This window comes from Aeromicrobium sp. CF3.5 (assembly GCF_051262695.1).
Taxonomy (GTDB): Bacteria; Actinomycetota; Actinomycetes; order Propionibacteriales; family Nocardioidaceae; genus Aeromicrobium.
Genome location: NZ_JBIMEZ010000005.1, coordinates 1 through 223015, shown reverse-complemented (window position 1 = coordinate 223015; position 223015 = coordinate 1). Strand labels below are relative to the sequence as shown.

221 protein-coding genes, 6 tRNA genes, 1 other RNA gene, 2 pseudogenes and 1 riboswitch (1 of these 231 cut by a window edge) are annotated in these 223015 nt (G+C 68.4%); of the genes and pseudogenes, 110 read left to right on the top strand and 120 right to left on the bottom strand.

Features of this window, described 5'->3' with window-relative positions; all coding sequences use genetic code 11:
- The 4 genes in view from ACHAA3_RS11445 to ssd are tightly spaced (each overlapping or abutting the next) and all read right to left on the bottom strand, a layout consistent with a single transcriptional unit that may run on beyond the window.
- On the bottom strand, nt 1-441 hold the 5' portion of the coding sequence (locus ACHAA3_RS11445; protein ID WP_435709142.1) for a type II secretion system F family protein. 255 nt of this gene lie to the left of the window's left edge; the window shows 441 of its 696 coding nt (coding positions 1-441); its start codon is at nt 439-441; its stop codon lies beyond the left edge, outside the window.
- Nucleotides 438-1256 carry a type II secretion system F family protein gene (locus ACHAA3_RS11440; protein ID WP_435709141.1) on the bottom strand — a complete coding sequence of 273 codons (819 nt, stop codon included), beginning with the start codon at nt 1254-1256 and terminating at the stop codon, nt 438-440. The genes ACHAA3_RS11445 and ACHAA3_RS11440 overlap by 4 nt, the downstream gene beginning before the upstream one ends.
- Nucleotides 1253-2392: a TadA family conjugal transfer-associated ATPase gene (locus ACHAA3_RS11435; RefSeq protein WP_435709140.1), complete on the bottom strand. Its 1140-nt coding sequence runs from the start codon at nt 2390-2392 to the stop codon at nt 1253-1255. Before ACHAA3_RS11435 ends, ACHAA3_RS11440 begins: the two co-directional genes overlap by 4 nt.
- Nucleotides 2389-3459 (bottom strand): septum site-determining protein Ssd, encoded by a 1071-nt coding sequence (ssd, locus tag ACHAA3_RS11430; RefSeq protein ID WP_435709139.1) that lies wholly within the window; start codon nt 3457-3459, stop codon nt 2389-2391. The genes ACHAA3_RS11435 and ssd overlap by 4 nt, the downstream gene beginning before the upstream one ends.
- Before the next feature lie 109 nt (nt 3460-3568).
- Between ssd and ACHAA3_RS11425 the strand changes: the two genes are divergently transcribed.
- Entirely contained in the window at nt 3569-4384 is an 816-nt protein-coding gene (locus ACHAA3_RS11425) for an HAD family hydrolase (protein WP_435709138.1), read from the top strand.
- Between the two features lie 371 nt (nt 4385-4755).
- Here the strand turns inward: ACHAA3_RS11425 and ACHAA3_RS11420 are convergent, their stop codons facing one another.
- The gene (locus ACHAA3_RS11420; RefSeq protein WP_435709137.1) at nt 4756-5493 is read right to left on the bottom strand and encodes an oxidoreductase; all 738 of its coding nucleotides are present in this window, start codon (nt 5491-5493) and stop codon (nt 4756-4758) included.
- A 48-nt stretch (nt 5494-5541) separates the two neighbouring features.
- On the opposite strand from ACHAA3_RS11420, the gene ACHAA3_RS11415 reads away from it, so the two are divergent.
- From ACHAA3_RS11415 to ACHAA3_RS11405, 3 genes are read left to right on the top strand one after another with little or no spacing between them, the layout of a single operon-like run.
- Entirely contained in the window at nt 5542-6222 is a 681-nt protein-coding gene (locus ACHAA3_RS11415) for a class I SAM-dependent methyltransferase (protein ID WP_435709136.1), read from the top strand.
- A gap of 4 nt (nt 6223-6226) precedes the next feature.
- A complete protein-coding gene (locus ACHAA3_RS11410; protein ID WP_435709135.1) occupies nt 6227-7357 on the top strand; it encodes a sensor histidine kinase in 1131 nt (376 codons plus the stop codon).
- A 20-nt stretch (nt 7358-7377) separates the two neighbouring features.
- Nucleotides 7378-8835, top strand: a complete 1458-nt coding sequence (locus ACHAA3_RS11405) for a GuaB1 family IMP dehydrogenase-related protein (protein ID WP_435709134.1) — start codon at nt 7378-7380, stop codon at nt 8833-8835.
- 115 nt (nt 8836-8950) lie between these two features.
- On the opposite strand, the gene ACHAA3_RS11400 is transcribed toward ACHAA3_RS11405, so the two are convergent.
- Nucleotides 8951-9463 (bottom strand): TetR/AcrR family transcriptional regulator, encoded by a 513-nt coding sequence (locus tag ACHAA3_RS11400; protein ID WP_435709133.1) that lies wholly within the window; start codon nt 9461-9463, stop codon nt 8951-8953.
- Nucleotides 9464-9536: 73 nt separating this feature from the next.
- On the opposite strand from ACHAA3_RS11400, the gene ACHAA3_RS11395 reads away from it, so the two are divergent.
- Genes ACHAA3_RS11395 through ACHAA3_RS11385 form a run of 3 tightly spaced genes read left to right on the top strand, consistent with a single transcriptional unit; the run spans nt 9537 to nt 11443 of the window.
- Entirely contained in the window at nt 9537-10130 is a 594-nt protein-coding gene (locus ACHAA3_RS11395) for a biotin transporter BioY (RefSeq protein WP_435709132.1), read from the top strand.
- 9 nt (nt 10131-10139) lie between these two features.
- Nucleotides 10140-10835 (top strand): energy-coupling factor ABC transporter ATP-binding protein, encoded by a 696-nt coding sequence (locus ACHAA3_RS11390; protein ID WP_435709131.1) that lies wholly within the window; start codon nt 10140-10142, stop codon nt 10833-10835.
- Nucleotides 10832-11443 (top strand): energy-coupling factor transporter transmembrane component T family protein, encoded by a 612-nt coding sequence (locus ACHAA3_RS11385; protein WP_435709130.1) that lies wholly within the window; start codon nt 10832-10834, stop codon nt 11441-11443. The genes ACHAA3_RS11390 and ACHAA3_RS11385 overlap by 4 nt, the downstream gene beginning before the upstream one ends.
- A 117-nt stretch (nt 11444-11560) precedes the next feature.
- On the opposite strand, the gene ACHAA3_RS11380 is transcribed toward ACHAA3_RS11385, so the two are convergent.
- Nucleotides 11561-13795, bottom strand: coding sequence for an NADP-dependent isocitrate dehydrogenase (locus ACHAA3_RS11380; RefSeq protein WP_435709129.1), 2235 nt, complete (start codon nt 13793-13795; stop codon nt 11561-11563).
- A gap of 121 nt (nt 13796-13916) precedes the next feature.
- Between ACHAA3_RS11380 and ACHAA3_RS11375 the strand changes: the two genes are divergently transcribed.
- From ACHAA3_RS11375 to ACHAA3_RS11340, 8 genes are all read left to right on the top strand, one after another.
- On the top strand, nt 13917-14657 hold the full coding sequence (locus ACHAA3_RS11375; RefSeq protein WP_435709128.1) for an SDR family oxidoreductase: 741 nt from the start codon (nt 13917-13919) through the stop codon (nt 14655-14657).
- Between the two features lie 29 nt (nt 14658-14686).
- A complete protein-coding gene (locus ACHAA3_RS11370; protein ID WP_435709127.1) occupies nt 14687-15421 on the top strand; it encodes a LytR/AlgR family response regulator transcription factor in 735 nt (244 codons plus the stop codon).
- Nucleotides 15418-15840 (top strand): hypothetical protein, encoded by a 423-nt coding sequence (locus ACHAA3_RS11365; RefSeq protein ID WP_435709126.1) that lies wholly within the window; start codon nt 15418-15420, stop codon nt 15838-15840. The genes ACHAA3_RS11370 and ACHAA3_RS11365 overlap by 4 nt, the downstream gene beginning before the upstream one ends.
- Nucleotides 15837-17342 carry a cation acetate symporter gene (locus ACHAA3_RS11360; RefSeq protein ID WP_435709124.1) on the top strand — a complete coding sequence of 502 codons (1506 nt, stop codon included), beginning with the start codon at nt 15837-15839 and terminating at the stop codon, nt 17340-17342. The genes ACHAA3_RS11365 and ACHAA3_RS11360 overlap by 4 nt, the downstream gene beginning before the upstream one ends.
- Before the next feature lie 188 nt (nt 17343-17530).
- Nucleotides 17531-17869 (top strand): DUF485 domain-containing protein, encoded by a 339-nt coding sequence (locus tag ACHAA3_RS11355; protein WP_435709123.1) that lies wholly within the window; start codon nt 17531-17533, stop codon nt 17867-17869.
- A complete protein-coding gene (locus ACHAA3_RS11350) occupies nt 17866-19509 on the top strand; it encodes a solute symporter family protein (protein WP_435709122.1) in 1644 nt (547 codons plus the stop codon). Before ACHAA3_RS11355 ends, ACHAA3_RS11350 begins: the two co-directional genes overlap by 4 nt.
- A 253-nt stretch (nt 19510-19762) precedes the next feature.
- The gene (gene acs, locus ACHAA3_RS11345) at nt 19763-21730 is read left to right on the top strand and encodes an acetate--CoA ligase (RefSeq protein WP_435709121.1); all 1968 of its coding nucleotides are present in this window, start codon (nt 19763-19765) and stop codon (nt 21728-21730) included.
- A gap of 71 nt (nt 21731-21801) precedes the next feature.
- Nucleotides 21802-22233 (top strand): phage holin family protein, encoded by a 432-nt coding sequence (locus tag ACHAA3_RS11340; protein WP_435709120.1) that lies wholly within the window; start codon nt 21802-21804, stop codon nt 22231-22233.
- A 6-nt stretch (nt 22234-22239) separates the two neighbouring features.
- On the opposite strand, the gene ACHAA3_RS11335 is transcribed toward ACHAA3_RS11340, so the two are convergent.
- The 4 genes from ACHAA3_RS11335 to nth form a co-directional block, all read right to left on the bottom strand.
- Entirely contained in the window at nt 22240-23049 is an 810-nt protein-coding gene (locus ACHAA3_RS11335; protein ID WP_435709119.1) for a hypothetical protein, read from the bottom strand.
- Complete coding sequence (locus ACHAA3_RS11330) at nt 23049-24260, bottom strand: MarP family serine protease (RefSeq protein ID WP_435709118.1); 1212 nt, start codon at nt 24258-24260, stop codon at nt 23049-23051. The genes ACHAA3_RS11335 and ACHAA3_RS11330 overlap by 1 nt, the downstream gene beginning before the upstream one ends.
- The gene (locus tag ACHAA3_RS11325; protein WP_435709117.1) at nt 24215-24862 is read right to left on the bottom strand and encodes an NUDIX hydrolase; all 648 of its coding nucleotides are present in this window, start codon (nt 24860-24862) and stop codon (nt 24215-24217) included. Before ACHAA3_RS11325 ends, ACHAA3_RS11330 begins: the two co-directional genes overlap by 46 nt.
- A gap of 124 nt (nt 24863-24986) precedes the next feature.
- On the bottom strand, nt 24987-25709 hold the full coding sequence (gene nth, locus ACHAA3_RS11320) for an endonuclease III (protein WP_435709116.1): 723 nt from the start codon (nt 25707-25709) through the stop codon (nt 24987-24989).
- Nucleotides 25710-25820: 111 nt separating this feature from the next.
- Between nth and ACHAA3_RS11315 the strand changes: the two genes are divergently transcribed.
- On the top strand, nt 25821-26498 hold the full coding sequence (locus ACHAA3_RS11315) for a Crp/Fnr family transcriptional regulator (protein WP_435709115.1): 678 nt from the start codon (nt 25821-25823) through the stop codon (nt 26496-26498).
- A 102-nt stretch (nt 26499-26600) separates the two neighbouring features.
- Here the strand turns inward: ACHAA3_RS11315 and ACHAA3_RS11310 are convergent, their stop codons facing one another.
- Genes ACHAA3_RS11310 through ACHAA3_RS11295 form a run of 4 tightly spaced genes read right to left on the bottom strand, consistent with a single transcriptional unit; the run spans nt 26601 to nt 28790 of the window.
- Entirely contained in the window at nt 26601-27368 is a 768-nt protein-coding gene (locus ACHAA3_RS11310) for an MBL fold metallo-hydrolase (protein ID WP_435709114.1), read from the bottom strand.
- The gene (locus ACHAA3_RS11305; RefSeq protein ID WP_435709113.1) at nt 27365-28186 is read right to left on the bottom strand and encodes an NUDIX hydrolase; all 822 of its coding nucleotides are present in this window, start codon (nt 28184-28186) and stop codon (nt 27365-27367) included. Before ACHAA3_RS11305 ends, ACHAA3_RS11310 begins: the two co-directional genes overlap by 4 nt.
- Nucleotides 28183-28638 carry a RidA family protein gene (locus tag ACHAA3_RS11300; protein WP_435709112.1) on the bottom strand — a complete coding sequence of 152 codons (456 nt, stop codon included), beginning with the start codon at nt 28636-28638 and terminating at the stop codon, nt 28183-28185. Before ACHAA3_RS11300 ends, ACHAA3_RS11305 begins: the two co-directional genes overlap by 4 nt.
- Complete coding sequence (locus tag ACHAA3_RS11295; protein WP_435709111.1) at nt 28635-28790, bottom strand: DUF4177 domain-containing protein; 156 nt, start codon at nt 28788-28790, stop codon at nt 28635-28637. The genes ACHAA3_RS11300 and ACHAA3_RS11295 overlap by 4 nt, the downstream gene beginning before the upstream one ends.
- 88 nt (nt 28791-28878) lie before the next feature.
- Between ACHAA3_RS11295 and ACHAA3_RS11290 the strand changes: the two genes are divergently transcribed.
- Both ACHAA3_RS11290 and ACHAA3_RS11285 read left to right on the top strand, forming a co-directional pair.
- Nucleotides 28879-29838, top strand: coding sequence for an ArsA-related P-loop ATPase (locus tag ACHAA3_RS11290; RefSeq protein WP_435709110.1), 960 nt, complete (start codon nt 28879-28881; stop codon nt 29836-29838).
- Entirely contained in the window at nt 29835-31055 is a 1221-nt protein-coding gene (locus tag ACHAA3_RS11285; RefSeq protein ID WP_435709109.1) for an ArsA family ATPase, read from the top strand. The genes ACHAA3_RS11290 and ACHAA3_RS11285 overlap by 4 nt, the downstream gene beginning before the upstream one ends.
- Nucleotides 31056-31107: 52 nt before the next feature.
- Here ACHAA3_RS11285 and ACHAA3_RS11280 read toward each other — a convergent pair whose 3' ends face one another.
- Nucleotides 31108-31371 carry a WhiB family transcriptional regulator gene (locus ACHAA3_RS11280; protein WP_435709108.1) on the bottom strand — a complete coding sequence of 88 codons (264 nt, stop codon included), beginning with the start codon at nt 31369-31371 and terminating at the stop codon, nt 31108-31110.
- A 198-nt stretch (nt 31372-31569) separates the two neighbouring features.
- Here ACHAA3_RS11280 and ACHAA3_RS11275 point away from each other — a divergent pair, with 198 nt between their 5' ends.
- On the top strand, nt 31570-33774 hold the full coding sequence (locus tag ACHAA3_RS11275) for a transglycosylase domain-containing protein (RefSeq protein WP_435709107.1): 2205 nt from the start codon (nt 31570-31572) through the stop codon (nt 33772-33774).
- Nucleotides 33775-33776: 2 nt separating this feature from the next.
- Here ACHAA3_RS11275 and ACHAA3_RS11270 read toward each other — a convergent pair whose 3' ends face one another.
- On the bottom strand, nt 33777-34238 hold the full coding sequence (locus ACHAA3_RS11270; protein WP_435709106.1) for a GatB/YqeY domain-containing protein: 462 nt from the start codon (nt 34236-34238) through the stop codon (nt 33777-33779).
- Between the two features lie 53 nt (nt 34239-34291).
- Between ACHAA3_RS11270 and ACHAA3_RS11265 the strand changes: the two genes are divergently transcribed.
- The 4 genes from ACHAA3_RS11265 to ACHAA3_RS11250 all read left to right on the top strand — a co-directional run bounded on the left by ACHAA3_RS11265 (nt 34292) and on the right by ACHAA3_RS11250 (nt 38169).
- Nucleotides 34292-35236, top strand: coding sequence for a metallophosphoesterase (locus ACHAA3_RS11265; RefSeq protein ID WP_435709105.1), 945 nt, complete (start codon nt 34292-34294; stop codon nt 35234-35236).
- Between the two features lie 5 nt (nt 35237-35241).
- Nucleotides 35242-35318 (top strand) — tRNA-Pro (locus tag ACHAA3_RS11260).
- A 105-nt stretch (nt 35319-35423) separates the two neighbouring features.
- On the top strand, nt 35424-36194 hold the full coding sequence (locus ACHAA3_RS11255) for a hypothetical protein (RefSeq protein WP_435709104.1): 771 nt from the start codon (nt 35424-35426) through the stop codon (nt 36192-36194).
- A 10-nt stretch (nt 36195-36204) separates the two neighbouring features.
- Nucleotides 36205-38169 (top strand): acetoacetate--CoA ligase, encoded by a 1965-nt coding sequence (locus tag ACHAA3_RS11250; protein ID WP_435709103.1) that lies wholly within the window; start codon nt 36205-36207, stop codon nt 38167-38169.
- Between the two features lie 19 nt (nt 38170-38188).
- Here ACHAA3_RS11250 and ACHAA3_RS11245 read toward each other — a convergent pair whose 3' ends face one another.
- From ACHAA3_RS11245 to ACHAA3_RS11210, 8 genes and pseudogenes are all read right to left on the bottom strand, one after another.
- Nucleotides 38189-39238, bottom strand: a complete 1050-nt coding sequence (locus ACHAA3_RS11245) for an aspartate-semialdehyde dehydrogenase (protein WP_435709102.1) — start codon at nt 39236-39238, stop codon at nt 38189-38191.
- Nucleotides 39235-40545 carry an aspartate kinase gene (locus ACHAA3_RS11240; RefSeq protein ID WP_435709101.1) on the bottom strand — a complete coding sequence of 437 codons (1311 nt, stop codon included), beginning with the start codon at nt 40543-40545 and terminating at the stop codon, nt 39235-39237. Before ACHAA3_RS11240 ends, ACHAA3_RS11245 begins: the two co-directional genes overlap by 4 nt.
- 154 nt (nt 40546-40699) lie before the next feature.
- Nucleotides 40700-41827 carry a S1 family peptidase gene (locus tag ACHAA3_RS11235; protein WP_435709100.1) on the bottom strand — a complete coding sequence of 376 codons (1128 nt, stop codon included), beginning with the start codon at nt 41825-41827 and terminating at the stop codon, nt 40700-40702.
- Nucleotides 41828-41974: 147 nt separating this feature from the next.
- Entirely contained in the window at nt 41975-42958 is a 984-nt protein-coding gene (locus tag ACHAA3_RS11230; protein WP_435709099.1) for a LysR family transcriptional regulator, read from the bottom strand.
- A 20-nt stretch (nt 42959-42978) separates the two neighbouring features.
- Complete coding sequence (recR, locus tag ACHAA3_RS11225) at nt 42979-43593, bottom strand: recombination mediator RecR (RefSeq protein WP_435709098.1); 615 nt, start codon at nt 43591-43593, stop codon at nt 42979-42981.
- 9 nt (nt 43594-43602) lie between these two features.
- The gene (locus ACHAA3_RS11220) at nt 43603-46365 is read right to left on the bottom strand and encodes a chorismate-binding protein (RefSeq protein ID WP_435709097.1); all 2763 of its coding nucleotides are present in this window, start codon (nt 46363-46365) and stop codon (nt 43603-43605) included.
- A 316-nt stretch (nt 46366-46681) separates the two neighbouring features.
- Nucleotides 46682-48319: pseudogene (locus ACHAA3_RS11215) on the bottom strand (DNA polymerase III subunit gamma and tau); the annotation flags it as partial.
- Between the two features lie 79 nt (nt 48320-48398).
- On the bottom strand, nt 48399-49382 hold the full coding sequence (locus ACHAA3_RS11210) for an alpha/beta hydrolase (RefSeq protein ID WP_435709096.1): 984 nt from the start codon (nt 49380-49382) through the stop codon (nt 48399-48401).
- A gap of 120 nt (nt 49383-49502) precedes the next feature.
- Here ACHAA3_RS11210 and ACHAA3_RS11205 point away from each other — a divergent pair, with 120 nt between their 5' ends.
- The 5 genes from ACHAA3_RS11205 to ACHAA3_RS11185 all read left to right on the top strand — a co-directional run bounded on the left by ACHAA3_RS11205 (nt 49503) and on the right by ACHAA3_RS11185 (nt 55678).
- The gene (locus ACHAA3_RS11205) at nt 49503-50498 is read left to right on the top strand and encodes an adenylate/guanylate cyclase domain-containing protein (protein ID WP_435709095.1); all 996 of its coding nucleotides are present in this window, start codon (nt 49503-49505) and stop codon (nt 50496-50498) included.
- A 32-nt stretch (nt 50499-50530) separates the two neighbouring features.
- On the top strand, nt 50531-51907 hold the full coding sequence (locus ACHAA3_RS11200) for a hypothetical protein (RefSeq protein WP_435709094.1): 1377 nt from the start codon (nt 50531-50533) through the stop codon (nt 51905-51907).
- Nucleotides 51908-51963: 56 nt separating this feature from the next.
- Nucleotides 51964-53268: a threonine/serine ThrE exporter family protein gene (locus tag ACHAA3_RS11195; RefSeq protein ID WP_435709093.1), complete on the top strand. Its 1305-nt coding sequence runs from the start codon at nt 51964-51966 to the stop codon at nt 53266-53268.
- An 81-nt stretch (nt 53269-53349) separates the two neighbouring features.
- Nucleotides 53350-54528, top strand: a complete 1179-nt coding sequence (locus ACHAA3_RS11190) for an acyl-CoA dehydrogenase family protein (protein WP_435709092.1) — start codon at nt 53350-53352, stop codon at nt 54526-54528.
- A gap of 1 nt (nt 54529) precedes the next feature.
- A complete protein-coding gene (locus ACHAA3_RS11185) occupies nt 54530-55678 on the top strand; it encodes an acyl-CoA dehydrogenase family protein (protein ID WP_435709091.1) in 1149 nt (382 codons plus the stop codon).
- A gap of 82 nt (nt 55679-55760) precedes the next feature.
- Here ACHAA3_RS11185 and ACHAA3_RS11180 read toward each other — a convergent pair whose 3' ends face one another.
- From ACHAA3_RS11180 to ACHAA3_RS11165, 4 genes are all read right to left on the bottom strand, one after another.
- Nucleotides 55761-56258, bottom strand: coding sequence for a hypothetical protein (locus ACHAA3_RS11180; protein WP_435709090.1), 498 nt, complete (start codon nt 56256-56258; stop codon nt 55761-55763).
- On the bottom strand, nt 56255-56779 hold the full coding sequence (locus tag ACHAA3_RS11175) for a hypothetical protein (RefSeq protein ID WP_435709089.1): 525 nt from the start codon (nt 56777-56779) through the stop codon (nt 56255-56257). Before ACHAA3_RS11175 ends, ACHAA3_RS11180 begins: the two co-directional genes overlap by 4 nt.
- Nucleotides 56703-58136, bottom strand: coding sequence for a hypothetical protein (locus ACHAA3_RS11170; RefSeq protein WP_435709088.1), 1434 nt, complete (start codon nt 58134-58136; stop codon nt 56703-56705). Before ACHAA3_RS11170 ends, ACHAA3_RS11175 begins: the two co-directional genes overlap by 77 nt.
- A 256-nt stretch (nt 58137-58392) precedes the next feature.
- The gene (locus ACHAA3_RS11165) at nt 58393-58689 is read right to left on the bottom strand and encodes a hypothetical protein (RefSeq protein WP_435709087.1); all 297 of its coding nucleotides are present in this window, start codon (nt 58687-58689) and stop codon (nt 58393-58395) included.
- A gap of 123 nt (nt 58690-58812) precedes the next feature.
- Here ACHAA3_RS11165 and ACHAA3_RS11160 point away from each other — a divergent pair, with 123 nt between their 5' ends.
- Genes ACHAA3_RS11160 through ACHAA3_RS11150 form a run of 3 tightly spaced genes read left to right on the top strand, consistent with a single transcriptional unit; the run spans nt 58813 to nt 61606 of the window.
- On the top strand, nt 58813-59907 hold the full coding sequence (locus ACHAA3_RS11160; protein ID WP_435709086.1) for a sigma-E factor regulatory protein RseB domain-containing protein: 1095 nt from the start codon (nt 58813-58815) through the stop codon (nt 59905-59907).
- The gene (locus tag ACHAA3_RS11155; RefSeq protein ID WP_435709085.1) at nt 59904-60794 is read left to right on the top strand and encodes an ABC transporter ATP-binding protein; all 891 of its coding nucleotides are present in this window, start codon (nt 59904-59906) and stop codon (nt 60792-60794) included. Before ACHAA3_RS11160 ends, ACHAA3_RS11155 begins: the two co-directional genes overlap by 4 nt.
- Nucleotides 60791-61606, top strand: coding sequence for an ABC transporter permease (locus ACHAA3_RS11150; RefSeq protein WP_435709084.1), 816 nt, complete (start codon nt 60791-60793; stop codon nt 61604-61606). Before ACHAA3_RS11155 ends, ACHAA3_RS11150 begins: the two co-directional genes overlap by 4 nt.
- 19 nt (nt 61607-61625) lie before the next feature.
- Here the strand turns inward: ACHAA3_RS11150 and ACHAA3_RS11145 are convergent, their stop codons facing one another.
- The 5 genes from ACHAA3_RS11145 to ffs all read right to left on the bottom strand — a co-directional run bounded on the left by ACHAA3_RS11145 (nt 61626) and on the right by ffs (nt 64241).
- Nucleotides 61626-61862 (bottom strand): helix-turn-helix domain-containing protein, encoded by a 237-nt coding sequence (locus ACHAA3_RS11145; protein WP_435709083.1) that lies wholly within the window; start codon nt 61860-61862, stop codon nt 61626-61628.
- Complete coding sequence (locus tag ACHAA3_RS11140) at nt 61862-62479, bottom strand: DUF2975 domain-containing protein (RefSeq protein WP_435709082.1); 618 nt, start codon at nt 62477-62479, stop codon at nt 61862-61864. Before ACHAA3_RS11140 ends, ACHAA3_RS11145 begins: the two co-directional genes overlap by 1 nt.
- Before the next feature lie 60 nt (nt 62480-62539).
- Nucleotides 62540-63253: a YwaF family protein gene (locus ACHAA3_RS11135; RefSeq protein WP_435709081.1), complete on the bottom strand. Its 714-nt coding sequence runs from the start codon at nt 63251-63253 to the stop codon at nt 62540-62542.
- A 53-nt stretch (nt 63254-63306) separates the two neighbouring features.
- Nucleotides 63307-64095: a lipase family alpha/beta hydrolase gene (locus tag ACHAA3_RS11130; RefSeq protein WP_435709080.1), complete on the bottom strand. Its 789-nt coding sequence runs from the start codon at nt 64093-64095 to the stop codon at nt 63307-63309.
- Nucleotides 64096-64144: 49 nt separating this feature from the next.
- An RNA gene (gene ffs, locus ACHAA3_RS11125) (signal recognition particle sRNA small type) lies at nt 64145-64241 on the bottom strand.
- Between the two features lie 61 nt (nt 64242-64302).
- Here ffs and ACHAA3_RS11120 point away from each other — a divergent pair.
- The 8 genes from ACHAA3_RS11120 to ACHAA3_RS11085 all read left to right on the top strand — a co-directional run bounded on the left by ACHAA3_RS11120 (nt 64303) and on the right by ACHAA3_RS11085 (nt 72454).
- Nucleotides 64303-64387 (top strand) — tRNA-Ser (locus ACHAA3_RS11120).
- Nucleotides 64388-64970: 583 nt separating this feature from the next.
- Entirely contained in the window at nt 64971-66674 is a 1704-nt protein-coding gene (locus ACHAA3_RS11115) for a nitrite/sulfite reductase (RefSeq protein WP_435709079.1), read from the top strand.
- Nucleotides 66671-67378 (top strand): phosphoadenylyl-sulfate reductase, encoded by a 708-nt coding sequence (locus ACHAA3_RS11110; RefSeq protein WP_435709078.1) that lies wholly within the window; start codon nt 66671-66673, stop codon nt 67376-67378. The genes ACHAA3_RS11115 and ACHAA3_RS11110 overlap by 4 nt, the downstream gene beginning before the upstream one ends.
- Nucleotides 67375-68334 carry a sulfate adenylyltransferase subunit CysD gene (gene cysD / locus ACHAA3_RS11105; RefSeq protein WP_435709077.1) on the top strand — a complete coding sequence of 320 codons (960 nt, stop codon included), beginning with the start codon at nt 67375-67377 and terminating at the stop codon, nt 68332-68334. Before ACHAA3_RS11110 ends, cysD begins: the two co-directional genes overlap by 4 nt.
- Nucleotides 68334-69641 carry a sulfate adenylyltransferase subunit 1 gene (locus ACHAA3_RS11100; RefSeq protein ID WP_435709076.1) on the top strand — a complete coding sequence of 436 codons (1308 nt, stop codon included), beginning with the start codon at nt 68334-68336 and terminating at the stop codon, nt 69639-69641. Before cysD ends, ACHAA3_RS11100 begins: the two co-directional genes overlap by 1 nt.
- On the top strand, nt 69641-70846 hold the full coding sequence (gene cobA, locus ACHAA3_RS11095; RefSeq protein ID WP_435709075.1) for a uroporphyrinogen-III C-methyltransferase: 1206 nt from the start codon (nt 69641-69643) through the stop codon (nt 70844-70846). The genes ACHAA3_RS11100 and cobA overlap by 1 nt, the downstream gene beginning before the upstream one ends.
- A gap of 16 nt (nt 70847-70862) precedes the next feature.
- The gene (locus tag ACHAA3_RS11090) at nt 70863-71792 is read left to right on the top strand and encodes a sulfite exporter TauE/SafE family protein (RefSeq protein WP_435709074.1); all 930 of its coding nucleotides are present in this window, start codon (nt 70863-70865) and stop codon (nt 71790-71792) included.
- Entirely contained in the window at nt 71792-72454 is a 663-nt protein-coding gene (locus ACHAA3_RS11085) for a sirohydrochlorin chelatase (RefSeq protein WP_435709073.1), read from the top strand. Before ACHAA3_RS11090 ends, ACHAA3_RS11085 begins: the two co-directional genes overlap by 1 nt.
- Nucleotides 72455-72478: 24 nt before the next feature.
- Here ACHAA3_RS11085 and ACHAA3_RS11080 read toward each other — a convergent pair whose 3' ends face one another.
- The 9 genes from ACHAA3_RS11080 to ACHAA3_RS11040 form a co-directional block, all read right to left on the bottom strand.
- Nucleotides 72479-73810 (bottom strand): TrkH family potassium uptake protein, encoded by a 1332-nt coding sequence (locus ACHAA3_RS11080; protein ID WP_435709072.1) that lies wholly within the window; start codon nt 73808-73810, stop codon nt 72479-72481.
- Nucleotides 73811-73921: 111 nt separating this feature from the next.
- Entirely contained in the window at nt 73922-74095 is a 174-nt protein-coding gene (locus tag ACHAA3_RS11075) for a CsbD family protein (protein WP_435709071.1), read from the bottom strand.
- A 64-nt stretch (nt 74096-74159) separates the two neighbouring features.
- Nucleotides 74160-74741, bottom strand: coding sequence for a hypothetical protein (locus tag ACHAA3_RS11070; protein ID WP_435709070.1), 582 nt, complete (start codon nt 74739-74741; stop codon nt 74160-74162).
- 10 nt (nt 74742-74751) lie between these two features.
- A complete protein-coding gene (locus tag ACHAA3_RS11065) occupies nt 74752-75327 on the bottom strand; it encodes a DUF6286 domain-containing protein (RefSeq protein ID WP_435709069.1) in 576 nt (191 codons plus the stop codon).
- A 38-nt stretch (nt 75328-75365) separates the two neighbouring features.
- On the bottom strand, nt 75366-75764 hold the full coding sequence (locus ACHAA3_RS11060) for an Asp23/Gls24 family envelope stress response protein (protein ID WP_435709068.1): 399 nt from the start codon (nt 75762-75764) through the stop codon (nt 75366-75368).
- Nucleotides 75757-75936, bottom strand: coding sequence for a DUF2273 domain-containing protein (locus ACHAA3_RS11055; RefSeq protein ID WP_435709067.1), 180 nt, complete (start codon nt 75934-75936; stop codon nt 75757-75759). The genes ACHAA3_RS11060 and ACHAA3_RS11055 overlap by 8 nt, the downstream gene beginning before the upstream one ends.
- Nucleotides 75937-75993: 57 nt before the next feature.
- Nucleotides 75994-76281 (bottom strand): hypothetical protein, encoded by a 288-nt coding sequence (locus ACHAA3_RS11050; RefSeq protein WP_435709066.1) that lies wholly within the window; start codon nt 76279-76281, stop codon nt 75994-75996.
- A 3-nt stretch (nt 76282-76284) separates the two neighbouring features.
- Complete coding sequence (locus tag ACHAA3_RS11045; protein ID WP_435709065.1) at nt 76285-76611, bottom strand: hypothetical protein; 327 nt, start codon at nt 76609-76611, stop codon at nt 76285-76287.
- A complete protein-coding gene (locus tag ACHAA3_RS11040; RefSeq protein WP_435709064.1) occupies nt 76608-77051 on the bottom strand; it encodes an Asp23/Gls24 family envelope stress response protein in 444 nt (147 codons plus the stop codon). The genes ACHAA3_RS11045 and ACHAA3_RS11040 overlap by 4 nt, the downstream gene beginning before the upstream one ends.
- Before the next feature lie 137 nt (nt 77052-77188).
- Here ACHAA3_RS11040 and ACHAA3_RS11035 point away from each other — a divergent pair, with 137 nt between their 5' ends.
- Entirely contained in the window at nt 77189-77794 is a 606-nt protein-coding gene (locus ACHAA3_RS11035) for an RNA polymerase sigma factor (RefSeq protein WP_435709063.1), read from the top strand.
- On the top strand, nt 77791-78297 hold the full coding sequence (locus tag ACHAA3_RS11030) for a hypothetical protein (protein ID WP_435709062.1): 507 nt from the start codon (nt 77791-77793) through the stop codon (nt 78295-78297). The genes ACHAA3_RS11035 and ACHAA3_RS11030 overlap by 4 nt, the downstream gene beginning before the upstream one ends.
- A gap of 92 nt (nt 78298-78389) precedes the next feature.
- Here ACHAA3_RS11030 and ACHAA3_RS11025 read toward each other — a convergent pair whose 3' ends face one another.
- Nucleotides 78390-79130, bottom strand: coding sequence for an alpha/beta fold hydrolase (locus ACHAA3_RS11025; protein ID WP_435709061.1), 741 nt, complete (start codon nt 79128-79130; stop codon nt 78390-78392).
- Nucleotides 79131-79203: 73 nt separating this feature from the next.
- Between ACHAA3_RS11025 and ACHAA3_RS11020 the strand changes: the two genes are divergently transcribed.
- The gene (locus ACHAA3_RS11020; protein WP_435709060.1) at nt 79204-79902 is read left to right on the top strand and encodes a helix-turn-helix transcriptional regulator; all 699 of its coding nucleotides are present in this window, start codon (nt 79204-79206) and stop codon (nt 79900-79902) included.
- A gap of 30 nt (nt 79903-79932) precedes the next feature.
- On the opposite strand, the gene ACHAA3_RS11015 is transcribed toward ACHAA3_RS11020, so the two are convergent.
- Together ACHAA3_RS11015 and ACHAA3_RS11010 are read right to left on the bottom strand one after the other, a co-directional pair.
- On the bottom strand, nt 79933-80379 hold the full coding sequence (locus tag ACHAA3_RS11015) for a hypothetical protein (RefSeq protein WP_435709059.1): 447 nt from the start codon (nt 80377-80379) through the stop codon (nt 79933-79935).
- 62 nt (nt 80380-80441) lie between these two features.
- Nucleotides 80442-81977, bottom strand: coding sequence for a SulP family inorganic anion transporter (locus tag ACHAA3_RS11010; protein WP_435709058.1), 1536 nt, complete (start codon nt 81975-81977; stop codon nt 80442-80444).
- Nucleotides 81978-82128: 151 nt separating this feature from the next.
- Between ACHAA3_RS11010 and ACHAA3_RS11005 the strand changes: the two genes are divergently transcribed.
- Nucleotides 82129-82512, top strand: coding sequence for a MerR family transcriptional regulator (locus ACHAA3_RS11005; RefSeq protein ID WP_435709057.1), 384 nt, complete (start codon nt 82129-82131; stop codon nt 82510-82512).
- A gap of 88 nt (nt 82513-82600) precedes the next feature.
- Nucleotides 82601-83089: a MarR family winged helix-turn-helix transcriptional regulator gene (locus ACHAA3_RS11000; protein ID WP_435709056.1), complete on the top strand. Its 489-nt coding sequence runs from the start codon at nt 82601-82603 to the stop codon at nt 83087-83089.
- Between the two features lie 45 nt (nt 83090-83134).
- On the opposite strand, the gene ACHAA3_RS10995 is transcribed toward ACHAA3_RS11000, so the two are convergent.
- Nucleotides 83135-84160, bottom strand: coding sequence for an AraC family transcriptional regulator (locus ACHAA3_RS10995; protein WP_435709055.1), 1026 nt, complete (start codon nt 84158-84160; stop codon nt 83135-83137).
- Between the two features lie 62 nt (nt 84161-84222).
- On the opposite strand from ACHAA3_RS10995, the gene ACHAA3_RS10990 reads away from it, so the two are divergent.
- Together ACHAA3_RS10990 and ACHAA3_RS10985 are read left to right on the top strand one after the other, a co-directional pair.
- Nucleotides 84223-85722 carry a flavin-containing monooxygenase gene (locus ACHAA3_RS10990; RefSeq protein ID WP_435709054.1) on the top strand — a complete coding sequence of 500 codons (1500 nt, stop codon included), beginning with the start codon at nt 84223-84225 and terminating at the stop codon, nt 85720-85722.
- Between the two features lie 110 nt (nt 85723-85832).
- A complete protein-coding gene (locus ACHAA3_RS10985) occupies nt 85833-86480 on the top strand; it encodes a hypothetical protein (protein ID WP_435709053.1) in 648 nt (215 codons plus the stop codon).
- 122 nt (nt 86481-86602) lie between these two features.
- On the opposite strand, the gene ACHAA3_RS10980 is transcribed toward ACHAA3_RS10985, so the two are convergent.
- Both ACHAA3_RS10980 and ACHAA3_RS10975 read right to left on the bottom strand, forming a co-directional pair.
- Nucleotides 86603-88657, bottom strand: a complete 2055-nt coding sequence (locus ACHAA3_RS10980; RefSeq protein WP_435709052.1) for a DEAD/DEAH box helicase — start codon at nt 88655-88657, stop codon at nt 86603-86605.
- A 335-nt stretch (nt 88658-88992) separates the two neighbouring features.
- Complete coding sequence (locus ACHAA3_RS10975; RefSeq protein ID WP_435709051.1) at nt 88993-89505, bottom strand: MarR family winged helix-turn-helix transcriptional regulator; 513 nt, start codon at nt 89503-89505, stop codon at nt 88993-88995.
- A 23-nt stretch (nt 89506-89528) separates the two neighbouring features.
- On the opposite strand from ACHAA3_RS10975, the gene ACHAA3_RS10970 reads away from it, so the two are divergent.
- The 6 genes from ACHAA3_RS10970 (at nt 89529) to ACHAA3_RS10945 (ending at nt 95846) form a co-directional block, all read left to right on the top strand.
- A complete protein-coding gene (locus ACHAA3_RS10970) occupies nt 89529-91589 on the top strand; it encodes an MMPL family transporter (RefSeq protein WP_435709050.1) in 2061 nt (686 codons plus the stop codon).
- A gap of 9 nt (nt 91590-91598) precedes the next feature.
- Nucleotides 91599-92213 carry a nucleotidyltransferase family protein gene (locus ACHAA3_RS10965; RefSeq protein ID WP_435709049.1) on the top strand — a complete coding sequence of 205 codons (615 nt, stop codon included), beginning with the start codon at nt 91599-91601 and terminating at the stop codon, nt 92211-92213.
- Nucleotides 92214-92241: 28 nt separating this feature from the next.
- On the top strand, nt 92242-93138 hold the full coding sequence (locus ACHAA3_RS10960; protein WP_435709048.1) for an AAA family ATPase: 897 nt from the start codon (nt 92242-92244) through the stop codon (nt 93136-93138).
- Entirely contained in the window at nt 93135-94286 is a 1152-nt protein-coding gene (locus tag ACHAA3_RS10955) for a vWA domain-containing protein (RefSeq protein ID WP_435709047.1), read from the top strand. Before ACHAA3_RS10960 ends, ACHAA3_RS10955 begins: the two co-directional genes overlap by 4 nt.
- Nucleotides 94279-95454 carry an XdhC family protein gene (locus tag ACHAA3_RS10950; protein WP_435709046.1) on the top strand — a complete coding sequence of 392 codons (1176 nt, stop codon included), beginning with the start codon at nt 94279-94281 and terminating at the stop codon, nt 95452-95454. The genes ACHAA3_RS10955 and ACHAA3_RS10950 overlap by 8 nt, the downstream gene beginning before the upstream one ends.
- Before the next feature lie 134 nt (nt 95455-95588).
- Nucleotides 95589-95846 (top strand): nucleotidyltransferase family protein, encoded by a 258-nt coding sequence (locus ACHAA3_RS10945; protein WP_435709045.1) that lies wholly within the window; start codon nt 95589-95591, stop codon nt 95844-95846.
- A 771-nt stretch (nt 95847-96617) separates the two neighbouring features.
- On the opposite strand, the gene ACHAA3_RS10940 is transcribed toward ACHAA3_RS10945, so the two are convergent.
- Nucleotides 96618-97259: an HD domain-containing protein gene (locus tag ACHAA3_RS10940; RefSeq protein ID WP_435709044.1), complete on the bottom strand. Its 642-nt coding sequence runs from the start codon at nt 97257-97259 to the stop codon at nt 96618-96620.
- A gap of 70 nt (nt 97260-97329) precedes the next feature.
- On the opposite strand from ACHAA3_RS10940, the gene ACHAA3_RS10935 reads away from it, so the two are divergent.
- The 8 genes from ACHAA3_RS10935 to ACHAA3_RS10900 all read left to right on the top strand — a co-directional run bounded on the left by ACHAA3_RS10935 (nt 97330) and on the right by ACHAA3_RS10900 (nt 104458).
- Entirely contained in the window at nt 97330-97653 is a 324-nt protein-coding gene (locus ACHAA3_RS10935; protein ID WP_435709043.1) for a type II toxin-antitoxin system VapB family antitoxin, read from the top strand.
- Nucleotides 97650-98060, top strand: coding sequence for a type II toxin-antitoxin system VapC family toxin (vapC, locus tag ACHAA3_RS10930; RefSeq protein WP_435709042.1), 411 nt, complete (start codon nt 97650-97652; stop codon nt 98058-98060). Before ACHAA3_RS10935 ends, vapC begins: the two co-directional genes overlap by 4 nt.
- 63 nt (nt 98061-98123) lie before the next feature.
- Entirely contained in the window at nt 98124-99374 is a 1251-nt protein-coding gene (locus tag ACHAA3_RS10925) for a transcriptional regulator (protein WP_435709041.1), read from the top strand.
- A gap of 75 nt (nt 99375-99449) precedes the next feature.
- On the top strand, nt 99450-99938 hold the full coding sequence (locus ACHAA3_RS10920) for a (2Fe-2S)-binding protein (protein ID WP_435709040.1): 489 nt from the start codon (nt 99450-99452) through the stop codon (nt 99936-99938).
- On the top strand, nt 99935-102391 hold the full coding sequence (locus tag ACHAA3_RS10915; RefSeq protein ID WP_435709039.1) for a xanthine dehydrogenase family protein molybdopterin-binding subunit: 2457 nt from the start codon (nt 99935-99937) through the stop codon (nt 102389-102391). Before ACHAA3_RS10920 ends, ACHAA3_RS10915 begins: the two co-directional genes overlap by 4 nt.
- On the top strand, nt 102388-103236 hold the full coding sequence (locus tag ACHAA3_RS10910) for an FAD binding domain-containing protein (protein WP_435709038.1): 849 nt from the start codon (nt 102388-102390) through the stop codon (nt 103234-103236). The genes ACHAA3_RS10915 and ACHAA3_RS10910 overlap by 4 nt, the downstream gene beginning before the upstream one ends.
- Nucleotides 103237-103240: 4 nt before the next feature.
- A complete protein-coding gene (locus ACHAA3_RS10905) occupies nt 103241-103966 on the top strand; it encodes an SRPBCC family protein (protein WP_435709037.1) in 726 nt (241 codons plus the stop codon).
- A gap of 42 nt (nt 103967-104008) precedes the next feature.
- Nucleotides 104009-104458 (top strand): CAP domain-containing protein, encoded by a 450-nt coding sequence (locus ACHAA3_RS10900; protein ID WP_435709036.1) that lies wholly within the window; start codon nt 104009-104011, stop codon nt 104456-104458.
- 16 nt (nt 104459-104474) lie between these two features.
- Here ACHAA3_RS10900 and ACHAA3_RS10895 read toward each other — a convergent pair whose 3' ends face one another.
- A complete protein-coding gene (locus tag ACHAA3_RS10895; protein WP_435709035.1) occupies nt 104475-106202 on the bottom strand; it encodes a helicase HerA-like domain-containing protein in 1728 nt (575 codons plus the stop codon).
- Between the two features lie 48 nt (nt 106203-106250).
- Between ACHAA3_RS10895 and ACHAA3_RS10890 the strand changes: the two genes are divergently transcribed.
- Entirely contained in the window at nt 106251-106553 is a 303-nt protein-coding gene (locus tag ACHAA3_RS10890; protein WP_435709034.1) for a type II toxin-antitoxin system VapB family antitoxin, read from the top strand.
- Nucleotides 106550-107071, top strand: coding sequence for a LytR C-terminal domain-containing protein (locus ACHAA3_RS10885; protein ID WP_435709033.1), 522 nt, complete (start codon nt 106550-106552; stop codon nt 107069-107071). Before ACHAA3_RS10890 ends, ACHAA3_RS10885 begins: the two co-directional genes overlap by 4 nt.
- A 6-nt stretch (nt 107072-107077) precedes the next feature.
- On the opposite strand, the gene ACHAA3_RS10880 is transcribed toward ACHAA3_RS10885, so the two are convergent.
- From ACHAA3_RS10880 to ACHAA3_RS10870, 3 genes are all read right to left on the bottom strand, one after another.
- Complete coding sequence (locus ACHAA3_RS10880; protein WP_435709032.1) at nt 107078-108556, bottom strand: potassium/proton antiporter; 1479 nt, start codon at nt 108554-108556, stop codon at nt 107078-107080.
- A 68-nt stretch (nt 108557-108624) separates the two neighbouring features.
- Nucleotides 108625-109110: a hypothetical protein gene (locus tag ACHAA3_RS10875; RefSeq protein ID WP_435709031.1), complete on the bottom strand. Its 486-nt coding sequence runs from the start codon at nt 109108-109110 to the stop codon at nt 108625-108627.
- 35 nt (nt 109111-109145) lie between these two features.
- Nucleotides 109146-109529 (bottom strand): hypothetical protein, encoded by a 384-nt coding sequence (locus ACHAA3_RS10870; protein ID WP_435709030.1) that lies wholly within the window; start codon nt 109527-109529, stop codon nt 109146-109148.
- A 320-nt stretch (nt 109530-109849) separates the two neighbouring features.
- On the opposite strand from ACHAA3_RS10870, the gene ACHAA3_RS10865 reads away from it, so the two are divergent.
- Nucleotides 109850-110698 (top strand): alpha/beta hydrolase family protein, encoded by an 849-nt coding sequence (locus ACHAA3_RS10865; RefSeq protein ID WP_435709029.1) that lies wholly within the window; start codon nt 109850-109852, stop codon nt 110696-110698.
- Nucleotides 110699-110745: 47 nt separating this feature from the next.
- Nucleotides 110746-111441, top strand: coding sequence for a lysophospholipid acyltransferase family protein (locus tag ACHAA3_RS10860; protein WP_435709028.1), 696 nt, complete (start codon nt 110746-110748; stop codon nt 111439-111441).
- A 19-nt stretch (nt 111442-111460) separates the two neighbouring features.
- Here ACHAA3_RS10860 and ACHAA3_RS10855 read toward each other — a convergent pair whose 3' ends face one another.
- Nucleotides 111461-112579 carry a MalY/PatB family protein gene (locus tag ACHAA3_RS10855; protein WP_435709027.1) on the bottom strand — a complete coding sequence of 373 codons (1119 nt, stop codon included), beginning with the start codon at nt 112577-112579 and terminating at the stop codon, nt 111461-111463.
- A 140-nt stretch (nt 112580-112719) separates the two neighbouring features.
- Entirely contained in the window at nt 112720-113577 is an 858-nt protein-coding gene (locus ACHAA3_RS10850) for an aldo/keto reductase (RefSeq protein WP_435709026.1), read from the bottom strand.
- Nucleotides 113578-113655: 78 nt separating this feature from the next.
- Here ACHAA3_RS10850 and ACHAA3_RS10845 point away from each other — a divergent pair, with 78 nt between their 5' ends.
- The gene (locus ACHAA3_RS10845; protein WP_435709025.1) at nt 113656-113823 is read left to right on the top strand and encodes a hypothetical protein; all 168 of its coding nucleotides are present in this window, start codon (nt 113656-113658) and stop codon (nt 113821-113823) included.
- Nucleotides 113824-113840: 17 nt separating this feature from the next.
- Here the strand turns inward: ACHAA3_RS10845 and ACHAA3_RS10840 are convergent, their stop codons facing one another.
- From ACHAA3_RS10840 to ACHAA3_RS10820, 5 genes are all read right to left on the bottom strand, one after another.
- Nucleotides 113841-114590, bottom strand: a complete 750-nt coding sequence (locus ACHAA3_RS10840) for a dienelactone hydrolase family protein (protein ID WP_435709024.1) — start codon at nt 114588-114590, stop codon at nt 113841-113843.
- 25 nt (nt 114591-114615) lie between these two features.
- Nucleotides 114616-115197 (bottom strand): flavin reductase family protein, encoded by a 582-nt coding sequence (locus ACHAA3_RS10835; RefSeq protein WP_435709023.1) that lies wholly within the window; start codon nt 115195-115197, stop codon nt 114616-114618.
- Nucleotides 115198-115209: 12 nt separating this feature from the next.
- Nucleotides 115210-115791, bottom strand: coding sequence for a hypothetical protein (locus ACHAA3_RS10830; RefSeq protein ID WP_435709022.1), 582 nt, complete (start codon nt 115789-115791; stop codon nt 115210-115212).
- A 9-nt stretch (nt 115792-115800) separates the two neighbouring features.
- On the bottom strand, nt 115801-116994 hold the full coding sequence (locus tag ACHAA3_RS10825; RefSeq protein WP_435709021.1) for an AI-2E family transporter: 1194 nt from the start codon (nt 116992-116994) through the stop codon (nt 115801-115803).
- Nucleotides 116995-117134: 140 nt separating this feature from the next.
- On the bottom strand, nt 117135-117725 hold the full coding sequence (locus ACHAA3_RS10820; protein ID WP_435709020.1) for a dihydrofolate reductase family protein: 591 nt from the start codon (nt 117723-117725) through the stop codon (nt 117135-117137).
- 76 nt (nt 117726-117801) lie between these two features.
- On the opposite strand from ACHAA3_RS10820, the gene ACHAA3_RS10815 reads away from it, so the two are divergent.
- Entirely contained in the window at nt 117802-118371 is a 570-nt protein-coding gene (locus ACHAA3_RS10815) for a TetR/AcrR family transcriptional regulator (protein ID WP_435709019.1), read from the top strand.
- A gap of 57 nt (nt 118372-118428) precedes the next feature.
- Here the strand turns inward: ACHAA3_RS10815 and ACHAA3_RS10810 are convergent, their stop codons facing one another.
- A complete protein-coding gene (locus ACHAA3_RS10810; RefSeq protein ID WP_435709018.1) occupies nt 118429-119052 on the bottom strand; it encodes a ribonuclease H family protein in 624 nt (207 codons plus the stop codon).
- A 46-nt stretch (nt 119053-119098) separates the two neighbouring features.
- On the opposite strand from ACHAA3_RS10810, the gene ACHAA3_RS10805 reads away from it, so the two are divergent.
- From ACHAA3_RS10805 to ACHAA3_RS10795, 3 genes are read left to right on the top strand one after another with little or no spacing between them, the layout of a single operon-like run.
- On the top strand, nt 119099-120076 hold the full coding sequence (locus ACHAA3_RS10805; RefSeq protein WP_435709017.1) for an aldo/keto reductase: 978 nt from the start codon (nt 119099-119101) through the stop codon (nt 120074-120076).
- Nucleotides 120076-120792, top strand: a complete 717-nt coding sequence (locus ACHAA3_RS10800) for a spermidine synthase (protein ID WP_435709016.1) — start codon at nt 120076-120078, stop codon at nt 120790-120792. The genes ACHAA3_RS10805 and ACHAA3_RS10800 overlap by 1 nt, the downstream gene beginning before the upstream one ends.
- A 54-nt stretch (nt 120793-120846) precedes the next feature.
- Nucleotides 120847-121383, top strand: a complete 537-nt coding sequence (locus tag ACHAA3_RS10795) for a type 1 glutamine amidotransferase domain-containing protein (protein ID WP_435709015.1) — start codon at nt 120847-120849, stop codon at nt 121381-121383.
- A gap of 26 nt (nt 121384-121409) precedes the next feature.
- Here ACHAA3_RS10795 and ACHAA3_RS10790 read toward each other — a convergent pair whose 3' ends face one another.
- Entirely contained in the window at nt 121410-122171 is a 762-nt protein-coding gene (locus tag ACHAA3_RS10790; protein ID WP_435709014.1) for an SDR family NAD(P)-dependent oxidoreductase, read from the bottom strand.
- A gap of 155 nt (nt 122172-122326) precedes the next feature.
- Here ACHAA3_RS10790 and ACHAA3_RS10785 point away from each other — a divergent pair, with 155 nt between their 5' ends.
- The gene (locus tag ACHAA3_RS10785) at nt 122327-124777 is read left to right on the top strand and encodes an ABC transporter (protein WP_435709013.1); all 2451 of its coding nucleotides are present in this window, start codon (nt 122327-122329) and stop codon (nt 124775-124777) included.
- 22 nt (nt 124778-124799) lie between these two features.
- On the opposite strand, the gene ACHAA3_RS10780 is transcribed toward ACHAA3_RS10785, so the two are convergent.
- Nucleotides 124800-125642: a hypothetical protein gene (locus ACHAA3_RS10780; protein ID WP_435709012.1), complete on the bottom strand. Its 843-nt coding sequence runs from the start codon at nt 125640-125642 to the stop codon at nt 124800-124802.
- Nucleotides 125643-126042: 400 nt separating this feature from the next.
- Between ACHAA3_RS10780 and ACHAA3_RS10775 the strand changes: the two genes are divergently transcribed.
- The 4 genes from ACHAA3_RS10775 to fdhA all read left to right on the top strand — a co-directional run bounded on the left by ACHAA3_RS10775 (nt 126043) and on the right by fdhA (nt 129937).
- Entirely contained in the window at nt 126043-127191 is a 1149-nt protein-coding gene (locus tag ACHAA3_RS10775; protein ID WP_435709011.1) for an acyl-CoA dehydrogenase family protein, read from the top strand.
- Nucleotides 127191-127946, top strand: coding sequence for an SDR family NAD(P)-dependent oxidoreductase (locus ACHAA3_RS10770; protein WP_435709010.1), 756 nt, complete (start codon nt 127191-127193; stop codon nt 127944-127946). Before ACHAA3_RS10775 ends, ACHAA3_RS10770 begins: the two co-directional genes overlap by 1 nt.
- Nucleotides 127947-128016: 70 nt before the next feature.
- Nucleotides 128017-128130, top strand: a riboswitch (SAM riboswitch).
- Between the two features lie 28 nt (nt 128131-128158).
- Entirely contained in the window at nt 128159-128389 is a 231-nt protein-coding gene (locus ACHAA3_RS10765) for a hypothetical protein (RefSeq protein ID WP_435709009.1), read from the top strand.
- Nucleotides 128390-128716: 327 nt separating this feature from the next.
- Nucleotides 128717-129937, top strand: coding sequence for a formaldehyde dehydrogenase, glutathione-independent (fdhA, locus tag ACHAA3_RS10760; protein ID WP_435709008.1), 1221 nt, complete (start codon nt 128717-128719; stop codon nt 129935-129937).
- A gap of 252 nt (nt 129938-130189) precedes the next feature.
- Here fdhA and ACHAA3_RS10755 read toward each other — a convergent pair whose 3' ends face one another.
- The 9 genes from ACHAA3_RS10755 to ACHAA3_RS10715 form a co-directional block, all read right to left on the bottom strand.
- Nucleotides 130190-130567: a helix-turn-helix domain-containing protein gene (locus tag ACHAA3_RS10755; protein ID WP_435709199.1), complete on the bottom strand. Its 378-nt coding sequence runs from the start codon at nt 130565-130567 to the stop codon at nt 130190-130192.
- A gap of 223 nt (nt 130568-130790) precedes the next feature.
- Nucleotides 130791-130877, bottom strand: a tRNA-Ser gene (locus tag ACHAA3_RS10750).
- 48 nt (nt 130878-130925) lie between these two features.
- Entirely contained in the window at nt 130926-132263 is a 1338-nt protein-coding gene (locus ACHAA3_RS10745) for a DUF2254 domain-containing protein (RefSeq protein WP_435709007.1), read from the bottom strand.
- Between the two features lie 33 nt (nt 132264-132296).
- Entirely contained in the window at nt 132297-133802 is a 1506-nt protein-coding gene (locus ACHAA3_RS10740; RefSeq protein ID WP_435709006.1) for an alanine/glycine:cation symporter family protein, read from the bottom strand.
- 50 nt (nt 133803-133852) lie between these two features.
- On the bottom strand, nt 133853-134449 hold the full coding sequence (locus ACHAA3_RS10735; protein ID WP_435709005.1) for a CE1759 family FMN reductase: 597 nt from the start codon (nt 134447-134449) through the stop codon (nt 133853-133855).
- Nucleotides 134446-135537: an LLM class flavin-dependent oxidoreductase gene (locus ACHAA3_RS10730; protein ID WP_435709198.1), complete on the bottom strand. Its 1092-nt coding sequence runs from the start codon at nt 135535-135537 to the stop codon at nt 134446-134448. The genes ACHAA3_RS10735 and ACHAA3_RS10730 overlap by 4 nt, the downstream gene beginning before the upstream one ends.
- Nucleotides 135538-135617: 80 nt before the next feature.
- On the bottom strand, nt 135618-136391 hold the full coding sequence (locus ACHAA3_RS10725; RefSeq protein ID WP_435709004.1) for an SDR family NAD(P)-dependent oxidoreductase: 774 nt from the start codon (nt 136389-136391) through the stop codon (nt 135618-135620).
- A 143-nt stretch (nt 136392-136534) separates the two neighbouring features.
- Nucleotides 136535-137605 carry a GNAT family N-acetyltransferase gene (locus ACHAA3_RS10720; RefSeq protein ID WP_435709003.1) on the bottom strand — a complete coding sequence of 357 codons (1071 nt, stop codon included), beginning with the start codon at nt 137603-137605 and terminating at the stop codon, nt 136535-136537.
- A gap of 6 nt (nt 137606-137611) precedes the next feature.
- Complete coding sequence (locus tag ACHAA3_RS10715; protein ID WP_435709002.1) at nt 137612-138583, bottom strand: MsnO8 family LLM class oxidoreductase; 972 nt, start codon at nt 138581-138583, stop codon at nt 137612-137614.
- 76 nt (nt 138584-138659) lie between these two features.
- On the opposite strand from ACHAA3_RS10715, the gene ACHAA3_RS10710 reads away from it, so the two are divergent.
- The gene (locus ACHAA3_RS10710; protein WP_435709001.1) at nt 138660-139220 is read left to right on the top strand and encodes a pyridoxamine 5'-phosphate oxidase family protein; all 561 of its coding nucleotides are present in this window, start codon (nt 138660-138662) and stop codon (nt 139218-139220) included.
- A gap of 21 nt (nt 139221-139241) precedes the next feature.
- Here ACHAA3_RS10710 and ACHAA3_RS10705 read toward each other — a convergent pair whose 3' ends face one another.
- From ACHAA3_RS10705 to ACHAA3_RS10695, 3 genes are read right to left on the bottom strand one after another with little or no spacing between them, the layout of a single operon-like run.
- On the bottom strand, nt 139242-139784 hold the full coding sequence (locus tag ACHAA3_RS10705) for a GNAT family N-acetyltransferase (protein WP_435709000.1): 543 nt from the start codon (nt 139782-139784) through the stop codon (nt 139242-139244).
- Complete coding sequence (gene tadA, locus ACHAA3_RS10700) at nt 139781-140233, bottom strand: tRNA adenosine(34) deaminase TadA (RefSeq protein ID WP_435708999.1); 453 nt, start codon at nt 140231-140233, stop codon at nt 139781-139783. Before tadA ends, ACHAA3_RS10705 begins: the two co-directional genes overlap by 4 nt.
- A gap of 10 nt (nt 140234-140243) precedes the next feature.
- Complete coding sequence (locus tag ACHAA3_RS10695; RefSeq protein ID WP_435708998.1) at nt 140244-140726, bottom strand: tRNA adenosine deaminase-associated protein; 483 nt, start codon at nt 140724-140726, stop codon at nt 140244-140246.
- A gap of 92 nt (nt 140727-140818) precedes the next feature.
- On the opposite strand from ACHAA3_RS10695, the gene upp reads away from it, so the two are divergent.
- Complete coding sequence (upp, locus tag ACHAA3_RS10690) at nt 140819-141460, top strand: uracil phosphoribosyltransferase (protein WP_435708997.1); 642 nt, start codon at nt 140819-140821, stop codon at nt 141458-141460.
- Nucleotides 141461-141588: 128 nt separating this feature from the next.
- Here the strand turns inward: upp and pntB are convergent, their stop codons facing one another.
- From pntB to ACHAA3_RS10675, 3 genes are all read right to left on the bottom strand, one after another.
- Nucleotides 141589-142977: a Re/Si-specific NAD(P)(+) transhydrogenase subunit beta gene (gene pntB / locus ACHAA3_RS10685; protein WP_435708996.1), complete on the bottom strand. Its 1389-nt coding sequence runs from the start codon at nt 142975-142977 to the stop codon at nt 141589-141591.
- A 20-nt stretch (nt 142978-142997) separates the two neighbouring features.
- Nucleotides 142998-144542 carry a Re/Si-specific NAD(P)(+) transhydrogenase subunit alpha gene (locus ACHAA3_RS10680; RefSeq protein ID WP_435708995.1) on the bottom strand — a complete coding sequence of 515 codons (1545 nt, stop codon included), beginning with the start codon at nt 144540-144542 and terminating at the stop codon, nt 142998-143000.
- A 76-nt stretch (nt 144543-144618) separates the two neighbouring features.
- Nucleotides 144619-145023 carry a cyclic nucleotide-binding domain-containing protein gene (locus tag ACHAA3_RS10675; RefSeq protein WP_435708994.1) on the bottom strand — a complete coding sequence of 135 codons (405 nt, stop codon included), beginning with the start codon at nt 145021-145023 and terminating at the stop codon, nt 144619-144621.
- Between the two features lie 142 nt (nt 145024-145165).
- Here ACHAA3_RS10675 and ACHAA3_RS10670 point away from each other — a divergent pair, with 142 nt between their 5' ends.
- The gene (locus tag ACHAA3_RS10670) at nt 145166-146701 is read left to right on the top strand and encodes an adenylate/guanylate cyclase domain-containing protein (RefSeq protein WP_435708993.1); all 1536 of its coding nucleotides are present in this window, start codon (nt 145166-145168) and stop codon (nt 146699-146701) included.
- Nucleotides 146702-146741: 40 nt separating this feature from the next.
- Here the strand turns inward: ACHAA3_RS10670 and ACHAA3_RS10665 are convergent, their stop codons facing one another.
- Entirely contained in the window at nt 146742-147698 is a 957-nt protein-coding gene (locus ACHAA3_RS10665) for a PucR family transcriptional regulator (protein WP_435708992.1), read from the bottom strand.
- Between ACHAA3_RS10665 and ACHAA3_RS10660 the strand changes: the two genes are divergently transcribed.
- The 3 genes from ACHAA3_RS10660 to ACHAA3_RS10650 all read left to right on the top strand — a co-directional run bounded on the left by ACHAA3_RS10660 (nt 147642) and on the right by ACHAA3_RS10650 (nt 150080).
- Complete coding sequence (locus tag ACHAA3_RS10660) at nt 147642-148577, top strand: MBL fold metallo-hydrolase (protein ID WP_435708991.1); 936 nt, start codon at nt 147642-147644, stop codon at nt 148575-148577. The two genes, ACHAA3_RS10665 and ACHAA3_RS10660, sit on opposite strands and share 57 nt — an antisense overlap.
- A 23-nt stretch (nt 148578-148600) precedes the next feature.
- Complete coding sequence (locus tag ACHAA3_RS10655; RefSeq protein WP_435708990.1) at nt 148601-149491, top strand: bile acid:sodium symporter family protein; 891 nt, start codon at nt 148601-148603, stop codon at nt 149489-149491.
- Between the two features lie 85 nt (nt 149492-149576).
- Entirely contained in the window at nt 149577-150080 is a 504-nt protein-coding gene (locus ACHAA3_RS10650) for a hypothetical protein (RefSeq protein ID WP_435708989.1), read from the top strand.
- A 3-nt stretch (nt 150081-150083) separates the two neighbouring features.
- Here ACHAA3_RS10650 and ACHAA3_RS10645 read toward each other — a convergent pair whose 3' ends face one another.
- The gene (locus ACHAA3_RS10645) at nt 150084-151004 is read right to left on the bottom strand and encodes a 1,4-dihydroxy-2-naphthoyl-CoA synthase (protein ID WP_435708988.1); all 921 of its coding nucleotides are present in this window, start codon (nt 151002-151004) and stop codon (nt 150084-150086) included.
- A gap of 67 nt (nt 151005-151071) precedes the next feature.
- On the opposite strand from ACHAA3_RS10645, the gene ACHAA3_RS10640 reads away from it, so the two are divergent.
- Nucleotides 151072-152079: an aldo/keto reductase family protein gene (locus ACHAA3_RS10640; RefSeq protein WP_435708987.1), complete on the top strand. Its 1008-nt coding sequence runs from the start codon at nt 151072-151074 to the stop codon at nt 152077-152079.
- On the opposite strand, the gene ACHAA3_RS10635 is transcribed toward ACHAA3_RS10640, so the two are convergent.
- Entirely contained in the window at nt 152053-152724 is a 672-nt protein-coding gene (locus tag ACHAA3_RS10635) for an amino acid-binding protein (protein ID WP_435708986.1), read from the bottom strand. The genes ACHAA3_RS10640 and ACHAA3_RS10635 overlap by 27 nt on opposite strands.
- Before the next feature lie 56 nt (nt 152725-152780).
- Between ACHAA3_RS10635 and ACHAA3_RS10630 the strand changes: the two genes are divergently transcribed.
- Nucleotides 152781-153158 (top strand): DUF3817 domain-containing protein, encoded by a 378-nt coding sequence (locus tag ACHAA3_RS10630; RefSeq protein ID WP_435708985.1) that lies wholly within the window; start codon nt 152781-152783, stop codon nt 153156-153158.
- On the opposite strand, the gene ACHAA3_RS10625 is transcribed toward ACHAA3_RS10630, so the two are convergent.
- Nucleotides 153133-153774, bottom strand: a complete 642-nt coding sequence (locus tag ACHAA3_RS10625) for a Pr6Pr family membrane protein (RefSeq protein WP_435708984.1) — start codon at nt 153772-153774, stop codon at nt 153133-153135. The genes ACHAA3_RS10630 and ACHAA3_RS10625 overlap by 26 nt on opposite strands.
- Nucleotides 153775-153852: 78 nt before the next feature.
- Between ACHAA3_RS10625 and ACHAA3_RS10620 the strand changes: the two genes are divergently transcribed.
- The 4 genes from ACHAA3_RS10620 to ACHAA3_RS10605 all read left to right on the top strand — a co-directional run bounded on the left by ACHAA3_RS10620 (nt 153853) and on the right by ACHAA3_RS10605 (nt 158311).
- Nucleotides 153853-154803 carry a Ku protein gene (locus ACHAA3_RS10620; RefSeq protein WP_435708983.1) on the top strand — a complete coding sequence of 317 codons (951 nt, stop codon included), beginning with the start codon at nt 153853-153855 and terminating at the stop codon, nt 154801-154803.
- 1 nt (nt 154804) lies between these two features.
- Nucleotides 154805-156682 (top strand): non-homologous end-joining DNA ligase, encoded by a 1878-nt coding sequence (gene ligD / locus ACHAA3_RS10615; protein WP_435708982.1) that lies wholly within the window; start codon nt 154805-154807, stop codon nt 156680-156682.
- A gap of 19 nt (nt 156683-156701) precedes the next feature.
- On the top strand, nt 156702-157424 hold the full coding sequence (locus ACHAA3_RS10610) for a hypothetical protein (RefSeq protein WP_435708981.1): 723 nt from the start codon (nt 156702-156704) through the stop codon (nt 157422-157424).
- A gap of 128 nt (nt 157425-157552) precedes the next feature.
- Nucleotides 157553-158311, top strand: coding sequence for a sigma-70 family RNA polymerase sigma factor (locus ACHAA3_RS10605; protein WP_435708980.1), 759 nt, complete (start codon nt 157553-157555; stop codon nt 158309-158311).
- Between the two features lie 51 nt (nt 158312-158362).
- On the opposite strand, the gene ACHAA3_RS10600 is transcribed toward ACHAA3_RS10605, so the two are convergent.
- A complete protein-coding gene (locus ACHAA3_RS10600) occupies nt 158363-158713 on the bottom strand; it encodes a hypothetical protein (RefSeq protein ID WP_435708979.1) in 351 nt (116 codons plus the stop codon).
- A gap of 129 nt (nt 158714-158842) precedes the next feature.
- Between ACHAA3_RS10600 and ACHAA3_RS10595 the strand changes: the two genes are divergently transcribed.
- Nucleotides 158843-159574: a GAF and ANTAR domain-containing protein gene (locus ACHAA3_RS10595; protein WP_435708978.1), complete on the top strand. Its 732-nt coding sequence runs from the start codon at nt 158843-158845 to the stop codon at nt 159572-159574.
- Here ACHAA3_RS10595 and ACHAA3_RS10590 read toward each other — a convergent pair.
- The 5 genes from ACHAA3_RS10590 to ACHAA3_RS10570 form a co-directional block, all read right to left on the bottom strand.
- The gene (locus tag ACHAA3_RS10590) at nt 159571-159879 is read right to left on the bottom strand and encodes a WhiB family transcriptional regulator (protein ID WP_435708977.1); all 309 of its coding nucleotides are present in this window, start codon (nt 159877-159879) and stop codon (nt 159571-159573) included. The genes ACHAA3_RS10595 and ACHAA3_RS10590 overlap by 4 nt on opposite strands.
- 91 nt (nt 159880-159970) lie before the next feature.
- The gene (locus tag ACHAA3_RS10585; protein ID WP_435708976.1) at nt 159971-160729 is read right to left on the bottom strand and encodes a cyclase family protein; all 759 of its coding nucleotides are present in this window, start codon (nt 160727-160729) and stop codon (nt 159971-159973) included.
- Between the two features lie 81 nt (nt 160730-160810).
- Complete coding sequence (locus ACHAA3_RS10580) at nt 160811-161083, bottom strand: DUF7218 family protein (protein WP_435708975.1); 273 nt, start codon at nt 161081-161083, stop codon at nt 160811-160813.
- Nucleotides 161084-161133: 50 nt separating this feature from the next.
- On the bottom strand, nt 161134-161625 hold the full coding sequence (locus ACHAA3_RS10575; RefSeq protein ID WP_435708974.1) for an FBP domain-containing protein: 492 nt from the start codon (nt 161623-161625) through the stop codon (nt 161134-161136).
- Between the two features lie 189 nt (nt 161626-161814).
- Nucleotides 161815-162303, bottom strand: coding sequence for an N-acetyltransferase family protein (locus tag ACHAA3_RS10570; protein WP_435708973.1), 489 nt, complete (start codon nt 162301-162303; stop codon nt 161815-161817).
- Nucleotides 162304-162356: 53 nt separating this feature from the next.
- Here ACHAA3_RS10570 and zwf point away from each other — a divergent pair, with 53 nt between their 5' ends.
- The 3 genes from zwf to ACHAA3_RS10555 are packed head-to-tail and all read left to right on the top strand — an operon-like array spanning nt 162357 to nt 166400.
- Complete coding sequence (gene zwf, locus ACHAA3_RS10565; protein WP_435708972.1) at nt 162357-163766, top strand: glucose-6-phosphate dehydrogenase; 1410 nt, start codon at nt 162357-162359, stop codon at nt 163764-163766.
- Nucleotides 163763-165610, top strand: a complete 1848-nt coding sequence (locus ACHAA3_RS10560; RefSeq protein WP_435708971.1) for a glycoside hydrolase family 15 protein — start codon at nt 163763-163765, stop codon at nt 165608-165610. The genes zwf and ACHAA3_RS10560 overlap by 4 nt, the downstream gene beginning before the upstream one ends.
- Nucleotides 165611-165650: 40 nt before the next feature.
- On the top strand, nt 165651-166400 hold the full coding sequence (locus ACHAA3_RS10555) for an ABC transporter permease (protein ID WP_435708970.1): 750 nt from the start codon (nt 165651-165653) through the stop codon (nt 166398-166400).
- A gap of 19 nt (nt 166401-166419) precedes the next feature.
- On the opposite strand, the gene ACHAA3_RS10550 is transcribed toward ACHAA3_RS10555, so the two are convergent.
- Complete coding sequence (locus ACHAA3_RS10550) at nt 166420-166800, bottom strand: pyridoxamine 5'-phosphate oxidase family protein (protein WP_435708969.1); 381 nt, start codon at nt 166798-166800, stop codon at nt 166420-166422.
- Nucleotides 166801-166837: 37 nt separating this feature from the next.
- On the opposite strand from ACHAA3_RS10550, the gene ACHAA3_RS10545 reads away from it, so the two are divergent.
- Nucleotides 166838-168187: an FAD-binding oxidoreductase gene (locus ACHAA3_RS10545; protein WP_435708968.1), complete on the top strand. Its 1350-nt coding sequence runs from the start codon at nt 166838-166840 to the stop codon at nt 168185-168187.
- Nucleotide 168188: 1 nt separating this feature from the next.
- Here the strand turns inward: ACHAA3_RS10545 and ACHAA3_RS10540 are convergent, their stop codons facing one another.
- The 8 genes from ACHAA3_RS10540 to ACHAA3_RS10505 all read right to left on the bottom strand — a co-directional run bounded on the left by ACHAA3_RS10540 (nt 168189) and on the right by ACHAA3_RS10505 (nt 176697).
- The gene (locus ACHAA3_RS10540; RefSeq protein WP_435708967.1) at nt 168189-168413 is read right to left on the bottom strand and encodes a hypothetical protein; all 225 of its coding nucleotides are present in this window, start codon (nt 168411-168413) and stop codon (nt 168189-168191) included.
- Nucleotides 168414-168633: 220 nt separating this feature from the next.
- Complete coding sequence (locus ACHAA3_RS10535; protein ID WP_435708966.1) at nt 168634-169410, bottom strand: hypothetical protein; 777 nt, start codon at nt 169408-169410, stop codon at nt 168634-168636.
- Between the two features lie 126 nt (nt 169411-169536).
- Nucleotides 169537-170250, bottom strand: a complete 714-nt coding sequence (locus ACHAA3_RS10530; RefSeq protein ID WP_435708965.1) for a hypothetical protein — start codon at nt 170248-170250, stop codon at nt 169537-169539.
- A gap of 140 nt (nt 170251-170390) precedes the next feature.
- Nucleotides 170391-172229, bottom strand: a complete 1839-nt coding sequence (locus ACHAA3_RS10525) for a phosphoenolpyruvate carboxykinase (GTP) (RefSeq protein WP_435708964.1) — start codon at nt 172227-172229, stop codon at nt 170391-170393.
- An 80-nt stretch (nt 172230-172309) separates the two neighbouring features.
- Nucleotides 172310-173542 carry a polysaccharide pyruvyl transferase family protein gene (locus ACHAA3_RS10520; RefSeq protein ID WP_435708963.1) on the bottom strand — a complete coding sequence of 411 codons (1233 nt, stop codon included), beginning with the start codon at nt 173540-173542 and terminating at the stop codon, nt 172310-172312.
- Nucleotides 173539-174585 carry a lysylphosphatidylglycerol synthase domain-containing protein gene (locus tag ACHAA3_RS10515; RefSeq protein WP_435708962.1) on the bottom strand — a complete coding sequence of 349 codons (1047 nt, stop codon included), beginning with the start codon at nt 174583-174585 and terminating at the stop codon, nt 173539-173541. The genes ACHAA3_RS10520 and ACHAA3_RS10515 overlap by 4 nt, the downstream gene beginning before the upstream one ends.
- Nucleotides 174585-175658 carry a nitroreductase family protein gene (locus ACHAA3_RS10510; protein WP_435708961.1) on the bottom strand — a complete coding sequence of 358 codons (1074 nt, stop codon included), beginning with the start codon at nt 175656-175658 and terminating at the stop codon, nt 174585-174587. Before ACHAA3_RS10510 ends, ACHAA3_RS10515 begins: the two co-directional genes overlap by 1 nt.
- A 31-nt stretch (nt 175659-175689) precedes the next feature.
- Entirely contained in the window at nt 175690-176697 is a 1008-nt protein-coding gene (locus ACHAA3_RS10505) for a glycosyltransferase family 2 protein (RefSeq protein WP_435708960.1), read from the bottom strand.
- A gap of 295 nt (nt 176698-176992) precedes the next feature.
- Here ACHAA3_RS10505 and ACHAA3_RS10500 point away from each other — a divergent pair, with 295 nt between their 5' ends.
- From ACHAA3_RS10500 to ACHAA3_RS10485, 4 genes are all read left to right on the top strand, one after another.
- Nucleotides 176993-178705 (top strand): hypothetical protein, encoded by a 1713-nt coding sequence (locus tag ACHAA3_RS10500; RefSeq protein ID WP_435708959.1) that lies wholly within the window; start codon nt 176993-176995, stop codon nt 178703-178705.
- A 244-nt stretch (nt 178706-178949) separates the two neighbouring features.
- Nucleotides 178950-180581 (top strand): hypothetical protein, encoded by a 1632-nt coding sequence (locus ACHAA3_RS10495; RefSeq protein WP_435708958.1) that lies wholly within the window; start codon nt 178950-178952, stop codon nt 180579-180581.
- Nucleotides 180582-180637: 56 nt separating this feature from the next.
- Nucleotides 180638-181792 carry a UDP-galactopyranose mutase gene (gene glf, locus ACHAA3_RS10490; protein WP_435708957.1) on the top strand — a complete coding sequence of 385 codons (1155 nt, stop codon included), beginning with the start codon at nt 180638-180640 and terminating at the stop codon, nt 181790-181792.
- Between the two features lie 173 nt (nt 181793-181965).
- Nucleotides 181966-184002 (top strand): acyltransferase family protein, encoded by a 2037-nt coding sequence (locus ACHAA3_RS10485; RefSeq protein ID WP_435708956.1) that lies wholly within the window; start codon nt 181966-181968, stop codon nt 184000-184002.
- Nucleotides 184003-184008: 6 nt separating this feature from the next.
- Here the strand turns inward: ACHAA3_RS10485 and ACHAA3_RS10480 are convergent, their stop codons facing one another.
- Genes ACHAA3_RS10480 through ACHAA3_RS10470 form a run of 3 tightly spaced genes read right to left on the bottom strand, consistent with a single transcriptional unit; the run spans nt 184009 to nt 187543 of the window.
- Nucleotides 184009-185907, bottom strand: coding sequence for a glycosyltransferase (locus ACHAA3_RS10480; RefSeq protein WP_435708955.1), 1899 nt, complete (start codon nt 185905-185907; stop codon nt 184009-184011).
- Nucleotides 185908-185914: 7 nt separating this feature from the next.
- Nucleotides 185915-186892 (bottom strand): glycosyltransferase, encoded by a 978-nt coding sequence (locus ACHAA3_RS10475; protein WP_435708954.1) that lies wholly within the window; start codon nt 186890-186892, stop codon nt 185915-185917.
- A gap of 51 nt (nt 186893-186943) precedes the next feature.
- The gene (locus ACHAA3_RS10470; protein ID WP_435708953.1) at nt 186944-187543 is read right to left on the bottom strand and encodes a TetR/AcrR family transcriptional regulator; all 600 of its coding nucleotides are present in this window, start codon (nt 187541-187543) and stop codon (nt 186944-186946) included.
- 177 nt (nt 187544-187720) lie between these two features.
- Here ACHAA3_RS10470 and ACHAA3_RS10465 point away from each other — a divergent pair, with 177 nt between their 5' ends.
- On the top strand, nt 187721-188284 hold the full coding sequence (locus ACHAA3_RS10465) for a hypothetical protein (RefSeq protein WP_435708952.1): 564 nt from the start codon (nt 187721-187723) through the stop codon (nt 188282-188284).
- Between the two features lie 102 nt (nt 188285-188386).
- Here ACHAA3_RS10465 and ACHAA3_RS10460 read toward each other — a convergent pair.
- A tRNA-Arg gene (locus ACHAA3_RS10460) sits at nt 188387-188462 on the bottom strand.
- Nucleotides 188463-188544: 82 nt separating this feature from the next.
- Between ACHAA3_RS10460 and ACHAA3_RS10455 the strand changes: the two genes are divergently transcribed.
- From ACHAA3_RS10455 to ACHAA3_RS10445, 3 genes are all read left to right on the top strand, one after another.
- On the top strand, nt 188545-189711 hold the full coding sequence (locus tag ACHAA3_RS10455) for a nucleotide sugar dehydrogenase (protein WP_435708951.1): 1167 nt from the start codon (nt 188545-188547) through the stop codon (nt 189709-189711).
- Between the two features lie 188 nt (nt 189712-189899).
- Nucleotides 189900-191720 (top strand): phosphoenolpyruvate carboxykinase (GTP), encoded by a 1821-nt coding sequence (locus ACHAA3_RS10450; RefSeq protein ID WP_435708950.1) that lies wholly within the window; start codon nt 189900-189902, stop codon nt 191718-191720.
- Between the two features lie 166 nt (nt 191721-191886).
- On the top strand, nt 191887-192930 hold the full coding sequence (locus ACHAA3_RS10445) for an AbrB family transcriptional regulator (protein WP_435708949.1): 1044 nt from the start codon (nt 191887-191889) through the stop codon (nt 192928-192930).
- A gap of 20 nt (nt 192931-192950) precedes the next feature.
- Here the strand turns inward: ACHAA3_RS10445 and ppc are convergent, their stop codons facing one another.
- The 5 genes from ppc to ACHAA3_RS10420 all read right to left on the bottom strand — a co-directional run bounded on the left by ppc (nt 192951) and on the right by ACHAA3_RS10420 (nt 199995).
- A complete protein-coding gene (gene ppc / locus ACHAA3_RS10440; RefSeq protein WP_435708948.1) occupies nt 192951-195773 on the bottom strand; it encodes a phosphoenolpyruvate carboxylase in 2823 nt (940 codons plus the stop codon).
- Nucleotides 195774-195939: 166 nt separating this feature from the next.
- The gene (locus ACHAA3_RS10435) at nt 195940-196959 is read right to left on the bottom strand and encodes an LLM class flavin-dependent oxidoreductase (RefSeq protein WP_435708947.1); all 1020 of its coding nucleotides are present in this window, start codon (nt 196957-196959) and stop codon (nt 195940-195942) included.
- 43 nt (nt 196960-197002) lie between these two features.
- The gene (locus tag ACHAA3_RS10430; RefSeq protein ID WP_435708946.1) at nt 197003-198466 is read right to left on the bottom strand and encodes an MFS transporter; all 1464 of its coding nucleotides are present in this window, start codon (nt 198464-198466) and stop codon (nt 197003-197005) included.
- 12 nt (nt 198467-198478) lie between these two features.
- Nucleotides 198479-199408, bottom strand: a complete 930-nt coding sequence (locus ACHAA3_RS10425; protein ID WP_435708945.1) for an alpha/beta hydrolase — start codon at nt 199406-199408, stop codon at nt 198479-198481.
- A complete protein-coding gene (locus ACHAA3_RS10420) occupies nt 199405-199995 on the bottom strand; it encodes a DUF998 domain-containing protein (protein ID WP_435708944.1) in 591 nt (196 codons plus the stop codon). Before ACHAA3_RS10420 ends, ACHAA3_RS10425 begins: the two co-directional genes overlap by 4 nt.
- Before the next feature lie 50 nt (nt 199996-200045).
- Here ACHAA3_RS10420 and ACHAA3_RS10415 point away from each other — a divergent pair, with 50 nt between their 5' ends.
- Nucleotides 200046-200483, top strand: coding sequence for a VanZ family protein (locus ACHAA3_RS10415; RefSeq protein ID WP_435708943.1), 438 nt, complete (start codon nt 200046-200048; stop codon nt 200481-200483).
- A gap of 432 nt (nt 200484-200915) precedes the next feature.
- Nucleotides 200916-202192, top strand: a pseudogene (locus tag ACHAA3_RS10410) (IS3 family transposase).
- Between the two features lie 24 nt (nt 202193-202216).
- Here ACHAA3_RS10410 and ACHAA3_RS10405 read toward each other — a convergent pair.
- From ACHAA3_RS10405 to ACHAA3_RS10390, 4 genes are all read right to left on the bottom strand, one after another.
- Nucleotides 202217-202345, bottom strand: a complete 129-nt coding sequence (locus ACHAA3_RS10405) for a hypothetical protein (protein ID WP_435708942.1) — start codon at nt 202343-202345, stop codon at nt 202217-202219.
- 201 nt (nt 202346-202546) lie between these two features.
- Nucleotides 202547-202921, bottom strand: coding sequence for a hypothetical protein (locus ACHAA3_RS10400; RefSeq protein WP_435708941.1), 375 nt, complete (start codon nt 202919-202921; stop codon nt 202547-202549).
- Nucleotides 202918-209277, bottom strand: coding sequence for an RHS repeat-associated core domain-containing protein (locus tag ACHAA3_RS10395; protein ID WP_435708940.1), 6360 nt, complete (start codon nt 209275-209277; stop codon nt 202918-202920). Before ACHAA3_RS10395 ends, ACHAA3_RS10400 begins: the two co-directional genes overlap by 4 nt.
- A complete protein-coding gene (locus ACHAA3_RS10390; RefSeq protein ID WP_435708939.1) occupies nt 209274-212060 on the bottom strand; it encodes a DNRLRE domain-containing protein in 2787 nt (928 codons plus the stop codon). Before ACHAA3_RS10390 ends, ACHAA3_RS10395 begins: the two co-directional genes overlap by 4 nt.
- Before the next feature lie 517 nt (nt 212061-212577).
- Here ACHAA3_RS10390 and ACHAA3_RS10385 point away from each other — a divergent pair.
- Nucleotides 212578-213066, top strand: coding sequence for a hypothetical protein (locus tag ACHAA3_RS10385; protein WP_435708938.1), 489 nt, complete (start codon nt 212578-212580; stop codon nt 213064-213066).
- A gap of 96 nt (nt 213067-213162) precedes the next feature.
- Here the strand turns inward: ACHAA3_RS10385 and ACHAA3_RS10380 are convergent.
- The 5 genes from ACHAA3_RS10380 to ACHAA3_RS10360 all read right to left on the bottom strand — a co-directional run bounded on the left by ACHAA3_RS10380 (nt 213163) and on the right by ACHAA3_RS10360 (nt 215802).
- A tRNA-Ser gene (locus ACHAA3_RS10380) sits at nt 213163-213249 on the bottom strand.
- An 86-nt stretch (nt 213250-213335) separates the two neighbouring features.
- Nucleotides 213336-213758, bottom strand: a complete 423-nt coding sequence (locus tag ACHAA3_RS10375) for a hypothetical protein (RefSeq protein ID WP_435708937.1) — start codon at nt 213756-213758, stop codon at nt 213336-213338.
- Between the two features lie 31 nt (nt 213759-213789).
- A tRNA-Ser gene (locus ACHAA3_RS10370) sits at nt 213790-213881 on the bottom strand.
- A 46-nt stretch (nt 213882-213927) separates the two neighbouring features.
- Nucleotides 213928-214980 (bottom strand): hypothetical protein, encoded by a 1053-nt coding sequence (locus ACHAA3_RS10365; RefSeq protein WP_435708936.1) that lies wholly within the window; start codon nt 214978-214980, stop codon nt 213928-213930.
- A gap of 51 nt (nt 214981-215031) precedes the next feature.
- The gene (locus tag ACHAA3_RS10360; protein ID WP_435708935.1) at nt 215032-215802 is read right to left on the bottom strand and encodes a carbon-nitrogen hydrolase family protein; all 771 of its coding nucleotides are present in this window, start codon (nt 215800-215802) and stop codon (nt 215032-215034) included.
- A gap of 108 nt (nt 215803-215910) precedes the next feature.
- On the opposite strand from ACHAA3_RS10360, the gene ACHAA3_RS10355 reads away from it, so the two are divergent.
- Genes ACHAA3_RS10355 through ACHAA3_RS10330 form a run of 6 tightly spaced genes read left to right on the top strand, consistent with a single transcriptional unit; the run spans nt 215911 to nt 219416 of the window.
- Entirely contained in the window at nt 215911-216882 is a 972-nt protein-coding gene (locus ACHAA3_RS10355) for an NAD(P)H-quinone oxidoreductase (RefSeq protein WP_435708934.1), read from the top strand.
- 22 nt (nt 216883-216904) lie between these two features.
- Complete coding sequence (locus ACHAA3_RS10350) at nt 216905-217441, top strand: bacterial proteasome activator family protein (protein WP_435708932.1); 537 nt, start codon at nt 216905-216907, stop codon at nt 217439-217441.
- 34 nt (nt 217442-217475) lie between these two features.
- Nucleotides 217476-218030, top strand: coding sequence for a WhiB family transcriptional regulator (locus tag ACHAA3_RS10345; RefSeq protein WP_435708931.1), 555 nt, complete (start codon nt 217476-217478; stop codon nt 218028-218030).
- A gap of 49 nt (nt 218031-218079) precedes the next feature.
- Nucleotides 218080-218487: a hypothetical protein gene (locus ACHAA3_RS10340; protein WP_435708930.1), complete on the top strand. Its 408-nt coding sequence runs from the start codon at nt 218080-218082 to the stop codon at nt 218485-218487.
- The gene (locus ACHAA3_RS10335; RefSeq protein WP_435708929.1) at nt 218484-218804 is read left to right on the top strand and encodes a TraR/DksA family transcriptional regulator; all 321 of its coding nucleotides are present in this window, start codon (nt 218484-218486) and stop codon (nt 218802-218804) included. The genes ACHAA3_RS10340 and ACHAA3_RS10335 overlap by 4 nt, the downstream gene beginning before the upstream one ends.
- A 15-nt stretch (nt 218805-218819) precedes the next feature.
- Nucleotides 218820-219416: a DUF1294 domain-containing protein gene (locus ACHAA3_RS10330; protein ID WP_435708928.1), complete on the top strand. Its 597-nt coding sequence runs from the start codon at nt 218820-218822 to the stop codon at nt 219414-219416.
- Here ACHAA3_RS10330 and ACHAA3_RS10325 read toward each other — a convergent pair.
- A complete protein-coding gene (locus ACHAA3_RS10325) occupies nt 219413-220024 on the bottom strand; it encodes an NADPH-dependent FMN reductase (RefSeq protein WP_435708927.1) in 612 nt (203 codons plus the stop codon). The two genes, ACHAA3_RS10330 and ACHAA3_RS10325, sit on opposite strands and share 4 nt — an antisense overlap.
- A 62-nt stretch (nt 220025-220086) precedes the next feature.
- On the opposite strand from ACHAA3_RS10325, the gene ACHAA3_RS10320 reads away from it, so the two are divergent.
- Nucleotides 220087-220485 (top strand): MerR family transcriptional regulator, encoded by a 399-nt coding sequence (locus tag ACHAA3_RS10320; RefSeq protein ID WP_435708926.1) that lies wholly within the window; start codon nt 220087-220089, stop codon nt 220483-220485.
- A gap of 132 nt (nt 220486-220617) precedes the next feature.
- Nucleotides 220618-220995 (top strand): VOC family protein, encoded by a 378-nt coding sequence (locus ACHAA3_RS10315; protein WP_435708925.1) that lies wholly within the window; start codon nt 220618-220620, stop codon nt 220993-220995.
- A gap of 96 nt (nt 220996-221091) precedes the next feature.
- Here the strand turns inward: ACHAA3_RS10315 and ACHAA3_RS10310 are convergent, their stop codons facing one another.
- From ACHAA3_RS10310 to relB, 3 genes are all read right to left on the bottom strand, one after another.
- Complete coding sequence (locus tag ACHAA3_RS10310; RefSeq protein ID WP_435708924.1) at nt 221092-222321, bottom strand: MFS transporter; 1230 nt, start codon at nt 222319-222321, stop codon at nt 221092-221094.
- Between the two features lie 134 nt (nt 222322-222455).
- Nucleotides 222456-222722: a type II toxin-antitoxin system RelE family toxin gene (locus ACHAA3_RS10305; RefSeq protein ID WP_435708923.1), complete on the bottom strand. Its 267-nt coding sequence runs from the start codon at nt 222720-222722 to the stop codon at nt 222456-222458.
- On the bottom strand, nt 222719-222940 hold the full coding sequence (relB, locus tag ACHAA3_RS10300) for a type II toxin-antitoxin system RelB family antitoxin (RefSeq protein WP_435708922.1): 222 nt from the start codon (nt 222938-222940) through the stop codon (nt 222719-222721). The genes ACHAA3_RS10305 and relB overlap by 4 nt, the downstream gene beginning before the upstream one ends.
- Nucleotides 222941-223015 lie beyond the last annotated feature (75 nt).

The window sequence follows — 223015 nt, the reverse complement described above, 5'->3', positions numbered from 1 at the left end:
CAGCGCCGTGCTCAGGTCGCCAGCCACGCTGACCCGGTGCGCCAGGGCCGACAGGTCTGCACCGAGCGGGTCAGGTGTGGCCTCGCCGGCCAGTCGCAGGGCCAGCCCGGGCGGCCTGCCCGCCTCGAGACACGCCGAGACCAGGTCAAGAGCAGGCGACAGCTGACGGCGTGCCGCCTCGGCGCGTGCGCGGTCCGCCCCGGACTCCAGTCGTCCGACCGCTGATCTCGCGACGGGTGCCGCCAGCAGACCGATGACCAGCCCGGTCGGCCATCCCAGCACCACGAGGCCGAGCACCGGTGCCATCGCCGCGGCCAGCCAGGTCAGGTCGAGTCGGCTGACCACAGCGACCCGCGAGCTCCACAACTGCCGTGCGCGGCGCCGACCTGGTTGAGGCACGAGCAACCACACGGCGAGCCCCGCCAGGAGGGCTGGGGTCATGAGGCGTCGACTCCCGCGGCGACACGCTCGATCCACAGCAGCCCCGCGCAGGCGAGGAGCACCCCGGCCAGAAGACAGCCGGCACCGAGCGGCGTGGTGAGCAGCACCTCGACCGGGTTGCCGCCCATGCCTGCCCCCAGCAGCAGCCCGAAGGCGGGCAGCAGTGCCATCAGCCGTGCCGTCGCCCGCGCGGGTCCGAGCTCGGCGGTCACCTCGACGGCGAGGTCGAGGTCGTCTCGGGCCCGATCGGCCAGGCGGGTGAGGACTGCGGCGAGCGGAGCACCGGCCCGGTCCGCCACCCACCAGGCGGCGGCCACCTCGGTCCACAGGCCAGCTCCGGCCGCGGCGCCGACCTCGCGCAGGGCCGGCACGACATCGGCTCCCTGGGCGGCCGCTCGGGCGGCTGCGTCGATGACGGCGGTCTCGCTCGCGACCGATCGGATGGCGGCGTCGCCCAGCGCTCCGGCACGCAGCTCGGAGGCGAGGAGCGAGACGACCTCGACGGACTCCGCTCGTCGCGCCGCAGCCCTCGTGCGGGAGCGACCGGCGTGGGCCAGCCGGGCGGCAGTGAGTGACGCGATGGCAGCCGCGGCGCCGACCACGACCTGAGTTCCGTCGAGACGGACCAGCAGCACCATCACCACCACGAGCGCTCCTCCCGCCGTGGCTCGGCCTGCACGCCCCGACGGACGCCACGCTGCCGAGGACTGCGCCTGCTCGCGGCGCACGCCGAGTCGCGCCCGCAGGAGCCAGCTGCTCGACGGCCACCAGCACGCCGCAGCACCAGCTGCGGCGAGCGCGGCGAGCCACGTCATGAGACCAACGCCCTGAACGCCTCGATCCCCGGCCCGGACACCGCCAGCGATTCCGTGTCGAACGTCAGCGCGGTGACCGCCTGCACCCATCCGTCCCTGCCGACCAGGACCGCGATCTCGCGCACTCGGCGCACGCCGCGGGAGTCGCGGTCCAGATGGATGACGAGATCGAGACCAGCAGCCAGCTGGCTGTGCACGGCGTCGCGGGGCAGCCCTGCGGCCACCCCCAGAGCCTCGAAGCGGGCCGGGACGTCGACCGCCGAGTTCGCGTGCACCGTTCCGCACCCGCCCTCGTGCCCGGTGTTGAGTGCCGCGAGCAGGTCGACGACCTCGTGTCCACGCACCTCGCCCACCACGAGCCGGTCCGGTCGCATCCGCAGCGCCTGCCGAACGAGATCGCGCACCGTGACCCCACCAGCGCCCTCGACGTTGGGCGGCCTCGCCTCGAGCCCGACCACGTGCGGATGGTCTGGCCTCAGCTCGGTGGAGTCCTCGACCAGCACGAGACGTTCATGGGGGTCGACCAGGCCCAGCATCGCAGCGAGGACCGTGGTCTTTCCGCTGCCGGTGCCGCCGGTGACCACGAACGATGCGCGTGCTCGGGCGATGGAGCGGACGGGCTGCTCGGCGCCGCCGGCGAACATGCCGAGCGCGGCGAGGTCGTCGATCGAGTACACGACCCGCGCCGGCACCCGCAGGGAGATGACGGTGCCGGGACGGGACAACGGAGCGAGCACGGCGTGCAGGCGGGTGCCGTCGGGCAGTCGGGCATCGACCCAGGGTGCCGCGTCGTCGAGGCGTCGTCCGGCCACTGCGGCCATGCGCTGGGCGAGGCGGCGCACGATGTCGTCGGACTCAAACCTCACGTCCGTGAGCTCCAGACCCTGGCCGCGGTCGATCAGGACCTGGCCCGGGCCGTTGACGAGCACGTCGGTGATCCCCGGGAGTGCCAGAAGCGCATCGAGCGGGCCGGCCCCCAGCATCTCGCTGCACAGCCGATCGACCAGGTTCAGCAGCGCTCCACTGCCCAGGACCTGCTGCTCGGACCGGAGGGCATCGGCCACGGTGGCTGCGGTCGGCGAGACACCGTCCATGACCAGCCGGTGACGGACGCGATCGATCAGCGAGACGCTCACGAACTGGCACTTCGGTGCAGACCGAGCGTGTCGAGCACCTGGACCGACGCTCGACGCAGCGGGCGCGAACGGCCGGGGCCGCGCCCGTGGTCGACCGCAGCGCGCAGACGCCGGTCTGGTCGGATGCGGGCGATCACGGGGATGCCGACGGCCTGCTCGACGCTGGCGGTCCCCAGACCACCACGCCGCGACACGACGACGGCCAGGACCGAGCCACACCGCTCGGTGACGCGGGGCACGATCCGGCGAGCAGCACCCAGCCCGACGAGGTCGTCTCCGATGAGCACGACAGTCAGCAGCGAGCCGGACAGGACCGAACCCACCCACCCCTCGGCGGCGAAGTCCGACACCGCCGAGCTGGGTCGTGGGACGTCGGCCACCACGAGGTCGAAGGCCCGGGTGGCCGCCGACCACACGGCCCCGGCTGCGGCCGGCTCCTGCACTGGCGCCCCGTCACCGGGCCAGGCGATCGTGGCGACGCCGTGACGGCGGGGCAGGACGTCGGACAACGACTCGCCCGCCAACCGGCCGTCGACCGCAGCGAGGTCGGGCCACCTCAACCCGGTGGCGCGTTCACTGCCCAGCACCAGGTCGACGCCCGAGCCGGTGGGGTCGGCGTCCAGCACGACCGCCGCCAGGCCCCGGCCGGCACCAGCCAGCCCCAGGGCGACGGCGAAGGTGCTGGCGCCCACCCCGCCCGAGCCGCCCACCACCGAGACGGTGCATCCCTCGACCCGACCGTCGAGTGCTCCGACCAGTGCGGCCAACGCGGCGTCGTCGTCGCCGGGGGAGACCACGCTGGCCGCTCCGATGGCCACGGCATCACGCCAGACCAGGTCGGGGTGGTCGGCCACCACGAGCACGTGATCGCGTCGCGGCGGTGCGCTGCGGGCCACCGCGGGGACCAGGTCCGCGCCCACGAGCACGGCCGAGGCCCGGCGCCATTCGCGGCGCACCGCGTCGGGCGTGTCGAGGGCCACCGGAGCGGCGCCGACGGCGGCGCACCACCGCAGGGCGGAGTCCAGCAGCAGGGGATCGGCGGTCGCGATGACAGCGATGTCGGGCATGCATCGATGGTGGGTCGATCGGCGGCCCGGCACGAGGATCGTGTACCCGCCTGTGGACGATCGACTCCTCGACACACGCCTGTGGACGGCCGCGGCCTATCCTGAGTTCGTGACTGCACCGGCGGCAGGACTGCAATCCGCGGCGTTCTTCGATCTGGACAAGACGATCATCGCCCGTTCGAGCACGCTCGCGTTCAGCAAGCCGTTCTTCCACGGTGGCCTGCTGACCCGTCGCGCCGTGTTGCGCAGCGCCTATGCGAACTTCATGTTCGCGATCAGCGGCGCCGATCATGACCAGCTGGAGAAGATGCGCGCGTATCTGACCCAGATGATCGCCGGCTGGGAGGTGCAGACGGTGCGCCAGGTGGTGTCCGAGACCCTGCACACCATCATCGAGCCGCTGGTCTTCGACGAGGCCGTGCAGCTGATCAGGCAGCACCAGGCGGCGGGCCTGGACGTGGTGATCGTCTCCGCCTCCGGCTCCGAGGTCGTCGAGCCGGTTGGCGCGATGCTGGGTGTCGATCACGTGATCGCCACCCGGTTGGCCGAGATCGACGGGCGATACACCGGCGAGGTCGACTTCTACGCCTACGGGCCCCACAAGGCCACCGCCATGCGTGCGCTCGCCGCCGAACGCGGCTACGACCTGTCGACCAGCTACGCGTACTCGGACTCCGAGACCGACGCCCCCATGCTCGAGGCGGTGGGCCATCCGTTCGCGGTGAACCCGGACAAGACGCTGCGCGCCCTGGCCACCGAGAACGACTGGCCGATCTTGACGTTCAACCGACCGGTCTCGTTGCGCAGCCGCCTGGGGCTGGACACCCCGGTCGGGATCGCCGCCGTGGCGGCCACTGCAGCGGGTGCTGCTGGGGCGCTCACCGCCGCGGTGTGGTGGCGTCGCCGCGCCGCGCCGTCCAGCTGAGTCACTGACTCCTCCTCCCGCGACCCCTGTGTGCTTGTGAAACGAGGCACACGACATTACGACCCAGTAGGGGTGTACGGCCCGACATTTCGGGCGTAGAACTGACACCAGAACTCCACAGCGACCAGCACCTCGGCACCCACGCGGCGATCACCCGCCTCACTGGGACAGTTGCTCGGACAGCTTCGACATGGGTCGGGGCCCCGACGACTCAGATCCAGCACGCCTGGCCACCGAGTCGATTGCTGGCCAGACGGTGTCGATCCCTCCGGGGGTCGGCACCGTCGCTCTGCGGCGCAATAGGTGCCGTCGCTCTGCGGCGCACAAGACACCGTCGCTCTGCGGCGCAAGGATGCCGTCGCTCTGCTGCTTCAGCGGTTGCGGGCCAGGGGGCTCGCCTCGGCAGCGCGGGAGAACGCCTGCGCGGCGTAGAGCAACCACTGGTGGACACCGGTGTCGGTGCCGCTCGCATAGGCGTCCAGGGCTGATCGGTAGGCCGCGGCGTCGCTGGCGTGTCCGGCTTCGGGGACCGTGACCGAGGCCGGGTCGACTCCACGCACCACGAGCACGAGCCGTTCGACGGCACGGCCGATGACGCCGTTGTGGGAGGTGAAGGCGCCGGCTGCGACGATCTCGGCGTGCGCGAGCGCCGCGACGACCAGTGCTGGCGCCTCGGAGCGCTGCCCGAGCATGGTGGCGAGGGCAGTCAGGCGTGCGGTGCCCTCCGGATGGGCAGGTCGACCGAGATCGGCGTCGTCGACGCTGCCCGCCGCGGCCATCGCGTGCAGTCGCGCCATGGCCTGCACGGGCGACGAGCCGAAGGTCGGGACCAGGCCCAGCAGCTCGGTCGACATCCGCACCGCGGCCCGCGCCGTGGCGTCTCCCCCGCCGCTGGCGAGCTCGTCCACGGTCACCTCGCTGCCTTCCAGCGAGGCGGTGGCCCAGGCGCCGAGCAGCAACGACTGCGCCGTGTCCTCCGGCGTGGAGCGGCGCAGTCCACGATCACGCAGGACGGCGTCCAGGCCGTCGCGGGTTCCGGCGAAGGCCGAGGGAACGCCTTCGAGTTCGGCTGCGGCGGCGAAGGGATCGGCAGGGGAGGGATCGGACACGCCCGAAGCGTACCGAGGGCGTGCCGGGTCGCGGGGTAGCCTCGAGACGTGAGCGACGAAGGCGACGATCGGACAGCCAAGTGGCTGGTCGGCGACCGCTTGTCGTGCGTGCTGCACATCGGCGACGGCGCGGTGGCCTACCGCCTGGCCGAGCAGGGCCACGAGGTCGTGGTGGCCGGTGACGACGTCACGCACCGGCGCCACCCCGAGATCCAGTACGTCCGCACCCAGGGCGAGCGGCTCCCCTTCAGCGCCCGCGTCTTCGACGCCGTCATCGTCCCCGAGGTGCGCGACGCACCGCTGGCGTTGGCCGAGTACGCCCGAGTCCTGCGCACCGGCGGATTGCTGTCGACCGTCTCGCACCGGCACGACGACTCGATCCCGTGGCTGCGCAAGCTGCGCGAGATCATCGGCGCTCGTGACAACGCGCACCCGTCCACCGACACGTTCACGGCATCGGGTCTGTTCCACCAGCCCGAGACCACCGAGGCAGGCAGTTGGCAACGACTCGACCTGCCGGCCCTGATGAAGTTCGCGGCCGAACGCCGCCACCCCTCGGTACCCGAGTCCGCCCTGTCGCAGGTGCGCGACCTGTTCGAGAGCTACGGCGCGCAGACCGGGTCGTTGCAGCTGCGCACCGAGACGACCAGCCTGCGCGCACGGGTCGACAAGTCGAGCATGGTCGAGGTCGACGAGACCTCCGAGATCATGCTCCTCGACTTCCGGTAGCGCCGTGGGCGACATCGCCCTGGCCGCCCTGGCCGCGGTCGCGCTGATCGTCGTCGCCGCATTCACCCGGTGGTGGCTGCTGACGCATCGACAGTCGCTGGGCACCGCCGCGGACCGCGCCACGTACGCCACGCTGCACACCGCCTCGCTCGCGGCCCCCGCACTGCAGAACGGCCTGGACGCGGACAGCGCGGCGAGCGCGCTGCCTCATGTCCGAGCCCTGCTCGGCGGCCCCACCGTGGGCATCACCGACACCGCCGGCATCCTGGCGTGGGACGGCTCGAACCGTGCCGAGGCCGCCGACCTCGTCGCTGATGCGCTCAGACGGGGCACCACGCAGGCCTCCGATCACACGGTGGTCGCACCTCTGTCGGTGGACGGTCGCGTCGTCGGAAGTGTTGTCGTGCACACCGATGAGGCCTCGGCCGGACTCGTGCGCGCCACGACCGAGGTGGCTCGGTGGATGTCCAGCCAGCTGGAGCTGGCCGAGCTCGCGATCAGCCGCACGGCCCTGATGGAGGCCGAGCTGCGGGCCCTGCGGGCGCAGATCTCACCGCACTTCATCTACAACTCCCTGGGCGCGATCGCCTCGTTCGTGCGCACCGATCCCGAGCGCGCTCGAGAGCTGCTGCTGGAGTTCGCCGACTTCACGCGGTACTCGTTCCGCCGGCACGGCGAGTTCACGACCCTCGCCGAGGAGCTGCGCTCCATCGAGCGCTACCTGGTGCTGGAGAAGGCTCGCTTCGGCGACCGGCTGCGGGTCATCACCCGCATCGCGCCGGAGGTGCTGAGCGTGCGACTGCCCTTCCTGTCGGTCCAGCCGCTGGTCGAGAACGCCGTCCGGCACGGACTGGAGCCCCAGTCCGGTGACGGCACGATCACGATCGTGGCCCGTGACGACGGCGCAGAGTGTGTCATCACGATCGAGGATGACGGAGTCGGCGCCGATCCTGAGGTCGTCCGCGAGGCACTCGCAGGACGCACCACCAGCGCATCCATCGGCCTGTCCAACGTCGACGAGCGACTGCGCACCGTCTACGGCGATGCGCACGGCATCGTGGTCGAGACCGCGCCGGGACATGGCACCAAGGTGGCCGTGCGGGTGCCGAAGTTCGCGCCCTCGGTGGATCCGTGAGCCGCCCCTAGACTCAGGGCGTGAAGTTCCTCAACGACCTGCAGCCCTCGCACGACCTGACCTACAGCGACGTGTTCATGGTGCCGTCGCACTCGTCGGTCACCAGCCGTTTCGACGTCGATCTGCGCACCCCCGACGACATCGGGACCACCCTGCCCCTCGTGGTCTCGAACATGACGGCCATCTCGGGCAAGCGGATGGCCGAGACGATCGCCCGCCGTGGCGGCATCGCGATCATTCCCCAGGACATCCCGATGGACATCGTGCGCGCCACCGTCGAACGCGTGAAGTCAGCCCACACGATCTACGACACCCCGGTCACCGTCGATCTGTCGACCACGATCGGCGAGGCCATGAGCCTGATCCCCAAGCGCGCACACGGTGCCGTCGTGGTGCTCGACGGCGAGACCCCGGTGGGCGTGGTGACCGAGCGGGACGGCGAGGCGGTCGATCGGTTCACCCAGGTGCGTGAGGTCATGGAGACCGACCTGCTGACCTTCGAGGTCGGCGTCGATCCCCGACACGGTTTCGACGAGATGAGTGCACGACGCGTGTCGCTCGCTCCCGTGCTCGACGACGGTCGGCTCGTCGGAGTCCTCACCCGGACCGGCGCCCTGCGCTCGACGATCTACACCCCCGCTACCGACCCGGACGGTCATCTCGTCCTGGGGGCCGCCGTCGGCATCAACGGCGACGTCGCCGGCAAGGCCGAGGCCCTGCTCGCCATGGGCGTGGATGTGCTCGTCGTGGACACCGCGCACGGCCACCAGGCGAAGATGCTCGAGGCCCTGCCGATCGTCGCCGCAGCGCGCGACGCCCACGCATCCGCCACCGGTCGTCGTATCCCGATCGCCGCAGGCAACGTCGTGTCGGCCGCGGGGGTCCGTGACCTCGTGGCGGCCGGGGCCGACATCGTCAAGGTCGGCGTCGGGCCCGGCGCCATGTGCACGACTCGCATGATGACCGGGGTGGGACGGCCGCAGTTCTCCGCCGTCCTCGAGTGCGCCGACGCCGCCCGCGAGGTCGGCGCCCACGTGTGGGCCGACGGCGGGGTGCGGTATCCGCGCGACGTCGCGCTCGCCCTGGCTGCGGGCGCGGCCAGCGTGATGATCGGATCGTGGTTCGCCGGCACGCTGGAGAGCCCCGGCGACCTCAAGGTCGGGTCCGACGGACGGCCCTACAAGGAGTCCTTCGGCATGGCGTCGGCGCGCGCGGTGTCCAACCGGACCCGCGATGAGGCCGGTTTCGAGCGCGCGCGGATGGCCCTGTTCGAGGAAGGCATCTCCTCGTCCCGCATGTTTCTCGACCCGGATCGTCCCGGCGTCGAGGACCTCGTCGATCAGATCATCGCGGGCGTCCGTTCCAGTGCCACCTACGCCGGTGCGCGCAGCGTCGCTCAGTTCCACGACCAGGCGGTGATCGGCCTCCAGAGCTCGGCAGGCTACGACGAGGGACGACCTCTGCACGCCAGTTGGTAAGCCGAGCGACTCGCTACGCTCGCCGCTCCAGCGACTTCGTCGCTGCCGGGCTGCGCCCGGGCGGCTTGCCTCGCTTCGCTCGGCCCATGGTCACCCTGAGCGTCAGGCCAACACGTCAGCGCAGGCCTCGCAGCACGATGGCGAGGCCTCGGTCGAAGGATTCGTCGAGGTCGGGATCGGGGTCGATGGCGCCGACGCCGCTGGCCAGGCGGTGCATCTGGGTGGCCTGGGTGTGGCCGAACACGAACAGCAGCAGGGTGCGGGCGCCGTCGCGGTCGTCGAGCGCCACAGCAAGTTCAGCCTCCACCCGCGAGACGCCCAGTCGGAAGGCCGACGCGGTCGCCACCACGTCGGCGCCATCCCGGACGGACAGCATCGCGTCCCGCAGCGCGTGGGCCACATCGGCAGCACGCTTCTCGGGCGGCCCTCCGTCGGCGACCCCGACCCCCTCGACGATGCGGTCGGCCATCAGGGCGAGCAGCGTCTGCTTGTCCGACACGTGGTGGTACAGCGCACTGGGCTGCACGTCGAGCGCTGCCGCGACCCGCCGCATCGAGCAGAACTCCAGGCCGTGCGTGTCCAGGACCGTCAGCGCCGCGCTCACGACGTCATCGAGACTGTTGGCCACCCGCCCACCCTATCGGCTAACCTGAACAGCGTTCACCTGATCACTGTTCAGGTGCGTGAGCCGGAGGACCGCGATGACATCGACCACCACCCCCGCCAAGCGGCGCGGCCTGAGCACCACCGACCTGTCTCTCATCGCGACCTTCGCCGCGCTGATCGCGGTCTGCGCCGTGTCGGCCGCCCTGCCGTTCGGTGTCAACGGAGTACCGATCACCCTGCAGCTGCTGGCCGTCTTCCTGACCGGCGCAGCACTCGGAGCGGTGCGCGGATTCCTCTCGGTGACTCTCTACATCGTGGCCGGAGCTGCCGGTCTGCCGATCTTCGCCGGCGGACAGGCCGGCTTGGCTCCGTTCAGCGGGCCCACGTCGGGCTATCTGCTGGCCTTCCCGATCGCAGCGCTGATCATCGGATTCGTCGCCGAGCGACTCGCGGCGCGGGGAGTCGCGGTCACGGCCGTGGTCGTCATCCTCGGCGGGGTGATCGCCGAGACGGTCGTGACGCTGGCTGGCGCCGCGAGCATCGCGATCACCGCCGACCTGAGCTACGCCAAGGGCGTCACGGCAGCGCTGCCGTTCGTGCCCGCCGACCTGGTCAAGCTGGCCATCGCGGCGGTCGTCGCCGCTGCGGTGCACCGCGCATTCCCGCAGCTGATGACCCGGCGCCCGTAGGCTGCTGCGGTGGCGCGCATCGAGCTCGACCGGGTCAGTGTGGACGCGCCCGGCACGGGTCCCGTCGTCACGATCCTGTCCGACGTCACCGTGACCCTCAGCGAGCCCCGCATCGCCCTGATCGGGGCCAACGGATCGGGCAAGTCCACGCTCGCACGCCTGCTCAACGGACTGGTGACGGCCACGAGCGGGCGGGTGCTGGTCGACGGCGTCGACGTGGCAGAGCACGGCGCCCAGGTGCGGCGGCGCGTCGGGTTCGTGTTCACGAATCCTGCCTCCCAGGTGGTGATGCCGACCGCCGTCGAGGACGTTGCTCTCTCCTTGCGCCGTGACGTCAAGAAGGCTTCGCACCGCGAGGCCCGGGCGCGCGAGGTGCTCGATGAGTTCGGCCTGGCACATCGGGCGGACACCAGCGTGCACGCGTTGTCGGGTGGTCAGCAGCAGCTGCTGGCGGTCGCCGGGGTCCTGGCCACCGATCCGGACGTCGTCGTGGCCGACGAGCCCACCACGCTGCTCGACCTGGCCAACACCCGACTCATCGGGGACCTGCTGCTGGGACTGCGCCAACAGCTCGTGCTCGCCACCCACGACCTCGACCTCGCAGCCCGATGCGACCGCGCCCTGGTGATCGCTGACGGTCGGGTCGCCTTCGACGGCCCCGCCGCGGAGGCAGTGCACTGGTACCGAGCGCAGGTGCTCGGATGAGGGCCGTGAGTCTCGGGGTGCACCACCCGGGCACCACGGTGCTGCACCGGATCCCCGCCGGACCGAAGCTGGGGCTGCTGGTCGCCTACGGCCTCGTCGTCGTCGCACTCCGCGGACCGTGGCCGCCTACGGCCGCACTGGGCGCCTCGGTCCTGCTCGCCGCGTCCGCGCGGGTCCCGCTGCGCGACCTGTGGCGCGGCCTGCGCCCCATGCTGCTGATCGTGGCGGTGCTTGCCGGCTTCCAGGCCTGGCAACGAGGCTGGCCGGTCGCGGTCGAGATCGCGGCCACGGTGCTTGCTCTCGTGCTGGCAGCCACCACCTTCACGGCGACGACACCCACCGACCGACTGCTCGACGCGATCGTGCGCGGTCTCGGACCCTTCCGGCGCCTCGGGGTCAACCCGGAGAAGGTCGCGCTGGCCTTCTCCCTGATGATCGCGGCCCTCCCCCGCATCGCCGACATCGCGGCCGAGACCCGCGACGCCGCCCGTGCCCGCGGACTCGAGCGCTCGCCGCGCGCCTATCTGATCCCGCTGACCCTCCGCACCGTCGCCCACGCCCACGCCACCGGCGACGCCCTCGCCGCCCGCGGCCTCGGCGACGAGTGATGGTTCCCTGGCATCTGATGGTTCCCCAGGTTACGTAGGAAAGCCATCACTTCTCATGGCGAATTTGCCCGGAGAAGTGATGGCCTCCCTACGTAACCTGGTAACCCGTCACCTCGCTCAGGGCAGGATCGCGAGCGCGTCCATGAGGGTCTGGCTGGGGCGCATGACAGCGGTGGCCTTGTCGACATCAGGGCGGAAGTAGCCGCCGATGTCGGCCGGCTTGCCCTGCACCGCGAGCAGCTCGGCCACGATGGTGTCCTCCTCGCCGGCGAGCTTCTCTGCCAGCTCGCCGAACGATGTCGCGAGCTCGGCGTCGTCGCTCTGCTGGGCCAGCTCCTGGGCCCAGTACAGCGCCAGGTAGAAGTGGCTTCCGCGGTTGTCGGTCGTGCCGAGCTTGCGACCCGGGGACCGGTTCTCGTCCAGGAACGTGCCGGTGGCGCGGTCGAGGGTGTCGGCCAGCACCTGGGCGCGAGCGTTGTCGGTGGTCGTCGCCATGTGCTCGAAGCTGACCGCCAGTGCGAGGAACTCACCGAGGCTGTCCCAGCGCAGGTAGTTCTCCTTGACCAGCTGCTGCACGTGCTTGGGCGCCGAACCGCCGGCACCGGTCTCGAACAGACCGCCGCCGTTGATCAGCGGCACGATCGACAGCATCTTGGCGCTGGTGCCGAGCTCGAGAATCGGGAACAGGTCGGTGTTGTAGTCACGCAGCACGTTGCCGGTCACGCTGATGGTGTTCTCACCCCGACGAATCCGCTCGATCGACAGCTTGGTCGCCTCGATCGGCGACATGATGCGAATGTCGAGATCGTCCCCTCCCTCGATCGACGCAGTGTGCTCGGGGAGGTAGGCGTTCACCTTGGCGATCAGGTTCGCGTCGTGCGCCCGGCCCTCGTCGAGCCAGAAGATCGTGGGATCGCCGGTGGCCCGAGCCCGCGAGACGGCGAGCTTGACCCAGTCGCGGATCGGGATGTCCTTGGTCTGGCAGGCGCGCCAGACGTCTCCCTGCTCCACGGCCTGTTCGAGCAGCACCTCACCCGACGCGTCGACCACGCGCACGGTACCCGTGGTCGGGATCTCGAACGTCTTGTCGTGGCTGCCGTACTCCTCGGCCTTCTGCGCCATGAGCCCCACGTTCGGGACGGTGCCCATCGTCGAGGGATCGAAGGCGCCGTTCTCGCGGCAGTCATCGATGACGGCCTGGTAGACGCCGGCGTAGCTGGAGTCGGGGATGACCGCGAGGGTGTCGGCCTCCTCACCGTCGGGGCCCCACATGTGGCCCGACGTGCGGATCATCGCTGGCATCGAGGCGTCGACGATGACGTCGCTGGGCACGTGCAGGTTGGTGATGCCGTGATCGGAGTCGACGTGGGCCAGCTTCGGCCCCTCGGCCAGCTCGGCGTCGAACGACGCCTTGATCTCGGCGGCCTGGTCGAGCCCGTCGAGACCGGCCAGGATGCCACCGAGTCCGTCGTTGGGGCTCAGCCCGGCACCGGCGAGCACGTCACCGAACGCGGCGAAGGTCTTCGGGAAGAAGGCCCGCACGACGTGGCCGAAGATGATCGGGTCGGAGACCTTCATCATCGTCGCCTTGAGGTGCACCGAGAACAGGACGTCGTCGGCCTTGGCCCGTGCGATCTGCGCGGTCAGGAACTCGCGCAGCGCGGCGACGTTCATGGCCGTGGCGTCGACGACCTCGCCGGCGAGCACGGGGATCTCTTCGCGCAGCACGGTGGTTGCACCGTCGTCGCCGACCAGCTCGACGCGCAACGTGGTGTCAGCCTCGATGACAACCGACTTCTCGTTGGCGCGGAAGTCGTCGGCACCCATCGTGGCGACCTGGGTCCTGGAGTCAGAGCTCCACACGCCCATCGAGTGCGGGTTGGACTGCACGTACTTCTTGACCGAGGCCGGAGCGCGGCGATCGGAGTTGCCCTCGCGCAGCACCGGGTTGACGGCACTGCCCTTGACCTTGTCGTAGCGCGCGCGGACGTCGCGCTCGTCGTCGGTCTGCGGGTCCTCGGGGTACGCAGGCAGGTCGAAGCCCTGCTGCTGGAGCTCGGCGATGGCGGCCTTGAGCTGCGGCACCGACGCCGAGATGTTCGGCAGCTTGATGATGTTGGCCTCGGGCTGCTGAGCCAGCTCACCGAGCTCGGCGAGCGCATCGGGAATCTGCTGATCGGCAGGCAGGCGATCGGCGAACTGACTGACGATGCGTCCCGACAAGGAGATGTCGCGGGTCTCGACCGCGACGCCCGCCTGGGCCGCGTAGGCCTCGATGACCGGCAGGAACGAGTACGTCGCCAGCGCAGGCGCCTCGTCGGTGTGGGTGTAGATGATCGTCGACTCAGGCACGGGGTCTCCGTCTCGCGAGGTGGATGAAAAGTGTCTTGACGTCAAGATATCTCATGGAGGACGCCACCTCCCAGGCAGATGCAGCCTTCACGGTGACACTTGCGCGTCTTACTGTCGAGTCATGAGGATCGCCGTCGCAGGTGCCACCGGCGTGGTCGGACACAAGGTCACCGAGCTGGCGCGCGGGCTCGGCCACGAGGTCGTCCCGCTGGCCCGGTCACTGGGCGTCGACCTCACCACGGGCGCTGGCCTCGCCGACGCACTCGCCGGCGTCGACACCGTGGTCGACACGACCAGCACCACGACCCAGGGCAGGGCGGGCGCCGAACGCTTCTTCGACAGCGTCACCAGCACTCTGCTGGCCGCCGAGACGGCGGCCGGCACAGGTCATCACGTCGCGATCTCCATCGTCGGCATCGACGACATCGCGCTCGGCTACTACCAGGGCAAGCAGCGCCAAGAACAACTGATCACCAGCGGCCCCATTCCGTGGTCGATCCTGCGCACCACCCAGTTCCACGAGTTCTCCGCCCGTTCGCTCGGCTTCATGAAGCTGGGTCCGGTCAGCCTGGTGCCAGCCATGCCCTCACGCACCATCGCAGCCGCCGAGGCGGCCGCGGCCCTGGTCGAGCTGTGCGAGGCCGGCCCGGCCGGACGCGTGCCCGATCTCGCGGGCCCCGAGGACAACCACATGGTCGACCTCGCGCGTCAGTACGTGCGGTCGACCGGGTCGCGACAGACGGTGGTCGGCCTGCGGGTCCCCGGTGCGGCGGGCCGGGCGATCAGGGCTGGCGGGTTGCGTCCGACTTCTGACGGCCCTCGCGGCACCCAAACCTTCGGGCAGTGGCTGCGCGCGTTGTGACGGGGCACACGGCCCGCCTACCATGGCCCATGCCCGCCGCCGGACTCCACACTCTCGTCGTCGACGACGAGCAGCCGGTGCTCGACGAGCTGGTCTGGCTGCTGGGTCGTGATGATCGCATCGCCACGGTCGAGTCGGCGCGGTCCGGCACCGATGCACTGCAGGTGCTCGAGGCGGGCGAGATCGACCTGGTGTTCCTCGACATCGCCATGCCGGGCCTCACCGGGCTGCAGATCGCCAGCCTGGTCGGCCGATTTCGGCACCCGCCGGCGATCGTGTTCGTCACGGCGCACGACGCTCACGCGGTCGAGGCCTTCGAGCTGAACGCCGTCGACTACCTGCTCAAGCCCATCCGGGAGGAGCGGCTGCGCGAGAGCGTGCGGCGGGTGTGCGAGAGCGACGCCACCACAGCGGACCCCGACGCGACGATCGCCGTCGAGCTGGGCGGCGTGACGCGCTTCGTGCAGCGATCGGCCGTCGCGGTGGTCGAGGCGCAGGGTGACTACGTGCGCCTGCACACCACGGGCGGCGACAGTCACCTGATCCGCACCCCACTGTCGACCCTGGCCGCCGCCTGGGCCGACGTCGGATTCGCACGCGTCCACCGCAGCCATGCCGTGAACCTCGCCCACGTCGTGGAGCTGCGCACCCACGCTGGCCGATCCAGCGTGCTGGTCGACACCGGCGCCACGCCCACCGAGATCCAGGTGGCGCGCCGCCACACCCGTGAGCTGCGCGACCTGATCCACCATCGCGCCCGATGAGCGACCCGGACCAGCCGCCCGTCCACACCGGCCGTGTGCGCGTCACCAGTCCACTGGCATCGGCATCGCGGCACGTGCCTCGGTCGGCTCGCCAGGAGATCGACGAGTCGACCGGTGTCGGCGAGCTCTACATGCGCTCACTGATCCGATCCCAGCTGCGCGCGGCCCTCACGGTGGTGGTCACCCTCCTGCTGTCGATCGGTGCGTTGCCGATCGTGTTCCTGACCGTCGACGCCTCGACCACGTTGCGCCTGTTCGGCATTCCTGCGCCGTGGATCGTCCTCGGCGTGCTGGTCTACCCCTTCATCGGCATCATCGGATGGCTCTTCGTGCGCCAGGCCGAGCGCGCCGAACGTGACTTCGCCGATCTCGTCGACGCCACCGAGACCCGAGACTCCGCGTCCGGGGGCCCGGCGTGAACGCCACCTACGGCGTGGTGGCGATCACCCTCGTGGCGCTCGCGACGGTGGGCATCGGAGCCTTCGGGCTGCGCGTCAGCCGCACCACGAGCGACTTCTACGTGGCGTCGCGGTCGGTCAGCCCGATCTGGAACAGCTCCGCCATCGGCGGCGAGTACCTGTCGGCAGCCTCGTTCCTCGGCGTGGCCGGGCTCGTGCTGGCCTCGGGCGCCGACATGCTCTGGTACCCCATCGGCTGGACCGCCGGCTACCTGCTCCTGCTGGTCTTCGTCGCCGCTCCGTTGCGTCGATCCGGTGCGTACACGATTCCGGACTTCGCCCAGCTGCGCCTCGGCTCGATCGCGGTGCGGCGCCTGGCCAGCGCCCTGGTGGTCGCGGTCGGCTGGCTGTACCTGATGCCGCAGTTCCAGGGCGCCGGCCTGACGGTGCGCACCGTCACGGGTTCCCCCGCCTGGGTGGGGACCGCGCTGGTCGCCATGATCGTGATGGTCAACGTGGTGTCGGGCGGGATGCGCAGCATCACCTTCGTGCAGGCCTTCCAGTACTGGCTCAAGCTGACCGCACTGCTGGTGCCCGTGTTCTTCCTCGTGCACGCGTGGACGCTCGACGGCAGCCCGTCACCGGTTGCCCCCACTGACTGGTTCAGCCCGTTCGGCGGCACCGATCCGACCAGCCTGTACCTGACGTACTCGGTGCTGGCGGCGACCTTCCTCGGCACGATGGGGCTGCCGCACGTCGTGGTGCGCTTCTACACCAACCCCGACGGGCAGGCCGCCCGCCGCACGACCCTGATCGTGCTCGGTCTCCTCGGCGCCTTCTACCTGCTGCCGACCATCTACGGCGTGCTCGGCCGAATCTACGCACCCGACCTCATCGCCGCGGGTCGCACCGATGCCGTGGTGCTGGAGCTTCCGGCACGCATGCTCGGCGGCACGACCGGCGAGGTGCTGTCGGCCGTGCTCACGGCGGGCGCGTTCGCGGCCTTCCTGTCGACCTCCTCGGGCCTGACGATGTCGGTGGCGGGCGTGCTCGGTCAGGCACTGACCGGCATCGATCGCGTCGGGAGCCGACTGGGAGGAGTGGCCGCGTTCCGCATTGCCGCCGTGCTGTGCCTGATCGTTCCCGTCACGCTCGCCCTGTCGGCTGAGCGGATCCCGGTCGCCAGCTCGGTGACATTCGCCTTCGCGCTGGCCGCCTCGACGTTCTGCCCACTGCTCGTGCTGGGCGTGTGGTGGCGCGGCCTCACCGACATCGGCGCCATCGCCGGCCTGATGGGCGGTGGGGTGTGCGCCGGCGTGGCCCCCATCCTCACGATCGCAGCGCGTCCCGAGGGATGGCTCGGCGCACTGATGAGCCAGCCCGCGCTCTGGTCGGTCCCTGTCGGCTTCTCGCTGATGATCGGTGTGTCCCTGCTGACCCGTCATCGCGCGCCGGCCAACGTCGCGCGCACCATGGTGCGCCTGCACACCCCGGAGCGAATCGACGTCGACCGCCGCTCCTAGTGGTCCCGTTCTGGAACCCCGCTGGTCGCACAGGACCGACCGTTCGTCGCGGCCCGATTCCCGTAGGTCGCAGGAGTCCGGCATCTGAGCGCACGACCCCGCCGGTGATCTGGCTCACATCGCACTGCGCCCCTAGCGTCTTCGGCGTGGCACACCCGTGCCCGCGCATCACGAGAGAGGTACACCCCGTGGCGGACAAGATCAGCCCCGAGGCCGAAGCGGCCTACCAACGCATCCACGCGTCCGATGACTTCCAGGGCCTGAAGAAGGCCTACCTGGGCTTCGTCGTCCCGGCCACCATCGCCTTCATGGCCTGGTACCTGCTGTACGTCCTGTGCTCGAACTACGCACCTGACCTGATGGCCATTCGCGTCGTCGGCAACATCAACATCGCCCTGGTCTGGGGACTCCTGCAGTTCGTGACCACCTTCGGCCTGGCCTACTGGTACTCCCAGTACTCGGCCCGTCGCATGGACCCCACCGCTGATCGACTCGGCGAAGAGTTCGAGCAGGAGATCAACCGATGAACACGTCCTCTCCCGCCCAGATCACCCTGGTCCAGGCCTCCGCCGAGGGCGGCAACCAGCTGCTGACCGGATCGCTGTTCGTCTTCATCGTGCTGCTGACCGTCGGCATCACCTTCTGGGCCAGCCGCAACACCAAGACCGCTGCCGACTACTACGCCGGCGGCCGCAGCTTCAGCGGCGTCCAGAACGGCTTCGCCATCGGCGGCGACTACATGTCGGCCGCCTCGTTCCTGGGCATCTCCGGCGCGATCGCCCTGTCCGGCTACGACGGGTTCCTGTACTCGATCGGCTTCCTGGTGGCGTGGCTCGTGGCTCTGCTGCTGGTGGCCGAGCTCCTGCGCAACTCCGGCAAGTTCACGATGGCCGACCAGCTCGCGTACCGCATGCGCCAGACACCGGTGCGCACCGCGGCCGCGACCTCGACCATCATCGTGTCGATCTTCTACCTGCTCGCCCAGATGGTCGGTGCGGGTGCCCTCGTGGCCCTGCTGCTGGGCATCGACAGCGACAGCGCCAAGAATCTGACGATCGCCGGGGTCGGCGTCCTGATGATCTTCTACGTCGTCATCGGCGGCATGAAGGGCACCACCTGGGTGCAGATCGTCAAGGCAGTCCTGCTGATGGGCGGCACGATCCTGATCAGCGTCCTGGTGCTGGCCAAGTTCAACTTCAACATCTCCGACCTGCTCGGCACGGCTGCGGAGAACAGCGGTGAGGGTCGAGCCTTCCTGGAGCCCGGCCTGCAGTACGGCGGCACGGCAACCAGCAAGATCGACTTCATCTCCTTGGGCATCGCCCTGGTGCTCGGTACCGCCGGCCTCCCGCACATCCTGGTGCGTTTCTACACGGTTCCGACCGCGCGCCAGGCACGCAAGTCGGTGCTCTGGGCCATCGGCATCATCGGCAGCTTCTACCTGCTGACACTGGTCCTCGGCTTCGGCGCCGCTGCGCTGGTGACCGGCGACAAGAAGCAGGAGATCGTCGATTCGGGCGGCAACCTGGCCTCGCCCCTGCTGGCCGAGGCCGTGGGAGGTGGAGCCGGCACGACCGGAGGAGCCATCCTGCTGGCCCTGATCTCGGCGGTCGCCTTCGCCACGATCCTGGCCGTCGTCGCCGGCCTCACCCTGACGTCGGCCTCCTCGGTGGCGCACGACCTGTACGCCAGCGTCTGGAAGAAGGGCACCGCCACCGGCGCCCAGGAGATCAAGGTGGCGCGCATCTCCGCTTTCGTCATCGGCGGCGTCGCGATCGCCCTGGCGATCCCGGGCCAGAAGCTGAACGTCGCGTTCCTGGTGGCGTTGGCCTTCGCCGTCGCAGCGTCGGCGAACCTGCCGGCGCTGCTGTTCAACCTGTTCTGGAAGCGCTTCAACACCCGAGGCGCGGTCTGGAGCATCTACGGTGGCCTGATCGCCGCTGTGGGGCTGGTGGTCTTCAGCCCCACCGTGTCCGGGTCGGACACCGCGCTGCTGACCGGCGTCGACTTCGCGTGGTTCCCGCTGACCAACCCGGGCATCGTGTCGATCCCGCTGGGCTTCCTGCTCGGCTTCCTCGGCACGATCACCTCGAAGGAACGCACCAGCGAGGATCGTTTCGCCGAGCTCGAGGTCCGGTCCCTGACAGGGGCGGGGGCGGAGAAGTAGGGCGCGCGGCTTCGCCGCTCCAGCGGCTCGTACCTCGCCGCTGCCGGGCTTCGCCCGGGCGCCTGCCTCGCTTCGCTCGGCCCATGGTCGGGTGCCGCTGGCGGGCTTCGCCCGGGCGCCTGCCTCGCTTCGCTCGGCCCATGGTCGGGTCAGAGGCGAGGCAGGCGCACATCCGAACGCAGTAGCGCCCCGCGGTGCACCAGTCCGTGCGCTGAGCAAGAATGCAACACAGCCGTCGATCGAGGAGAACATCGTGACCGAGCAAGGCATCAGCAACCTGTCGAACGAGAACCGTCGGTTCGAGCCGCCGGCCGAGCTGGCCGCGAACGCGAACCTGACCGCCGAGGCCTACGAGCGCGCCTCCGCCGATCGCCTCGGCTTCTGGGCCGAGCAGGCCGAGCGCATCTCGTGGTCCACCCCGTTCACGGAGGTGCTCGACTGGACCAAGGCGCCGTTCGCCAAGTGGTTCGTGGGCGGCACGCTCAACGCCGCCTACAACTGCGTGGACCGTCACGTCGAGGCCGGTCACGGCGAGCGCGTGGCGTTCCACTTCGTCGGCGAGCCCGGCGACACCCGAGACATCACCTACGCCAACCTCAAGGACGAGGTCAGCCAGGCCGCGAACGCGCTGGTCGACCTCGGCGTCAAGACCGGCGACCGAGTCGCCATCTACATGCCGATGATCCCTGAGGCCATCGTCGCGATACTGGCCTGCGCACGGCTCGGCGCCCCGCACACCGTCGTGTTCGGTGGCTTCAGCTCCGATGCCCTGGCCAGCCGCGTCGAGGACTGCGACGCCAAGATCATCATCACGGCCGACGGCGGATACCGCCGCGGCGCTCCGTCGGCCCTCAAGCCCGCCGTCGACGAGGCCCTCGCCAAGCTCGGCGACACCAGCCCCGTCCAGCACGTCCTGGTCGCCCGGCGCACCGAGACCGACACCGAGATGACCGAAGGTCGCGACGTGTGGTGGCACGACGTCGTCGCCACGGCCTCCACCGATCACACCCCGGAGGCATTCGACGCCGAGCACCCGCTCTACGTCATGTACACCTCGGGCACGACCGGCAAGCCCAAGGGAATCCTGCACACCACGGGCGGCTACCTGGTGCAGAACGCCTACACGTTCTGGGGCATCTTCGACCACAAGCCCGACGACGTCTTCTGGTGCACCGCCGACATCGGCTGGGTCACCGGGCACTCGTACATGGTCTACGGTCCGCTGCTCAACGGGGCGACCCAGGTGATGTACGAAGGCACCCCCGACACCCCCACCAAAGGTAGGTGGTGGGACATTATTTCTGACTATGGAGTGACGCTTTTTTACACGGCCCCCACCGCCATTCGCACCTGCATGAAGTGGGGCGAGCAGATCCCGGCCGAGCGCGATCTGTCGAGCCTGCGCATCATGGGCTCGGTCGGCGAATCGATCAACCCCGAGGCCTACGTCTGGTACCGCGACAACATCGGCAGCGGGCGCACGCCCATCGTCGACACGTGGTGGCAGACCGAGACCGGCGCACACATGATGAGCCCGCTGCCCGGTGTCACCTCGGCCAAGCCCGGCTCGGCCATGCGCGCCATACCAGGCATCGACATCGAGGTCGTCGACGACGCGGGCCAGCCCGTCGGCAACGGCGAGGGCGGATACCTGGTCGTCACCGAGCCGTGGCCGGCCATGCTGCGCACCATCTGGGGCGATGACGACCGCTACAAGGAGACCTACTGGTCGCGCTGGGAAAACCTGTACTTCGCCGGCGACGGAGCCAAGAAGGACGACGACGGCGACATCTGGCTGATGGGGCGCGTCGATGACGTCATGAACGTGTCCGGCCATCGTCTGTCGACCACCGAGATCGAATCCGCACTGGTCTCACACCCCAAGGTGGCCGAGGCAGCCGTCGTGGGTGCGGCAGACGACACGACCGGTCAGGCCGTGGTGGCGTTCGTCATCCTTCGAGAGTCGGCCGGCGACGGCGGCCAGGAAGTCGTCAAGGAGCTGCGTGACCACGTCGGCAAGGAGATCGGTCCGATCGCCAAGCCAAAGCGCATCATGGTCGTGCCCGAGCTGCCCAAGACCCGGTCCGGCAAGATCATGCGCCGGTTGCTGCGCGACGTCGCCGAGGATCGCGAGGTGGGCGACTCGTCCACTCTGGCGGACGCCGGCGTCATGCAATTGATCTCAGACGGCATCGGCGCTGGGAAGGGTGACGACGACTGATGCAGCAGCCACGGGCCCGCGCGCTGTGACTGTCGCGGCACGCGGGCCCGAAGGCTTGTAGGGTCGCCCTCATGAGCACGCCCCACAAGACCGATGCCGCGCCCACCATCGGCGCTCTCGCCAAGGACGTCGAACGAAATCTCTCCGACCTGGTGCGCTCCGAGATCGCGCTGGCCAAGTCCGAGGTCAAGTTCAGCGTCAAGGCAGGTGGTATCGGCGCAGGACTCCTGGCCGTGGTGGCCTTCCTGGGCCTGCTGCTGATCATCATGTTGTCGATCACCGCGGCGTACTTCATCGTGATGGCCGGACTACATCCTGCCTGGGCGTTCCTGATCGTCAGCGGTTTCTACCTGCTGCTGATCGTCGTGCTCGGACTCGTCGGCATCCGCCTGCTCAAGAAGGTCAAGGCCCCCACGCAGACGATCAGCACCGCGAAGGCGATCCCGCCGGCTCTCAAGGGCCACAAGGACAGCGCCGCACCGGCATCGCCCCCACTGCGTTGAGCGCCATCAGCCACGGCTGAACGCGCGGCCGACCAGGCCGAGCACCGCCACCACACCAGCACACCCGATCGCCACCACGACCCACTGGTCGAACGACTCGACGGCCCGCTCCTGCACCAGCAGCTGGAAGCGCTGTCCGATCGGATCGAGGGTCTCGCCCGAGTCGCCCAGCTGCGTGGCCTGGTCCCGGACCACCTGACCCGCCAGCCACACGCTGGCGGCCGTGGCGATGCCCAGGCCCAGCAGGGCCGTCGATCGTCGCCGCGCAGCCAGCACACAGATGACCGCAGCCACAGCCGCGACGCCCAGTCCCAGCAGGGCCCGATCGGGCGACCGGTCGACGAAGTCGAGAACCGGCGCCACGTCCTCCTCACCACCCGAGGTCTGCAGCTCGGCGGGGGCCGGCAGCTCGAACGGCAGCCCCTCGTCGATCGAGTCGATGATCGCCGTGGACACCGGCGTCAGGTCGAGCACGATGCGATCGCCGTCGGCGAACGTGGCCCGATGCGACGCACGCTGGACCTCCTCGAACAGGTCCACGAATCCGTCGGCACTCACCACCTGCTCCGCGCCGGCCCGCACGACGTCCTGCGCCCCCGAGGCCGCTAGCTCGGGCACCTCCGCACGGTCGACCACCCCAGCGGCGACGACGTCGATGATCTCGGCACGAAACTCCTGATCAGACGCCAGCTGCGTCGTGGCGTCGACGAAACCGTCCTCGTCGGCGATGTTCGCCGCCAGCCACGTGACGGGCAGGACGACAGCAACAGCCAGCGCCGCGATCAGTCCGGCCAGGCCGGCGATCACCGACCGCATCAAGCACAACCACCGGTCGAGACCGTGGTGGTCGCACCGATGCCGCGCTCGGCGGACTCGGCGACCTGGTCCGCGGTGAGGGCATATCCCGTGGAGCGGTCGGAGATCGACGCGGCGAAGATGACGCCCAGCACCTGACCGTCGGAGGAGACCAACGGGCCGCCGGAGTTTCCGGACCGCACCAGGCTCCGCACCGAGAACGTGTCGCGCGTGACTCGCCCCTCGTCGTAGATGTCAGGGCTGCGCAGATCGATCCGATCGCGGATGCGAGCCGCACGGGCGTCGAACGGACCGTTCTGCGGGAAGCCGAGGACGGCCGCAGCGTCGCCCGCCGCGCCCGACGTGTCGAAGTCGAGGGGGGTGAGGTTCACGTCGGCGGCCAGGACCGCGACATCGAGGTCCTTGTCGAACAGGACGACGCGCGTGGGAATGCGCTGGTCGCCGATGACCAGGTTCGGCTCCTCGACCCCGGCGACCACGTGGGCGTTGGTCATGATCCGACCGGGAGCATAGGCAAAGCCCGAACCCTCCAGACCGCTGTCACAGCGCGACTGTCCGAGGATCTTGACGACGCTCTCGCGGGCGGACTGGACTCCGGGTTGCTGCAGCGTCGCCTCGTCGGGCGGGCTGACCTCGGTGATCTGCTCGGTCTCGAACGGGTCGATGTAGCGGGGGAACAAGTTGGTGTCGAGGACGTCGTTGAACGACTGCAGCACCGACGTGGCCTGCGACGGCATGTACCCGTCGACGCGGTCGAGGATCGCCGAGGATCGCGAGGCCGCCGACAGGTAAGGGATCGAGGTGCCGCTGACCGAGTAGCCCAGCGCCCAGCCGGCCACGAGCACCGCGACGATGCTCAGCACGCTGCCCCCGACGGCGTCGAGGGAGCGCAGGGGCCGCCAGCGCAGACCCGTGCGCAGCTCGGATCCCACGAATGTTCCGATGGCCTGACCGACGGCCGCCGCCGCGATGACCAGTCCGAGGGCCAGCAGCGATGAGCCCAGGCTCTGGGTGGCCTCGGTCATGACGCGCGGCACGATGGCGATGGCGAGCAGACCGCCCACGAGCAGGCCCGTGGTCGCGACGAGGTTGACCACGAATCCCTGCACGTAACCGCTGATGGCGTACGCCACCACGATCACGACCAGCACGATGTCGAGCGAGTTCACCAGGCCCCCTTCGGCAAGGATCGGCGCACGTCGGCGTCCCATGGCTCGTCCCAGCCCACGACCTCGAACAGTCGGGACACGATGCCGGCGGTGAAGCCCCACAGCGGCACCTCGGCGCCCACCTCGAAGGCAGGACCGACCCAGCCGGACGGATGGGTCACGCTGTACCGGTTGACCGGATCCAGTAGGTCACGAACGGGCTGGTGGAGCACCTGGACGACCTCGTGCTCGCTGGTCGAGGTCAGGGCCTGCGGGTCGTTCCAGTAGCCGAGCACCGGCGTGACGGCGAAGTTGCTCGGGGGCAGCCACAACGTCGGAAGCGTGCCGAACACCTCGACCGTTGCAGGCTCGAGACCGACCTCCTCGTACGCCTCGCGCAGTGCCGTGCTGATCGCGTCGACGTCGCCGGGGTCCTTCCCGCCGCCAGGAAAGGAGATCTGGCCTGCGTGGTGGCGCATCGAGGCGCCGCGACGCGTCAACAGGATCTCGGGGCCGTCCGCACCGTCCGCGAACAAGATGAGCACCGAGGCGGGTCGTGCGTCGGCAGGCGGTTCGGGCGAGTTCGGCGCCAGACGCTTCGCGGTGATGGTCGCCAGCGAATCGACCACGGGGTGCAGCCACGCGGGAAGCGGCGTGCCACTCATGGGCTGACCCCCGATCGGGTGACTCGCGCGAGATCGCGCGGACGGGGCCACGATGGCGCGTCACGGACCAGTGTGACGGATCCGCCCACGCACCGACGCGTCACCTGCGGGGTCACACGTTCACTCACGCGGGACCCTGCGTGGTGAGCAGGGTCGCTGCGACCTGTGGGTCCGTGGGTCCCTCCCCGAAGGAGGGGCACCAGCGAGCAACCGGACAGGCCCCACAAGCTGGTTTCTTGGCATGACAGCAGCGTCTGCCGTGAAAGATCAGACGATGGCACAGCATCGTCCAGTCACCGCGGGGGAAGAGGGCGCCGATCGCGTGCTCGGCCCGGACAGGGTCCTTAGCGATCCCCGGCTCGACCCAACCCAACCGGCGCACCAGCCGGGCCACGTGGGTGTCGACGGTGATGCCGGGGACACCGAAGGCGTCGCCCAGCACCACGTTCGCGGTCTTGCGCCCCACGCCCGGCAGCGTCACCAGATCGGCCAGTCGGCCGGGCACTTGGGCGTCGAATCGCTCGACGAGGGTGGCGGACAGGCCCAGCAGGCTGTCGGTCTTGGCACGGAAGAAGCCGGTCGGCCGGATGATCGCCTCGATGTCCTCGCGCTGGGCCGCCGCCATCTCGGCCGGCCCCGGGTAGGCGGCGAAGAGCGCCGGCGTCACCGAGTTCACCCGGCGGTCGGTGGTCTGCGCCGACAGCACGGTGGCCACCAGCAGCTGGAAGGCGTCGTCGAAGTCGAGCTCGCACCGCGCGTCGGGATAGGCCTCAGCAAGCTCGCGATGGGTCCTGCGCGCCCGCCTCACCAGCCTCGTCTCGGGCCGCGGCGTGGGAGTGGGCGACATCACCCCACCGTACGATGAGGCGCGCCGGTCGCGCAGAGCGACCGACATGTGGGAAACTCCTCATGCCGTGTGAGGCAGAACACGAAAACCCGTTGGGTGGAGGAAAAAGTTGTGAGCGACGAGATTTTGCGACAGGCGCCACTGTTCGCTGGCCTGGATGACGACGCTGCAGCCACGCTGTCGGGGTCCATGTCTCCCAGCTCGCTTCGGCGCGGCGAGATCCTGTTCAACGAGGGTGATGACGGCAACCAGTTGTACGTCGTGATCGAGGGCAAGATCAAGCTCGGTCGTACGTCACCGGACGGTCGCGAGAACCTGCTCGCGATCCTCGGCCCCGGCCAGATGTTCGGCGAGCTGTCGTTCTTCGACCCCGGCCCCCGATCGGCCACCGCCACCGCAGTCACCGACGTCGAGATGAAGAGCCTCGGACACGAAGCCCTCATTCCGGTGCTGGAGGCTCATCCCGTGGTCGCCCAGGCCCTGCTGAACCAGCTGGCCGGACGCCTGCGTCGCACCAACGAGGTCGTCGGTGACCTGGTGTTCTCCGACGTCCCCGGCCGCGTCGCCAAGGCTCTGCTCGATCTCGCGTCCCGCTTCGGTCGGCGCGCCGACGACGGCATCCACGTCAACCACGACCTCACCCAGGAGGAGCTGGCCCAGCTGGTCGGCGCCTCGCGCGAGACGGTCAACAAGGCTCTGGCCGACTTCGCGAGTCGCGGCTGGCTCCGACTGGAACCGCGCAGCGTGGTCATCCTCGACCTCGAACGCCTCCAGCGTCGCTCCCGCTAGCCCCGCTAGCCCCGTTAGTCCCCAACTTTTGTAGCGTTTCGCAGGTGTCACGGCACCATTTGCATGCGTAAGGCTACAAAAGTTGGGGGTTAGGGCCGGGGGTTACGGCTGGAGGTAGTCCAGTTGGGCGGCGACGCTGTGCTCGGCAGCGGGCCACAGCGACTCGTCGACGTCGGCGTAGACGGTCTCGACGACCTCGCGAGGGGTGGTCGCGCCGGCGTCGACGGCCGCACGCACCTGGTCGAGTCGCTCGGCGCGGTGCTCGAGATAGAAGTCCACGACCTCGGCCGGCCGATCGATGACCGGGCCGTGGCCGGGCAGGATGCGCCTCACGAGGTCCTCGGCGATCAGCTCTCGGATGCGCGCCAAGGAGTCCAGGTAGGCGCCGAGCGCACCGTCAGGATGAGCGATGATCGTGGTGCCTCGGCCCAGGATGGTGTCGCCGCTGAGCAGCGTGCCCTCGGAGCCAAGGAGCAGGCACACCGAGTCCGTGGTGTGCCCCGGCGTGGCGACGACCTCGATCAGCAATCCGTCGACGTCGATCTCGTCGTAGTCAGTCAGTGGCTCGGCAGAGCGGCAGAACTGTGGATCGACGGCACGGCAGGGAGCTCCGGTCAGCTCGGCGAACCGGTCGACGGCGTCGGTGTGGTCGCCGTGACGATGCGTGAACAGCACCAGCGCCACGTCGCCGGCGGCAGCGAGCACCGCCTGCAGGTGGTGCTCATCGGCCGGCCCCGGGTCGACCACGACACTGCGCCCGGCTCCGGGCTCACGCAGGATCCAGGTGTTGGTGCCATCGAGCGTCATGAGGCCCGGATTGTCGGCCAGCAGGAACGAGGCGCGGTCGGTGACCGCAGTGGCAGCACTCACGAGCTCTCCCCCGGGTTGGTTTCCAAGAACAGCTCCCCGTCGACGTCGACGAGGTGCGGCACGATCGTCTCGAACCGGCGATCCCGAGAGATCTCCACGACGGTGGCTGCCGTGTGCCGGGCGACCTCGCGACACGTGGCGATGGTGGGCGGCATCATCGACGCGTCACCAGCGTCGATCGAGCGCAGCACCTCGGCCAGCGGCATCCAGGAAGCCCGGTCGGCCTCTCGGCTCATGGCGCCGACCCGCTGCCCGTGCGGCAGGGCTGCGACGAAGAACCGCGTGTCGTAACGACGCGGCTCGAATCTCGGGGTGATCCAGTGGGCCCAGGCACCGACCAGATCGGCGCGCAGCACCAGGTGCTCGCGGCGCAGGAAGTCACCGAACGAGAGACGACCCTCCTCCAGGTCGTCGCGGGCCTGCTCCATCGCGTCCGTGCTGGTGTCGGACAGGACCGTGCTCTCGTCGGGGCCCGCCAGCAGCACGGCGGTCTCCTCGAAGGTCTCCCGCACCGCCGCCACCACCAGCGCGCGAGCCAGCTGGGGGTCGCATCGCCACCGACTGCCCCACTGCTCGGCGTCGGGACCGACCCACGGCATGTCCTCGTGGTCGGACGGGTGCACGCTCCCGCCGGGGAACACGTAGAACCCGGCGGCGAACGCCATGGTGGTCTGGCGCCGCATCAAGAAGGCCTCGATCCCGGCTGCACCATCGCGCACCACGACGATCGTGGCGGCGTCCCGGGGCACGACCGGGTCACCCGCTGCGGCCTCGGCGGCTTCGCGCAGGCGCCCCGACAGCGGGATCCGGGACGTCATGCGATCTCGACGACCAGCTCGATCTCGACCGGTGCATCCAGCGGCAGCGCGGCCACGCCCACGGCGCTGCGTGCATGCACGCCGGCCTCGCCGAAGGCCAGGCCGAGCAGCTCGCTGGCGCCGTTGGCCACGGTGGGCTGACCGGTGAAGTCCGGCGCGCTCGCGATGAAGACGGTGGCCTTGACGACCCGCACGACCTGCTCGACGTCAGCCACCGAGGCGACGGCGGCGATCGCGTTCAGGGCGCACTGACGAGCGCACGCGAAGGCGGTGTCGACATCGACGTCGGCGCCGACCTTGCCCGTGGCGATCAGCTCACCGCTGGCGAAGGGCAGCTGCCCGGACGTGAACACGTGCACCCCCGAGCGCACCGCCGGCACGTACACCGCGACAGGCTTCGGCGCGTCGGCCAGCGTGATGCCCTCAGCCGCCAAACGCTCCGCGACCGTCATGTCACGGGCCGCTTGAAGTAGGCCACCAGGTTCTCGGGATTGAGGCCCGGCACGATCTGCACGAGCTCCCATCCATCGGACCCGAAGTTGTCGAGAATCGCCTTCGTGTTGTGCACCAGCACGGGCGCGGTCAGATACTCCCACTGCGTCATACCCGCGACCCTACCGGCGACCGGGGCCTGCGGTCGCGGCCCACCGTCGACATCTCGCAGTTCTCGGCCAGATCGGTAGGCTCAGGCCATGGCCATCGCGACCGAGCTGCACGTCGTCACCGGCAAGGGCGGAACGGGCAAGACGACCGTGGCTGCGGCACTGGCGATGGCCTTGTCGGGATCGGGCCGCAAGGTGTTGCTGTGCGAGGTCGAGGGTCGCCAGGGCATCGCGCAGCTGTTCGACGTCGCGCCGCTTCCGTACGAGGAGCGCAAGGTCGCCGTCGGACCCGACGGCGGCGAGCTGTACGCGCTCGCCGTCGACCCCGAGTCGGCGCTGCTGGAGTACCTGCAGATGTTCTACCGCCTCGGTCGCGCCGGGCGGGCCCTGGATCGTTTCGGCATCATCGACTTCGCCACCACGATCGCGCCGGGTGTGCGCGACGTCCTGCTCACCGGCAAGGTCTACGAGGCCGCAAAGCGCGTCGAGAAGGACCGTTTCGTCTACGACGCGGTGGTGATGGATGCCCCGCCCACCGGGCGCATCAGCCGGTTCCTCAACGTCAACTCCGAGCTCGCCGGCCTCGCCAAGGTGGGTCCGATCCGCCGGCAGGCCGACTCGATCATGCAGATGATGCGTGCCCCCAGCACCCACGTGCACCTGGTCACGGTGCTCGAGGAGATGCCCGTCACCGAGACGATCGACGGCATCGCCGAGCTCACGTCCGATCAGCTGCCCGTGGGGCACGTGGTCGTCAACCTGACCCAGCCCGGCCACGTGTCGGCCGACGCCCGTGCCTCCCTGGAAGACGGGACGCTGGACCGCGCATCCGTGGCGACAGTGCTCGACCGCGCCGGACTGCCGGGCGCCGCCGCGGCATCGCTGATCGACGGCGGCCTCGACGCCGTGCACCGCGACCAGCTGCAGACCGCCCAGCGCGTCGAGCTCGCCGGATGCGGGCGGCCCGTGGTCGAGCTGCCCCGGCTGACCGACGGGATCGATCTGGGAGCCCTGTACGAGCTCGCCGAACGACTGAAGGACCTCACGTGACCGGACGTCCCCGTGCCGGCCGGTCCTCGCGGCCCAGGCCCCGCGTGCTGATCGATGACAAGAGTCGCGACGGACGCCTCGACATCGACCACCTCATCGGAGACCTCGGCACCGAGATCATCGTGTGCTGCGGTTCGGGCGGGGTCGGCAAGACCACCACGGCAGCCGCCCTGGCGCTGCGTGCGGCCGAGCAGGGCCGCCGCGTGTGCGTGCTCACGATCGACCCGGCACGCCGCCTGGCCCAGTCCATGGGGCTGACCGAGCTCGACAACACGCCCCGTCCCGTTCCCGGAATCTCCGGTGACGGTTCCCTGGACGCGATGATGCTCGACATGAAGCGAACCTTCGACGAGGTGGTCGAGGCACATGCCACGGCCGAGAAGGCTCAGCAGATCCTCGCCAACCCGTTCTACGTGGCCCTGTCGAGCTCGTTCGCGGGCACGCAGGAGTACATGGCCATGGAAAAGCTGGGGCAGCTTCATGCCCAGTTCGCGACCATCAGCCAAGATTCAGCCACGGATGTCACGTCTCCCCGGTGGGACCTGATCGTCGTCGACACTCCACCATCGCGCTCGGCACTGGACTTCCTGGACGCTCCCGAGCGGCTCTCCTCGCTGCTCGACGGACGATTCATCAAGCTGCTGCTGGCCCCCGCCAAGGGCCCCGCTCGCCTGCTCAGCGCGGGACTCGGCATCGTCACCGGTGCACTCAACAAGATCCTCGGCGCCCAGTTCCTCACCGACCTGCAGACGTTCATCGCCGCATTCGACACGCTCTTCGGCGGATTCCGGCAGCGTGCCGAGGCGACCTACGCACTGCTCCAGGCACCCGAGACCGCCTTCGTGGTGGTCGCAGCCCCCGAGCCGGCTGCGATGCGCGAGGCGGCCTACTTCGTCGAGCGCCTCGCGGGCGAGAAGATGCCGTTGTCGGGCTTGGTGGTGAACCGGGTCCACGACGATGACGACAGCGGCATCACCGCCTCCGACGCAGAGGCCGTCGCCGCCCGACTGCGCAGGGGCGACGCCGCCGATCACCTGACCGCCGATCTGCTCACCGTGCGGGCCGAGCGACTGCGCGTCGGCGAACGAGAGGCCCGGCAGCGGCGCGGCTTCACCGCAGCCCATCCCTCCGTGCGCACGGTGTCCGTGGCCGCACTGGCCGGCGACGTGCACGACCTGGACGGTCTGCGCGAGATCGGTCGCCTGCTCGCCGGCTGATCCACGGCACCCCATGTGACCGTGCACCGGCCGGCGAGCCGTCAGCGAATCGTCAGACGGCGACGCTGGTGCTGAGGATGCTGCGCCACGTCGTGACGTTGGGTCGGCGACGCAGCAGGGCGCGACGCTCCCGCTCGGTCATGCCGCCCCAGACACCCCACTCGATCCGGTTGTCCAGTGCCTCGACCAGGCACTCGGCCTTGACGCCGCACTGCCCGCACAGGGCCTTGGCGCGATTCTGCTCTGCCCCCTGAACGAAGAGCTGATCGGACTTTCCACGGCACGCGGCCTGAGCCGCCCAGTTGTCATTCCACATCGTCGGAACCTCCCCGAGATCAGCCACGTATGACCGAAGTTGATTCGTCCCCCCATCCTGTGAAGATCCTGAGGTTCTGTGAAGGACCGAGCGTGCCCATCTTCCATAGTTCGACCTGACTACATGCCGTCACCAATCACGCCGCGGTCCGGATCGATCGAGACTGAACTCTGGGCCCTTTCCCGTACTCTTGATCACATGGCTTCTTCCTTCTTCGGCGGTCTGCGTCGGCTCTCGCGGTCCGAGCGGACCCCGGAAACCAAGATCGGCGCCGTCGCCTCCATGACCCGCCTGTCGGTCGTGGCCGGCATCGGTGTGGCCGCCATGGCGATTCCGGCGGCCTCGTTCGTCGCGGTCACCGGCAACGACGTCAGCACCGACATCGTGAACCTGCCGCTGACCCTCGACGACCAGCCCAACCCGCAGACCACCCAGGTGCTCGCGGCGGACGGCTCGTTGCTGGCGTACTTCTACGAGGAGAACCGCCAGGACGTCCCGATCGACGACATCTCGCCGGTCATGCAAGAAGCACTCCTGTCGATCGAGGACTCCCGCTTCTACGAGCACGGCGCACTCGACGTCAAGGGCACCTTCCGAGCCTTGGTCAACAATGCCGCCGACGGTCAGACCCAGGGTGGATCCAGCATCACCCAGCAGCTGGTCAAGCTGACTCTCCTGTCGCAGGCGACCACCAAGGAGCAGCGGCTCGCCGCCACCGAGCAGTCGACGGCGCGCAAGATCCGCGAGCTCAAGCTGGCCGTCGAGTACGAGAAGGATCACTCCAAGACCGAGATCCTCGAGAACTACCTGAACCTGGCCTACTTCGGCGATGGCGCCTGGGGCATCAACGCTGCTGCGTTCCACTACTTTTCGGTCAGTCCCGCCGACCTGACGCCCAAGCAGTCGGCCACGCTGGCCGGCCTGGTGAAGAACCCCGATGAGTTCAACCCCAATGTCTTTCCCGAGAAGGCGCTGCAGCGACGCAACACGGTGCTCGCCGTGATGGCCCGAGAAGGCGCCATCAGCCAGGACGAGGCCGAGGAGCTGCAGACCGAGGACCTCGCGCTGAAGATCAAGGAGTACCCCAACGGCTGTGTCGAGTCGGTCGGGGCGTTCTCCTGTGACTACATCCGCCGCTACCTGTTGAAGGACGAGGCGCTCGGCGAGACCGAGGCCGATCGTCAGCAGGCTCTCGAGCGTGGCGGGCTGACCATCAAGTCGACCATCGACCCGGACAAGCAGAAGGCCGCCAACGAGGCCGTCCGCACCACGGTCGCGGCTCAGGACCGGGCGCTCGGCCTGATGGCCATGGTCGAGCCCGGCACCGGCCAGGTGCTCTCCCTCGCCCAGTCGCGCCCCATGGGACGCGACGAGGCGAAGGGCCAGACGTTCCTCAACTTCACGGTGCCCACCGCGTTCGGTGACTCGGGCGGATTCCCGGCCGGCTCGACGTTCAAGATGTTCACGGCCGCGGCCGCGCTCAAGGAGGGCATCAGCCCCAACGAGGTCATCAGCTCGCCTCCCGACGTGACGATTCCCGCCGGTTCGTACTTCGACTGCGAGGGCGGTGGGACCGACGAGTTCGAGGTCTCCAACTCCACCACCAGCGGCGCCAAGAACATGTACTCGGGCCTCAGCGAGTCGGTCAACACCTACTTCGCCAAGCTGGAGCAGCGGGCGGGTCTGTGCAACGTCGTGCGCACGGCCGAGTCCATGGGCATCACGGTGCCGTTCCCCGATGAGGAGAGCGCACTGAACAACCAGGTGCCCTCCTTCACCCTGGGCGTCACCGACGTCAGCCCGCTGACCATGGCTGCCGCTTACGCCGTTCCCGCCTCGGGCGGCATGTACTGCGAGCCGCAGCCGGTCACCGAGATCCTCGACCGCGACGGTGAGGTCCTCAAGACCTACGAGCGCAACTGCGAGCGGGTCCTGCCCAAGGAAGACGCGGCGCAGATCAACGACATCCTGCGCATCGTGCAGGAGACCGGCTTCGGAGCCCAGAACGGCACCGGGCTCAACGTCCCTTCGGCGGCCAAGACCGGAACCGCCCAGGACAACAAGGCCGTGTCCTACGCGGGCTACACCCCGCAGGTCTCGACCTTCTCGATGATCGCCGGCGTCAAGGAGAACGGCAGCCCCAACTCGCTGGCCGGCGTCACGATCAACGACCGCCCGTTGAACTTCGCCTCGGTCGGTGGCTCCTCGCTGGCCGGCCCCATGTGGAAGAAGGCGATGGGCGCCATCCAGGGATCACTGGACCCGGCACAGTTCGATCCGCCACCGGCGCGCCGCCAGGCCGCTGCTGCGGCGCCCGCGCCGGCTCAGGCCGAGGCACCGGCCCCTCGTGGCGATGACAACCGCGGTGGCGACGAAGGCGGAGACGAGGGCGACGACGACTGAGGTCAGGCGCCGAGCTGGCGCTTGACCTCGGCCGCCACGGCGGCCGAGTCGGCCTTGCCCTTGGTCTGCGGTGTGACCACGCCCATCACCGTGCCCATGCCGCGCATGCCGCCGGCAGCGGTGCCGGTGGACTCGATGGCGCTCGTCACGATGTCGGCGATCTCCTCGCCCGACATCTGGGCGGGCAGGTATTCGGCCAGCACCTGGGCCTCGTCCCGTTCCTTCTGGGCCATCTCGGGACGATTGCCGTCGGCGAACGCCTCGGCCGCCTCGCGGCGCTTCTTGACCTCACTGCCCAGCACGTCGAGAACTTCGGCATCGGAGACCTCACGGGCTGCCTTGCCGCCGACCTCGACATTCGTGATGGCCGTGAGCACCATGCGGATGGTCGACGACCTCAGCTGGTCGCGGGCCTTGATGGCTGTGGTCAGGTCGGCGCGGAGTCGGTCCTTCAAGTCAGACATGGCGCCAGTGTCCCACCCCGGTCGAGATCCATCGATTGTGCGACGCTTGCTCAATGCCCCACCCAGTCCGCACCGCTGCTGCCCTGGCCACCGGCTCGGCGGCCGCAGCCCTGGGCTGGGCGACCGTCGTCGAACCTCGCGCGTTCGCCCTGCGCACCGTGTCGGTACCCGTGCTGGCGCCCGGATCGGCACCTCTGCGAGTCCTGCACCTCAGTGACCTGCACCTGACTCCGAGCCAGACGATCAAGCAGCGCTGGGTACGCCGCCTGGCCGAGCTCGAGCCCGACCTCGTCGTGAACACCGGCGACAATCTCTCCCACCTCGATGCTCTGCCGTCGGTGCTGCGCACCTACGGCGACCTGCTCGATCTACCCGGCGTCTTCGTGTTCGGCTCCAACGACTACTTCTCGCCCGTGCTGAAGAATCCCCTCGGTTATCTCAGCGGCGGCACCGGCGTCGCCACGCGTGGCGCCTGGAGGCGCCCCGCCGATCTGCCCTTCGAGGCCATGCGCACCGAGTTCACACGGCGTGGATGGACCGACCTGACGAACCGGCACGACGAGGTGCACGTCGCTGGTCGGCGGCTGTCGTTCGTCGGCGTCGACGACCCACACCTGCAGTACGACGAGCTCGACGACGAGCCGGTCGACACCTCGGCCGATCTGGCGATCGGCGTCACGCATGCGCCCTACCTGCGCGTGCTGGACCGCTGGACCTCGCAGGGATATCCGCTGATCCTGGCTGGCCACACCCACGGCGGCCAGCTGCGCGTGCCGTTCTACGGCGCCCTGATCACCAACTGCGATCTCGACCGGACGCGGGCGCGAGGGCTGCACCGGCACCATGTCGAAGGCACGGCCGCGGTCCAGACCGACTCCTGGCTCCACGTGTCGGCCGGACTCGGCTGCGCTCCCACGTCGCCCGTCCGGTTCGCCTGCCGACCCGAGGCAACCCTGCTGACGCTGACTGCGCTAGACTCGCCAAGGTTGCCTTCTTAGGGCACCGGGGTGTGGCGCAGCTTGGTAGCGCGCGTCGTTCGGGACGACGAGGTCGCAGGTTCAAATCCTGTCACCCCGACCATTTTCTCAGTGGTCACACAGGGCCGCAGCGCAGGCGATCCGCGCTCAACCTGATCGCAACCTCACGCCACTCTGCCGGTGCGCTGTGGTGTGGAACACTTGAATCATGCCCGAACAGGAGCCACCCAAGAAGGTGGTCAAGCGCGTGGTCAAGAGGGCAGTCGTACAGCCTCCCGCCATGCGATACGGGCGTCCGGCCCCCGCGCCGAAGCAGACCTTGAGCGCACCGCGCTCCCCCGCACCGACCACGGTGGCCGATCACGTCGAGCCGACTCCTTCGCCGCCTGTGCCGGCTGCCAAGATCGGCGCCAAACGATTCACCGTCAAGCGGCCCCGGCTCAGCGCCCCGCCGGTCGATCTCGGCTCGATCCGCGACCGCACGGCCCAGGTCGCCTCGGGCGTCACCGCCACCACCCGAACCCTCTCGCGCACCTCGGCGAACGTCGTCATCGATCGCTGGTACGACCTGCGAACCTGGTGGCTCCCAACTCTCGAACCGATGCGCGCCAGCGCCATCACCGGCCTGCTCATGGGGCTGCTGGCGGTAGGTCTGGGCGTCGGCGCACTGGCGATCTTCAGCCAGGTGCGCGGCGTCGCCTCGGGAGGCGGCACCTGGGGGTCCCTGACCTTCGTCGTCGTGGCGTTCGTCGCCTTCGCGATCGGCGAGCGACTCCTCGCGGGCTTCGGTGCACCGATGCCGCGTCTGACCAGCTTCCTGGGCATCACCTTGACCCTCGTGGCCATCCTGGGCCTGTTCCTCGGCATCGCCGATTCGACGTTCGCCATCGTGGTGGTCCCGCTCGTGAGCGCCGCCGGTTTCCTCGCGGCGCACTGGCTGCTCGCACTGGCCGAGTCGGCTCCTCCAGAGCTCGAATGAACCGGGCCGCATGAGCGAGATCCTCTGGTCTCCTGTCCTCGACGGCCGCTCACGGCTCGAGCGCTTCACCGCCTGGCTGGCCGAGCACGACCTGACTCACGCCGAGGACTACGACGCCCTGTGGCAGTGGTCGGTCCAGAACCTCGAGGACTTCTGGAGATCGGTCCTGCAGTGGTCCGACCTGCCGCATGGCGGTGATGATGCCGTCGTGCTGGCCGACGACTCGATGCCCGGCGCCCGGTGGTTCCCCGACCTGACCCTCAACTACGCCGAGGCCATGCTGCGCCTGCCTGGACGTGCCGACGATGACGTCGTCGTGGTCTCGGTCTCGCAGAGTCGCGACGACATCGAGCTCACCACGGCAGATCTGCGTGAGCAGGTGGCTCGTGCTCGCGCCGGACTCATCGCCGCCGGAGTCCGACCGCGCGACCGGGTGGCAGCCTATGCTCCCAACATTCCCGAGACCCTGGTCCTGCTGCTCGCTGCAGCCAGCATCGGTGCGATGTTCACGTCCTGCGCGCCCGAGTTCGGCACCCAGAGCGTCGTCGACCGGTGGCAGCAGATCGAACCGACCGTGATCCTGACCGTCGACGGATACCGGTACGGGGCCAAGCCGATCGACCGTCACGACGAGGTCGCCGCAATTCGCGCCGCACTCCCCAGCGTCACCACCCACGTGTGGCTGCCGTATCTGGACCCGGCCGCAGAGGCACCCGAGGGCGCCATCGGCTGGGCGGACTTCACCTCGGTCAGCGCGCCGCTGGAGTTCGAGGCCGTCAGCTTCGACTGGCCGCTGTACGTCCTGTTCTCCTCGGGCACCACGGGGCTGCCCAAGCCGATCATCCACGGTCACGGGGGGATCACGATCGAGCACACCAAGGGCCTGGCCCTGCACCTCGATCTCGGACCGGACGACCGATTCTTCTGGTTCTCCACGACCGGCTGGATGATGTGGAACCTGCTGATCTCTGGCCTGCTGACCGGATCCACGATCGTGATGTTCGACGGCAATCCGGCACCCCCGGGCCGTGATGGCGATCCCGACGTCTCCGTGCTGTGGCGGCTGGCCGAACGCGTGGGCATCACGTACTTCGGCACCAGTGCGCCGTTCCTGCTGCAGTGCCGCAAAGCCGGACTCGTGCCCCGCGACATCGCGGACCTGTCGCAGATTCGTGGCATCGGGTCGACCGGTGCCCCGTTGCCGGCCGAGGGCTTCCGGTGGGTGTACGACGCCGTCAGCGACACCGCTCAGCTCGGTTCGACCAGCGGGGGCACCGACGTGTGCGCCTCGTTCGTCGGAGGTGCTCCCACCAAGGCGGTGCGGGCCGGACAGATCTCGTGCCGGCAGCTGGGATGCGCCGTCGAGTCCTATGACGATCAGCACCAGCCGGTGATCGGCTCCCTGGGCGAGCTGGTCGTCACCCGCCCCATGCCCTCGATGCCTGTGGGATTCTGGGGCGATGCGGACGGCTCGCGCTATCGCGCCTCGTACTTCGAGGACATTCCCGGCGTGTGGCGGCACGGCGACTGGATCACGATTTCCGACGACGGCTCGTGCACCATCACGGGGCGCAGCGATGCCACGCTGAACCGCGGCGGCGTGCGGCTGGGCACCTCGGAGTTCTACTCCGTCGTGGAGTCGTTGACCGCTGTCACCGACAGCCTCGTGGTGCACCTCGAGGACGATCAGGGCGGCGCGGGACAGCTGCTGCTGTTCGTGACGCTGGCCGAGGGCCTGGAGCTCGACGAGGACTTGCGACGCGAGATCGCAGCATCCCTGCGCTCGCGCCTGTCGCCGCGACACGTCCCCGACGAGCTGCACCAGATGCGACTGCTGCCCCGCACCCTGTCGGGCAAGAAGCTGGAGGTGCCAGTCAAGAAGATCCTGCAGGGCACCCCGATCGACCAGGCTGCCGCCCCGGGCGCCCTCGCCGATCCCACCGCACTCGACCCCTTCGCGACTCTGCGCAGGTGATGGTTCCCCCGGGTACCCGCTAGGCGAGCAGGAGCTCGGCGATCTGCACCGTGTTGAGCGCGGCACCCTTGCGCAGGTTGTCGCCGGAGACGAACAGGACGAGACCCTTGTCTCCGTCGACGCTGCGGTCCTGACGGATCCGGCCGACCAGGCTCGGGTCCGCGCCGGCGGACTGCAAGGGCGTGGGAACGTCAACCAGCTGGACGCCCGGAGCCGCGCCGAGCAGCTCGACGGCTCGCGCGACCGTCAGGTCGCGGTCGAACTCGACGTTGATCGACAACGAGTGGCCCGTGAAGACCGGCACACGCACACAGGTGCCCGAGACGCGGAGGTCGGGGAGACCGAGGATCTTGCGGCTCTCGTTGCGCAGCTTCTGCTCCTCATCGGTCTCGAACGAACCGTCGTCGACGATCGAGCCGGCCATCGGCAGCACGTTGAAGGCGATGGGGGCCACGTAGATCTCAGGAGCGGGCATCGAGACCGCGCCGCCGTCATAGGCAAGCCGATCTGCGTGCTCGACCGCGGCCAGAGCCTGACCGTGCAGCTCGCGCACGCCGGCCACGCCCGAGCCCGAGACCGCCTGGTAGCTGCTGACCACCAGTCTCACCAGACCCGCAGCATCGTGCAGAGGCTTGAGGACCGGCATGGCCGCCATCGTGGTGCAGTTGGGGTTCGCGATGATGCCGCGACCGCCGGGCCCCCCTGCAGACGATCGAGGGGCGGGAATGGCATCGGGGTTGACCTCGCTGACCACCAGCGGAATGTCGGGGTTCTTGCGGAACGCCGAGGAGTTGTCGACCACGGTGACGCCAGCGTCGGCGAAACGCTGCGCGTGGGCGCGTGAAGTGGTCGCACCAGCCGAGAACAGGGCGATGTCGAGTCCGGCAGGATCTGCGGTGTCGGCGTCCTCGACCACGATCTCGCGGTCACCGAAGGTCAGGACGGTGCCGGCAGAGCGCGACGAGGCGAAGAACCTGATCTCGTCGGCCGGGAAGCGACGCTCGAGCAGGATCTCGCGCATGGCGACGCCGACCTGGCCGGTGGCGCCGACGATGCCGATCGAGGTCATCGGCCGGTCCCTCCGTAGACCACGGCCTGGGCCGGTTCGTCGCCCCCGAGGTTGAAGGCCTCGTGCGCGGCGTTGACGGCCGCATCGACCTGCGATTCGGAGACCACGACCGAGATGCGGATCTCGGAGGTGGAGATCATGCCGATGTTGACGCCGGCGTCGGCCAGTGCCTGGAAGAACCGGGCGGTGACGCCGGGCTCGGAGCGCATGCCAGCGCCCACGATCGAGACCTTGCCGACGCTGTCGTCGTACTGCAGACGCTCGAAGCCCACCCGCTGCTGGAGGCGGGCCAGGGCGGTCATGGCCGTCTGGCCGTCCGAGCGCGGCAGGGTGAACGAGATGTCGGTCAGCGACGTGGTGGCAGCCGACACGTTTTGCACGACCATGTCGATGTTGATCTGCGCATCGGCGATGGTGGTGAAGATCGATGCCGCCTCGCCCACCTTGTCGGGGACGCCGACGACGGTGATCTTGGCCTCGCTGCGATCGTGCGCGACGCCGCTGATGATTGCTTGCTCCATCGGGAGAACCTCACCTTCCACTGGTTGTTCCGACCGGATGGTCGCGATGTCATCTGCGTTGACGACCCATGTCCCCGGCTTGTCGGAGAACGACGAGCGGACATGGATGGGAATCTGGTTGCGGCGCGCGTACTCGACGCATCGCAGGTGCAGGATCTTGGCGCCGTTGGCCGCCATCTCGAGGGTCTCCTCGTAGGAGATCTGCGGGATGTGGCGGGCCGTGGCGACGATGCGTGGGTCGGCGGTGAAGATCCCGTCGACATCGGTGTAGATCTCGCACACGTCAGCCTCGAGCGCCGCTGCCAGGGCCACCGCGGTGGTGTCGGATCCGCCGCGTCCCAATGTGGTGATGTCCTTGGTGGTCTGCGAGACCCCCTGGAAACCGGCCACGATGGCGATGGCACCCTCGTCGAGCGCGGTCTGGATGCGCCCGGGTGTGACATCGATGATCTTGGCGCGGCCGTGCTCAGCGTCGGTGATGACGCCCGCCTGCGACCCGGTGAACGAGCGCGCCTCGTGCCCGAGGCTCCCGATCGCCATCGCCAGGACCGCCATCGAGATCCGCTCGCCGGCGGTGAGCAGCATGTCGAGCTCACGAGCCGGCGGAAGCGGCGAGACCTCGTTGGCCAGGTCGATGAGGTCGTCGGTCGTGTCGCCCATCGCGGAGACCACGACGACGACGTCGTGACCGGCTTTGCGGGTCGCGACGATGCGCTGGGCGACCCTCTTGACGCTGGTGGCGTCGGCAACCGAGGAGCCGCCGTACTTCTGGACGACAATGCCCACGGGAAATCCTTGCTCAGGCGAGTACGGGGTGCGCGACGCTGCGCAGGACCACTGTAGCGGTCGGTCCGCCGGGCCATCGATCCGATTCCGAACACTGGACATGGCAACGGGTCGCCGGCACCGAGGTGCCGACGACCCGCGTCGTGGGAGGCCTCTAGCTGGTCTTCAGCGTGAGGCCGTAGGCGTTGAGGATCTCGCCCACCGGCTGGAAGTACGTCGTGCCACCGACGGTGCAGTTGCCCGAGCCGCCGGACGTGACGCCCTGGGCCTGGTTGCCCGACAGCGCGGAGCCACCGGAGTCGCCGCCCTCAGCGCACGCGGTGGTGCGAATCAGGCCACTGACCGAGCCCTCGGCGTAGTTCACCGTGGAGTTGCGGGCCTGGATCGTGCCGCACCGCCATCCTGTCGTCGAACCGGAACGGCAGATCGACGACCCGATGGGAGCCGACGAGGAGCCGCGCACTGCGACGGTGCCCCCGGAGTAGTTGTTCACGACGGCACGGGTCGTCTCGCTGGTGCGCACGAAGGCGTAGTCGTTGCCGGGGAAGCTCGACCCCGCGAAGGAGCCGGTCGGTGTCGTGGTGGTCGCTCCCTGCGCTCCGCAGTGGCCGGCGGTGATGAAACCACCGTTGACCGCGAAGCCGACCGAGCAGCGGAAGGCGTTGTTGATGAAGTACGCGTTGCCGCCGACGACGTCGAGGGGCTGCGGCTGTTCGCGCGAGGCCTCGTAGGAGATGGCCGCCGACGGGGCGCCCGCCTCCTTGACGAACGCCTTCGCCTCAGCGGCACTGCCGCGATGCTGCACGACGACCCGGTTGGACTCGACGTCGACGAACCAGCCGGGGATCGTGGTGGGGGCGTTCGCGTGCTGGGCGTCGAGCCTCTTCATCACCGCATCGAGGTCGGCCTCGCTGCGGGTGACCTTCTGTGCGTCCGCGCCCTCGGACCGCACGGTCGAAGCGGAGGCGGAGTCGGTCACGGCGACCTGGAGCCGCCCGGCGTCGGCGTCGAACCAGGCACCGGCGAAGCGGACGCCCAGCTCGTCACGCAGCGACGATTCGGACGCGGCGGCCCGCTTCTCGGCGGCCAGACGGGCCGAGGACTGGGACGTGCTCAGCCCGAGGTCGCGCTCCATCGCCGACTGCATCGTGGTGTCAGGCACGGCGGGACGATCGGGTGCTGCCGATGCGACCTGCGGACCGAGGGCAAGAGCCATCGTGGCCGTGGCCGCTGCTGCCCCGAACAGGACCGAGCGGGGGGTGGGACGCTGTCGTGATGCCATGGGCGATCTCCTTCGTCGTGCATGACGAGCGATCGATCGAGGTCGAGAACCCGCCCTGCCTGGTTCTCTCGAACCTAGTACCGACGTAGTCCTTTCGGGCCATACCGAAAGAGTTATACCTCGGGAGTGATGGCCGCCCTGATCCGTTCAGCCCGTGCGATGGCCCGGCTGCACCCCGAACGTCGAGTGATCGCGCAACCACGTCGAGTACACGGTGCTGCGCTCGACCAGATCTTGGTGCGCCTCGCCGACGCACGCGGTCAGACGGTCACCGAACTCCGCCGCGGCCGAGTCGGGGCGCCACCCGACCATGTGCCGCCAGGTCAGTGGCGCACCGACGAGCGGAACGGTGACGAAACCACGCAGGACCCGCACGGCCTGGCACAGCGCGACGGCCGTGCCGGAGGCGACGAGCTCCATGCAGCTGGCGGCATCGGTGACGAACAGCGAGGAGGGGGTGAAGCCCTCGCTCGCACAGGCCGCGGCGAAGCAGTCACGGAAGCACCCATCACCCGGCGTGGCAGCCCACTCCGATCCGCTGAAGTCGGCGAGGGTGACCTCGGTACGTCCGGCCAGGGCGTGATCTTCGGGCAGCAGGACGAACACCGGGTCGATCGCGAAGGTGCGCCACACCAGATCGGAGCCACCCGGAGGGCGGGAGCCGGCGCAGACACCCACCACCGCAGCGTCGATGCGCCGGTCGCCGAGCATCGCCGCAACATCATCGGCGGACCACGACGCCGTGGTGGCGACGGTCATCGCCGGATACTGGGTGGACAGCCGCTGGATCAGCGGCGCGAGCAGGGCCGAGGTCGACGAGCCCAGCGACAGCCGCTCCATGCGTCGCCCGGGATCGCGCAGGCCGTCACTGAACCGGTTGGCCTCCTCGAGCAGGCCTGACATGGCCGGGAGCAGCAGTCCGGCGCGGGCGATCACGAGCTCGCCGAGTGCCGTGGCCCGCACTCCGCGGTGGTCGCGGTCGAACAGCGAACCTCCGAGAGTGCGCTCGATGCGACCGAGCTGCGCGGTGAGCGCAGGCTGCGCGACGCCCAGCTCGGCGGCCGCCTTGGTGATGCTGCCGGCCGCCGCGATCGTCGAGACGACCTTGAGGTGCCTGAGCTCGAGCTCCACCGTGGACCCCGCGTGTCCGATCAGACCGACGTGGCGGCGGGGGCGATCGAGGTACGGCCCTCGAAGGCGCGACCGAGCGTGAGCTCGTCGGCGTACTCGAGGTCTCCGCCAACGGGCAGGCCGCTGGCCAGCTTGCTGACCGCGATGCCCAGGGTGGACAGCTGACGGATCAGGTAGGTGGCTGTGGCCTCGCCCTCGAGGTTGGGATCGGTGGCGATGATGACCTCGGTGATGGCCGTGTCGTTGAGGCGACCGAACAGCTCCTTGATCCGCAGCTGGTCGGGTCCGATGCCCGCGATGGGCGAGATCGCGCCGCCGAGCACGTGATAGCGGCCCCGGTACTCCCGCGTGCGCTCGATGGCGATGACGTCCTTGCTCTCCTCGACGACGCACAGCACGGTCGCGTCGCGGCGGGGGTCGGCGCAGATCCGGCACTCGACATCGACCGTGACGTTGCCGCAGGTCGAGCAGAAGTGGACCTTGGCCTTGACCTCGACCAACGTCGCGGCGAACCGGTTGACGTCCTCGGGGTCGGAATCGAGCAGATGGAAGGCAATGCGCTGGGCGCTCTTCGGCCCGATCCCGGGCAGCCGCCCGAGCTCGTCGATGAGGTCCTGGATCACGCCGTCATACATGCCCTCACCCTAGTCGCCCAGCCCCACGATTCTCGATCTGTGGGTGCGAGCGAGGAAAGTGGCGATCATCTGGTGGCCGTGGGTCGTGAGGATCGACTCAGGGTGCATCTGGACGCCCTCGACGGGATGCGTGCGGTGCCGCAATCCCATCACCAGACCGGGCGCGGTGGTCGTGGCGGCGGTGCGGGCCGTGACCTCGAGCTCGGCGGGCACGGAGGTCCCGTCGACGACGAGGGAGTGGTAGCGCGCGAAGACCGAGGGTGAGTCGAGCCCGCGAAAGATTCCTCGACCGTCGTGGTGGACCAGTGACGGCTTGCCGTGCACGACCTCGGGAGCGCGCACGACGGTCGCTCCGTACGCCTCGGCGATTGCTTGATGCCCGAGGCAGACGCCGAGTGTGGGGGTGGCCGGCCCCAGCCGCCGGATCGCCTCGATGCTGATCCCCGCGTCGGTCGGCGCGCCCGGCCCGGGCGAGACGATCAGGTGCGTGAAGTCTCCACGAGCGCGAGCAGCCACCAGGTCACTGACTGACACGGCATCATGGCGCACGACCTCGGCCCCTGCCCCGAGCGCGGTCACGTACTGCACCAAGTTGTAGACAAACGAGTCATAGTTGTCGACAAACAGCACCCGCGCGCCCCCAGCGCCCCCAGCGCCAACTTTTGTAGCGGTAGGCAGGTGTCCGGATGGTCGACGGCTGCCTACCGCTACAAAAGTTGGGGCAGTTGGGGTAGCTGGGGGACCTGGGGGCGTGAGGGTGCGGAGCCAGGTCGTGGTGCGGCCGACCGGCCAGTGGTGGTCGTCGATCGTCGTGACGGGCACGACCCCGCGCAGGGCGTTGGTGACGAAGACCTCGCTGGCTCGGCCGAGATCGTCGCGTGTCAGCCGCCGCTGGAACACCGGGATCCCTGCGGCCCTCAGCCGCTCCACGACCTGCGCTCGGGACGTGCCGGGCAGGATGCGGCCGTCGGTGGCGGGGGTGTGCACGCCGTCGTCGAGCACCAGGAACAACGACGCCCGGCCGGTCTCGAGCAGCGATCCGTCGGAGTCGACCAACAGATCGTCGACGGACGGGTCCACCACCGGCGACAGGGCCGAGCGGTCGGACCACTTGTGATCACCCAGCCCGCCCGCCACGGTGCGCGAACGCAGGGTCCAGCGATCGACGTCGTCATCGATCGGTCGGGCGGTCATCGTCACGTCGACCTGCCCGCCACGGGGGACGGCGTCGATCCGCAGCCGGTGACGACCAGCCAGGGTGCGGACACGATGGTGCACGGCGTCGTCGAGTCCCGCGCGGATCGTGGTGCCGTACACCGACCTGACCGAGGCGTCGAGGCGAGCCAGGTGAGCGTCGAGGTCGACCGCACGCCCCTCGACGACCAGCACCGTGTCGTAGACACCGCGGGACACGTCCGCCGAGCGCGCCACGGGCTGCGGCCCGACGACCGACGACGTGTCCGCCGGCGGATCGGCCCACAGGTCGAGGGTGCCCCCGATGGCCTCGATGAGGGGGCGCGCCTTGACCAGGCACTCAGCGACCTCTCCCTCGGGCGTCGAGCCGGCCACGACCCCGCCACCCACCCCGAGCCAGACCCGCTCGATCGATCCCGAGTCCGCGGCGACCGCGAACTCGAAGGTGCGGATGACCACGCTCATCTCCAACCCGGCCGACGGGCTGACGTGCCCGATCGTCCCGGTGTAGGCCTCGCGACCCGTGGTCTCCAGCTCGGCGATGATCTGCATCGCGCGCACCTTGGGCGCACCGGTGACCGAGCCCGGAGGGAACGTGGCGCGCAGGACCTCGGCATCGCTGACGTCACGTCCGACGCGCCCCACGACATCGGACACCAGGTGCCACACGGCGTGCTTCTCGGCGCGGGCCAGTGCCGGCACGCGGACCGATCCAGGCACGCTGACCCGACCGAGATCGTTGCGCATGAGGTCGACGATCATGACGTTCTCGGCCCGATTCTTGGCGGACGCGACGAGCTCGGCCGGATCGGACTCCAGGGGGGCCGTTCCCTTGATCGGCGAGGTGAGCACGTCGCGGCCGGTGCGGCGCAGGAACAGCTCGGGCGAGAAGCTGACCAGCGCCCCCTCCGGCGAGGACACGAAGGCGCCGTAGGCGGGTCGCAGCTGCCGGACCCCCGCGCAGAACGCGTCGAGCGGGTCACCTCGAAACGGCGCCTCGAGTCGGGCGCACAGGTTGGCCTGGAAGATGTCTCCGGCCCGCACGTGCTCCAGCACCTGCTCCAGGGCGGCCCGGTGACCGTCGAGGCCGGGCGTCATCTCGAACGATCCGACCTCGAAGTCACGGGGCGGCCCGGGCGACTCGAGCGCTGCAAGGATCTGGGCGTCGCGGGCGGAGTCGCTGCGCAGGGACTCCAACCACCAGGTGCCGTCGGTGCGGCGCAGCACGTGATCGTAGAAGGCCACCCGATGATCGGGCTGCGGCTCGGGACGCGGGGGCGAGGGTGGCAACCGCTCGAGCCGGGACCCGAGCTGATATCCCCAGGCACCGATCCAGCCACCACCGAATCCAGGGTCCGGCGACGGCTCGAGGTCGACGGCGAACGGATCACCGGTCAGCACCCCCACGGGATCGAAGGCGATCAGCGCCTCGCCGTGGTGCCACGCGCCCAGCAGCGCCACGAGCCGATCCCGACCGCGGAATCGGCGGACCACCTCGAGGGGGTCGAGATCGAGGTCGAGACGGGTGCGCTGGACCCGAGGGGCTGCGGCTGGCTCAGTCGTGCGTGGATTCGTCAATGATCTGAGCACCCAGCTCGCGGGTCAGCAGCTCCTCGGGGTCGGTCGTGCCGTCGTCGACGATCTCGTCGTCGGTGTGCGCGTCACCGTCGGGGTGGCCGGGCTCCTCGCCCGGTTCGTTCAGCTTGTCGCGCACGGCCTGGGCGGCTGCTGCCGTGTCGACCCGCGGTGGCGGGGGTGTGGCGGGTTGCGAGGGCGGGGCCGGAGTCGGGTCGGTCGGTGCCGGCTTGGTGGTGACGTCGATCATCGTGTCGATCGTCCAGGTGCCCCCGAAGACGTCGGTGAGGGCCGCGGACACGTGCTCGCCGACCTTGTTGGACACGAAGGACTCGCGGGCGCCCGCGTTGGTGAGCCCGAGGGTCACGACGTTGCCCTCGAGATCGACCACCTGGGCGTTCTGGCTCAGCAGGACCCAGGCGAACCGGCGCATGGCCTGCACCTTGATCAGGACGTCGGGCCACAGCTTGCGCAGGTCGGACACCGACACAGTCCCGATCGGCTCGACCGACTGCGCAGGCGCAGCGGGTTCGGCGGGAGCTGGTGGCTCCGGCTCCTCAACGTGCGCCGGAACGGGCTGCGGCTCGGGTGTGGGTCGAGGCTCGGGTGTGGATTGGACCTGGGGGGCGGGCTCAGGCTGAGATTCGGGTCGCGGCTCCGGCTCAGGTGCAGGGGGCGAAGCAGCAGGTGCGTGAGCCGCGGGCTGCGCCGCAGGACGGGCCGCCGAGGTGGTGGGTTCTGGCGCCTGCACGGGTGTGGGCGCCGGGGCCGTGGTCGCGGCGGGGACGTCGATCGACAGGCGCTTCTCGAGGCGGTCGATGCGCGCCTGCAGGCCCAGCGTGCTGTCGTCGGCACCCGGCACGAGGATGCGCGCGCACATCAGCTCGAGCAGCATGCGCGGTGCGGTCGCTCCACGAAAGTCCATCAGTGCCGCGTTGACGATGTCGGCGGTGCGCGCGAGCTCGGCCGGCCCGAAGGCGCTGGCCTGGGCCGACATCGGCGCCACCCGGTCACCAGGGACCTCGATGAGCCCCTGCGCCGCCGCGTCGGGGACCACCGAGATGATGATGAGATCGCGAAGCCGCTGCAGGAGGTCTTCAGCGAAGCGGCGCGGATCCTGGCCGGACTCGATGATCTTGTCGATGACGCCGAACACGGTGGCGCCGTCGCGGGCGGCCATGGCGTCGGCGACCTCGTCGAGCAGGGAGTCGGGCGTGTACCCCAGCAGCTGCACCGCGAGCTCGTAGGTGAGGCCGTCGTCGCCAGCCCCGCCGAGCAGCTGGTCGAGGACGCTGAGGGTGTCGCGCACCGAGCCCTGACCGGCGCGGACCACCAACGGCAGTGCCGTCGGCTCGACCGCGACGTCTTCAGCGGCGCTGAGCTGCTGCAGGTACTCGGTGAGGGCGGCCGGGGGGACGAGACGGAACGGGTAGTGATGGGTGCGCGACCGGATGGTGCCGATGACCTTGTCCGGCTCGGTGGTGGCGAAGATGAACTTCAGGTGCGGGGGCGGTTCCTCGACCAGCTTGAGCAGCGCGTTGAAGCCCTGCGCGGACACCATGTGCGCCTCGTCGATGATGTAGACCTTGTACCGGCTGCTGACCGGTGCGAAGAAGGCCCGCTCGCGCAGGTCGCGGGCGTCATCGACGCCGCCGTGGCTGGCCGCGTCGATCTCGATGACGTCGATGCTGCCGGGCCCTCCACGGGCGAGGTCACGGCAGCTCTGGCACTCTCCGCACGGATCGGCGATGGGCGCCTGCTCGCAGTTGAGGGCACGCGCGAGGATGCGCGCGCTGGTGGTCTTGCCGCAGCCGCGAGGGCCGGAGAACAGGTACGCATGGTGGGTGCGATTGGCCGCCAACGCGTGCCGCAGCGGATCGGTGACGTGAGCCTGCCCGATGACCTCGGCGAAGGTCTCCGGCCGATAGCGGCGATACAAGGCAAGGGGGGCGTCCACGTCAGAACACTAGCGACGGACCCCGACAGCCTCCAGAGCGGACGTCGCCGTGCGCCCAGGCCCGCGCTGAGATTCCGATTCAGCGGGAGTCGCTGGGCAGCCAGGCGTCGATCGTCGCGTAGGCCGCCGCGCGGGCCGGGGCGGGTGACAGGAAGACATCGTGCTTGGCGCCCTCGATGGGACGCAGCGTCACCTCGTTGCCCAGGCAGCCGGCCCATCGGGCGATCTGCTTGACGTCGAGCACGGCGTCAGCGCCCACGACCCTGTCACCGAAGCCACGAGAGAACCAGCTGCCCGTGGAGTGCAGCACCAGCGACGGCACCCCGATGTCATGACCCTTGTGGAGCACCGACTGGCCGCGGCGCACTGCAGTGAGCCAGCCGTAGGTGATGGGGAATCCACTCAGCGGCTTCCACTCGACGTCGTACTCCCACTCACCGTGCGCGCTCATGTGCAGGCTCGAGCCGTAGGCGTCGGTGTGGGGCAGCCGGATGGGGTCCAGCGGACGCACCCGAGCCACGGCTCGGATCGCCTGCGTGCCGATCGAGCGCATCCAGGCGGCGCCCTGCAGGTCGAACCACGGACTGTTCAGGACCAGGCCCGCGATGCCTGCTCCGACCGCTCCGCCGGGGCGGCGCTGCAGGCGGGTCAACCACAGCGGCAGCACGAGACCACCGGTGGAGTGCCCGGACAACATCACCGGCGCGTCGTTGGTCTCGGCGCGCACCGTGGCGAGCGCGGCGTCCAGCTCCACGTCGTAGAGAGCCAGGTCGGACACGTAGTGCGCCGTCTGGCCCTCGCGACGCGAGCGACCGCACTTGCGCAGGTCGAGCGCGTAGAAGGAGTATCCGCGCTCGATCCAGAACTCGGCCAGCTCGTGCTGGAAGAAGTAGTCGGAGAAGCCATGCACGTAGAGCACGGCCCCCCGGCGCTGATCGGGAGCATGGGTCGCGCGGACCAGGGTCGCCTCGATCGCGCCCTGCCCATCAGGATCATCACCGAGATCGATGGTCGACATCTCGTACCCGGCGCCCAGCGCGGCGTCCTCGACCCACGTGGTCATGTCATCTCCCGGTGTTCGGCGGAACGGTCGGCCGTGAGCCTATAGCGCCACCACCGGCTCACCACCCGGCTGGGCCGGATCGGGCACTAGGATCGCCAGCACCGCACCCGAGGAGCGCCCATGCCACCTGGCGACCAGTCCGACGCGCCTGCCTTCGATCCATCCCTGCTGATCGACGTCGCCGCGGACTTCCTCTTCGACGGTCCCCCGACGTTGACGCATCCGCAGATGGCCGCCGAGGCCGGGGTCAGCCTCGATGAGGCCAAGGCCCTGTGGCGCTATCTGGGCTTTCCCGAGGTTCCCGAGGACCGCATCGCCTTCACGCACGCCGACGTCGAGGCGCTGCGCATCACGACCCGGCTCACCGATCTCGGCGTCGTCGACCCCGAACGGATCCCCCAGTTCGTCCGATCCCTCGGGCGCTCCTTCTCACGTCTGGCCGACTGGCAGACCCGGTTGCTGTTGAGCTCGCTGTCCACAGACGACGAGACCGGTCCGCCGCTGGAGGTCCTCGCCGAGGTCATCCCGATGGTGGAGCAGGTGCAGAGCCTGATCTGGCGTCGGCACCTGCTCAGCACCGCCAGCCGGATGGCGCTGAGCAGCTCGACGTCTGGCCCGTCGTCGATGTCGATCATCGGCTTCGTCGACATCGTCGGCTACACATCGCGCACCCGGCAGCTCAGCGCGCGGGCCCTGGGCGAGATGGTCGAGTGGTTCGAGCGCGTCGTGACCGAGCTGGTCGTCGCCCACGGCGGTCAGGTGATCAAGACGATCGGAGACGAGGTGCTGTTCCAGCTCGACGACCCGATCGATGCCGGCCATCTGGCCCTCGAGCTCGTCGAGCGCGCCGACAGCGACGAACGATTCCCCAAGGTGCGCGTCGGGGCGGCCCAGGGCGAGGTCCTGGCACGCCTGGGCGACGTGTTCGGACCCACCGTCAACATCGCGTCCCGGCTGACCTCGATCGCCCGACCGGGTCGTGTCCTGATCGACGACGAGCTCGCCGCAGCCCTGCGCGGCCTGGACGATGAGTTCCGGGTCCGACGCATCCGCCGCACCTCGGTCAAGGGCTATGAGCATCTCGAACCCTGGTCGATCAAGCGTCCTCGAGACTAGACCGTTCGGTCCTCCCCTCTAGAGTCGATGACGTGAACGCGACCGCCGACGCCGCGCAGGCGAGACGATCAACGCTCGACGCACCCGGACGCGAGTGGATCCCCTGGATCGGCCTGCTGGTGACCGGTGCCATCATCGCCGCGGCGGTGATCCTGCCCAACGTCTTCGGCTGGGAGGTGTATCCGCGAGCCACCGTCGGCCCCGACGACATCTCCCCGCTGCACGGCCTGTGGGAGCCCAAGCTCTTCGGCCCCGGCACCATCCCGGCAATCCTCATCGCCGTGCTCGGTTTTCGCTACGGCCCGCGTCTTGCGGAGCAGCTGACCTGGCGACGCCTGCTGCTGGTGGGATTCGTGGCCGGATTCGCCTGGATGATGGCGCTGGCCTACGTCGACGGCAGCTCAGGCATCAGCCGCGTGCTCGGTAATCCCTACGAGTACCTGCGCGACGCGCGCGTCATCACCGACGTCCCCGCGATGCTGGACGACTACGTCCGCCGCATCCCCTACTCGGCACCGGACAACTGGGTCACCCACCTGGCCGGTCACCCGCCGGGCGCGCTGCTGTTCTTCATCGGACTGGTCACGATCGGGCTGGGCGGCAACTACACGGCCGGGATCGTCGTGACGGTCCTCGCCGCCACCATCGCGCCGGCGGTCATGGTCACCCTGCGCACCCTCGATCGCGAGGACTTCGCCCGCCGCGCAGCCCCGTTCCTCGTGCTCTCGCCCGCGGCCATCTTCCTGGCCGTGTCCGCCGACGCGATGTTCGCCGCCGTGGCCGCCTGGGGCATGGTCTGCCTGGCCCTGGCCGCGACCCGTAGCCGCACCGGGCCGATCATCGGCTGGTCGGTCGGCGCCGGACTCCTGCTCGGCTACTGCGTGATGATGTCCTACGGCCTGCCACTCCTGGGACTGCTCGCCGTCGCGATCCTGTTCGCCGCGCGCTCCTGGAAACCGTTGCCCGGCGCCGTTCTCGCAGCCGTGGCCGTCGTGCTGGTCTTCGCCGTCTACGGCTTCCGGTGGTGGGAGGCCTACCCGGTGCTGCGCGAGCGCTACTTCGACGGCGTCGCGAGCATCCGACCGTTCTCCTACTGGGTCTGGGCCAACCTCGCGGCCCTCGCGCTCAGCGCCGGCCCCGCACTCGGCATGGGCGTCGCTCGCCTGATCCAGCTGGGTCGACGACTCGACCGGACGCTGCTGCTGGTCATTGGCGGCGGCCTGGCGATGATCGTCGTGGCCGACCTGTCCGGCATGAGCAAGGCCGAGGTCGAACGCATCTGGTTGCCGTTCATTCCCTGGGCCACCCTGTCCATCGCCTTGCTGTCGCCGAGGGGCCTTCGGTGGGCGCTGGCCATCCAGCTGATCAGCGCGCTGCTGATCCAGCACCTGCTCTACACCAGCTGGTGAGCAATCTCTCCAGGCCCGGCTTGTTCTGACAGCCTGCCGGTCGTCACGATGGAGACATGTCCGACTCGCACACCTATCAGACTCTCGATCTGTCCCTGCGCATCGGCGAAAACCTCTTGTCGAACGGCGCTGGCGCCGCCGATGTCGCGGCCACGATGTCCGCCGTTGCCCACCACCTCGGCGTGCGTCAGGCGCACGTCGACCTGACCTTCACCTCGCTGAGGATGAGTCACCAGGCGGGCCCGGACTCGCCCTCGGCCACCGCGACGCGTCACGTCACGCGTCGCTCGACCGACTACGACGACCTCACCCAGGTCGACCACCTGGTCCGCGACCTGCTGGACGACGCGATCGACCTCGACGGAGCCCGCTCTCGCATCGCGCAGATCTCCTCGACCGGCCACCGCGCACCGCGCTGGGCCGTGTCCCTGGCGTGGGGCGTGCTCGGCGCCGGAATCGCGCTGCTGCTCGGCGGAAGTCCCCTCGTCGCGCTCATCGCCGCCGCTGCTGCGGCCGGCGCCCAGGCGGTCGGGCGACTGCTGTCGCGATTCCGACTCCCCGACTTCTACCTGCAGATCGCGGGCGGGGGTTTCGTGTCGATGCTTGCGGTGGTGACCAAGGCCGCCGAAGTCCCGGTCGACCCGTCGCTGGTCATCGTGACCGGGATCGTGACCCTGCTGGCCGGCCTGGGATTCATCGGCGCCTTCCAGGACGCACTGAGCGGGTACTACGTGACGGCCAACGCACGGATCCTGGAGGTGTTGTTGTCGACGGTCGGGATCGTCGCCGGCGTCGGCGGAGGCCTCGCGCTCGGGTCCCTGTTCGGTATCACCATCACGACGGCTGCGACCACCACCGAGCTGGCGTCACTGCCCGTCGCGGCGGCTGGTGGAGCGCTCGCATCCGCCGCCTTCGCTCTCGCGGCGTACGCACCGACTCGATCTGCGCTCCCGATCGCCGTGGTCGGGGGCCTCGCGGCGCTGATCTACGTGGCCCTGTCGAGCCCGGGCTCGACACCGGCGTGGCCCTCAGGCGTTGCCGCGACGTTCGTCGGACTGGTCGGCTACAGCGTCGCCCGCCGGGTACGGGTACCACCGCTGGTGATCGTGGTGCCCAGCATCGCGCCGCTGCTGCCGGGCCTGTCGATCTACCGCGGTCTGTCGCTCCTGGCGGACGACAACTTCATCGGGATCATCTCGTTGATCGCGGCCGTCGCCAGTGCCGTGGCCCTGGCCTCCGGCGTCATCCTCGGCGAGTACATCGCTCAGCCGTTGGGCCGCGAGGCCCGCCGACTCGAGCAGCGGCTCAGCGGCCCGCGCCTGGTGGGACCGTTGCGCACCCGCAAGCGTCGCGACAAGTAACTGCACGCCGAGTGCATTAAGATGGACCCGCCACTACTGAGGAGTAGTGTTGGCCACGATCCCGACAGCCAGGAGTTAGCGATGCACCTGCAATTGTCCGCCGAGGACGTAGCGTTCCGCGAGGAGATGCGTACGTTCTTCACCACGAAGGTGCCGCAGCACATCCGCGACACCGTTGCCGCCCGACGCGAGCTCTCCAAGGAGCAGATCGTCGAGTCGCAGCAAGTCCTCAACGCACACGGGCTGGCCGTGCCGAACTGGCCGGTGGAGTGGGGCGGGAAGGACTGGACGCCGTTGCAGCGCCACATCTGGCACGAAGAGATGCAGATGGCCAACGTGCCGATCCCCCTGGCGTTCAACGCCAGCATGGTCGGTCCCGTCATCGCCGCGTTCGGATCCGATGAGATCAAGGAACGCTTCCTGACCAAGACCGCCAACCTCGACATCTGGTGGAGCCAGGGCTTCAGCGAGCCCGACGCGGGTTCCGACCTCGCGTCCTTGCGCACCACCGCGGTCAAGGAGGGCGACGAGTACGTCGTCAACGGCCAGAAGACGTGGACCACGCTCGGTCAGTACGGCGACTGGATCTTCACGCTGGTGCGCACCGATCCCGACGTCAAGAAGCAGGCCGGCATCTCGTTCCTGCTGATCGACATGACGACACCGGGCCTGACCGTTCGCCCGATCGAGCTGATCGACGGCAGCGTCGAGGTCAACGAGGTCTTCTTCGACAACGTGCGAGTGCCGGCCGCCAACCTGGTCGGCGAGGAGAACAAGGGCTGGGACTACGCCAAGTTCCTGCTCGGCAACGAGCGCGTCGGCGTCGCACCGGTCGGCTCGACCAAGCGCGTGCTCGCGACCGCCAAGGAGAACGCCAAGACCGCTGGTCCCGGGGGCTCATCGCTGCTGGACGACCCACTCGTCGCCGCGCAGTTCGCCGATCTGGAGAACGAGCTGCTGGCACTCGAGCTCACGGCGCTTCGCGTCGTCGCCAACTCCACCGACGGCAAGCCGCACCCGGCGTCGTCGGTGCTCAAGCTGCGCGGCACCGAGCTGCAGCAGGCGGTCACCGAGCTGGTCGTGGACATCGCCGGCCCCGAAGCGCTCGCCGCGGGCGACCCGCACGGGTCGGACGTGCCCGACTGGGCCCAGGTCGCCGTGCCGAACTTCCTGAACTACCGCAAGGCATCCATCTACGGCGGATCCAACGAGGTGCAACGCACCATCATCGCCGGCACCATTCTCGGACTGAGGGCCTGACATGGATTTTCTGTATGACGACGAGCAAGACGCACTCAAGGACGCGGTCAAGGGGTTGCTGGGCAAGGCCTACGACTCCTCGGAGACTCGCCGTGAGGTGACCAAGACCGATCCGGGCTGGGACGAGAAGACCTGGCAGCGGCTCGCCGAGATGGGAGCCCTCGGGCTGCCCTTCGCCGAGGCTGACGGCGGCATGGGCGCGGGCCCGGCCGAGGTGGCGATCGTGGCCGAGGAGATCGGGCGCGTCATCGCTCCCGAGCCCTATGTCGAGGTCGTCGTGCTGGCAGGCGGTCTCGTGTCCTGCGCCGGCACCGACGCCCAGCGCGCTGAGATTCTCGGCGGCATCGCCGAGGGCACGCTCGTGCCGGCGGTCGCACTCAACGAGCCCGGAGCGCGCTACGACACCGCAGCCGGTGGCGTCACCGCATCGGGATCGGGCGACGACTGGACGCTGACCGGCGTCAAGGAGCCGGTCATCACCGGTGAGCGCGCAGACCTGCTGATCGTCACCGCCTCACTGGGCGAGGACAAGGTCGGCCTGTTCCTGGTGCAGCCGGACGCCTCGGGCCTGACCCGTAGCGGCTACCGCACCTTCGACGGCGGTCGCGCGGCCAAGGTCGAGTTCGCCAGCACCCCGGCCACTCCGCTGGGCGAGGCCGGCGCGGACCAGACCGGCACCGTCGCCCTGGCCGTGGCCAAGGCGCAGATCGCGTACTCGCACGAGGCACTCGGCGCCATGGAGTTCGCCCTGCAGACCACCACCGAGTACCTGAGGACGCGCAAGCAGTTCGGCGTGCCCCTCATGACGTTCCAGGAGCTGACGTTCCGCGCCTCCGACATGTACGTGTCGCTGGAACTGGCTCGCAGCACCGTCATGTGGTCGACGCTCGTGCTGATCGACAGCGACGATCCTGCCACGATCATCGAGGCGGCGACCCGCGCCAAGCTGCAGGTCAGCCGCGCCAGCCGCCACATCGGTCAGGACGCCATCCAGCTGCACGGTGGCATCGGCATGACCGCGGAGTACAGCGTGGGGCACTACACCGCGCGTCTCACCGCGATCGATCACCTGCTCGGCGACGGGCGCCACCACCTGGCGACCCTCGCGGCGAACCTCGGCGACCACACGGTCGTCGAGCCCCTTCCCTGAGCGAATTCTGCTACCCCTCGGACCGTTTCCTCGTCGGATTCGGTCTGTCGGGTAGCAGAATCCGGGGCCCGGGGCCGAGCAATCAGTACGGGCTCACGCACTCCGAAGCCGCGCGCCCCGACGGCGAGTCGTCGACCTGCGTGGCCCACGCGTCGTACCCATCGGCGCCCTCGGGCTTGTCGTAGGCGAACATGACGGCAGACTCGCTGACCGGACCGATGATCCCCTCTGCGTCGGCGACGAACAAGCCGGTCACTCCCACACCCGGGAAATCCTCGCCCTCCTCACCGGCGAAGAACGCGTCGTACCGCACCGCAACCAGGCGATCGGCTCCGAACCGCTGCAGGTCCTGCGACAGCTCCGTCGTCATCACCTCGTTGACCTCCAGGCCCGCGATCCTGGTGTCGCCGTTCATGAAGTCCTGCCGCGCCCGGTCGCGCACGTCGGCCACCAGCTCGTCGGAGGCATCGGTGCATCCACCACCAGCACCCGGCGTGTCTCCACCACACGCGGCCAGCACCGAACCCAGCAACGCCGGCACGACCAGCACGCCCCACCTGGCACGAACGTCTCGAGTCATCGCTCTTCCTCCTCGTCGTCGCCGCCAGACACGGCGTCGCGATCGTCATCGTGCCACGAGACGTGCCGCAGGGCCTTGTCGTAGAACGCCCAGGCCGAGTCCGTAGACTCCGCGGCCAGCACGGTGATGCTGATCAGCAGCACCCGACCGGACACGGGGTGACCGAAGCCATAGGTGCGCGCGGAGGCGTCAGCCGAGGGGCTCGGCTCCTGGACCCGCGCACACGCGTAGCCCTCGCGGTGGGCAAAGGCGGTGACGATTCCGGACGGATCGGTCGACCGACCACCGGCCAGAGCCGGCTCCAGCTCCGGCGTGGTGGTGGCACGCGCATGGGGCGGCCACACCCACGCCATGACCTGCGGGTCGCGCGGTTCCTGCTTCAGCAGGATCTGGTCGCCGCCGGTGTGCCGCACGGCGTCGATCCCCTGCAGGATGTCGTCGGCCTCAGCCGCTCGGCCCGCGTCCCGGAGCAGGTCGGCGAAGGCGGCGACCCACGCATCGTCGTCGCACGGGATCTGCATCCACCGCCCGGGCAGCGCCAAGGCGAACCGGGGGACGTCGGCGGCCATCAGTCACGCACCCCCGCCGCGTCCCAGTCGAAGGACTCCCAGCCGTGCCCGTCGAACGACCCGGCGTGTTGGTGGGGACGGTGATGAATGCACCGGCGGCCACGTCGACGGTGGCGACGCTCTGCACGAAGGTCAACGGGTCGTTGGGAGTGTGAAAATTCGTGATCTGCTCCTCGGAGCGCCCCTTGCCGCCGGCCAGCATCGCCAGCAGGTGGTTGCCGGCGCCGACTCCGGCCGCGTTGAACGTGGTGGCGGTCTGACCGGTGGCGATGCTCGCAGTGGAGGCGAGGGAGCCCCCGAGCGAGTGACCCGTAATGTCGAGGTCGCCTCCCGCGCCTGCGGCTCGTTCGCCCGCTTCCTGGGCGACGCGGATAGACCACTGGTGCTGCTCCGACGGCAGGTTGCCGGCGTTCTGCAGATCCTGGAAGATGTCGTCGGTCTCCGAGGGCTGGGTACCCCGAAAGGACAGCACGTAGTCGCCGTCGGTGTTGACGAACAAGGCGGCCGCGGCACCCTCGGGCCCCACGAGGTTCTCGACCCGCTCCCAGCCCTCCGGCGCCCCGGACTGGTCGTAGGACGCACCTGACAGCTGGTTCATGGCCTTGGCATACCGTCCGAAGGACTCGTCGGTGGCGAAGCGTCGGGCCGCGTCCTCGTCAAACGCCGGGTCGATACGTCGACGCCCTCGCTGCGAGATCGGCGTGAGCGGGTTGAGGGTCCCGCCGGCCAGCACGAGGAGTGCCGCCAAGGCCTCCGACGCCTGCTGCATGGCATTGAGCGCGGCGAGTGCCTCCATGCCGATCTCGACGAGGAAGTCGGTGGTCGCCCTCACCATCGCGACCGAGGCCTCCCACGCCGAATGCGTGATCTCGACCACCAGGTGGCCCAGCGACGCCGCGGTGCGGACGCCGAAGTCGTACAACCGCTTGACGACCGACTGGGCCATGCGGATCGCCTCGCCGACGGCCTGCTCGAAGGCCCGCTGCACGCGGTCGACGAGATCCAGCGCCGCGTCGATCGCGCCGCCGATGAAGCCGGCGACGGCCTCGATGCCGTCGAGGATGCGGTTGACCGCCCAGTCGAAGCCCCCCGCCATCGCGGCACCGACGACCTCGGCCGTCCCGATCGTGATGTCGGCGCCGGTGGTGAGCACGGTCTGGATCTCGATGTGGGGGTTCCACTCGGCGATGCGGCGCTGGAGGTCGTGCACGACCGGTGTCAAGTGGCCGAGCAGGTCGACGATCGGGTTGTCGAAGAACATGTCGAGCGCCGTGTGCACGACGCCGAGCGCCGTGCGGCCCTCGGACACGTACCGCTGCGCGGCGTCGCGGGCCGCGTCAGCCGCGTCGCCAGTGCTGGTCTCGACCCGTTCGTACTCGCTCGCGTACTCCTCGAGGGAGCGTGCGGCCGCGCACTGCGACTCGCCGATGGCGGTGACGGCGAGACCTGCCTGGCGGCGGGTGGCCTCGTACTGCAGGGCTGCTTCGCCCTCCCACGAGGCGGCGACCCGGTCGCCGAGGCTCTGCAGCCCGGCGGCGCTCCGCTCGGTGTCGCGTCCCCACCGATCATGCGTTGTCGCGCATCTCGCGGGCGAGGTCCTGGTCGGTCTCGCCGTAGACCGCGGCTGCGATCAGCAGCTGCTGGGCGTGGTTCTCCAGCGAGCGCAGCGTGCGGGTGTGACTGCGTCCCATCTCGTCGGCCAGGTCACGCACTTGACGGGCGAGGTCGTCGTTGCCGACCTGACCCGCGGTGTCGTGAAGCATGCTCTGTGCGGAGTCGACGACTCGCCCCACGGCCTGCGCGAGATCGAAGATCTCGTGCCCCCCGCGATCGAGCTCGCTTCCGTCCGACCTGAGTGTCACAGAGCAAAGTGTCGCAAGAGTGACGGGCCGTCGCAAGCACGGACGGCGCGGAGCTGGCCCTCCGACGGCCGGACACTCCTCGACCTGGCGGACTCGACTGGGTGCGGTCGGTAGCGTGAGTGGGTGACGAGACGGCGGAGGTGGGGTGCGGTGGCGGTGGTCGCCGTCCTCGCGCTCGTGGGTCCGGTGGTGCCTGCACTCCTGCCGGCCGACGCGGCCGACGTGAGCGCGACCGACCTCGCCCGATCCATCGAGGACTCACGCTCGCAGTCGTGGTCCGGCGACGTCACCACCCGCGGCACGCTGCAGATCCCCGACACCGACTCGTTCGCCGGTGTCGCCGAGCTGCTGGGAGAACAGAAGGACGTCCGCGTCTGGTGGCGCGACCCGGAGAGCTGGCGGGTCGACCGGGTGCGGCAGACCGGCGAGACCGGTCTGATCCGCGAGGGCGACCAGCTGACCTCGTGGGTCTTCGAGTCGGCCCGCGCGACCACCAGCCCCTACTCACCGGTGCGCCTGCCCGACGTGTCGGACCTGCTGCCGAACCAGCTGGCCCAGCGCCTGCTGGATGGCGCGACCGACGACGAGCTGACCCGGCTGCCGGAGCGTCGGATCGCTGGCCGTGACACCGCTGGCCTCCGTCTGACGCCGAGCGACGAGCAGAGCACGATCGGCCGGGCCGATGTGTGGGCCGATGCCGACACCGGTCTCCCGCTCCAGGTCGAGGTCACAGGGGCCGGAGCGGATCAGCCGGTGCTCCGCACGGAGGTCGACCGGCTGGACCTGACGCCCCCCGACCCCGAGACCACCACGTTCGCCGCGCCGCCCGGCGCCGAGGTCCGCACCCGTGATGCCATCGACCTCGCCGCAGGAGCCAACGTCTTCGCCCCCTTCGTCCTGCCCGACTCCGTCGCCGGGCTGGACCGCCGCGGCAACTCCGACGACCTGGGTGCGGTCGGCATCTACGGGCGCGGTCCCACCGCGCTGGTCGCGATCCCGCTGCGCCGCGACGTGCAGGGACGGGCCCGCGACCAGTTCTCCGCGGCTGCCTCCGCCGAGCAGACCGCTGCCGGCACGGCGCTGTCCATCGGCCCCTTGTCGATCCTGCTCACCTCGGGCGACAGGGGCAGTGGCGTCTTCCTCCTGGCCGGCACCGTGACACCCGAGACACTCACGGCTGCCGCCGACGAACTCACAGAAGGAGTGCAGGTCCAGTGATCCGCACGCACAACCTGACCAAGAGCTACGGCCCCGTCACCGCGGTCGCCGACCTGGACCTCGACGTTAGAGAGGGCGACATCTACGGATTCCTCGGCGCCAACGGATCGGGCAAGACGACCACGGTGCGCATGCTGCTGGGGCTGGTCCTGGCCACGTCCGGCGAGATCGAGGTGCTGGGTCGTCCCATGCCGTCACAGGCCCGCCGGGTGCTGCCCGAGGTGGGAGCTCTTGTCGAGGGCCCCGGATCCTACGACCACCTCTCGGGACGCTCCAACCTGAAGACCCTCGACTCCGCCGGCCCGGGCCGCATCGGTCGAGGACGCAGCAAGAGGATCGACGAGGTACTCGATCGCGTCGGCCTCGACCCGTCGGACAAGCGCCCCGTGCGCACCTACTCACTCGGCATGCGCCAACGTCTCGGCCTGGCATCGGCCCTGCTGCGCACTCCTCGTCTGCTGATCCTCGATGAGCCCACCAACGGCCTCGACCCCCAGGGCATTCGCGAGATCCGCGACCTACTGGTCGAGCTGAACTCCCACGGCACCACGATCTTCCTGTCCAGCCACCTGCTGGCCGAGATCGAGCAGATGTGCACCCGCATCGGCGTGCTGGACCGCGGGCGGCTGGTGCTGCAGGACCAGCTGACGACGCTGCTGTCGCCCACCGGTCGAGTGATCGTGCACACGCCGCAGACGGACTGGGCCGTCGAGGTGCTCGGCGACATCGTCGAGTCGACCGAGGCCGGCCGGATCGTGGTGCGCGCCGACGACCCGGCCGTCGTCAATCGGGCCCTGGTGTCCGCAGGCCTTCAGGTCACCGAGCTGGGCCCCCTGCGGATCAGCCTCGAGGACGTCGTGCTGCGAGCCAGCGAGGACGCCGCATGATCCGCGTCGAGCTGTTCGCGCTGATGCGACGTCGTCGCACGTGGATCACCATCGCGATGCTGAACGCGCTGCCCCTGGTCGTGGCGGTGCTGCTGGCGCTCACGGCGATCGGCCCGCGGCCGGGCACCGGCCCGCCGTTCCTGTCCGCCGTGCTGACCGACGGAACCTTGTTCCCGCTGGCGGCGCTGGGCATCGTGCTGCCCCTGTTCCTGCCGATCGCCGTGGCGGTCATCGCCGGCGACTCGATCGCGGGCGAGGCCCAGAAAGGCACCTTGCGCTACCTGCTGATCCGTCCGGTGGGCCGCACCCGGCTGCTGGTGGCCAAGCTGATCGCCGTCATCGTGTTCGTGCTCATCGCGGTGCTGATCGTCGCGGCGCTCGCCTATGTCGAGGGCCTGCTGCTGCTCGGCGACGGCGATCCCACCGGAACCGTCACGAGCGTCTCGGGATCGACGCTCACCCAGGCCGAGACCATCCAGCGCACCGGCCTGGCGCTGGGGTATGTCACCTTCATGATGCTGGGCGTCGCGGCCATCGCCCTGTTCTTGTCGACCGTCACCGAGGCCGGCCTGACCGCCGCTCTGGGCACGATCGCGATTCTCATCGGGTCCACCGTGCTGCTGGGTCTGGACGCCGCCGACGTGTTGCAGCCCTACTTGCCGACGCGCTACTGGCTGGCCTTCGTGGATCTCTTCCGCGATCCGATCCGTTGGGGCGACGTCATCCGCGGCCTGATCGCCCAGACCGCGTACTTGGTGGTCTTCGTGGGCGCAGCGTGGGCGAACTTCAGCACCAAGGACATCGACACGTAGGTGTCGTGGAGCGCTGCACCTAGGACGGCGCGCGGGTGGTGAGGAGCTCGCCGACATCGCACTGGAGCGCCTCGCAGATCGCCACGAGGGTGGTGAAACGGATCGCTCGCGCACGGTCGTTCTTCAGGATGCTCAGGTTCACCACGCTGACGTCGACGATCGACGACAGGCTCGTCAGCGTCATGTCGCGAGCCAGCAGCAGCTCGTCGAGGCGGCAGTGGATCCGGGCGGTCTGGTCGAGCTCGGCCGGCGCCATCAGATGAGCCCCTCGGCGTCCCGCCGGATCCGATTGCCGATCGCGAACACCGTGCTGGCCAGTGCTGCGCCGAACCCAGCCACCACCAGCCCGGTCAGGTCGGCCGCCATGGGGGCGTTGTCGAAGGTGCGATCGCTCAACCGAGCGAATGCCCCGTTGGCCGCCATGTTGTCGAAGAAGGGGACGCCGGCGTAGGTCACCACCGCCATCACGCTGGCCACGGTGACCAGGCGGGTGCTCAGGGTGCTGAAGATCCGCCCGGCAGCCAGCTCTCGGGTCAGCCCGATCAGGCAGGCGACGATCACGGTCACTCCGACAGCGAGCAGAACCTGCCCGATGACGACCGACCCGAGCGATGCCGCGGGCAAGGACGGCACGGTGAGGGTCGCCCGCTGCAGCTCGACGCCGACGGACTCGCCGGCGGGCCCGATCGGAGCGGTCGCCGGGGTGCCCTCGAAGACGCCGGTCACCGTGACGTCGCGATTGGGCAGCACCTCGATGATGCGGGCGATCGCTCGCCACGTCACGATCACCGCGATCACAGCGCCCAGCACGGCGAAGAGCTGCAACGCCCGTCGGTCGCTGGTGCTGGCCTGATAGGTCTGGTCGTCGAACATCATTCCTCCATAACGTTTTTCGATAACAACGATAAACGTTAAGGTCTGGGCTGGCTGGCGTCAAGCGGCGACGGGCGCCGGATCACATCTCCGCACCCACGGCCAGGTCAGCAGCGCCCACACCGACGCGACGATCGCGATCTCCAGCACCACGTACACCGGCCACGGTCCCAGGTAGTCCAGCAGCGACGCGTTGCCGGGCAGCCGGTTCAGGTAGCCGTAGTTGGTGCCGGCGACGACGTTGAAACCGTAGGCCGCCAACGCCCAGGCCATCGTGACCGCCACCGTCTGCCGGTAGGTCCGCCATGTCGGCAGGATCCGCAGGCCAGGGACGAGGAAGAACGAGGCCCACACGATCAGGACGTGCATGCCCCAGAACATCAGGAATCGCGGTTCGGGGAAGTCCGACGCCAGATCGGGCGTCAGCATTCCCTGGGTCGTCAGCGTGATTCCCCACAGGTAGGTGATCGTGGAGGTCAGCCGGTTGCGGGTCCACAGGGCGTGCGCCGCGAACATCCAGGCGAGGTCGCACAGCTGGAACGGCAGCGAGGTCTGCAGGTTCCACTCACCGGGGGTCAGTTGCAGCACCTGCAGCGGGATGGTCACGCACAAGAGCACGACGGCGAACATCCGACGCACCAGCTGCTCAGCCGGTCGGTCGCGGAGGCGTCGACCGGCGACGGTCACCACGACGACGCCGACCACGAAGATCGCCAGGACGGCCAGGTGGGTCGACCCGTAGGTCTCGAAGCGCTCACCCGTCGCCAAGGTCATGCCGCGAGGTTAGTCCACGACGCCGACCGGCACGCAGCGTTGCGAGTGGCCTGTCACGCGCAACTGGCGCGCACCGGGATCCGAGGAGCAGCCGGCCCGAGCACACTGTCCAAGGTCTCGAGCACCACGGGGTCCCCCGGCAGCTGGCCGTGACTCGTGGTGCGCTCCGGGCAGAACTCCTGCACGACGAGGTTCAGGGCGCCGTCGAGGCGAGAGGAGTCCGTCGGCGTGACGACGGCGTCGGCGGTGGAGGCGACCGTGATCCACTCCGGGCCGTCGGGGGTCTCGTCGCCGGCGTTGAGGACGCGCAGCAGGTCGCTGTCCGGGGCCAGCTGCTCGCACGCGACCGGGCAGTCTCCGGCCACCTCGAGTGCGAGGGCTGCGACGTCGGTTCCGTGGTGGGGCGAGCCGACCGACAGCACCCGGCGGGCCACGTTGGCCCCGCCCTCGCTGGCCACCCACAGGCGGGCCGCCACTCCTCCGGCGGAGTAGCCGACCACGTCCACCGATTCGGCTCCGGTGCCCTCGATCGCGGTGAGTGCCGCGCCATCGATTTCCTGCGCCAGCTCGGTGAGGTCGCCGGTGCCGTCACCGGTCGGTTCGACGACCATGACGTCGCGGCCGCTGTCGCGCAGGGCGGCGACGATCGGCTCGACCGAAGACACCTGCCCGCCGTAGCCGGGGACCACGAGAACCGGCCCCAGCTGAGTCTGGTCGGCGGGCCCGTCGTCGGTGATGCGGTCGAGCACCACGGCGCCCGCGGCACCGATGACGGCGAGAATCACGAGACCGAGAACGACCAGCACCATGCGACGTCGTGCGGGCGCCATGGAGTCGAACACGACTACATGGTGCGCAGATGGCCCCAAATGTCGCGAGGTGGGCTGGGCACGAAAAGACCCCTCGCGCACCCGACAGAGGTCACTGACCCTTGCTGCCTTCCGGCCCTGGGGGAGTTGGGTGATGTGTCGCCGCGCGAGGGGCTGCGTCCATCATACGGATCCATCCCGGTTCGTCCTACGCAGGTACGAACCGGTAACCTCATCCACGGAGGATTCGCATAGTGGCCTAGTGCGCTCGCTTGGAAAGCGGGTTGAGTGAAAGCTCTCAGGGGTTCGAATCCCCTATCCTCCGCCGAAACGCGAGGAGCCCAGCAACGCCGGGCTTCTCGCGTTCTTTGCTCGCGCAGATCAACTGGACCCGGCGGAGGTTCACCTCCGCCGAAACGCGAGGAGCCCCGCAACGCCGGGCTTCTCGCGTTCTTTGCTCGTGCAGATCAACTGGACCCGGCGGAGGCTTGCCTCCGCCGCAAGGTGAGGCGCTCGGCTACCTGAGCTCCTCGCCTTCTCTTGCTGGTACCAACACACCCCCGAGGTTCTCGGCGAGCGCCCTCTCGAATTTCGGGATACTCGATGGCGCGTCGGTCATCACGTCGCGAACACCGCTCCACCGCGCAGGACCATCCCGGTCCCTGAGATGCCATCCCAACCACTGAGACGCTCGTCCAACGCCCAGCGTCCGCACCTACGCTCGCCCGCATGACCACAACGTCAGTCCTGCTGCTGGTGACCCGCCGTCACCTGGACTTCGGTCGTCTCCGCTCGGCCATCTGTCGCGCCTGCTGAACGCCCCGTATCGACCGGGCGCTCGCAGGTTCTGCCCGGTCCCGGCCGCCAGCGCTGCGTGAGTGCCCACACCTACGCCAGATGAGGAACTCATGACCGCAACCCATGCACCGACCACCGCCGACGCCCCCAGCAGGGGCCAGTGGAAGGTCGACGGCACCGCACCCCTGAACGGCAACGAGGAGTGGAAGCAGGTCGACAACGGCCTGAACGTGCGTCAGCGGATCATCGACACGTACTCCAAGGAGGGGTTCTCCTCGATCCCGAAGGAGGACCTGCACGGCAGGTTCCGCTGGTGGGGCCTCTACACCCAGCGCAAGCAGGGCATCGACGGTGGCCGCACGTCCAAGCTCGAGGCCGACGAGCTGTCCGACGAGTACTTCATGATGCGCATCCGCCTTGACGGCGGTGCGGTCACCGCCGACCAGCTGCGGGTGCTGGGCGAGATCTCCACGGAGTTCGCCCGCGACAGCGCCGACGTGTCGGACCGTCAGAACATCCAGTACCACTGGATCGCGGTGGAGGACGTCCCCGAGATCTGGGCGCGCCTGGAGGCGGCCGGGCTGGACACCATCGAGGCGTGTGGGGACACGCCGCGCGTCTTCCTCGGCAGCCCGGTGGCCGGTGTGGCCGCCGACGAGATCATCGACCCCACGCCGACCCTCCAGGCCATCAAGGACCGATTCATCGGCGACCCGGAACTGGCGAACCTGCCGCGCAAGTTCAAGACCGCCGTCACCGGACACCCCAGCCTCGACGTGGTGCACGAGATCAACGACATCTCCCTGGTCGGCGTGGTGCACCCCGACCTGGGCCCCGGCTACGACCTGTGGGTCGGCGGCGCGCTGTCCACCACGCCTCGTCTGGCCGAGCGGCTGGGCGCGTTCGTGACCGAGGCACAGGCTCCCGACGTGTGGCACGGCGTGACCTCGATCTTCCGCGACTACGGCTACCGCAAGCAGCGCACCAAGGCGCGACTGAAGTTCCTGCTCGCCGAGTGGGGAACGGAGAAGTTCCGACAGGTGCTGCAGGACGAGTACCTCGGCTACGCGCTCGCCGACGGCCCGGCCCCCAAGCCAGCGCAGGGCAACGCCGATCACGTCGGTGTGCACGAGCAGAAGGACGGCCGCGTGTACGTCGGGGTCGCCCCGACCGTCGGCCGGGTCTCGGGCACCATCTTGACCAAGGTCGCCGAGCTGGCCGAGGCCGCCGGGTCCGGGCGGGTGCGTTTCACCCCACTGCAGAAGCTGCTGGTGCTCGACGTGGAGCCCGCAGCGGTCGACGAGCTGGTCGCCGGACTCGAGCAGATCGGCCTCACCGCCAACCCCAGCCCGTTCCGGCGCGCCACGATGGCCTGCACCGGCATCGAGTTCTGCAAGCTCGCGTTCGTCGAGACCAAGCACCTGGCCGCCGACGTGATCACCCAGCTCGAGGAGCGGCTGGCCAGCATCGAGCTGCCGCAGCAGATCAGCCTGAACGTCAACGGATGTCAGAACTCCTGTGCGCGCATCCAGGTCGCCGACATCGGCCTGAAGGGTCAGCTCGGACGAGGCACCGACGGTGCCGACGAGTTCGCCTTCCAGGTCCACCTCGGCGGCGGCCTCGCGTCCCACGACCGCGAGGAGGCCGGCCTCGGCCGCACCGTGCGCGGCCTGCGCGTCGGGTCCGACGACGTCGCCGACTACATCGAGCAGGTAGTCCGCACCTTCCTCGAGCAACGCGGCGACGACGAGACCTTCGCGGTCTGGGCGCACCGCGCCACGGACGCCGACCTGTCCTGGGGAGGATCGAAATGACCACGACGCGCCGCGACCCTGCAGTGCTGCAGGAGATCGCCGAGGCGGCCCAGCAACGGTTCACCGACGCGACGGCCGACGAGGTGCTGGCCTGGGCCGGTGAGGAGTTCGGCCGCTCGATCGCCGTCGCCTGCTCGATGGCCGGCGACACCGTGCTGCCGCACCTGGTCAGCCAGCAGGTGCCCGGCGTCGACGTGTTGTTCCTGGAGACCGGCTATCACTTCGCCGAGACCCGCGGGACGCGTGCGGCGGTGGCCCATTCCCTCGACGTCAACGTCGTCGACGTGCTGCCCGAGCTGACCGTGGCCGAGCAGGACGCCCAGTACGGTGCGAAGCTGCACGACCGGGACCCCGCCGCCTGTTGCGCGATGCGCAAGGTGGAGCCGTTGAACCGCTCACTGGCCGGATACGAGGCGTGGGTGACCGGGGTGCGCCGCGAGGACAACGCGCTGCGCGCCGACACCCAGTTCGTCGAGTGGGACGCCCAGCACGAGATGGTCAAGATCAACCCGATCGCGCTGTGGAGCTTCGAGGACGTGCTCGACTACGGGCAGGCCAACGACGTACCGGTGAATCCTCTGCTGTCGCAGGGCTACCCGTCGATCGGGTGCGAACCGTGCACCCGCCGTGTCGCCCCGGGCGAGGATCCGCGGGCCGGTCGATGGGCTGGCCTCACCAAGACCGAGTGCGGGATCCACACATGAGCAGCGACGTGCGTGAGCAGTCCGAGGCCCGGCCGCCGACCGGGGACGACAGGTTCGGGGGGCGCGAGCTCAGCCTGCTCGACGCCCTGGAGACCGAGTCGATCCACATCTTCCGCGAGGTCACGGCCGAGCTCGAACGCCCCGTCCTGCTGTTCAGCGGCGGCAAGGACTCGGTCGTGATGCTGCACCTCGCCCGCAAGGCGTTCTGGCCCGCCCCGGTGCCCTTTCCGTTGATGCACGTCGACACCGGGCACAACTTCCCCGAAGTGATCGAGTACCGCGACCGCGTCGTCGAGCAGCACGGGCTGCGCCTGGTCGTCGCCTCGGTGCAGGACTACATCGACGACGGTCGTCTCAGCGAGCGCGCCGACGGCACCCGCAACCCGCTGCAGACCCGTCCGCTGCTGGACGCTATCGGGGCGCACCGCTTCGACGCCGTGTACGGGGGCGGTCGCCGCGACGAGGAGAAGGCCCGCGCCAAGGAGCGGGTCGTCAGCCTGCGCGACGAGTTCGGGCAGTGGGACCCACGCAACCAGCGCCCAGAGCTGTGGAATCTGTACAACGCGCGGCACCGCCCCGCCGAGCACGTCCGCGCCTTCCCGCTGAGCAACTGGACCGAGCTGGACGTCTGGCGCTACATCGCCCGGGAGCAGATCGAGCTGCCGAGCCTGTACTACGCCCACGAGCGCGAGGTGTTCGCTCGCGACGGGATGCTGCTGTCGGTCAACCCGTACCTGCCCTCACGTGAAGACGAGACCGTGGAGAAGCGGCTGGTCCGCTACCGCACGGTCGGCGACATGTCCTGCACCGGTGCGGTCGAGTCCGATGCGACCGATGCCGAGGCCGTGGTCACCGAGGTCGCCGCCACCACCATCACCGAACGTGGCGCCACCCGGGCCGACGACCGGATCACCGAGGCCGCCATGGAGGACCGCAAGAAGGAAGGGTACTTCTGATGAGCACCTTGTTGAGGCTCGCCACGGCCGGCTCGGTGGACGACGGGAAGTCGACCCTGGTCGGTCGGCTGCTGCACGACACCAAGAACGTGCTGGTCGACCAGATGGCCGCAGTCGAGCGGGTCAGCGCCGAGCGTGGCCTGACCGCAGCCGACCTGGCGCTGCTCACCGACGGCCTACGCGCCGAGCGCGAGCAGGGCATCACCATCGACGTCGCGTACCGCTACTTCGCGACCGAGAAGCGGAACTTCATCCTCGCCGACTGCCCCGGGCACGTGCAGTACACCCGCAACACCGTCACCGGCTCGAGCACCGCCGACGTGATCGTGATGCTGGTCGACGCCCGCAAGGGAGTGCTCGAGCAGACCCGTCGCCACCTCGCCGTGGCGGCCCTGCTGCGCGTCCCGCACGTCGTGGTGGCTGTGAACAAGATCGATCTGCTCGACTACGACCCCGAGCCCTTCGCCGAGATCGAGCGTCAGATCGAGCAGCTGGTGTCGGTGCTCCAGCTCACCAACGTGCACACCCTCCCGGTGTCGGCGCTGGCCGGTGACAACATCGCCACCCGATCGGAGCGCACCCCGTGGTACACGGGACCGGCCCTGCTGGAGCTGCTCGAGTCGCTGCCCAGCGGAACCGACCCGGCGTTGGAGGACTTCCGCCTGCCAGTGCAGCTGGTGCTGCGTCCGCAGGAGGCGGCGGTCTCGCCCGATCTGGTCGAGTACCGCGGCTACGCCGGTCAGATCAGTGCCGGTGTCGTGCGACCGGGCGACGAGGTCGTCGTGCTGCCGAACGGCCAGCGGACCACCGTGGTCGGCATCGACACCGCCGACGGCGAGCTGACCGAAGCCTTCGCACCGCAATCGGTGTCGTTGCGCCTGGCCGACGAGCTCGACATCGCCCGCGGGGACATGATCGCCGCCGCCCAGGATGCTCCGGAGCCCACCCTGGAGCTCGACGCGATGCTGTGCTGGATCGCCGAGGAGCAGCTGCACCCCGGGGCGCGGGTGCTGCTCAAGCACACCAGCCGGACCGTGCAGGCCAAGATCGAGACGATTCATGGTCGACTCGACCTCGAGAGTCTCGGTCATCATCCGGCGGACCACCTGGCGCTCAACGACATCGGGCGGGTCACGATCAAGCTGGCCCGTCCCATCCTGGCCGAGCCGTACGAGACCTCTCGGCGCGGCGGCGCCTTCTTGCTCGTGGACGCAGTCTCGGGCAAGACGCTGGCCGCCGGAATGGTCTCCTCCGACGTGCACCCCGACGAGACGTCGCACGCGTCGACCATCGAGTGGGAGATCTGATGGACGGACTGCCGTTGCTCCTCGACCTGACCGATCGCCGTGTGCTGGCCGTCGGTGGCGGGCCCGTGTCGGCCCGCCGGGTGCAGGCCCTGGTCGAGGCCGGTGCGGCGGTCCACCTCGTCTCCCCCATCGTCTGCGAGGACCTCGCCGACCTGGTCGATGCCGGCCGGGTGCGATGGTCCCCGCGTGACGTCGTCGACGCCGACCTGGACGATGTCTGGCTGGTGCACACCGCGACCGGTGACCTCGCGCTCGACGCGCACGTGTCCCGCGGCTGCACCGAGCGACGCATCTGGTGCGTGAACGCCACTGACCAGACGGCGGCGACCGCCCATGTCCCTGCCCGGCACCGGGTCGACACCCCCGACGGACCGGTCGATCTGGCCGTGAACGCCGGCGACCCACGGCGTGCGGTGTCCATCCGCAACCGGCTGGCCGAGGTGCTCGCCACCGAGGTCGTGCCGGCGGTGCGGCACCGCCCGCGCGACGCCGGTTGGGTGGCGCTGGTCGGCGGCGGTCCCGGCGACGAGGGTCTGGTCACCCAGCGCGCCTACCACCTGCTGTCGACGGCCGACGTGGTCGTCACCGACCGGCTCGGCCCGCGCAGCCTGCTCGACCGGCTACCCGAGACCGTACGGGTGATCGATGTCGGCAAGACGCCGGGCCACCACCCCGTACCGCAGCACGAGATCAACCAGATCCTCGTCGACGAGGCGAACGCCGGGCACGGTGTGGTCCGGCTCAAGGGCGGTGACCCGTACGTGCTGGGTCGCGGTGCCGAGGAGCGCCTCGCCTGTGAACAGGCTGGCGTCGACGTCGAGGTCGTCCCCGGCGTCACGAGCGCGATCGCGGTCCCGGCTGCTGCCGGCATCCCGATCACCCATCGCGGACTGTCCCGCGGCTTCACCGTGGTCACCGGGCACGACCAGCTCGGCGACCTACCAGCCGGAACCGACCACACCCTGGTCGTGCTGATGGGGGTCACCACCTTGTCGAGCACCACCGCTGACCTGATCACGAACGGGCGTGATGCCCGATGTCCGGTTGCCGTCATCGAACGAGGCTGCACCCCCGAGCAACGTGTCACCGTCGGCGACCTGTCGACGATCGCTGACCGGGCCCAGGAGCGGGGAGTCACGTCACCGGCGGTCATCGTCATCGGCGACGTCGTGACCCTCTCTCCGGCCTGGGCCATCCCCTCCTGATCACGAAGGTCACACCATGAACAAGCTCATCCTGCTGGCCCTGGTCGGCCTGGCGGCACAACTCGTCGACGGTGCCCTCGGCATGGGGTACGGCGTCACCTCCACCACCATGCTGCTGCTCGCCGGCCTCACTCCCGCGCTGGCCAGCGCCTCGGTGCACCTCGCCGAGATCGGCACCACCCTCGCCTCCGGCGCCTCGCACTGGAAGCTCGGCAACACCGACTGGCGGTTGGTGCTCCGTCTCGGCGTACCCGGCGCCGTCGGTGCCTTCGCCGGCGCCACCGTCCTGTCCCGGCTGTCCACCGAGGCCGGCGCGCCGGTCATGGCCGGCATCCTCGCCGCCCTCGGCATCTACATCCTGATCCGGTTCGCGTTCCGTCCGCCCAAGGTGGCGACGGTCCGCACCTCCCCGCACGGCAAGCGGCTACTCGTCCCGCTCGGCCTGGTCGGCGGCTTCATCGACGCCACCGGCGGCGGCGGCTGGGGCCCGGTGTCCAGCTCCACCTTGCTGGGCGCCGGAAAGACCGCCCCCCGTACGGTCATCGGTTCGGTCGACACCTCCGAGTTCATGGTCTCGGTCGCGGCCAGCCTCGGCTTCCTGTTCGGACTCGGCACCGCCGGGATCGACTTCGGCATCGTCGGCGCCCTGCTGATCGGCGGCCTGATCGCCGCCCCGATCGCCGCCTGGCTGGTCAGTCGACTGCCCGCCCAGGTGCTCGGTGTCGCGGTCGGCGGGATGATCCTGCTCACCAACAGCCGCCCCTTGTTCGAGGCCATCGGTGTCGACGGTGCCCCGCGGACCGTCGGTTACGTGGTGATCGCCGTCGCCGCGGCGGCCATCCTGGCGTGGACGATCGTGCAGTACCGCCGGCGTCCCACCGAGGACGCGCCTGCGGCTGGCGAGTCGGAGCTCGCCGCGGCCGGCGCCGACCCCGAGCGCACCTGATGCGGATCGTCCTGGTCGGTCACGGCACGGCCCATCCGGCTGGCCAAGACGTCGGGTGGCGGATCCGGAACCAGGTCGCCGCCCGACTGCCCGAGGCGGACGTCCGGTGGGCATGGGTCGACGTCGTGGAGCCCCAGCTGCCCGAGGTCCTGGCCGCGGTGCCGGACGCGATCGTGGTCCCGGTCTTCCTGGCCAGCGGCTACCACGTCCGTACCGACATCCCAGAAGCCGTCGCCGCGACCGGTGGTCGTGCGCGCATCACGGCTGCTGTCGGACCAGACCTGGTGGCGGCGGTGGCCGATCGGGTGCGCGCGGCCGAGGCCGATCGCGGTCGTACGGCCCGGTCGGTGGTTCTCGGTGCAGCGGGGTCGAGCCGTCCGGACGCAGTCGCCGAGGTCCACGCGGCGGCCGAACGGTTGTCCGAGCTGCTGGACCGACCGGTGACGGCCGGCTTCGCCTCGGCCGCACAGCCAGACATCCCCACCGCCGTCTCCCGGTCCCGCACCGAGCACGGCGGTGCGGTGACGGTCGCGAGCTGGCTGCTCGCTCCCGGCTACTTCCATGATCAGCTCGGGGCCTCCGGGGCCGACCTAGTCACGCCACCGATCGCGGACCACCCGCTGCTGATCGAGACCGTGCTGCAGCGGGTGGGTGCGGTCTGAGCTGGCGCGAGGTACCCACGCCGGTCATCCCACGATGATGCGCTCCTCCGGCAGCGAGTAGCGCCGCCGGCGGTGCGAGAGGGCCAGTGCGGCCCCCACGGTCACGATGCCGACCCGGCCGATGAACATCAGCACGATCAGCACCACCTGACCGTCCGGCGGCAGGTCCGGTGTGATCCCGGTGGACAGTCCGACGGTCGCGAAGGCCGAGATGGACTCGAACAGCAACGGCTCGAAGGTGAAGTCGGTGGTGATCAGCAGAGCCATGGTCCCGGCGAGCACGGCAGCGACCGCCAGCAGTGCGACCGTCAGGGCTTGGCGTTGCAGCGAGGACGGCATGGTGCGTCCAGCGACACTCACCGACTGCTCGCCGCGCAGCTCGCTCCAGATGACGACGGCGAGCAGCACGAAGGTGCCGACCTTGACGCCACCTGCGGTCCCGGCGCTGCCCCCGCCGATGAACATGAGGACATTGGTGAGCATCAGGTTCTCGGGCGTCACCGCCGCGTAGTCCACGGAGTTGAATCCGGCCGTGCGGGGCATCACCCCGCCGGTGATCGACGCGACGACCTTGCCGCCCGTGCTCAGGTTCGCGATGGTGTCCGGATTCCTCCACTCGGCGAGCGCGAACCCTCCGATTCCGATGATCAGCAGGACGATCGTGCCGTACACCGTCACGCGCGAGTGCACGCTCCAGCGCTGCCGGGAGGTGCGGACGATCTCGGAGATGACCGGGAAGCCCAGTCCGCCGACGATGACCGCCGCGCACAGCGGCAACATCACCCAGGGATCGGCGACGAAACCCACCAGGCTGTCGGAGTAGAGGGCGAATCCGGCGTTGTTGAACGCGGAGATGGCGTGGAAGACCGCATGCCAGGCGGCCGTCGGCAGGTCGTCGTCGTAGGCCAGGCGGAAGCGCGGCAGGATCATGGCGATGATGACGGCCTCGCAGGTCACCACGATGACGGCGAGCCTCCGCACGACCGCTCGCACGTCGCCCAGGTCGACCGCGTGCGTCTCGGCCTGCGCGACGAGCCCGGTGCGCACCCCCAGGTTCCGCCCGACCACGAGCAGGAGCACGGTCGCCAGCGTCATGATGCCGAATCCGCCAACCTGGATCAGGGCCAGGATGATGGCCTGTCCGGTGGGGCTCCAGAAGGTGGCGGTGTCCACCGTGGCCAGACCCGTGACACACACCGCCGAGACCGAGGTGAACAGGGCGGGCAGCAGGCCCCCACTGCCCTGACCGGTTGTGGAGACCGGGAGCGCCAGCAGCGCGGTGCCGATCGTGATCGCCGCGAGAAAGGCGAGGGGTACGACGCGCACCGGGGTCAACCACTTGCTGTGCACGTGCATCGGCCTCTCGTTTCGCCTCCATGGTGCAGAGCGCGCCGAGGTGAGCGTACGCCTGACGCGCACGAAGCCGGTGACACCCGTCAAGGTGTCACCGGCCTCGGGGTTCAGCGACTACTTCTTGAAGACGTCCTTGACGTCCTCGCCGGCCTTCTTGGCCGACGCCTTCGTCTGGTCGGACTTGCCGTCAGCCTTCATCTGGTCGTCGCCCTTGGCGTCACCGACGGCCTCCTTGGCCTTGCCGGCCAGGTCCTCGGCGGCGTTCTTGGCCTTGTCTGCGATACCCATGTGATTCTCCTTTGGTGGTGGTGTGTGGTGCTACCCCGGCAGTCGCCGGGGTGGTCTTGGGTTTTCATCGTGCCCGCGTCAGGCGTCGTCCGCTCCTTGCCACGTGGACTCGAACGTCACAGCGCAAATCTTTGCGCTCGAGGGCGGTGGCGAGCTGAGCGGACACGATGTCGGCGCGCTCGGCCAGTGCAGCCAGGTCGACGTCAGGTTCGACGGTGACCTTGAGCCGGGCCACCATCTGACCGCGATCCCGCAGGACCGATCCGTTGGTCGAACGCACTCCGAGCGTGTCGCCCAGGGCATCCGCGGCGGAGGCGGCGACCTTGTCGGCGGCGACCTCGAGACGACCGGTGGTGTCGGTCCCACCCAGCCGCAACCGCTTGACGGTGGCCGGAGTGAGGTGGGCCACGATCCAGCGCAGGGCCACCACCGCCAGCAGCACACCGACCACGGCGGCCACCCACGGGAACCAGGACGACTCGATCGTGTCGGACACCGTGGTGACGTCGCTGGTCTCGAGCGGCGTGATGCCGGCGATGGTGCGGCCGTCCCACCACCAGAGGGCGGCCGCGCCGACGCCCAGGAGAAGGATCGACAACAGCAACGTGGCTGTGCGATCGATGAACAAGAGCTTGCGTGTGGTCATGGTGTCGGCCTCAGATGTCGTGATCGAGAGAGATGGCGAGCCGGGGCGGCTTCGAGAACGTGGCGAGCAGCGGTTCGGTCTTCTGCCGCAGGTCGGACGAGACCTCTGAAGCACGGTTCTTCGGCGCCACGGTGGTAGCTCTCACCCGCACCTTGCGGCGCGTGGCCGTCACGCTGACGTCAGTGATCGAGTCAGCGTCGTCCACCGCCGATGCCACGATCCGCGCCACGTCCTTGGGCGTCAGGTGCACGCCCGTGCTGGCCGCGAGGGTCAGACTCGTGCGCGGTCGGGGCTTGAAGACCACGGGCAGCAGGAGGACGCCGAGGACCACCGCGACGATCCCCACCGTGAGCACGGCTGGCGAGGACCCCTGGACCCCGTCAGCTGCATCGACGACCGAGCCGAGCCACGACGCACCCGAGATGGCGCCCTGCGTCACGAGCAGGTGCTGCACCGCGACCACGCCGACGCCGATCAGCAGGAGTGCGATCAGCTGGGCGAACAGCGGCGCGCTGCCGGTGCCGACCGGCTCCTTGGCCGCAGACATCGCACGACCCTCTGGCTCCGGGCCCCTGGTGGTGGTCATCTGTTCCTCCATCGATGGCGATTCCTGGGACATGGCGCTCACCGGACCCGGGGAGTGTCGTTCGCGGCGTGGACGACGTCAGCGACCGTCACGTCGACGCGGCTGACGGCCAGACCGGTCAGTGCCTGCACCCGATCAGCGACGTGGTCTCGGACCTGCGCTGCGACCGTCGGCAAGGGCGCGGACCACGGGACCGCCACCTCGATCTCAATCTTGCAGGTCTTGCCGGCCACGACCGCGTGAGCGCTGGGAAGGCTGCGCCCGACGAGCCGGGTCCATCCGCTTCGCGCGGTCAGCACCTGGTCGACCTCCGACGTCGCGGCGACCGCCACACGGTCGACCACCTTGTCGGCGATGGTCGTGCGGCCACGTTCGGCTGGAGGAGCCAGCGCATCGGGTCGCGCCGCGACCCCGCCCGTGGAGGGTGTGTCAGCCACGGCCGCGGCGTCCGAGAAGGGCCGACAGGTCGATTTCGCCGTCGAAGTGTCCGCCGATGAGATATCCAGCGGTGCCGAGGACGAGCGCAACGAGGAAGCCGACGAATCCGCCAGCCGCGGCCGCGATGGCAAGCAGCAGGCCGGCGATGAGGCCAATGGTCGATGTGGTCATGTGCGATTCTCCTGATGGGATTGGTGGTGCAGTGATGCGTCGTGTCGACGACGGCACCTAGGACGAGATGTCGTGGTACCTGCGGTGACCGGGCCAGCGCCTGGGAAGGTTGGCGCGGACCTTGCGCACCTGCCTGCGAGCGGTCCGAGTGGCTCGGCGCAGGCCCCGGCGCAGCGGTTCAGCGAGTCCTGCGGTCGCGGTGACGTCGACCGGCAACTGGCGATACCGCCGATCACACCTGTCGAGCTCGGCGACGAGCAGCGCCGGATCTCCACCGCGATCTGGATGGTGACGGCGAACGATCTCCCGCCGTTCCCGGCGCCACTGCTCGTCGGTCTCACTCACGGGTCAGGCCCGATCGCTCTCGGTGACCTCCGACGCGGAGGTGACGTCCTCGACGTACACCTGCACCGGCGCCTGGGCCAGCGGCTCCACCGCAGCCACGACGCGCTGGGCCACGTCTGCGATCGAGCTGCCCATCACCACGGCGATGTGCACCTCCGTGGCGTCCGCGCCCAGCCGCACACCGGCGACCCGACGGCCCGGCAGGTAGGTACCCACCTCGCCGAAGGCGCCGGCATGCAGACCGCTGACACCCGGCACGGCCCGGACGGCCGCGGCAATGTCGTCGGCTGCGGTGGGGTGGTCCTGATGAGAACCGTCGGCGGCGTTCACTGGACCCGCGGCTCGCTGATGCTCGCGTCGCTGTCGTCCTCGGACTCGATGTAGATGTCCTGGATCTCGATGTTGACCTCGACGACGGTCAGACCGACCATGCGCTCGACCGACGAGATGACGTTGCTGCGGATTCCGCTGGCCAGGTCCGAGATGGCGACGCCGTACTCGGCCACGAGCTGGATGTCGATCGCGGTCTCCTTCTCACCGACCTCGACACTGATGCCCTGCGCATGGTTCGTGGAGCTTCCGGGGATGCGGTCCCGCAGGGCACCGACGGCGCGCGACGCTCCGCCGCCGAGGGCGTGCACGCCGTTGACCTCACGGGCCGCGATGCCTGCGATCTTCGACACGACGGTGTCGGCGATCGTGGTGCGGCCCTGCGAGCTGGTCCGATCGACGCCTGCGGGGGTGGTCTTCTCGATGGTCTTGTCGTTCACGGCATGATCCTTCGCTCTGGATGTCCCGACCTTCGGGAGCAATACCAGTGAGACGGGCCGAGTCGTCCATTCGTCACGCTACTGTGACCTACCTCACACCGCGTGCCGGGTGGGTTGCGCGGTGCCACCATGAACGTGTGTCACGCGAGAGCTCGGTTGCCGCCGGACTGGCGGAGGCGTCAGACCACGTGCTGGCGCGGCGCGCTGGCCTGGGTGATCGCGCTGCGTTCGACGAGTTGTTCGCCCGCCTGTTCCCACCCACCCTGCGTTTCGCCACGCGTCTTCTCGACGGCGACACCGTGGCGGCCGAGGATGCCGTCCAGGAGGCCTGGATCAAGGCATGGAAGGGCCTGCCGGACTTCGCGGGCCGCTCCACGGTGCAGACGTGGTTGTTCACGATCGTGCAGCGCGAGGCCATCGAGCGTCGTCGCCGTCGGCGCCCTCTGCCGGTCGACAACCAACTGCTGGAACCGCTCTCCGCCGAGCACCGCCTGGGGTCGACGCAGACCCGGCAGCGATCCAATCCCGAGACAGCGGCGCTGTCCAGCGAGCTGTGGGAGACCTTGACCCGCGCTCTCGGTGAACTACCGTGGACCCAGCGCGCGACGTGGGTGCTGCGCGAGCTCGAGGACCAGTCGTATGCCGACATCGCCGAGGTGTTGAACACGACGCCCACCGTGGTGCGTGGCCAGCTGCACCGGGCTCGGCGCACTCTTGCTATCAGGATGGAGCAGTGGCGATGAGCGACATCGACGAGGTGCCCGATGGGCTCGACCTCGCGCGCGGCGAGGCCGATCTCTCGGTCGCGACGGCCCAGCTGCGCGCCACCGCCCCACCGCTGGACGCCACCACCGCCGCCGGTCGGATACGGCGCGCCGCCCACGCCGCGCCCCGCCGCACCCAGATGGTGCGCGCGGCCGAACCACGACGACACCTCCTGATCTCGACGTCGGTCATCACCGCAGTCCTTCACGATCAGCTCGCACCCGCACTGCTCGACGCCGCCGTACGTCGCGTGGTGATCGATGTCGATCCCCTCCACGACCTGCAGTCGCTGACCGTGGAGCTGGTGGTTCGCTACGGAGTACCGGTCGCCGATGATGCCGCACGGGCTCACCACACCATCGAGGCGACGTTGGACGATCTCCTGGGGCCCGGCCGCACGTCAGGTCCCCAGATCGGCCACGTGCACATCGTCGACGTCACCACCGCAGACCCCCGCATCGTCGATCCGGCCGACGAATGAGCCCCGAGGCCGCCTGCATGCGACAGGCGGTTCACGTGAACCGAGGTGAGGGTGCAATGAGCTGTCGACGGAGCAGTCCCCCAACGTGCAGTTCAGGTGGTTCGCGAAGCCGCTGACTGAATGGCCTTGGCGAGGTCGCGGGGACGGCTCCACATGGGCCAATGCCCCGTCGGGAGGTCGACGACGTCGACGTGCTCGACGTTCGCGACTTCGGCAAACATGGCATGGCCTGCGCGGGCCAGCTCCAGCACCTGTGCGCTCGAGATCGAGCAGCACACCAGGGTGGTCCGGACCTTGTGGCGGGCTTCGTTCGTGAGCTCGACGGGCTGACGAAGCACAGGGCCGGGCTCAGGTACGGACCGGGCCCGAAAACGCTCGAGGACCTCTGCGCTCAGGCCTTCGAGGCTCGCCTGCTGCGCGAGGACGTCGAAGGACGGCAGCGGAAGCTCCTCCAACCCCTCCGGGAGGTCTGGGGCGAAGACGCTTCCCGTCGCCACCGGGCCGGAGTCGACCCACACCACGCGCTGAACAAGCTCAGGGTGCCGGTCAAGGATGAGGCTGACGGGGGCGTTCGCCCCACTGTGAGCGACGAGAGAGGCGGGCTCATGCTCGGAGACCCCGAGTTGAGCGAAGACGTCGAGGACCGCTGCGGCTTGATCGTCGAGAGTCTTCGTCGCACGCTCAGGATCGTCCCCATCGAGACCAGGCAGCGTCATCGCGATTGCACGAGAGTGGTCGGTATCCAGGTGGTCGAGGACTTCATCCCATGCCCAAGCTCCCAGCCAGTGGCCAGCGATGAGAATGATGGTCGGACTGCTCGTCGTAGTTGTCATGTCAACACCTTCGTAGGCACTCCGGTCACGTGCATGTCACTATTTGCGTCATGAATTCGACACGTGCTGAACGGTGAAGCGAGCAGAACGACTCCATGCCCTGTCCGAGATGCTGCGTCGTCACGGATCACGGGGTTGCTCCGCCGATCGGCTGGCGAGGGAGTTCGGCGTGTCCGTGCGCACAGTCAAGAGAAACCTCGCTGCGCTCGAGAGCAGCGGCGCGCCCGTGTGGTCGCGCCCAGGTCCCGGCGGTGGTTACGGATTGGCCGCAGGCGCGACCCTTCCACCTGTCAGCCTGTCCCCGGCGCAGGCCGTGGCGCTGCTGGCGGCCGTGTCCGCTGCACCCGATGCCCCCTATGCCGATCTGGCCGCAGCCGGGATCCAGAAGATCCTGGACGTCATCGATCCCAGAACCCGAGCAAGAGCCGACGAGCTGGCCGGCCGCGTATGGGTCAACGCACTTCCCTCCCCTTCGCGCGCCATCAGGTCGGCACTGGAGGAGGCGATGGCCGAGCAGCGAGTCATCCGTATCCGCTACACATCAAGAGATGGGACCACGACCACCCGCGACGTCGAACCCGTGCTGTTCGCCTCGACGAACGGTCAGTGGTACCTCGTAGCGTGGTGCCGACTGCGCAACGCAATGCGGTGGTTCACCATGACGCGTGTCGAGCGGGCCAGCGTCACCAGGACGGCCTGCAGCGGCCACACCGTCCGCGAGGTGGGGGAACCCCCAGCCAACGCCAGACCGGTACACGGCCGGGGCGAGTGAGTCACTCAATCACCTGTCCGGTCGGCACAGCTAGACGCTGCGGACGCGGGAGGTCGCGGTGTCACGCAGCAGAGGCCGCCACCGGCGAGGCCGTCGCTGCACCCGGAGGATCTCGTCGGCCAGCCGCTCCGACAGGGCGAGGTAGGCGTGCGCCAGGTCGACCAGGTCGAAACCTGAGTCGGCCAGACTGGGAACGCTGGCTCGAAGGATGAGTCCGCGAGCCTCGTGGCGCAACGCTCCCACGTGCGGGTAGGCCAGCACGCGAGCGGCGACGAGCTCGTCGCGCGACGTGTCCGACAAGGCTTCGCCGTTCGTGCGGAGCAGGGTGTCGATCTCGTGCCCACAGTCGTTGAGCGCCTGCTGGTAGCGCCACAGCGCGGCGAGGTCGCCGCCGTGACCTGCCGCCGATCGTCGCCCGAGCCAGAAGGCGGCCACAGCAACCAGGGCGACGGCCGTGGCGACGAGAAGGACGAGCACACCTGTTCAACGACCTCGCCCTCCCGGGGTCACGAGCAGGCTGTCGCAAAGATTCGAAGCGATCAGTGCGCGGAGAGCTGGCCGCTGAGTCGGTCGTGGATCGAGGCACTGGCGGTGTTCAGGCCCACGATCTGGACCGTCTTGCCCTTGCGCCCGTACTTGGTCACGATGCTGTCCAGCGCTGCCACGGTCGAGGCGTCCCACACGTGAGACGCGCTCAGGTCGATCACGATGCGATCGGGGTCGTCGGCGTACTCGAACTGCGTGTACAGATCGTTGCTGGAGGCGAAGAACAGCTCGCCGGACACCGTGTACACCGCGCGGGACTCGCCGGCCTCGCCCGGCACGACCTCCCGGTCGACCGATGCCAGGTGCGCCACACGACGGGCGAACAGCGTCATGGCGACCAGGACGCCAACTCCCACACCGATCGCCAAGTTGTGCGTGGCGACGACGACCGCGACCGTCGAGATCATCACGGTGGTCTCGCTCTTGGGCATCCGGCGCAGCGTCGAGGGGGCGATGCTGTGCCAGTCGAACGTGCCGACGGCCACCATGACCATGACGGCCACCAGTGCGGCCATCGGGATGATCGAGACGATGTCTCCCAGACCGACCACGAGCACCAGCAAGAACACACCGGCGAGGAAGGTCGAGATGCGGGTGCGAGCACCCGAGGCCTTCACGTTGATCATCGTCTGACCGATCATGGCGCAGCCGCCCATGCCGCCGAAGAAGCCGGTGATGATGTTGGACGCGCCCTGACCCCACGCCTCACGGGTCTTGGGCGACTGGGTGTCGGTCACGTCATCGACCAACTTCGCGGTCAACAGCGACTCGAGCAGTCCGACCACGGCGAGCGCCAGGGCGTACGGAGCGATGATCTGCAGCGTCTCGAGGGTGAACGGAACATCGGGGATCAGCAGGGTCGGGAGACTGTCGGGCAGCTCGCCCTCGTCACCGACGTCGGGCAGCGCCAGAGCAGCGATCAGCGTGAAGGCGGTGAGGACCACGATGGCCACCAGCGGCGCCGGCACCACCGAGGTGAGGCGCGGCAGGAACACCATGATCGCGATGCCTGCGGCCACCATCGGGTAGACAAGGAACGGCACATCGATCAGGTAGGGAAGCTGCGCGGTGAAGATGAGGATCGCGAGTGCGTTGACGAAGCCCACCATGACCGAGCGCGGGATGAACCGCATCAGCTTCGCGACGCCGAGCACCGCGAAGAGCACCTGGATCGCGCCGCCCAGCAGCACGGTGGCGATCAGGTAGTCCAGGCCGTGCTCGCGCACCACGGGTGCCACGACCAGCGCGATGGCGCCGGTGGCGGCCGAGATCATCGCCGGGCGGCCGCCGAGGAACGAGATCGAGACGGCCATCGTGAAGGCCGCGAAGAGGCCCACGCGCGGGTCGACGCCGGCGATGATCGAGAACGAGATCGCCTCGGGAATCAGCGCGAGGGCGACCACGAGGCCGGCCAGCACCTCGGTGCGCAGCCGACTCGGGGAGCGCAGCGCACCGAGCACGCTGTGGTCCTCGCGGGGCGCGGCGACCTCCGAGGTGGTCGACGGTGGACGATCAGACGTGGCAGACACAGCAGGGCTCCAGACGGGAGAGGAAGAGGGCGGAACGATCGGCGTGCGAAAATGCACGCGGCGGTCGAGGACCGACCGCCAGAAGTCAGTAAGCCCAACCCTACCCTTACGTGAGGGTAGAGTTCGCGGCACGGCACGTGAAAGGCACCACATGGGGCAGGCCACATCGGGCAACTCGATGCAGATCGGCGAGGTCGCCGAGCGCACCGGCCTGTCCTTCCGCACCTTGCGGCACTACGACGAGATCGGTCTGCTGTCCCCCTCGGCCCGCAGCGACGGCGGGTTCCGGCTCTACACCGCCGACGACGTCGACAAGCTGCTGGTGATCCGGCGCATGAAGCCGCTGGGCTACAGCCTGGACGAGATGCTGACGGTGATGCACACCATCGAGGGCGCCGACGACGCCCCACTCCTGGAGCCGGTGCTGGCCGAGGCCCGTGAGCGTCGCGACCGCCTCAGCCGGCACCTGGAGATGGCCGATGAATTCATCGCCCTGCTGCAGGAACGTGAACCTCCGTTTTCCCCGAGCACGTGAGGGCGACGGCGGCCATCGGTCATGCGTGACGAGTTGTCCTACAGTGATGTAGGTCTCCAGACGACCCGTCACGTGATCAGGAGCACCTATGGACCGCAGCCCCAGCCAGCCCGACCACCTGCGGCTTGACGATCAGCTCTGCTTCGCGCTGTACGCGGCCACTCACGCCATCACCCGCGCGTACCGGCCGCTGCTCAGCGAGATCGGCCTGACCTATCCGCAGTACCTGGTCATGCTGACCCTGTGGCAGGACGGCGCATCCGCCATCGGGCACATCGCTCGAAGGCTGGAGCTGGACTCCCACGCCGTGACTCCCCTGATCCGCCGACTCGAGGCCGACGGATTCGTCGTTCGTCGACGCGGAGTCGACCGCCGTCACGTCGTCATCGAGCTCACTCCTCACGGGGTCGAGCTCGAGGAAGCCGCAGCGCGAGCACAGCTCCAGGTGGTCTGCGGGACTGGACTGTCCGACCCTGATCTCGCCGTTCTGCGGCGCCAGCTGCGCGACCTCTCCAGCGAGCTGACGTCCACGCACACCAGCTCGGAGGCGTCCGCGGTCGAGAACGACGGTTCCTGACCGGGCGCACCCGGCACACGTGAGTCGCCGAGAACGGGCGGCGCCCTACAGGGCAGCGCGGCGGACCTCACTGGGCGTGCGACCCCACCACCGCCGACAGCTGCGACTGAGCGCCGACTGCTCGCTCAGTCCCAGCGCCGCTGCCACCTGCGTCATGGGCATGTCGGTGGAGATCAGATAGGTCCTGGCGCGGGCCGCCCGCAATCCGTCGAGCACCTCGGCGAACGAGGTCCCCTCGACCTCGAGTCGGCGCTGCAGGGTGCGGGGGTGAGTCGCGAGCAGGGCTGCCACGTCGGCGATCTGGACGCTGGTCGTCCCGAGCGACTGCTCGAGCGCGGACCGGACCCGCGACGTCTCGAGATGACCGCTGTCCTTGGCCTGACCCTCCAGGTGCGCGAGAGCCAACCGGCGAGCCGCCTGGTTGGCGTCGAAGATGGGCTGATCGAGCAAGCTGGTCGGCACCCGCAGAATTGCTTCCGGTCGCCCCGCGAGGACCGGCACACCGAAGAACGTCTCGTACCGGACCAGCGGGGCGAGCGGGTGGTGCGGCAGCTCGACCCCGCGCAGCCCGTAGGCACCGGACAACAGGTAGCGGGTGGTCCGGTGCAGGAAGCCGAGGCCCACGTCGAGTCCCTGCGCGAAGACCTCCCCCATCCCGGCCTGCCCGTACCTGATGCCGATGACCCCCGCGACACCCTGAGGATCGGGCACCATCTGCACGCTCAGGCCACGGGCGTGGACGAACAGGTAGCGAGAGGTGCACTCCATCGCCTCACCCACGGTCGGTGAGTTCTGGATGGCCACCGACAAGGCACCCAGCATCGTCAGGTCCTGACGCTCGGCGAGCAGCAGGCCGAAGTCCGGCAGGTCGAGCACCGTGGCGGCGATCTCGAGCACCGTGCCCAGAGCCACGTCGTCGACCAGGAGCTCATCGTCGGACAGTGCCCCCACCGGAAGCCGAGCACGTCGGGCCATCGCCTCGGGATCACCTCCGTGGTCGAGCACCAGCTCGCTGAACCCCCGGATCCCGGCTGCCCTGATCAGCGCCACGTCGATCGCCTCATGTCGCACAGCGTCAAACTCTTGTCGCGCAAAGTCAAGTAACGCGTCCGCGATCGGCGCATACTGAAGGTATGAGCACACCTCAGCACCTCGATGTCCTGATCGTCGGCGCCGGACTCTCGGGCATCGGCGCGGCCTACCGCCTGCAGACCGAACGTCCCGGCACGACGTTCGCGATCCTCGAGGCGCGCGAGGCCATGGGAGGCACCTGGGACCTGTTCCGCTACCCCGGCGTGCGCTCGGACTCGGACATGTACACCCTCGGCTACGCGTTCCGCCCGTGGAGCGGCGACAAGACGCTCGCCGACGGCGCCTCGATCCTGCAGTACATCCAGGAGACCGCTGCTGAGACCGGAGTCGACCAGCACATCCAGTACTCAAGCAAGGTGGTCGGCGCCGACTTCGACACCACCACCTCGCAGTGGACGGTGACGGTCGAGGACGTGGTGACCGGGAAGCGCCGCACCCTCACCGCCGGTTTCCTGTACTCCTGCGCCGGCTACTACGACTACGAGAACCCGCACTCCCCGGAGTTCGCGGGGGCCGAGGCCTTCGACGGCCAGATCGTCCACCCCCAGTTCTGGCCCGAGGATCTCGACCACTCCGGCCAGAAGGTCGTGGTGATCGGCTCGGGCGCCACTGCGGTCACCCTGGTGCCGTCGATGCTCGAGGGCGACAGCTCGGGTGCAGGGGCCGCCGCCCACGTCACGATGCTGCAGCGCACCCCCACGTGGATCAGCGCAGTGCCCACCTACGACAAGAAGGCTGCACTGCTCAAGTCGGTGCTCCCCGACGCGTTGGCCGACAAGGCGATCCGCGCGAAGAACATCGGCTTCATGATGACCACGTACCAGTTCTGCCAGCGCTTTCCGAATGCTGCCCGCAAGGTGCTCAGCGGCAATGTCGCCCAGTTCATCGGCCAGGAGCAGACGACCGCGCACTTCACTCCGTCCTACAACCCGTGGGACCAGCGCGTGTGCGCCGTGCCGGGCGGCGACCTGTTCAAGGCCGTCAGGCGCGGAGACGCCACCGTCGTCACCGACCACATCGATCGGTTCATCCCCGAAGGCATCCGACTGCAGTCCGGCACGGTCATCGAGGCCGACATCATCGTCACGGCCACCGGCCTGAAGCTGCTGGCCTTCGGCGGCATCGAGCCGTCGGTGGACGGCGAGGAGGTCACGTTGTCGGACGAGTACGTGTGGAACGGCGCCATGGTGACCGGCGTGCCGAACTTCGCGGTGTGCATCGGCTACACCAACGCCTCGTGGACCCTGCGCGCCGACCTGACGCACCGCCTCGTCTGCAAGGTGCTCGCTTGGATGAACGGCAAGGATCACGCGGCCGTGGTGCCCCGGGTCGACGGTGACCTGCGGGCCCAGCCCTTGCTCGACCTCGCCTCGGGCTACGTGCAGCGATCGATCGGCTCATTTCCCCAGCAGGGAGATCGTCGACCCTGGCAGGTCGTGCAGAACTACGTCCTCGACTCGGTGTTCGCCCTGAGGGCCGACCTCGACAAGACGCTGGTCCCCGTGGCGTCGCGCACATCCGTGCGGAGACCTGCCGCCTGATCGCAGCAATCGGTGACGGTGGCACGGCATTGGTAGTGTCCGAAGGTCTCCATCACGGGGATCGGTGAACCGCGCAGCGGAATCACCGTGACTACTGCAAAGGAGAACTCATGAGTACCGCAACCATCATCGCCATCGTGGTCGTCGTCGTCCTCGTCGTGATCGTCGTGGGCGTGCTGCTGGCCCGTACCGCCGCCACGAAGCGTCGCGAGGTCAAGCACCACCAGGCCGAGGAGATCCGCACGCAGGCCGCCGCCCAGGAGACGGAGGTCCGCAAGCAGGAGGCCAGCGCTGCCGAGGTCGAGGCCGAGGCACGCATGCAGCGCGCAGCCGCCGATCAGCAGTCAGCCCGTGCCGAACGCGTCGAGGCCGAGGCCTCCGAGCACCTCGACACGGCCCAGGGCATGCGCGAGGGTCAGGACGAGCACCTGCGTCGCGCCGACGAGATCGATCCCACGGTCCCGACCGGGGACGACCACCAGCGTCGTACGGATCGTTCGGACTCTGCGGTCCCCGGACAGGACGACCACCAGCGCCGCACCGACCACACGGACTCCGCCGTCCCCGGACAGGACGACCACCAGCGCCGCACCGACGACCCGGATTCCGCCGTCCCCGGCCGTGACGACCACCAGCGCCGCACCGACCACACGGACTCCGCCGTCCCCGGACAGGACGACCACCTGCGCCGCACCGACGACCCGGACCCCGACGGCCGCCGCGATCGCCGTGCGTCCGACGAGGATCCGCGCATCTGACCCACCCCTCCACCCGGCAGGGCGGTGAGGGACTCGGCGAATTGCGCCCACGCGTGCCGACTCACTCACCGCCCCACGGGCGACGGGCGACGGGCTCGCCGCCTCCAGCCGGGCGGTGAGCGTCAGCCTGTGCGGGTCTCGAGCGCGTCGGCGAGCAGGGCGACAAGCGCCTCGAGCTGCACATCGACCGACGAGCCGATCTCCCCGTCGGATCCGTCGAGCGCACGCGCGGCGAGCCCGGCCTTGCTGTCGATGAGCTCGGCGATGCGCCCGTCGATGGTCTGGGCGGCGATGATGCGCCACGCCGTGACGGGCTTGTCCTGACCGATGCGGTGCACGCGGTCGATCGCCTGCGTCTGCTCGGCGTCGGTCCACGACAGCTCGGCCAGCACGACGTCGGAGGCGACCTGCAGGTTGATGCCGACGCCGGCGGCCGTGACGGAGCAGACGATCACCTTGACCTCGGGATCGTTCATGAACCCGTCGATGGCCTTCTCGCGAGCAGCCTTGCTCTGGTCACCACGGATCGAGGTGTACCGGATGCCGCGCTGGGAGAAGGACGCCTCTGCAGCATCCATGACGTCGACGTGCTTGGCGAAGAACACGACCTTGCCGACGTTGCGAGCCAGCTGGGCGGTGTAGTCCGCAGCGAGCCCGGCCTTGGCCTGACCGATGCGCCGCATCATGGCGAAGACGTTCTCCTCGTCCTTGGAGTTCTGGTTGTCCTCGCGCTCCCAGGTGGCCACGCGGCGCACCAGATCGGCATCGATGGTGTCGCTGATCGCACTCGAGCGGGCCTCCGCCTTGGCTGCGGCACCGGTGTCGTACCGGCGCAGCATCCGCTCGACCAGCTTGCGTTCGGCCTCGGCGATCGACCGACCGACCTCGCCCTCGAGGTCGACCGGGATGTCCGCGATGCGGCGGGCCGGGATGTCCGCCGCGACGTCGACCTTGCGACGCCGCACGATGCCGCGATCGATCACGGCCTGACGCGCTGCGCCGTAGAACCCGTGGTCGAGCGGCGTCTTGCCGGTCTGCTCCAGGGCGGTCATCAGCTCGCTGCGGGGCTTCTTCTCGTCGATCCACCCGAGGAACTGCCAGATGGTGCGGAAGTCCTCGATCGTGTTGATCAGGGGGGTGCCGGTCAGGGCCATCATCAGGGGACGACCGGCTCGCTTGCGGATGCGCTCCGCGACCTGCATGACCTGCTGGGAACGCTGCGACGACTTGTTCTTGATGAAGTGCGCCTCGTCGACGACCATGCCGCGAAAGCCCAGCTCGCCGAGCCAGCCCACGTGGCGATCGAGCACCTCGTAGTTGATGACGACGATGTCGGCGAAGCCGTCGATGGTGTCGCCATTTCCGTGGATGACGGTGGCGGTGCGGCCCGGCGTCCACATCTCGACCTCACGGGCCCAGTTCGTCTTGACCACGTTGGGCGCCACGACCAGCAGCGGATAGGCATCGGCGGCGTGCGCGGCCAGCAGGGCCTGGGCGGTCTTGCCCAGACCGGGCTCGTCGGCCAGCAGGAAGGTGCGGTGCCCGGCAGCAGCAGCTTCGACCAGCTGCGCCTGGTGCTTCATCAGCTCACGGCCCGACGGGGTCATCAGGAACGTCGGCTCGGGCAGCTGCATGCACGACGGCGCACCATCGGACGCCTTCTCAAAGGAGGTGAACAGCGGTCCGAGCAGCTCCCACGTCGAGAGCCGACCGGGGCCGGACTCCCGCGGCGCCGCATTGCTGAAGTCGGGGGCCATGAACGGATTGGACAGCTGGCGGGAGATGACCGACTGCGGGACGATGCGGCGCTCGGCGACCGGAGCAACCTCCCCCTCGTCGGTGGGTGTCTCGGTCGGCGCAGGCGCCAGTCCGGCAGCGGCGAGCATCTCGCGGCGCAGGATGCGTGCCTCGTCGGTGGGGGTCGCCTCGTCGCCGAGCAGGAGGAACAGCGAGGGGTCACGCGTGGCGGTCTTGGCCAGGATCGTGGCCACCCCGTCGAGCCGCTTGAGCTGCTCGCCGCGCGACTGCTCGGTGATCTCGGTGTCCGCCTTGACCCGATTGCGTTCCTCGCGCACCAGCAGACCGATGACCTGGAACCGCGTGCGTTGGTCGTGGTTCAGCGCACCGCGCTGCGCCCGCGACTCGACCTCACGGACGGCCCGCGCCAGCACCGGCATGATGCCCTCGTTGTCGGTCGCGCGCGCACGTCGGCTGCTGCCGCCCGAGCGGGGTCGGTTGCCAGCGTGGCGGGTTCCGCCGGATGAGCGTCGGCCTTGAGCCACTGCGTTCCTCCACTGAAGGTGACGTGGACACCCGCGATGCCGAGGGCCGGCACGAGGGACACCTGACCGGGCGACCGTGGCCACCACGAGGTGATGTGCGTACCGCGTGTCAGCGGGTGCACGATCCGGAAACCGCATCAGAAACCGCCCGAAGGGCGGCACGTCGGCAACCGGTGTCCCCAGCGTACCTCTCCTCTTGTCCGTCCGGGCGAACTGGCGGCATCGGAACGTCAATTTCCGCCGCGATCCTCCGCCGCGCGCCCGGCCTCGTCACGCGCCGCCCGCGCGGCGCCGTTGATCTGCTCCATCAGGCTCGCCATGGCCACGAGGTCCGCCTCGTCGTGATCGTCGAGCACGGCGCGCATGTGGCGCGCGAGAATTCCGAACATCGAACCGCCCACGGCGCGCGCACTGTCAGTGACCTCGACACGCACGGAGCGGCGGTCGCTCTCGACCCGGGCCCGGCGGACGTGGCCGGCCGACTCGAGTCGATCGAGCATGGCCGAGGTGGCCGACGGACTCAGTCCCAGTCCTTGGCTGATCTCTCCGGGCGACGCGCCCCCGTGATCCATGACGAGTGCGAGTGCGGTCAGGTCTGTGCGATGCATCGTGTGCACATGACTCATCTGCGCGATGTAGCGCTCGATCTCGCCGCTGAACGACCGGAGCTCCCGCACGAGATCAGCCGAAGCGGCCGACGGGGCGGGATCGGACGGGGCAGGATCCGAAGTGGCTCTCGACATGGTCTTATCGTACTATTTCACTCATGGAATCATTCCACCGTGGAACTAAATCCCTCCACCTGTCCCGGGCCACCGCCGTGGTCGTGGCGCTGCTGTTCGTGATCGGGTCGGGCGCTGCGCTGAGCTTCGCTCCCGAAGCCCGCGAGTCGAACGCGCCCACCGCAGGCCTGCCGGACTCGGCCGACTCCACCACGGTCGCCCGTGTGAAGGCGACCCTTCCGTCCAGCGGCGTCGCGCCGGCCATCGTGGTCGTCAGCCCAGCAGGCGAGAGCTTCGACGACGCGGATCGCACCGCGGTGACCGACCTGTCCAGCGAGCTCGCCTCGTTCTCGGTGTCCGAGGCACCGCTGGAGCCGATCTTCTCCGACGACGAAGAAGTGGCCCTGCTGGCCGTCCCCCTCGACGCGGCGACCGGAGCCGATCAGGTCGCCGACATCCGCGAGGTAGTCGGCAACGCGCTTCCCTCAGGGTGGTCCGCGCAGGTGACCGGTGGCCCGGCCTTCGCCGCGGACCTGGCCGACGTGTTCGCCGGCGCCGACGTGCGCCTGCTCGTGGCGACTGCGCTCGTCGTCGCCCTCCTGCTGCTGATCACCTATCGGAGTCCATGGTTGTGGCTCGTTCCATTGGTCGTCGTCGCGGTCGGCGACCGTGTGGCCTCCGTTGCGGTTGCCGCCGCCACCCAGCTGTTCGGATACAGCGTCGATGGGTCGACCACCGGAATCACGTCCGTGCTGGTCTTCGGAGCCGGGACCAACTACGCGCTGCTGCTGATCGCCCGCTATCGCGAAGAACTCCGTCTGCACGACGACCGGTTCGCGGCGATGCGCTCGGCCTGGCGCCAGGCTGCGCCCGCCATCGCCGCCAGCTCGGGCACCGTCGTGCTGGCCCTGCTGATGCTGTCGTTCGCCGACACACCGTCCAATCGCGCCCTCGGATGGTCCGCCGCGATCGGCATCGTGGTGGCGGTCCTGTTCGGGCTCGTGGTCCTGCCGTGCGCCATGGTCCTGTTCGGCCGCGGCCTCTTCTGGCCGTTCGTGCCCCGGGTCGGACAGGACGATCCGGCCCGCACCGGCCTCTGGTCGCGCGTGGGTCACCACGTCACGACTCGTCCGCGCGCCTTCGCGGCAGGCTCGGTCGCCCTCCTCGCGATCCTTGCGATCGGCGGTGCGGGACTGTCGGTCGGCCTCACCCAGAACGAACGATTCCGTGAGGTGCCCGAAGCCGTCACCGGCCAGGAGGTGCTTGCCGAGGCCTTCCCCGCCGGCGCCGCCGAACCGACCGTCGTCCTGACCCGACCCGCCGACGTGGGCCCCGTCACCGACCGCATCGCCGAGACCATCGGGGTCTCCTCGACGACGCCGGGGCCGGCCTCCGAGAAGTGGACCCAGATCGACGTGGTGCTCGACAGCGACCTCGGTTCTGACCGTGCCGCCGAGACGGTCGACCGGTTGCGCGAGGGCCTCGGCTCCACCGCGCTGGTGGGCGGGCCGGACGCAGAGAATCTCGACGCCGCCCAAGCCGCATCACACGACCGGATCCTGATCATCCCGCTCGTGCTGCTGATCGTCGTCGCAATCCTGCTGCTCCTGCTGCGCTCGGTGGTGGCCGCAGTCGTGCTCGTCCTGACGGTGGTCGCCACCTACGCGACGGCCATGGGGGCCGGCTGGTTCGTGTTCACCCACCTGTTCGACTTCCCCGCCCTCGACCTGCCGGTACCGCTGTTCGCGTTCATCTTCCTGGTCGCGCTCGGGGTCGACTACAACATCTTCCTGGCCACCCGGGCCCGTGAGGAGTCCGCCACCCAGCCGATCGCCGGCGCCATGACGACCGCTCTGGCGGTGACCGGTGGCGTGATCACGAGCGCCGGCATCGTGCTGGCCGCCGTGTTCGCGGTCCTCGGGGTGCTGCCGCTGGTCACCCTCACCCAGATCGGCGTCATCGTGGGCATCGGAGTGCTGCTGGACACCCTGGTGGTCCGCAGCCTGCTCGTGCCGGCCCTGGCGACGATGATCGGCGAGCGCTTCTGGTGGCCGCGCCACCCGGCACCTCACCGCCACCGGCCGTCGGTGCCCACGACTAGCTAGTCTCGGCGCATGCCTGTCGCCGGACTGCTCCTCGCTGCCGGTGCAGGTCGACGCTACGGCGGCCCCAAGTCGCTGGTACCGGGCTGGCTCGCGCACGCCGTCGGCGTGCTGCGCGAGGGCGGCTGCGACGACGTCCACGTGGTGCTCGGCGCGCAGGCCGACCAGGCCCGCGCCCTGGTTCCCGGCGGCGTCGCCATCACGATCGCGACCGACTGGGACGACGGCATGGCGGCGTCCCTGCGCGCCGGTCTGCGCGGGCTCCTCGAGACCGCAGCCACCGGCGCACTCGTGCACCTGGTCGACCTGCCCGACGTCTCGGCCCCGGTCATCCAGCGCGTGCTGAACCAGGCCCACGGACCGCAGGCACTGGCCCGCGCGGCATACGACTCACGCCCCGGCCATCCTGTGCTCCTCGGTCGCGCGCACTGGGACGGCGTGCTGGCCGGTGCGTCCGGTGATGCCGGAGCCCGCGACTACCTGAGCGCGAACCCGCCAAGCCTCATCGAGTGCGGCGACCTGGCGACCGGCCACGACGTCGACACCCAACCGCGACGAGACGTCGACACCCAACCGCGACGAGACGTCGACACCCAACCGCGACGAGACGTCGACACCAACCCGTGACCAACCTCACGGTCAGTAACGTGGTCAGGTGAGCACACCTTCCATTGACGTCCCGACCGATGTCGCCGCCACCGCCTCGGCCCTCGAGTCCACCGGCTACCTGGCCGACGAATCCCTGGCCACGGTCGTGTTCCTCGCCCAGGCGATGCAGCGACCCCTGTTGCTCGAGGGCGAGCCGGGCACCGGCAAGACGGCCCTGGCCGAGGCACTCGCCCAGCACGCAGGTGTGCCACTGATCCGGCTGCAGTGCTACGAGGGCATCGATGCCAGCCAGGCACTCTACGACTGGGACTTCCCCCGCCAGATCCTGCACCTGCGGACCCTCGAGGCGGCCGCCGGCGACTCCAGCTTCGATGCCGAGGCGGCCGAGGCGTCCCTGTTCGACGAGCGCTTCCTGCTCGACCGCCCGATCCTGCGGGCCCTGCGCGAGAGCCCTGCGGTCCTGCTCATCGACGAGGTCGACCGCGCGGACGACGAGTTCGAGGCCTTCCTGCTCGAGGTCCTGTCGAGCTGGACGGTCAGCATCCCCGAGATAGGGACCGTCTCCGCTGCGACACCACCCCTGGTGGTGCTCACCTCGAACCGCACGCGCGAGCTGCACGACGCCCTGAAACGCCGGTGCCTCTACCACTGGATCGACCACCCCGGGCTGGACCGCGAGATCGCGATCGTGCGCAGCCGCATTCCCGAGGTGTCCGAGTCGCTGGCCCGTCAGGTCACCAGCGCGGTCCAGCACATGCGGGCCGAGTCGCTGCTCAAGCCGCCCGGGGTCGCCGAGACGCTGGACTGGGTTCGGGCGCTGCGCCGACTCGGCGTGGAGGAGCTGGACATCGAGTCCGCGGCCATCACCCTCGGCGCCGTCGTCAAGTACCGCGAGGACACCGATCGGGTCAAGCACGCCATCGACCGCATGCTCGCCTCATGATGGCCCCCACCCGGTCGCTGTCCGACCTGTCCATCTCCGACCTGTCCGACCGCGAACCCGACGAGATCCTGCTGGCCTTCGCGCGCGCGGTGCGCAGCAGCGGTGTGGCCGTCACCCATGATCGGTCGACCTCGTTCCTCGCTGCGTCCTGCCTGGTCGACGCCAGCGATCTCGGCGCCGTCTACCTCGCGGGCCGCGCCACCCTGTGCGCCAGCCCCGACGACCTCGACCGCTACGACCAGGTCTTCGAGGCCTGGTTCGCCGGACGCGAGCCGCTGCCGCGCACCCAACCTCGCGGGACCCCGCGCACCGTGCACTCGACCCTGCCGATGGACGACACCGGCAGCGGCGAGTCCGAGGAGGTCGACAGCGACCAGGTCGAGGCCGTCGCCAGCGACGTGGAGGTGCTGCGCCACCGCGACGTCGCCAGCGCCACCGCCGACGAGAAGGCGCTGCTCGGCCACCTGATCGCGACGCTGCATCCCCGCCCGCCGATGCGACGTGCGACGCGGCGCACCACAGCACGGCGCGGCGACGTCGACCTCAACCGCACCCTGCGCCGCTCGCTGCGCAACTTCGGCGAGCCGGCCCGCATCGTGCACCGGCGCCGAGGTCGCCAGCCCCGCCGCGTCGTCGCGCTGATCGACGTCTCGGGCAGCATGCGCAGCTATGCCGACGCCCTGCTGAGAGTGGCCCACCGGATCAGCGCAGACCTGCCCGACACCGAGGTGTTCACGCTCGGCACCCGCCTGACCCGTGTCACCACGGCACTGCAGACCCGTGACCCCGATCGCGCGCTCGTGCGGGCCGGCGAGCAGGTGCCCGACTGGTCAGGCGGCACTCGACTCGGCGAGACCCTGCAGGCGTTCCTCGATCGCTGGGGTGCGCGCGGCATGGCGCGCGGCGCCGTCGTCGTGGTCTTCAGCGACGGCTGGGAGCAGGGCGACACCACCGAGCTCGGCACCCAGGTGCGCCGACTCTCACGACTCGCCCACCGGGTCGTGTGGGTCAATCCGCACCGCGGCAAGGCCGGGTACCAGCCGGTCCAGGCCGGCATCAAGGCCGTGCTGCCGCACTGCGACGACTTCATCGCAGGGCACTCCGTGCGCGCGTTCGAACAGGTCCTGGAGGTGATCGCCGATGCGTGAAGTGCTCGACGAGCTGATGGAGTGGTACGACGCCGGCGAGACGATCGGCATGGGCACCGTGGTGGCGACCTTCCAGTCCGCACCCCGACCCGCGGGAGCCTCCATGCTGGTCGGCCCCGGCGGTCAGGCCGTCGGGTCGGTGTCGGGCGGATGCGTCGAGGGCGCGGTCTACGAGCTCACCGGCGAGGTCGTCGCGTCCGGACACGCCCAGCTGCAGCGCTACGGCATCTCCGATGACGACGCCTTCGCCGTGGGCCTGACCTGCGGCGGCATCCTCGACGTCTACGTCGAGAAGATCGACCGCACGACCTTCCCCGAGCTCGCGCAGATCGCCCAGGACGTGCGCGAGGGCCGTCCCGTGGCCGTCGCCACGGTGGTCGACCATCCCGACCCGTCCTGGATCGGGCGCCGGATGATCGTGCATCCGGACTCCGACTCCGCATCACGAGCCGAGACGCACATCGAGGGATCGATCGGATCGACCCGCGCCGACGACGCGGTGGCCGACGACGCCCTCGGCCTCCTGGCCCAGGGCCGCAACGCGACCCTCACCTACGGCCCCGACGGCGAGCGCCGCGGCGAAGGGCTTCGGGTCTTCGTCTGGGCCTTCGCCCCGGCACCGCGCATGCTGGTCTTCGGCGCCATCGACTTCGCCGCCGCGGTTGCCGAGGTCGGCCACTTCCTCGGCTATCACGTCACGGTGTGCGATGCCCGTCCCGTGTTCGCGACCGCCACCCGCTTCCCGGAGGCCGACGAGGTCATCGTGGACTGGCCGCACCGCTACCTGACCGCCGAGGTCGAGGCTGGTCGGGTCGACGAACGCACCGTGGTCTGCGTGCTGACCCACGACCCCAAGTTCGACGTGCCGCTGCTCGAGGTCGCGCTGCGCATGCCCCGGGTCGCCTACGTGGGCGCGATGGGATCTCGGCGCACCCACGACGACCGCACCGAGCGACTGCGGGAGATCGGGCTCAGCGACGACGACCTCGACCGCTTGTCGAGCCCGATCGGCCTCGATCTCGGCGCCCGGACACCGCAGGAGACCGCCATCAGCATCGCCGCCGAGATCATCGCTGGCCGCTGGGGCGGCAGCGGCGAGCGCCTGGCCGAGCGACCGGGCCGCATCCACCACGCGCTGCATGAGGGGGCACTGCCCAGCGAGGGATGACCCGCAGCCGGCTGCGAACGGCCTTCTCACCAGCGGTCCAGCAGCCGATCCGCCCGTTATCCTCAATCTCATGAGCAGGCTGCGTCTCGCATCACTTCGGCTTCGCGCTGCCGTCGTCTCAGCACTCCATCGACGTGGGTGAAGTGCTGGCTCGCTATGGAGCAACCAACCCTGGCTTGTTCGGGTCGGTGGCTCGCGGAGACGCAAGCGAGGACAGCGATCTCGACCTTCTCGTCGACCTCACGCGGGAGAGCGGGAACCCCCTCTTGCGTGTGTCGGGAATGTCCGAAGAACTGAGCGACATCTTCGGCGTCCGGGTCGATGTCGTGGCAGAAACCTTGTTGCGGGACGAGGTATCGGCAGCAGCCCTCGCTGATGCGGTGGCGCTGTGAGCCGGGCCGAGAATGACCACGACGGCACGTTTCGCGACAGCGGCCCAGACGAGCATCGCAGTTCTGCGGCTTTGCCCGTCTTGCCCGCCGCACGAGATGTAGCGGCCCCACCTGTTGGGTGGGGTGACGTCCCGCTGAGTGTGGAGTTTCTCCACACCGTGCGGGTCGGTGGGTTCAGGTCATGCCGCGTTGATTTCGGGCATGGCGCCGACCTCTTTGGTGGGGTTGTTCATGGCTTCGAGGTCGGCCCTGGATGCGGCGGAGAATTAGCGGCGGTCGGCGGCTGCCCATCAGCCCACCGCAGCGATCGGTGCCGCCACAACACCCGCAGTAGGGTCGGCGCAACACGTACGTGCAGGCGGCCAGCCCGGCTGGGAATCTGACAAAACCCTTCCAGCCGGGAGACAACCCAAACAAAGGTATGGACATGCTCAGAGGAATCATCGGCAAAGTTACCGGCGCCGCACGACGACCAGCTCGAGGCGGAGCCACCAGTCCGCGTCCCGGTGGGACAGGAGCAGGTCGCCCCGGCCTCCTGCGCGGCCTGGGTCGCAAAAGACGGGGCCGCTGAGACCGCATCACCGACACGTCGTCCCGAGGACGTCGTCACCGCGGGGAGGGCGACCCTCGACTGATCCTCTTCATGCCGGATGGAGGAACGGGCGCCTCATCGCTTCGCGCACGACGATTCCGATGAGTTCCCCGGCACCCCTAACAAGCGATCTTCGCCGTCCCGCAGACCGATCGGCTTGTGGGACGGGCGGTGTGAAGTCAGGTGTCTGTGGACCAGCCGCGCTTGGCGCCTTCCTCGATCATAAGGCTGGCAGCGGCCCATAGCGACGTCGAGGATTCGCCGATCACAGCTTTGCGTTCTCGGACATCTTGGGTCGTCACGCCCGGTGTCTGCCAAGTTCCGCCGTGGGCCATCCAGTTCAGAACGGTGGGTTGGAGTCGGTCCATGGCCTTGGCAAAGCGGGCCTCGGACGTCTTGCGGGCCTCGAACTCGTCCCACAGAGCACGAAACCGTTGCGCGGCCGCAGCGGGCAGTTGCGTGAACAACTCGTTCGCAGCCGCGACTTCACGTTCGACCTGACTCTGGCCGCCGATGTCGTCATACAGAGCGGTGTCGCCGGCATAGATCTCGACCAAATCGTGGATCAGAACCAGTTCGAGGCAGCGCTGGACGTCGACTGGTTCATCGCTGTGCTCGCTGAGTAACATGACCATCACCGCGAGATGCCACGAGTGCTCCGCGTCATTCTCACGTCTCGGGGCCGCAGCCAATGGGGATTGGCGTTCCACCGTCTTGAGACGGTCAATCTCCACGATGAAATCCAGCGTAGCCCTCAAGTCGCCCTCGATACCTGCAGGCAATGGCGAGTTCGAAACGAGGCGTGCCGGGTTCTCATTCATGCCAGATATGATCCCATGCACGAAAGGCGCGGGTCGGGCAGAGGCACTGGCCGCGACCGAACGGCCGACCATGAGCAAGCTGCTCGACTACGCCGAGTCCGGCGACAGCATCGTTGTGCGCTTCGGCAAGCCCCGAGGAGAACCGAGGACCTTCCGCGTCAGCCACGTGTACGTTAGGTGTATGGCCAGGCAGCGCACGAACATCGAGATCGAGGACGACCTCGTCCGCACGATCATGAGTCGCTACGCGATCACCACCAAGACCGAGGCGGTGGACCTCGCGCTGCGTCACCTCGCAGGTCAGGCCATGTCTCGCGACGAGGCACTGGCGATGCGCGGCGCCCACGCGATCGACGAGCTTCCGGTCGACGTAGCGCCGCACGGCGCCACGTGATCCTGGTCGACACCTCGGCGTGGGTCGAGTTCGACCGCGCCACGGGCAGCGCGGTCGACCAACGCGTTGCCGATCTGATCGCGAACGACGGACCACTGACGGTCACCGAACCGATCGTGATGGAGGTGCTGGCGGGTGCACGCACGGACCAGCGGGAGCACGATCTGCGCCGCCTCCTGCTCAGCTTCGGATTCGCGCCTCTGGAGTCCGTCGCCGACTTCGACGCGGCTGCACGGATCTACCGCCGATGCCGGCACGCCGGCGTCACCCCTCGGGGCATGCTCGACTGCCTGATCGCAGCCGTGGCCCAACGACGCGGCGCGGCCCTCCTGTCCTGGGACGTCGACATGGATCGGGTCGCGCGGGTCGTCGGCATCGATCTGGACGAGGCCTCCCTGCGCTCCTAGGGCGTCGACGGCTGGCGTGGCGCGCGTCACACCTTGCCGCGTATCCTGACTCCAGGAGGCACCATGACGGCACTGCCCGACGCGACCGACGACACGTTGGACCAGCGCCGCCGCAATGCGACGACGGCCTGGCAGACCTTCGTCGAACGCGGCGGCAACGAGCACGTGGTGCGTCCGGAGATCCTCGACAGCTGGCAGCGTTCAGCGAGTGCCGCCACCCTCGAGGTGGCCGAGGCCCCACTGGCCGACGAGTCCGACACCGCGTCGTTCTGGAACGGCTCGCCCCTCCAGGTCGCCGTCGAGCGGGTCGAGGCCGACCTGCGTCAGACCGCGCAGGACGGCGACCTCGTGCTGGCCGTCACCGACACCGACGCCCGCATCCTGTGGACCTGCGGCGGGCGGGTCATGCGCCGCAAGGCCGAAACCGTCAACTTCGTGGCCGGTGGCCGGTGGGACGACCGCAGCGTCGGCACCAACGCGCTCGACCTCGCGGCCCGCACCTCCCAGACCTCTATGGTCTTCGCCGCGGAGCACTACGCACCGATGGTGCACAACTGGGTCTGCTGGGCCGCCCCGGTGCACGACCCGGTCACCGGCGAGCAGCTGGGCGTCATCGATCTGTCGACCACGTGGGAACGCACCCACCCCATCGGTCTGGCGACCGCTCGCGTCATGGCGCGGCTGATCGAGACCGCGATGCCGAACAGCCGCCAGCACTCACGCCTACCCGATCTGCAGCCCTCAGCACCTCCAGGCCTCAGCATCACCCTGCTCGGCCAGGCGTCAGCGGTGCTCGACGGCCGGCGGCTCCTGCTCAACCGCCGACAGACCGAGATCCTCGCGCTGCTCGCCATCCACCCCGACGGACTCTCCCTCGGCCAGCTGCACGCCCTCCTCTACGGCGATGAGCCCGTCACCGCCTCGACGTTGAAGTCCGAGGTCTCCCACCTTCGAGCCGCTCTTGGCGGCGCCCTGTCCTCACGCCCCTACCAGCTGCAGATGCCGGTCGAGCTCGATGTCGACCAGGTCATCCGGCTGATCCGCTCCGGTCAGGTGCGCAAGGCCGTCGCGGCGTACGCAGGCGACCTCCTGCCGGGCACCAACTCACCCGCCCTCACCGAGCTCGCCGACTACGTCGCCGTCGCGGTCCGCGAGGCCGTCCTCGCCGATCCTGACCCCGACGCCGTTGTGGGGTACGGCGCCATTGCCCCCTCCGACACCGAGGTCCTCGAGGTCTGCCTCGCCGCCCTCGGCCACCAGCCCCATCCGGCCAAGGCCCTGCTCAAGGCGCGGCTCGCCGCCGCCCACCCCTGAGGGCCAACCATCGGCCAACCTGGAGCGACGTAGTTTGTGACTCACGCCACACGCCCGTCACTTCCAGGAGTTTTCATGGCCAAGATCAAGCTCACCGTCGACGGAGCCTCGGTCTCCGACGACGTCGAACCCCGCACCTTGCTGGTGCACTACCTCCGCGAGCAGCTCGGCAAGACCGGCACCGTGATCGGCTGCGACACCAGCAACTGCGGCGCCTGCACCGTGCACCTGAACGGCCGCAGCGTGAAGTCGTGCAACGTGCTGGCCGTGCAGGCCGATGGTGCCGAGGTCACCACGATCGAGGGCCTGGCCGACACGCACGAGGGCGCCGACCTGCACCCCATGCAGGAGGCCTTCCACCAGTGTCACGGTCTGCAGTGCGGGTTCTGCACCCCCGGCATGATCATGCAGTCGGTCGATCTCCTCAACGAGAACCCCACCCCCACCGAGGACGAGATCCGCGTGGGCATCGAGGGCAACCTGTGCCGCTGCACCGGCTACCAGAACATCATCAAGGCCGTGAAGCAGGCTTCCGGCCAGTCCATCGAGGAAGGCACACGATGACCCTCACCGACGAGTCCACCACCGAGTCCGCACCCGAGATCGGGCGCGACCGCCGCCGCAAGGAGGACCAGCGCCTCATCACCGGCCGCACCAAGTGGACCGACAACATCGTGCTGCCCGGCATGCTGCACATGTCCATGATTCGCAGCCCCTTCGCGCACGCCACGATCACCAACATCGACACGTCCGAGGCGAAGTCAGCCCCCAACGTGGTGGCCGTGTACACGGGAGCCGATCTGGACGAGTCGGCCGGCGTGCTGATCAACGCCTGGCCGATCACCCCCGACCAGGTCACCCCGGTGCACCCACCGATCCCCGCCGACCGTGTCACGTTCGCCGGCGAGATCGTCGCGGTCGTCGTGGCCCGCTCGGCCGCCGAGGCCCGCGATGCCGCCGAGCTGGTCGACGTCGACTACGACGAGCTGCCCGCCGCGCTCGATCTCAAGGAATCGGCCGCGGACACGGTCCTGGCCCACCCCGACCTCGGCACCAACAAGTCGGCCTACTGGGTCTTCGACTCCGCCGAGGCCGGTACCGGCGGCGACGTCGAAGAGGCCATCGCCAAGGCCCGCGTCGACGGTGTCGTGGTCGAGAAGGAGTTCCGCCAGCAGCGCCTCATCCCCGCGTTCATGGAGCCGCGCTCGGTCGTCGTCGATCCCACCGGGGAGCAGCTGACCATGTGGTCGGCCACCCAGGTGCCGCACATCGTGCGCTTCGCCCTGGCCGCCACGACCGGCGTCCCGGAGTCCAAGATCCGCGTCATCGCCCCCGACGTGGGTGGCGGATTCGGCGGCAAGCTGCAGGTGACACCGGAGGAGTGGATCGCCTGGTGGGTCGCCCGCCAGGTCCACAAGCCGGTCAAGTACACCGAGACGCGCTCTGAATCCCTGATGGCGGCCCACCACGGCCGCGACCAGTGGCAGAAGCTGACCCTGTCGGCCGAGAAGGACGGCACCGTCACCGGGTTCAAGGTCGAGCTGCTGGCCGACCTGGGCTCCTACATCTCGGTCGTGGGCGGCGGCGTGCCGGTGCTCGGCGCCTTCATGTTCAACTCGATCTACAAGTTCCCCGCCTATCACTTCGCGTGCCAGACGGTGCTGACCAACAAGGCCTGGACCGACGCCTACCGCGGCGCCGGCCGACCCGAGGCCACCTTCGGCATCGAGCGCATGATGGACGAGCTCGCGGTCGCCGTCGGTGCCGAACCGATGGAGCTGCGGCAGAAGAACTGGATCACCCACGAGGAGTTCCCGTTCACCACCGTGGCCGGACTCGAGTACGACAGCGGCAACTACGAGGCCGCCACCGAGCAGGCCATGGCCAACTTCGGGTACGACGAGCTGCGCGCCGAGCAGAAGCAGCGCCGCGACGCGGGTGATCCGATCCAGCTGGGCATCGGCATCTCGACCTTCACCGAGATGTGCGGTCTCGCACCGTCGCGGGTGCTGGGCTCGTTGGACTACGGCGCCGGCGGCTGGGAGCACGCGAGCGTGCGCATGCTGGCCACCGGCACGGTCGAGATCATCACCGGCGCCAGTGCGCACGGACAGGGTCACGAGACCGCGTTCAGCCAGATCGTGGCCGATCGTCTGGGCGTCCCGTTCGAGGCCGTCGAGGTCCTGCACGGCGACACGGCCATCGCCTCCAAGGGACTGGACACCTACGGGTCCCGGTCGCTGGTGGTCGGCGGAGAGGCGCTGGTCAAGGCGGTGGACAAGGTCATCGAGAAGGCCAAGCCGGTCGCGGCGCACCTGCTCGAGGCCTCGGTCGACGACATCGACTTCACGGCCGGGCAGTTCACGGTCGCGGGCACCGATCAGGGCTTGTCGATCCAGGAGATCGCCATGGCCACGTTCGCAGCGCACAACCTGCCCGACGGCATGGAGCCGAGTCTCGACAGCGACGCGACCTTCGACCCGATCAACTTCAACTACCCGCACGGCACCCACCTGTGCGCGGTGGAGATCGACACCGAGACCGGTCAGGTCAGGATGCGCAAGTACACCTGCGTCGACGACATCGGCACCGTCATCAACCCCTTGATCGTGGAAGGACAGGTGCACGGCGGTCTGGTGCAGGGCATCGCTCAGGCGCTGTTCGAGGAGGCCGTCTACGACGACGCGGGCACCCTGGTGTCGGCCAGCTTCGTGGACTATCTCGTGCCGACCGCCGCCGACCTGATCCACTTCGACGTGAGCCACAAGTCCACGCCGTCGCTCACCAACACGCTCGGCACCAAGGGCGTCGGCGAGGCCGGCACGATCGCTTCGACTCCTGCGGTGGTCAACGCGGTGGTCGACGCGATCCGGCACCTCGGCGTCGACGACGTCGTCATGCCGTGCACGCCCGAGCGCGTCTGGCGGGCCATCAATGACAGCAAGGCCGGCGGCGCGGAACCCACCACCGGTGATGCCGCTCCGCACTTCGATCCGTCAGAAGGAGAAGCCCGATGATTCCCGCACAGTTCGAGTACGCGGCCCCGTCCAGCGTCGAGGAGGCGCTCGGCCTGATGTCCGAGCACGGCGACGACGCCAAGATCCTTGCGGGTGGGCAGTCACTGCTGCCCGTGCTGCGGATGCGGCTCAATGCGCCCGAGTGGGTCATCGACCTCAACCGGATCGACTCGCTGCGTGGCATCACCGATGTCGGCGACGCGATCGAGATCGGTGCCATGACGATCCACGCCGACGTGCTGGAGAGCCCCTTGGTCGCCGAGCACGCGGCGCTGATCAGCAAGGCCACCTCGCACCTCGCCGACAGCCAGATCCGGCACCGCGGCACGTTCGGCGGGGCACTGGCCCATGCCGATCCCGCGGGCGATCTCGGTGCCCCGGCGCTGGCGCTGGGCGCGCAGTTCGTCATCCAGGGCCCGAACGGCTCGCGCACGGTCGGCGCGGACGACTTCTTCGTCGACCTGTTCGAGACCGCCATCGGTGACGACGAGCTGCTCACGGCCATCCGCGTCCCCAAGCACACCGGGTGGGGCGCGCACTATGAGAAGTTCGTGCGGGTCGCTCACCAGTGGCCGATCGTGGCCGTGGCCGCGACGGTCAGGATGGACGGCGACACCATCGCCGAGGCACGCGTCGGCCTGACCAACATGGGCTCGACGCCCGTGCGGGCCACCGGTGTCGAGGAGGCCCTGCGCGGCGCCGCGATGACCGACATCGCCGACGCCGCCGCCAAGGCCGCCGACGGCACGCGTCCGCCCAGCGACCTCAACGGTGACGCCGACTACCGCAAGCACCTTGCGGGCGTCCTCACCCGGCGGGCCGTCACGGCCGCCGCGAAGGGGTAGCCCCGTGGATCTGAAGCACAGCTTCAGCGTTCCAGCCTCGATCGACGAGACCTGGGCGGCGTTCCAGGACATCGAGTCCGTGGCGGAGTGCTTCCCCGGCGCCCAGGTGACCTCGGTCGAGGGCGACTCGTTCGAGGGGACCTGCAAGGTCAAGCTCGGCCCCATCGCCCTGGTCTACAAGGGGTCCGGTCACTTCGTGGAGAAGGACGAGGCGACCCACCGCATGCTGATCGAGGCCAAGGGCAAGGACAAGCGGGGCAACGGCACCGCCGGCGCCACCGTCACCGCACAGCTGGTCGATGTCGGAGGGAGGACCGAGGTCGAGGTCGTCACCGACCTGGCCATCACCGGCAAGCCTGCCCAGTTCGGGCGTGGCGTGATGCAGGACGTCAGCGACAAGCTGCTGGGGCTCTTCGTGGACTGTCTGCAGGACAAGGTCAGTTCGGGTGGTGACGCGGCAGACGTCGCGCCGCCGCCCGCCGCCGATCCGGCTGGGACGACGGCCACGCCGGGTGCACCTGCTGCCACCGGCGCATCGGCCGAGGGATCGACCGATTCCGCGGCCACCGGTTCCACCCCGCCTCGCCCTTCTGCACCAAGAGCGGAGCCTGAGGCGCTCGACCTGGGCGCCACGGTGATCCCGATGCTGGCCAAGGCCTACTGGAAGCAGGCTGCGGCGGCCCTCGCCGCAGTCGTCGTCGTCCTGGGCGTTCGCCGACGGCGCCGATAGACGGGCCGTCGGCGCATGACCATTCCCACGACAGGAGATTCCATGCGCGCCTTGATCGTCGCACTTCTCGGATGCGTGCTCGTGATCTCCTTCACGTCACCCGCGTCAGCGGCCATGACCACCTGGGAGCGCAGCGCCATCACCCAGGTCAATGCCGAACGCCGAGACGCCGGACTCGGTGCGAACACCGCGCAGTCGTGTCTGCAGCGCTACGCCGACATCCACGCCGATCGCATGGCGGCGCAGCGCAAGATCTATCACCGCACCACCGCGCAGCTGCAGAACCTGCTGAAGCGGTGCGGCCTGCGGTGGATCGGGGAGAACCTGGCCTCCGGCCCGAACATGTCACCCACCACCGCTGTGCGCAGCTGGATGGGCTCGACGGGGCACCGGCGCAACCTCTTGTACGCCTCGAGCAACCGCATCGGATCGGCTTACACGAAGGGCTCCGACGGACGGAACTACTGGATCCAGCTGTACGGTCGGCGCTGAATCGGACCTGCTGGGCTCAACGTCGGCGCTTGAACAGATTCTTGACGATCTCCCGGGCCAGGGTGCGCGAGGCCTCGCCCACTGCCTGGTCGAGCGTGGAGGTGCGACGTGAGGAGCGGCGCCGGGTCGAGGCGGCTTTCGGCTTGCGGCCCTTCGCCAGCTTGTCGGCCTCCCGGGCGACCCGCTGCGCCTCCTCCGCATCCCACTCCTGCTGGGTCTGCTCGGCCGTGGCCGCCGTCGCCCGGGCCAGCGCCTCGGCGGCCGACTCGGGATCGATCGCGGTGCCGTACTTCGCCTGCAGGGGCGAGGCGGCGACGGTGGCCTCCATCGCGGCGGCCGGCGTGGGATCCATCGAGCCCTGGGGTGCGCGCACCCGGGTCCACGCCACGGGAGTCGGCGCGCCCTTGTCGTTCATCACCGTCACGATCGCCTCGCCGATCGCCAGCTGCTGCAGGACCTCGCCGAGCTTGTAGCTCGACGTCGGATAGGTCGACACGGTCGCCTTGAGCGCCTTGGCGTCGTCGGGCGTGTGGCTGCGCAGCTGGTGCTGCACCCGAAAGCCCAGCTGCGCCAGCACGTCGGAGGGCACATCCTTGGGCGTCTGGGTCACGAAGAAGATGCCCACCCCCTTGGAGCGAATCAGGCGCACCGTCTGGGTGATCGTCGACAAGAAGTCCTTCGAGGCGTCCTTGAACAACAGGTGTGCCTCGTCGAAGAAGAACACCAGCTTCGGCTTGTCGGAGTCACCGACCTCGGGCAACGTCTCGAACAGCTGCTGCAGCAGATACATCAAGAAGGTGGAGTACAGGGCGGGCTTGTCCTGCACCCCGGGCACCTCCAGCAGCGAGACGATGCCACGGCCGTCAGCGGCGACGCGCAGGAAGTCGGCCACATCGATCTCGGGCCGGCCGAAGAACACGTCTGCACCGTCGTCGCCGAAGGTGATCAGCTCGCGCAGGATCACGCCGACCGTTGCGGCCGACAGCCCCCCGAGCTCCTTGAGCTCGCTCTTGCCCTCGGCGGAGTTGAGATGGTTGAGCACCGATCGCAGGTCGGTCAGGTCGACGAGCTCCAGATCGGCCTTGCGCGCGTAGTGGAACACCAGACCCAGGGACGACTCCTGCGTCGCGTTGAGCCCCAGCACCTTCGCCAGCAGGGTGGGACCGAAGCTCGCGACCGACGCCCGGATCGGCACTCCGGTGCCCAGGCCACCCAGCGTGAAGTACTCCGTGATCGAGGCCAAGGGAGTCCACGGCTGGCCGATGCTCTCGCACCGTGCCGCGAGCTTGTCACTGGGAGCCCCGGGGGTCGCGATGCCGGACAGGTCCCCCTTGATGTCCGCGGCGAACACGGGGACGCCGTGCGCAGCGACCTGCTCGGCGAGCACCTGCAGGGTCTTGGTCTTGCCGGTTCCGGTCGCACCCGCGACGAGTCCGTGCCGGTTGAGCATGGCCAGCGGGATTCGCACCTGCGCCGTCGGGACTGCCTCACCGTCCACGAGCGCGCCGATCTCCACCGCAGCGCCCTCGAAGGTGTATCCGGCCGTCACGGCGGCCGCGATCTCGCTGATCGGATCGGACCTGACAGCGGGGGCTGCGACCGCTGCCGTGGCCGCAGCGGCGGTGGCGGCCAGCTCGTCGGCCTTCTGCTGGGCGACGGCTGCGGCCGCCTTCGCCTCTGCTGCGGCACGCTGCGCTGCTGCGGCAGCCGTTGCCGCATCCTTGGCCTCATCGCTGGTCGTCATGGCAGCAGGCTACCGACGGTGGGACCCAAGCCTGTCTAGACTGGGCTCGTGATCTTTCGGAGGGTGAACGACGGGCGACCGTACCCCGACCACGGGCTGTCCCAGAACGGGTGGGCCGAGATCTCTCCGAGCCAGGTGCGTCTCGACGACCTGACCACCACCAAGACGCAGCTGGACCTTGCGCAGCTGCTCGACGAGGACTCGACCTACTTCGGTGACCTGTTCGCTCACGTCGTGAGCTGGAAGGGCGAGCTGTTCCTGGAGGACGGTCTCCACCGGGCGCTCCGCGCCGCCCTGCAGCAGCGCAACATGCTGCACGCTCGCGTGCACTCGATCAGGAAGAGTGCATGAAGCCCGGCGGCCTGCTGCTCCTGCTGGTGACGTTCGTGATGTTCATCGGCGGCAGCGTCATCGGCTTCAACCTGCTGACCTCCAGCGCCGACACCACCGTGGACGCACCCACCTGCGAGATGCGCACCGTGGCCGAGGGCGAGGAGCTCACCCCCAATCTCGTGACGGTCAATGTTTACAACGCCTCGCGGACCGCAGGCCTGGCCAATCGTCTCTCGGTGCTGATGCAGCGTCGCGGGTTCCTCGCAGGAACGGTGGCCAACAACCCCACCGACCTCGAGGTCGACAACGTGGTGATCCTCACCGCAGACCCCGAGGACCCTCAGGTCCGACTCGTGGCAAGCCAGTTCGGCGACCCCATCGAGTACGTCGACCAGCCCGGCACCAGCGAGCGCGGCGTCGACGTCCTGCTCGGTTCGGGCTACGCCGATCGAGGGGTGCGCAGCGACCGCGAGAACCCCAGCGTCTCGGTCGACCGCCCGGTCGACGTCTGCGTCCCGATCCTTCCGGTCGACTGAGACCGGTCAGTCCCAGCCGGCCAGCCGGCCATGTCGTCCCACGGCACGCATCCTGGACTCCGTCTCCTCCCGCACCGACCGCGGCGCGACGATCAACAAGTCGTCGTGCAGCGCCAGCCGGGTCGTGCGGTGCGGCACGAAGGTGCTCTCGTCGCGGACCACGAGCGAGACCGAGGCACCCTGGGGAAGCCGAAGCTCAGCGATCTCGACCCCCACCAGACGCGAACCATCGGGGATCCGCACCTGCAGCAGATCGGCCGAGATCCGCTCGAGCGGCGCTGCCTCGACGTCGATGTCACGGATGTCGTCGGACAGGACCCCGCAGAATGCCGCCAGCCGGGACAGGGGAGCTGCCTGCACGAGGGTGTAGACGACCACGGCGACGAACACGATGTTGAACAGGTCGCGTGATCCCTCGACGTCGGCGGCCAGGGGGATCGTGGCGAGCACGATCGGCACCGCCCCACGCAGACCCGCCCAGCCGATGAACAGCTGTTCTCTCCAGCCACGTCCGAACCACATGGCACACAGCGCCACCGACAACGGCCGTGCAACGAAGGTCAAGATCGCGCCCGCCGCCAGCCCGGTCCAGACGTGCCACCACTGCAGCTCACTGGGATCGGCCAGCAGCCCGAGCATCACGAACAGACCGATCTGCGCCAACCAGCCCACACCCTCCACGAAGGAACGCGTGGCGGTGCGGTGTGGCAGCTCGGTGTTGCCCAGCACCAACGCGGCGATGTAGACCGCAGCGAAACCGCTGGAGTGCAAGGTGGCAGCCGCGCCGTAGGCCAGCACCGTGAAGCCGAGCACCACCAACGGATACAGGCCTGACGCCGGGAGGGCCACGCGCCGCAGCAGGAGGGCAGCCCCGCTGCCCACGGCGAGCCCGATGATGGCTCCGACCACGAGCTCGAACACGACCATCCCCGCGAACACGCCGACTCCCCGGTCGGTGATCTCGCCCAGGCTGATGGCAGTCACGAGCACCACGATGGGAGCGTCGTTCAGACCGGACTCCGCCTCCAGCGCCCCGCTGACGCGTCGCCGCAACGGCACTGCCCGCAGCACGGAGAAGACAGCGGCCGCGTCCGTCGGTGTCAGGACGGCAGCGAGCAGGATCGCGAGCTGCCAGTCCAGGTCGAGCAGGTAGTGGCCGCCGACCGACACCACCGCCACGCTGATCGCCGACCCGAGGGTGGCCAGGAGAAGGCCGAGCCCGAGCGAGGGGCGCACGTGCGCCCACGGGGTCGACAGCCCGCCTTCGGCCAGGATGAGCACCAGGGCTCCGAGCCCGAGGGCGAGGGCCAGGTCAGGATCGCCGAACTCGATCCCCAGGCCGGAGCTGCCGAGGGCCAGACCGAGCGCCAGGTACATCATCAGCGACGGCAGACCCGCTGTCACCGAGACCCGCACGGCCAGCACGGCCAGGATCAGCACGCCCGAGCCGACCAGCAGGTAGAGGTCGAGATCGTAGGCCTCCATGGCAACAACCCCTCCCATGGGACTCGACGAGTCCCGATTCTACCGGGCGCACCGACGCGCCAGCCGCGTCAGGACCCTTCGGTGGGGTACATCTGGCAGCCCACGGCGTCGGCGACGTCGGTGATGGCGGCTTGCAACGCGCTCGATTCCACGTCCAGGCCAGCGGACCGGTCTTGTTTCCTGACCTCGATCCTGGCCACCACCGAACCACAGGCCCACATGGCGCCCGTCGCGTCGTTCACCGCCACACCTTCGCCGACCGGGAACGTGCGGGGGGATCGCTCGATCAGGGATCGGGCCCGCTCGGCCGCGACCGACCCGACGAGGTCGACTCCGGCGAGTAGATCGCGGTCACCTCCCGATGCCGTGCAGCTGAAGACTCGACTGCCCTTCGGGATGCCGGTCGGCAGCTCAGGGAACTGACCGCTCTCGGCGACGAATCGATCGGTGTCCAGCAGCGTCGCGACATCGTCTGCCGCCAACGAGCAGGCCGTCTGCGCGTCGTAGGTCGGTGTGCTCGCGCACCCCGCCACGCTGGCGATCAGAGGGAGCACGAAGGCGACGCCAGCATGCGAACGTCTCGCGCGAGTCACAGCCCCTCGTACAAAGGACAACCCACGCCTTCGGCGAGATCGGTGATAGCCGCCTGCATCGTCTCGTCGTCGACCGAGATCTGCTCGGATCTGTCGTCGTTGTACACATCGAGAGCAACGACGATCGCACCGCAGGCCCACACGGTACGACTCGACCCGATGCCGGCTCGGCCCTCGCCAAGCTTGACCGACGCCCCCTCCTGAACCTGCGTCTGGAGACGCTCCACCTCTGACGAGCCGACGATGTCGACACGGACACGAACCCGGCTCCCCCCGCCGTCCGCGAAGCACACACGCGGCTCGACATAGCCCGTTTCCTCCAGGCTCTCGGGCAGATCAGGGACGAACCGATCGGCGGTGAACCGGTCGGTGTCGAGCATCGCAGCGACCTCGTCGGTCGTCATCGAGCAGGCAGTGCTGTCCTCGTAGGTCGCCGTGCGTGAACAGCCGACCAAGCCCGCACCAAGGGCCAGCAGAACGCCTGCGGCAAGCACAGAACGACTGGGACGCATCACTGGCGATCGTACAGTTTGAGGAAGTTGTTCGGCTCCTTGTCACCCTCATCGCCTCCAGCCACCACTGCTCACCCCGATCGGTCCTCGTTGACGGTCGGAGGCGGCATAGCGCGACCGCCTTTCACCGTCATGCGTTCGAGCAGGTTCCGATGGCGACAATCCCCCTGGTGCGCTTGTCTGGGGACGTGGAACACTCATCCCCGCACCTCGGCCGACGTACACTTCTCGCCCTCGTCGGCGCCGCTGTCCTCGCGGCCTGCTCACCCGGCGGACCGTCGCGACCCGAAGGTGCCCAGATGATCTCCTACGGCGACGACGACGCCCAGTTTCTCGAGCTGACCCGACCCACAGAGGGCGCGAGCAAGGGCGTGGTCGTGGTGATCCACGGCGGCTTCTGGCAGTCGCAGTACGACCTGTCGCTCGGTCGCCCGCTCGCCGCATCCCTGGCCGAGCGCGGCTGGACCGCAGCCAACCTGGAGTACCGAAGCCTCGGCAATGGCGGAGGATGGCCCGCGACGTTCGACGACATCGCTGCCGGCATCGACGCACTGGCCGATGTCGAGGGACTCGACACCTCCACCGTGATCACGCTCGGCCATTCGGCGGGCGGTCAGCTCGCGGTGTGGGCGGCCGGACGAGAAGAGGTCGCCAACCCCGACTGGAACCGACCGCGGGTGCCGGTGACGGCCGCCGTCGCGCAGGCCGGCGTCCTGGACTTCGGTCTCGCGATCGAGCAGAACCTCGGCGGCGGCGCAGTCGAGGCCTTCATGGGGGCGTCCCTCGCCGAGGAGCCCGCGCGGTATGACGACGGCGATCCGATTCGGTCGGTGCCGCTCCAGGTGCCGGTCCGATGCGTCCACGGAGGCGACGACAGCACGGTGCCGCCCGCCCAGTCGGCGTCCTACGTCGATGCAGCCACCGCTGCTGGGGCCGATGCGACCACCACCGTGGTCGACGGCGACCACTTCACCGTGATCGACACAGGGTCGAAGGCCTGGGCGACCACGCTGCAGATCCTTGACGACCTGCGATGAGCGCGGTGTTGTCATGAGTGCGGTGTTCTCATGAGCGCGGTGTCCTCATGAGCTACCTGTTCCTGATCACCCTGTTCCGCCTGTTCAACCTGTACGGCGGGCACCGGGTCGTGCGCCACGGCGCGGGTCGGTTGCCCGTCACCGGCGGCGCCGTGATCGCGATCAACCACACCAGCTATGTCGACTTCAGCTACATCGGCCTCGAGGCGTACCGCACCGATCGCCGCTACCTGCGGATCCTGGCGAAGTCCGAGCTGGCCGAGAATCCGATCCTGCGCGTGCTGATGAAGGGGTGTGGCGTGATCCTCGTGGATCGGTCAGCCGGTCGCGAGGCGTATCTCGCGGCTGTCGATCAGCTGCGCGCCGGTGAGGTCGTGGCGGTGTACCCCGAGGCCACGATCAGCCTGAGCCTGGAGATCAAGGAGCTCAAGACCGGAGCGGCACGCATGGCGCTGGAGGCTCAGCGGCCGATCATCCCGGCCATCGTGTGGGGCTCTCAACGCATTGCTCCCAAAGGGGCACCCCGACATCTCGGGCGGTCGAGGGTGAAGATCCTGGTGTCCACCGGCGCACCGATCGCGCCCACGGGCACCGTCGAGGAGCTCACGGCGCAGCTCGCCACGGCGATGGAGGTTTTGCTGCGCGAGGTGCAGGGCGCCTACGGACCTCACCCAGCGGACGAACCGTGGGTGCCCGCGCGGCTCGGCGGATCGGCCCCGACTCCGGCCGAGGCTGACGGCTGACCCGTGGCGCGGGGCCCGGTCATTCCAGTCGGGCCAGTCTCTGCAGGGCCTCGTCGAGGACCTCGTTGCTCGTGGCGTAGTTGAGCCGTGCATGGCCCTGACCACCGGCTCCGAAGGGGCGGCCCGGGTTCACCATCAGCCCGGCCCGATCGAGCAGTGCAGCGGCCGGGTCGTCGCCGAGGTCAGCGAACTCGAGCCAGGCCAGGTAGGTGCCGGGGTGCTGGATCCACGAGATGCCGTCCAGGCTGGCGATCCCATCAGCCAGCTGTCGACGGTTCTCGGCCAGGTCGATGCGGAGATCCCGCAACCAGTCGCGGCCGTCGGTCAGCGCGGCGGTGTGGGCGATCATTCCCAGGTGGCCCGGTCCGTGACTGACCATCTCGTGCAGGTTCTCGAGGGGCGCGTCGGGACCGGCGATCAGCAGACCCGCCTTGAAGCCGGCCAGGTTGAAACCCTTGGCGGCCGAGGTCGCGACCATGGCGTCATCGCTGCCGCTGACGCTGAGATACGGCACGAATCCGTCCGCGACCAGCGGCGCGTGGATCTCGTCGACGACCACAGTGACCCCGTGCTGGTTCGCCAGGGCGGCCACGGCGGTCAGCTCCTCGCGGGTGTGCACCACCGAGGTCGGGTTGTGGGGACTGCAGAGCAGGTGCACGATCCCGCGGTCCCGTGGGGCGACGCGGTAGGCGTGCTCGATCGAGTCCAGGTCGAGCCGACCATCGGAGCCGAGGGGCGCATCGAACGTGCGACGCCCCGCGTGCTCGGTGGAGCCGAAAAAGGGCGGGTACACCGGCGGATTCACGATGACGGTCCCACCCGGCTGTGTCACCAGGGCGATCGCCTCGACGACACCTGTCATGACATCGGCGACCATCGCGACGCGTCCCGTGTCGACCTGCCACCCCCACTCATCAGCGGCGAAGGAGGCGAAGGCGTTCGCGTAGGCGTCCGGAGACGACGGATACCCGGTGTTGCCCGACCTCAGCGCGGATTCGACCGCCTCGACAACCGCAGGGATCGGGTGCGCATCCATCTCCGCGACCCACAACGGCAGGATGTCAGGACCGACGCCGGCCCACTTCACGCTCGTCCGCTCCCGCAACCGGTCGACGTCGATGTCGCGCAGCGGCCTCATGTCCTCGTCCTTTCGTCGCTCGCACCCGTCCGTGGATGGTGCGGGTTACCAGGTTACGTAGGGTTGCCATCACTCACGTAGGGAAATTTGCCCGGTGAAGTGATGGAGAACCTACGGAACCTGGTAAACCATCACCTGCCTCAGACCGCGTCGGCGAGTGCTTGCTGCTCGTCCTCGGACAGGGTGATGTCGGCGGCGCCGATGTTGTCCTCGACGTGCGCGACGCTGGAGGTGCCGGGGATGGGGAGCATGACCGGCGACCGGTGCAGCAGCCACGCGAGGGCCAGCTGCGACGGGGTGGCGTCGTGCTGCTTGGCCAGCTCGGTGAGCGCACCACCGTCCTTGGACAGCTCGCCGGTGGCCAGCGGGAACCACGGGATGAACCCGATGCCCTCGGCCGTGCAGTGGTCCAGCAGCGGCTCGGCGTCACGCTTGGTCAGGTTGAACATGTTCTGCACCGACACGATCTCGGCGGTCTTCTGCGCTTCCTTGAGCTGGTCGACGTCGACCTCGGAGAGCCCGATGTGGCGAACCTTGCCAGCGTCCTGCAGCTCCTTGAGCGCGCCGACCTGGTCGGCGACCGGCACCTCCGGATCGATCCGGTGCAGCTGGATCAGGTCGATGCGGTCGGTCTTGAGCTTGCGCAGGCTCAGCTCGACCTGCTGCTTGAGATAGGCCGGACGACCGACCGGAATCCACTCGCCGGGTCCTGTGCGGGTCAGACCGACCTTGGTCGCGACGACGATGCCCTGATCGTAGGGAGCGAGGGCCTCGGCGATGATCTCCTCGGAGACGTTGGGACCGTAGGAGTCTGCGGTGTCGAAAAAGGTGACGCCGAGGTCTACAGCGCGACGCAGCACCGCGATGGCCTCGTCGCGATCCTTCGGCTCGCCCCAGACGCCCTCGCCGGTGAGCTGCATGGCGCCGTAACCGAGTCGCACGACGGGCATGTCGCCACCGAGGGTGAATGTTCCGGATGCTGATGCTTGTGCAGTCATGTCCTGTTCAAGGCTCGACGGCACCCGACTATTCCGCCGCAGTGGTCCTGCAGGCCGGACCCGTCGTAGCATCGAGACGTGCCCAGCCAGCTGACTCTCGCCGAAGCCGCCGACGTCCTCGGCGTGAAGATCACCGAGATCCAGCGACTCATCACGCTGGGGCGCCTGGAGTTCCAGCAGGTCTGCAGCGGCCGCTGCGAGCTGCTGGTCAGTCGCGACTCCGTGCTCGCGCTGCTGCCTGCCTGACGCAGGCGCCGATCGCCTCAGGCCCCGACCGTGCGGGCGAGCAGCTGCTCGAGCTCGTCGAAGTGCCGCTCGGCGCCGGCCTCCTGGTACATCGACGTGTCGGCCATCGAGAAGCCGTGGGGAGCCTCCGGATAGATCGCCGTCGTTCGGGTGACCCCCGCCGTGTCGAGCGCCGCATCGAGCGCGGCCACTGCCTCGGCCGGGTTCGAGGCATCCTGGTCCGCATGTCCGCCCAGCACCTCGGCCCGCACGGCGTCGACCGCCAGGTGCGGGCTGTCCGACTCGTCGGTCACCAGGCCCGCAGCGTGGAAGAACGCCGCAGCCGCGAAGGTCCCGGGCGCCCAGCTGGCTGCCTGCAGCGCGAGCCGCCCGCCCATGCAGTAGCCACTGACCGCGAGCGGCGCCGTCACACCCGGCTGCGCGATCAGCGCTGCGACGTAGTGCGGCAGGTCGGCGCGGGCACGCGCGGTGGTGTGCGCCTGCATGAAGGGCACAACGACGTCGAAGAAGGCCTCGCGTGCGCCCGGCGCCTTCAGATCCCCCGGCGGCGCCAGCTCGACGGCGGAGCCGGAGCGGTAGAACATGTGCGGCACGAGCACGACGTAGCCCCAGGACGCGATCCGATCTGCCATCTGCTTGATCTGCGGCCGCAGCCCGATGGCGTCGGGAAACATCAGGACGCCCGGATGCGGCTGGTCGTCGGGACGGGAGACGTACGCCTCGCAGGGGCCGTCGTCCATGGGGATGGAGAGCGTCTGGGTCAGCATGCGCGCGAGCCTACGCTCGGCCTCCTCAGGTGGGTCGCGACATCTGGACCGTGGGCGACGGCAGCCCCCACAACTCTCCGCCAAGCCGCGTCACCGGCCGCATGAGGTCATAGCTCGGCTCCCCGTCGACCATGACGGCGTCGTCGACGGTGAACTGCAGCACCCGGCCGATGACCAGCACCGAGTCGCCGATCTCGATGATCTGGTGCACCGTGCACTCCATCGACGCCGGCGCACCAGCCACCCGCAACGGCGCGACGGTGACGCTCGGCTCCATCGCAACGTCGAGCGCCGCTGCTTCATCGACCTCGGGCCCCCACGGCGCGGACGTCGAGTTCACCGCCTCCATCATCGCCTCGGTGGACGTGCTGATGACGAACTCGCCGGTCTCCCGCACGTTGCGGACCGTGTCCTTGGCACCCACCGACGTGAACGTGACCATGGGCGGCTTCGCGCTGGCGACGCCGAAGAACGAGTGGGGCGCGAGATTGCCAACCCCGTCGGAGGACAGCGTGGAGATCCAGGCGATCGGCCGCGGCACCACGATGGAGGTGAGCAGACGGTAGGCGTCGACGTCGGAGTCGTCGGGATCCAGGTGGAGGCGCACCGGCTCAGTGTGTCAGGCCGCAGCGTGGAGAGACGCGGCCTTGGTGCGCCGGTCGATCAGCAGCACGAAGGCGCCCCACCCCGCGGCCAGCAGGGCTGAGGCGATGACGCCGCCGGGGCGGAAGATGTGGTCCTGCCAGAGGATGTAGGCGCCGGCGATGACCGCGACGGCCGGGAGTGCTCCGGCGAGCCATCCCGTGGCGTGCATCGCGACACCTGCGGCCAGCGCACACGTCAGCACGAAGGCGATGCCACCGACCTTCTCGAAGTCGCTCGCGATGGGAAACACGATGCCCAGACCGCCGGCCTCGGCCTCCTTGATCGCACCGCCCACCACTCCTGCGGTGATGTCGAGGGCGGTGTAGAACACCGCGTAGGTGTAGGCCCCGATCCCCACGATCCAGCTGAGCGGGCGATTCACGGAGCGAGCCACCAGCCACGGCCCCAGGGCCAGCAGCGGGAAGACCGGCATCAGCGCGATGTGCAGGACCTTCCAGGTCCCCGCGTCCTCCATGGTGAGCATCGGCGGGTGGGCCAGGGAGAACACCAGCAGGAGCAGCGGCGGAAGAACGACGGCCGCGAGAAGGAAGCGCATGGCTCGACGTTAGTCGGCCGGGGCGACCTGTGCTGTCTCGTCGGTCGAGTCCTCGGTTTCTTCGAGATCGGCTGGGGGCACCTCGCCGGCCCGCTGCATGATCTCCTCGTTGACGTAGCGCAGCACGACTGCCCCGATGGCGGCCGCGGGGACGCTCAGGAATGCGCCGACCACGCCGAACAACGTCGAGCCCAGCACGATCGCGAGCAGCACCACCGAGGCGTGCAGGTTCAGCGTGCGTCCCTGCAGCCAGGGCAGCAGGACGTTGCCCTCGAGCTGCTGCACCGCCAGCACCACGCCCGCGATGATCAGCGCAGCGACCCATCCGTTGGTCACCAGGGTGACGAGGACGGCAAGGATCCCCACGACCACGGCGCCGATGATCGGGGCGAAGGCCGCAAAGAAGGTCAGGACGGCCAGCGGCAGCGCCAGGGGGACGCCGACCACGACCAGACCCAAGCCGATCAGCAGGGCGTCGATCAGGCCCACCAACGCCTGGGTCCGCACGAAGTTGGCGAGCGTGTGCCAGGCCCGCGACCCGACCTCGGCGAGGTGGACGCCCACGGTGGGGCCGCTGAGGCTGCGCACCCACGGCAGGAAGCGGCGGCCGTCCTTGAGCATGAAGAACGACAGGACGAGGGTCAGCACGAAGGTGATCAGCGCCGACGTGATGGCGCTGACCCCGACCAGGACACCCGAAGCGATGGCTGTGGCGCTGGACTCCAACCGATCCTGCGCAGAGTTCACCAGGGCGTCGACCTGCGCCTGGGTGACGTCCAGGTTGCTGTTGCCACTCACCCAGTCCTCGACCTGCGTCAATCCCTCAGAGGCACTGTCCGCGATCTCGGTGACCTCCGAGCTGATCGATGGAGCGATGAACCAGATCACCATCGCCATGATGCCGAGCGCCCCGACGAGCGCGACCAACGACGCGACGGCCGCCGGAAGCCTCCATCGCTTCTCCATCCAGAGGGCCGGCGGGTGCAGCACCGTGGTCAGGATCAGGGCGAGCACGACGGGAAGCACGATGCTCCACGCCTTGCCGATGGCCAGGCCCAGCACGATCAGGCCGACTGCCACGACGAGCACGCGCCAGGTCCATGTCGCGAGCCAGGTGACACCGCTGCCGATGACGGCCTGGCGCGGCGCCGGCGCCTCGGAGGCGGGTGTCGCACTCTTCGGACGCAAATCGTGCTCAGTCATGGCAACTCTCTGGTGATGGGCGCAGTCAGTGTGAGATCCGCCCGGCCGTGGGCCGACAGGTTATCGTCCCACCGCTCGGCTGAAAGGCCCAACTTCTGTAGCCCTACGCAGGTATGACCGGCCCATAAGCCTGCGTACCGCTACGAAAGTTGGGCCATGGGAACGGATCGGTACTCGTTCACGACGACGCCGGACGCGAACGCTCTGCTCGCCTCGAGCGTGAACGCCCCCGCACCGCCCGGCAGGTCGAACAGAGGTCGCCCGCGGCCGAGCAGCACGGGGTTGACCTTGAGCACGAGTCGGTCGATCTCGTTGACGAGTGCCGCGGCGAGCTGTCCGCCACCGCACAGCCAGATGCCGGTCCCGGGCTCGGCCTTCAACTGCTGCACCTCGGCCACCGGGTCGGAGCAGACGACTCGGACCCCGGTGGGAACTGGCTCATCGACGTGGTCACGGGTGAACACCACCTGCTCCAGATGCGGATAGGGGTCGACCACTCCCTGCTCATGTCCTGCCGCGTAGGTGTTCCATCCCATCAACACCGTGCTGAAGCGCTGACCGGTCGCCGTCACTTCCATGGCGCTCAGGGCCGGAGCTGGAAGGGTGTCGACATAGTCACGCACGATCATCTCGATGTGGTCGCCCTCGACGCCGAAGGCGCCGAAGTCGCCGTCCGCCGCAGCGATGCAGCCGTCGAGAGAGACGGCCACGAAGTAAGTGAGTTCTCGCATGCATACCTCCATGTACAACATCTGTCGTGGTTGAGAAAGACTACGACAGATGTCGTGCATGCGCTAGCGTCGCCCCATGGCTCGCAACGACGAACGGCGCGCTCTGCTCGCTGATGCCGGCCTGGCGGTGCTGGCTCGCGACGGCGCCCGCGGCCTGACCCACCGATCGGTCGATCGAGCGGCCGGAACCCCGGTCGGCACCGCCTCGAACTACTTCGGCTCCCGAGACGCACTGATCGCGGCCCTCGTCGCACGGATGGCCCACCGCCTCGCCCCCCGTGAGGGCGTGCACGCCGAGCTGGCCGCGCGCGCCCCCACCAAGGCACTCTTCGCCGACTACATGCGTGACATCGTCCGACGCCTCACCCAGGACCGCGAGGTCGCGCTGGCCCTCCTGGAGCTTCGACTCGAGGCGGCACGTCAACCCGCGATCGCCGAGACCCTGGGCGCCTGGCAGCGCGAGGCGTTCGCCGCGGACGTAGCCTTCAACCGCGCTGCAGGACTGCCCGGCGGGGAGGCCGAGATCGCGCTATTCCACTACGCGATCGACGGCCTGCTGCTCGACCGCCTCACCACCTCGATCGACCCCGGCGCTGACACCGACGCCGTGATCGACACCCTCGTCGACCGACTCCTCCCGGACTGAGTGGCCCAACTTTTGTAGCCCTGCGCAGGTAAAACCGCGCCGGAAGCCTGCGTACCGCTACAAAAGTTGGGGCCCGGTGGCGGCGGCTTGCGCGCGGTGGGCCGCGGCGCCGGCGAGCTGGTCGACGAACTCGTTCATGTCGTGTCCGGCGTGGCCCTTGACCCACTCGAAGGTGACGTCTCCGCGCTCGAGGACCAGGGCGATGAACGGCTCCCAGAGGTCACGGTTGGCGACCGGCTTCTTGGCACTGTTGAGCCAGCCACGCGAGTGCCAGCCACGCCACCACGACTGCGCGAAGCAGTTGACGACGTACTGCGAGTCGCTGACGACGTGCACCGGCCCGGGGTGCGCCTTGACCGCCTCGTAGGCGGCCCGGATCTCCATGCGCTGGTTGGTGGTCGACGGATCGGGGCCCGAGTCGTGGCGCCGGGTGTCGACCGCCCAGGCCCATCCGCCGGGACCGCCGGGATTGACCAGGCAGGATCCGTCGGTGAACACGACTGTGGCCCGATCAGGCGCGGCGCTCCCGGGGCTGGGCGCACCGCTGGGCATTTTGAGTGTGGCTTCCGTGCCGCAACCCTGATGGATCCACCGGCTGGCCTCGCCGCCGCTGACGATCTCCTCGCCGGGCGAGATCGATTGCGAACAGACGCCGCACCGTCCGGAGTACTGAGCACGCATGGCGGTCAGTCTAGGAGTGACTCGACCACGGGTGGATGATCGGTACATGTTGCCCGTCCAGCTTGGAACCTCTGATCTGTTCGTCTCGCCGATCATCCTCGGCTGCATGAGCTACGGCGTGCCCGATCGTGGCCCGCATCCGTGGTCGCTGCCCGAGGACCAGAGCCAGCCCTACCTGCAGCGGGCGCTCGAGGCGGGCATCACCACGTTCGACACCGCCAACGTGTACTCCGACGGCACCAGCGAGGAGATCGTCGGCCGAGCGCTGGCCGCTCTCGCCCGGCGCGACGAGGTGCAGATCGCGACCAAGTGCTTCATGGAGCTGCCGTCCGAGCCGGACGTCAAGGGCTTGAGCCGCTCGGCGATCCACACCGCGATCGACAGCAGCCTGCGACGCCTCGGCACCGATCACGTCGACCTGTTCCAGATCCACCGGTGGGACACCGAGGTGCCGATCGCCGAGACGATGGAGGCACTGCACGACGTCGTGCAGGCCGGCAAGGCTCGTCACATCGGGGCGTCATCGATGTGGGCGTGGCAGTTCGCCAAGGCCCAGGAGGTCGCGCGGAGCAACGGCTGGACCCCGTTCGTCTCGATGCAGGACCAGTACAACCTCGTGCAGCGCGAGGAGGAGCGCGACATGCTCCCGATGTGCCTCGACCAGGGCGTCGGCGTCATCCCGTGGAGCCCGCTGGCCCGCGGCCGACTGACCCGCGACTGGGACGACACCGCCACGGAGCGGAGCTCCAGCGACCTCGTCACGCGCCGGCTCTACCAAGATGCCGAGGCCTCGAACCGGGCCATCGTGGCAGCGGTGTCACGGGTCGCCGAGGACCGCGGCGTCTCGCGAGCCCAGGTGGCACTGGCCTGGGTGCGTCAGCAGCAGGCCGTGACCGCTCCCATCGTGGGCGCCACCAAGCCCCACCACCTCGACGACGCGATCGACTCGGTGTCCCTGGAGCTGACCGCCGACGAGCTCGCCGCGCTCGAGGAGCCCTACACGCCCCGCGAACCCGGCTTCTGATGGCCGCCTTCAGGGAGATCGACTTCCAGCCCACCCCGATGGGCGAGCTGATCCTGCGTGAGCGCTGGGACCCCATCGCGCGTCAGGACCTGCTCGAGATCAAGCTCAACGACGAGTTCCTCATGTCGAGTCTGTTCACGGTTTCCGAGACGGCACTCGGAGCACTCGCCATGACCGATTCACGCTTCGACGAGCTCGACGTGGTGGTCGGCGGGCTCGGGCTCGGCTACACCGCGCTCGCCGTGCTGAAGGATCCGCGCGTGCGCGATCTCGTGGTGATCGACGCACTGCCCGAGGTCATCGACTGGCACGAGCGCCACCTCATCCCGGCCGGGGCCGTCCTCGCCACCGACGACCGGTGCCGCCTGCGCCACGGCGACTTCTTCGCCGGGGTGCGCCCAGACGGTGAGCTCGATGGCGAGCGTCCGGGCCACCTGTGGCATGCGATCGTGCTCGACGTCGACCACACGCCGAGCCACCACCTGCATCCCAGCCACGCCGATCTGTACACCCCGGCCGGACTGGCCCAGATCGTCCGACGCCTGCATCCCGGCGGCGTGTTCGCGCTGTGGTCCGACGACCCGCCCGACCCGGACTTCATGGACACGCTCAGCGCAGCATTCGCCGAGGCCCGGTCGGAGATCATCACGTTCCCCAACCAGCTGACCGGGGGCACGTCGTCCGCCTCGATCTATCTGGCTCGCACCCCCGTTTGAGGTCAGGCGAACCCGGGCACGACACGGCGGAGTCATCCACCCAGGAGGTTTGCCATGAAGATCGCCATCATCACGTCCAACACCGGAGTCGAGAAGGCTGAGCTGGAGGCGCCCACCGCTGCCATCACCGACGCGGGCTGGGAGGTCGAGCACCTGGCGCCCGAGGTCGGCGACGTGCAGACGATGGTCGCCGACGTCGACAAGGACGCGGTTCACCAGGCCACTCGCTCCATCGCGGAGGCCTCCGTGTCCGACTACGACGGACTCGTGATCCCCGGGGGCACCGTCAACGCCGACCACCTGCGCCTCGATGACGACGCGCTGGCCCTCATCACCGCATTCGTCGACGCCGGCAAGCCGATCGCCGCGATCTGCCACGCCCCCTGGGTCCTGGTCGAGGCCGGCGTGCTGCCGGGCAAGACGCTGACCTCGTTCCCGTCGCTGCGCACCGACATCACGAACGCGAAGGGCAGCTGGGTCGACGAAGAGGTCAAGCACTGCCCGGCTAACGACTGGGACCTGATCACGTCGCGCACCCCCGACGACCTGGAGGCGTTCACCTCGACGTTCGTCGAGGTCTTCGGTCGCTGACCGCTAGGCCATGGTGTCGCTGACCGCTAGGCGATGCTGCGGCCACCATCGACCGGAATCGTCTGGCCGGTGACGTAGGAGGCGGCGTCCGAGGCGAGGTAGACCGCCGATGCCGCGAGGCATCGGGGGTCCCCGGGCCCTCCCACCGGCACCCGCGCCATCTGCTCGTCGAGATAGCCCGGCAGGTACTCGTCGGTCATCTCCGAGGCGAAGAAGCCCGGAGCGATGGCGTTGACCCGGATCCCCTTGCGTCCGGTCCACTGCTGCGCCAGGTCTCGGGTCAGGCCGATGATGCCGGCCTTCGATGCCGCGTACGCGGCCTGCGGAAGTCCTGCGGTCGTGATCCCCAGGATCGAGGAGATGTTGATGATGCTCGACCCGGGCTGCATGACACGGGCACACGCCTGGGCCATCCAGTAGCTGCCGTTGAGGTTGATGTCGATCACCCGGCGGAACTCCTCCGGGGTCTCGCGGGTGGCCGGAGCGGCACTGGACACGCCCGCGTTGTTGATCAGCACATCCACGCGTCCGAACGCCTCCATCGCGCTGGCGACCAGGGCGGTGCACGAGTCGGGGTCGCCGACGTCGGTGGTCGTCGCGATGGCCCGACGGCCCCGTTCCTCGACCTGTCGGGCCGTGTCGGCGAGTCGATCGGCACGTCGCGCTCCCAGAGCGATGTCGGCGCCGGCCTCGGCGAGCCCCAGGGCGAACTCCACCCCCAGTCCGCTCGAGGCGCCCGTGACCACGGCCACCTTGCCGTCGAGCCTGAACAGGTCGGTGATGTCCATCATCATCTGCTTTCGTCGAGTTCGGGGTGGGCGGAACCCACACGAGCACCCTGCCACGTCTCGAGGTCCGACCCGTTCGACCAGACGCGAACTGCTACGCAGCAGTAGGCGCAGGCCTTTCGGTCCTCGCGCCAGGACGCCCGTAGATTGGTCGGATGCCCGACCGCTTCGACGTTGATCTGCACGGCACGGCCCTCCCGGAGGGTTCCTCGGGCTGGATCCGGGTGCGCGGCGCCCGCGAGCACAACCTGCGCGAGGTCGACATCGACCTGCCGCGCGACTGCTTCGTGGTGTTCACCGGAGTGTCCGGATCGGGCAAGTCCTCGCTGGCGTTCGGCACGCTGTTCGCGGAGTCGCAGCGCCGCTACTTCGAGTCGGTGGCGCCGTACGCGCGGCGGCTGCTGTCGCAGGTGGGCGCTCCCGAGGTCGACACGATCGACGGGCTCCCCCCGGCGATCGCCCTGCAGCAGGCGCGCGGCACGAGCAGCTCACGCTCCACCCTCGGAACCCTCAGCTCGCTGTCGGACGTGCTGCGACTGCTGTACAGCCGGGCCGGTACCTATCAGGACGGGGCCGGCCACCTGCCCGCGTCGGCGTTCTCGCCCAACACCGCCGATGGCGCCTGCCCGACGTGCGCAGGCAGCGGCGTGGCGCGCAGCACCACCGAGGACCTGATGGTCCCCGATCCATCGTTGTCGATCGACGACGGAGCGATCGGCGTCTGGGCCAATCGCGCCTGGGTGGGACAGAACGCGCGACGGATGATCACCAAGCTCGGCATCGACATCCACGCGCCCTGGCACACGCTCGCCCAGGCCGATCGCGACTGGGTCCTGTTCACCGAGGAGGAGCCGCGCATGCTCCTGATGGGCAACAAGGGCGGCGAGGCCAGCCAGTACCACGGCCACTGGACCTCGGCGCAGAGGTACTTGATGCGCAACCTCGCCCGCACCCCGTCCCCGGCGCAGCGCGAAAAGCTCGAGGCCTACCTCGCAGAAGGCCCGTGCCCGACGTGTCGGGGCAAACGGCTGCGGCCCGAAGCACTCGAGGTGAGGTTCGCCGGCGTCGACATCGCCGACATGTCGGCCCTGCCGTTGTCGCAGGTGTGCGCCCTGCTCGACACCGGTCTGGAGGAGCAGGCCCGCGGCACCGACCACCACCGATCCGGTCGACACGGAGCCGCTGCCTCATCGGCCGCCAGGTCGCTGGTCAAGGACTTCAGCGCTCGCGTGGAGGCCATCATCAGCCTGGGCCTGGGCTATCTGTCGATGGACCGTTCGAGCACCGCCCTGTCCCCCGGTGAGCTGCAGCGAGTGCGACTCGCCGGCCAGGTGCGTGCCGGGCTGTTCGGCGTGCTCTACGTGCTCGACGAACCGTCCGCGGGCCTCCACCCGGCAGACTCCGAGGCGCTGTACGCGGCCCTGCGCGAGCTGGTCGCCACCGGCAACTCCCTGTTCGTGGTCGAGCACGATCTGTCGATCGCCCGCGGCGCCGACTGGGTCGTCGACGTCGGGCCGAGCGCGGGAGTGCTCGGGGGCGAGATCATCCACAGCGGCCCACCCGCCCAGCTGTCCGAGGTCTCCGGGTCACTCACTGCGGACTTCATGTTCGACCGGGTCGAGGCTCGACGTCTCGACGCCCGCGAACCACGGGGCTGGACCGAGTTCGATCACCTGACGCGGCACAACCTGCAGGACGTGAGCGTGAGCCTCCCCCTGGGTGTCATGACGGCGATCACCGGGGTGTCCGGCTCGGGCAAGTCCTCGTTGCTGACCGCACTCGCCGACCGGATCGAGCAGCTGGACGATGCACGGGACCGGTTCGAGCGCATGGTCGCGATCGACCAGCGCCCCATCGGCCGGTCGCCGCGCTCGAACCTCGCCACGTACACCGGACTGTTCGACGCGGTCCGGCGCACGTTCGCTGCCACGGACGAGGCCAAGGCCCGGGGCTGGAGTGCCGGCCGGTTCTCGTTCAACGTCGACGCCGGGCGGTGTCCGACCTGCGAGGGGGAGGGCTTCGTCGCCGTCGAGCTGGTGTTCCTGCCGACCAGCTACTCCTCGTGCCCCACCTGCCGCGGATCGCGCTACAACCCCGAGACGCTCGAGGTGCACTACCGGGGTCGCGATGTCGGCCAGGTGCTGGCGATGACGGTCACCGAGGCTGCTGAGTTCTTCGACGACATCCCCGCAATCCGGCGCGCGCTGGTCACGCTGCTCGACGTCGGCCTCGGCTACCTGACCCTCGGGCAGCCCGCCACCGAGCTGTCCGGCGGCGAGGCCCAGCGCATCAAGCTCGCCACCGAGCTGCAGCGGCCGCACCGCGAGAACACCGTGTTCGTCCTCGACGAGCCCACCGGCGGACTCCACCCGGTCAATGTCCGCGATCTCGTGCGCGTGCTCGGCCGCCTCGTCGAGGCTGGCGACACCGTCGTGGTGGTCGAGCACGACATGCAGGTCATCGCGGCCGCCGACTGGGTCATCGAGCTCGGCCCGGGCGGAGGCGACCAGGGTGGCCAGGTGGTCGCCACCGCTACTCCGGCCGACCTGCTCGACGACGCCGACAGCATCACCGCGCCCTACCTGCGGCGCGCCATCCGGAGCTGAGTTGCGGGGTCGAACTCACCTCTCATCCCTGCGCGAGGCAGGCCTCGACCCTTTGGCTACGGTCGCCGTCGGACTCATCGTCGTCCGACTCCTTGGCGAGAAAGCTCTCCGACAGCGGGTGGAACTCCGGGTCGGCGAACTCCGTCTTCAGCGACTTCTGCTCCGCCGCGCTGAGATCGTCCTCGTCGGGTGCGAGCACTCCCTCGACGACGGCCGTGCACAGGTCGTAAAACCCTCCGGACACGGGCGGGCTCATCGAGAGATCGTACGTGGAGCCTTGGTCGGTGCCACTGAGCGTGAACTGTCGAGCCGAGATCACCACGCGCTTCTCGACCTCGTATCCCGCCCAGGCGACGGCGGTGACCGAGACTTTGCCCGACTCCTCGTCGACGGCCCAATCCCACTTCAGCTTGTACACGAACATGTCAGTTGGCTGGGAGTCAGGCGCGAAGGTGCTGGCATAGCCCGCCGCGACTCGCTCGCCGGTGACGGCGTCGCTCTTCGAGCCAGACAACAGCGACTCGGCCAACGTGGCAGAGCCTGCTTCCCCGATCGCACTGAACCCGGCCGCGACCGCACCCACCACATCCTTGTCCGACGTGAGCGTCCAGGTGCTGGGCTCCTCGAAGGAAACCTCGAGAATCGATGAGAGACTTCCCCCGAGCAGCCGCGCGACGTCGTCGTACTCATCGGACACCTCGCGATCATCCGGGGCATCGAACCCGGGAAAAAAGTCGTCCGGTGTCGGCTTGAGGTCGTCGAGCGTGACCGTCGGCGCTGGATCCTCGTCTGACGTCGTGCCACCACTGCCCCCACACGCACTGCACGTCACGGCGATCGCCATCGCCACGAGTGCTGCTCTCACGCTTCTTCTGATCATCGACGTCCCCCTTGTGACACCGCTGAGCCGACGCCAGCAGACGAACTTGCTGGACTGAACCGGAACGCTGCTAGCGTGTCACAATCCCACAGAGAAGGAGTCTTCCTTCGCATCTGGTCCGCGAATTCAGACGATCGATGACAGCTGTACCCGGTCCAGCTGGAGTAACAAGCGTCTCGCCGCCAGCGTGACCGGCGGTGGTGACCCGATCCCGGAGAGGATCTGGGCCGTGGAGCTGGCCACCTCCTGATCGACTCCAGCGGTCCCCACCTCAGCACTATCGGCCCTCGTCGCGACCTCACGTCGGCGAGGGTTACGGATGCTCGTACCGGACTTAGTACTGCAGAACGATTCTTGGTACCGTGAAGGCTCACCAGGAGGTTCCATGCCCGCCACTCGCTTGATGCCGACCCCCGAGTCCGAGGACCTGATCGCGCTGACCCGCGAGATTCTCGCCAAGGAGCTCGCACCGCGGGTCGACGAGGCCGAGGCCACGGCCACCTTCCCCCGCGAGGTCTTTCGCACCCTGGGGCGCGCCGGCCTGTTGTCGCTGCCCTATCCCGAGGAGTTCGGCGGCGGGGACCAGTCCTACGAGGTGTACCTGCAGGTGCTCGAGGAGATCGGGGCCGTGTGGGCGTCCGTCGGCGTCGGCACCAGCGTGCATGCCCTGAGCTGTTTTGGGCTGTTCACCGCCGGCACCGACGAGCAGAAGCAGCAGTGGTTGCCGCAGATGCTGTCCGGTGACCAGCTGGGCGCCTACTGCCTGTCCGAGGCGCACGCGGGCTCCGACCCGGCCGCCATGCGCACCACGGCCACCCGCGAGGGCGATGAGTACGTCATCAAGGGCGCCAAGGCCTGGACCACCCACGGTGGTGAGGCGGACTTCTACAAGGTGATGGCACGCACCTCCGACGACGGCGCGAAGGGCATCTCCTGCTTCCTCGTGCCGGCGGACTCGCCCGGCCTGACCGCCGACACCCCCGAGCGCAAGATGGGCCTGACCGGCTCGACCACCGCAACCATGCTGTTCGACGACGTCCGCGTCCCGGCGGACCGACTGCTGGGCGCCGAGGGTCAGGGCCTGCAGATCGCGCTCGCCGGACTCGACGCCGGTCGGCTCGGCATCGCGGCCGTCGCAACCGGCGTCGCGCAGGGCGCCCTGGACGCCGCCATCACCTACGCCAAGGAGCGCGAGACGTTCGGCCGCGCGATCATCGACCACCAGGGCCTCGGGTTCCTGCTGGCCGACATGGCCGCAGCCGTCGAGTCGGCCCGCGCCACCTACCTGGCGGCCGCTCGCCTGAAGGACGCGGGCCGCCCCTTCGGTCGACAGGCCTCGATCGCCAAGCTGGTCTGCACCGACAATGCGATGCGCGTGGCCACCGACGCCGTGCAGGTCCTCGGCGGCGCCGGCTACACCAAGGACTTCCCCGTCGAGCGGTACATGCGGGACGTCAAGGTCATGCAGATCTTCGAGGGCACCAACCAGATCCAACGCCTCGTCATCGCCCGCCATCTCAGCAAGGAGAACTGATGCAGATCAACAACACCGCAGCCATCGTCACCGGAGGCGCCTCCGGTCTCGGAGCGGCGACCGCCGCCGCTCTCGCTGCTCAGGGCGCAAGCGTCTTCGCACTCGACCTCCCGGCCGCCATCGAATCGGCTCCCGCCGTCGACGGCGTGACCTACCTGACCGCCGATGTCACCGACGAGGACCAGGTGCGCGCTGCCGTCGCCACCGCCGCCGAGCACGCGCCACTTCGGACCGTCGTCAGCTGCGCGGGGATCGGACCCTCGATGCGCATCCTGGGTCGCAAGGGTGTGCACGACATCGGCCTGTACGCCAAGGTCGTGCAGATCAACCTGGTCGGCACGTTCACCGTGCTCGCACTGGCCTCCGAGGCGATCGCCGCCACCGAGCCGGACGAGAACGGTCAGCGCGGCGTCGTGGTCAACACCGCCTCGATCGCCGCCTACGACGGACAGATCGGGCAGGTCGCCTACGCCTCCTCCAAGGGCGGTGTCGTGGGCATGACCCTGCCGGCCGCCCGAGATCTCGCGCAGCACGGCATCCGTGTGTGCACCGTCGCCCCCGGCATCGTGGACACTCCCATGCTGGCCACGGTCAGCGAGGAGATCCGCGCCGGCCTGGCCGCGGGCGTCCCGTTCCCGCAGCGGCTGTGCTCGCCGCAGGAGTACGCCAAGCTCGTCACGATGATCGTCGATCACGACTACCTCAACGGCGAGACCATCCGCATGGACGGCGCCCTGCGCATGGCGCCGCGCTGACGCGCCACACCCTGCAACCCAACCAGTCTCGGCGCGATTCTGTCGGTGCGACCGCCTAGGGTCCAGATCAGGTCAAGAGAGCCATCCACGACTCCGGACAGTGATGGCCGGCAACCGCGTCGCCCGACACGGTGCCCTCCGGAGAAGACCGGGGCCCCTCGCAGCGAGGGGCCAAGGCGGGCACGCTCGTGCCCTGGACGCAGGGAGTCACCATGATCAACATTCACTGGTACGAATACGGCGAGCACCGCACCGGGGTTCAGCTGACCCGACTGCTCTCGCACGGGCACTTCATCCCGGTGACCCGCGGGTTCACCCGCGCCCACGTCGAGCAGCACTTCCCCGGGTGGACCTGGAACGAACTCCTCGAGGTCTGTCGTGCTGCAGATGTGCTCGCGCCCGACACACCCCGGGCGCGCCAATGCGGTGCCACGACCAGGTGAAGGCGATGCACTTCAACAGTCCTCGGTCGTTCGCCGTGGAGTGGCTCGACGGCTCGGTCACGTCGACCTGACCCCGATGGCTGGGTGCGTTCAGACGTCCTCATCGGACTACCTCAACGGCGAGACCATCCGCATGGACGGCGCGCTGCGCATGGCGCCGCGCTGACCGTCCATGCCTTTCACTGGCTGCAAGCGTGGGTCCACCATCTCGAGCTGGAGCGTACGGTTGAGAGACCAGATGGATCTCGCCTCGAGGGGTGTTCTCCTCACCGGAACAGGCGTCCCTCGACGGGGGACCACCGTGTTGAATTCGGGAGAGGGATCACCATGACCGGCAATCGTGCAGTGGCATACAAGGGACCAGGGACCGTCGAGGTCATCGACATCGACTATCCGACATTCGAGCTCAAGGACGGACCCGGGGTGAACCCGGCCAACATCGGCCGCAAGGTTCCCCATGGCGTCATCCTCAAGACCGTCACGACCAACATCTGCGGATCCGATCAGCACATGGTCCGTGGCCGCACGACCGCCCCCACCGACCTGATCCTGGGCCACGAGATCACCGGCGAGGTCGTCGAGACCGGCCCCGACGTGGAGTTCATCAAGGTCGGCGACATCGTCTCGGTCCCGTTCAACATCGCCTGCGGCCGCTGCCGCAACTGCAAGGAGGGCAAGACGGGCATCTGCCTGAACGTCAACCCCGACCGCCCCGGCTCGGCATACGGATATGTCGACATGGGCGGCTGGGTGGGCGGCCAGGCCGAGTACGTGCTGGTCCCGTACGCGGACTGGAACGTGCTGAAGTTCCCCGACCGCGACCAGGCACTGGACAAGATCCTCGACCTGACGATGCTGTCGGACATCTTCCCGACCGGCTTCCACGGTGCTGTCACCGCCGGTGTCGGCGTGGGCTCGACCGTCTACATCGCCGGAGCAGGACCCGTGGGTCTCGCCGCCGCAGCCTCCGCTCAACTGCTCGGCGCTGCGGTCGTCATCGTCGGCGACCTCAACGACGACCGCCTTGCGCAGGCCCGCAGCTTCGGCTGCGAGACCCTCAACGTCGGCGAGGGCTCGATTCCCGACCAGCTCGAACAGCTGCTCGGCATCCCCGAGGTCGATGCAGCCGTCGACGCCGTCGGCTTCGAGGCCCGCTCCCACGGCGGAGGCGCGGACGCCGCCGAGGCTCCCGCCACGGTGCTCAACTCGCTGATGGACATCACCACCGCCGGTGGCGGCATCGGCATCCCCGGCCTCTACGTCACCGGCGACCCCGGCGCCGCCGATGATGCGGCCAAGGTCGGCGCCCTGTCGCTGTCGTTCGGCACCGGCTGGGCCAAGTCGTTGTCATTCGCCACCGGGCAGTGCCCGGTCATGAAGTACAACCGCCAGCTGATGATGGCGATCCTGCACGACAAGGTGCAGATCGGTGACGCGGTCAACGCCCAGGCCATCAGCCTCGAGGACGCGCCTCGCGGCTACGCCGAGTTCGACTCCGGCGCTGCCACCAAGTACGTCCTCAACCCGCACGGCTACGTCGCGAGCTGACGCCTGCTCGCACCCTGATCAGCAGGACCCCCGGCTCCCCCGATGAGCCGGGGGTCTCGATCAGTCGAGTCCCGCGGCGCTGGCCAGCCGGCCCAAGGACTCAGCGGCGTGTTCGACCGCCATCGCGACTCGGTCGGTTCGACACCGGTCAAGCATCGCGCGAACGCGTTGCTGGTCCTTTCTGGTCAGCTCTGTCTCTCGAAGGTGACGAAGTCGATGCTGTGACGAACGCTCGCGCGATCCGACGCGATCTCAGCTCGTGCGCAGCCTTGCCCACCAGTGCCCGATCGCAACCGACAAGGCCGCCGACGACTCACCCAGATCGTCGGCTGATTCCAGTGCCGTCAGGTCCCACAGCCGACATCGTGCACGCGACCGCTCCGACGGACTCAGCTGAGCGAGTGCCCTTTCATCGCCTGCGGCAACGACCTCCATCACCCAGGCGGACCGCGCAGACAGCGGCCGCCCCGACGCCTTCCTGAACCTGACCACCTCGAGGTCTGCCTCCTCGATCGACCACTGACTCCCAATGCGCTTCGCTGGAAGTGAACCATCCCTGATGCGCTGGTGAACGCGCTGCGGATGCACGCCGAGCAGCCCCGCCGCCTCCGCCACACTGACTCGGCCCATGGCGATCACCGGTTGTTCTTGCATGGCGACGCGCCTCCACGTGACGAAGCACGCGTCGAGCCTGCGGACGCCGTCAAATCCAGCGTCGTCATTCGAAGGCCGGGATCCCATCACCCGGATCCCATCACAGAGCGCCAGCCGAGCGAGCACAGACCTGTTCGAGCCAAAAGCAAGAACCCCCGGTCTAACCGTCATTCCAGTTAAGACCAGGGGTTCTCATCTGCGGTGGCGGTGGGATTTGAACCCACGGAAGGGATGAACCTTCACACGATTTCGAATCGTGCTCCTTAGGCCGCTCGGACACGCCACCGCGTGGAACCTTACCGGACACCTTGCGGACACCCTGAACCCGGTGAGATCAGTGCTGGCGGCCGGTCTGGTCCCAGCGACCCGCGAGAGCCTCGTCGACGCGATCGGCGTCGAGATCGAGTGTGGCGCGGTCCATGGTGTCGAGGTCCGCGTCGGCCACCAGGCGGCGCAGACGCGCTAGCTGGCCGGCCACCGGCCCGGCGGTGCCCGATCCGTCGGTCCACGCCACCTCGCGCAGCAGCGCGAACAGACGCGACATCACCACCTGGTCACCACATCCGTAGTGAGCGGGCTGCTCCACCGCCACCGCGAGGAGGTCGTCGAGGACGGGTTCTGACAGCACCACTCGAATCGCAGCGTCGCCGTCGCGCAACAGGCGCGGCCCGAGCGGCACCTGGCTCAGCTCGCACAGCAGCGCCGAGGAGTGGCCCAGCGCGTGCACCGCCGTCGTCGGGTCGTTGATGCCCGGAGACAGCGCCTTGACCGCCACGTCGGTGAGCTGGCGCAGCCCCAACCCGACGTCGGAGGTGCCCGTGCGCTCGAAGCCGGTGGTCAACCGTGCGCACACCTGCGCGATCAGATCCGCGCACTCGTCATCGCTCCAGCGCCCACCGTCAGCGCGCCACACCCAGCCGATGGGGGTGCCGGCGACCACCGAGTCGCCGGGGTCCCGCTCGATGAACACGACAGCGCCGTGGTCGCGGGCGACCGACACGAGATCTTGTTCATCGACGTCGACGAGGAACCCCGAGCTGCTCGCCTTCACCAGGACCGCACCCTCGGGCACCATCGCGTGGGCGTCGGCCGGGGTGATCCGGTCGTCGTCGGTCCTGCGGGAAGCCAGCTGCGACGCGTCCTGGTGCACGCCGAGCAGCATCGACTCGACCCGGATCGTGCGTGTCAGGTGCGCCAGGAAGAACACCAGCGCCAACACGCTGGCCAGTGCCAGCACGAACGCGACGGAGACCGATATGCCAGGCACGAACGGCGAGTCGCCACCCGTGTCGGTGCGCACCGAGCGCAGGACGATCAACGCGTAGGTGAATGTCCCCAGGAACAATCCCAACGTCCCCTGCACCACGAGATCGCGGGTGAAGGTGCGCAGCAGACGCGGAGAGAACTGGCTGCTCGCCAGCTGCAACGTGACCACCGTCAACGAGAACGTCAACGAGGTCACCGTGATCATCGAGCTGGCGACGGCATCGAGCACCGTGCGGGCCGCATCGGCACCACCGCCGAAGATCAGGTCCGACTCGGCACCGCCGATCCGGCGATCGAGCTCGGGCAGCGCCAGACCGAGGACCAACGCCGCCAGAACCCCCAGGGTGGGGATCGGCCACAGGTTCGTGCGGAACGCGTCCCACAGCCGGCTCCAGGTGAGGTTCATCAGGTCACCCTAGAGCCGCCCGCGGGAAGTCCCTCACTCCTGCTTGTGACCCGCCTTGACCACCAGGTTCCCCGCCTGCCGGTCCACCCAGTACTCCTTGAGCTCCTTGCGGACCACCGGGAACAGCAGATACAGGCCCGAGATGTTGATCAAGGCGCAGAGGAACAGCATCGAGTCGGCCAGGTTGATGACGTCGGCCAGCGCCACGACGGTGCCAAAGACCGTGAAGGACAAGAAGATGACCTGGAACAGCCGCTCGCTGAACGGGGTGCGCCCGAACAGCGACGTCCACGCCTTCTGCGTGTAGTACGACCAGGTGATCAGCGTGGAGAACGCGAACAGTGCGACCGCGATGGCAAGGACGTACGGGAACCACGACACCGCGCTCTCGAACGCGTCCGAGGTCAGCACCACGCCGTCGGGGCTGGGCGTCTCGCCCGAAGCCACGGCCTCGCGGGCGTCCAGCCACGACTGCGGCTGGGCGATGACGATGGTCAGGGCGGTCATGGTGCAGACCACGACGGTGTCGATGAACGGCTCGAGCATGGCCACGAAGCCCTCGGTGACCGGGCGGCGGGTCTTGACCGCGGAGTGCGCGATGGGCGCCGAGCCGACGCCGGCCTCGTTGGAGAACGCTGCGCGCTGGAACCCGATGATCAGCACGCCGACCACGCCGCCGGTGACTCCCTCGGGCGAGAACGCACCACCGATGATGTCGCCGAACGCGCCGCCGATCGAACCGAAGTTGCTGAGGATCACGTAGAGACAGGCCGCGATGTAGATGAAGGCCATGGTGGGCACGAGGCTCGCGGTGACACGGCCGATGGACTTCATGCCACCGATGATGACCAGGCCGACGAGCAGGGCCAAGATGATGCCGAACGCGAGCGCGGCGCCGTCGCTGCCGAGCCAGCCGTCCTCACCGCCGGTGACGTTCTTGGCCTGGGCGTAGGTCTGGTTGGCCTGGAACATGTTGCCGCCGACCGCACCGAAGAAGAAGATCGAGACCGCGAAGATGCCGGTCAGCACGGTGGCCACCTTGGTGCCGAAGCGGGCGAACGCGATCGGCAGGTACCGGAACGGTCCGCCGCTGACGGTCCCGTCCTCGTGCTCCACGCGGTACTTCACACCCAAGGTGCACTCGACGAACTTGGTGCACATGCCCAGAAGACCCGCGACGATCATCCAGAACGTGGCTCCGGCGCCGCCGAGCGAGACCGCGACGGCCACACCGGCGATGTTGCCCAGCCCGACCGTGCCGGACACCGCCGAGGTCAGGGCCTGGAAGTGCGAGACCTCACCGGGATCGTCGTCACTGCCGTACCGGCCGCGCACCAGCGCGATGGCATGGCCGATCCCCCATCCCTGGATGCCCTTGAAGGCAACGGTGAAGAACGCTGCGGCCAGCACCAACCAGCCCACGATCAGCGGGAAGGTGACGCCGCCGATCGTGACGCTGTAGAAGATGACACCGGATACGGCATCGGTGACCGGGGCGAAGAAGCTGTCGATGGCCGACGCCAATCCAGATGTGTCCATCGACACACCCCACAGTAATCAGGGGCGATGCACAAGTCGACTGGCGAAATTCACGGATTCGTAATGCTGCGCATCGTCTCGCTGAACAGGTCGATCGAGTCGTCGCGGGACCGACCGGTGCCCGCGCCACCCAGCACGCTGAGCACCTCACCCACGGCTCGCTGGATGCGCACGTTCAGTGCGTTGGCCCCGTCGCTGCTCCAGTCGTGCGGGGACGCGTAGATGCCGGTCGGCACCACGAACGCCTGCAGGTAGGCAAGAACCGGCCGCATCGCGTAGTCGACGACCAGCGAGTGCCGAGCCGTTCCTCCGGTGGCGGCCAGCAGGACGGGCGTGCCGATCAGCGCATCGGGATCCAGCGCATCGATGAACGACTTGAACAGTCCCGAGAACGATCCCTGGTACGTCGGGGTGACGAACACGACCGCGTCCGCGGCGCCGACCCGGTCGATCACGCCTTGCAGGCGAGGCGCGGCGAAACCGACGACGTTGGCCTCGGCGATCTGCCCGGCCAGCTCACGCAGGGTGATGATCTCGAACGACCCCGACGGGTCCTTCGCAGCGATCTCCTCGCCGATGCGCTGGGCCAGCAAGGTGCTCGAGGACGACTCGCTCAGTCCCGCCGAGATGGCGACGATGCGACTCATGACGTCACCCCCTCACGCTCACGCCGAGCGGCGACCCGGTTGGCGTGGGTCGGGGCGTCGGGCACGCCTGCCGGTCGACGCGCGTCGAACTCCGCACGCAACGTCGGCAGGATCTCGCCGAGCAGGTCCAGCTGCTCCAGCACGGTCTTCAACGGAAGCCCTGCGTGGTCGATCAGGAACATCTGGCGCTGGTAGTCGCCGAAGTAGTCCGCGAACGTCAGCGTCTTCTCGATGACCTCCTGCGGGCTGCCGACCGTCAGCGGAGTCTGCGCCGAGAAGTCCTCGAGGCTCGGTCCGTTGCCATACACGGGCGCCCGGTCGAAGTAGGGCCGGAACTGACGCACCGCGGTCTGGCTGTCCTTGTTCATGAAGATGTGGCCGCCGAGCCCGACGATGGCCTGCTCGGGAGTGCCGTGGCCGTAGTGCTCGTAGCGCTGGCGGTAAAAATTGATCAGCCGGATGTAGTGCTCCTTGGGCCAGAAGATGTTGTTCGCGAAGTAGCCGTCGCCGTAGAACGCGGCGATCTCGGCGACCTCGGGGGTGCGGATCGAGCCGTGCCACACGAACGGTGCCACACCGTCGAGCGGACGCGGAATCGAGGTGAAGCCCTGCAACGGCGTGCGGAACTTGCCTTCCCAGTCCACGACCTCCTCGTCCCAGAGGCGGCGCAGCAGCTGGTAGTTCTCGATCGTCAGCTCGACCCCTTGACGCGGGTCCTTGCCGAACCACGGGTAGACCTGCACCGTGTTGCCGCGGCCCAGCACGAGGTCGACCCGACCGTCGGACAGGTGCTGCAGCATCGCGTAGTCCTCAGCCATCTTGACCGGGTCGTTGGTGGTGATGTGCGCGATCGACGTCGACATGATGAGGCGCTCGGTCTGGGCGGCCACGAAGGCGTGGAACGTCGAGATCGAGGGCGGCACGAAGCCGGAGTCGTGGTGCTCGCCGAGGGCGAAGACGTCGAGGCCTACGTCCTCGGCCTTCTGGGCCATCTGGACCAGTGCCTTGAGTCTCTGGTTCTCGGTCGGGATCGAGCCGTCGGTCGGATCGACCGTCAGGTCGCCGACGCTGAAGATTCCGAACTGCATGCTGCTCATCGAGGACTCCTTCGCCCAGGCCTGGTGTGCCTTGTTGAATGTTCAACCATCATAGAGTCGGGCTTGTTCCCTCACTGCACGTGGGGCTGGCCTGTCGAGGCGCTGGTGCCACCGTCGACGGTCAGCGTCGCGCCCGTGATGTAGGCGGCGTCCCCGCTGGCGAGGAACAGCACCGCCGGGGCGACATCCTCAGGACGGCCCGGGCGGCCCATCGCGACGCGGTTGACGAACTGCGCCAGCACGTCCGCGTCCTGGGCCACCTCCTCGTTCATCGGGGTAAGCGTGAAGGCGGGTGCCACGGCGTTGAGGCGCACGCCGCGGCCGCCGTAGTCCAGAGCCAGGGAGTGGATGAAATTGTGCACCGCGGCCTTGCTCGCGTTGTACAGCGACTGACCCCAGTCGCCGCGCAGTGCCGAGACCGACGAGACCGCCACCAGGTTCCCGCCGACCCGCTCCAGCTCGGGCAGCGCGTGACGCGCGAGGTTCACGAACCCGTCGATGTTGGTGGTGCGGATCCGCTCCCACTCATCGACCGTGTCGGTGAACTCGCCTCCGGTGATGGCGGCCGCGTTGTTGATCACGACGTCGAGCTGACCGAAACGATCCACGACGCCGCGCACGAGCGCCTCGGCATCGGCCGGATCGCCGACGTCACCGGCAACGGTCAGCGTGCGGTCGCCGGGCTGATCCTCGAACGCAGCGGACAACGTGCTCTCGGTACGCCCCGAGATCGCCACGTTCGCCCCGTTGTCGAGAAACGCACGAGCGATCGCGAGCCCGATGCCGCTGCCCCCTCCCGTGACGAGAACAGTCTTGCCAGCGAAGTCGTAGGTGTTCACGGTCATACCAGGTCCAACGACGCTCCCCCGCACCTCATTCCGCCGCGGCATCCCAAGATTCCCAGGAGAACCCCGGAAGCCGACGCCTCACCCCTGTTGCAACGTGTTCGACGTGCCAGCTTTCGGGGTTCTCCTGGGAATCTAGAGACTCACAGGTCCTTGCGCCAGCCGCCCTCGTAGCCGATGGCGCGGAAGCCCAGGGCGTCGTTGACGTCGAGCATCGGGCGGTTCTCCTCGGCGTTCCACGTCACCACCGACTCGATCTCGGGGAAGACCCGCAGCAGCTCGCTGGCCGTGGCGGCCTTGAGCAGCAGGCCCAAGCGGTGGCCGCGGTGCTCGCGCAACACCAGCGTGTCCTCCTGCGTGGCGATCGGTCGATCCTCCGGGACGACGATCTCCGAGAAGCCCACCAGCTGCCCGGACGGCAGGTGCTCGACGGCCGTGGTGATGACGATCGAGCCGCCCGACTCGATGCGGCGGTCGTGATCCTCGACCCGGGCGGCGTCCCACGGGTCGGGCGGGCCCTGCAGGCCGGCCATCGGCGCGTCGGTGCTCATGCGGGTGCGCAGGGTCGCCATGTCCTCGACCCACTCCGACGGCGTGGGCCCGATCCAGCCGTGCCGCCGGTGATCTGCGCCGGCGACCTGCTCTGCCTCCGCGAGCAGCGCCGGCAGACGGTCCGCCAGACCTTCAGTGTCGAGGAGGCTGATGCGCACGACCTGCTCGAGGCCGTAGCCGTGACGCAGCAGAAAACGAGCTCCCGGGTCATTGGCCGGCAGCTCGCCGAAGCCCGTCGGAGCGACGATCCGCTCGTCGAACTCTGAGGCCGCGTGGGAGACCGCGACCTTGAGCACCCGCTCGACACCGGCGCTCGCGACGTCCTCGGCCTGCCGGAGCAGCGCCGCGCCGATCCCGTGCCCTCGGTGCTCGGGCAGCACCTCGACGCCGAGGTGCGCACCAGCACCGACCAGGTGCGGCCGCGTCGTGACCATGGCGCACCCCACGATGTCGCGTCCCACCGACGCCGTGAAATGCGTCCGGGTGCGGGTCGGGTTGCTGCGGTACTCGGCCAGCAGTTCCTCGACGCTCGGCGTCAGCAGGTGCGAGCCGAGCGCTGCGGCCTCGACGGCGTTGCGGACCGCGGCCAGCGCCACGAACTGCTCCGCACCCGGCCCATCGAGGGAGTCGGGCACGGCCAAGGGCTCGATCGTGAAGTTCATCGCTCGTCAGACTAGGAGGTCACGCAGGGCGGCGTCGGAGGCGAACAGCGACTCGCGGTCGTGGGTCGAGGTGGAGGCGAGCAGCTCATCGGCACCGGTGCGCTCCTGCAGATCGTCGAGCAGGCGCCGCACCGTGTCCGGTGACCCTGCGATCGCTCGAGCGAGCGACGTCTCCACCCGCGTGCGGACCTGCGTGGGCCAGGTCTGCGCCCGGATCGACTCGACCGACTCGAGCGCCGGGAACTCACCGGTCTGACGAGAGCGCGCCATCGCCCACGCCTCGGGCAGCGCGAGCTCTCGGGCGGTCGCGTCATCGTCGGCCACCGTGACGTCGAGCGAGATCGTCACGTGCGGATCGGCCGCCTGGGCGCTGGGGCGGAAGTCGCGGCGGTAGGCGGCCAGCGACTCGGCACCCTCGGCGGAGAACAGCACCGGACCGCCCACGACGACAGGCAGTCCGACCCGGGCGGCGATCGCGATGCCGCCGCCGGTCGCGAGCAGCGACATCGGGATCGTGGTGGCGCTGACCGGATGCGCCGTCACGCCACCCTCGCCGCTGAGCAGGCCACCCAGCTCCTCGACATCGTCCTCGAAGGTGTCCGGACCGTCGATGTCGTGCCGCAGAGCCGCGCGGACGGGAGCCGTGAAGCCGAGCGAGCGGCCGAGACCCAGATCGACACGACCCGGATTCATCGCCTCCAGCATCAGGAACTGCTCAGCGACCACGAGGGGTTGGTGATTGGGCAGCATGACCCCGCCTGACCCGATGCGGATGCGATGGGTGGCAGCACCGATCGCCGCCAGCAGAACGGCCGGCGAGCCGCTGGCGATGCCGGGGACGGCGTGGTGCTCGGCGACCCAGAACCGGTCGTAGCCCAGCTGCTCGGCATGCACAGCGCGCTCGATCGAGCCGGTGACCCCCTCGGACTCGGGGCGCCCGTCACGGGTGCGCGACCGGTCCAGCAGCGACAACCTCATGCCTGGCTCAACCGTCGTGGCAACCAGCGTGTTCCCGCTCTGCCGCCGAGACGGCTGGGCGAACTAGGCTGCCTCCATGGGCAAGATCCACGACCGCATCGGACAGCGACTGCGTGACTTCATCGCCGAGCAGCACGTGTTCTTCGTGGCGACGGCGCCATCCGGCGCGGACGGACACGTCAACGTCTCGCCCAAGGGCCTCGCCGACAGCTTCGTGGTGATCGACGACCACACCGTGGCCTACCTCGACCTGACCGCGAGCGGCGCGGAGACGATCGCCCACCTGCGCGACAACGGCCGCATCACGGTCATGTTCTGCTCGTTCGCACGCACCCCCAACGTCGTCCGTCTCCATGGACGCGGACGATTCGTCACGCTCCACGACGACGACTTCGCCGAGTGGGCCGTCCACTTCCCCCAGAACCCCGCAGCGCGCGCGGTCGTCATCGTCGACGTGGAGCGGGTCAGCGACTCCTGTGGCTACGCCCTGCCGATCCTCGAGCACGCCGACGATCGCGACATCCTCACGTCGAACATGAAGCGTCGCGGTCCCGACGGACGTGCTGCCTACCGTCGCGAGAAGAACGCGACCAGCATCGACGGACTCCCCGCCTTCGACTTCGATCCGGAGACCTGACCCCGTCGGACGAGAGGCCCCTCAGCCACCCGGGCGGTCGCGGCGCAGCACGTGGTGCAGAGGAGCGTCGATCGGATTCTCGGGCTCGACGTCGCCGGAACCGACCTGCTCGAAGCCAACCGCCTCCAGCGTTCGCCAGGAACGCCGGTTCGCGGCCACGACCGACACCAGCACGTAGGGGACGTCGGGATCGGCGAACGTGTCAGTGATGATCGCGTCGAGCATCTGGGGCCCGATGCCCCGGCCACGATCGGCGGCCGCTCCCACGAGGTAGTCCAGCTGCACCGCCGGCGGATGCACTCGCCCAGCGATGCGTTCGAACACCGCCCGGTCCGCGGGATAGGCGTGGACGCGTGCCCGCTGGACGAGCCCGACCGCCCGACCATCGAGCTCGGCGACGAGGTCCTCACCGGGCTCGAGCCGGTCCACCGCCCGGCCGAAGTCGCGCTCGACCGCGTCCGGGGAGGAGTCGTGCTGCCACCAGCGGTGCACGTCGGGGTCGGCCAGCCACGTGGTCAGCAGCGGGAAGTCATCCCGCGTGAGCGGCCGGAAGGCCCAACTCAACGTCGTGCTTCGAAGAACTCGCGGAGCCGGGTCGCGGACTCCTCGGCGAACACACCACTGATCACCTCGGGGCGATGGTTGATCCGGCGGTCGCGCACGACGTCCCACAACGATCCGACCGCGCCTGCCTTGTCGTCGAAGGCACCGAAGACCAGCCGTTCGAGGCGGGCCGCCACGATCGCACCTGCACACATGGTGCAGGGCTCGAGGGTGACCACGAGTGTGCAGCCCTCGAGCCGCCACTCGCCCCGACTCGCCGCCGCTTCGCGGATCGCGACCACCTCCGCGTGGCCGGTCGGATCGCGGTCGCGCTCCCGGGTGTTGCGACCACGGCCGATGATCTGGCCATCGGGGGCAAGCAGCACCGCCCCCACCGGGACGTCCCCCTCGGCGCGGGCGCTGTCGGCCAGGGCCAACGCATCACGCATGGCCGGCTCCCAGGGCGTCATGCGCAGCCCTTCACCCGAGGACTGACTCGAGCTCGTCGCCGAAGCCGAGCTGCTCGGCCATGTCGAGCAACAGGTCCTCCGGAGTCGAGTCGTCGTCACCGCACAGATCGGTCAGGTCGGCCGCGCTGACCCCGAGGTCGGCCAGCATCCCCAGATCGCCCCCCGGCTGCGGGTCGTCGTCGATGTCGACATCGGGCAGGTCGAGCAGGTCAGCGACGTCGCTGGCCAGGTCGGACTCCTCGACGGCGGTCACGTCGGACAGGACCACGCGCATCCCGGTGCCATCGCGACGCACGAGGACGAAGAAGTCCTCGTTGACCGACACCAGCCCCAGCACCCCGACCTCGGAGGAGAAACGGGCCAGCGCCTCGCCCAGCTGCTCGAGGTCGTGTCCCAAGGACGGCTTCAGCTCAGCGACCGTCCAGCGACCATCGCGTCGATACGCCGCGATCGCGAAGTCGACCTCGTCCTCGTCGTCCGCATCCCCGCCCATGCGCTGATCGTGACAGAAGACCGAGCCGTGCCGCTAGTGCGGCTCGTGCGCAGCCGCACGGCGCGACAGGTTCGTGTCCTAGGGTTCGGGGCATGCAGGTACATGTCGCAGATCATCCGCTCATCTCGCACAAGCTCACCGTGCTGCGCGACAGGACGACGGACTCGCCCACCTTTCGACGCCTCGCCGACGAGCTGGTCACCCTGCTGGCCTACGAGGCGACCCGAGACGTGCGGGTCGAGCCGGTCGACGTGACGACTCCGGTGGCCGACACCCACGGTGTGCGCCTGTCCGAGCCGCGCCCCCTGGTGGTGCCGATCCTGCGGGCCGGACTGGGGATGCTCGAGGGCATGCAACGGCTGATTCCCACCGCCGAGGTGGGCTTCCTGGGCATGGTGCGCAACGAGGAGACCCTCGAGGCCGTTACCTATGCGGAACGCCTGCCCGAGGACCTGACCGGACGCCAGTGCTACGTGCTCGACCCGATGCTCGCCACCGGCGGGTCGCTCTCCATGGCGATCGACTTCCTGGTGCAGCGCGGCGCCGACCACATCACGGCCATCACGTTGCTGGCTGCTCCCGAAGGCGTCCAGCGTCTGGAGTCCGACCTGGCCGACGTGGACATCCCCATCAGCCTGGTCACCGCAGGCATGGACGAGCGGCTCGACGAGAACGGCTACATCGTGCCGGGCCTCGGCGACGCCGGCGATCGGCTGTACGGCGTCGTCGACTAGCCGCTGACGAGTCACGTAGACCCGCTGACGAGTCACGTACGCCCGCCGACGAGTCACTCGGTCCGGCCTGCGTGACTCCTCGACAGGTCTCCGTGACTCCTCAGCGGTTCTCCGTGACTCCTCGGCGGTCAGAGCGCGCGGATGATCTGCTCGACCTTGTCCTTGGCGTCACCGAACAGCATCTGGGAGTTGTCGCGGAAGAACAGCGGGTTCTGCACCCCGGCGTAACCGGCGGCCATCGAGCGCTTGAACACCACGACGTCGTGGGCCTCCCACACGTGCAGCACGGGCATGCCAGCGATCGGGCTGGTCGGGTCGTCGGCGGCGGCCGGATTGACCGTGTCGTTCGCGCCGATGACCAGCACCACGGAGGTGTCGGTGAAGTCGTCGTTGACCTCGTCCATCTCCAGCACGATGTCGTACGGGACCTTCGCCTCGGCGAGCAGGACGTTCATGTGTCCGGGCAGTCGGCCAGCCACCGGGTGGATGCCGAATCGCACCTCGACCCCCCGGTCACGCAGCTTGCGGACCAGGTCGGCGACCGGGTACTGCGCCTGCGCCACGGCCATGCCGTAGCCGGGCGTGATGATCACCGACGTGGCGTTGATCAGCAGCTCGGCGGTGTCCTCGGCGGTGATCTCGCGGTGCTCGCCATAGTCGGTGTCGGCGCTCGCGGGTGCCGCGATGCCGAATCCTCCGGCGATCACCGAGATGAACGAACGGTTCATCGCCTGGCACATGATGTACGACAGGTAGGCGCCCGAAGATCCGACCAGCGCACCGGTCACGATCAGCAGGTCGTTGTCGAGCAGGAAGCCCGACGCCGCCGCAGCCCACCCTGAGTAGCTGTTGAGCATCGAGACGACGACGGGCATGTCACCGCCACCGATCGAGGCCACGAGGTGCAGCCCGAGAGCCAGCGCCACGACGGTGACCGCGATGAGCAGGTAGATGTTCGGGTTGATGACGAACGCGATCGTGAGCACGACGAACAGGGCCAGGGCGCCGAGGTTGATCCAGTTCTTGCCCGGGAGCACCAACGGTGCCGACTTCATCCGCGCCGACAGCTTGAGGTAGGCGATGATCGACCCGGTGAAGGTGACCGCGCCGATGAACACGCCGATGAACACCTCGGCGTTGTGGATGTTCTCCAACGACTGCAGCGCGAAGGGCTTGTGCTCGAGATAACCGTTCCAGCCGACCAGAACGGCTGCCAGTCCCACGAAGGAGTGCAGCAGCGCGATCAGCTCGGGCATCCCGGTCATCTCGACGATGCGGGCGCGCCACAGGCCGATCGAGGCTCCGATCGCGATGGCCAGCACCAGCAGGACCACCGAGGTGGTGTCGGCGACGTCGGCGACCGCGATGAAGGTGGCTATCAACGCGATCGTCATGCCGGCGATGCCGAAGATGATGCCGTTGCGGGCGGTCTCGTGCTTGGACAACCCGGCCAGCGACAGGATAAACAACAGGGAGGCGACAATGTATGCCGCGGTGGCGATGCTCTGGGAATCCATGCTCATAAATCCTTGGAGGCTCAGTCTTTGGAGAACATGCTGAGCATGCGACGGGTCACGGCGAATCCGCCGAAGACGTTGATGGAGGCCAGCAGGATCGCGATGAAGGCGAGCACCCGGATCGTGCCGCCGTTCTCGACCTCACCGAGGTCGCCGATCTGCACCATGGCACCGACCACGATGATGCCGCTGATCGCGTTGGTGACGCTCATCAGCGGTGTGTGCAGCGCGTGGTGCACCTTGCCGATCACGTAGTAGCCGATGACGACCGACAGGACCAGCACCGTGAAGTGCTCCGGCAGGGGCGCCGGAGCGAAGGCGTTGACACCGAAGAGGACGAGAACGCCCGTGCCGATCAGCGCCCAGCGATGCCAGGCGGGCGCGGGCACCGGCGGCGGCGCCGGCTCCTTCGGTGGTGCTGGCGCGGCAGCCGGCGCGGACGAGACCGTCACCGGTGGCGGCGGCCAGGTCTTCTCGCCGTCGCGCACGACGGTGACACCGCGCTGCACCACGTCGTCGAAGTCCAGGACGAGCTGCCCGTCCTTGCCCGGCGTCAGCAGCTTCATCAGGTTCACCAGGTTGGTCCCGTACAGCTGGGAGGCCTGCGTGGGCAGTCGACCGGCCAGGTCGGTGTAGCCGAGGATCGTCACGCCGTTGTCGGTGACGACCTTCTGGCCGGCGACCGAACCGGCCACGTTGCCGCCCGACGCCGCGGCCATGTCGACGATGACGCTGCCGGGCCTCATCGAGGCGACGTCGGACTCGGTGATCAGGCGGGGAGCGGGGCGACCGGGGATCAGCGCCGTCGTGATGACGATGTCGACCTCGGCAGCCTGCTCGGAGTAGATCTCGGCCGCCCGGCGGTCGTAGTCCTCGCTGGTGGCCTTGGCGTAGCCGTCGGTGCTGGCCTCGGTCTCCACGTCGACCGCGAGGTACTCCCCGCCGATCGACTTGACCTGGTCGGCCACCTCGGCGCGCGGATCGGTGGCCCGCACGATGGCACCCAGGCTCGAGGCCGCGCCGATCGCAGCGAGGCCTGCCACCCCCGCGCCCGCGACCAGCACGGTGGCCGGAGGGACCTTGCCAGCAGCGGTGACCTGACCGGTGAAGAACCGGCCGAACTCGTGGGCGGCCTCGACGACGGCCCGGTAGCCGGCGATGTTGGCCATCGAGGACAGGACGTCCATCGACTGTGCTCGGGAGATGCGAGGCACCGCGTCCATGGCGAGCACGGTCAGCCCACGCTGCGACAGCTCGTCGAGGAGGGTCTCGTTCTGGGCGGGCGCGACCAGGCTCACGACGGTCGCGCCGTCGGCCAGCAGACCGATCTCCTCGCTGCTGGGGGCGTTGACCTTGAACACCACGTCGCAGCGCCAGGCCTCGTCCGCAGCGACCACCGTCGCGCCGGCAGCAGTGAAGGCGGCGTCGGTGAAGCTGGACCGCTCGCCGCTGCCTGTCTGCACGTGGACGTCGTACCCGAGCTTGATCAGCTGCTCGACCGTGGCGGGAGTTGCCGCCACGCGGGTCTCGCCCGCGAGCGACTCCCTGACAATTCCGATGCTCATTCGGCGAACGGTAGCGGCTCGACGCCGTGGCCGACCACCGGGTGAGACAGGCGTCTCACTGGCTGGATGCCAGACGTCAGCTTCCGCCGCGCCGCATGTCGGCCTGATCGGCCATCGATTGCGCGAAGCCCGGGTGGTCATCGGCGATCTTCTGCAGCGACGCCGCGTCGATGCGCAGGACCGTGATGTTGGAGGCCGCGAAGACCGAGGCGCTGCGCAGCGAGTGCTGCAGCAGGGCGACCTCACCGAAGATCGCGCCCGGTTCGAGGGTCGCGATCGACTGACCGTCCTTGCGCACGTCCGCCTCGCCGGCCAGCAGCACGTAGGCCATGTCCGCCGGGGTCTTCTCTGACATCACCGACCAACGGTCGGGCAGGTTGACCCGGGCGCCGGCGGTCGCCAGCGCAGAGATCACCTTGGAGTCGAAATCGGTCACCCGGGTCAGGATGTCGACGAGTTCACGGTCGGGCTTGCGCGCCATGGGAGCTTCCTTTCGAGAACCAACGGGGGGTCGGTCACACGGGTACAGAGTCCCGCCCTGCGGTGAATCATGTCAATCACTGGAGATTCTGGCGCGTCGTGGGACCATGACATCCACGACCCATCCACGAAGGAGAGCGCCGGTGCGTGCTGTGCTTCGCCGTGTCGGACTGCGCGTGCCGGGCTCCGACGAACAGGACCCCCGCGCCCTGCGGGTGCGCGTCCAGACGTTGCTCACGGTGCTGCTGGTCGGGACCAACGTCATCGGGGCGATCGTGGTCGTGGCGATGAACTACGTGATCATCCCCGGTGGCGGGCCCTCGCCGGACTTTCTGCGAGCCCTGGTGATCGCGGTGCCGGTGTACGTCGTCGCGGCGGTCATCGTGGGCACGCTGTTCATCACCCGCCTCACGCTGCGCGAGCTGGCCTGGGCGATGAACGACCAGCCGCCCACCCAACGGCAACGCATCACGGCGCTGAAGGTGCCGTGGCGCATCACGGTGGCCCAGCTCGTCCTGTGGCTGATCGCCGCCGTCATCTTCACCGCGCTGGCACGATCGATCCAGCCGGCCGGAACCGTCCCGACCTTCGCCAGCGTGACGATCGCCGGCATCGTCGTCAGCGCCATCGCCTACCTGTTCGCCGAGTACGTCCTGCGCCCCATCGCAGCGCGCGCCCTCGCCGACCAGCGCGACAATCCCTTTCAGGTGGCGGGCGTGCGACGTCGCATGCTCGTGTTCTGGCTGCTCGGCACGGCTGCGCCGGTCCTCGGGCTGATCGTGGCCTGCTTCGTGGCCCTGACGCGTCCCGAGGAGGTCACCCTGGCCCGCTTCGCCTACGCGATCTTGTCGTTGGCGGCCGTCCTGATCGTTTTCGGACTGCTGGTCACGTATCTGAATGCGCAGGCCGTCGTGACCCCGATCTCGGCGGTCCGCGCCGCGCTCGCCACGGTGCGCGACGGCACGTTCGACTCGCGCATCGTGGTCAACGACGCCACCGAGCTCGGCCTGCTGCAGGTCGGTTTCAACGACATGGCCGCCGGTCTCGAGGAGCGTGAGCGGATTCGCGATCTGTTCGGTCGTCATGTCGGGGAGTCGGTCGCCCGAGCCGCGACGGACAACGAGGCCGTGCTCGGTGGGGAGACGCGCGACGTCAGCGTGCTGATGATCGACATCATCGGCTCGACCGCCTTCGCGACCGACCGACCACCGGCGGAGGTTGTCGACATGCTGAACCGGTTCTTCGCCGTGATCGTCGAGGAGGTGGATCGCCACGGCGGCCTGGTCAACAAGTTCATGGGCGATGCGGTGCTCGCGATCTTCGGCACTCCGGCCCACCTCGACGACCACCCCGGCGCAGCACTGGCTGCGGCGCGGTCGATCGCCGACCGGCTCGGTGAGGAGGTCCCCGAGGTCGGTGCCGGCATCGGCGTCTCGACCGGCGAGGCGGTGGCCGGCAACGTCGGAGCCCGGTCGCGGTTCGAGTTCACCGTGATCGGCGACGCCGTCAACGCCGCCGCGCGCCTCACCGAGCTGGCCAAGGACGCCCCCGGCCACGTCCTGGTCTCGCGCCGCAGCGTCGACGAGGCGATGAGCGACGAGCCGGGGCACTGGACCGATCACGGCAGCGAGGTCCTGCGCGGTCGCCACGAACCGACCGAGCTGTCCATCCGCGCCTGACGTTCGCAGTGGCGGCCGTCGTCCGGAGGCGGGTGCATCGCTAGCGAGTGGCGGCAGCCATCAGGGCACCCTCGAGGACGAGGCGGTCCCACGGTCGACGCGGGTCGCGGCCGGTGCTCTCGGTGATCCGCCGCAAGCGGTATCTCATCGTCTGCGCATGCAGGCCGAGCAGGTCGGCGGCCTCGGTCGCCGACCCGGTGTCGAGGTAGGCCTGCAGGCCCTGCGCCAGGTGACCTGCGCCGATCCTGCGCAGCGGGGCGGCCAGGAGCGTGTCGAGCCGGTCCGAGTCGGCATCGCCGTGCCCCGTCAGCAGAGCGACCACCTGCGCATCTGCCTCGTCGAGAACGAACCGGTCGGCGAAGGCACGGTCGGGAGCCCGGTCGAGTGCGTGCTCGGCCAGACGGTGGGCACGGGGCAGGTCCGCCACCTTCAGGTCGGTCAGGGCGCACCCGCGCCATCGACGCCGGCGAGCCGCCTCCTGGTGGCTCGTGCCCTCGCTCGGCAGGACGGCGACGGCCACTCCGGCGCGCACGCGGACCAGAGTGCGGACGGTGGGCTCCGGGCACTGCTGCGCCAGGAGCGTGTCCATGTTCTCGGGCGTCATCTGGTCGCCACCCTCCTCAGCCACCAGCACGAGCAGGTCCAGCCGCGGAGCGAGGGCGAGGCCGAGCTCGCGGCTGCGGTCGGCGAGGCCGATGCGGGTGACCTGCCGGCCGACGAGTAGGTCGTCGACCAGATCGCCGATCGTGCGTCTGCGGTCCCCGCTGACGCGGTCGGTGGCTGCTGTGTGTCCGGCTGTTCCCCACGCGACACGCGTGGTGCTGCAGGACCACGACCCCCGGGCGCGGGTCGGGCACCTCGGTATCCTGCACCACCGCGTCGCGCTGACCCAGGTGACCCGAGCGCTCCGAGTACCCGTCCCCCGAACGAAGGCAACGACGTGATCAAGGATCTGCTCAGCGGGCTGACGAGCGTCGACCCGACCGACTACCGCCATCTCTACGACACCTCCACCGAGGACGGCGTGGTGCCCGGCGGGGGTGTCCACGTCACCTTCCTCGGCGTCTCCACCCTGCTCCTCGCCGATGACGAGAACACGATCATGACCGACGGCTTCTTCTCCCGCCCCGGGCTCCTGAGGGCCCGGTTCGGACGGCTCACGACCAACCGAGCCCGCGTGGCAGGGGCCCTCGCGCGGATCGGTCTGACTGACCTCGATGCACTGTTCGTGGCGCACTCGCACGTCGACCACGCGCTCGATGCGGCGGAGGTCGCCGGGCGCACCGGAGCGAGCCTGCACGGATCGACCTCGACCCGGCGCATCGCCGAGGCCCAGAACTTCGACCCGACGCGGTTCCGGCCGATCGAGACCGGCCAGCCCGTGCAGGTCGGCCGCTTCACCGTCACCGCGATCCCCGCGCAGCACAGCCCCGGCGACCTCGCTCCGGGGCACATCGAGCACCCGGTGTCGTCAAGCCCTCGACTGACCGACCTCAAGACCGGCGACTGCTACTCCTTCCATGTCGCACACCCGGACGGGGCGCTGCTCATCCATGCGAGCGCCAACTTCCTGCCCGGAGTCCTCACACCCTTCCCGGTGGACACCGTCTACCTGGGCATCGGCGCGCTGGGCCACCAGACCGAAGAGTTCCGGGACGCCTACTGGCGCGAGGTGGTGGAGGCGACCGGCGCGCGCCGGGTCGTGCCCATTCACTGGGACAACTTCACCCGTGCGCTGACCCGCCCCGTGCGCACCCTGCCGCGCCGCTTCGACGACTTCGAGACCAGCGTGCGCCACCTGGAGCGCCGCTGCGCCGAGACTGGTGTATTGCTGGTGCTCCCGCAGGTGTGGCAGCGCACCAACCCGTTTGCCTGACTCACCTCTGAAAGGAACACCCCGTGGATTCTGCACTCAGTTCCATCGGCCTGCCCGTCGCCCTGGCGATTGTCATGTTCGGACTCGGGCTCGCGTTGACCGTCGAGGACTTCCGTCGCACGGCCCGTGAGCCCAAGGCGGTCGCCCTTGCCCTCGGGACGCAACTGCTCATCCTGCCCCTGATGTGCTTCGGACTGATCATCCTGCTCGATCCGCCCCCCGCCCTCGCCGTGGGAATGATGTTGTTGGCGGCCTCGCCGGGCGGAACCACCGCCAACCTCTTCAGCCACCTCTTCCATGGCGACGTCGCGCTCAACATCAGCCTCACCGCGGTCAACTCGGTCATCGCCGTGATCACGCTGCCGATCGTGGTGAACCTCTCGACGGACTACTTCAGGCCCGACGCGGACGGCGACGTCGGCCTCCAGTTCGCGAAGATGGTCCAGGTCTTTGCCATCGTCTTGATCCCTGTGGTGCTGGGCATGATCGTCCGTTCGCGATCGTCTGCCTTCGCGGCCCGAGCCGATCGTCCGGTGCGCATCTTGTCGATCGTGATCCTGGTGGCCGTCGTCGTCGGCGCGATCGTTGCCGAGCGAGCCAACGTCGCGGACTACCTCACGGACATCGGCATCCTCACCTCGGTGTTCTGCGCGCTGAGCTTGACGGTCGGCTATCTTCTTCCCCGCGCAGCCGGCGTCAGCGAGAGACAGTCTCTGTCCACGGCCTTCGAGGTCGGCATCCACAACGGCACGCTGGCCATCACCGTGGCGCTGAGCGTCCTCGACGAGAAGCAGCTCGCGGTCCCTGCCGCCGTCTACTCCCTGGTGATGGTCCCGCTGGCCACGGTGGCTGGGCTGCTCATCACCAGGAAGACCCGGCTGTCGCCTCAGGGGGAGCGCACCCAGCGCTCCTGACGACCTGCACCTCGGTGCTCTGGTGGCTGATGCAGCGGCAGGCGACAGGGGTCTGATGTCACCACGTTTGCGCTATAAAGAAGGCATGAAAGCCTCCACCCGGACCGCCCTCCTGGTCATCGCGATCGGCTCGCCGGTCCTGCTCGCAGGGTGCGTGGGTCCGTCCGAGGACGACGAACGCAACGAAGTGTCCATCGGCAGCAACGAGCGCACTGCTGGCACCGATGCCCTCGGGGTCGCGATCGTCGTCGATGGCGACGGCAACGGACGGGTCGTCGGCACCCTCATCAACACCACCCAGGAGCCGCAGAGGCTCGCCGGAGCCGACGTTGACACCGAGCGGGGCCCGGCGCAGGCAGCCGTGATCCCGGGCGAGGTGCCGCTCCCCGCCGGCCAGCCCGTCGAGCTCGCCCGCCAGCCAGCCATCTCGGTCTCGGCCGCTGATCTACCCGTCGGGCTGTTCGTCGAGCTCACCCTCGACATCGAGGGCGCCGACCCGATCGACATGCTCGTACCGGTCGAGGCGCAGGAGGGTCCGTACGAGGAGGTCGAGGTGACCGAACCGCCAGACGGCGATGTTTCCCCCTAAGGCTCAGTAGTACCAGGGGTACTCGCTGAAGTCGGGCGCACGCTTCTCGAGGAAGGCGTCGCGACCCTCGGCGGCCTCGTCGGTCATGTAGGCCAGGCGAGTGGTCTCGCCGAGCAGGACCTGCTGGCCGACCAGTCCGTCGTCGATCATGTTGAACGAGTACTTGAGCATCCGCTGGGCCGTGGGGCTCTTGGCATTGATCTTGCGGCCCCACTCCAGCGCCTCGGCCTCGAGCTCGGCGTGCGGCACCACCTTGTTGACCATGCCCATCCGGTGCGCATCGTCGGCGGAGTACTCGTCGCCGAGCAGGAAGATCTCGCGGGCGAACTTCTGCCCGACTTGGCGGGCGAGGTAGGCCGAGCCGAAGCCGCCGTCGAACGACCCCACGTCGGCGTCGGTCTGCTTGAACTTGGCGTGCTCCGCCGAGGCGAGCGTCAGGTCGGCCACGACATGCAGGCTGTGCCCGCCGCCAGCCGCCCAGCCCGGCACCACGGCGATCACGATCTTGGGCATGAATCGGATCAGGCGCTGGCACTCCAGGATGTGCAGGCGGCTGAGCTTGCCCTTGTCGACGGTCTGGGGCGCCCCACCCTCGACCTCGTACTGGTAGCCGACCTTGCCGCGGATGCGCTGATCGCCTCCCGAGCAGAACGCCCAGCCGGCGTCCTTGGGCGACGGACCGTTGCCGGTCAACAGCACGCACCCGACGTCCGAGGACGTCCGCGCGTGCTCCAGCACCGCCAGCAGCTCGTCGACCGTGCCGGGCCGGAAGGCGTTGCGCACCTCGGGCCGGTCGAAGGCGATACGGACCGTGCCGTGATCGTTGGCCCGGTGGTACGTGAGGTCCTGCAGGCCCTCGAAGCCGGGTACCACCGTCCAGGCGGAGGGGTCGAAGATGTCGGAGACCGATTCCAGTGCGCTCATGGCGGTGAGGCTATCGCGGAGCCGCTGCGATCGGCCCCGCTCACGTCAAGTGGCTAGTGTCGAACGCATGGAGATCCGCAACCTTGGAGCGAGTGGCCTGAAGATCTCGGCCATCTCGTACGGCAACTGGCTCACGCACGGTTCACAGGTCGAGGAGGACGCCGCTCTCGCCTGCGTCCGCCAGGCCCTCGACGAGGGCATCACGACCTTCGACACCGCCGACGTCTACGCGAACACCGCAGCCGAGACGGTGCTGGGCAAGGCACTGGCCGGGGAGCGTCGCGAGGGTCTGGAGATCTTCACGAAGGTGTACTTCCCGACCGGGCCTGGCGCGCACAACGACCACGGCCTGTCGCGCAAGCACATCATGGAGTCGATCGAGGGGTCGCTGCGTCGCCTCGGCACCGATCACGTCGATCTGTACCAGGCCCACCGCTACGACCACGAGACGCCGCTGGAGGAGACGATGGAGGCCTTCGCCGACGTCGTGCACTCGGGCAAGGCGCTCTACATCGGCGTCTCGGAGTGGCGCGCCGACGAGCTGCGGGCCGCTCACGCCCTCGCCCGCGAGCTCAAGATCTCGTTGATCTCCAACCAGCCGCAGTACAACATGCTCTGGCGGGTCATCGAGGACGAGGTCGTGCCGACCTCGCGCGAGCTCGGCATCGGGCAGATCGTGTGGTCGCCGATCGCGCAGGGCGTGCTGACCGGCAAGTACAAGCCGGGCGCGGACCTGCCTGCCGGATCGCGCGCGACCGACGAGAAGGGCGGCGCCGACATGATCTCGCGATTCATGGACGACGACGTGCTCGAACGTGTCCAACGACTGACGCCGGTGGCGGAGCAAGCGGGTCTCAGCCTGGCTCAGCTCGCCATCGCGTGGGTGCTGGCCAACGACAACGTGTCCTCGGCGATCATCGGGGCCAGCCGTCCCGAGCAGGTCACCGAGAACGTCAAGGCCGCCGGCGTCACGCTCGACGCCGACGCGATGGCCGCGATCGACGAGGCGCTCGGCGACATCGCCGAACGCGATCCGGCCAAGACCACGTCACCGGCCACCCGCACCTTCGGCTGACCTAGGGGCCTGGACCGAGGCCGCGAGGGAGACCATGTGGCCCAGGCGGGCGACTTCGGAGGCGAGGAACTCAGGGCCACCGTGACGTCCGACGATCACCACGAAGGGACCTAACCCGCGGGTCGATCCCGGCGCGGCAGCGAGGACGGTGCTGTCCCATTCCGGCGCGGGTTGCAGCGTCTGTCGTCCCGGCAGGTCCAGCCACTGATCGGCTGCAGGCACCAGGTGCGGCGCGGTCGGGGAGGCTGCGTAGATCATCGCGCCGTTCTCGTCGCGCTGCAGGGCCATGGCCCAGTCGGTGCGGAAGGTCGCCGGCACGACCTCGACCAGCAGGTCGATCGCACGCGCCGGGTCCTCGGTGAATCGCTCGACAGCCTCCAGATCCATGCTGAGGTTGGCGCCGGCCGTGTAGCGCGAGACCCACTGCACCTCGACGCCCTCGAGACCGTGGCACGCCGTGACCAGCGCATCGGGCATGACCTGCGGCGGCAGCTCGAGCAGCACGTCGTCGATGACGCGACCGTCGGCGCGGCGTTCGACGATCTCGATGGCCTCGATGTCGGCGCCAGCACCACCCAGGGCCGTGGCGAGAGCGCCCAAGGAGCCCGGGACGTCCGTCAGCGCGACGCGCAGCAGAAAGGCCATGCGAGCATTCTCACCGGTCGATGTTTCGTTGCGATGTCGCAGGTACCGTGGACGCCGTGACCACGTCCTCGGCCGCCGCCCCGCCCACGTCCATGACCCGCACCATCTTTCGGGTCGTAGCGGTCGCCGAGGCGGTCTCGTGGGCCCTGCTGCTGGCGGCGATGTTCGCCAAGTACGTCACCGAGTCCGAGCCGTTCGGCATCCCCGAAGGCGGCGTGCCCGTCGCCGGTGCACTGCACGGCGGTGTCTTCGTCGCCTTCGTGATCGCCTCGATCGTGGCGTGGCGGCGCTTCGGGTGGAGCCTGCTGGTCCTGGTCGTCGCGCTCGTCTCGGCCGTCGTGCCCTTCGCGACCTACGTCTTCGAGGTCGGCGCCGACCGACGTGGCCTGCTGGGCCGACCGGCCGGTCTCACGCCGGCTCGACCTCGCGCCTGACTCCACCGACGCGCAGGTAGAACGCCGTCAGAGCGACGGCGATCGCGGTCACGACGACGCAGGCGATCGCGACAGAGCCTGCACCGTTGGCGTCGAAGTCGAGGAAGTCGTACGGCACCCGCGCCGTGGTGGTCTCGGTGATCGTGAACGTCGGCGAGAAGGTGACGGCGCGCAGCAGCGTGTAGACCAACCAGCCGACCGGCCACACGAGCGCCCACCAGGCGGAGCGCTGCAACGGGGTGCGCGGCTGGATCAGGACGAAGCCGATGACCGAGGCCGCCGGCACGATGTAGTGGAAGATCGTGTCGAGCACCCGGTCAGCACCCTCGAGCGGGACGGTCCCGGCCAGGACCGTGGCGTAGACGATGCCGGTGACCGTGATGCCGACCAGACCGGCGACCCGGACCGCGCCGAAGATGCGGTCCGAGCGATGCGGATCGAGTGCCACTCCGGCCGCCCCGACCATGATGAGCAGGTTCGACTGGATCGTGAAGTAGCTGAACAGGTTGACCAGGCTGCGGCCCGCGTCGGCGCTGATCACCGTCTGCCAGACGACAGCCGCGGCGATCAGCATCGCGAGCGACGCATGGAACACGCGAGTGATCGTGGAGTTCATCTGCTCATCGTGCCGTACTTCCACGGTCTGGTCACCCATGCTCTGGCGCCGAGCACAGCAGTAGGAAACACTGGGGCAATGCGATCGATCTGGAAGGGCGCCATCAGCTTCGGCCTCGTCAACGTGCCGGTGAAGGTCTACAGCGCCACCCAGAGCCACGACGTCTCCCTGCACCAGGTGCACGGCGAGGACGGCGGTCGCATCCGGTACCAGCGCAAGTGCGAGATCTGCGACGAGGTCGTGGCGTACGACGACATCCAGAAGGCCTACGACGACGGCGACCGCACCGTGGTCCTGACGCCCGACGACCTCGCGTCCCTGCCGGCCGAGCGCAGCCACGAGATCGAGGTCATCGAGTTCGTCCCGGCCGACCAGGTCGACGTGCTGCGCATGGACAAGAGCTACTTCCTCGAGCCGGACCCCAAGTCGCTCAAGCCCTACTCCCTGCTGCGCCAGGCGCTCGAGGACACCGACCGCACGGCCATCGTCCGATTCGCGCTGCGCCAGCGCACCCACCTCGCGGCCATGCGGGTGCGAGGCGACGTCCTGATGCTGCAGACGCTCCTGTGGGACGACGAGGTCCGCACCCCCGACTTCGGCGTGCTGGAGGAGAAGGTCTCGGTCACCAAGAAGGAGTCCGACATGGCCGCCCAGCTGGTCGAGTCGCTGTCGGGCGACTTCGACTCCGCGGAGTTCACCGACGACTACCAGGAGCAGCTGCGCCAGCTCGTCGACGCCAAGCTCGAGCAGGGCGACGCGCTCGACACCGAGGCGACGTTCGGCGGCGGTGAGGGCAGCGGCGACGAGGCCGAGGTCATCGACCTCATGGAGGCGCTGCGCCGCAGCATCGACAAGCGCAAGGCCGGGTCGAGCGCCGACGATGACGCGAAGACCACCACGCCGAAGAAGACGTCAGCCACGAAAGCGCCTGCCGCGAAGAAGACGGCGACCAAGAAGGCAGCGACCAAGAAGGCTGGGGGCGCCAAGAAGGCGGCCGCGAAGAAGGCGCCTGCCAAGAAGACCGGCTGACGTGGCAGGACCCACCGCGTCGCAGACCGTGACGCTCGGCGGCCACCGTCTGCGTCTGACACATCCCGACAAGGTGCTGTACCCCGAGACCGGGACGACCAAGGCCGAGATCATCGCGTACCTCGTGACGATCGCTCCTGTGCTGCTGCCCCATCTCGCGGGCCGCATCGTGACCCGCAAACGCTGGGTGCACGGAGTGGGCACGCCGGCGCGCCCGGGCGAGGTCTTCTTCGAGAAGAACCTGCCGCCATCGGCACCCCGGTGGATTCGTCGCCACCGCATCGCGCACGACCGGCACGAGGCCGAGTACCCGCTCGTGGAGCACGCGGCGGACCTTGCCTGGCTGGGCCAGGTCGGCGCGCTCGAGCTGCACACCCCGCAGTGGAGAGTCACCGACGGCCCAGCCGACCAGCCGCGCCCTGACCGTCTGGTGCTCGATCTCGACCCGGGTCCCGGCGTCGGCCTGGCCGAGTGTGCCTCCGTCGCTCACGAGGCGAGGGCGATGCTCGGCGAGGTCGGACTCGAGGCCCTCCCGGTCACCAGCGGGTCGAAGGGGCTGCACCTGTACGCCGCACTCGACGGCACCCACGACACCGAGTACGTCAACGCGTTCGCCAGGACCCTGGCCGAGGCACTGCAGTCACAGCTGCCCGACCTGGTGGTCAGCTCGATGTCGAAGAGCGTCCGGCGGGGCAAGGTGCTGGTCGACTGGAGCCAGAACAACGGCAACAAGACCACGATCTCGCCGTACTCGTTGCGTGGCACCGTCCTGCCGCACGTCGCCGCACCGCGGATGTGGGACGAGATCGACGACGATCTGGCTCAGCTGATGTTCACCGAGGTCCTCGAACGGGTCGAGACCTCGGGTGACCCCCTCGCGGACCTCGGCCACCGGCCGCACCCCGAGCAGGTGACCGTGTCCGGGACCGAGGTGCAGCTGGCCTCGGTGGGTCGCGAGTCCACGGTGCGCTCCGCCGACGACTGGGCCTATGAGATGAAGTGGGACGGGATCCGCGCCGTCGCACACGTTCACGACGACGGCGCACGGCTCACCAGTCGCAACGGCCACGACCTCACCGTGTCGTATCCGGAGATCTGCGAAGCCCTCGCTGCCGATCCCACCCTGACCGGCACGGCACTGGACGGCGAGATCGTCGCCTTCGGCTCCGACGGCGCGCCGGACTTCGGACTGCTGCAGCACCGCATGGGAGTCACGAGCGCGCGCGATGTCGCGGCGGCGGCACGGCAGGCGCCGGCGCACCTGTTGGTGTTCGACCTGCTCGCCCAGCGCGACCAGGACCTGCGCGAGCAGCCGTACACAGCGCGACGAGAGGCCCTCGCTGCACTCGACATCGGCGACGACCCCGAGGCGATCGTGAGGGTTCCGCCGGCCTTCGACGGGGCCTTGGACGAGGCCGTGGCACACAGCCTCGAACAGGGTCTGGAAGGGGTCATCGCCAAGCGATGCAGCGCCGTGTACCGCAGCGGTCGCGGATCGTCGTGGGTCAAGATCAAGCACCAACGCACCCAGGACGTGGTGGTCTGCGGATGGTCCCCGGGGCGGGGAGCGCGGGCCGAGAGCATCGGCTCGCTGGTGGTCGCGGTGCATCGCGAGGATCGCCTGTCCTACGCGGGCCGGGTCGGTACCGGCTTCACCGACGCGGCCCTCCAACGCCTCACCACCGCGCTGAATCCGCTGGAGATCGCCGAGAGTCCCCTCGTTGACGTGCCGGCCGATGTCGCACGAACGGCACGGTGGGTCGAGCCGGTCATCGTGGGCGAAGTCACCTTCGCGGAGTGGACCGCCAGCGGTCAGCTGCGGCATGCGAGCTGGCGCGGTGTGCGCCACGACGTACCCGCTTCGGGTGTTCGACCCTGAATCCGCGTAGGGTTCGATCATGAAGCCGTTCAAGAGAGCGAAGAAGTCCGATCAGCTCGCCGACCGCCTGAAGTCCGCCCGCGATGACGCAGCCAGCCGCGCCCGAGACTTCGGCGAGGCCGCAGTCGACAAGGCACCCGGCGTGCGCGCCCAGCTCGCCGAGCAGGCCCGCGACCTCAGCCACACGGTCGCCGAGAAGGCCCCCGTCGTCGGCGCGCAGCTGGCCGAGCAGGCCCGCGACCTCAGCCACACGGTCGCCGAGAGGGCCCCCGTCGTCAGCGCGCAGCTGGCCGAGCAGGCCCGTGAGCTGAGCAAGGAGGCCCGCGGTCGACTCTCCGAGGTCGAGCAGCCCGAGGTCCTGATGACCAAGAAGCAGAAGAAGGCGATCAAGAAGCAGCAGCGTGGCAAGCGGGTGCGTCGCGTGTTCTCGCTGGCCGCCGTCGCTGCCGTCGGTGGCGCGATCTTCGCCACGCTGCGCCAGCGTCAGGCCTCCGTCGACGGCGGACCGTCCTCGCCGCCCCCGCCGCCCGCTCCGGCTCCGCCCCGGGTGAACACCCCGACCTCGACGCCGGCCGCCGCCAAGTCAGCCGCCCCGGCGCCCCAGGCCACACCCGCGGCGCCCGCTGCCCAGGCCGCTGAGGCTGCCAAGGCAGCACCGGAGAAGAAGGCTGCGTCGCACGACGACAAGCCCGAAGATCCCCGGGACGGCGGCGCCACGAAGCCGCCCACCCCGAAGTCCTGAACCACCGCAACAGCCCGGTCCGACATTGGTCGGGCCGGGCTGTTGCGCATTGAGTGGGAAAGTGTCACGCTTGATGTAACGCGGTTATGCAGTAGCCGTTCGCAGTTCTAGCCCTGGGAGGGCTCGACGTGAACGCAGCATCTGACAGCACCACCAACCGTCTTCTCGCCGATCGCATCGACGCCGAACCGGCTCGTCTGCACGAGATCGAGGCCGAGATCGTTCGACTTCATCTGCCGCTCGCGACCGCGCTGGCGCACCGCTACCTCGACCGTGGGGCCGACCGTGACGACCTGGTGCAGGTCGCCAGCTTGGCTCTTGTCAAGGCCATGCGTGGGTTCGATCCCGACAAGGGCGCTTTCGCCGCCTTCGCCACGGCCACGATCCTCGGCGAGATCAAGCGGTACTTCCGCGACGTGTGCTGGACCGTCAAGCTGCCCCGGCGCCTGCAGGAGCTGCAGGTCGACATCACGCGCGCCAGCGCTGAGCACTGGCAGCAGCACTCGACCGCCCCCACGTCCGACCACCTGGCGGCCACCCTGGGCGTCGACGCCGCGGAGGTCTGCGAGGCGCGTGCTGCATCCGGCTGCTTCACGGCCTCGTCACTGGATCTGCCCGTGACCCAGGGCTCGACGATGTCGCTCGGGGACCTCGTGGTCGATGAGTCCGACGACCAGTACGGACACGTGGACGATCTCGCCACGGTGGGATCGGCCATGAGCAGTCTGGACGCCAGCCAGCGAGAGCTGCTCGACCTGCGGTTCTACCAGCACCTCACCCAGCAGCAGATCGCCGACCGGACGGGCGTCAGCCAGATGCAGGTGTCCCGCCGCCTCAAGCGGCTCCTCGCCGACCTCCGCACGGCCATGGGGCCGATCGCTGCCTGACCGGACGCCTGCCCGGGCGGTCCACCGACACGCAGGTCGGGTCCGAGACGGTCAGGTCGATGACGTTCCCACCAGCTCGTCGACGGCGCGCTCGACCACGTCGTCGTCCGCGCTGCGCAGGACGACCACGTCATGGCGCTCGATGCAGCGATCGCACAGGTCCTCGGCGTCGACGTCCGACTCGTCGGTGAGCAGAGCCACCACCCGGGTCCCGTGCGGATCGGCCTCGCACAGACCGCGCGCTGCGGACATGCCTGCGGGCGAGTCGAGCACCATCAGCGCGCGCGACACCGTCTTGACCCAGCCGGTCTCGATCGAGACGGTGTGCGTGGACGCTCCTCGAGCGCGAATCTCGTCGGCGATCCGAGCGATCAGCGGGGTGTGCCGGGCATAGATCGTCACGGTCGGACTCTGGGCGGAACCATCGAACATCATCGGCCTCCTGTTGCGTCGATGTACCCCCCGAGGCTACGACCGAAACCTGAGCCACGCCCGCGAGACAAGGACCGCGTGAGGTGATTGGATACCCGCATGGACCTCCCGCGCTCGACTCGACGCCACACCGTGGGCGAGGTCGACGCTGACACGTTCTTCTCACACATGGCACTCGACCTGTATGACGAGCCCGACGCCGACGCCACGGTGCAACGCATCGCGGAGTACGCCCGCATCGCGGTGGACTGCGCCGATGTCGGCATCATGCTGGTGCACGCTCGCCGACACATCGAGACCGCGGCAGCCACCTCCTCGCGCGTGGCCGAGTCGCACGACCTACAGATCGTGCACGACGAAGGGCCCTGCCTCGACGCGCTCGACGGGGATCACATCTACTCCGTGCCCGACACGTCCAAGGACCCACGGTGGAGCACCTGGGGTCCGGCGGTTCACCGACTCGGAATGCGCAGCGCGGTCAGTGTCCGTCTGGAGACGCGGGGACGACGGTACGGGTCGATCAACCTGTACGGCGCCGAACCCCACGCCTTCACCGAGGACGACGTCGCCGTGGCCACCATCTTCAGCCGTCACGCCTCCGTGGCCATCGCCGCCGCCCACAACGAGGACGGCCTCCAGGTGGCGATCGACGCACGCAAGCTCATCGGCCAGGCCCAGGGGGTCCTGATGGAGCGCTTCGACATCGACGCCGACCGGGCCTTCACCTTCATGCGGCGCCAGTCGCAGGACCACAACACGAAGCTGCGTGACATTGCCGCGTGGATCGTGGCGAACCGCTCCACTCGAAGCGCCACCTACGATCCCAGCTAGGCCGCCGTCTCCGTCCCGTCTGACGTGGCCACCTTGTCTGCTGCCAGGTCCGAACGCTCACGGGGATTCAGTCCGCCCCACACGCCGTGCTCCTCGCGGGCCGACATCGCATGCTGGAGGCACTCCGCGACGACGGGACAGCGGGCGCAGAACGCCTTGGCTGCGCTCTCTCGCTGTTCGCGGGCGAAGCCACGCTCGTGCTCGGGGGAGAAGAACCGGTTGACGTCGACCTCGGCGCAGGCGCCATCGAACTGCCACTCGTAGGACTCCCAGATGGGAGGGGGAAGCCGCTTGATGTTGACCACGGGGCGACATCCTTTCTCGGGGGTGTGTCGCAGATGCGACACGGTCACGCGTGATGTACCCGAGACGGATGGCCCCAAACCCTCCTGCGGCTCAGTGGATGGCGAAGACGCGCGCGGGGAAGCCGGACCCACCCTTGGGCTTGCCCCACGAGGCCACGATCAGGGCGCCCACCTCGGGAACCTGGTCCAGGTTGGCCATCAGCTCGATCTGCCACTTGTCGTGCTGCAGCAGGAACAGCTCGAGCCCGTAGTCGCCGGCCGAGGTCGACGAACCCGGATCGGTGTCGGTCGTCTCGTGGCCGATGGCGGTCACGCCGACGCGCTCGACGAGGTCGACCACGACCTCACGGGACCATCCGGGGATGTGGCTGACGCCGCCATCGTCGTGATTGGCCATGGCCTCGTTGTCCGGCCAGCGCTGGTGCCAGTCGGTACGCAGCGCCACGAACGAACCGGCGGGCATGACCCCGTTCCGATCCTCCCACGCGGCGACGTCGGCGAGGGTCGGGACGGCGTCAGGATCGTCGCGCACCCGGTCGGAGATGTCGAGCACCACGAGCGGCAAGATCATCTGCTGCACGGGGATCTCGTCGATCGGGCGCGCCCCGTCGACGAAGTGCGAGGGCGGGTCGCAGTGCGTGCCCCACTGGCCCACCAGCTCGTAGCGATGCACGGCGAACCCGTCAGGATCGACGTCGAACCTCTGGTGGCGCACCTCGTCGGGAAATGCCGAGAAGTGCGGCATGCCCGGAAAGAAGGCGTGCGTCAGGTCGGTGAACGTGCGGGACTGCAGCTGCTCGTGCAGCTGCCACAGCGGTCGGTCGCCCGGTTCGGTGTTCTGTGCGGTCATGGCCACCAGCCTCGCACGATCAATCAGCTGGCGACAGTCTCAGCGAGGTGCCCCATCCACCCCGTGCGAGGCTGCCGTGGCCTAGTGCTGGCGAAGCTGCTCGATGAGGTCGTCCTTGGACAGGTCCGAGTAGCCGGTCAGGCCGAGCTCCTTGGCCCGCGCCCGCAGATCGCTGACGGTCCAGTCCTCATACGACCCAGCACGTCCACCCTTGGCTCCCACGGACTCCTCGGAGCGCCCCCGCTGAGCGGCAGCGTTGGAGATGCGAGCGGCCTTCTCCTTAGAGGCGCCGTCGTCGCGCAGCGCCTCGTACATCTCAGGGTTCTTGATGCTCGGATCGTCGTCCTTCGGCACTGGGTCCCTCCTCGATCGTCTGCCCAGGCGGTACCCGGCCCCACTCGGGTTCAATCACCGTCGCGCACGCGGGTCGCGAAGCGGGCCGTCCGCTCGCGCAGCGCCTCGACTCGACCGGCGACGAACGCCTCGGGCTGGCGACCGGCCTCCTCCGGGGTGGGTCGACGCCGAGCGTGGCGGGAGCACGAGAGGTCGGCGTGCACCATCGCTCCGATCGAGTTGCCCTGCTTGCCCGAGGCACCCGCCCGTCGAGCCACGTAGAGGACGACGCCCTCGGTGGCCTGTGGGTCCTGACACCAGTCGCACATGGCCCGCCGCGTTGCACCGCGGCTCTCCGTCCGCAGGAGCAGGCCGATCGGACCCGCCTCGGTCGGCACCACCACGTAGCCGCGCTGCCGCGCCTTGGGGTCGGTCCAGCCGAGGAGGTCGAGGTCGTCCCACATCCGATCGGTCAGGTCGTGGGGGACTGGCGCCTGGGTGGTCTCACGGCGCGAGGTGTTGACGAACGAGGCGCGGATGTCGCGCTCGGTGAGTGGCTGCATGGCGTACTTCTCTCAACGGATGCCGGTCAGGTGGACCGGCGGTGCATGGGCAGGCGGATGCGCACCGGCCACGTTGCTGCGTCAGCCGGCGACTGCTTCGGGTGTGGAGCACACCATGGCGGCCACCCCACGGTCCGTGCGTCGCACAGCGCACTCCTTCGTCGAGAACTTCCTGAGTCGGCGCCGACTCTAGTCACTCGTGCCGAGCGACACCAGGGCCTCTCCGGACATGCGGTAGGTGGTCCACTCATCCTGCGGTGCGGCACCGAGCGAGTCGTAGAAGGCGATGCTGGGCGCATTCCACGCAAGGACCCACCACTCCAGGCGCGGCAGTCCCCGCTCTACACACTCACGCGCCAGGGCGGCAAGCAGATCGCGACCGAGGCCCGTCCCCCGATGGGAGGGGTCGACGAACAGGTCCTCCAACCAGATCCCGTTGCTGCCGGTCCAGGTCGAGAAGGTCAGGAACCACACCGCGATGCCCACGACCTGCCCGTCCACCTCGGCCACGTGCGCGAACGTGGCCGGATGCCCGTCGCCGGGGAACAGGGCGCGGGCGAAGTCCTCCTCGGTGGCTTCGACCTGGTCGGCAGCCCTCTCGTAGGTGGCCAGCGCATGGACGAGCTCGAGGATGCGGGGAACGTCAGTGGCCGTCGCGGCCCGGACAGCAGTGGTCATGTCCATATCGTGCCCCCCTGCCATGTCAGCGCTGCGACCGTAGGCTGGTCGCGATGTCGACCTCACGCGATCAGACCCTGCCGCCCCACGTGTTCGTGCTCTTCGGAGCCACCGGCGATCTCGCTGCGCGCAAGCTGTTCCCCGGCCTGTACCACCTGGCCGAGGCCCAGCGACTGCCCAGCGAGTACCGCATCATCGGATCAGGCCGCCACTCCCCCGGGACCGACGACGAGTTCGCCCAGCAGATCCGCGACGGGCTGGCCGACACCGTCGATGATCTCGATACCGATCTCGCCGACGAGCTGACCTCGCGCATCAGCTTCCAGACCTCCGACGCCGAGGACGGCGCCGATCTCGCAACCGCCGTGCAGGCTGCCTCAGACGAGCTGGGCGATGAGGTGCAGCGTGTCGTCTACCTCTCGGTGCCCCCGTCGGCGATGGAGCCGATGGTGCGCATGCTGGGAGCAGAAGGCATTGCCGAGGGTGCCCGGCTGGTCGTCGAGAAGCCCTTCGGCAGCGACCTGGAGTCCTCCCGAAGCCTCAACGAGACGTTGCAGGACGTCGCCGATGAGGATCACGTCTTTCGTATCGACCACTTCCTGGGCAAGGAGGCGGTGCAGAACATCCTGGCCCTGCGATTCGCCAACGGCCTGCTCGAGCCGGCCTGGAACGCCGGCCACATCGAGTCGGTGCAGATCGACGTGCCCGAGGAGCTCAGCATCGAGGGGCGCGCGGGCTTCTATGAGTCCACCGGCGCGCTGCGCGACATGATCTCCACCCACCTGTGCCAGGTGCTGGGCTTCGTGGCCATGGAACCGCCGATCCACCTCGATGCGCTCAGCCTGCGCAACGAGAAGGCCAAGGTCTTCCAGGCCATGCGTGAGCTGCGGCCCGAGGACGTCGTGCGGGGCCAGTACGCCGGCTACACCGACGAGGACGACGTCGACCCGGACTCCCAGACCGAGACCTTCATCGCGGTGCGGGCCTGGGTCGACAACGAGCGCTGGCACGGTGTGCCCTTCCACCTGCGCACCGGCAAGTCGATGGCCGAGACGCGTCGCACCATCACGTTGCGGTTCAAGCGCCCGCCCACCGCGCGGTTCGGCGACGAGGTCGAGCCGCCCAACGAGCTGGTGCTCGACCTGTCGGACACCCCTCGGGTGCGCATCGACGTGCAGGCCAAGCGTCCCGGTCCCCGTCTGAGCCTCGAGCCGGCCACCCTCGAGCTGTCGTTGCAGCACCATGGCCACGACGACGAGGAGCCGCTGGAGGCGTACGAGAAGCTGCTGCTCGACGTGATGCACGGCGACCAGACCCTGTTCACCCGCGCCGACGAGGTCGACCGTCTCTGGCAGATCGTGACCCCGGTGCTCGAGGATCCTCCCGCGGTCCAGCCGTACGAGGCGGGATCGTGGGGTCCGGACGAGGCCGTGAAGATGACGCACTGGCGGTTGCCCGAGTGAGCGATCAGACCTCCGCCCTGCCGATCTCCGACCACGGTCTGATCGGTGATCTGCGGACCGCCGCCCTGGTGGGCATGGATGGCACCATCGACTGGTTCTGCCCGGGGCGGTTCGACGCGGCCAGCGTGTTCGCCTCGGTGCTCGACACCGAGGTGGGGGGCAGCTGGCGCCTCGAGCCGGTGGGCGGCTCCGTGCGGACCCAGCAGTTCTACGTGCCGAACACCGCGATCCTCGCGACCCGGTTCCTCACCGAGGACGGGGTCATCGAGGTGTACGACTTCATGCCGGTGATCCAGCGCGCCGACCCCGACCACCGCCAGCGCATCGTGCGGCGCGTGACGGCAGTACGTGGCAGCACGCGGGTACGTTCGGTCGTCTCGGCCCGACCCGACTACGCGCGCACCACGCCCCAGGTCGTGACCGATGAGCACGGTGTCGTCCTGACGGGCGCGGGACTGCGGCTCGGACTCGTCTCGACCACCGAGCTGTCGGTCGACGGCGACGACGTGACCGCCGAGATCGAGCTGGCGACCGGCCAGAGCGCGGTGTTCGTGCTCGAGGTCCTCGCCGACGGCGCTGCGCCGCAGGCCTGCACCACGGCCGACGTCGACGCACTGATCGATGCGACCAGCACGTTCTGGCATGACTGGGTCGAGCGCTCCACCTACACCGGCCGCTGGCGCGAGACGGTGAACCGGTCGGCGATCACGCTCAAGCTGTTGACCCACGAACCCACCGGCGCGATCATCGCGGCACCCACCACGAGCCTGCCCGAGGCCATCGGCGGAGGCCGCAACTGGGACTACCGGTACGTATGGGTGCGCGATGCCGGATTCAGTCTCTATGCCCTGTTGCGTCTCGGCTTCACCGACGAGGCCCAGGCCTTCGTGCGCTGGCTGTCCGAGCGCATGGGCGAGGGCCCTGACGAGCAGCACCTGGATGCGAACGGCGACGACCTCGGTCCGCTGCGCGTGCTGTACGACATCGACGGCAGCTCACCGGTCGACGAGCACGAGCTCGGCCACTTGTCGGGCTATCGCGACTCGGCTCCCGTGCGGGTCGGCAACGGCGCCGTCGACCAGCTGCAGCTGGACATCTACGGCGAGATCATCGACTCGGTCTACCTGTTCAACAAGTACGGGCCCGGGCTCTCGCACGACGCGTGGCGCGACATGCAGCGCATCATCGACTGGCTGACCGAGAACTGGGAGCGCGAGGACGCCGGCATGTGGGAGGTGCGCGGCGGCTACCGCCCCCACACGACCTCGCGCCTGATGGCCTGGGTCGCGTTCGAGCGGATGATCCGCATGGCCCGGCAACGCGGGCTGCCCGGCGACATCACCGCCTGGTCCGACACCCGCGACCAGATCTACGCCCGCATCATGGACGAGTCGTGGAACACCGACCTGCAGGCGTTCACCCAGGTCGAGGGCGGCACGGCGCTCGACGCCGGCGTGCTCCTGATGCCCATGGTCAAGTTCTTGTCGCCGGCCGATCCACGCTTCCTGTCCACGCTCGACGCCGTCGAGACCGAGCTCGTCGCCGACAGCCTGGTGTTCCGGTACGACGTCTCGGACTCGCCCGACGGCGTCGACGACGACTCGGGCGCCGAGGAGGGCACCTTCAGCCTGTGCTCGTTCTGGTACGTCGAGGCCCTCACCCGCGTCGGACGCCTCGGCGAGGCATCGGTGGCTCTCGAGAAGATGTTCACCTACGCCAACCACCTCGGCCTCTACGCCGAGCAGATCGGCGACACCGGTGACCAGCTCGGCAACTTCCCGCAGGCGTTCACGCACCTGTCGCTGATCAGCGCCGCGATCAACCTCGACCGCGCCCTGGGCTGAGCGGCGGTTCGACCTGGCGATACGCCTTAGGCTCCCATCCATGACCTCAGTCGACTCGCTCGGCCCCACGGCACTGGGGGTCGGTCTGCTGGTGGCCCTGACGATCGCGGTGCTGTGGTCGACCCACACGCCGCGACCCTTCGCGCCGTCGTGGGCCATCCTTCGTGGCGCAGTCCAGCTGGCGCTCATCAGCCTGGTGCTGAGCCAGGTCATCGGCAACGGCTTCTACGTGTCGCTGGCGTTGCTGGTGATGTTCTCGGTCGCCGCGGTCACCGCAACCCGCCGCATCGGTTGGAGCGTCCACCACGTGGCCGTGCTGGCCGGATCGATGGCCGCCGGTGTCGGCGCGACCCTCGCGATCGTGTTCTGGACCGGCGCACTCGAGCCGTCGGCGCGCTACGGGCTGGCGATCGGCGGCATCGTGATCGGCAACGCCATGTCGATCGCCACCCTCACGGGCCGACGACTGAACGAGTCGATCGACGAGCGCTGGGACGAGGTCGAGGGGTGGCTCGCACTCGGCGCGACGCGTCGCCAGTCGACGATCACGCTGGCCCGGTCGGCCGTCTACTCCGCCCTGATCCCGTCGACCGACCAGACCAGGACCACGGGGCTGGTCACGCTGCCCGGCGCCTTTGTCGGCGCCATCTTCGGTGGTGTCTCACCGTTGGAGGCAGGCCGGTTCCAGCTCGTGGTGCTGGCCTCGGTGATGGCGGCCGGATCGATCACCGCCACCCTGATGGCGCGCGTCCTGGCGCCGGTGTCGGTGCGTCCTGTTCCACTCGACTGAGCACGCGGGGCGTCTGTTCTCAGACGTCCTCGACGACGGCGTGGCGGCCGACGTCAGCGGTCTCGCCGGTGAGCTTGGCCTTGACGAAGCTGATGGCGGTCGCAACGCGACTGTCGGGACTGGACCAGTACTCGGCTCCCTCGACGTCGACCCGCACCAGGATCGCGTTGGGGTCCTCGGGGCCACCGGGCAGCCACGCCTCGGCCCGCGGGCTCCACAGATCGCGCAGCGTGTCCAGGTCGTCGACGACTGCGGCCCGACCAGACAACGAGACCCACGAGCCGTCGCCGGTCATCGTGACGGAGGCGTGCGGGTTCGCCTCGATCTGCTCGACCTTGCGCGAGTCGCGGGCGGCGATGAACCACACCACGACGTCATCGTCGACCTGCTGACTGGTCATCGGGCCGCTCCACACGATCGCGACGTAGATTCGACGCATGTTCGAGGACCTACCGGCCATCATCGTGCAGACCGACCCCGACATCGTGGCCGGGTTCGCCCACGACGAGTCGCGACTCACCGATCGCGCGCTGCCGTCGGCCGTGCTGTCCCCACGCAGCACCGCCGAGGTCAGCGCGTGCGTGCGGGCCGTGGCAGCGAGCGGCCGGTCGCTGGTCGTGCGCGGCGCAGGCACAGGCCTGAGCGGTGCGGCGAACGCGCCGGAGGGCTCGGTGGTGCTCAGCACCCGCCACCTCACCGCGATGGACCTCGACCCGGTCGAGCGGATCGCCGTGGTCCAGCCGGGAGTCGTGACCGCCGATCTGCGCCAGGCTGCCCGCGCCCTCGATCTGTTCTACCCGCCTGATCCGGGCAGCGTCGACTCGTGCACCATCGGCGGCAACGTGTCCACCAACGCGGGCGGCATGTGCTGCGTGAAGTACGGCGTGACCGGTGACTACGTGCTGGGACTCCAAGCCGTGCTCGCCGACGGCCGGGTCATGCGCACCGGCCGCCGCACGGTGAAGGGGGTGGCGGGGTACGACCTGACCCACCTCCTGGTCGGCTCGGAGGGCACCTTGGCCGTCATCACCGAGATCACGCTTGCTCTCGCCCCGGCTCCCGCCTCACCGTCGACCCTGGTGGCGACCTTCGCGGACCTGAAGGACGCCGGAGCGGCGGTCGCGGAGCTGGTGGCGTCGGGGCTGGGCCTGTCGATGCTGGAGATCATGGACCGCACGACGCTGGAGGCCGTCGATCGGCACACCGGGATGGGTCTGAGCGCTGAGGCCATGCTGCTGATCCAGAGCGACGCGGCCGCCCGAGGTGACGTGCTGCGCGCGGCCGAGACCATCTGCACGGCATCGGGTGCGGTCGACCTCGCGAGCACCAATGACCCCGTCGAGGGAGGGCAGCTGATCGAGGCCCGGCGCCAGGCGCTTCCCGCCCTGGAGCGGATGGGCGACTGGTTGCTCGACGATGTGTGCGTGCCCCGGTCGAGGATCGTCGACCTGATCTCCGGCGTGCAGACCATCGCGGCGGACGCGGGCCTGACGATCGGCGTGTTCGGGCACGCCGGAGACGGCAACATGCACCCCACCGTCATCTTGGACGGCTCGGACGAGCAGCAGGTGACCGAGGCTCGACGAGCCTTCGATCGCATCACCGACCTGGCGCTCGAGCTCGGTGGCACGATCACCGGCGAACACGGTGTCGGGCGCCTCAAGACCACGTGGCTGGCCCGTGAGCTCGACGCAGTCGCCCTGTCGGCGCATCAGGCGATCAAGCAAGCTTTCGACCCGACCGGGATGCTCAACCCCGGCAGCGTGCTGGCCCAGCAGCTCGACTAGCTCAGGACTGGCCGAGCACCGCTGCGGCCGAGACGTCGCCGTCAGCCGCCTCGATCGCCTGGACGAGCTGCGCGACGTCGGCGTCCGCGATCGTCACCCCGGTCTCGTCGAAGCCGGCGCGCAGCTCGTTGTCGACAGTGCCCTCAGGGGCGCCGCTCTGGTAGGCGCCGACCCGGTCGACGACGGCCTGGATCGCTTCGAGCTGGTTCGTGTCGTAGTCACTCATGACACGGGCGTACCCGGCGCGGTGGATCCTCAACCCAAAGATCGATCGATGAGTTGAGTTCTCAACGCCCCGGCACAAAAGGTTGCAGATCCACCGCCCCCGACGGAGAGCTACCGGTTGGGGGTGGGCGGGGGTGTCATGCTCGGGTCCTCGCTGGGGCGGGTGGCCGGACCCTGGTCGGGGTGCTCCGGCGAGGGGTGTGGGTCGGCAGACGTCTGGGTCATGAGCGGGTTCTCCTCGGCTTGAGGGCGACGATCACGGAGGCGGCCGCCCCCAGTGACACCATGCCACCGACCACGCCGGCGATGCGAGGGCCGTTGAAGTCCGGCCACCACACGGCCAGGGAGACCAGCAGCAGCAACGAGGCGATCGCGGCGGCGAGAGCCCACCTGATCGTCGGCCCGGTCACCACCATGCGGATCGCGGCGAGCGCCACGACGATCGCCGCGGCTGCCTGGCGCAGACCCGGGTCGTGGTTCTCTGGCTCGAGAGCGAAGGTGGGCAGGGTGAGCACCAGCCAGGCGGCACAGACGGCCAGGACGAGGGCGGCGGCTCGACCCCGTTCGAATCGTGACAACGGGGGCGACAGCCGGGGCTCACCCTCGACGGACGCGACCGCTGCCTCGGCGCGGGCCGCATCGGAGACGGCCCTCTCATCGTGCAGGCGGTCACCCGGCAGGGTCCCGACGTGCGCATCCTCAGGGAGCTCTTCCTCGGCCGTCGAGGCCATGCCTCCACCGTGCGCATCGGCCAGCACGCCGTTCCACCACGCGAACATTCCGCCCGCGATGACGATCACGGCGCCCACGAAGGCGATCCACTGCGCCGGTGTCACGAGGGCCACGCCGATCACGATCATGCCGACCAAGGCTGCGCCGACGCCCATCCAGACACGCGGCGGGCGCACGACGCGGCGGGCCAACGTCGATTCGTCACGCTCGATCTCTACTGGTGTCAGCTCGTCGTCACCATCTGACGTGGGCTCAGGTTCGGCCATGTTCTGCTCCTAGATCGCCGTGCACGGGTCTCGTGCCCGTACCCGATCCCGTACGTCTCACACGGCACGAGGGCCGCGCACCCGACCAGTGTGGTCGGTGCGCGGCCCTCGCCGGGGTGGGACGGATCAGTTGCCGTCGTCGCCCGAGGTGGTGTTCACCGTGATCGTCGCGACGCCGACCAACAGGTCGCTGGTCACGGCGTCGGTGGCGAAGGTGCTGTTCAGCAGGTCAGCTGCGACCGGGCTGATCGAGACCTCGGTACCCTCGAGGATCGCGGTGTCACCCTCGGTCTGCAACGGCATCAACGTGCTGCCGTTCAGCGTGAAGACGTACGCGCTGGAGGCGGCAACCTCGCCGTTGACCGAAACGTCGGCGTAGACGCGTGAAGCGCCCGGGTCGACGTTGAGGTCGGTGATCTCGACCGTGGTGTCGCCGGCGGTCAGCGAGAAGCCTGAGCCCTCGTGCTGGACCTGGCCGATCACGTACGGCGAAACCTCGCCGGGCGTGAAGACGGAGACGTTGCCGCCGGTGATCGGGAAGACGAGCGAGCCATCGGTGAGGGCGCCGTCTCCGACGACACCGGGGGTGAGGCCGAGCGACTCGAGCGCATCGGTGAAGCCGGTGTCGAGCGCGACAGCGGTGTCAACACCGGTCAGCGCGGTGATCTCGGCGACCGGGGCAGGAGGAGCCTCGGACTCGCTGCTGCTGCTGTCCGCGGAGGCAGACGAATCAGTCGACTCAGCGGAGTCGGAGCTGGACGAGCACGCGGCCAACGGGAAGGCGGTCATGGCGGCGACGGCGATGCCGGCGAAGTACTTCTTGCGAGCGATAGCGCTCATGGTGTGTCACATCCTTTGATTGTGGTGACATGTGGTATTCGCCAGGCCCGGACCCATGGATTGGTCCGGGCACCGGCGACCACGTCGCACGACCGACAGATGTGCTCTCACGAGAGCCCGTAACGGCGGAAAGAAAAACCTCAGTCCGTCGTCTGGTCAGCCTCGTCCAGGGCGGCAGCGACCCGACGGTGCGCTTCCCAGATCTCCTCAGGCACGCGGTCGAAGTCCGACAGGTGCGCCTCGCGGTGGCCCATCTCCTGCTTCCAGCGCTCGATGTCGATCGTCAGCACCGTGTCGAGATCAGCGAGCGCCTGCTCGTCGAGGCCCTCGAGCAGCAGCTCGTCGCGGGCCGGGATGACGCCGACCGGGGTCTGCACGCCGGAGACCTCGCCGTTCTTGTACTGCATGAGCCACACCAGGGGACGCAGGTTCTCGCGGTAGCCGGGCCACAGGTAGCGGCCGTCGTCACCGCGCTGAAACCAGTTGACGTGCGCGAAGATCGGCTTGGTCGTGGTGCGGCTGAAGACCTCGAGCCAGTGCGCGGCGTAGTCGCCCTCGCCGTAGGACAGGAACGGACGCATCGACATGGGGTCGTAGCGCAGCACGCCCTCGAGACCGTCGGCCGCGGCCGTCGCCTCGGCGCCGAGCGTCAGACCGTCGTAGACACCCTCGGCGACGTCGTGGATCGCGCGGATCAGCGGCTCGCGGTCACGGGTGCGACCACCGAAGATGACGCCGTGGATCTCGACGCCGGCGGGATCCTCGAAGTCGGCCGCCACGTTGGGCACGTTGGCCAGCGTCGTGGTGAACCGGCTGTTGGGATGCGCCCATGGGGCGTCGGCCTGCTCGGGGGACCGGTCGGCGATGACATCGCCCTTCCAGTCCTCCCAGCCGGCAAGATCCGTCGGCTTGTCACCCTTGCCCTCCCACCACAGCTCTTCGGTGCGAGGGTTGTAGGCGACGTTGGTGAAGATCGAACCCAGGCCCGGCTCGATCGAGTCCATCGCGGTCGGGTTGGTCTTCGCGTTGGTGTCCTTCGCGACGCCGAAGACCCCGTTCTCAGGATTCATGCCGTAGAGCTTGCCGTCGTCGCCAACCCACAGCCACGCGATGTCGTCGCCGTAGAACTCCACGTGATACCGGTCGCCGAGAGCATCGGGAGCCAGCGTCATGGCCAGGTTCGTCTTGCCCGACGCGCTCGGGAAGCCGCCACAGATGTGGTACTTCCTTCCGGTCTGCTTGTCCACGATGCCCAGCAGCATGAACTGCTCGACGAGGAAGCCGTTCTTCCAGCCGTCGTACGAACCCTGGCGCAGACCATGCGCGATCTTGCCCAGCAGAGCGTTTCCGCCGTAGGACGATCCGTAGTGCAGAATCGTGCGCTCGTCGGCGACGGTGACGAAGTAGCGCTGGTCCTCGGGGGTGCCTTGACCCAAATTCTCCAGGTCACCGGTCACGTGCACGGCCCTGACGAACGAGTCGCCCAGGTCATTGATGAACTCGACCCCGACCCGCGCCATGCGGATCATCTGCAGCACCACGTTGCGGTTGTCGGTCAGCTCGACGCCGGCGGCGAACCGCTCCAGCACAGCACCCTTCGGAGCCATCAGGTACGGAATGACGTACATGGTCTTGCCGGCCGAGGCTCCCGTCATCAGACCGACGAGCTTGTCGGTCATCTCCGCCGATGAGCGCCAGTTGTTGTACAGGCCCTGGTCGGACTCGGTGGCCGTTGCCACGATGGTGCGCTCCTCGGCGCGCGCGGTGTCCTTGAAGTAGCTGCGCGAGTAGTAGCGCCCCTCACCAGCAGGCATCAGCTCGCCGGCCTCCAGCGACTCGGCGATCAACCGGTCGTCATCAGCGGCACCGACGACCTCGACGCGATCCGCGCCGGTGATCCCGGCCCAGTGCTCGACGTACTCTCGAACGCTCTGGTTGGTCAGTCCTGCAGCATCGAGCGCTGCCTGCACGTTGGCCATCTGTGGAGTTCCTCTCGAGGGGCACCGGTGCCCGGAACGCTATCGCCCCACAAGCCCCCCGGCCGCACAGGGTGGGGCAGTCAGCGGCTGCGTACGATGTCGGCGATCAGGTCTGCCTGGGCGCGCGACGTCGCCTTGACATCGGGCAGGTGCTGGTCGAGCTTGGCCTTGACCTCGACCTGCGCAGCCGCCAGCTCCTCGAAGCGCTTGGACAGGTAGGCCGGGGTCAGCTGATCGGACCCGAAGGCCCACTCCTCGGCGTCGAACATCTCGAGGACCTCGCGGTACTTGTGGCTCCACCCGATGACCACGGTGGGCACGGCCATGGCCAGCGACGAGACCATCGCGTGGAAACGGCTGGCCACGAACAGGTCGCACTGACCGATCAACCAGCGCAGCTGCTGCGACGACAGCTCGGAGTCCACGAACAGCACGCCCTCGGTCGAAGCCAGACGACCGTGGATGTCGCGGCACAGCGGGAGGTCGTTGTTGTGGGTCTTGTCGGTACCGGTGCGCACACTGTGCGGGATGAGGGCCACCTTGCGACCGGCCGCCTGCTGGGTCGCGATGAACTCCGCGATCGTCGCCGCATAGTCGCCGCCGACCGCGTCGACCTTCTTCTGCATCACGACGCTCGGACACACCCCCACGACGTGCGCCTCGTCGTCGAAGAACGACAGATCCACGACCTGCGCCACGGCGTCGCGCTCCGAACCGTCGAGCTCGAGACTGAACGCGTAGTCGGCCCCGGCCACGAGATTGGTCAGGCCGAGACCCTGTGCATACTCGTGGGTGATGCGACCACGCGTGACGATCGTGTGAGATCGCGGCAGGAAGACCTTGGAGGCGAACCGGTTGATGCGCCCGGTGAACGGACCGATCGCCTGGGCGCACTTGAACACCGGCGTGCGCACGAACAGGGCCGGCAGGATCGAGGCGACGTTGTACAGCAGGAACTTCTCCCGCCCGTCGGTGAAGGTGATGCCACCCTGGTCGAGCAGGACCTTCGACGTGGCCAACGCCCCGATGGCGCGTGACTTGCGGCGCAGGAGTGGGCGCAGTGGAGGGAGCAGGAAGTACAGCAGCGCCAAGGAGTTGATCGTGACGCCCAGCTGCTTGGGGGTGGCGGGGACGATCTCCAGGTTGGGGTAGTGGTTCTGCGCGGCGTCCTCGACCGGGTACATGCTCAGCAGGGTGACGTCGACGTCACCGATGCGTTCGTCGAGCGTCTGCATCGCGGACTCCAGCATGGCGGCGGCGCCCTTGTTGCCCGACAGGGCCGAACCGATGATCGTGACGTGTGGCCTGGTCATGGGCGCAGCTCCTTGGCGATCGTGCGACGGGTCAGGACATAGGTGAGTGCGACGAACACGTCGCCGACGGTAGCGCAGAGACGGGCGAGGACCGACAGGACGATTGCTGGCGCCACGCCCACGAACGGTGCGGTCACCGCGACGATCACGGCCTCGCGGACTCCGAGCCCGCTGGGGACGAGGATCGCCAGGATGCCGACCGCCCCCGCCAGGACGTAGGCGGCGCCGAAGACGGCCCACTCGTCGGGGGCCACGTCGGTGACCGATATCGCCAGGACCACGAAGCCCACGGCGTTCAGCAGGCGTGGTCCCAAGAATCCCAGCAGGAGGATCGCGGTGGCGCGCGTCGGCAGGAAGTACTCGCGCGGCACGGGCCGCTTGAGGGCCCGGCGGGCCACGACGTCGACCACCCGATGGAACGCAGGACGCCACAGCGCGATGACCATCGGAACGAGCGCGATCACCGGCAGTAGCAGCACGGCGGGCTCGTCGCCGAACAGCTCGGGGCCGAGCACGGCGGCCACGACCGCAGCCCCGGGGGCGATCGAGGCGACCTGCAAGAAGACGTTCTCGTAGATGATGGTGATCACCACGACACCACGGTTGATGCCCTTGCGTCCCGCCCACAGCACCTTGTTCACCGTCGAGCCGACCTGGCCGGGAATGTACTTGAGCAACCACGACGCGCACTGCACCGAGACCGCCTCGGTGCGCGACACGTCGGCGCTCGGCTGCAGGGACAGCAGCATCGAACGCCACAGCAGGCCGGTCAGCGGGACCGCGACCGCGAACAGGACCGTGGCCACCAACCAGCGCCAGTCCGGCGTCAGGTCCTGCTCGCGGACGTCGGACCAGTTGGTGATCAGTGACCGTGTGAACAGGGCCGCCACGGCGCCCACGATCAGGACGGTCAGGGTGGTGCGCAACGCCTTGCGCCGCCACCACACGGGGCGACCTGGCTGATCCTGGTCGGGGCCCAGGCGATCGGGACCCGACTGGGTCGCGGCAGCGTCCGTGGACTTGCCAGGCTCGCTGCCCGCCATCAGTTGTAGCGCCGAAAGGTGTCGAGTTCCTTCTTCTGCGAGTACGGCACCATGCCTTCGGGATGGGCGTAGCCCACGGCGATCAGCATGACGACCCGATCGGTGAGGTCGAGGTCGAGCGTCTTTTGCATCTTGCGCTCGAGCGGCTCGAAGTCGGGCCAGTTGATGACGCTGGAGCTCAGACCCAGCGTCTCCAGACCCAGCATGAACGACATCGCTGCGAGGGAGCCGTCAACGTAGATCGCGTGCCGGTCACGGGGGCTGAAGTAGGACTCGAGCCGGCCCACGACCACGACGACGGCCGGGATGTTGTGCGAGTAGCCGGCGGTGCCGAAGGGGATCGAGGACACCTCGGCGACCATCTCCGGATCGTCGAACACCCGGAACTCGTAGGGGAGGCGGTTGCACGCGGTGGGCGCCTGACGGGCGATCAGCATGGCCTGGTCGATCAGGTCGCGGGGGACCGGCTTCTGCTCGAACCAGCGGACGCTGCGTCGCTGCATGACCAGGTCGTCGAGCTGGTCGTAGGAGATGCCCGACAGCGACTTCTTGACGTAGGGCACCTTGCCGGTGAACTCGGCGTCGTGACCGGCCGCCTCGAAGCGCTGGCGGGCCGCATCGATCATCGCGTCGCCGGTGGACACGGCGCGGAAGTACTCGGTGAGCACGTCGTGCGCCCACCCCATCTCGCTGAGCTCCATCGACTCGGGATCGCGGGCCAGCTGCTGCACGGCCTGCTCGTAGAACTCGATCGTCTCGGTGACGTAGTCGCGGGCGAAGACGTCGCGGCGGGGCATCATGATGAGGCCCTTCTCGAGGCGGTGCACGTTGCGTCGCAGCTCGACGTGCGTGCGGCGGTCGACCGATTTGTTGCGGTAGTAGTTGCGGCGTCCGCGCAGCACGGCGGTCTGCTCACGGTTGAACGTGATGAAGCTGCCCGTGTAATACAGGTGGGACAGCACGCGGCTGGAGCCGAAGCTCTCGAGGAAAATGCGGTTGACGAGCTCGTAGACCCGCCGGATCCAGGTGATCGCGAGCAGGTTCTTGGCGACGTTCTTGAGCTTGTTCAGCACGGGCGACGGCTTTCGGGTCGGATGGCGGGTGTCAATCGTGCTTCAGGCCGGTCGGGGCCACGTGGATCTGGTCGGGACGTCGCGGGTCGAGCAGGCGCTCGTCGGCGTACTGGATCAGCTTGACCCGTTCCATCGTGTCCTCGAGCAGGATGCGGTTGGTGCGCAGCATGTCCGAGATCACCAGGAGCGCCAAGGACAGGAGCGCGGCCACCAGCATGCCGACGCCGAACACCAGCGACTGGATGTTGCCCGTGCCGTTGCCGCTCGCGAACAGGACCAGGAACCGCACGAACGGGATCGCAGCCGCGATCGCGAACAACAGCGCCAGCGTCGTGAACACCGCGTACGGCTTGAACATGAGGTAGCTGCGGACGATCGCCTGACCCGACTGGCCCATGTGCTGGAAGATGTTGGAGAACAGGCGCGACTCGCGCGTCTTGGGGTTCGTCGTGATCGGCACGCTCGCGATGCGCAGGCGCTTGTTGCCGGCCTGGATGATCGTCTCCATGCAGTAGCTGAACTGCGTCACGACGTTGAGCCGGATCAGGGACTCGCGCGAGTAGGCGCGGAAGCCACTGGCGGCGTCGGGCAGATCGGTGCCGGCTGCATAGTTGACCACGTTGCTACCAACGGCCTGCATGAACTTCTTGAACGGCGAGAAGTGCTCGATGGTCTTGGTCTGCCGGTCACCGATCGCGATGTCGGCCTGGCCGTGAATGATCGGCTGCACCAGCTCGGCGATGCTTTGCTGCGGGTACTGGTTGTCGCCGTCTGTGTTGACCACGATGTCGGCGCCGTGCTGCAGCGCGTAGTCCACGCCGTCACGAAACGACCGGGCCAGACCCATGTTGCGGGTGTGGAACACGAAGTGCTGCACGCCGTTCTCGCGGGCCACCTCGACGGTGCGGTCGGTGGACCCGTCGTCGACGATCAGCACGTAGATCTCGTCGATGCCGTCGATCTGCTTCGGGATCGACTGCAGGACGAGTGGCAGTGTCTGCTCCTCGTTGAGGCAAGGAACCTGGACGAACAGGCGCATGGTGACTTCTTCACATCCCGGAATCGACGTCCGCCGCGGATTCTCCCCCGCAACACCGGATCGACTGTACCGAGTCGAAGCCGCCTCGTGCCAGAACGGGGGCCGCGGGCCCGGTTCGCGTGTTGCAGTCGGTGACGCGGGTAGATTGGATCGGTACCCTCCCCACGCCGAAGGGCCCGCGATGACCAGCACCATGGTTCGGTCTGAACCGACCCCGCCGGCAGACCAGACCCCAGCCGTCGAGTCGGAGCGGCCGCCCAGTCGATGGTGGGGATTGCTGGCGACCGTGTCGTGCGTGGCGCTCGTCGGGCTCTACGCCCAGATCGCCCGCACCGCAGTGGCTCCCCGCACGCCGTGGGACGAGAACGGTCCCCTACAGATGGCGCGGATACTCGCGGGACAGGACAACGTCACACAGATGTCCGGGTCGGGCTACTACCCGGGGTGGTCGTTCCTGCTGGCGCCGCTGTGGTTGATCAGTGACGACCCCGAGATCGTGTACCGCGGCGCCGTGGTCTTCGGCATCGTGGTCTCCTTGGCCACCGTTTGGCCGCTAGCCGTCCTGGGACGTCAACTCGGTCTGTCGACAGCCCAAGCTGTGACCGTCGGCGCAATCACGATGGCCCTGCCCGCACGTGCTGTGCTGGTCGACTACGCACTAAGCGAGGCTCTGCTGACCTTCTTGCTGGCCTGGACCGTGGTTGCCGTGTTCCGGTTCAGCACCCGGCCCAGCGTCCCCATGGCAATGGTCGTGGCTGTGCTCGCCTCCGCGACCTACTTGACTCACGCGCGCGCTCTAGCGTTGTTCGCCACAGCAGCGTTGTGGTTCCTCCTGGTCGCAATACGTCGCCCCTTGCCCGCGTTCGTCGGTCTCGCGACATTGGCGGCTGGCTATCTCGGGGTCCAGTTCGCCGTCAGCCGGATCACTCAGCCTGTGCTGTTAGCTGGATTCGGCAAGGAGGAGCTGCTGTCCGACGCCGTCAGCAGCACGACTCCAGCGTTGTTGCTGCAGGTAGTGCTCAATCAGACCTGGGTCCAGCTGGTCGGGACGTTCGGACTGTTTGCACTCGGCACCGCGATCATCCTTCCTCGAGTGTGGGTCGAGGTGAGGCAGGTGCGCACCGGCCCGTGGACCTTCGTGCTCGGAACCGTTGTCTCAGCGATGCTCGCCTCCTTCCTGTGGTGGGCTGGCCCGCGTTTCCTGCTCGGCTCGGACCAGCGATTCGACGTGTGGGTGTACTCGCGCTATATCGACCCGGTGGCGGCAATCGTGGTCGTCATTGCGGCGGCCGCCCTGATCAGAGGGATGTCGCGACGCACAGTGGTCGCAGCTGCGGCGGGCGCTGCCGCGATTTGCATTCCAGTGGTGCTCTATGTGGCACCCAACGTGCCCGTCTGGGGATCGACCTTCGGACCAGGCAACGCCGGGGCGGTGCTGGCCTGGGCCCGGTTCTGGCCCGAGGAGCCCTTCGAACGCCCGCTAGTTCCCACACTCACGAACGCCAACCACTTCTGGCTGCTGGCGTCGATCTTTCTCATGGGCTGCTTCATCGCCTTCCTGCTGCTGCGCCGACACCCGCTGGCTGCTGCTGTCCTTGCGCTGCCTGCGGTGGTCCTTGCCTCGCTGGCCGCCGATCCGGACCAGCCGCGCGACGCCCCGTACGCCTTGCTGGACAGCATTGAACGGGTCGAGGACGCGCTACCCAGCGATGGGATGCAGACCATCGACGTCGACACGAGCTGCAAGGGCCCTGCCCTGACATCCGCCCAGGTCACCAACTGGTCGGGCTTCTGGTTCTCTCCTCGCGACGTCGAGATCATCGACTCGAGCACCGATGCACTCGACTCCGACCTCATCGTGGCCTGCGCCGACTGGCCCAAGGCCGCGCAACTCGGAGCAGAACGGGTCGTCGGCGATGACTTCTACTCCCACGGCCTGTGGGTTCTCCCTGGTCAATTGCAGGATCAGCTCACGGCGGTCGACCTGACAGTGCCTTCCGGTCCCTGACCGCCAGATGCCGGTCAGTACTGTGTGACCGAAACCGATCCCACCCACGCAGGGGAGCGAGATGTCCACGGCGACGACCGACCCGCTGAGGGCGCCAACCCCAGAACCTGTTCCGCCCGCACACGAGCGATGGTGGCGCGCGGGAGCTGGCCTGGCCACTGTCGTTACGGCAGCCCTGTACGTGGTGATCGCTCAATCAGCGGTGGCACCCCGTACTCCGTACGACGAGAACGGCGTGCTGCAAATGGCACGTCTCATTGCGGGCCAGGACGTCTCGCCGTCCCTGTCGTCCGGCTACTACCCCGGCTGGTCTTTCCTGATGGCGCCACTGTGGTGGCTGAGCAACAACCCCGAGGTCATCTACCGGGGTGCGATCGTCCTCAACATCGTGATCGCGCTAGCGACGATCTGGCCGCTCGCCAAGCTCTGCCGCCACCTTGGCACCACCGGGGCCCAGGGTGTCGTGATCGCCGCCATCGTCATGGCTCTGCCCGCTCGATCAGTGCACGCCGACTACGTCCTGAGCGAGCCGCTGCTGATGTTCACCGTGGCCTGGATGGCCGTCGCCGTCTTCGCCTGGTCTCGGCGTCCCACGTCGGTGGGGGTTCTGCTGGTTGTGCTGGCCGGAACTGCCGCGTATCTGGTTCACGCCCGAGCAGTTGCGGTGATGCTGACGCTCGCCGTCTGGCTCCTGCTGCTTCTGCTCTCAAGGCCTCGCCAGGCTCTGACCGGGTTCGTCGGACTGGCCGTGGGTTACCTGGTGGTGCAGGCCGCCGTGGCCGCGATCACCGAGCCATCTCTGGTCGGCGACTTCGGCAAGGAGGAGTTGATGTCGACTGCGATCTCGACCACCACTCCGGCCCTGCTCGCCAAGGTCAGCCTGACTCAGATGTTCGCCCAGCTCACCGCCACGTTTGGCATGTTCGCGGTGGGCTCCGTGGTGCTGGTGATCCGCGCCCTGCCTGAGCTGCGCTCGCGACGTGCTGGTCCCTGGGTGCTGCTGCTCGGGCTGACCGTGTCGACCTGTCTTGTCTCATTCCTGTGGTGGTCAGGGCCCCGCTTCCTTGAGTCGGACAGTCCTCGTTTCGACGTCTGGGTCTACACCCGCTATATCGACCCCGTTGCGGCCATTGTTGTCACGATCGCGCTCGCGGCCATCGTGACGGGGCTGCGGCGAAGCACCATCGTCACGGCGATGCTGGGCACGGCCGTGGTTTGTGTTCCGGTCGTCCTGCTGGTCTCGCCCAACGTGCCGACGTGGGGCTCTCGGCGCGGTCCGGGCAACGCCGCAGGAGTGCTGCATTGGTCGCGCTTCTGGGGAACCAATGAGCCGTTCAACGCCCCGCTGGTCCCGTCGCTGACCAACGCCAACAACTTCTGGCTGCTCGCCTCCCTGGTGCTCGCAGCATCACTGGTGGCCCTGCTGTTCCTGCGGACTCGATCCACAGTGGTCCTCGCGGCGGCATTCGCGACGGCGGTGCTGGCCGGCATCGCGGCCAACCCCAGCCAGTTCCGCGATCCCCCGCGAGCGATGCTCTCCGGCGTCGAGACGTACGAGAACCTCAGCGGGACGGCCCAGGCCACCGTGGAGTTCGATCTGTCGTGTCAGCCTCCCGGAGCGGCCAGGAACCTCACTCTCAACTGGATCGTTTTCTGGTTCTCTCCGCGAGAGGTCGAGTCCCTCGACCGACCCACCGGCGATCTGGTGATCGCGTGCGACGCCTGGCCGCAAGCCAGCGATCTCGGTGCACGAGCGATCAAGGACGCCACCAACTACGGATTCAGGGTGTGGGTTCTGCCCGGGCCCGTCCAGAACGAGTTGGCCGCCGACAACCGGCTCGGGATGACCCCCTCGTCGGGCGCCCTCGGGCAGTGAACCCTCCTCGATAGACTGCGAGCGATTCTTTCGCCGTTCTTACAAGGGAGCACCGCATGGACGCCGACCTCGTGGTCGTTGGTTCGGGATTCTTCGGACTCACCATCGCCGAGCGCATCGCTCGTGAACAGGACCGCAAGGTCGTGGTGATCGACCGCCGCGACCACATCGGTGGCAACGCGTACTCCGAGAACGATCCGGAGACCGGGATCGAGGTGCACCGCTACGGCGCGCACCTGTTCCACACCTCCAACGAGACCGTGTGGGAGTACGTCAACCGCTTCACGACCTTCACCGGGTACCAGCACCGGGTCTACACCCAGCACAAGGACGTGGTGTACCCCCTGCCGATCAACCTCGGCACGATCAACCAGTTCTTCAACGCTGCGCACTCTCCCGACGAGGCACGTGCCCTGATCGCCTCGCAGGCCGAGGAGTTCGACACGGCCACGGCCCAGAATCTCGAGGAGAAGGGCATCTCCTTGATCGGGCGTCCCCTGTACGAGGCCTTCATCCGCGACTACACCGCCAAGCAGTGGCAGACCGATCCCACCGAGCTGCCCGCCGAGGTCATCGCTCGCCTTCCGGTCCGGTACACCTACGACAACCGGTACTTCAGCGACACCTACGAGGGCCTGCCCACCGACGGCTACACCGCGTGGCTGGAGAGGATGGCCGACCACCCCAACATCGACGTGCGCCTCGGCGTCGACTTCTTCGACACCGACCAGCCCATCAACAAGGAGTCGGTCGTTGGACAGATTCCCGTCGTCTACACCGGGGCCATCGACCGGTACTTCGACTACTCCGAGGGTGAGCTGTCATGGCGCACACTGGACTTCGAGCGCGAGGTCCTGCCCACCGGCGACTTCCAAGGCACTCCGGTGATGAACTACCCGGACGCCGACTTCGACTACACGCGCATCCACGAGTTCCGGCACTTCCACCGCGAGCGCAAGAACTACCCCGCGGACAAGACCGTCATCATGCGCGAGTACTCCCGTTTCGCCGAGCGCGCGGACGAGCCGTACTACCCGATCAACACCGATGCCGACCGAGAGCGCCTGCTGGCCTACCGCGCGTTGACCGAGGGCGAGACGAACGTATTCTTCGGCGGCCGCCTTGGCACCTACCAGTACCTCGACATGCACATGGCGATCGGTTCGGCCCTGACGATGCACCGCAACGAGCTCAGCTCGATGTTCGCCTGACGGAGCGCCGCTGGCCCCGCATCACGGTGTGACAGACCGTTCTGATTCCACTAGGGTCGTCGGGCCCGGGTCTGCCTCCGGGATGATGACGAATCCTGCTTGGTGTCGTCGCAGCAACAGTGAGGATTCCCGTGGGCGCAACAGCATGTCAGCACCGCGCGCCTCGCCGCAGGGTGTCGACCGGCGTCGACGAACCGGTCGGTACCGGGTTCATCACCGAGCTGCACGGGGTTCGAGGCATCGCCCTGGCACTGGTGGTCCTCTTCCACGTCTTCGGTCAGGGTCGCGTGTCCGGCGGCGTCGACGTCTTTCTGTTCTTCTCCGGCTTCCTGCTGACCGGGAGCTTGTATCGCCGTTCGGTCGCCCAGCAGGACGGACGGGTGATTCGCCACTATACGAGGACGTTGCTTCGGCTCCTGCCGGCCGCTGTCACTGTGCTTGCTGCTGTCGTGATCGCCATCCTTCTCCTTCGACCACTCACGTCCCAGGGTCAGGATCTGCGCGAGGTCCGCGCGTCTCTTCTGTACTACGAGAATTGGGAACTCATTTCCTCCCAGCTGGCCTATGGCGCGGCCGGCCCGGATGCGAGCCCGCTCCAGCACTTCTGGTCGCTATCGCTGCAGGGGCAGTTCTTCTTGCTGTGGCCGTGGTGCGTCGTCGCACTCGTCGCGTTCGCATTGCGCGCGAGGCAGGATCCATGGAAAATCGCGGTCGCCGGAACGTCCGCCGTCACGTTGATCTCATTCACCGTCGCACAATTCATGGTGAACTCAGACCAGTCGGTCGCCTACTTCCACAGTCTCTCGCGCTGGTGGGAGCTGTCCCTGGGTGGTGTCCTTGCGCTGGTCATGATGCGATGGGCTCCTTCCGGCCGTTTTCGACCGGCCCTTGGGTGGGCCGGACTGGTTATCATCGTCGCCGGGGGCCTCGTCGTCGACGGCGGCGACGTCTTCCCAGGACCATGGGTGCTGCTTCCCCTGTCTGGCGCAGCATGCGTACTCCTCGGAGCTGGCGCCATCCGTGGACCGAGTCGAATCTTGCAGACACGACCGCTGATTCGCCTGGCCGACATCGCCTACGAGCTCTACCTCTGGCACTGGCCCCTTCTTGTCTTCACGCTCGTGCTGCAGGACCGAGATGCAGTGGGATTGCGGACCGGGTTGTTCATCGTCGGAATCGCGCTGATAGCAGCATGGTTAACCCACACATTCATCTCCGCACCTCTTTCTCGCGCGAAGACGGTGCGCCCGACACGCATCCTGTGGCCGATGGGGGCCGTCCTGGCATCGGCAGCCGCACTCACCACAACAATCGCCCTGCAGTCAGATCAGACACTGGAGAAATCGCTCGATGTTTCGTCCTACACCCTGACCGATTACCCGGGTGCCGAGTCGGTCCGAGATCCGTCCTTGGCCAAACGATCGTTTCCCTTACCGATCGGTCCGCCGGTGGAGCTCGCAGCCGCGGACTACGAGCCTGCCATGGACTCGCCCTGCTGGCAGGGCGGGCCGGTCAACTCCCCGGCCCGCCCGATCACGTGGTGCGATGATCCGATCTCGGTGTCGGGATCGACCGTGGCTCTGGTCGGCAGCTCACGTGCTCAAGTCTGGCAGCCTGCGTTGCAAAAGATTGCCGAGCAGAACGGGTGGTCCCTGCGGGTCACCGGACGTGGCGGTTGCCCCATCACTGGAGAATCGAGGTTCGAGGGCTGCGACCGCTGGACGGAGATGGTCATCTCCGAGCTAGTGCGGACACGACCGACCGCCGTGGTGATCGAGGGGACCAACGTGTCCACGTCCGTCGAAGAGGCCGAATACGCCTTCGATCCTGACGGTGTGGTCTGGAAGCGTCTGACCGAGGCCGGAATCGACGTGTTCGCGCTGCGCGCTTCTCCGCGGTTTCTCGACCCGCCTCCAGAGTGCGCGGCGCAGCTTGACGAAGGCGACACCAGTAGTGGCTGCGATCAAGACGCGAGCGCGCTGTTCGCTCCTGTGTCCCCCTCCGCAGCCGTCGCCGCGAGGTCAGACCGTCTCCACGAACTCGACCTCGTGCCTTTCTACTGCCCCGCCGGGGTCTGCCCGGTGGTCCTGGGAAATCTGGTCACCAACCGCGACCAACAACACTTCACCGCTGCGTTCGTCCGAACCTTGGCACCGGCACTCGAGCAGCAGATGAGGGCGGCACTGCCCACCCTGTTCGAGACTTCCTAGCGATCGTCAGAAGTCGCCGAAGGTCTTGCGCCACGCCTCCTGCGACGTGTACTCGGGCAGGGCATCCTTGTACTCGCGAGCCAACCGGTCCCAGTTGTCCTCCAGCTCTCGATGCAGCGCACGGCTCTCGCGGAGCAGGCGGCGGAAGGTTGCACGATCACGCCGGTAGACCGACTTGCCGCGGCCGTCTGCGGTCGAGATGAGCGCGGAGTCGTAGGCCGGCACGCGCCACCAGGTGGCGTCGGCCTTGGCGAGCTCGACCTGGGGACGGTCGATGTTGCCCTGTGGGACCGATTGGCGCCAGTGCCGGGCCGCTGCCTTGGCCGTGAAGGCGGCCAGCCGCGCACCGCGAGGTTCGGAGTCGAACCTGGCGGGGAACAGCCGCTTGCCCTCCCAGGTCTTGGGCAGCTTCTCGGGATCGGAGATGATCTGCGTCTCGACGAAGTCCTTGGTGGCGGCGCGCAGCTCAGGCATGGTCGAGGCCATCGTGGGGTGCAGGTGCGCGGGACCCTTGAGCAGGTCGCGGATCGCGCGGTGCCGCAGCGTGGTCGCGTAGTACTGCATCGTCAGCAGGTGCTTGAGGTCGATGCGCCCGCTGTTGCTCAGCAGCTTGCCGCTCTTGGGGAATGGCGAGTGCAGCAACCCGGCCAGCAACCGGTTGCGGGCGTGGAAGTACGCCTGCCAGTCCTGCGAGTCGTCCTTGTCCACCCACGACACGTGCCACAGGGCACTGCCGGGCAGCGACACCGTGCCGACGCCATGCTCGCGGGCGCGCAGCGCGTACTCGGCGTCGTCCCACTTGATGAAGACCGGCAGCGACAGTCCGATGTCACGAATGACCGACGTGGGGATCATGCACATCCACCAGCCGTTGTAGTCCGGGTCGAGGCGCTGGTGCATCCACGGTGTCTGCCGCAGGTTGGCGCGGCGGAAGTCGTGCCGCATCTGCTCGGGCAACGGCGAGCGCCAGAAGAAGTACGGCATGTCGATGGTCTCGGAGAACGCGTGCAGGATCGGCTTGTCCATCAGGTCGAACATGTGGCTGCCGACGATGGTGGGGGTGCGGCAGAACCGCGAGAACTGCACCGAGCGGAAGATGCTCTGCGGCTCGATCTGGACGTCGTCGTCCAGCAGCAGGAGGAACTCGCTGCGGCCCGCGTCGAGCGTCTCTGACATCGCACGGGAGAACCCGCCCGATCCCCCCAGGTTGGGCTGGTCGACGATCTGCAGCGTGTCACCCAGGCTCTTGCTGATCTCGGCGAACTCGGGCCGGTCGGCGACCTTCAGGTTGCCCTGGTCGATGACGTAGATCGTGTCGATCTCGGTGAGCACGTCGGCGGCCGCAGCCAGCGTGGCCAGCGTCTCGACGCAGTAGTCGGGCTTGTTGAAGGTGGTGATGCCCAGCGAGGTCTTGCCCGTGACCACCGGGGTGACGTCAGTGGACCAGTTGCCGCCCTCGACCCGGACGTCCTCGTCGCCGGCCACGACGTCGAACCAGTACCAGCCGCCGTCGCCGAACGCCGTGATCGGCAGATCGAAGGAGACCTCCTGCGAGCCCTTGACCGCGGCCGAGTCGATGCGCTGCTGCACTCCCTGCGCGGTCGAGCGGTACACGATGACGTTGCCCTCGCCGGAGGTGTTCAGCGTGAGGCGGACCGTGTCGACGACCGTCCACCGCTGCCAGTAGGCCGCAGGGAAGGCGTTGAAGTAGCTGGCGAACGAGACGCGCTGACCGCGACGCACCCGGTAGCTGGTGCGCGAGACGATGTCGTTGACGTGCGCCTCGGAGCTGACCTGCACGGGTTCGCGACGGATCACGGTCCAGGTTTCTGGGTCCGCGTAGAGCGGCAGGATGTCAGGATCTCTCTCCAGTGGAAAGAGCACGTTCTGCAAGATGTGGGACATGGTTCTTTCAGGCTAGTTGATCGGGACCAGATGGCGGAACTTCGGCCGGATCCATGGGCCGCCACGTGTCGTCGGCCCAGATGCGGCGCGCCGCGCGGGATCCGCGCAGCAGATCGCCCAGACCGCGCAGGGTCTTCTGCACGACGATCAGACGGAAGACCTCCTTGGCGAAGGTCAGCAGCGTGCCGAGTGCGAAACCGAGCTTGTTGAGCTTGCCGTGCTCGGCGAAGTATCGCCCCACGTACGCGCGGTTGCGCATGACGTGGAAGCGGAACAGGGGGCTGCCGTCATTGAGATGGCGCACCCCGAGGTTGATCTGCTGCTGCTCGCGCTTGCGCTGCAGGACGAAGGCGTCCATGTAGACGACCTCGGTGTGCTGGGCGGCCAGCCACGCGTAGGTCGCGTCGTCCCACGTGATGAAGAAGCGCGGATCCGGCAGGCCGATCAGTCGCACGACATCGGCATGAATGAGCATGCCCTCGAACGTGCCGGAGTTGGTGATGGCGTAGCCCTCGTCGTCGAAGGTGCTGCGCAGCCCATAGGGCAGAGGAACACCGAGGAACTGGTTGAACTTGGCCTGCCAGTAGAACGGAGAGCCGTCGAAGTCGTACCGCCGGCCGTGGATGACCTTGAAGCGTCGCATCGCCGGAGCGAACCGGTCGAGCGCCTCCGGCAGGATCTCGACGTCGTCGTCCATCAGCCAGACCCACTCGGCGCCCATCTCGAGCGCCACCCGCGTGCCTTCGCAGAATCCGCCCGACCCACCGGTGTTCTGGCTGAGTCGATGGTTGATGAGCATGCCGTCGTCGAACAGGCCTGCCGCGTCGGCCAGCACGTCCTGGGTGTCGTCGGTGCTGGCGTTGTCGACCACGATGATGCGCCAGGGCGCGGTGGTGAGCGTGGTGACGCTGCGCAACAGGTCCGCGAGATAGCTCGACCGGTTGTAGGTCACGATCACGATCGCGAGCGGCTGGGTGTCGGACATCCAAACCAGCCTATACGGCGGAGCTCTTGGTCCCGGTCGCGCAAGGCGTCATCAGTCGAAGAGACCAGCAACGGCTGCCGTCAGCACCCGCGTCTCGAGCGAGGTGCGCTCACTCGAGGTCGGCAGCGCCCGCCCGATGGACAAGCCGTCGACGACCGTGTTCAACAAGGTCGCCCGTTCGTGGTTGTCGCCGGCTGGCAGCGAACCATCGGCCACCAGCACATCGAGCCAGGCTTCGATGCGAGCCTGACCGGCATGCTCCATGGCGATGAACGCGGACCGCGTGCTCTCGGTCGGCTCATCTGCGATGAAGGCCAGGTAGATCCGGCGCCAGGTCTGTCTGGCCTCACTGCCCACTCCGGTCAGGGCCAGGACCTGGCGCAAGCACTCGACGAGACGCACCTGGGGGTCCATCGTGGTGTCGCGGATCGGATCACCGGGCGCCACGAGGCCCAAGATCCCCGAGAAGACGCTGTCGTACAGGTCGCGCTGCGTGGGGAAGTGATGGCGCAGGGAGCCCGTGTTGACCCCCGCTCGAGCCGCCACGGCACGCACACTCAGCCGCGCTGCGGGATCCTCACCGATCATGGCAGCAGCCGCAGCCAGGATCTTGTCCCGAGAACTCGGCTCCGCGCTCTTCGAGCCACTCATTGCGCACCTCCGAATCCATCGTAACCTCACGCTGTGATAGTTTCGGCGACGATCACTCCATTACGCTGTGATAGATGCCGAGGAGGCGTCGTGTTCGACCGATGGCGCACGCAACGAGCGGCCAAGCGCGTCAAGCCTGGAGACGGGCACGCTGCCCGCCGTTACCGATGGTGGCAGATGTTTCGTCGCGCATTGTTCGCCATCGAGCTGCCGGCCGGCGGCGGCGGTGAGTCCAAGGTCTACGCGGTCGACGTGCAGGTGTGGGGTGACAAGAACGGCGAGGTGAAAGCGCACCTCTACATGGATGGACTGCACCACGCCGAGTCAAAGATTCCCGCTCGGCTCCCCGTCCCCGGCGGGGTGATCGAGGTGGAGGTCACGACCTTCGGACTCAAGCGCTGTCATTTCGTCTCCGACAGCGGCACCGAACGTCATCTGACCCCACACCCGCAATCCGCCGAAGGCCGCCGCGCCGGATTCGAGCGCAACCACCCATCTGCGAGCCGCTGGGTCGGGATCGTCTCAGTGATCCTGATCCTGGTCGGCGGAGGACTCGCCATCCTTCAGATCATCGAGCCCATCTCCGAAGTTCCTCCGCTCGCTTCGCGATTCGGCACCTTCGATTCGCCCGTCGACCTGCCGCTGTGGGCTGTCATCGCTCTGGGCGCCGGGGCTGTCCTGGGAAGCACCGAGCGTGCCCTGCGCCTGCAGTACTCGTGGCTCGACAGCCTTGCCAGCTGACGACCCTCACGCGGGCGCCGCACGCATGGCACGACCAAGGCCCCGCGAGCCGATATCTCGCGGGGCCTTGATCGATCTGTGCAGGTCACCGACCCGCCGCTGTGGTGCGCCCGAAGGGATTCGAACCCCTAACCTTCTGATCCGTAGTCAGATGCTCTATCCGTTGAGCTACGGGCGCCCGTCCCCGCAGGGACCACGACACTCTAGCGCGCGCGCCCGCCCCGAGGAAATCCGGGCGGCAGCGGCACTAGGCTGACGTCGTGAAGATCGCAGTCGCTGGTACCGGATACGTGGGCCTGTCCAACGCCGTGCTGCTCGCGCAGCACCACACGGTGGTCGCCGTCGACATCGACGAGGACAAGGTCGCCCAGGTCAATCGCGGCGTCTCGCCGATCGAGGATCCCGAGCTCGAGGAGTACCTCGCCAGTCACCAGCTCGACCTCACCGCCACCACCGACGGCGACGCTGCCTATTCGGGAGCCGACGTCGTCATCGTGGCCACGCCCACCAACTACGACGACGTTGCGCACTACTTCGACACCAGCACCGTCGAGAGCGTCATCGCGCAGGTGCTGGCGATCAACGCCGGCGCCATCGTGGTGGTCAAGTCGACCGTGCCCGTGGGCTTCACCGAGGGCATGAACGCCCAGCACCCGGGCGCCTCGGTGATCTTCTCCCCGGAGTTCCTGCGCGAGGGGCGCGCACTGCACGACAACCTTCACCCGTCGCGCATCGTGGTCGGGTCGCGGACGCCGGCCGGTCAGCTGTTCGCCGACCTGCTGCTGGAGGGATCGCTCGACGACGACGTGCCCGTGCTGCTGACCGACGCGACCGAGGCCGAGGCGATCAAGCTGTTCGCCAACACCTACCTGGCCCTGCGCGTGGCGTACTTCAACGAGCTCGACACCTACGCCGCCGTGCACGGGCTCGACAGCCGCCAGGTCATCGAGGGTGTGGGCCTCGACCCGCGCATCGGCTCGCACTACAACAACCCCTCCTTCGGCTATGGCGGCTACTGCCTGCCCAAGGACACCAAGCAGCTGCGCGCCAACTACCAGGACGTACCACAGAACCTGATCGGCGCGATCGTCGACGCCAACACCACGCGCAAGGACTTCATCGCGAACGACATCCTGCGTCGCGAGCCGAAGACAGTCGGCATCTATCGCCTGGTGATGAAGTCCGGCTCGGACAACTTCCGGGCCTCGGCCATCCAGGGCGTCATGAAGCGTCTCAAGGCCAAGGGTGTCGAGGTCATCGTGCACGAGCCCGTGCTCACCGAGGCGACGTTCTACAACTCCGACGTCGTCAACGACCTCGCCGAGTTCACGAGCCGTTCCGACGTCATCATCGCCAACCGGCGCACCGACGTGCTGGCCGACGTCGCCGACAAGGTCTACACCCGCGACATCTACGGGCGGGACTGACCTCTCAGCCTCGGTGTGACGCATTCGTGCCCGCGTCCCTTGGCGCCAGTCGGTGCAGCCCGGTTAGAGTCGAAAGATCGTCCAACCGGGCGAGCCCATCAACCATCAGCTGCTCGGGATCCCTGACAGGACCGAGGGTGCGGGCCCATGCGCTGGGTCCGCGATGCGCGAGAAGGAAAAGTCGATACATGTCTTCAGACACCACGAGCTCCACGTACCGCTCCAGCCACACCTCTCTCCAGCAGTGGGTCGACGAGGTGGCCGCCCTCACGAAGCCCGACTCGATCCACTGGGTCGACGGATCGCCCGAGGAATGGGTCCAGGTCACCGACCAGCTCGTCGAGACCGGCACCTTCAAGCGACTGAACGCGGAGAAGAAGCCCAACTCCTTCTACTGCGCCTCCGACCCCACCGACGTGGCACGCGTCGAGGACCGCACCTTCATCTGCAGCGTGGACGAGGCCGACGCCGGCCCGACCAACAACTGGATGGCGCCCGATGAGATGAAAAGAACAATGGTTGCGTTGTATGACGGTTGCATGGCCGGGCGCACCATGTATGTCATCCCGTTCGTGATGGGCCATCTGGACGCCGAGCAGCCCATGTTCGGTGTCGAGATCACCGACTCGGCCTATGTCGTGGCCTCCATGAGCGTCATGGCCCGCATCGGCAGGCCCGTGCTCGATCGCATCGAGGAGCTGCAGGCCGACTACGTGCCAGCGCTGCACTCCTTCGGCGCTCCCCTGGTCGACGGCGCCGCCGACGTCCCGTGGCCGTGCAACGACACCAAGTACATCGTGCAGTTCCCCGAGGAGCGCATGATCTGGTCGTACGGCTCCAGCTACGGCGGCAACGCCCTGCTGGGCAAGAAGTGCTACGCCCTGCGCATCGCCTCGGTGATGGGCCGCGACAACGGCTGGATGGCCGAGCACATGCTCATCCTCAAGCTCACCAGCCCCGAGGGCGACGTCAAGTACATCGCCGCTGGGTTCCCGAGCGCCTGCGGCAAGACCAACCTCGCGATGGTCGAGCCGACCATTCCCGGCTGGAAGGTCGAGACGATCGGCGACGACATCGCCTGGATCCGCGTCGGCGCCGACGGCCGCCTGTACGCGGTCAACCCCGAGTTCGGCCTGTTCGGTGTCGCGCCGGGCACCGGCTGGGACACCAACGCCAACGCCATGCGCACCATCGAGCAGGGCAACTCGGTCTTCACCAACGTCGCCCTGACCGACGACGGCGACGTCTGGTGGGAGGGCATGACCGACGAGCCGCCCGCGCACCTCACAGACTGGAAGGGCAACGACTGGACCCCCGAGAGCGATCAGCTCTCCAGCCACGCCAACAGCCGGTTCTGCACCCCGATCAAGCAGTGCCCGACGCTGGCGGCCGAGTACGACGACCCCAACGGGGTGCCGCTCGACGCGATCCTGTTCGGCGGGCGTCGCAAGACGACGATCCCGCTGGTCACCGAGGCCCGCGACTGGGCGCACGGCACCTTCATGGGCGCCACGCTGAGCTCGGAGACCACCGCCGCCGCCACCGGCGCGGTCGGCGTGGTCCGCCGTGACCCGATGGCGATGCTGCCGTTCATCGGCTATGACGCTGGTGACTACTTCAGTCACTGGATCAACATGGCCAAGAACAACGACGAGTCCAAGTTCCCCAAGATCTTCTACGTCAACTGGTTCCGCCGCGATGACGACGGCGGCTTCCTGTGGCCCGGTTTCGGCGAGAACAGCCGCATCCTGAAGTACGTCATCGACCGCGTCAACGGTGCCGTCGAGGCTGGCGAGACCGCCATCGGCCTCGTGCCGCCGGCCAGCTCGATCGACACCGACGGGCTCGATGTCACCGACAAGCAGCTCGAGCAGGCCCTGCGGGTCGACGCCGAGGAGTGGAAGGCCGAGATCCCGCAGATCACCGAGTGGTTCGAGAAGTTCGGCGACACCCTGCCAGCCGTGCTCTGGACCGAGCTCGACGGCCTGAAGGCGCGCCTCGACGTCTGAGAGCACCCGCCACGTGACACTGCCCCGACGTCTTCGTCGGGGCAGTGTCGCGTCGTGAGACATTTGCGGTGATGCGCCTCTTCCTCACCCTGCTCTGGCTGGTCCCTGCCGAGTTCGGTCACCTGATGGCTGCAACGAACCGGCCCGACGTCTTCGCCGCCTGACGATGGCCCGACTCTTCGGCCCCTGGGTGGCGCTGGTCGGCGCCGTTGCACTCGCCGTCGTGTCGCTGGTCGCCCTGGGCGCCCCCACACCCACCCTGTTCGGCGCACTGATCGGTGCCGTGGTGGTCGCGCTGGTCCTGCCCCGACCGCCCGTGCTGCCCTCCGTGGTGCCGCGAGCAGCACAGGCGGCCATCGGCGTGCTCGTCGCCAGCGAGGTGGATGTCGCGGCGCTCGGATCGCTCGGGTGGGCCTGGCCGGCGGTACTCGGGGTCATCGTTGCGACCTTGGCGGCGTCGATCGGACTCGGTCAGCTGCTGCGCCGCGATGGCGTCTCGGCCACCACGGCCACCTTTGCGTCGGTGGCCGGAGGGGCGTCGGCGATGACAGCCCTCGCCCGCGACGCCGGTGCCGACCCGCGGATCGTCGCGGTGGTCCAGTACGTGCGCGTCCTGGTGATCCTGGTGACGCTGCCGATCGTCGTGGGTCAGGTGTTCGCGACCGACACGGCAACCACAGCGGCACCTCCTCTCACGTCGGGCCTGACCGTGGTCAACCTCGGCTATGTCGCGATCGCCTGCACGGCAGGGCCCCTGATCGGCTTCCTTGCCCGTCTTCCCTCGCCCGCGTTGCTCGGTGCCCTGGTCGCAGGCCTCGCGCTCAGCGTGGTCCCTGTCTTCGAGCAGGCGGCGGTCCCGCCGCTGGTCCAGGCGGCCGCCTTCGTCGTGATCGGCACGCAGGCCGGCATCGGCTTCACCCGCGAGACGATCCGAGTGCTGCGCACCATGGTGGTGACCGTCCTGGCCTCTGTGGTCGTGCTGCTGGTGTTCTGCGGCGCCCTCGCGATTCCGCTGGCGACCCTCACCGGGACCAGCCGACTCGACGCCTACCTCGCGACCTCACCGGGCGGTCTGCCCGTGGTGCTCGCGACCGCAACCGAGACCGGTGGAGACATCACCTTCATCTCGGCGGTCCAGCTCCTGCGGCTGCTCCTGGTGATCGTGGCGCTGCCGCTGGTGGCCGCCTGGGTGCGGCGTCGACACACCTGAGACCGGTCACGAGCCGGCGATCAGCCGGTGTTGCGCAGGCCGGCGGAGATGCCGTTGATGGTCAGCAGCAGTGCGCGCTGCAGGTCAGGATCTGGGTCCTCGCCCTCGGGCGTCGCGCGCACCTTGCCCAGCAGAGAGACCTGCAGGGCGTGTAGCGGCGCGAGGTAGAAGTCGCGCAGCTCCAGCGTGCGGCGCAGCACGGGGGCCGAGTCCAGCAGGGTGTCCTCGCCGGTGATGCGCAGGACCTGCTCGACGGTGCGGGCGTGCTCGGCGCGGATCGTCTCGAACAGAGCGCTGGCACCGTCGGGCACGAGCGCCTCGACGTACTGCTCGGCGATGTCGAGGTCGGTCTTCGACAGCGTCATCTGCACGTTGGACAAGAAGGTGCGGAAGAACGCCCACGAGCCGTACATCTCGCGCAGCGTCTCCTCCCGGCCGTCGTCGAAGGCTGCGGCGAGACCCGACCCGACGCCGAACCAACCGGGCAGGATGATCCGGGACTGCGTCCAGCCGAACACCCAGGGAATCGCCCGCAGATCGTCGAGTCCGCCCTCGCCGCCGGGTCGCTTGGCCGGCCTCGAACCGATGTTCATGTTGCCGAGCTCGTCGACAGGTGTGGCGGCCACGAAGAACTTCACGAGGTCGTCGTCGCGCACCAGGGCCCGATAGACCTTCTGCCCCTCGGCGGCGACCACGTCCATCGTGCCGTTCCATCCGTCGAGCAGCTCCTGGGGCAGCAGCGACGAACGGTGCAGCACCGAGGCCTCGAGCACCGCAGCGAGCGCTCCCTCGAGGTTCTGCCGGCCCAGACCGGGCAGTGCGTACTTGTCGGAGATGACCTCACCCTGCTCGGTGATCTTGATCGGTCCGTCCAGGCTTCCATACGGCTGGGACATGATCGCCTCGGCCGTGGGGCCCCCGCCGCGACCGGTCGATCCGCCGCGGCCGTGGAACAGCCGCAGCACCACACCGTGCTCGCGCGCGACGTCGCGCAGCGCCCGCTGCGCCCGGTGCACCTGCCACTGCGAGGCGGCGATACCGGCGTCCTTGGAGGAGTCGGAGTAGCCGAGCATGATCTCTTGCACGTCACCGCGCGCCGTCACGAGTCGTCGATAGGTCGGGTCGCTGAGCAACGCATCGAGCAGCGGGCCGGCCGCCTCGAGCTCGGCCACGGTCTCGAACAGCGGAGCGAAACCGATGCGGGCTGTGCACTCGTCAGCGGCCAGGTCGACGAGGCCGACCTCTCTGGCCAGCACGACCACCGCGAACAGGTCGTCGACGTCGTGGGTCATGGACACGATGTAGGTCTCGACGACCTCGGGTCCGTAGGCGTCGAGGGCGTCCCGGATGGCGCCGAGCAGGTCCAGCGACGCGGTCGCCGCCTCGCCGAGACCGGCGGTGCCGACGCCGGTCAGGGGCCTGGGTGAGGCCATCTCCCTGGACAGCAACGTGATGCGATCAGCGCGATCCAGGCTCGCGTAGTCGATCTTGCCGATCCGGTCGTACAGGTCGGCGAGCGCGGCGTGATGCTTGTCGCTGTGCTCGCGCACGTCCATCGTGGCGAGCCCCGCGCCGAACGCGGAGGCGCTTCGGATGAGACGCAGGATCGCCCCGTTGCCGGTGAGCTCGTCGCCGTGCTCGAGCATCGAGTCGCGCACGAGCACGAGGTCCTCGAGCAGCTCGTCGACCCCGAGGTAGTCGCGGCCGGGTTCGTGCGCGGTCGCGTTGACCAACCGGTCGCGGGTGCGGAGGAGCCGCACGCGCACAAAGCTGAGCTTGAGTCGATACGGCTCGTCGGTGTTGAGGCGTCGAATGCTCTCCCACGTGATCGGCAGCGCGGTGGCGTCGGCGTCCAGGCTGTCCCGCAGGGACTGGGTCACCTCGACGACCCGGGTCGAGGCGGTCATCTCGGTGAGGACCTCATCGACCGTCTCGACCAGCTGCGACAGACCGGACGTGTGCTGCAGGTGCAGGATCTGGAGGGTGACCGCTGGTGTCACGTTCGGGTTGCCGTCGCGGTCGCCGCCGGCCCAGGTGCCGAAGCGCAGCGGCCTCGCCGTCGCGGGGATGGCGACGTCCAGGGTGGCCAGCACGCGGTCGAGCTCGTCGAGGAGTCCGGGCACGACCTCGGTGGCGATCGAGCGCAGGTAGTACACGGCGGTGCGCGCTTCATCGGCCGGTTCGGGGCGCACGACGCGCAGCTCGTCGGTCTGCCACAGCAGGTCGACCAGCTCGGCCAGGCGCCGCTCGTCAGCGGTGCGCGCTGCCGCGGGGCGGCGCGGGTCCTCGAGGTCGTTGACGGCCTCGGCGACCTTGCGCAGCAGTCGCATGACCGAGCGCCGGCTCGCCTCCGTGGGGTGGGCGGTGAACACCGGCCGGTACTCGAGTCGTTCGAGAACCTCGCCGAGCAGCTCGCGGGTGAGAGCTCCGTCGTCGAGGGCCTGGGCGATGCGACCGGCGGTCTGGGCGAGGGGGCCTTCGTCGGCGGTGGCGAGCTCCTGCCAGCGATGCAGCTGCTCGGTGGTGTTCACCAGCTGGAAGTAGGCGGTGAAGGCCCGAGCCAGGACGACAGCGGTCTGCGGCTCGATGTCGTCCAGCAGGCGGTGCAGCTCGTCGTCCGGTTGCCGCGCGAGGTGGCGCACCTGTTCGACGAGCGCCAGCAGGTCCTCGCCCTCGTGTCTCGCGAGCGCCTCCCCGAGCAGCGTCGACAGCGAGCGCACCGACGACCGCAGCGAGGCGTGCTCGGTGTCCGAGGACAAACCCCCGCCGAATCGTGCCGGGTCCAGCTCGCGGCGGTCTGACGCGAGGATCTCATCGGTGGTCGGGCGATTCGATGGCGTCACGCCACCAGTGTGCCCACCGAATGTTGCGCCCATGTTTTCGCCCCGGTCGGAGTGCTCAAGATTCCCAGGAGAACCCCGAAAGCTGGCACTTCACCCTCGTTGCTACAGGGGTGAGGCGTCAGGTTCGTGGGTTCTCCTGGGAATCATGGGACGGGTGAGGTTCGCGTCAGCGGCGGGGGGTCCAGTCGAGGGCGGGGAGGACGTGGTCGGCGAGGGCGGACAGGAGGCGGGTGTTGTAGGCGACGCCGAGCTGGTTGGGGACCGTCAGCAGCAGCGAGTCGGCCTCGCGGACGGCGGCGTCCTTGGCCAGCTCCTCGGCCAGGGCGTCGGGCTCGCCGACGTAGGACTTGCCGAAGCGCGCGAGGCCACCGTCGAGGTGACCGAGCTGGTCGTCGCCAGAACGCTCGCCGAACCACCGACGGTCCTGCTCGTCGAGGATCGGGATCACGCTGCGGCTGACGGACACGCGCGGCTCTCGCTCCCACCCGGCCTCGGCCCACGCTGCACGGAAGCGCTGAATCTGCTCGAGCTGCAGCTCGTCGAACGACACGCCGGTGTCCTCGGTGAGGAGGGTCGAGCTCATCAGGTTCATGCCCTGCGCCGCGGCCCACTCCGCCGTCGCCCGGGTGCCCGAACCCCACCAGATGCGATCGGACAGGCCCGGGGCCTGCGGCATGATCGGCAGCGCGACCTGCTGGCCGGTCATCCGCGGATCGGAGCGCGCGACACCTGCGCCGTCGATCGCCTGCCGGAAGACGTCCGCGTGCCTCCGGGCGAGGTCGCCGTCGGACTCGCCGTCGGCCGGCACGTACCCGAACGACTCGTAGCCGCGCAGTGCGGTCTCCGGTGATCCGCGACTGATGCCCAGCTGCAGGCGACCCTCGCTGATCAGGTCGGCTGCAGCGGCGTCCTCGGCCATCGCCAGTGGGTTTTCGTACCGCATGTCGATGACGCCGGTGCCGATCTCGATGCGACTCGTGCGCGCACCGACGGCGGCCAGCAGGGGGAAGGGCGAGGCGAGCTGTCGGGCGAAGTGATGGACGCGGAAGAACGCCCCGTCGAGCCCCAGCTCCTCAGCCGCGACGGCGAGATCGATCGACTGCAGCAGGACGTCGCTCGCCGTGCGGGTCTGCGACCCCGGCACCGCCTGGTAGTGACCGAAGGACAGGAATCCGACATGCTTCATGTCCGGTTCAACGCCAAACGAACGCAGCGTGTTCCGGCAGCGCTCAGACGCGCGCCGGCTCCGCGACGACACGTCGCGAGGCACGGCGCTCGGCCAACCCCGGGATGAGCAGACCCGCCGAGGCCGCGATCAGCATCATCGCAGCGAGCACGCTGAAGCCGATGACGTAGCCGCTCTCCAGCGGCAGGCCGCTGGCGTCGGTCTGCGAGGTGACGATCGTCGACATCACAGCCGACCCGATCGATCCGCCGATCGTGCGGATGTTGGCGTTCATGCCGCTCGCGACACCGGTCTGCTCGGCGGGAACCGCAGCGATGATCAGCGCAGCGAGGCTCGAGAAGGCCAGTCCGATGCCGAACCCGATCAGGCCGTTGATGCCCAGCAGCGCGATCCGCGACCCGTGGAATCCGGCCAGCAGGGCGAGCCCGGCCGACGCCATCACGCAGCCGCTGACCACGACCTTCTTCGCGCCGAACTGGACCGACAACGGTGCCGCGACGAGTCCACACACGAACGTGGCGACCGCCATCGGCAGGATCAACAGGCCCGAGGACGTCACAGTCGCCCCCAAGCCGTAGCCGGTCGACTCAGGTGTCTGCAGCAGCTGCGGCAGGAAGCCGAACGCCGCGTACATGCCGAAACCGACCAGCAGCGCGACCAGGTTGGTGGTCCACACACCCCGCAGTCGCATCATCTTCATGTCGATCAGCGGGACCGCGATCCGGCGCTCGACGCGGACCCAGATCGCGGCCAGCACCACGGAGACCCCGACCAGACCGATCACGGCCGGCGAGGTCCATCCCCACTGGGGCGCCTGGCTCAGACCGAGCAGCAGCGCGACCAGCCAGCCTGCAAGCAGGATGGCCGGCAGCACCGGGATGCGTCCGGGGGTCCTGACCGGCGACTCGGGAATGAAGCGCCACGCGCCGAGGGCAGCGATCCCGGTGATGATGAACGGCAACCAGAACAGCCACGCGTAGCCGAACGTGTTGACGATCGGTCCGGCGATCACGATGCCGGCGCCGAAGCCCACGGCCATCAGGGACGACACCAGACTCACGGCGCCCCCCACGCGCTGGGCGGGGAACTCATCGCGCACGATCCCGAACGCCAGCGGCAGCACGCCACCACCGACGCCCATGATGACGCGGGCGCCGATCAGCACGCCGATGGTGGGGGCGAGGGCGGCGACCAGCGAGCCGAGCGACAGGCACAGCAGGGAGAAAACCATCATGCGGTGCTTGCCGTACGTGTCACCGAGTCGGCCGATGATCGGCGTGAACACCGAGGCGGACAGCAGGTAGGCCGTCAGCACCCACGTGGTCGTGGACTGAGTGGAGTCGAACTGTTCCTCGATGCGCGGGAGCACCGGCACCGTCATCGACTGCATCAGGGCGAAAGAGGCAACGCCGACCGCGAGAATCGCGTACGTCAGCAGGTAGTGCGTCCGAGCAGCGTCCGGGGTCCCCGAGCCCGAGATCTGAGGCTCGCGGGATCCTGGTTGCATGATGCAAGCATTCTACGGGGCGGATCCAGACGCCCCACCCAGAATGCGCGTGAGAAAGCCCACCTGGGCCGAAACGGACTCCTCGAACACCTGTCCGCCGTAGATGTCGAAGTGAGGACAGTCGTACGCCGCGACCTCGGCCAGCGGCCCGACCCGCCTCGCCGCCTCACGCACGGCAGTCGGCGGTGCGATGCTGTCCTGCTCGGCGATGACGAACAGCGCAGGACAGCTGACGTCCCCCGCCCGCAGGACGGCTCGGTTGAACGGCAGGCCCAGCAGGCTCCGCGCACACACGGCGTTGCGCCACGTGGGGCCCATCAGGCCGAGGTAGTCGGCGAAGTCGTCAGCGGTCAGCAGGGCGAAGTCGCCCGGAGCCCCGACGGAGTCGACCCGCACCGGCTCGCGCCCGGTGATCACGGTCGACAGATCACGCAACGCTGCGGCCAGCATCCGCGGCCCCTTGGACCGCGGCGTCCTCGGATCTGCCAACTCCTGCTTGCGCAGGATCGCGAGCCCGTCGACCGCCGCACCTTGGGAGATGACCGCCGCAATCCGGTGATCGCCTGCCGCGACGGCGACGACGTGGCCGCCGGAGTAGAAGGTGCCCCACACCACGACGCGGTCGGGATCGACATCGTCGATCTGACGCACCGCCGCCACCACGGCCGCGTAGTCCTGCCGTTGTCGGCGGTAGGACACCCGCTGCCGGGGCTCGCCGTCAGAGGTGCCGAAACCGCGGTAGTCGAAGGTGACGACCTGGCATCCGGCATCCGCGAAACGCTCGGCGAACGCAGCGAGGCCACCATCGCGTGTGCAACCGAAGCCGTGCGCCATCACGACGCAGGGCCGCCCGTTCGGTCCGGCCAGGTCGTCCGAGCCGGCCGGGAACCAGGTCGCCCCCAGACGGACCCCGCGGCTGGTCAGGTCGAGGTCGCGACTCATCGGGACCGGCGCTCCTGCAGCCCCAGCACCGCCAACACCACGAAGACCGGCCACAGGGCAATGCGCTCGGTCAGGCCGGCTGCATCATCGACCGCGATGAACGCCAGCGCCGCCACGGCGCAGACGACACCGGTGCCGACCACGACCACCCCCGTGGTGGGGCGCCGGTGCCGGACCGCCAGCCCGAGCAGCACCAGCGCGGCCGGCTGGGCGATGAACAGCGGGGTGGCAGCCAGCACGTGGCCGTCGGGGTACTGGTCAAGCGGAGTCAGCCCGACCGCGATCGAGCTGATTCCCGACACGACCAGCAGGACGCTCGCGGCGACCCCCATCGGTCCGCGACCGAAGCGTCCGAACAGGGCCACCGCACCGAAGGCCATCAACGCACCGAACACGATGAAGGACGCGTTCATCACGGCTGGAACATCACTGAACCGCGAGATGCCGAGATCACTGACGGTGTCGTCGACGAAGCTGTAGCCGCCCACGCTGATGATCGCGACGAGCACCTCGATGACCAGGTAGGCCGGACGCACGGCCCACGCCAGAACTCCCCAGCGTTGCAGGGGCGTCAGGTCGGCATCCACCTCGCGAGCGTGACACAGGCCGCTCACCGTCGCACGACTAGGCTCACCAGGTGACTCGACTGACGCGGCCCCTCCTGGTCTGGGCCGGCGCCTACGCACTGGCGCTCGTGGTCATCGCGTTGTGGCCCAACCGCGTCGACTCGGCGTTCGACGTCAACCAGACGCTTGCCGGTCAGTGGCTGCTCGACCGCGGTCTCACCAACGCCGAGACGTACTGGCTGGTCGAGTTCTGGTCCAACGTCGCCCTGTACGCGCCGCTGGGGATCTTCGCGATGGCGATGGTGCCCACTCTGCGGTGGTGGCACACCGTCATGCTCGCGATCGTCGTGTCCGGCACCTTCGAGCTGCTGCAGGGCCTGTTGTCCGGGCGCACCGCGTCGGGCCAGGACGTCGTCGCCAACACGATGGGTGCCGCGATCGGCGCGGGACTGGTGGTGGTGTCTCGTGCGCTGCGGCCCCTGTTCGCGAAAGAAACCGCCCACGGGTGACTGACGACCTCCAGTAGCCCACGCCTCACGGCGGAGCGAGCTCCTCTGGGCGGGCCCTTGCTCACGTTCGTGGCGAATGCTCACGTTCGTGGCGGACCCGAGCCGGCACGCTCAGGGCGGAGCGAGCTCCTCTGGGCGAACCCGGGCCGGGACCAACGCGAGACGCCTCGTGCTTGCCTCTGCGTCGGTTCCCTTGCGTGGCAGCGGTCCAACTGAGCGAACGTTGGAACCTAGATCTCTGGGAACAGATAGCTCAGATCGCTTCAAACGGCATTTCGCGCCCCGTTCTTACGCGGCGACAGCACCAGATCCGACTAGGGCGTGTCTCCAATGTTGAGCGTGGTTTCGGCTTGATGCTGGGGTGATGACGAGAACTGCTGTGAAGCGTCCCAGGTTTCCCGCCGCATCCTTTTGAGTTGAAAGGATGAGCACATGCCCAAGAAGATCGATCCCGAGGTCCAGGCCAGAGCCGTGCGTCTGGTCAATGACCATCTCGGCGAGTACCCGTCATTGACCGCGGCGTCAGCCTCGGTCGCCAAGCAGGTCGGTGTCGGCCGCGAGACCGTCCGCAGGTGGGTCGTGCAGGCCCAGATCGACGGCGGCCAACGCGACGGCCTCAGCTCAGCGGAGTTGGCTGAGATCAAGAAGCTCAAAGCCGAGAACCGGCAGTTGCGCGAAGACGTCGCGATCTTGAAAGCAGCGACGACTTTCTTCGCGGGGGAACTCGACCCCCGCAACCGATGATGTCCGGATTCATCGACACGATGAGGTCCGAGGGTCACGCGGTCGAGTCGACCTGCCGGGTCCTGCGTGAGCAGGGCGTGCAGATCGCCGCGAGAACCTATCGCGACTGGCGAACAGCAGCCCCTGCGGCCAGAACGGTCAGCGACGCCTTCGTCGTCGACGCAGTGCGCACCGTCGCCTGGACCACCGACGTCCACGGCCGACCCAAGATGACACCCGAGGGCCTCTATGGACGGCGCAAGATGACAGCCCACCTGCGACGGACCACGCAGCTGGACGTGTCAGCCGGGGCCGTTGACCGGGCCATGCGAATCCTGGGATTGTCCGGTGTTCGCAGGGACAAGGGGATCCGGACCACGATCCCGTCCAAGGACGGCAAACGTGCCGGCGACCTGCTCGACCGCGACTTCACCGCCGTTGCACCAAACCGGGTCTGGGTCACCGACTTCACGTAATGCCGCACCTGGGCCGGGTGGGTCTATGTCGCGTTCATCGTCGACGTCTTCGCCCAACGGATCGTGGCCTGGCACGCCTCGGCGTCTAAAGAGACCGACCTCGTCATGGTCCCGCTGCGGATGGCGCTGTGGGAACGAGACCGCGAAGGGCGGCCGACCGTCGCCGACGAGCTGATCTGCCACGCGGACGCCGGGAGTCAATACACGTCGATCCTCTTCACCGAGCACCTCGCGCTCGAAGGCATCCGGCCCTCGATCGGGTCGGTCGGCGACGCATACGATAACGCCCTCATGGAGACGATCAACGGGCTTTACAAAGCCGAGTGCATCCGCACCACGGTCTTCCACGAAGGCCCGTATCGGACGATCGCGGACGTCGAATTCGCGACCGCCGGCTGGGTCGACTGGTACAACAACAGACGCCTGCACAGCACCCTCGGCAACGTCCCACCCATCGAGTACGAGCAAGCCCACTACGCTGCTCTCAACCAAGAGCCGCAACCCGCATAGGAGCGGCAGAGAACCTGGGGCGCTTCAGTCGAGCCACTCCCGGAAACTGGTTTCATCATGCAGGTAGTCGACCGAGCTGGTCTTTAGGTCGGTGCCGGATAGCTCGCGCAGTGCAACCCAGACAACCGGATCGTTGATCGGCGGATCTGCCATCCTGACCCTCGCCCAATCCGCAATCTCCTCACGTGGCCGCCGACCCGCGATGAGATCAAGAATTCGTTCGCGTACCGCCGCGCGATTCGGGAGTCGTCGGCACCGTCACCAGGCCCCTCGTAGTTGCCGGCCTCATCGAAGGAGTAATGGGCCTTGGGCCCTCCAGTCTCGGGTCGAACGATACGGGTGCGTCCGGAGCGGTCACTTGTCACTCCCTGCCGCGGCCGACATGACCGTCAACTCCTGGTCAACAGACTCGCGCGCATCGGGGTCTCCATCGTAATATTTTTCCCAGAACCCGCTGGCGAGCCAGGCTTGGGGGGCCAACTCAAGCGCGCCACCCTCAACCACCCGCGCGGACCAGTTCTCCGGGATCGCAGAATCAACGGTCAAGAAGCAGTTCGCATCGAACCAGCCGAGACTCCCTGTGTCATTCACGAGTTGCAACTGCACCCGACCCGGGGCTTGGGCACCGACAGAGGCGACAACATACTCGCGGTGAAGAGTGATCCAAGGACTTGAATCCAACTGCATGCCGTCTATCGGCGCTGGAACTCGTATGCAAAGCACCTTCATCGCGACACCCCGTCAAAGACGATCTTGTAGTCGTAGCCGTAGTCGATGGCTCCGGTACTCCGGTTCATGTAGAAGTGTGCCTTAAAGCTTCCGGATGGACTCTGGTGGGAGCGCGTCTGGAACTTGCCCCAGTCCGCGATATTGCTGCCGTCCGATGTCAGGCGTCGGACGAGTTGCTTGTTCCCAAAATCGCTACCGCGAATGATCTGCTGCGACTCCTGGACGGCTCCGGAGCTCAGTTGGCCGGACGGGGCGAATGCCGAGTCAGCGGACTCGCGCGCAAGTTGCTGCCCAAGCCGCACGCCATTGGCTGCGTTGTCCGCGCCGTTTGCGGCGGCCCTTTCGGCCTTCAGCGCCAGTGAAGCGGTGAGCGCGCGGCTAGTTCCGCCAAATCCAGATGCGCCGCCTCCGATTGGTATGAATGCGAAGGCGATCTGCCCGAGGATTCCAGCCAGCGAGTTTGGGTTCGCCCCGAGGCTCCGGTTCACCCAGTTCGCGGCTCTGCCCCCGTAGTTGAACGTGTGTCCCGGTGCCGCACGATTCGTGATTCCTTGTCCAAGAAGGTCAACTGTCGCACCCGCACCGTGAACAACGCCCGCCCTAAAATCGCTCTTTGCCTGTGACATCGCGTAAGGCTTGGAGCGGCGGTACGAGCCTTGGATCGAGCCGCCCTTGCGGACGTAGTTGTCGCCTGCCTGGGCGTAGGAGCGTCCGCCACGCTTCTTGATGACCGGTGCTGTTCGATTGGTGCGGACTCCGCCGTCTACGTAAAGCCCTGACGGGTCCGCCAACGTGACAGGAGTGTTGTTGGCGTAGGCGTAGCCGTTCAACTGCTGCGGGTTGCTCAGGTCACCGATGGGGTCAACGGAGATGAACCGCCCGGCTGCGGGGTCGTATTCGCGGGCGTCGAGGTGGACGGTGCCAGCAGAGGTGTCGTTGGATTTGTTGAGGTAACCGCGGTCGGACGGCCAGGCAGTGGTCGGGTTCTGGAGCTGTTCACCAAACGGTGAGTAGCGGCGTTTGGTCCAGGCTTGGGTGGTGGCGCTCGAGGTGATGACCGGGGTGCTTTGGTGGTCGGCGCCGACGGACTGGATGCCGTTTTTGTCGCGGATCGCGACGGGCACTCCATCGACGGTGTAGGTGCGGACGGTCGAACGGACTCCGGCTTTGACCGTGATCTCGGCGGTGCCGAGCCACATGGTGGTTGAGGAGTCAGTGCCGTCGCGTTCGATCAGGCGGTTTCCGTCGGCGTCGTAGAGGTACTCGATGGTCTTGCCGGTGGCCAGGTCGGTGATCTTCTTGACGTGGCCCTCTCGGTCCCACTCATACGTCTTGCCCGAAGTGGTCGACTTGGACCGTTTGGTCATGTTGCCGATCTGGTCATAGACGAACGACTCGGTGCCCGCACCCGCCCCGGTACGGACCGTCCTGGCGACCGCGTGCGGGCGGGCGGTGGTCGCGGTGGGGAAGGTTGAGACGTCAGTTCGGTTACTCACCGTGGAGCCGGTCTTGCGCTTGGTCTCGACCTGGGTGCGGTTGCCGTTCTTGGCGTAGGTGTAGGTGTCGGCATAGGCAGCTTGGGTGCCCAATGTGGCATCAGTCAGCGCCGCACACGTGGTGCTGGTGGTGGTCCGGGCCTGCTTCAACCGGCGCAGGTAGTCGTAGGTGAAGCACTCGCGGCGGGTGTCGGCCGCGGCGACGTCGTCGCGGCGAGTCACCTGACCAGAGGGGTCGAACGTGTACCGCATGTCCATCCGGTTGGTCGTTGCTGTGCCCTGCAGCGAGTACGTCTGCCGTGTGAGGCGGTCAGTTGCCGGGTCGAAACTGTTCGTCGCGTAGGCCAGCTTGCCCGAGGTCGACCCCAGGGTCCGCTGCAGGACCTGGCCCTTGGCGGTGCGGATCGTGTCCCACACCATGTGGCCCGATCCAGCGAGGCGGGTCACGTTCCCGAGTGCGTCGTAGGTGTAACGAAGGTTCTCGTTGGTGATGCCGTACACCAGAGGTTGGTTGGCGGTCTTGACCGATCCATCTGGGTTGTAGGTGTTGCCGAATAGGTGCCCGCCTGCCCGGTGGAGCAGGCCTTCGGATTCGGGGATCAGCACCCGTGATGTCAGGGGTCTGCCGGCGTCGTCGGCGGTGAGCGTTTCTGAGGTGTACTCCTGGCCGTCGGCGTACCGGGTCGAGGACGTCAGTGCTCCTGGGCGGACGGTGTCGTAGAGCCATCCGGCGCGCTGGGTGCCTGTCGCGGTGTCGTCCCGCAGCTCAGTCTTGCGGCCCAGCTTGTCGTAACCGGTCCACAAGGTGACCCCGCGGGCGTCGGTGCTGGTGACCTGACGGTCCAGTTCGTCATAGGTGAACGTTGACTCGCCCTTGTCGGGATCGGTGTCGGTGATCAGGCGGCCGCGGATGTCATAGGTCTTGCGCCACGACGTTCCCGAGGAATCGGTCACCGTCGCGATCTGGCCGGCAGGCGTATAGGTGTAGTTCGTCTCGTCGTTGGTACCTGATGCTGCTGCGCCAAGGAACTGGTGAAGCTTCACGGTCTGGCCACGAGCATCCTCGACCGCGAAGGTCGCAGTTCCACCGCTTGGCGGCGTGGTCCGTGTTCCGTTGCCGTCGTGGCGGTAGGTCGTGGACCACTTCACCGCCCCCAGGGATGCCAGCGATTCGCGGGTGACGCGTCCGGTCTGGTCGTACCCGAGCAGCGTGTAGGAGTCGACCTGGTTCTCGGCGGCGCTGACCAATGTGGTGTCCACCGCGCCGGAGGAGTAGTAGGGGCCCATCTTCGATGAGACCCACCCGCGGTCGTCATAGGTGGTTTCGGACACCAAGCGGCCGCCGTCGACGTTCGCCGACGGGCTCTGGGTCGACCGGTCGCGCATCAGCCCGTCGAAGAACGCCACCGAAGTGACGTAGTCCCCGGCAGGGTTGAGGGTCTTGGTCGTCACAGCGTTGGCCTGTGTGGCCGAGACTCGATAGGCGAATGTCGCGTGGGCGGTGTCGGTGCCCTTGATCCGGCCCGGACCCCAGATCGCGGTGGTACGTCCCAACGCGTCGTAGGTGGTGTCGGTGTTGGCGCCAGCGATGTCGGTGACGCGGTTCGCCTCACCCCAGGCCCGGTTCAACGACGTGACCGTCGACTGCTCGAGCGGGTTGGTCGTGGTGACGGTGTCGACCGGTCCCGTGGCCGGAGCGTAGGCGGTGCTGGTTGTCTGGTTCTTCGCGTCCGCCACCGACGTGGCCCGCCCGTAGGCGTCGTAGGTGGTCGTGGCGTCGCGCTGGTAGTTGATCGTCGAACCGGACAGTCCGCTTGCGGTGTCGACCCGGGTTGGGTTGCCGCGCGTCGGCACGACACCGAGGGTGCCGCCGTCGTACCCGGTGCGACTGGCCGAGATGACCTGGGCGGTTTGAGTCGGCGCAGACCCACACGCCAAGCCGGTCGTGACTTCCTGGGCCGGATAGGCATACATGCCAGCACTAGGATTCGTCGCATACGTCGTCGTGGTGCACCGGTTGTCGGTCGACAAGGCGATGTCGCCCTCGTCGTGGACGCTCGTAGGCAGACCAAGACTGTTGAAGGTCGTGCCGACGCGGGTGACGCGTTGTCCACCTGCGGCCAGTGGCGTCGTTGCCTGCGTGGTCGCGGTCTGCACGATCCGCGCCTCACGCCCACCCGACGATGCGGTCACTGCCGAGCGCCACGGATTGTTGACTGTCGCCTCGACCAAGGCGCCGCCGCTGCCGAGCTGGGTGCGGGTGCGGCGTGGGAAGCCGGCCAGGTCGTCGTAGTCGACGATGTTCGTGCTGTCACCATATGAATCGGTCACGGTGACCGACTTGGTACCGCCGCTGGCGGTCCGGTCGCCGTGCATGCCCCGCATGTACAGCGAGTGCTCGAACGTCTTGGCCGACTGCCCGCCGATCGTGGTCGAGACCCGCGCGTAGCCGCGCCACTCATTCCACGACCGGTTGGCCGACTCGTCGATGGTCGAGGTGGTGTAGTGCCACCCATCGCCGCCGCCGTACCCATAGGCGGTGGTGACCTCGGGTGCTCCGCCGGTCAGGTCGGACTCTACGACTGAGTCGACCCGGTACTTGTGGAAGAACTCCAGCTGCCGATCCTCAGACCACCACGGCTGATACCAGACCGGGAAGCAGCGGCGACTGTTCAAATCCAACGCCGAGGCAGACGGGACGCTGCTGGCGGTGCAGTCGCGGGCGGAGTAGTTGGCGCTGATGACACCGCCGGTGCCGTTGGCGATCGAGGTCACCCGATACCGCTGGAAGGTGGGTAGGCCGTTGTAGTTCTCGATCCTGTTGTCCATCAGAGCCTTGGAGAACGTGACGGCAGGCAGCGCGATGTCCTCGCCGACCTTGCCGGTCTGCTGGATCGACTCCAGCGTCAGAGTGCGCGAGTCGCCCGGGTTGTCCGGGTCGACGGAGTCCTCGTGGGTGTTCGCCAACGACTGGCCCAGGTTCCACTCGTTCACCGACGTGTAGTCGCCGCCGGATCCAAGGACCTGGCTCGTGATCTGCGTCAGTCGTTTGCGGCTGAAGAACGTCGGGGCAGTGCGATCCGCACACGAGGTGCCACTTGAGCAGATCTGGTCAAACGGCACGTCCGGCCACTTCGAAGCGTTTGACTTCTCCAGTCCGGTGCAGTCGAACGTGCTGGTCGTCACGCACCGTTCGGCGCTGGTGAACACGACCTTCGCCGGAGCCGGGGCGTCGTTGCCGTGGCGGGTTCCGTACTCGATCGATTTGAGCAGCGGGGCCCGGTCGTATCCGCGGACGGTCTCGTTCTTGTTCGAACCGTAGGAGTTCTTCTCCTGGTCCCAGAACAGCGACATCGAGTTGCCGTTGGGGTCCACGACGTAGTCCAGGCTCCACCGCCACGCCTGACTGCACGAGCTGGCCGCATACGTCGACTCATGGCACGGGTCCCCCGCGCGGGCGCCGTAGACCGGCATAGCCGAGACAGAATCAGTGCGGCGGTCATCGCCGGCCCATCGCTTGTTGCGTCCGTAGTAGTACTTGGTGCCGTCCAAGGTGGTCACGCGCCAGTACTCACCATCACCGTCGGCGTTGACGCCAGATTCGGTCAACAGCTCGATGCGGGTGCCGTCGTCGGACTTCATCTTCCACTTGTTGCTCGACCCGTCCTGCACCAACGTCGAGCCTTTGCCGTTCAGCGTGATGTTCACGTTGTCGTCGCGCCAGCACAGGTCGCCCACGTTCTCGGGGGTGCCGGAGACCTGCTCGCACGGCTCATAGCTGCGTTCGATGAAGCCCGGATCGAGGTCGAAACCCTCACCGATCCACGACGTCTGGTTGTTCGTGCTCGACGTACGCCCATCGACCGATCCCGAGGAGTAGTCGATCGCCAGGTCCGGTTCGGGACCGTTGATGCCCGGAGGCGTGGCCAGCGGGTACGACCAGGTGAAGTCGCCGGTCTGTCCGCCGGCGGACCACGTCGATGACGGCGCCAGCGACGACGCTGTGTAGTCGCCACTGGACCCGCTCGATGACGACGTCGCCGCGACCGTCATCGACTGTGTCGACGCGCTGGCGGGTGCCTGGGCGGTCAGGGTCTGCTGCTTGGTGTCGTTCTTGGTCTTCAGCGGAGTCGCCTTGGTGCAGTCGACTGTGCCCTTGACGGTGTCGCAGTCCTCGAGCAGCACCAGACGCAACCGGTCTGACCAGTCGCCACCGACCGCTTCCGCAAAATCGGCGTACTCGACCTGGATCTGCGCGCCCTTCAACGTCGGCTCGACCGTGGGATCAGCCGCGGGAACTCCAACAGAGGCTGGCTCGACCGGCGTGGCCTGACCGTTCACATCCGAACCCTCACCGGGAGGCACATCGCTCGTGGGCTCTGCGCCGGGTTCTGGAGTCGCGGTGGCATCCGGGGCGGGCGACGGTGACGGTTGAGGCGTGGTCGGGGTCTCTGGTTCGGGTTCGATCACCTCGGTGGCCTCGATCTCGAACACCGGACCGAGACCAGCTGCGCCATCATCGTTGGTCACGCCAACGCGCTGCACCGTGGCCGCCGTCGGATCTGCCGAACGTGGAAGCTTGACCGACAACCCGGCCACAGGCTCAGACCACGCCGCAGCCGGCAGCTGCGCCTCCTTCGCACGCGACGGACTCGGCAGCTCCACCGTCGGCACCGCTGACGCCTTCGACTGCTTCGGCGAACCCTTGACACCCACCGCCTGCACCGGAACAGGCTTCTCCTTCGCCGGCACCGGCGCCTTCTCCACCGCAGCAGCAGCCGGAGAGTTGATCGGCATCAGCAACGACGCCGCCACCGACACACTCGCGGCATAGATCAGACCTCGCTTGACGATCCTCATGACTGGCACCCCTCCGTCGTGACGACACACTCCTCGTTGAAGTGGCCAGCATTGATCAGATCGTCGATCTGTTGTTCGTTCGCTTTGTACTGCGCCAGATGGAGCTGGTCGACAAAGCCGTTCCAACGCTGCGAACCGTCCGAGGCCGAGCCCAAAGTCCACGTCCCGGTCGTCCCAGGGGCGGGAGCGAACGGTAGCTCAAGCCCCTCGACGTCGATGGCCGCACCGTCCCCAGATCCAACGCTCAGTCGCATCCGCTCGGTCATCACGTCATACGAGACCGCGACCAGCCTGGTCCCTGGCCCCCCGTCGTCCGCTACGCCGTCGGTGCGCCTTTCGCGCCACGTGCCATCAGCGCTGCGCAACCGGAACACGTACTCGAACCCTTCGCCCTCACCGGCCGGAACAGCGTTGACCTCAAGGACCGGTGTCGACCCATCGCTCAGCGAGATCGCGGTCATCGGCCCAACAGTCGGAGCCTCGGCCTTTGCAGGATCGAGATAAGCCGCGACCGTGAACGAGCCCGACAAGTCGATCAGGCGATCCGTCAGAGACGGAAGACCCTGAATCTGCGGCGTCAGCTGCAGCATTCTGTCGATCACAGGAACATCGGGATCGTCCGTGATGTACTCCGCGCGCACTTGCCGCTGCGCGGATCCAACGTCAAACGATGTCCCGTCCGCGGCCAGGGATGGCCCAGAAGGTTCGTTGAAGCTGAAGTCCCACACAGCGTTGCTGTCGATGACCTCGAACGGGACCTCCAGCGGGACCTCGCTGGGGTTGTTCGCCGCGTCATAGGCCCACACCCGCAACGTGTGCAGGCCCGGCTCGTTCGGCGGAATCGTCACCGTCGCTTCGCCGTCAACACCGGTCGCTGGGACCTGCTTGGCCCCTGGTCGTGTCGAGCTGTCGACTGTGAAGGCGTATCCGGTCGTGTCCGTCCCGCCACCTGCATCGACCAAGACCTGGTGCGACTCGCCGCGCTGCAGGGGCTCATCTAGCGACGTCACCAGTCCCGGAACAGCGGCCAGCGTGGCGTCAACGAAGAACTTGCACTTCTGCGCGTAGGCGCCGATCGACCCGTGATTGTCCTGGGCGCGGAAGTGGAACCGATACTCGCCCGAAGGGACCACCCCCGTCGACGATCTCGTGATCGGCATGTTGGAGGTGATCGGCCGGCCCCGAGATCCCAATGACCCCACGATCTCCGAACCCGTACTGATCCCGATTCGCGCCCTCACCGAGTCCTCAGTATCAGGATCCGAAATCACCGCCCGCATCTGCGGCAGCTTCGTCATCCGACCCAGCAAAGGGTTCTTGGTCAGCGTGCACGGCAGCCCGTTGATCGACGTGCCCGTCGGCACGCTCGGCGGCCGGTTGTACTCAATCGACAGGCTCATCGTGTGCCGGAAACGCCGCCACGCCAACGGGTCGGACTCATCGGCCGCGCGCAGAGACAACGCAACCGTCTCGTGTCGATCGTCGGCCGACTCCTGCACACCGGACGTGACGTTCCACGACACATCTGCACCGCCAGGGTTGCAACCCGAAAATGCAACCTGCGACGTGGTCGCCAAATGCCGATACACCCCCGGCTGCTTGTTCCACGTCAAGGACGAGTCGAACGCTCCGACCTTGTAGACACGCGTTCCCCGCATCGCGCACGACGACGAAAACTCCATCCGACCACGCAGCCGTGCCGCCAGGACATCGACGCCTTTCAGCCCATCGATCTTGAATCGAAAGTACTGTCGCTTGCGCGACACGCCGTTGTAGTTCTGGTATCCCACACCCTCGCCGTTGGAGTTCGTCCACTTGTAGAACGACGTCGTCGGGAACTGCTGGAACACCATTCCCCACGCGTACGTACTCGGCGACGAGGCGGGATCGATGAACACCGGATACGACACCTCGGGCCCCGTCAGCGCATCGGGTCGCGGCATCAGCACCAAGTCATCTGCTCCAACCTCCAGATCCACCGGTGACACCTCATCACCGGCCGCTGGTCCCTCGGTCCTCTGGTCGATCGCCTCTCCGCTGCTGTCGCTGACAGCGACCTCGTCGTCGGCGAGTACCGTTCCGCTCGAGTCCCACATCGTCGGGGCAGGCGAGACTCCCACTTCGCGACCGACCTCATCGACCACGGCCAACCCGCCATCTCGATCGATCAGCTCTCCACCATCGACCTCGACCGGCAGCTCGATCTCAGCCAGCTCAGCGCTACGCGCCGCCTGCTCGTCGCGCACCACCAACACCTGAGTCACGCCGCCATCGGTCACCGACATCCGCAGATCCACCCCATCGAGGACCTCTCGATAGGTCGCCGTAGCGCCATCGAGCACCGGCGCCGGCAACTCATCGATCCACGACGTCTGCGTCGACACGCCGGCAAACTCCACCGTCGACAACACCTCGTCGCCACCGGCCGAGAGCTCAGCGGCAATCGGTGACGCCTTCGGCCGAATGACCCCATCAACGGCTTCCAAGGTCAGGTCGACCGGCTCCCACTCACCATCCTGACGAACACGAATCGGAGCAGACGCAATCTCACGGGTGTACGTACCCGACGGATTCGCATACACCGTGTCCGTCGCCGTTCGCGCTTCCTCGATCTCCACCGGCACACCAGAATCAGCGGCCTGCGCAAATTCCGAAACGTCCTCGGCCGCCTCGGCACGAGTTGGTTGGACCGGCATGGCGAGGGCAGCCACAAAGGCACCCGAGACCACAAGGGCCAACCCCATTTTGAGCGCACCTGACTGCCCACCCCGAACGCCGTTCATGTGACTCCCGCTTCACTCACCCGATAAGATTGAGATGATAATGACAGGTAGACAGAGTTCTTGTCTCGGTTTCGAGCCATGAAATTTTTTTCGGCCATTCCAGGACAGGATTGACGTCCAGGGGAGTTAGTCGCTCCACCAACGCCGCGAACGAATCTGCCTGAACCTCAGGCCGTATCGACACGGTCGCGGAACTTCTGAGATTCGAGTCTGGTCCTCACTAACTCACTGCGAAGGTCGCAATCAGCGGCAGAATGAACCGCCCGGCTCCACTCGCTCGCATCTACTCCTCCGATGGTGAAGTCAGCCCGAGGTGCGGCGGCACTCTCCGCTTCGCCGCCTCGGGCCCGATACGGGACCCCGCGCCGACGCAGGGCGTTGCAGCGGCCACGGTCACCTCTGTCCGGAAGTGACTCGGGTGGCAGCTCAGTCGACAGAATTGTCTGCGCACCCCCGCACACTCGGGCATGACCAACGACGTCCGAGGAAGGCCCCATTTATGAACGACCGTGAACTGATGAGTCTGCTGACCAAGCACGCAAACGGCGGAACTCGAGTACCCGTGCACGCCATGCGACGAGTCCAAGCCCTGCTAGGCAGCCAGGAAATTGCGTTCGCAGACGTTGACCTGCAGCCCGGCGACCGCGGCACTACTACCGGCGAAATCATCGTGTTCACGCCAACCCGAGTGATCCATGCGCGTCTGAAGGATGCCCCGAACGGGCCCCAGTCCGCCAGCTCCGCCACCACGATGTCCGTCGAGGCGTCGACCTGGGGGCGCTCTGAGTTGCGCCGTGTTGACCTGTTCTCAAGCACCGAGCCCTGGAAAAATCCGGACCAGGAGTGGTCAGAAGACTACGAAGATTGGTGGCCGCGTGACTGCTACGCCGACCTTTCCTACTCGAGCGGACAACACGTCCGGCTACCGCTCGGCACACAACCCACAGATGCCGCGAGGAAGACGATGCGGAGTTTGCTGGGCAGCATCGCCGGCGATCTGGAATAGGTCCCGTTCCGGCATGTACGCTGCCAGCCCGGCGAAGAGCACCAAAAACCCCCGACAGATCTAACCCTGTCGAGGGTTCCAACGTGACTCAATCGGCGGAGATGGCGGGATTTGAACCCGCGAGAGGTTTAAACCTCAACCCGCTTAGCAGGCGGGCGCACTAGGCCACTATGCGACATCTCCTCGTCGCCCACTGCAACAGGCAACCTGAGCAGGATACCGACCGTGAAGGGGCATAAGCGAATCGGCCCATGCCAACGCCCTCGGAATCAGCCCAGCTCGAAGCGTTCGTACCCGTGAGCGGTGTTGAGCCGGTCGTAGACGTCGCGCAACAACTCCGGCCCTCGAGCACCGGCATAGGCCATCGGGAAGGCCAGCACCTTCTCGCCGCGATCGAGGTAGAACCGCTGCTCGTCGAAGGAAACCCCCTCGACCTCGGTCCAGGTGACCTCGACCTGCTTGACCGTCAACGGACCGCCCAGCACGATGCCCTCGCCGGTCGTGCGGGCCACGGCGGGCGGGCGGACCCACAGCAGCACGGCGCGGCCCATCATCGCGACAGCCACCGCCACCCCCAGCAGCGCCAACCACAGGGTGCCCGCGACGAGCGCGAGCCACAGCGCCAGACCGGCGATCAGCAGGTTGACGCCGACGGCCTGAAGGACGAAGCGCCGATCGAGTCGGTAGATCATGTCGGCCCCAGACGAAAGCAGTGAAGATCAGTGGCAGAGGGGGCGGGATTTGAACCCGCGACTGGCATTTCTGTCAGTGACCGCTTTCAAGGCGGTTCCGTTCGGCCGCTCCGGCACCCCTCCTCGTTCCCGCAGGAACATGGCCATTGTTCCACCTCGTGGTGACGACCTACTTCAAGGGCGCCAATCGGCCCGGTTCGACCCGGCTGGGCGGCTCGACCTGGCGGGCCGCGCGAGAGGTGCGCCGCGCCAGCACCCGCGAACGAACAATCAGTCCGAGCCCCACGCCCAGCACCATCGAGTACAGGCTCGACAAGGCGATGTAGCTGGGGAACGCACCCGGCGTCACCAACGAGGTCGTCAGCACCGAGGTGCCGATGACGGCGAACACCAGGATCCACCAACCCTCGCGACGCTGTGATCGCAAGGAGACCCCCACGATGAGTGCGGGGAAGCCGAGGAACACCTCGACCGGTCGCGGGACACCGCGGAATGTCTCGCGCATCCAGATCACCAGTTCGGTGAAGAGATCGGTCAGGGTCTGCGAGCCGTGAGTGCGCACGAAGCTGCTGTAAGCCAGCAGGAGGATGACCACCACCGCGACGCCGACCAGGATGGCGAAGTTCTGACGTCCCATGCCGTGCAGGCCGGCGCCGAGACGCCACACCAGCGTGATGGCCAGAGCCAGGGCTGCGCCGAGGACGAGGATGTTGAAGCGCTGGTAGTTGACCGGCGCGTTCCAGGCCGCGACGGCCACGGTGCCGCTCAACGCCACGACGATGGTCACCCCGAACTCCGCCAGCGAACCGACCACGGACGCGGCCGGCCGAGTCACCATCACCGACCAGACGGCGGCGGTCACTGCCGTGAGCACCGCAGCAGACGCGAGCAGGGAGTTGTTCTCCAGCAGCAGGGTGAAGGCCGCGAGCATCACCGCAGGAGGCACCCACAACCGCATGTGGCCGCCGCCGCGATGCACCAGCGCCACCACGAACACCACCATCAGCACGGCGGCGGACGGTCGCTGGATCCACTCGGGCGCACCCACGGCCACCACGGCGGTCAGTGCACCGACCGTACCCACGACCCACGCTGCGAAGGTGACCGTGATCGCGGCACCCGCCACCGTCGGCGACGAGAGCCGCGGAGTGCGCGTGGGGACGTCGTAGTCGGCGGGCACCGAGGAGTCGAGGCGTCGGCGGCCGCCCTGCTGGATCGACATCAGATCATGTCCTGCTGGATCGACATCAGATCATGTCCTGGTGAGTCGACATCAGATCATCCGGCGGTTGGCCAACGAGGGGTTGATGTCGCGCACGGCGCCCACCAGATCCGGGTCGAGATCGACGATCACGATGTCGTCGTCCGAGCCGGCCTCCCCCAGCACGAGGCCCATCGGGTCCAGTGCGAGGGAGTGACCGGTGTAGCGCTCGCCGCTCTGGGCGGGGGCGATGACGAAGGCCGTGTTCTCGATGGCCCGCGCAGCCAGCAGCGTGCTCCAGTGGTGCAGCTTGTGCTCGCCGGCCAACCAGGCCGCGGGCACCAGCAGGACCTCGGCACCGTCGTCGACGAGAGCGCGAGACATCTCGGGGAATCTCAGGTCGTAGCAGGTCATCAGACCGATACGTACACCTCCGAGGTCGAAGGAAGTGGCCGCCACCTCCCCGGGTGCCATGCGGTCGGACTCGCGATACCCGAACGAGTCGTACAGGTGGACCTTGCGATAGGTGGCCCGCAGGTGGCCGTCCGCGCCCACCACGACGAGGGTGTTGAACGGCAGATCGTCGGCGACCTCGAACATGCCGGCAACGATCGTGGCGCCGAGGCGCCGAGCGTGCTCGGCCAGGAACGAGACGAACGGCCCGTCGAGCTCCTCGGCGGCCGAGGCGAGGTCGTGGTGGGTGTCGCCGAAGTCGTGCATCACGGCTTCAGGCAGGACGACCAGGTCCAGGTCCTCGGGCAGCGACTCGAGTCGACCTGCGATCTCTCGACGGTTGACCGCCGAATCCAGACCGGCGGCGAATTGGATCATCGCGACACGCATGACGTCCATCTTGACAGGTCACCGGCTGGCACCGCGACGGGTCGCGTCACAGGCACCGCGACGGGTCGCGTCACAGGCACAGCGACGGGTCGCGCTACCGTGATCGACATGCGTGCCGTCGTCGTCACGGAGCCCGGTGGAGTCGACGCCCTCGAGGTCGTTGATCGCCCCGCTCCCGAGCCCGGACCCGGAGAGGTCCTCATCACCGTCGCTGCGGCGGGGGTGAACCGGGCAGATCTGCTGCAACGCCAGGGCATGTATGACCCGCCGCCGGGCGCCACCGACATCCTCGGTCTCGAGTGCTCTGGCGAGATCGCCGCGGTCGGCGAGGGAGTCACCGATTTTCCGCTCGGCACCCAGGTGTGCGCCCTGCTGTCCGGTGGCGGGTACGCCGAGCAGGTGGTCGTTCCAGCCGGTCAGGTGGCGAACGTGCCCCGGGGCATCAGCCTGCTCGAGGCGGGCGGGCTCATGGAGGTCGCCTCCACGGTGTGGTCGAACGTGTTCATGATGGGCAAGCTGAAGTCCGGCGACACCGTCTTGTTCCACGGAGGATCCAGCGGCATCGGCACGATGGGCATCCAGCTGGCCAAGGCGTTCGGCGCCACGGTCGTGACCACGGTCGGCACCGACGCGAAGGCCGACTTCTGCCGTGATCTCGGGGCGGACCTCGTGATCAACTACCGCGAGAGCGACTTCGTCGAGGTCATGCGCGAGCACGATCTGGCCGCCGACGTGATTCTCGACATCATCGGGGCCAAGTATCTCGAGTCGAACATCGCAGCGCTCGCCACGGCCGGGCGTCTCGTGGTCATCGGCATGCAGGGTGGCGTGAAGGGTGAGCTCAATCTCGGCAGGCTGCTGGCCAAGCGCGCCGCCGTGATGGCCACGTCGTTGCGTGCTCGACCCAGCTCGGAGAAGTCCGCGATCGTGTCGGCCATGGTGGCCCAGGTGTGGCCGCTGGTGGCCGACGGTTCGGTGCGCCCGATCGTGCACGCGACCCTGCCGATCGAGCAGGTCCGCGACGCCCACCAGGTGCTGGAGGACTCCAGTCACTCCGGGAAGGTCCTGCTCACGTTCTGATCGGTCGTTCTAGGCTGGACGCATGACGTCATCGAACGAAGGATCAGACGAGCGCTCATCCCGGGAACACGCAGCGCCGCAGGTCATCGGCCCCGACGGTCAGGCGGTCGTCGCCAAGGGCACCACGCTGGGCGACCTGGTCGAGCAGCCTGCCAAGGTCATGCGCATCGGCAGCATGATCCGCCAGCTGCTCGACGAGGTGAAGGCAGCTCCGCTCGACGTGGCCGGCCGCACGCGTCTGCGGGACATCCACCTGCAGTCGATCAAGGAGCTCCAGGACGGATTGGCGCCTGAGCTGGTCGATGAGCTGGACCGTCTCAGCCTTCCGTTCGAGAGCGAGTCGCCGTCGGAGTCTGAGCTGCGCATTGCGCAGGCCCAGCTGGTGGGATGGCTCGAGGGGCTGTTCCACGGCATCCAGGCCGCCCTCTACGCCCAGCAGGTGCAGGCGCAGAGCCAAATCCAGAACATGAGGCTGGCTCTGCCGGGGTCAAACGACACCAACGGTGTCGATTCGGACACTTCTTCGCAAACACCTGAATCAGGAGGCATGTACCTCTAGTGTTTGCCCCGATGTGAACGGGAGAGGGAGCCCCATGACCATCGTGGCCACCACGATCATGCCGCCGTGTGCCTCAGAGCCTGAGGTGTTCGAGCCGTTGCACCATCCGCCGTCTCGGCGCGAGCTGACCGCTGCGCAGTGGCGCCAGTTCACCGCGGGTCGAGACGTCGCGCACCGCCAGTGCGCAGGATGCCCCCTGATGATCGACTGCCTGTACCGGGCCGTCGTCGAGGTGGACGTGTCCGGCTTCGTGGCGTGCACGACCGAGCGCGATCGTCGCCTCATCCGTCGCGAGCTCGGCATCGACGACGAGCTCTCGACGACGCAGGGCTTCGGCGTGCAGAACCGGACCGGTGGCCCTGTCAGCTCCGAGGCGGTGCTGGCCCTGCGTCAGAGCCACCCCCATGACACCTGCCACCAGCTGGCCGAACGCCTGGGCTGCTCCACGTCGACGGTCAAGCGCCACCTGCGCCGCGGTCGTGAGGCGCGCGAGCTCGCCGTGACCGTCGAAGCGGTCCACACTCCGGCTCCCACGGTCGACGCGGTGCTCGACTGCTTCGACCGCCTCGAGTCCAGCCGCTTCGCCTGATGCGACCCCACACGTTGCGGGGACCGCGGTTCGCGCGCACGCTGTGACCATGCCTGATTCCGTGGATCGCTTCGACTTCGCCTGGGAGCGCCCCTATCGGATCGCGGGTCTCCTCTTCGGCGTCACACCCCGACGCACCTGGGTCGAGGTGACGCCGTCGGAGCTGCACGTCCACTTCGGCTCCTGGACGCTGCGGTCCGCGCGGAGCAACATCACCGGCGTCACCGTGACGGACTCCTACGCCTTCCTCAAGACGGCCGGCCCACCTCATCTGTCGATGAGCGACCGCGGCATCACCTTCGCCACCAACAGTCGCCGCGGACTGTGCGTCGCGTTCGGCCAGCCCGTCCCCGGCATCGACCCGACCAAGCGGATCAAGCATCCGGGCGCCACCCTCACCGTCGCGGACGTCGACGGCCTGGCCGAGGCGCTCGGCCACCCGGTCGTGAACCGATGACCGTCGACATCGATCGTGTCCTGTCCGAGCAGGAGGAGCACCTCGAGGCCGAGCTCGCCGAGCTGACCAAGGCATCGGGCGACATCGGCTCGATCTCGTTCGGCAAGCGGGTCGGCGAAGGTACCTCGATGGCCGTTGATCGCTTGGCTGCCGTGTCCACGCAGGAACAGCTGATGGCGATGCTGGCCGACGTGCAGAAGGCCAGACAGCACGTCGTCGACGGCACCTACGGAGTCTGCGAGGTCTGCGGCGAGCCGATCCCGGCTGGTCGGCTCGAGGCCCGCCCCTGGGCCCTGCAGTGCATCCAGCACGCGTGACCCGCTAGCGGTGACGTGACGTCCGAGCAGCGATCCGGTCGCCACCACGGCGTCCTGACGCGATGGAACGACGACCGCGGCTTCGGCTTCATCGAGCCGGCGGGTGACGGATCGCGGGTGTTCGTCCACGTGAGTGCGTTCCCGAGCGGCCGGCGCCCGGTGGACGGCTGCGAGGTCACCTACGTCGTGATCCGTGACGAGCGGAATCGACCGAGCGCCGAGAAGGTGCGGTATCGCGGGCGTGCTCCCGCCACCACCTCGGGAGCGATGGGGGTCGTGACGGCCAGTGCTCTCGCGGCGCTGTTCCTCGTCGTCGTGGTGGGCCTCGTGGCCATCGGCGATCTGCCGGTGGTGGTGCTGATCGCCTCCGGAACCTTCAGCGTCGTGTCGTTCGGTCTCTACGGCGCGGACAAGTCCTCGGCCAGGCGGGGCCGTCGCCGCGTCGCGGAGTCCACCCTCCACACGATCGCGCTGATCGGGGGGTGGCCGGGCGCACTCGTCGCTCAGCAGGTCTTCCGGCACAAGACCATCAAGCAGCCGTTCCGGAGCATCTTCTGGTCCACGGTCGTCGCCAACGGCGCGGCGATCGCCTGGGCCGCGTTCTTCCGCTAGCGAAACGGCCGCTGCTCGCGCGCGTCACGCAGCACCTCGCACCACCAGGTCAGCTCGGTGACCGCGGCGTCCACGGCGTCCTCGACCCCCTCCGGCGCGTGGTACTCATTGGACTCGATGTCGTTCCACGGCGCGGACAGCCCCACGACGTTGCGCGTGGTGACCAGGTGCAGCTCGGCGAACACGCCTCGCAGGTGCTCGGTGGCCAGCAGCCCTCCGCGCGCACCGTACGAGATCACCGTCGCTGCCTTGAACATCCACTCGGAGTGGTGCCAGTCGATCGCACGCTTGAGCGACCCCGGGTAGCTGTGGTTGTACTCCGGAGTGACGATGACGAAGCCATCGGACTCGTCGATCGTGTCGGCGATCTCGGAGCGGGGACCACCCCCCGGTTGCAGGTGTCGGTCGTCGGGCAGGCTCACGTTCGCAAGGTCGATGAGCCGCGCGTCCGCACCGGAGGCGCCGACGCGACCGGCGGCCCAGCCCGCGATGATCGGCCCGATCCGGTCGTCGCGCACGCTGCCGGAGATGACGGTCAGCCGAAGCGGTGCAGCTGCCCGGACCGGCGCTGAAGGAGGATCGATCTGAGGGGTCGTCGTGGGTGTCATGCCTCGAGGCTGCGGGTTGAACCTTGGTTGAAGTCAAGCGGTCTGCGTGACACCGTGCAGTCGTGAGCATCGATGCAGCCGGCACCACCACGACCTTCACCGAGTCGGTCGCCGACATCGCCCGCGCGGCGGGCGTCGCCACCTCGGCCGTGCGGTTCTACGAGAGGCACGGACTGGTGCAGGCGACGCGCACCTCTGGCGACGCCCGACGGTTCGAGGTCGACGCAGCCTGCCGGATCAAGGTCGCCAAGGTCGCCCAGCGTGTGGGACTGTCCGTGCGCGAGATCGCCGACATCCTGGCCGTCCTGCCCAGTGACGCACAGCCGAAGGACTGGAACGTCGTCTGCCAGACCCTGATCGGAGAGGCCGAGGAGCGCATCGCCAGCCTGCGCGCGACCCTCGATGCGCTCGGAGGCGACGCCAGGCTCTGCGAGATCGGCAGTCCTGCCGACATGGGTTGACTTCAACCATGGTTCAACTTCTAGCGTCGCACGCATGACGACCAGACCTGCATCACCCCGTCCCGACAACCCATCCTCTTGTGGCTCAGGCTGGCGTCGCGTTCATACCGGCTGTTGTCCTAGATTCGGCCCATGAGCTGCCGACTTTCCGAACAGGTGTTGAACTGTCGCGATCCCCAACTGCTGTCCCGGTTCTGGTGTGAGGTACTCGATTACGTCGAGCTGGGTCGCGAAGGTGCTGACATCGAGATTGGTCCCAAGTCAGGCTTCGGCGGCGCCGAGCCGACCATCGTGCTCGCGCTCGTGACCGATCAGAAGATCACACCTCTGCGACTTCACCTGGACGTGAACCCGGTGGACCGCAGCCAGGACGCCGAGCTGGAACGCCTGATGGCGCTTGGGGCACGCGAAGCCGACGTCGGCCAGACGGGCGAGGAATCATGGCATGTCCTTGCCGACCCAGAAGGCAATGAGTTCTGCCTGCTCAGGCAGCGGTTGACTGAACTCTGAAAGTGCCATTGCCCGTGTGACGACAAACCGAACGAGTGGCACCCGTCCCACCTGACGATCGTGTTGCGGGCTGCTTCGCGGACGCCAGCGGTCGCGCTAGTTGGGTCCCTCTGCGTGGCTCATGTTGGTCTCGTTGACCCACACGATGCCGATCAGCGGAAGAGCCGCCGCCACGGCGGCGATCGCGAACATCATCTGCAGCCCGACCAGTTCTCCGCCCACTCCACCGAGTAGTGCGCCCAAAGGGATGGTGCCCCAGGTGAGCAGGCGGTAGAAGCTGTTGACGCGGCCAAGGAGGTGGTCAGGGGTGATCCGCTGGCGAAACGAGATGGTGATGACATTCCAGCTTGCGACCGCGACGCCGCCAACGAGAAAGGTCAGCAGGAGCAACGGCAGGCTCGTGGTGGTGCTGGGTGCACCGACGAAAATCGCCATCCCGAGCAGGGCCGCAGCAAGTAGCCTGCCGCGGCCGATTACTGCTGCGGCTCGTGATGCCCCAAGCGCCCCGAGAAGACTGCCGGCGCCGGCCGCAGCGAGGAACACTCCGTACTGGACATCTGAGGCTCCAAGGATCGACGTGGGCCCCACTGCGAAGATGACGAACGTTGCGAGGAAGGCGCTGGTGGCGAGATTGACGATTCCCACCATCAGCGCCATGGAGCGAAGCGAAAGGTTTGACCAGACGAAGTGAATCCCACTTGCTAGTTCGCGGCGCCATGGTTGATGCTCCTGCGGACGGGGTGCTCGCTGCACGCGCAGCGCGAGCAGCACGGCCACCGCGAGCGCCCACAGGCCCGCAGGGCCAACCACGCCAAGAACGACCGCGCCGGCAACCAGGAAGCCGCCGAGTGGTGGTCCGATGAAGGTGTTGGTCGTGATCTCGGCTGCGGAGAGTCGTCCGTTGGCCCGCTCGAGCAGACTGCTGTCCACGACGCTGGGCAGGAGTGATTGCGCTGCGGTGTCGTGCACCGTTTCAGCGGATCCGAGGGCGAACGCGGCAATATAGAGCGACCAGATGGACTCACCGCCGGAGACGATGACCCAAGCGACGATCACCAGTGTGAGGACCCTCAGAGTGTTGGCGACGAGCATCGAGCGCCTTCGGTCGAGCTTGTCGACCAACAGCCCTGCTGGTAAGGCGAACAAGAGCCAGGGCAACGTCGTGGCCGCGACGATGCCGCTCACGAGGACCGGTGAGTCAGTCCACCGCACAGCGATCAAAGGAAGAGCGGTCTTGACGATCCCGTCGGCCAGGTTCGAACTCGCCGACGAGGTGAGGAGCACGAAGAAGCGGCCGCCCAATTCTTCATCTTCACCCCGCCCCATTCCCCCAGTTTAACGAGACAGGTTGAACCCCACTCATGAGCCTCGCCGACCAATCGAGAGATCACGGGAGTTCGGAAGGGGATCGTCACGCGGAGCGTGCCAGTGCGGGATCGGCTACCGGTTAGCTCGGCTGCTCAGTACACGTCGCGTCGATGACCAATGCGCAGGGCCACGACGGTCAGGGTGTTGTCGATGAACTGGGCCAGGATTCGGTAGTCACCGACTCTGTACCGCCAGACGCCGGCATGGCTCGCTGTCAATCCCTTTCCTCGCTGTCGTGGATCATCGAGGCTTTCGACGTCGTGGAGGTATGCCAGTACGCGCCGCTGCACGGCGCGATCAAGCTTCTTGAACTCGCGATCGAACTGGTCGGTGGTCTCCAGCCTCCACCGGGAGGTCACGTGTCGATCTCGGCCTCAAGAGCAGAGAGCGGGCGGCTTCGTCGCCCCTCGGCCTCGAAGACATCGATCGCGGCATCGGCAGCATAGGCATCTTCGAGGTCTGTGAGGTACTCGTGAAGAGCCGTCTTGACGTAGAAACTCTTCGAGCGTCCGGTGCGGCGGGCGAGGCTGTCCAGTCGGTTTTCTTCGTCTTCGGTCAGCCGGATCGAAATCGTCATGGTGTGCTCCTACCGTCGACGTAAGACATGTTTACATCATACGTCGCGACACGGATCAGCGGCAACCAGTCGTCC

Bases quoted from the DNA above. Each gene is read 5' to 3' on its own strand.
- ACHAA3_RS11440 (WP_435709141.1), bottom strand. From the start codon at position 1,256: ATGACGTGGCTCGCCGCGCTCGCCGCAGCTGGTGCTGCGGCGTGCTGG.
- ssd (WP_435709139.1), bottom strand. From the start codon at position 3,459: ATGCCCGACATCGCTGTCATCGCGACCGCCGATCCCCTGCTGCTGGAC.
- ACHAA3_RS11395 (WP_435709132.1), top strand. From the start codon at position 9,537: ATGACATCGACCACCACCCCCGCCAAGCGGCGCGGCCTGAGCACCACC.
- ACHAA3_RS11385 (WP_435709130.1), top strand. From the start codon at position 10,832: ATGAGGGCCGTGAGTCTCGGGGTGCACCACCCGGGCACCACGGTGCTG.
- ACHAA3_RS11375 (WP_435709128.1), top strand. From the start codon at position 13,917: ATGAGGATCGCCGTCGCAGGTGCCACCGGCGTGGTCGGACACAAGGTC.
- ACHAA3_RS11370 (WP_435709127.1), top strand. From the start codon at position 14,687: ATGCCCGCCGCCGGACTCCACACTCTCGTCGTCGACGACGAGCAGCCG.
- ACHAA3_RS11365 (WP_435709126.1), top strand. From the start codon at position 15,418: ATGAGCGACCCGGACCAGCCGCCCGTCCACACCGGCCGTGTGCGCGTC.
- ACHAA3_RS11350 (WP_435709122.1), top strand. From the start codon at position 17,866: ATGAACACGTCCTCTCCCGCCCAGATCACCCTGGTCCAGGCCTCCGCC.
- ACHAA3_RS11340 (WP_435709120.1), top strand. From the start codon at position 21,802: ATGAGCACGCCCCACAAGACCGATGCCGCGCCCACCATCGGCGCTCTC.
- ACHAA3_RS11335 (WP_435709119.1), bottom strand. From the start codon at position 23,049: ATGCGGTCGGTGATCGCCGGCCTGGCCGGACTGATCGCGGCGCTGGCT.
- ACHAA3_RS11330 (WP_435709118.1), bottom strand. From the start codon at position 24,260: ATGGGACGCCGACGTGCGCCGATCCTTGCCGAAGGGGGCCTGGTGAAC.
- ACHAA3_RS11325 (WP_435709117.1), bottom strand. From the start codon at position 24,862: ATGAGTGGCACGCCGCTTCCCGCGTGGCTGCACCCCGTGGTCGATTCG.
- nth (WP_435709116.1), bottom strand. From the start codon at position 25,709: ATGTCGCCCACTCCCACGCCGCGGCCCGAGACGAGGCTGGTGAGGCGG.
- ACHAA3_RS11305 (WP_435709113.1), bottom strand. From the start codon at position 28,186: ATGACGTCCCGGATCCCGCTGTCGGGGCGCCTGCGCGAAGCCGCCGAG.
- ACHAA3_RS11300 (WP_435709112.1), bottom strand. From the start codon at position 28,638: ATGACGGTCGCGGAGCGTTTGGCGGCTGAGGGCATCACGCTGGCCGAC.
- ACHAA3_RS11295 (WP_435709111.1), bottom strand. From the start codon at position 28,790: ATGACGCAGTGGGAGTATCTGACCGCGCCCGTGCTGGTGCACAACACG.
- ACHAA3_RS11290 (WP_435709110.1), top strand. From the start codon at position 28,879: ATGGCCATCGCGACCGAGCTGCACGTCGTCACCGGCAAGGGCGGAACG.
- ACHAA3_RS11280 (WP_435709108.1), bottom strand. From the start codon at position 31,371: ATGTGGAATGACAACTGGGCGGCTCAGGCCGCGTGCCGTGGAAAGTCC.
- ACHAA3_RS11275 (WP_435709107.1), top strand. From the start codon at position 31,570: ATGGCTTCTTCCTTCTTCGGCGGTCTGCGTCGGCTCTCGCGGTCCGAG.
- ACHAA3_RS11270 (WP_435709106.1), bottom strand. From the start codon at position 34,238: ATGTCTGACTTGAAGGACCGACTCCGCGCCGACCTGACCACAGCCATC.
- ACHAA3_RS11265 (WP_435709105.1), top strand. From the start codon at position 34,292: ATGCCCCACCCAGTCCGCACCGCTGCTGCCCTGGCCACCGGCTCGGCG.
- ACHAA3_RS11255 (WP_435709104.1), top strand. From the start codon at position 35,424: ATGCCCGAACAGGAGCCACCCAAGAAGGTGGTCAAGCGCGTGGTCAAG.
- ACHAA3_RS11250 (WP_435709103.1), top strand. From the start codon at position 36,205: ATGAGCGAGATCCTCTGGTCTCCTGTCCTCGACGGCCGCTCACGGCTC.
- ACHAA3_RS11245 (WP_435709102.1), bottom strand. From the start codon at position 39,238: ATGACCTCGATCGGCATCGTCGGCGCCACCGGCCAGGTCGGCGTCGCC.
- ACHAA3_RS11235 (WP_435709100.1), bottom strand. From the start codon at position 41,827: ATGGCATCACGACAGCGTCCCACCCCCCGCTCGGTCCTGTTCGGGGCA.
- recR (WP_435709098.1), bottom strand. From the start codon at position 43,593: ATGTATGACGGCGTGATCCAGGACCTCATCGACGAGCTCGGGCGGCTG.
- ACHAA3_RS11210 (WP_435709096.1), bottom strand. From the start codon at position 49,382: ATGACCACGTGGGTCGAGGACGCCGCGCTGGGCGCCGGGTACGAGATG.
- ACHAA3_RS11205 (WP_435709095.1), top strand. From the start codon at position 49,503: ATGCCACCTGGCGACCAGTCCGACGCGCCTGCCTTCGATCCATCCCTG.
- ACHAA3_RS11195 (WP_435709093.1), top strand. From the start codon at position 51,964: ATGTCCGACTCGCACACCTATCAGACTCTCGATCTGTCCCTGCGCATC.
- ACHAA3_RS11190 (WP_435709092.1), top strand. From the start codon at position 53,350: ATGCACCTGCAATTGTCCGCCGAGGACGTAGCGTTCCGCGAGGAGATG.
- ACHAA3_RS11185 (WP_435709091.1), top strand. From the start codon at position 54,530: ATGGATTTTCTGTATGACGACGAGCAAGACGCACTCAAGGACGCGGTC.
- ACHAA3_RS11180 (WP_435709090.1), bottom strand. From the start codon at position 56,258: ATGACTCGAGACGTTCGTGCCAGGTGGGGCGTGCTGGTCGTGCCGGCG.
- ACHAA3_RS11175 (WP_435709089.1), bottom strand. From the start codon at position 56,779: ATGCAGATCCCGTGCGACGACGATGCGTGGGTCGCCGCCTTCGCCGAC.
- ACHAA3_RS11150 (WP_435709084.1), top strand. From the start codon at position 60,791: ATGATCCGCGTCGAGCTGTTCGCGCTGATGCGACGTCGTCGCACGTGG.
- ACHAA3_RS11145 (WP_435709083.1), bottom strand. From the start codon at position 61,862: ATGGCGCCGGCCGAGCTCGACCAGACCGCCCGGATCCACTGCCGCCTC.
- ACHAA3_RS11140 (WP_435709082.1), bottom strand. From the start codon at position 62,479: ATGTTCGACGACCAGACCTATCAGGCCAGCACCAGCGACCGACGGGCG.
- ACHAA3_RS11135 (WP_435709081.1), bottom strand. From the start codon at position 63,253: ATGACCTTGGCGACGGGTGAGCGCTTCGAGACCTACGGGTCGACCCAC.
- ACHAA3_RS11115 (WP_435709079.1), top strand. From the start codon at position 64,971: ATGACCGCAACCCATGCACCGACCACCGCCGACGCCCCCAGCAGGGGC.
- ACHAA3_RS11110 (WP_435709078.1), top strand. From the start codon at position 66,671: ATGACCACGACGCGCCGCGACCCTGCAGTGCTGCAGGAGATCGCCGAG.
- cysD (WP_435709077.1), top strand. From the start codon at position 67,375: ATGAGCAGCGACGTGCGTGAGCAGTCCGAGGCCCGGCCGCCGACCGGG.
- ACHAA3_RS11100 (WP_435709076.1), top strand. From the start codon at position 68,334: ATGAGCACCTTGTTGAGGCTCGCCACGGCCGGCTCGGTGGACGACGGG.
- cobA (WP_435709075.1), top strand. From the start codon at position 69,641: ATGGACGGACTGCCGTTGCTCCTCGACCTGACCGATCGCCGTGTGCTG.
- ACHAA3_RS11090 (WP_435709074.1), top strand. From the start codon at position 70,863: ATGAACAAGCTCATCCTGCTGGCCCTGGTCGGCCTGGCGGCACAACTC.
- ACHAA3_RS11085 (WP_435709073.1), top strand. From the start codon at position 71,792: ATGCGGATCGTCCTGGTCGGTCACGGCACGGCCCATCCGGCTGGCCAA.
- ACHAA3_RS11080 (WP_435709072.1), bottom strand. From the start codon at position 73,810: ATGCACGTGCACAGCAAGTGGTTGACCCCGGTGCGCGTCGTACCCCTC.
- ACHAA3_RS11075 (WP_435709071.1), bottom strand. From the start codon at position 74,095: ATGGGTATCGCAGACAAGGCCAAGAACGCCGCCGAGGACCTGGCCGGC.
- ACHAA3_RS11070 (WP_435709070.1), bottom strand. From the start codon at position 74,741: ATGACCACACGCAAGCTCTTGTTCATCGATCGCACAGCCACGTTGCTG.
- ACHAA3_RS11065 (WP_435709069.1), bottom strand. From the start codon at position 75,327: ATGACCACCACCAGGGGCCCGGAGCCAGAGGGTCGTGCGATGTCTGCG.
- ACHAA3_RS11055 (WP_435709067.1), bottom strand. From the start codon at position 75,936: ATGACCACATCGACCATTGGCCTCATCGCCGGCCTGCTGCTTGCCATC.
- ACHAA3_RS11030 (WP_435709062.1), top strand. From the start codon at position 77,791: ATGAGCGACATCGACGAGGTGCCCGATGGGCTCGACCTCGCGCGCGGC.
- ACHAA3_RS11025 (WP_435709061.1), bottom strand. From the start codon at position 79,130: ATGACAACTACGACGAGCAGTCCGACCATCATTCTCATCGCTGGCCAC.
- ACHAA3_RS11005 (WP_435709057.1), top strand. From the start codon at position 82,129: ATGGGGCAGGCCACATCGGGCAACTCGATGCAGATCGGCGAGGTCGCC.
- ACHAA3_RS11000 (WP_435709056.1), top strand. From the start codon at position 82,601: ATGGACCGCAGCCCCAGCCAGCCCGACCACCTGCGGCTTGACGATCAG.
- ACHAA3_RS10990 (WP_435709054.1), top strand. From the start codon at position 84,223: ATGAGCACACCTCAGCACCTCGATGTCCTGATCGTCGGCGCCGGACTC.
- ACHAA3_RS10985 (WP_435709053.1), top strand. From the start codon at position 85,833: ATGAGTACCGCAACCATCATCGCCATCGTGGTCGTCGTCGTCCTCGTC.
- ACHAA3_RS10980 (WP_435709052.1), bottom strand. From the start codon at position 88,657: ATGCCGGTGCTGGCGCGGGCCGTCCGTGAGGTCGAGTCGCGGGCGCAG.
- ACHAA3_RS10975 (WP_435709051.1), bottom strand. From the start codon at position 89,505: ATGTCGAGAGCCACTTCGGATCCTGCCCCGTCCGATCCCGCCCCGTCG.
- ACHAA3_RS10970 (WP_435709050.1), top strand. From the start codon at position 89,529: ATGGAATCATTCCACCGTGGAACTAAATCCCTCCACCTGTCCCGGGCC.
- ACHAA3_RS10965 (WP_435709049.1), top strand. From the start codon at position 91,599: ATGCCTGTCGCCGGACTGCTCCTCGCTGCCGGTGCAGGTCGACGCTAC.
- ACHAA3_RS10955 (WP_435709047.1), top strand. From the start codon at position 93,135: ATGATGGCCCCCACCCGGTCGCTGTCCGACCTGTCCATCTCCGACCTG.
- ACHAA3_RS10950 (WP_435709046.1), top strand. From the start codon at position 94,279: ATGCGTGAAGTGCTCGACGAGCTGATGGAGTGGTACGACGCCGGCGAG.
- ACHAA3_RS10940 (WP_435709044.1), bottom strand. From the start codon at position 97,259: ATGAATGAGAACCCGGCACGCCTCGTTTCGAACTCGCCATTGCCTGCA.
- ACHAA3_RS10935 (WP_435709043.1), top strand. From the start codon at position 97,330: ATGAGCAAGCTGCTCGACTACGCCGAGTCCGGCGACAGCATCGTTGTG.
- ACHAA3_RS10925 (WP_435709041.1), top strand. From the start codon at position 98,124: ATGACGGCACTGCCCGACGCGACCGACGACACGTTGGACCAGCGCCGC.
- ACHAA3_RS10920 (WP_435709040.1), top strand. From the start codon at position 99,450: ATGGCCAAGATCAAGCTCACCGTCGACGGAGCCTCGGTCTCCGACGAC.
- ACHAA3_RS10915 (WP_435709039.1), top strand. From the start codon at position 99,935: ATGACCCTCACCGACGAGTCCACCACCGAGTCCGCACCCGAGATCGGG.
- ACHAA3_RS10910 (WP_435709038.1), top strand. From the start codon at position 102,388: ATGATTCCCGCACAGTTCGAGTACGCGGCCCCGTCCAGCGTCGAGGAG.
- ACHAA3_RS10900 (WP_435709036.1), top strand. From the start codon at position 104,009: ATGCGCGCCTTGATCGTCGCACTTCTCGGATGCGTGCTCGTGATCTCC.
- ACHAA3_RS10895 (WP_435709035.1), bottom strand. From the start codon at position 106,202: ATGACGACCAGCGATGAGGCCAAGGATGCGGCAACGGCTGCCGCAGCA.
- ACHAA3_RS10885 (WP_435709033.1), top strand. From the start codon at position 106,550: ATGAAGCCCGGCGGCCTGCTGCTCCTGCTGGTGACGTTCGTGATGTTC.
- ACHAA3_RS10880 (WP_435709032.1), bottom strand. From the start codon at position 108,556: ATGGAGGCCTACGATCTCGACCTCTACCTGCTGGTCGGCTCGGGCGTG.
- ACHAA3_RS10870 (WP_435709030.1), bottom strand. From the start codon at position 109,529: ATGCTCGACACCGACCGGTTCACCGCCGATCGGTTCGTCCCTGATCTG.
- ACHAA3_RS10860 (WP_435709028.1), top strand. From the start codon at position 110,746: ATGAGCTACCTGTTCCTGATCACCCTGTTCCGCCTGTTCAACCTGTAC.
- ACHAA3_RS10855 (WP_435709027.1), bottom strand. From the start codon at position 112,579: ATGAGGCCGCTGCGCGACATCGACGTCGACCGGTTGCGGGAGCGGACG.
- ACHAA3_RS10850 (WP_435709026.1), bottom strand. From the start codon at position 113,577: ATGACTGCACAAGCATCAGCATCCGGAACATTCACCCTCGGTGGCGAC.
- ACHAA3_RS10840 (WP_435709024.1), bottom strand. From the start codon at position 114,590: ATGCTGACCCAGACGCTCTCCATCCCCATGGACGACGGCCCCTGCGAG.
- ACHAA3_RS10830 (WP_435709022.1), bottom strand. From the start codon at position 115,791: ATGCGCTTCCTTCTCGCGGCCGTCGTTCTTCCGCCGCTGCTCCTGCTG.
- ACHAA3_RS10825 (WP_435709021.1), bottom strand. From the start codon at position 116,994: ATGACTGAGCACGATTTGCGTCCGAAGAGTGCGACACCCGCCTCCGAG.
- ACHAA3_RS10820 (WP_435709020.1), bottom strand. From the start codon at position 117,725: ATGCGAGAACTCACTTACTTCGTGGCCGTCTCTCTCGACGGCTGCATC.
- ACHAA3_RS10815 (WP_435709019.1), top strand. From the start codon at position 117,802: ATGGCTCGCAACGACGAACGGCGCGCTCTGCTCGCTGATGCCGGCCTG.
- ACHAA3_RS10810 (WP_435709018.1), bottom strand. From the start codon at position 119,052: ATGCGTGCTCAGTACTCCGGACGGTGCGGCGTCTGTTCGCAATCGATC.
- ACHAA3_RS10805 (WP_435709017.1), top strand. From the start codon at position 119,099: ATGTTGCCCGTCCAGCTTGGAACCTCTGATCTGTTCGTCTCGCCGATC.
- ACHAA3_RS10800 (WP_435709016.1), top strand. From the start codon at position 120,076: ATGGCCGCCTTCAGGGAGATCGACTTCCAGCCCACCCCGATGGGCGAG.
- ACHAA3_RS10795 (WP_435709015.1), top strand. From the start codon at position 120,847: ATGAAGATCGCCATCATCACGTCCAACACCGGAGTCGAGAAGGCTGAG.
- ACHAA3_RS10790 (WP_435709014.1), bottom strand. From the start codon at position 122,171: ATGGACATCACCGACCTGTTCAGGCTCGACGGCAAGGTGGCCGTGGTC.
- ACHAA3_RS10785 (WP_435709013.1), top strand. From the start codon at position 122,327: ATGCCCGACCGCTTCGACGTTGATCTGCACGGCACGGCCCTCCCGGAG.
- ACHAA3_RS10775 (WP_435709011.1), top strand. From the start codon at position 126,043: ATGCCCGCCACTCGCTTGATGCCGACCCCCGAGTCCGAGGACCTGATC.
- ACHAA3_RS10770 (WP_435709010.1), top strand. From the start codon at position 127,191: ATGCAGATCAACAACACCGCAGCCATCGTCACCGGAGGCGCCTCCGGT.
- ACHAA3_RS10765 (WP_435709009.1), top strand. From the start codon at position 128,159: ATGATCAACATTCACTGGTACGAATACGGCGAGCACCGCACCGGGGTT.
- fdhA (WP_435709008.1), top strand. From the start codon at position 128,717: ATGACCGGCAATCGTGCAGTGGCATACAAGGGACCAGGGACCGTCGAG.
- ACHAA3_RS10755 (WP_435709199.1), bottom strand. From the start codon at position 130,567: ATGGGCCGAGTCAGTGTGGCGGAGGCGGCGGGGCTGCTCGGCGTGCAT.
- ACHAA3_RS10745 (WP_435709007.1), bottom strand. From the start codon at position 132,263: ATGAACCTCACCTGGAGCCGGCTGTGGGACGCGTTCCGCACGAACCTG.
- ACHAA3_RS10740 (WP_435709006.1), bottom strand. From the start codon at position 133,802: ATGGACACATCTGGATTGGCGTCGGCCATCGACAGCTTCTTCGCCCCG.
- ACHAA3_RS10735 (WP_435709005.1), bottom strand. From the start codon at position 134,449: ATGAGTCGCATCGTCGCCATCTCGGCGGGACTGAGCGAGTCGTCCTCG.
- ACHAA3_RS10730 (WP_435709198.1), bottom strand. From the start codon at position 135,537: ATGCAGTTCGGAATCTTCAGCGTCGGCGACCTGACGGTCGATCCGACC.
- ACHAA3_RS10725 (WP_435709004.1), bottom strand. From the start codon at position 136,391: ATGACCGTGAACACCTACGACTTCGCTGGCAAGACTGTTCTCGTCACG.
- ACHAA3_RS10720 (WP_435709003.1), bottom strand. From the start codon at position 137,605: ATGAACTTCACGATCGAGCCCTTGGCCGTGCCCGACTCCCTCGATGGG.
- ACHAA3_RS10715 (WP_435709002.1), bottom strand. From the start codon at position 138,583: ATGAGGTTGTCGCTGCTGGACCGGTCGCGCACCCGTGACGGGCGCCCC.
- ACHAA3_RS10710 (WP_435709001.1), top strand. From the start codon at position 138,660: ATGGGCAAGATCCACGACCGCATCGGACAGCGACTGCGTGACTTCATC.
- tadA (WP_435708999.1), bottom strand. From the start codon at position 140,233: ATGACGCCCTGGGAGCCGGCCATGCGTGATGCGTTGGCCCTGGCCGAC.
- ACHAA3_RS10695 (WP_435708998.1), bottom strand. From the start codon at position 140,726: ATGGGCGGGGATGCGGACGACGAGGACGAGGTCGACTTCGCGATCGCG.
- upp (WP_435708997.1), top strand. From the start codon at position 140,819: ATGCAGGTACATGTCGCAGATCATCCGCTCATCTCGCACAAGCTCACC.
- pntB (WP_435708996.1), bottom strand. From the start codon at position 142,977: ATGGATTCCCAGAGCATCGCCACCGCGGCATACATTGTCGCCTCCCTG.
- ACHAA3_RS10680 (WP_435708995.1), bottom strand. From the start codon at position 144,542: ATGAGCATCGGAATTGTCAGGGAGTCGCTCGCGGGCGAGACCCGCGTG.
- ACHAA3_RS10675 (WP_435708994.1), bottom strand. From the start codon at position 145,023: ATGGCGCGCAAGCCCGACCGTGAACTCGTCGACATCCTGACCCGGGTG.
- ACHAA3_RS10665 (WP_435708992.1), bottom strand. From the start codon at position 147,698: ATGGCGGTAGTCGGTCGGGTCGACGCTCGTCAGCCCGCTGAGCAGATC.
- ACHAA3_RS10650 (WP_435708989.1), top strand. From the start codon at position 149,577: ATGAAAGCCTCCACCCGGACCGCCCTCCTGGTCATCGCGATCGGCTCG.
- ACHAA3_RS10645 (WP_435708988.1), bottom strand. From the start codon at position 151,004: ATGAGCGCACTGGAATCGGTCTCCGACATCTTCGACCCCTCCGCCTGG.
- ACHAA3_RS10640 (WP_435708987.1), top strand. From the start codon at position 151,072: ATGGAGATCCGCAACCTTGGAGCGAGTGGCCTGAAGATCTCGGCCATC.
- ACHAA3_RS10635 (WP_435708986.1), bottom strand. From the start codon at position 152,724: ATGGCCTTTCTGCTGCGCGTCGCGCTGACGGACGTCCCGGGCTCCTTG.
- ACHAA3_RS10625 (WP_435708984.1), bottom strand. From the start codon at position 153,774: ATGAACTCCACGATCACTCGCGTGTTCCATGCGTCGCTCGCGATGCTG.
- ACHAA3_RS10620 (WP_435708983.1), top strand. From the start codon at position 153,853: ATGCGATCGATCTGGAAGGGCGCCATCAGCTTCGGCCTCGTCAACGTG.
- ACHAA3_RS10610 (WP_435708981.1), top strand. From the start codon at position 156,702: ATGAAGCCGTTCAAGAGAGCGAAGAAGTCCGATCAGCTCGCCGACCGC.
- ACHAA3_RS10595 (WP_435708978.1), top strand. From the start codon at position 158,843: ATGGACCTCCCGCGCTCGACTCGACGCCACACCGTGGGCGAGGTCGAC.
- ACHAA3_RS10585 (WP_435708976.1), bottom strand. From the start codon at position 160,729: ATGACCGCACAGAACACCGAACCGGGCGACCGACCGCTGTGGCAGCTG.
- ACHAA3_RS10575 (WP_435708974.1), bottom strand. From the start codon at position 161,625: ATGCAGCCACTCACCGAGCGCGACATCCGCGCCTCGTTCGTCAACACC.
- ACHAA3_RS10570 (WP_435708973.1), bottom strand. From the start codon at position 162,303: ATGACCACTGCTGTCCGGGCCGCGACGGCCACTGACGTTCCCCGCATC.
- zwf (WP_435708972.1), top strand. From the start codon at position 162,357: ATGTCGACCTCACGCGATCAGACCCTGCCGCCCCACGTGTTCGTGCTC.
- ACHAA3_RS10555 (WP_435708970.1), top strand. From the start codon at position 165,651: ATGACCTCAGTCGACTCGCTCGGCCCCACGGCACTGGGGGTCGGTCTG.
- ACHAA3_RS10550 (WP_435708969.1), bottom strand. From the start codon at position 166,800: ATGACCAGTCAGCAGGTCGACGATGACGTCGTGGTGTGGTTCATCGCC.
- ACHAA3_RS10545 (WP_435708968.1), top strand. From the start codon at position 166,838: ATGTTCGAGGACCTACCGGCCATCATCGTGCAGACCGACCCCGACATC.
- ACHAA3_RS10540 (WP_435708967.1), bottom strand. From the start codon at position 168,413: ATGAGTGACTACGACACGAACCAGCTCGAAGCGATCCAGGCCGTCGTC.
- ACHAA3_RS10535 (WP_435708966.1), bottom strand. From the start codon at position 169,410: ATGGCCGAACCTGAGCCCACGTCAGATGGTGACGACGAGCTGACACCA.
- ACHAA3_RS10530 (WP_435708965.1), bottom strand. From the start codon at position 170,250: ATGAGCGCTATCGCTCGCAAGAAGTACTTCGCCGGCATCGCCGTCGCC.
- ACHAA3_RS10525 (WP_435708964.1), bottom strand. From the start codon at position 172,229: ATGGCCAACGTGCAGGCAGCGCTCGATGCTGCAGGACTGACCAACCAG.
- ACHAA3_RS10520 (WP_435708963.1), bottom strand. From the start codon at position 173,542: ATGACCAGGCCACACGTCACGATCATCGGTTCGGCCCTGTCGGGCAAC.
- ACHAA3_RS10515 (WP_435708962.1), bottom strand. From the start codon at position 174,585: ATGGCGGGCAGCGAGCCTGGCAAGTCCACGGACGCTGCCGCGACCCAG.
- ACHAA3_RS10505 (WP_435708960.1), bottom strand. From the start codon at position 176,697: ATGCGCCTGTTCGTCCAGGTTCCTTGCCTCAACGAGGAGCAGACACTG.
- ACHAA3_RS10495 (WP_435708958.1), top strand. From the start codon at position 178,950: ATGGCACGTCTCATTGCGGGCCAGGACGTCTCGCCGTCCCTGTCGTCC.
- glf (WP_435708957.1), top strand. From the start codon at position 180,638: ATGGACGCCGACCTCGTGGTCGTTGGTTCGGGATTCTTCGGACTCACC.
- ACHAA3_RS10480 (WP_435708955.1), bottom strand. From the start codon at position 185,907: ATGTCCCACATCTTGCAGAACGTGCTCTTTCCACTGGAGAGAGATCCT.
- ACHAA3_RS10475 (WP_435708954.1), bottom strand. From the start codon at position 186,892: ATGTCCGACACCCAGCCGCTCGCGATCGTGATCGTGACCTACAACCGG.
- ACHAA3_RS10470 (WP_435708953.1), bottom strand. From the start codon at position 187,543: ATGAGTGGCTCGAAGAGCGCGGAGCCGAGTTCTCGGGACAAGATCCTG.
- ACHAA3_RS10465 (WP_435708952.1), top strand. From the start codon at position 187,721: ATGTTTCGTCGCGCATTGTTCGCCATCGAGCTGCCGGCCGGCGGCGGC.
- ACHAA3_RS10450 (WP_435708950.1), top strand. From the start codon at position 189,900: ATGTCTTCAGACACCACGAGCTCCACGTACCGCTCCAGCCACACCTCT.
- ACHAA3_RS10445 (WP_435708949.1), top strand. From the start codon at position 191,887: ATGGCCCGACTCTTCGGCCCCTGGGTGGCGCTGGTCGGCGCCGTTGCA.
- ACHAA3_RS10435 (WP_435708947.1), bottom strand. From the start codon at position 196,959: ATGAAGCATGTCGGATTCCTGTCCTTCGGTCACTACCAGGCGGTGCCG.
- ACHAA3_RS10430 (WP_435708946.1), bottom strand. From the start codon at position 198,466: ATGCAACCAGGATCCCGCGAGCCTCAGATCTCGGGCTCGGGGACCCCG.
- ACHAA3_RS10425 (WP_435708945.1), bottom strand. From the start codon at position 199,408: ATGAGTCGCGACCTCGACCTGACCAGCCGCGGGGTCCGTCTGGGGGCG.
- ACHAA3_RS10405 (WP_435708942.1), bottom strand. From the start codon at position 202,345: ATGGCAGATCCGCCGATCAACGATCCGGTTGTCTGGGTTGCACTGCGC.
- ACHAA3_RS10400 (WP_435708941.1), bottom strand. From the start codon at position 202,921: ATGAAGGTGCTTTGCATACGAGTTCCAGCGCCGATAGACGGCATGCAG.
- ACHAA3_RS10395 (WP_435708940.1), bottom strand. From the start codon at position 209,277: ATGAGGATCGTCAAGCGAGGTCTGATCTATGCCGCGAGTGTGTCGGTG.
- ACHAA3_RS10390 (WP_435708939.1), bottom strand. From the start codon at position 212,060: ATGAACGGCGTTCGGGGTGGGCAGTCAGGTGCGCTCAAAATGGGGTTG.
- ACHAA3_RS10385 (WP_435708938.1), top strand. From the start codon at position 212,578: ATGAGTCTGCTGACCAAGCACGCAAACGGCGGAACTCGAGTACCCGTG.
- ACHAA3_RS10375 (WP_435708937.1), bottom strand. From the start codon at position 213,758: ATGATCTACCGACTCGATCGGCGCTTCGTCCTTCAGGCCGTCGGCGTC.
- ACHAA3_RS10365 (WP_435708936.1), bottom strand. From the start codon at position 214,980: ATGTCGATCCAGCAGGGCGGCCGCCGACGCCTCGACTCCTCGGTGCCC.
- ACHAA3_RS10360 (WP_435708935.1), bottom strand. From the start codon at position 215,802: ATGCGTGTCGCGATGATCCAATTCGCCGCCGGTCTGGATTCGGCGGTC.
- ACHAA3_RS10355 (WP_435708934.1), top strand. From the start codon at position 215,911: ATGCGTGCCGTCGTCGTCACGGAGCCCGGTGGAGTCGACGCCCTCGAG.
- ACHAA3_RS10350 (WP_435708932.1), top strand. From the start codon at position 216,905: ATGACGTCATCGAACGAAGGATCAGACGAGCGCTCATCCCGGGAACAC.
- ACHAA3_RS10345 (WP_435708931.1), top strand. From the start codon at position 217,476: ATGACCATCGTGGCCACCACGATCATGCCGCCGTGTGCCTCAGAGCCT.
- ACHAA3_RS10340 (WP_435708930.1), top strand. From the start codon at position 218,080: ATGCCTGATTCCGTGGATCGCTTCGACTTCGCCTGGGAGCGCCCCTAT.
- ACHAA3_RS10335 (WP_435708929.1), top strand. From the start codon at position 218,484: ATGACCGTCGACATCGATCGTGTCCTGTCCGAGCAGGAGGAGCACCTC.
- ACHAA3_RS10325 (WP_435708927.1), bottom strand. From the start codon at position 220,024: ATGACACCCACGACGACCCCTCAGATCGATCCTCCTTCAGCGCCGGTC.
- ACHAA3_RS10315 (WP_435708925.1), top strand. From the start codon at position 220,618: ATGAGCTGCCGACTTTCCGAACAGGTGTTGAACTGTCGCGATCCCCAA.
- ACHAA3_RS10310 (WP_435708924.1), bottom strand. From the start codon at position 222,321: ATGGGGCGGGGTGAAGATGAAGAATTGGGCGGCCGCTTCTTCGTGCTC.
- relB (WP_435708922.1), bottom strand. From the start codon at position 222,940: ATGACGATTTCGATCCGGCTGACCGAAGACGAAGAAAACCGACTGGAC.